Annotated in this window: 183 protein-coding genes, 11 tRNA genes, 3 rRNA genes, 2 other RNA genes and 1 pseudogene (2 of these 200 cut by a window edge); 66 read left to right on the top strand and 134 right to left on the bottom strand. The window is 49.0% G+C overall.

What is annotated here, in order from left to right:
• A protein-coding gene (locus MKX74_RS01585; protein ID WP_133570013.1) for a methyltransferase domain-containing protein crosses the window boundary here: on the top strand, window positions 1-215 show its 3' portion. Its footprint begins 607 nt before the window's first position; 215 of the gene's 822 nt are visible here — the last part of the coding sequence; its start codon lies off the left edge, out of view; it ends in the stop codon at window positions 213-215.
• Between the two features lie 151 nt (window positions 216-366).
• On the opposite strand, the gene MKX74_RS01580 is transcribed toward MKX74_RS01585, so the two are convergent.
• Window positions 367-1,104 carry a glycerophosphodiester phosphodiesterase gene (locus MKX74_RS01580; protein ID WP_341177282.1) on the bottom strand — a complete coding sequence of 246 codons (738 nt, stop codon included), beginning with the start codon at window positions 1,102-1,104 and terminating at the stop codon, window positions 367-369.
• Window positions 1,105-1,394: 290 nt separating this feature from the next.
• On the opposite strand from MKX74_RS01580, the gene MKX74_RS01575 reads away from it, so the two are divergent.
• A complete protein-coding gene (locus MKX74_RS01575; RefSeq protein ID WP_341177281.1) occupies window positions 1,395-1,949 on the top strand; it encodes a GNAT family N-acetyltransferase in 555 nt (184 codons plus the stop codon).
• A gap of 175 nt (window positions 1,950-2,124) precedes the next feature.
• On the opposite strand, the gene arfA is transcribed toward MKX74_RS01575, so the two are convergent.
• The 4 genes from arfA to MKX74_RS01555 form a co-directional block, all read right to left on the bottom strand.
• A complete protein-coding gene (gene arfA, locus MKX74_RS01570) occupies window positions 2,125-3,636 on the bottom strand; it encodes an arabinosylfuranosidase ArfA (RefSeq protein WP_018886923.1) in 1,512 nt (503 codons plus the stop codon).
• A 216-nt stretch (window positions 3,637-3,852) separates the two neighbouring features.
• Window positions 3,853-4,716 carry a carbohydrate ABC transporter permease gene (locus tag MKX74_RS01565; protein ID WP_025680661.1) on the bottom strand — a complete coding sequence of 288 codons (864 nt, stop codon included), beginning with the start codon at window positions 4,714-4,716 and terminating at the stop codon, window positions 3,853-3,855.
• 14 nt (window positions 4,717-4,730) lie between these two features.
• Window positions 4,731-5,615, bottom strand: a complete 885-nt coding sequence (locus tag MKX74_RS01560) for a carbohydrate ABC transporter permease (RefSeq protein WP_341177280.1) — start codon at window positions 5,613-5,615, stop codon at window positions 4,731-4,733.
• Between the two features lie 53 nt (window positions 5,616-5,668).
• Window positions 5,669-6,916: a sugar ABC transporter substrate-binding protein gene (locus tag MKX74_RS01555; RefSeq protein ID WP_341177279.1), complete on the bottom strand. Its 1,248-nt coding sequence runs from the start codon at window positions 6,914-6,916 to the stop codon at window positions 5,669-5,671.
• A 546-nt stretch (window positions 6,917-7,462) separates the two neighbouring features.
• Here MKX74_RS01555 and MKX74_RS01550 point away from each other — a divergent pair.
• The 3 genes from MKX74_RS01550 to MKX74_RS01540 all read left to right on the top strand — a co-directional run bounded on the left by MKX74_RS01550 (window position 7,463) and on the right by MKX74_RS01540 (window position 13,409).
• Window positions 7,463-11,113: a GH36-type glycosyl hydrolase domain-containing protein gene (locus MKX74_RS01550; protein WP_341177278.1), complete on the top strand. Its 3,651-nt coding sequence runs from the start codon at window positions 7,463-7,465 to the stop codon at window positions 11,111-11,113.
• A 27-nt stretch (window positions 11,114-11,140) separates the two neighbouring features.
• Entirely contained in the window at window positions 11,141-12,115 is a 975-nt protein-coding gene (locus MKX74_RS01545) for a LacI family DNA-binding transcriptional regulator (protein WP_341177277.1), read from the top strand.
• A 451-nt stretch (window positions 12,116-12,566) separates the two neighbouring features.
• Complete coding sequence (locus MKX74_RS01540) at window positions 12,567-13,409, top strand: hypothetical protein (RefSeq protein ID WP_341177276.1); 843 nt, start codon at window positions 12,567-12,569, stop codon at window positions 13,407-13,409.
• Between the two features lie 214 nt (window positions 13,410-13,623).
• Here the strand turns inward: MKX74_RS01540 and MKX74_RS01535 are convergent, their stop codons facing one another.
• The 5 genes from MKX74_RS01535 to MKX74_RS01515 all read right to left on the bottom strand — a co-directional run bounded on the left by MKX74_RS01535 (window position 13,624) and on the right by MKX74_RS01515 (window position 19,485).
• Window positions 13,624-13,851: a hypothetical protein gene (locus MKX74_RS01535; RefSeq protein ID WP_341177275.1), complete on the bottom strand. Its 228-nt coding sequence runs from the start codon at window positions 13,849-13,851 to the stop codon at window positions 13,624-13,626.
• Window positions 13,851-15,362: a dihydropyrimidinase gene (gene hydA, locus MKX74_RS01530; RefSeq protein ID WP_341177274.1), complete on the bottom strand. Its 1,512-nt coding sequence runs from the start codon at window positions 15,360-15,362 to the stop codon at window positions 13,851-13,853. The genes MKX74_RS01535 and hydA overlap by 1 nt, the downstream gene beginning before the upstream one ends.
• Window positions 15,359-16,654, bottom strand: a complete 1,296-nt coding sequence (gene preA, locus MKX74_RS01525; RefSeq protein ID WP_341177273.1) for an NAD-dependent dihydropyrimidine dehydrogenase subunit PreA — start codon at window positions 16,652-16,654, stop codon at window positions 15,359-15,361. Before preA ends, hydA begins: the two co-directional genes overlap by 4 nt.
• Window positions 16,655-16,816: 162 nt before the next feature.
• A complete protein-coding gene (locus MKX74_RS01520) occupies window positions 16,817-18,181 on the bottom strand; it encodes an NAD(P)-dependent oxidoreductase (RefSeq protein WP_445667298.1) in 1,365 nt (454 codons plus the stop codon).
• Window positions 18,182-18,192: 11 nt separating this feature from the next.
• Window positions 18,193-19,485: a M20 family metallo-hydrolase gene (locus MKX74_RS01515; protein WP_341177271.1), complete on the bottom strand. Its 1,293-nt coding sequence runs from the start codon at window positions 19,483-19,485 to the stop codon at window positions 18,193-18,195.
• 343 nt (window positions 19,486-19,828) lie between these two features.
• Between MKX74_RS01515 and MKX74_RS01510 the strand changes: the two genes are divergently transcribed.
• A complete protein-coding gene (locus tag MKX74_RS01510) occupies window positions 19,829-21,721 on the top strand; it encodes a PucR family transcriptional regulator (RefSeq protein WP_341177270.1) in 1,893 nt (630 codons plus the stop codon).
• Window positions 21,722-21,839: 118 nt separating this feature from the next.
• On the opposite strand, the gene MKX74_RS01505 is transcribed toward MKX74_RS01510, so the two are convergent.
• The 7 genes from MKX74_RS01505 to MKX74_RS01475 all read right to left on the bottom strand — a co-directional run bounded on the left by MKX74_RS01505 (window position 21,840) and on the right by MKX74_RS01475 (window position 29,484).
• Window positions 21,840-23,222, bottom strand: coding sequence for an aspartate aminotransferase family protein (locus tag MKX74_RS01505; RefSeq protein WP_341177269.1), 1,383 nt, complete (start codon window positions 23,220-23,222; stop codon window positions 21,840-21,842).
• Window positions 23,223-23,450: 228 nt separating this feature from the next.
• Window positions 23,451-24,332 carry a nitrilase-related carbon-nitrogen hydrolase gene (locus MKX74_RS01500; protein WP_341177268.1) on the bottom strand — a complete coding sequence of 294 codons (882 nt, stop codon included), beginning with the start codon at window positions 24,330-24,332 and terminating at the stop codon, window positions 23,451-23,453.
• Window positions 24,333-24,486: 154 nt separating this feature from the next.
• On the bottom strand, window positions 24,487-25,563 hold the full coding sequence (locus MKX74_RS01495) for an ABC transporter substrate-binding protein (RefSeq protein WP_341177267.1): 1,077 nt from the start codon (window positions 25,561-25,563) through the stop codon (window positions 24,487-24,489).
• A 275-nt stretch (window positions 25,564-25,838) separates the two neighbouring features.
• Window positions 25,839-26,693 carry an ABC transporter permease gene (locus MKX74_RS01490; RefSeq protein ID WP_341177266.1) on the bottom strand — a complete coding sequence of 285 codons (855 nt, stop codon included), beginning with the start codon at window positions 26,691-26,693 and terminating at the stop codon, window positions 25,839-25,841.
• Window positions 26,694-26,695: 2 nt separating this feature from the next.
• Window positions 26,696-27,502, bottom strand: a complete 807-nt coding sequence (locus MKX74_RS01485) for an ABC transporter permease (protein WP_341177265.1) — start codon at window positions 27,500-27,502, stop codon at window positions 26,696-26,698.
• A complete protein-coding gene (locus tag MKX74_RS01480; protein WP_341177264.1) occupies window positions 27,499-28,287 on the bottom strand; it encodes an ABC transporter ATP-binding protein in 789 nt (262 codons plus the stop codon). The genes MKX74_RS01485 and MKX74_RS01480 overlap by 4 nt, the downstream gene beginning before the upstream one ends.
• Before the next feature lie 357 nt (window positions 28,288-28,644).
• Window positions 28,645-29,484: a YitT family protein gene (locus MKX74_RS01475; protein WP_341177263.1), complete on the bottom strand. Its 840-nt coding sequence runs from the start codon at window positions 29,482-29,484 to the stop codon at window positions 28,645-28,647.
• Between the two features lie 295 nt (window positions 29,485-29,779).
• Between MKX74_RS01475 and MKX74_RS01470 the strand changes: the two genes are divergently transcribed.
• Window positions 29,780-30,136 (top strand): TM2 domain-containing protein, encoded by a 357-nt coding sequence (locus MKX74_RS01470; RefSeq protein ID WP_025680780.1) that lies wholly within the window; start codon window positions 29,780-29,782, stop codon window positions 30,134-30,136.
• Complete coding sequence (locus MKX74_RS01465) at window positions 30,133-30,600, top strand: TM2 domain-containing protein (RefSeq protein WP_341177262.1); 468 nt, start codon at window positions 30,133-30,135, stop codon at window positions 30,598-30,600. The genes MKX74_RS01470 and MKX74_RS01465 overlap by 4 nt, the downstream gene beginning before the upstream one ends.
• A 140-nt stretch (window positions 30,601-30,740) precedes the next feature.
• On the opposite strand, the gene MKX74_RS01460 is transcribed toward MKX74_RS01465, so the two are convergent.
• The 3 genes from MKX74_RS01460 to MKX74_RS01450 form a co-directional block, all read right to left on the bottom strand.
• Entirely contained in the window at window positions 30,741-30,953 is a 213-nt protein-coding gene (locus MKX74_RS01460; protein ID WP_018886950.1) for a cold-shock protein, read from the bottom strand.
• 221 nt (window positions 30,954-31,174) lie between these two features.
• Window positions 31,175-31,375, bottom strand: coding sequence for a cold-shock protein (locus tag MKX74_RS01455; protein ID WP_018886951.1), 201 nt, complete (start codon window positions 31,373-31,375; stop codon window positions 31,175-31,177).
• 366 nt (window positions 31,376-31,741) lie between these two features.
• Window positions 31,742-32,713 (bottom strand): C40 family peptidase, encoded by a 972-nt coding sequence (locus MKX74_RS01450; RefSeq protein ID WP_341177261.1) that lies wholly within the window; start codon window positions 32,711-32,713, stop codon window positions 31,742-31,744.
• A gap of 209 nt (window positions 32,714-32,922) precedes the next feature.
• On the opposite strand from MKX74_RS01450, the gene MKX74_RS01445 reads away from it, so the two are divergent.
• Entirely contained in the window at window positions 32,923-33,306 is a 384-nt protein-coding gene (locus MKX74_RS01445; protein ID WP_341177260.1) for a hypothetical protein, read from the top strand.
• A gap of 762 nt (window positions 33,307-34,068) precedes the next feature.
• Here MKX74_RS01445 and MKX74_RS01440 read toward each other — a convergent pair.
• The 4 genes from MKX74_RS01440 to pyk all read right to left on the bottom strand — a co-directional run bounded on the left by MKX74_RS01440 (window position 34,069) and on the right by pyk (window position 38,215).
• A complete protein-coding gene (locus tag MKX74_RS01440) occupies window positions 34,069-35,157 on the bottom strand; it encodes a mechanosensitive ion channel family protein (protein ID WP_341177259.1) in 1,089 nt (362 codons plus the stop codon).
• A gap of 208 nt (window positions 35,158-35,365) precedes the next feature.
• Window positions 35,366-35,923 carry a hypothetical protein gene (locus MKX74_RS01435; protein ID WP_341177258.1) on the bottom strand — a complete coding sequence of 186 codons (558 nt, stop codon included), beginning with the start codon at window positions 35,921-35,923 and terminating at the stop codon, window positions 35,366-35,368.
• A 133-nt stretch (window positions 35,924-36,056) separates the two neighbouring features.
• Entirely contained in the window at window positions 36,057-36,632 is a 576-nt protein-coding gene (locus MKX74_RS01430; protein ID WP_025680786.1) for an N-acetylmuramoyl-L-alanine amidase family protein, read from the bottom strand.
• A gap of 167 nt (window positions 36,633-36,799) precedes the next feature.
• Entirely contained in the window at window positions 36,800-38,215 is a 1,416-nt protein-coding gene (pyk, locus tag MKX74_RS01425) for a pyruvate kinase (protein WP_341177257.1), read from the bottom strand.
• A gap of 332 nt (window positions 38,216-38,547) precedes the next feature.
• On the opposite strand from pyk, the gene MKX74_RS01420 reads away from it, so the two are divergent.
• Window positions 38,548-39,381: a helix-turn-helix transcriptional regulator gene (locus MKX74_RS01420; protein ID WP_341177256.1), complete on the top strand. Its 834-nt coding sequence runs from the start codon at window positions 38,548-38,550 to the stop codon at window positions 39,379-39,381.
• A gap of 140 nt (window positions 39,382-39,521) precedes the next feature.
• Here MKX74_RS01420 and MKX74_RS01415 read toward each other — a convergent pair whose 3' ends face one another.
• The 5 genes from MKX74_RS01415 to MKX74_RS01395 all read right to left on the bottom strand — a co-directional run bounded on the left by MKX74_RS01415 (window position 39,522) and on the right by MKX74_RS01395 (window position 46,639).
• Complete coding sequence (locus MKX74_RS01415) at window positions 39,522-41,027, bottom strand: alpha-glucosidase/alpha-galactosidase (RefSeq protein WP_341177255.1); 1,506 nt, start codon at window positions 41,025-41,027, stop codon at window positions 39,522-39,524.
• 140 nt (window positions 41,028-41,167) lie between these two features.
• Entirely contained in the window at window positions 41,168-42,295 is a 1,128-nt protein-coding gene (locus MKX74_RS01410) for an AraC family transcriptional regulator (protein WP_341177254.1), read from the bottom strand.
• A gap of 269 nt (window positions 42,296-42,564) precedes the next feature.
• Window positions 42,565-43,854 carry a Gfo/Idh/MocA family protein gene (locus MKX74_RS01405; RefSeq protein WP_025680789.1) on the bottom strand — a complete coding sequence of 430 codons (1,290 nt, stop codon included), beginning with the start codon at window positions 43,852-43,854 and terminating at the stop codon, window positions 42,565-42,567.
• A 295-nt stretch (window positions 43,855-44,149) separates the two neighbouring features.
• Entirely contained in the window at window positions 44,150-44,968 is an 819-nt protein-coding gene (locus MKX74_RS01400) for an endonuclease/exonuclease/phosphatase family protein (RefSeq protein ID WP_341177253.1), read from the bottom strand.
• Window positions 44,969-44,974: 6 nt separating this feature from the next.
• Entirely contained in the window at window positions 44,975-46,639 is a 1,665-nt protein-coding gene (locus MKX74_RS01395; RefSeq protein WP_341177252.1) for a PTS transporter subunit IIBC, read from the bottom strand.
• A gap of 478 nt (window positions 46,640-47,117) precedes the next feature.
• Here MKX74_RS01395 and MKX74_RS01390 point away from each other — a divergent pair, with 478 nt between their 5' ends.
• The 8 genes and pseudogenes from MKX74_RS01390 (at window position 47,118) to MKX74_RS01350 (ending at window position 55,409) form a co-directional block, all read left to right on the top strand.
• Window positions 47,118-48,128 carry a LacI family DNA-binding transcriptional regulator gene (locus MKX74_RS01390; RefSeq protein ID WP_341177251.1) on the top strand — a complete coding sequence of 337 codons (1,011 nt, stop codon included), beginning with the start codon at window positions 47,118-47,120 and terminating at the stop codon, window positions 48,126-48,128.
• Window positions 48,129-48,345: 217 nt separating this feature from the next.
• Window positions 48,346-50,634, top strand: coding sequence for a glycoside hydrolase family 65 protein (locus MKX74_RS01385; RefSeq protein WP_341177250.1), 2,289 nt, complete (start codon window positions 48,346-48,348; stop codon window positions 50,632-50,634).
• Between the two features lie 22 nt (window positions 50,635-50,656).
• Window positions 50,657-51,322 carry a beta-phosphoglucomutase gene (pgmB, locus tag MKX74_RS01380; RefSeq protein WP_341177249.1) on the top strand — a complete coding sequence of 222 codons (666 nt, stop codon included), beginning with the start codon at window positions 50,657-50,659 and terminating at the stop codon, window positions 51,320-51,322.
• Window positions 51,323-51,594: 272 nt separating this feature from the next.
• Window positions 51,595-52,244 (top strand): annotated as a pseudogene (locus MKX74_RS28185) (transposase); the annotation flags it as partial.
• Between the two features lie 214 nt (window positions 52,245-52,458).
• Window positions 52,459-53,283, top strand: a complete 825-nt coding sequence (locus tag MKX74_RS01365) for a helix-turn-helix transcriptional regulator (protein ID WP_341177247.1) — start codon at window positions 52,459-52,461, stop codon at window positions 53,281-53,283.
• A gap of 210 nt (window positions 53,284-53,493) precedes the next feature.
• Window positions 53,494-54,309: a hypothetical protein gene (locus MKX74_RS01360; protein WP_226383713.1), complete on the top strand. Its 816-nt coding sequence runs from the start codon at window positions 53,494-53,496 to the stop codon at window positions 54,307-54,309.
• 12 nt (window positions 54,310-54,321) lie between these two features.
• A complete protein-coding gene (locus MKX74_RS01355; protein WP_133569991.1) occupies window positions 54,322-54,990 on the top strand; it encodes a hypothetical protein in 669 nt (222 codons plus the stop codon).
• Window positions 54,991-55,076: 86 nt separating this feature from the next.
• On the top strand, window positions 55,077-55,409 hold the full coding sequence (locus MKX74_RS01350; RefSeq protein WP_341177246.1) for a DUF3139 domain-containing protein: 333 nt from the start codon (window positions 55,077-55,079) through the stop codon (window positions 55,407-55,409).
• A gap of 189 nt (window positions 55,410-55,598) precedes the next feature.
• Here MKX74_RS01350 and MKX74_RS01345 read toward each other — a convergent pair whose 3' ends face one another.
• The 6 genes from MKX74_RS01345 to MKX74_RS01320 form a co-directional block, all read right to left on the bottom strand.
• Window positions 55,599-58,637: a glycoside hydrolase family 2 TIM barrel-domain containing protein gene (locus MKX74_RS01345; protein ID WP_341177245.1), complete on the bottom strand. Its 3,039-nt coding sequence runs from the start codon at window positions 58,635-58,637 to the stop codon at window positions 55,599-55,601.
• 210 nt (window positions 58,638-58,847) lie between these two features.
• Window positions 58,848-59,672: a carbohydrate ABC transporter permease gene (locus MKX74_RS01340; protein ID WP_018886976.1), complete on the bottom strand. Its 825-nt coding sequence runs from the start codon at window positions 59,670-59,672 to the stop codon at window positions 58,848-58,850.
• Window positions 59,672-60,565 (bottom strand): carbohydrate ABC transporter permease, encoded by an 894-nt coding sequence (locus MKX74_RS01335; RefSeq protein WP_018886977.1) that lies wholly within the window; start codon window positions 60,563-60,565, stop codon window positions 59,672-59,674. Before MKX74_RS01335 ends, MKX74_RS01340 begins: the two co-directional genes overlap by 1 nt.
• Before the next feature lie 134 nt (window positions 60,566-60,699).
• The gene (locus tag MKX74_RS01330) at window positions 60,700-61,983 is read right to left on the bottom strand and encodes an ABC transporter substrate-binding protein (protein ID WP_018886978.1); all 1,284 of its coding nucleotides are present in this window, start codon (window positions 61,981-61,983) and stop codon (window positions 60,700-60,702) included.
• A 217-nt stretch (window positions 61,984-62,200) separates the two neighbouring features.
• The gene (locus MKX74_RS01325; protein WP_341177244.1) at window positions 62,201-63,967 is read right to left on the bottom strand and encodes a sensor histidine kinase; all 1,767 of its coding nucleotides are present in this window, start codon (window positions 63,965-63,967) and stop codon (window positions 62,201-62,203) included.
• Between the two features lie 2 nt (window positions 63,968-63,969).
• Window positions 63,970-65,526, bottom strand: a complete 1,557-nt coding sequence (locus MKX74_RS01320) for a response regulator transcription factor (protein ID WP_341177243.1) — start codon at window positions 65,524-65,526, stop codon at window positions 63,970-63,972.
• A gap of 439 nt (window positions 65,527-65,965) precedes the next feature.
• Between MKX74_RS01320 and MKX74_RS01315 the strand changes: the two genes are divergently transcribed.
• The 16 genes from MKX74_RS01315 to udk all read left to right on the top strand — a co-directional run bounded on the left by MKX74_RS01315 (window position 65,966) and on the right by udk (window position 89,739).
• Window positions 65,966-68,890 carry an NEAT domain-containing protein gene (locus tag MKX74_RS01315; RefSeq protein ID WP_341177242.1) on the top strand — a complete coding sequence of 975 codons (2,925 nt, stop codon included), beginning with the start codon at window positions 65,966-65,968 and terminating at the stop codon, window positions 68,888-68,890.
• A 250-nt stretch (window positions 68,891-69,140) separates the two neighbouring features.
• The gene (locus tag MKX74_RS01310) at window positions 69,141-71,324 is read left to right on the top strand and encodes a DUF454 family protein (RefSeq protein WP_341177241.1); all 2,184 of its coding nucleotides are present in this window, start codon (window positions 69,141-69,143) and stop codon (window positions 71,322-71,324) included.
• Window positions 71,317-72,975 (top strand): amino acid ABC transporter ATP-binding/permease protein, encoded by a 1,659-nt coding sequence (locus tag MKX74_RS01305; protein ID WP_341177240.1) that lies wholly within the window; start codon window positions 71,317-71,319, stop codon window positions 72,973-72,975. The genes MKX74_RS01310 and MKX74_RS01305 overlap by 8 nt, the downstream gene beginning before the upstream one ends.
• Window positions 72,976-72,978: 3 nt before the next feature.
• Window positions 72,979-73,326, top strand: a complete 348-nt coding sequence (locus MKX74_RS01300) for a nitrous oxide-stimulated promoter family protein (protein WP_341177239.1) — start codon at window positions 72,979-72,981, stop codon at window positions 73,324-73,326.
• A 113-nt stretch (window positions 73,327-73,439) separates the two neighbouring features.
• On the top strand, window positions 73,440-74,702 hold the full coding sequence (locus MKX74_RS01295) for an S-layer homology domain-containing protein (RefSeq protein ID WP_341177238.1): 1,263 nt from the start codon (window positions 73,440-73,442) through the stop codon (window positions 74,700-74,702).
• 3 nt (window positions 74,703-74,705) lie between these two features.
• Entirely contained in the window at window positions 74,706-76,070 is a 1,365-nt protein-coding gene (locus tag MKX74_RS01290) for a heme-binding Shp domain-containing protein (protein ID WP_341177237.1), read from the top strand.
• An 88-nt stretch (window positions 76,071-76,158) separates the two neighbouring features.
• Entirely contained in the window at window positions 76,159-77,052 is an 894-nt protein-coding gene (gene isdE / locus MKX74_RS01285; protein WP_341177236.1) for a heme ABC transporter substrate-binding protein IsdE, read from the top strand.
• Complete coding sequence (locus MKX74_RS01280) at window positions 77,042-78,034, top strand: FecCD family ABC transporter permease (RefSeq protein ID WP_341177235.1); 993 nt, start codon at window positions 77,042-77,044, stop codon at window positions 78,032-78,034. The genes isdE and MKX74_RS01280 overlap by 11 nt, the downstream gene beginning before the upstream one ends.
• Before the next feature lie 388 nt (window positions 78,035-78,422).
• Entirely contained in the window at window positions 78,423-80,042 is a 1,620-nt protein-coding gene (locus MKX74_RS01275; RefSeq protein WP_341177234.1) for an SWIM zinc finger family protein, read from the top strand.
• A 47-nt stretch (window positions 80,043-80,089) separates the two neighbouring features.
• Window positions 80,090-83,323: a DEAD/DEAH box helicase gene (locus tag MKX74_RS01270; protein WP_341177233.1), complete on the top strand. Its 3,234-nt coding sequence runs from the start codon at window positions 80,090-80,092 to the stop codon at window positions 83,321-83,323.
• A gap of 506 nt (window positions 83,324-83,829) precedes the next feature.
• Complete coding sequence (locus tag MKX74_RS01265; protein WP_341177232.1) at window positions 83,830-85,041, top strand: TolC family protein; 1,212 nt, start codon at window positions 83,830-83,832, stop codon at window positions 85,039-85,041.
• A 141-nt stretch (window positions 85,042-85,182) separates the two neighbouring features.
• Window positions 85,183-86,643 (top strand): efflux RND transporter periplasmic adaptor subunit, encoded by a 1,461-nt coding sequence (locus tag MKX74_RS01260; RefSeq protein WP_341177231.1) that lies wholly within the window; start codon window positions 85,183-85,185, stop codon window positions 86,641-86,643.
• Window positions 86,640-87,359 (top strand): ABC transporter ATP-binding protein, encoded by a 720-nt coding sequence (locus tag MKX74_RS01255; RefSeq protein ID WP_025679512.1) that lies wholly within the window; start codon window positions 86,640-86,642, stop codon window positions 87,357-87,359. The genes MKX74_RS01260 and MKX74_RS01255 overlap by 4 nt, the downstream gene beginning before the upstream one ends.
• Entirely contained in the window at window positions 87,356-88,567 is a 1,212-nt protein-coding gene (locus MKX74_RS01250; protein ID WP_341177230.1) for an ABC transporter permease, read from the top strand. Before MKX74_RS01255 ends, MKX74_RS01250 begins: the two co-directional genes overlap by 4 nt.
• Window positions 88,568-88,805: 238 nt before the next feature.
• Window positions 88,806-88,967 carry a hypothetical protein gene (locus MKX74_RS01245; RefSeq protein WP_341177229.1) on the top strand — a complete coding sequence of 54 codons (162 nt, stop codon included), beginning with the start codon at window positions 88,806-88,808 and terminating at the stop codon, window positions 88,965-88,967.
• A gap of 139 nt (window positions 88,968-89,106) precedes the next feature.
• Complete coding sequence (gene udk / locus MKX74_RS01240; protein WP_028592828.1) at window positions 89,107-89,739, top strand: uridine kinase; 633 nt, start codon at window positions 89,107-89,109, stop codon at window positions 89,737-89,739.
• A gap of 294 nt (window positions 89,740-90,033) precedes the next feature.
• Here the strand turns inward: udk and MKX74_RS01235 are convergent, their stop codons facing one another.
• The 3 genes from MKX74_RS01235 to MKX74_RS01225 form a co-directional block, all read right to left on the bottom strand.
• The gene (locus tag MKX74_RS01235; protein ID WP_341177228.1) at window positions 90,034-91,149 is read right to left on the bottom strand and encodes a glycoside hydrolase family 88 protein; all 1,116 of its coding nucleotides are present in this window, start codon (window positions 91,147-91,149) and stop codon (window positions 90,034-90,036) included.
• 84 nt (window positions 91,150-91,233) lie between these two features.
• Complete coding sequence (locus MKX74_RS01230; protein ID WP_341177227.1) at window positions 91,234-93,132, bottom strand: glycosyl hydrolase; 1,899 nt, start codon at window positions 93,130-93,132, stop codon at window positions 91,234-91,236.
• Between the two features lie 260 nt (window positions 93,133-93,392).
• The gene (locus MKX74_RS01225; RefSeq protein ID WP_341177226.1) at window positions 93,393-95,378 is read right to left on the bottom strand and encodes a heparinase II/III family protein; all 1,986 of its coding nucleotides are present in this window, start codon (window positions 95,376-95,378) and stop codon (window positions 93,393-93,395) included.
• Window positions 95,379-95,795: 417 nt separating this feature from the next.
• On the opposite strand from MKX74_RS01225, the gene MKX74_RS01220 reads away from it, so the two are divergent.
• The 5 genes from MKX74_RS01220 to MKX74_RS01200 all read left to right on the top strand — a co-directional run bounded on the left by MKX74_RS01220 (window position 95,796) and on the right by MKX74_RS01200 (window position 102,764).
• Window positions 95,796-96,749 (top strand): carbohydrate ABC transporter permease, encoded by a 954-nt coding sequence (locus MKX74_RS01220; RefSeq protein WP_341177225.1) that lies wholly within the window; start codon window positions 95,796-95,798, stop codon window positions 96,747-96,749.
• Window positions 96,750-96,776: 27 nt separating this feature from the next.
• Window positions 96,777-97,616, top strand: a complete 840-nt coding sequence (locus MKX74_RS01215; RefSeq protein WP_341177224.1) for a carbohydrate ABC transporter permease — start codon at window positions 96,777-96,779, stop codon at window positions 97,614-97,616.
• A 152-nt stretch (window positions 97,617-97,768) separates the two neighbouring features.
• Window positions 97,769-99,115: an ABC transporter substrate-binding protein gene (locus MKX74_RS01210; protein WP_341177223.1), complete on the top strand. Its 1,347-nt coding sequence runs from the start codon at window positions 97,769-97,771 to the stop codon at window positions 99,113-99,115.
• Window positions 99,116-99,388: 273 nt separating this feature from the next.
• A complete protein-coding gene (locus tag MKX74_RS01205; protein ID WP_341177222.1) occupies window positions 99,389-101,188 on the top strand; it encodes a sensor histidine kinase in 1,800 nt (599 codons plus the stop codon).
• A complete protein-coding gene (locus tag MKX74_RS01200) occupies window positions 101,166-102,764 on the top strand; it encodes a helix-turn-helix domain-containing protein (protein WP_341177221.1) in 1,599 nt (532 codons plus the stop codon). Before MKX74_RS01205 ends, MKX74_RS01200 begins: the two co-directional genes overlap by 23 nt.
• A 5-nt stretch (window positions 102,765-102,769) precedes the next feature.
• Here the strand turns inward: MKX74_RS01200 and MKX74_RS01195 are convergent, their stop codons facing one another.
• Both MKX74_RS01195 and MKX74_RS01190 read right to left on the bottom strand, forming a co-directional pair.
• Complete coding sequence (locus tag MKX74_RS01195; protein ID WP_341177220.1) at window positions 102,770-104,188, bottom strand: NAD(P)/FAD-dependent oxidoreductase; 1,419 nt, start codon at window positions 104,186-104,188, stop codon at window positions 102,770-102,772.
• A gap of 390 nt (window positions 104,189-104,578) precedes the next feature.
• Window positions 104,579-105,628, bottom strand: a complete 1,050-nt coding sequence (locus MKX74_RS01190) for a hypothetical protein (RefSeq protein WP_341177219.1) — start codon at window positions 105,626-105,628, stop codon at window positions 104,579-104,581.
• A 216-nt stretch (window positions 105,629-105,844) separates the two neighbouring features.
• On the opposite strand from MKX74_RS01190, the gene MKX74_RS01185 reads away from it, so the two are divergent.
• The 3 genes from MKX74_RS01185 to hxlB all read left to right on the top strand — a co-directional run bounded on the left by MKX74_RS01185 (window position 105,845) and on the right by hxlB (window position 107,685).
• On the top strand, window positions 105,845-106,177 hold the full coding sequence (locus MKX74_RS01185) for a winged helix-turn-helix transcriptional regulator (RefSeq protein WP_018887012.1): 333 nt from the start codon (window positions 105,845-105,847) through the stop codon (window positions 106,175-106,177).
• Between the two features lie 310 nt (window positions 106,178-106,487).
• Window positions 106,488-107,123, top strand: a complete 636-nt coding sequence (gene hxlA / locus MKX74_RS01180) for a 3-hexulose-6-phosphate synthase (RefSeq protein ID WP_018887013.1) — start codon at window positions 106,488-106,490, stop codon at window positions 107,121-107,123.
• A 4-nt stretch (window positions 107,124-107,127) separates the two neighbouring features.
• Window positions 107,128-107,685 carry a 6-phospho-3-hexuloisomerase gene (gene hxlB, locus MKX74_RS01175; RefSeq protein ID WP_341177218.1) on the top strand — a complete coding sequence of 186 codons (558 nt, stop codon included), beginning with the start codon at window positions 107,128-107,130 and terminating at the stop codon, window positions 107,683-107,685.
• Window positions 107,686-107,915: 230 nt separating this feature from the next.
• Here hxlB and MKX74_RS01170 read toward each other — a convergent pair whose 3' ends face one another.
• Window positions 107,916-108,701: a methyl-accepting chemotaxis protein gene (locus MKX74_RS01170; RefSeq protein ID WP_445667246.1), complete on the bottom strand. Its 786-nt coding sequence runs from the start codon at window positions 108,699-108,701 to the stop codon at window positions 107,916-107,918.
• Between the two features lie 142 nt (window positions 108,702-108,843).
• Here MKX74_RS01170 and MKX74_RS01165 point away from each other — a divergent pair, with 142 nt between their 5' ends.
• Window positions 108,844-109,167 (top strand): hypothetical protein, encoded by a 324-nt coding sequence (locus MKX74_RS01165; protein ID WP_341177216.1) that lies wholly within the window; start codon window positions 108,844-108,846, stop codon window positions 109,165-109,167.
• 23 nt (window positions 109,168-109,190) lie between these two features.
• Here the strand turns inward: MKX74_RS01165 and MKX74_RS01160 are convergent, their stop codons facing one another.
• The 6 genes from MKX74_RS01160 to MKX74_RS01135 form a co-directional block, all read right to left on the bottom strand.
• Window positions 109,191-111,107: a beta-glucoside-specific PTS transporter subunit IIABC gene (locus MKX74_RS01160; RefSeq protein WP_018887016.1), complete on the bottom strand. Its 1,917-nt coding sequence runs from the start codon at window positions 111,105-111,107 to the stop codon at window positions 109,191-109,193.
• Window positions 111,108-111,271: 164 nt separating this feature from the next.
• A complete protein-coding gene (gene licT, locus MKX74_RS01155; RefSeq protein WP_028592842.1) occupies window positions 111,272-112,111 on the bottom strand; it encodes a BglG family transcription antiterminator LicT in 840 nt (279 codons plus the stop codon).
• Window positions 112,112-112,288: 177 nt separating this feature from the next.
• Window positions 112,289-113,362, bottom strand: coding sequence for an SPFH domain-containing protein (locus tag MKX74_RS01150; protein ID WP_341177215.1), 1,074 nt, complete (start codon window positions 113,360-113,362; stop codon window positions 112,289-112,291).
• Window positions 113,363-113,419: 57 nt separating this feature from the next.
• Window positions 113,420-114,217 (bottom strand): TPM domain-containing protein, encoded by a 798-nt coding sequence (locus MKX74_RS01145; protein WP_341177214.1) that lies wholly within the window; start codon window positions 114,215-114,217, stop codon window positions 113,420-113,422.
• A complete protein-coding gene (locus tag MKX74_RS01140) occupies window positions 114,217-115,248 on the bottom strand; it encodes a TFIIB-type zinc ribbon-containing protein (RefSeq protein WP_341177213.1) in 1,032 nt (343 codons plus the stop codon). Before MKX74_RS01140 ends, MKX74_RS01145 begins: the two co-directional genes overlap by 1 nt.
• 110 nt (window positions 115,249-115,358) lie before the next feature.
• A complete protein-coding gene (locus MKX74_RS01135; protein ID WP_341177212.1) occupies window positions 115,359-116,090 on the bottom strand; it encodes a PspA/IM30 family protein in 732 nt (243 codons plus the stop codon).
• A gap of 152 nt (window positions 116,091-116,242) precedes the next feature.
• Here MKX74_RS01135 and MKX74_RS01130 point away from each other — a divergent pair, with 152 nt between their 5' ends.
• Window positions 116,243-117,142 (top strand): SDR family oxidoreductase, encoded by a 900-nt coding sequence (locus MKX74_RS01130; protein WP_341177211.1) that lies wholly within the window; start codon window positions 116,243-116,245, stop codon window positions 117,140-117,142.
• A gap of 134 nt (window positions 117,143-117,276) precedes the next feature.
• Here MKX74_RS01130 and MKX74_RS01125 read toward each other — a convergent pair whose 3' ends face one another.
• From MKX74_RS01125 to MKX74_RS01110, 4 genes are all read right to left on the bottom strand, one after another.
• Complete coding sequence (locus MKX74_RS01125) at window positions 117,277-118,224, bottom strand: ring-cleaving dioxygenase (RefSeq protein ID WP_341177210.1); 948 nt, start codon at window positions 118,222-118,224, stop codon at window positions 117,277-117,279.
• A gap of 345 nt (window positions 118,225-118,569) precedes the next feature.
• Entirely contained in the window at window positions 118,570-119,241 is a 672-nt protein-coding gene (locus MKX74_RS01120) for a response regulator transcription factor (RefSeq protein WP_341177209.1), read from the bottom strand.
• 1 nt (window position 119,242) lies between these two features.
• On the bottom strand, window positions 119,243-122,422 hold the full coding sequence (locus tag MKX74_RS01115) for an ATP-binding protein (protein ID WP_341177208.1): 3,180 nt from the start codon (window positions 122,420-122,422) through the stop codon (window positions 119,243-119,245).
• A gap of 94 nt (window positions 122,423-122,516) precedes the next feature.
• Entirely contained in the window at window positions 122,517-123,167 is a 651-nt protein-coding gene (locus MKX74_RS01110) for a hypothetical protein (protein WP_018887026.1), read from the bottom strand.
• A 284-nt stretch (window positions 123,168-123,451) separates the two neighbouring features.
• Between MKX74_RS01110 and MKX74_RS01105 the strand changes: the two genes are divergently transcribed.
• From MKX74_RS01105 to MKX74_RS01095, 3 genes are all read left to right on the top strand, one after another.
• Window positions 123,452-124,075, top strand: a complete 624-nt coding sequence (locus MKX74_RS01105) for a hypothetical protein (RefSeq protein WP_018887027.1) — start codon at window positions 123,452-123,454, stop codon at window positions 124,073-124,075.
• Between the two features lie 90 nt (window positions 124,076-124,165).
• The gene (locus MKX74_RS01100) at window positions 124,166-124,792 is read left to right on the top strand and encodes a hypothetical protein (protein WP_341177207.1); all 627 of its coding nucleotides are present in this window, start codon (window positions 124,166-124,168) and stop codon (window positions 124,790-124,792) included.
• A gap of 33 nt (window positions 124,793-124,825) precedes the next feature.
• Complete coding sequence (locus tag MKX74_RS01095; RefSeq protein ID WP_341177206.1) at window positions 124,826-125,674, top strand: M12 family metallopeptidase; 849 nt, start codon at window positions 124,826-124,828, stop codon at window positions 125,672-125,674.
• Window positions 125,675-125,798: 124 nt separating this feature from the next.
• Here MKX74_RS01095 and MKX74_RS01090 read toward each other — a convergent pair whose 3' ends face one another.
• From MKX74_RS01090 to MKX74_RS01075, 4 genes are all read right to left on the bottom strand, one after another.
• Complete coding sequence (locus MKX74_RS01090) at window positions 125,799-128,660, bottom strand: glycoside hydrolase family 3 C-terminal domain-containing protein (protein WP_445667245.1); 2,862 nt, start codon at window positions 128,658-128,660, stop codon at window positions 125,799-125,801.
• Between the two features lie 229 nt (window positions 128,661-128,889).
• Window positions 128,890-130,188 carry a glycosyltransferase family 2 protein gene (locus MKX74_RS01085; RefSeq protein WP_028592852.1) on the bottom strand — a complete coding sequence of 433 codons (1,299 nt, stop codon included), beginning with the start codon at window positions 130,186-130,188 and terminating at the stop codon, window positions 128,890-128,892.
• Window positions 130,181-130,327 (bottom strand): hypothetical protein, encoded by a 147-nt coding sequence (locus MKX74_RS01080; RefSeq protein WP_018887032.1) that lies wholly within the window; start codon window positions 130,325-130,327, stop codon window positions 130,181-130,183. The genes MKX74_RS01085 and MKX74_RS01080 overlap by 8 nt, the downstream gene beginning before the upstream one ends.
• A gap of 18 nt (window positions 130,328-130,345) precedes the next feature.
• Window positions 130,346-131,221 (bottom strand): GGDEF domain-containing protein, encoded by an 876-nt coding sequence (locus tag MKX74_RS01075; protein ID WP_026281312.1) that lies wholly within the window; start codon window positions 131,219-131,221, stop codon window positions 130,346-130,348.
• Window positions 131,222-131,824: 603 nt separating this feature from the next.
• Here MKX74_RS01075 and MKX74_RS01070 point away from each other — a divergent pair.
• Both MKX74_RS01070 and MKX74_RS01065 read left to right on the top strand, forming a co-directional pair.
• A complete protein-coding gene (locus MKX74_RS01070; protein WP_025678094.1) occupies window positions 131,825-132,223 on the top strand; it encodes a DoxX family protein in 399 nt (132 codons plus the stop codon).
• Between the two features lie 170 nt (window positions 132,224-132,393).
• Window positions 132,394-133,053 (top strand): L,D-transpeptidase family protein, encoded by a 660-nt coding sequence (locus MKX74_RS01065; protein ID WP_341177204.1) that lies wholly within the window; start codon window positions 132,394-132,396, stop codon window positions 133,051-133,053.
• 141 nt (window positions 133,054-133,194) lie between these two features.
• Here MKX74_RS01065 and MKX74_RS01060 read toward each other — a convergent pair whose 3' ends face one another.
• A complete protein-coding gene (locus MKX74_RS01060) occupies window positions 133,195-133,416 on the bottom strand; it encodes a hypothetical protein (protein ID WP_341177203.1) in 222 nt (73 codons plus the stop codon).
• A 270-nt stretch (window positions 133,417-133,686) separates the two neighbouring features.
• On the opposite strand from MKX74_RS01060, the gene MKX74_RS01055 reads away from it, so the two are divergent.
• A complete protein-coding gene (locus MKX74_RS01055; protein ID WP_025678098.1) occupies window positions 133,687-135,687 on the top strand; it encodes a methyl-accepting chemotaxis protein in 2,001 nt (666 codons plus the stop codon).
• 213 nt (window positions 135,688-135,900) lie between these two features.
• Window positions 135,901-137,049 carry a glycosyltransferase family 2 protein gene (locus tag MKX74_RS01050; protein ID WP_341180496.1) on the top strand — a complete coding sequence of 383 codons (1,149 nt, stop codon included), beginning with the start codon at window positions 135,901-135,903 and terminating at the stop codon, window positions 137,047-137,049.
• 184 nt (window positions 137,050-137,233) lie between these two features.
• On the opposite strand, the gene MKX74_RS01045 is transcribed toward MKX74_RS01050, so the two are convergent.
• Window positions 137,234-139,444 (bottom strand): pectate lyase family protein, encoded by a 2,211-nt coding sequence (locus MKX74_RS01045; RefSeq protein WP_341177202.1) that lies wholly within the window; start codon window positions 139,442-139,444, stop codon window positions 137,234-137,236.
• A gap of 667 nt (window positions 139,445-140,111) precedes the next feature.
• On the opposite strand from MKX74_RS01045, the gene MKX74_RS01040 reads away from it, so the two are divergent.
• A complete protein-coding gene (locus MKX74_RS01040) occupies window positions 140,112-140,309 on the top strand; it encodes a hypothetical protein (RefSeq protein WP_081625325.1) in 198 nt (65 codons plus the stop codon).
• Window positions 140,310-140,735: 426 nt separating this feature from the next.
• Window positions 140,736-144,182 (top strand): ATP-binding protein, encoded by a 3,447-nt coding sequence (locus MKX74_RS01035; RefSeq protein WP_341177201.1) that lies wholly within the window; start codon window positions 140,736-140,738, stop codon window positions 144,180-144,182.
• A 203-nt stretch (window positions 144,183-144,385) separates the two neighbouring features.
• Here MKX74_RS01035 and MKX74_RS01030 read toward each other — a convergent pair whose 3' ends face one another.
• Window positions 144,386-145,546 carry a cobalamin-independent methionine synthase II family protein gene (locus MKX74_RS01030; protein WP_341177200.1) on the bottom strand — a complete coding sequence of 387 codons (1,161 nt, stop codon included), beginning with the start codon at window positions 145,544-145,546 and terminating at the stop codon, window positions 144,386-144,388.
• A 308-nt stretch (window positions 145,547-145,854) separates the two neighbouring features.
• Between MKX74_RS01030 and MKX74_RS01025 the strand changes: the two genes are divergently transcribed.
• The 3 genes from MKX74_RS01025 to MKX74_RS01015 all read left to right on the top strand — a co-directional run bounded on the left by MKX74_RS01025 (window position 145,855) and on the right by MKX74_RS01015 (window position 147,596).
• Window positions 145,855-146,325, top strand: coding sequence for a DinB family protein (locus tag MKX74_RS01025; protein WP_341177199.1), 471 nt, complete (start codon window positions 145,855-145,857; stop codon window positions 146,323-146,325).
• Window positions 146,326-146,445: 120 nt separating this feature from the next.
• Window positions 146,446-146,790: a helix-turn-helix domain-containing protein gene (locus MKX74_RS01020; protein ID WP_028592002.1), complete on the top strand. Its 345-nt coding sequence runs from the start codon at window positions 146,446-146,448 to the stop codon at window positions 146,788-146,790.
• Window positions 146,712-147,596: an IS3 family transposase gene (locus MKX74_RS01015; RefSeq protein WP_169445793.1), complete on the top strand. Its 885-nt coding sequence runs from the start codon at window positions 146,712-146,714 to the stop codon at window positions 147,594-147,596. The genes MKX74_RS01020 and MKX74_RS01015 overlap by 79 nt, the downstream gene beginning before the upstream one ends.
• Window positions 147,597-147,700: 104 nt before the next feature.
• Here MKX74_RS01015 and MKX74_RS01010 read toward each other — a convergent pair whose 3' ends face one another.
• From MKX74_RS01010 to MKX74_RS00985, 6 genes are all read right to left on the bottom strand, one after another.
• Window positions 147,701-148,876, bottom strand: coding sequence for a sialidase family protein (locus tag MKX74_RS01010; protein ID WP_341177198.1), 1,176 nt, complete (start codon window positions 148,874-148,876; stop codon window positions 147,701-147,703).
• Window positions 148,877-148,948: 72 nt separating this feature from the next.
• Entirely contained in the window at window positions 148,949-149,395 is a 447-nt protein-coding gene (locus MKX74_RS01005; protein ID WP_341177197.1) for a YhcH/YjgK/YiaL family protein, read from the bottom strand.
• A 16-nt stretch (window positions 149,396-149,411) separates the two neighbouring features.
• The gene (pdxA, locus tag MKX74_RS01000) at window positions 149,412-150,440 is read right to left on the bottom strand and encodes a 4-hydroxythreonine-4-phosphate dehydrogenase PdxA (protein WP_018888185.1); all 1,029 of its coding nucleotides are present in this window, start codon (window positions 150,438-150,440) and stop codon (window positions 149,412-149,414) included.
• 12 nt (window positions 150,441-150,452) lie between these two features.
• Complete coding sequence (dapA, locus tag MKX74_RS00995; RefSeq protein WP_025678111.1) at window positions 150,453-151,349, bottom strand: 4-hydroxy-tetrahydrodipicolinate synthase; 897 nt, start codon at window positions 151,347-151,349, stop codon at window positions 150,453-150,455.
• Between the two features lie 47 nt (window positions 151,350-151,396).
• A complete protein-coding gene (locus MKX74_RS00990) occupies window positions 151,397-152,554 on the bottom strand; it encodes an iron-containing alcohol dehydrogenase (protein ID WP_341177196.1) in 1,158 nt (385 codons plus the stop codon).
• Window positions 152,548-153,807, bottom strand: a complete 1,260-nt coding sequence (locus MKX74_RS00985) for a four-carbon acid sugar kinase family protein (protein ID WP_341177195.1) — start codon at window positions 153,805-153,807, stop codon at window positions 152,548-152,550. The genes MKX74_RS00990 and MKX74_RS00985 overlap by 7 nt, the downstream gene beginning before the upstream one ends.
• 178 nt (window positions 153,808-153,985) lie before the next feature.
• Here MKX74_RS00985 and MKX74_RS00980 point away from each other — a divergent pair, with 178 nt between their 5' ends.
• Entirely contained in the window at window positions 153,986-155,764 is a 1,779-nt protein-coding gene (locus MKX74_RS00980) for a sigma-54-dependent Fis family transcriptional regulator (RefSeq protein WP_018888181.1), read from the top strand.
• 279 nt (window positions 155,765-156,043) lie between these two features.
• Here the strand turns inward: MKX74_RS00980 and MKX74_RS00975 are convergent, their stop codons facing one another.
• The 7 genes from MKX74_RS00975 to secG all read right to left on the bottom strand — a co-directional run bounded on the left by MKX74_RS00975 (window position 156,044) and on the right by secG (window position 164,520).
• A complete protein-coding gene (locus tag MKX74_RS00975) occupies window positions 156,044-157,015 on the bottom strand; it encodes an alpha/beta hydrolase (protein ID WP_018888180.1) in 972 nt (323 codons plus the stop codon).
• Window positions 157,016-157,067: 52 nt separating this feature from the next.
• Window positions 157,068-158,354 (bottom strand): SLC13 family permease, encoded by a 1,287-nt coding sequence (locus MKX74_RS00970; protein WP_341177194.1) that lies wholly within the window; start codon window positions 158,352-158,354, stop codon window positions 157,068-157,070.
• Window positions 158,355-159,070: 716 nt separating this feature from the next.
• The gene (locus MKX74_RS00965; RefSeq protein ID WP_018888178.1) at window positions 159,071-159,298 is read right to left on the bottom strand and encodes a DUF896 domain-containing protein; all 228 of its coding nucleotides are present in this window, start codon (window positions 159,296-159,298) and stop codon (window positions 159,071-159,073) included.
• 229 nt (window positions 159,299-159,527) lie between these two features.
• Window positions 159,528-159,892: a transfer-messenger RNA gene (gene ssrA, locus MKX74_RS00960) on the bottom strand.
• Between the two features lie 389 nt (window positions 159,893-160,281).
• Entirely contained in the window at window positions 160,282-160,761 is a 480-nt protein-coding gene (gene smpB / locus MKX74_RS00955; protein ID WP_018888175.1) for an SsrA-binding protein SmpB, read from the bottom strand.
• A gap of 639 nt (window positions 160,762-161,400) precedes the next feature.
• Window positions 161,401-164,004 (bottom strand): ribonuclease R, encoded by a 2,604-nt coding sequence (rnr, locus tag MKX74_RS00950; protein ID WP_341177193.1) that lies wholly within the window; start codon window positions 164,002-164,004, stop codon window positions 161,401-161,403.
• Window positions 164,005-164,289: 285 nt separating this feature from the next.
• Window positions 164,290-164,520 (bottom strand): preprotein translocase subunit SecG, encoded by a 231-nt coding sequence (secG, locus tag MKX74_RS00945; RefSeq protein ID WP_018888173.1) that lies wholly within the window; start codon window positions 164,518-164,520, stop codon window positions 164,290-164,292.
• Window positions 164,521-164,906: 386 nt separating this feature from the next.
• Between secG and MKX74_RS00940 the strand changes: the two genes are divergently transcribed.
• The 4 genes from MKX74_RS00940 to MKX74_RS00930 all read left to right on the top strand — a co-directional run bounded on the left by MKX74_RS00940 (window position 164,907) and on the right by MKX74_RS00930 (window position 167,268).
• Window positions 164,907-166,067, top strand: coding sequence for a DUF4261 domain-containing protein (locus tag MKX74_RS00940; protein WP_341177192.1), 1,161 nt, complete (start codon window positions 164,907-164,909; stop codon window positions 166,065-166,067).
• Between the two features lie 66 nt (window positions 166,068-166,133).
• On the top strand, window positions 166,134-166,421 hold the full coding sequence (locus tag MKX74_RS00935) for a hypothetical protein (RefSeq protein ID WP_341177191.1): 288 nt from the start codon (window positions 166,134-166,136) through the stop codon (window positions 166,419-166,421).
• Window positions 166,315-166,611 carry a GyrI-like domain-containing protein gene (locus MKX74_RS28180; protein WP_445667297.1) on the top strand — a complete coding sequence of 99 codons (297 nt, stop codon included), beginning with the start codon at window positions 166,315-166,317 and terminating at the stop codon, window positions 166,609-166,611. Before MKX74_RS00935 ends, MKX74_RS28180 begins: the two co-directional genes overlap by 107 nt.
• Before the next feature lie 27 nt (window positions 166,612-166,638).
• The gene (locus tag MKX74_RS00930) at window positions 166,639-167,268 is read left to right on the top strand and encodes a DJ-1/PfpI family protein (protein WP_341177190.1); all 630 of its coding nucleotides are present in this window, start codon (window positions 166,639-166,641) and stop codon (window positions 167,266-167,268) included.
• 281 nt (window positions 167,269-167,549) lie between these two features.
• Here MKX74_RS00930 and eno read toward each other — a convergent pair whose 3' ends face one another.
• The 6 genes from eno to MKX74_RS00900 form a co-directional block, all read right to left on the bottom strand.
• A complete protein-coding gene (gene eno / locus MKX74_RS00925) occupies window positions 167,550-168,836 on the bottom strand; it encodes a phosphopyruvate hydratase (protein ID WP_018888165.1) in 1,287 nt (428 codons plus the stop codon).
• 86 nt (window positions 168,837-168,922) lie between these two features.
• Window positions 168,923-170,467 carry a 2,3-bisphosphoglycerate-independent phosphoglycerate mutase gene (gene gpmI / locus MKX74_RS00920; protein WP_018888164.1) on the bottom strand — a complete coding sequence of 515 codons (1,545 nt, stop codon included), beginning with the start codon at window positions 170,465-170,467 and terminating at the stop codon, window positions 168,923-168,925.
• Window position 170,468: 1 nt separating this feature from the next.
• Entirely contained in the window at window positions 170,469-171,221 is a 753-nt protein-coding gene (tpiA, locus tag MKX74_RS00915; protein ID WP_018888163.1) for a triose-phosphate isomerase, read from the bottom strand.
• Between the two features lie 22 nt (window positions 171,222-171,243).
• A complete protein-coding gene (locus tag MKX74_RS00910) occupies window positions 171,244-172,425 on the bottom strand; it encodes a phosphoglycerate kinase (protein ID WP_341177189.1) in 1,182 nt (393 codons plus the stop codon).
• Between the two features lie 170 nt (window positions 172,426-172,595).
• Window positions 172,596-173,606, bottom strand: a complete 1,011-nt coding sequence (gene gap, locus MKX74_RS00905) for a type I glyceraldehyde-3-phosphate dehydrogenase (RefSeq protein ID WP_018888161.1) — start codon at window positions 173,604-173,606, stop codon at window positions 172,596-172,598.
• A 104-nt stretch (window positions 173,607-173,710) separates the two neighbouring features.
• Window positions 173,711-174,739, bottom strand: coding sequence for a sugar-binding transcriptional regulator (locus MKX74_RS00900; RefSeq protein ID WP_028592879.1), 1,029 nt, complete (start codon window positions 174,737-174,739; stop codon window positions 173,711-173,713).
• A gap of 464 nt (window positions 174,740-175,203) precedes the next feature.
• Between MKX74_RS00900 and MKX74_RS00895 the strand changes: the two genes are divergently transcribed.
• Both MKX74_RS00895 and clpP read left to right on the top strand, forming a co-directional pair.
• Window positions 175,204-175,278, top strand: a tRNA-Arg gene (locus tag MKX74_RS00895).
• A 223-nt stretch (window positions 175,279-175,501) separates the two neighbouring features.
• On the top strand, window positions 175,502-176,098 hold the full coding sequence (clpP, locus tag MKX74_RS00890) for an ATP-dependent Clp endopeptidase proteolytic subunit ClpP (RefSeq protein ID WP_018888159.1): 597 nt from the start codon (window positions 175,502-175,504) through the stop codon (window positions 176,096-176,098).
• A gap of 225 nt (window positions 176,099-176,323) precedes the next feature.
• Here the strand turns inward: clpP and MKX74_RS00885 are convergent, their stop codons facing one another.
• The 53 genes from MKX74_RS00885 to MKX74_RS00625 all read right to left on the bottom strand — a co-directional run bounded on the left by MKX74_RS00885 (window position 176,324) and on the right by MKX74_RS00625 (window position 221,594).
• Window positions 176,324-177,400, bottom strand: coding sequence for a DUF3298 domain-containing protein (locus MKX74_RS00885; RefSeq protein ID WP_133569941.1), 1,077 nt, complete (start codon window positions 177,398-177,400; stop codon window positions 176,324-176,326).
• 213 nt (window positions 177,401-177,613) lie between these two features.
• On the bottom strand, window positions 177,614-178,378 hold the full coding sequence (locus MKX74_RS00880) for an SIMPL domain-containing protein (RefSeq protein WP_341177188.1): 765 nt from the start codon (window positions 178,376-178,378) through the stop codon (window positions 177,614-177,616).
• Window positions 178,379-178,662: 284 nt separating this feature from the next.
• Window positions 178,663-178,932: an HPr family phosphocarrier protein gene (locus MKX74_RS00875; RefSeq protein ID WP_018888156.1), complete on the bottom strand. Its 270-nt coding sequence runs from the start codon at window positions 178,930-178,932 to the stop codon at window positions 178,663-178,665.
• Window positions 178,933-179,092: 160 nt separating this feature from the next.
• Window positions 179,093-180,028 (bottom strand): DNA-binding protein WhiA, encoded by a 936-nt coding sequence (gene whiA, locus MKX74_RS00870; protein ID WP_028592882.1) that lies wholly within the window; start codon window positions 180,026-180,028, stop codon window positions 179,093-179,095.
• Window positions 180,029-180,034: 6 nt separating this feature from the next.
• Complete coding sequence (locus MKX74_RS00865) at window positions 180,035-181,024, bottom strand: gluconeogenesis factor YvcK family protein (RefSeq protein ID WP_341177187.1); 990 nt, start codon at window positions 181,022-181,024, stop codon at window positions 180,035-180,037.
• Between the two features lie 15 nt (window positions 181,025-181,039).
• On the bottom strand, window positions 181,040-181,939 hold the full coding sequence (rapZ, locus tag MKX74_RS00860) for an RNase adapter RapZ (protein ID WP_018888153.1): 900 nt from the start codon (window positions 181,937-181,939) through the stop codon (window positions 181,040-181,042).
• 48 nt (window positions 181,940-181,987) lie between these two features.
• Window positions 181,988-182,938 (bottom strand): ROK family glucokinase, encoded by a 951-nt coding sequence (locus tag MKX74_RS00855; RefSeq protein ID WP_018888152.1) that lies wholly within the window; start codon window positions 182,936-182,938, stop codon window positions 181,988-181,990.
• 260 nt (window positions 182,939-183,198) lie between these two features.
• Window positions 183,199-184,152 (bottom strand): thioredoxin-disulfide reductase, encoded by a 954-nt coding sequence (gene trxB, locus MKX74_RS00850; protein WP_025681425.1) that lies wholly within the window; start codon window positions 184,150-184,152, stop codon window positions 183,199-183,201.
• Between the two features lie 70 nt (window positions 184,153-184,222).
• The gene (locus MKX74_RS00845) at window positions 184,223-185,968 is read right to left on the bottom strand and encodes a tetratricopeptide repeat protein (RefSeq protein WP_341177186.1); all 1,746 of its coding nucleotides are present in this window, start codon (window positions 185,966-185,968) and stop codon (window positions 184,223-184,225) included.
• Window positions 185,969-186,253: 285 nt separating this feature from the next.
• A complete protein-coding gene (locus MKX74_RS00840; protein WP_018888149.1) occupies window positions 186,254-187,201 on the bottom strand; it encodes a ribose-phosphate diphosphokinase in 948 nt (315 codons plus the stop codon).
• Window positions 187,202-187,438: 237 nt separating this feature from the next.
• A complete protein-coding gene (gene hisJ / locus MKX74_RS00835; RefSeq protein WP_025681427.1) occupies window positions 187,439-188,260 on the bottom strand; it encodes a histidinol-phosphatase HisJ in 822 nt (273 codons plus the stop codon).
• Window positions 188,261-188,364: 104 nt separating this feature from the next.
• On the bottom strand, window positions 188,365-189,069 hold the full coding sequence (hisIE, locus tag MKX74_RS00830; protein WP_025681428.1) for a bifunctional phosphoribosyl-AMP cyclohydrolase/phosphoribosyl-ATP diphosphatase HisIE: 705 nt from the start codon (window positions 189,067-189,069) through the stop codon (window positions 188,365-188,367).
• On the bottom strand, window positions 189,066-189,824 hold the full coding sequence (gene hisF / locus MKX74_RS00825; protein ID WP_341177185.1) for an imidazole glycerol phosphate synthase subunit HisF: 759 nt from the start codon (window positions 189,822-189,824) through the stop codon (window positions 189,066-189,068). The genes hisIE and hisF overlap by 4 nt, the downstream gene beginning before the upstream one ends.
• 126 nt (window positions 189,825-189,950) lie before the next feature.
• Entirely contained in the window at window positions 189,951-190,685 is a 735-nt protein-coding gene (hisA, locus tag MKX74_RS00820) for a 1-(5-phosphoribosyl)-5-[(5-phosphoribosylamino)methylideneamino]imidazole-4-carboxamide isomerase (protein ID WP_341177184.1), read from the bottom strand.
• Window positions 190,686-190,740: 55 nt separating this feature from the next.
• Window positions 190,741-191,364: an imidazole glycerol phosphate synthase subunit HisH gene (gene hisH, locus MKX74_RS00815; RefSeq protein ID WP_341177183.1), complete on the bottom strand. Its 624-nt coding sequence runs from the start codon at window positions 191,362-191,364 to the stop codon at window positions 190,741-190,743.
• A gap of 1 nt (window position 191,365) precedes the next feature.
• Window positions 191,366-191,974 (bottom strand): imidazoleglycerol-phosphate dehydratase HisB, encoded by a 609-nt coding sequence (hisB, locus tag MKX74_RS00810; protein WP_018888143.1) that lies wholly within the window; start codon window positions 191,972-191,974, stop codon window positions 191,366-191,368.
• A gap of 7 nt (window positions 191,975-191,981) precedes the next feature.
• Window positions 191,982-193,271, bottom strand: a complete 1,290-nt coding sequence (gene hisD, locus MKX74_RS00805; protein ID WP_341177182.1) for a histidinol dehydrogenase — start codon at window positions 193,269-193,271, stop codon at window positions 191,982-191,984.
• 82 nt (window positions 193,272-193,353) lie between these two features.
• The gene (hisG, locus tag MKX74_RS00800) at window positions 193,354-193,998 is read right to left on the bottom strand and encodes an ATP phosphoribosyltransferase (RefSeq protein WP_025681433.1); all 645 of its coding nucleotides are present in this window, start codon (window positions 193,996-193,998) and stop codon (window positions 193,354-193,356) included.
• 20 nt (window positions 193,999-194,018) lie between these two features.
• The gene (locus MKX74_RS00795; RefSeq protein WP_018888140.1) at window positions 194,019-195,236 is read right to left on the bottom strand and encodes an ATP phosphoribosyltransferase regulatory subunit; all 1,218 of its coding nucleotides are present in this window, start codon (window positions 195,234-195,236) and stop codon (window positions 194,019-194,021) included.
• Between the two features lie 436 nt (window positions 195,237-195,672).
• A complete protein-coding gene (locus MKX74_RS00790; RefSeq protein ID WP_341177181.1) occupies window positions 195,673-196,863 on the bottom strand; it encodes an acyltransferase in 1,191 nt (396 codons plus the stop codon).
• A gap of 292 nt (window positions 196,864-197,155) precedes the next feature.
• The gene (locus MKX74_RS00785) at window positions 197,156-197,650 is read right to left on the bottom strand and encodes an acyltransferase (protein WP_018888138.1); all 495 of its coding nucleotides are present in this window, start codon (window positions 197,648-197,650) and stop codon (window positions 197,156-197,158) included.
• Complete coding sequence (ppaX, locus tag MKX74_RS00780; RefSeq protein WP_018888137.1) at window positions 197,647-198,300, bottom strand: pyrophosphatase PpaX; 654 nt, start codon at window positions 198,298-198,300, stop codon at window positions 197,647-197,649. Before ppaX ends, MKX74_RS00785 begins: the two co-directional genes overlap by 4 nt.
• Window positions 198,293-199,339, bottom strand: coding sequence for a prolipoprotein diacylglyceryl transferase (gene lgt / locus MKX74_RS00775; protein WP_341177180.1), 1,047 nt, complete (start codon window positions 199,337-199,339; stop codon window positions 198,293-198,295). The genes ppaX and lgt overlap by 8 nt, the downstream gene beginning before the upstream one ends.
• A gap of 59 nt (window positions 199,340-199,398) precedes the next feature.
• Window positions 199,399-200,337 carry an HPr(Ser) kinase/phosphatase gene (hprK, locus tag MKX74_RS00770; RefSeq protein ID WP_018888135.1) on the bottom strand — a complete coding sequence of 313 codons (939 nt, stop codon included), beginning with the start codon at window positions 200,335-200,337 and terminating at the stop codon, window positions 199,399-199,401.
• Between the two features lie 368 nt (window positions 200,338-200,705).
• Window positions 200,706-201,827: an ABC transporter ATP-binding protein gene (locus MKX74_RS00765; protein ID WP_341177179.1), complete on the bottom strand. Its 1,122-nt coding sequence runs from the start codon at window positions 201,825-201,827 to the stop codon at window positions 200,706-200,708.
• Window positions 201,828-201,930: 103 nt separating this feature from the next.
• Complete coding sequence (locus MKX74_RS00760; protein WP_341177178.1) at window positions 201,931-203,034, bottom strand: PucR family transcriptional regulator; 1,104 nt, start codon at window positions 203,032-203,034, stop codon at window positions 201,931-201,933.
• A 97-nt stretch (window positions 203,035-203,131) separates the two neighbouring features.
• Window positions 203,132-203,204, bottom strand: a tRNA-Lys gene (locus MKX74_RS00755).
• Between the two features lie 6 nt (window positions 203,205-203,210).
• Window positions 203,211-203,296: transfer RNA gene (locus MKX74_RS00750), tRNA-Tyr, on the bottom strand.
• Between the two features lie 9 nt (window positions 203,297-203,305).
• Window positions 203,306-203,378: transfer RNA gene (locus tag MKX74_RS00745), tRNA-Phe, on the bottom strand.
• A gap of 100 nt (window positions 203,379-203,478) precedes the next feature.
• Window positions 203,479-203,555, bottom strand: a tRNA-Asp gene (locus MKX74_RS00740).
• Between the two features lie 16 nt (window positions 203,556-203,571).
• Window positions 203,572-203,647: transfer RNA gene (locus tag MKX74_RS00735), tRNA-Thr, on the bottom strand.
• A gap of 5 nt (window positions 203,648-203,652) precedes the next feature.
• Window positions 203,653-203,728, bottom strand: a tRNA-Val gene (locus tag MKX74_RS00730).
• 10 nt (window positions 203,729-203,738) lie between these two features.
• Window positions 203,739-203,812, bottom strand: a tRNA-Met gene (locus MKX74_RS00725).
• 38 nt (window positions 203,813-203,850) lie between these two features.
• A tRNA-Ser gene (locus MKX74_RS00720) sits at window positions 203,851-203,939 on the bottom strand.
• A 60-nt stretch (window positions 203,940-203,999) separates the two neighbouring features.
• Window positions 204,000-206,922: ribosomal RNA gene (locus MKX74_RS00715) — 23S ribosomal RNA — on the bottom strand.
• Between the two features lie 168 nt (window positions 206,923-207,090).
• Window positions 207,091-207,166: transfer RNA gene (locus MKX74_RS00710), tRNA-Ala, on the bottom strand.
• A gap of 30 nt (window positions 207,167-207,196) precedes the next feature.
• Window positions 207,197-207,273 (bottom strand) — tRNA-Ile (locus MKX74_RS00705).
• Between the two features lie 41 nt (window positions 207,274-207,314).
• Window positions 207,315-207,431 (bottom strand): 5S ribosomal RNA (gene rrf / locus MKX74_RS00700).
• Window positions 207,432-207,597: 166 nt separating this feature from the next.
• Window positions 207,598-209,149, bottom strand: a 16S ribosomal RNA gene (locus tag MKX74_RS00695).
• The 16S, 23S and 5S rRNA genes sit together here with 10 tRNA genes alongside, the layout of an rRNA operon.
• Window positions 209,150-209,592: 443 nt before the next feature.
• Entirely contained in the window at window positions 209,593-209,859 is a 267-nt protein-coding gene (locus MKX74_RS00690) for a pro-sigmaK processing inhibitor BofA family protein (RefSeq protein ID WP_018888075.1), read from the bottom strand.
• Window position 209,860: 1 nt separating this feature from the next.
• On the bottom strand, window positions 209,861-210,175 hold the full coding sequence (locus tag MKX74_RS00685) for a hypothetical protein (RefSeq protein ID WP_018888076.1): 315 nt from the start codon (window positions 210,173-210,175) through the stop codon (window positions 209,861-209,863).
• 298 nt (window positions 210,176-210,473) lie between these two features.
• Window positions 210,474-210,980, bottom strand: coding sequence for a GNAT family N-acetyltransferase (locus MKX74_RS00680; RefSeq protein ID WP_341177177.1), 507 nt, complete (start codon window positions 210,978-210,980; stop codon window positions 210,474-210,476).
• Between the two features lie 146 nt (window positions 210,981-211,126).
• Entirely contained in the window at window positions 211,127-211,726 is a 600-nt protein-coding gene (recR, locus tag MKX74_RS00675; RefSeq protein WP_018888078.1) for a recombination mediator RecR, read from the bottom strand.
• A gap of 33 nt (window positions 211,727-211,759) precedes the next feature.
• A complete protein-coding gene (locus MKX74_RS00670) occupies window positions 211,760-212,071 on the bottom strand; it encodes a YbaB/EbfC family nucleoid-associated protein (RefSeq protein ID WP_018888079.1) in 312 nt (103 codons plus the stop codon).
• A gap of 46 nt (window positions 212,072-212,117) precedes the next feature.
• On the bottom strand, window positions 212,118-213,851 hold the full coding sequence (gene dnaX, locus MKX74_RS00665; protein ID WP_025681247.1) for a DNA polymerase III subunit gamma/tau: 1,734 nt from the start codon (window positions 213,849-213,851) through the stop codon (window positions 212,118-212,120).
• A gap of 192 nt (window positions 213,852-214,043) precedes the next feature.
• Window positions 214,044-214,309, bottom strand: an RNA gene (gene ffs, locus MKX74_RS00660) — signal recognition particle sRNA large type.
• Between the two features lie 163 nt (window positions 214,310-214,472).
• Window positions 214,473-214,670 carry a 50S ribosomal protein L31 gene (rpmE, locus tag MKX74_RS00655; RefSeq protein WP_018888081.1) on the bottom strand — a complete coding sequence of 66 codons (198 nt, stop codon included), beginning with the start codon at window positions 214,668-214,670 and terminating at the stop codon, window positions 214,473-214,475.
• 130 nt (window positions 214,671-214,800) lie between these two features.
• Window positions 214,801-215,328: a hypothetical protein gene (locus MKX74_RS00650; RefSeq protein ID WP_018888082.1), complete on the bottom strand. Its 528-nt coding sequence runs from the start codon at window positions 215,326-215,328 to the stop codon at window positions 214,801-214,803.
• Between the two features lie 56 nt (window positions 215,329-215,384).
• A complete protein-coding gene (locus MKX74_RS00645; protein ID WP_018888083.1) occupies window positions 215,385-216,662 on the bottom strand; it encodes a radical SAM protein in 1,278 nt (425 codons plus the stop codon).
• 139 nt (window positions 216,663-216,801) lie between these two features.
• On the bottom strand, window positions 216,802-218,142 hold the full coding sequence (gene rho / locus MKX74_RS00640) for a transcription termination factor Rho (RefSeq protein ID WP_018888084.1): 1,341 nt from the start codon (window positions 218,140-218,142) through the stop codon (window positions 216,802-216,804).
• A 262-nt stretch (window positions 218,143-218,404) separates the two neighbouring features.
• Window positions 218,405-219,658 carry a UDP-N-acetylglucosamine 1-carboxyvinyltransferase gene (locus tag MKX74_RS00635; protein ID WP_018888085.1) on the bottom strand — a complete coding sequence of 418 codons (1,254 nt, stop codon included), beginning with the start codon at window positions 219,656-219,658 and terminating at the stop codon, window positions 218,405-218,407.
• Between the two features lie 216 nt (window positions 219,659-219,874).
• Window positions 219,875-220,729, bottom strand: coding sequence for a class II fructose-1,6-bisphosphate aldolase (gene fba, locus MKX74_RS00630; RefSeq protein ID WP_018888086.1), 855 nt, complete (start codon window positions 220,727-220,729; stop codon window positions 219,875-219,877).
• 484 nt (window positions 220,730-221,213) lie between these two features.
• Window positions 221,214-221,594, bottom strand: coding sequence for a response regulator (locus MKX74_RS00625; protein ID WP_018888087.1), 381 nt, complete (start codon window positions 221,592-221,594; stop codon window positions 221,214-221,216).
• A gap of 312 nt (window positions 221,595-221,906) precedes the next feature.
• Here MKX74_RS00625 and MKX74_RS00620 point away from each other — a divergent pair, with 312 nt between their 5' ends.
• Window positions 221,907-222,287, top strand: a complete 381-nt coding sequence (locus MKX74_RS00620; protein ID WP_341177176.1) for a hypothetical protein — start codon at window positions 221,907-221,909, stop codon at window positions 222,285-222,287.
• 130 nt (window positions 222,288-222,417) lie between these two features.
• Here the strand turns inward: MKX74_RS00620 and MKX74_RS00615 are convergent, their stop codons facing one another.
• Together MKX74_RS00615 and rpoE are read right to left on the bottom strand one after the other, a co-directional pair.
• Window positions 222,418-224,019, bottom strand: coding sequence for a CTP synthase (locus MKX74_RS00615; RefSeq protein ID WP_018888089.1), 1,602 nt, complete (start codon window positions 224,017-224,019; stop codon window positions 222,418-222,420).
• 495 nt (window positions 224,020-224,514) lie between these two features.
• On the bottom strand, window positions 224,515-225,060 hold the full coding sequence (gene rpoE / locus MKX74_RS00610) for a DNA-directed RNA polymerase subunit delta (protein ID WP_018888090.1): 546 nt from the start codon (window positions 225,058-225,060) through the stop codon (window positions 224,515-224,517).
• A gap of 342 nt (window positions 225,061-225,402) precedes the next feature.
• Between rpoE and MKX74_RS00605 the strand changes: the two genes are divergently transcribed.
• Both MKX74_RS00605 and MKX74_RS00600 read left to right on the top strand, forming a co-directional pair.
• Window positions 225,403-226,560: a S8 family peptidase gene (locus MKX74_RS00605; protein WP_018888091.1), complete on the top strand. Its 1,158-nt coding sequence runs from the start codon at window positions 225,403-225,405 to the stop codon at window positions 226,558-226,560.
• A 307-nt stretch (window positions 226,561-226,867) separates the two neighbouring features.
• Entirely contained in the window at window positions 226,868-227,476 is a 609-nt protein-coding gene (locus MKX74_RS00600) for a DUF1349 domain-containing protein (RefSeq protein WP_018888092.1), read from the top strand.
• Window positions 227,477-227,704: 228 nt separating this feature from the next.
• Here MKX74_RS00600 and MKX74_RS00595 read toward each other — a convergent pair whose 3' ends face one another.
• Complete coding sequence (locus MKX74_RS00595) at window positions 227,705-229,075, bottom strand: MBL fold metallo-hydrolase (RefSeq protein ID WP_341177175.1); 1,371 nt, start codon at window positions 229,073-229,075, stop codon at window positions 227,705-227,707.
• Window positions 229,072-230,686, bottom strand: the 3' portion of a protein-coding gene (locus MKX74_RS00590; protein ID WP_018888094.1) for an ABC transporter permease. Its footprint extends 53 nt past the window's final position; only the last 1,615 of its 1,668 coding nucleotides appear in the window; its start codon lies off the right edge, out of view; its stop codon occupies window positions 229,072-229,074. The genes MKX74_RS00595 and MKX74_RS00590 overlap by 4 nt, the downstream gene beginning before the upstream one ends.

Here is a 230,686-nt window from a genome sequence, read left to right as displayed (position 1 = left end):
CCCGAGAAATAGGCTTCCATCACACCGAGATTGCCGACGCAGATCGTTATATCGGACTGGTGCTAAGTCAGGGTGGTGTCCAGACGGTATTCAAGCTGGGTTCGAAGGAGCTGGATCAGAAGCTGATTCGTTTTGCAGCACTGGTACAGGACTATTTCCAAGGTCGGACGCTAGAAGTGGTATTCAGCTACCGGATGCGCCTGGGGATGAAGTAAATATGCCCCTCAGGCGCGTGCGACTGCTCCAGTATGGGTTATCTTTTTTGAAGATATCCTCACACTCACAGCTTAGTTCTAGACGTAATTCAGCATAGCTCATATGCGATCCAGACGCGTGCATCAGCGCTATACTCTTAGCTCAAAGCATTTAACTCAACGTCAGCAGCGAATGCAGACGCTCCGGGTAATCCGTGATGATGCCACGTACCCCATAACCAAGGAATACTCTCATCTCTTCCTCATCATTAACCGTAAAGGGATGGTACGCTACTCCAGCTTCTGCTGCGGACTTCACCCACTCTGGAGTGATCGCCTCTTTATAAGCATGAAGTGCCGTAGCACCAAGCGATTGTGCATATTGCCATGGACGATAGAGCCCTTCCATGTAGAGGACTCCCGTGCGGATATCCGGAGCTAGCCGATGGCATTCTACCAAGGAATAATGATTGAAGCTTGAGATGATAACCTGCTCCTCCAGACCGAAGCTTCGAACGGCAGCAGTGACCTCTTCCTCCAGACCCTCATAAGGAACTATTCCATTTTTAAGCTCCAGATTCAATACAATCCCGTGCTCTCTCCCCAGTTCCAGCAGCTCATGTAGCTCCGGTACGCGCTCCCCCTGAAAGCTCGAGTCAAACCAGCTACCCGCATCAAGCGACTCCAGCTCTACACTGGTCACATCCTTAACCAAGCGTGGCAGACCGGTTGTACGCTCCAGAGACTCATCATGAATCAGCACAAGCTTACCATCCTTTGTCCGCTGTACATCGGTCTCAATCCCCGTAGCACCCAACTCTATAGCCTGCCGAAAAGCAACCATGGTATTCTCCGGGCATGTACCGGATGCACCGCGATGGGCAAAATTAATAATTGGTGTTGTCGTCATCTATGTATACCTCCGTGTGTTTCTATTTTGATTCAGTCATCTCATATACACTAGTATGTCTATATATTTGTCCAAATCGTACTTACTATAACGTAACTTATTCATGTTCATGCTGTATGAAATAAATGTAAACCTATTGTGTGATTCGCAAACATCCGCTGACAGCGGGACACCAAACGGTGTTCAGCTACTGCTAGAATACTGGCTAGACGGTTGAAACGATCTAAATCATTCGATATGCTTGATGCCAGTTAAGAATGTAATACACACGAACCAAAGGAGAACAACCCATGAACCCGCTGTACAATTTGAACATTGGACCGCCCGCTGCTGGCGAGATCAGACAGATTCACCGCGTATTTGAGCTGGCGATCAGGGATGCCTTCAAGCAAGAAGGACTGGAGGCGCACCTGGAGGATATCAAATACGAAATTAGCCATAAGCAGGAACGCTTGGCTAATGCCCTGTACACACAAGAGCCTGCGCTGCACTTCCTGGTCGCCCGAGTGCGTGACGAGGTGGTAGGCACGATTTCTTACGGCCCCTCTGGCCAGCTGATATCCGAATGCACCAACGGACAGCTGAAGGATGTTGGGGAACTGGGAAGTCTCTATATTCTACCTGACTATCAGAATCGTGGCATTGGTTCTGCACTGATCATTGAAATGGTACAGCAGTTGGACAAGCAGGGGATCGAGCAATTCTGCCTCGATAGCGGCTATCGACGAGCACAGGTGCGCTGGACCCGGAAGTTCGGGCCTCCCTACGCAATTGCAAAGGATCGCTGGGGACCGGATTCCCCGCATATGGTGTGGCTGTGTCAGGTGCAAGACTGGATCAAATAAAGCCTTCTTGAGGCGTGACAGACACCTCTTTTTTCATAGCATCCCTCCCAAAACAGAAAGTGCGGACAGCATTGGAATTCTCCTCTGCGTCCGCACTTATTTACTCGTTTATTTACTCATTTATTACCTATTCTTTGTACATCATTCGATTACAAGCTATCCAGCCTGCCTGACATTACTTTTTCGCCAGACGAATAACGTTCCAGGAAGCCTTGTTCAGGCTAGCGGATACGACACCGCCATCCAGTTTCGCACTACCGCCGCTACGTGGCGCAACCTTCTCTTGTGCAGCCGAGTTGGTAGCCTTCAGATCATCACTTTCCATGACCAGATGCTCTACAATCTCGAAGCCCTCGAAGCTACGAACATCACAGTTCAGCTCCAGCGCATCATTCAGGTTACGGTTCACTGCGAAGATCGTCAGTTCCTCATTCTCTTCATTATAGACTACAGCGCTGTCCAGATAAGGCACATCTGTGAAGTCCTTGGAATCGTACTTCGGCGAATCCACGACTGGCATCAGGGACACACCACGTCCAAAGCGAGATGCATGCATGTAAGGATAGAAGATGGTCTGCTTCCATGCTCTGCCGTTATTCTCAGTCATGATTGGCGCAATAACATTGACCAATTGAGCCAGACAAGCCATACGTACCCGGTCTGCATGACGCAGGAAGGTAATCAGCATACTCCCTACCAACAGCGCATCCTCGAAGGTATAGATATCCTCCAGCTGCGGCGGAGCAATCTGCCATGGCTCCATTTTGCTATCTGCTTCGTTGGAATGGAACCACACATTCCACTCGTCGAAGCTCAGCATCATGGTCTTCTTGCTACGCTTCTTCGCTTTGATATAATCACAAGTCGATTTAATCGTATGGATGAAATGATCCAGGTCCATCGTCAACGCGAGGAAATTCTCTGTATCATTGTCACGGTTGCCATAGTATTGGTGCAAGGAGATGTAGTCTACAGCATCATAAGTATGATCCAGCGTCACAGCTTCCCACTCAGGGAAAGTAGTCATTCCTGTATTAGAGCTACCGCAGGCGACCAGTTCAATATCCGGATCTACCCAACGCATAACCTTGGCTGCTTCCAGTGCGATGCGACCATATTCATGCATCGTTTTGTGACCAATCTGCCACGGGCCATCCATCTCATTCCCCAGACACCAGGTCTTGATCTTATGCGGCTGCTCCACGCCATGACTGCGACGCAGATCACTCCAGTATGAACCACCCGGATGATTGCAGTATTCTACCAGATTGCGTGCGGCATCAATACCACGTGTCCCCAGGTTGACTGCCATCATGACCTCGGAGCCGACCTCACGAGTCCATTGGAAAAATTCATTCGTACCAATCTCGTTAGGCTCCACGGTTCTCCATGCGAGCTCCAAACGTTTGGGCCTGTCCGCAACCGGGCCTACGCCATCCTCCCAGTTATAGCCCGATACGAAGTTACCACCTGGATAACGAATGATCGGTACGTCCAGCTCCTTCACTAATTCCTTCACGTCACTCCGGAAACCGCTCTCATTTGCCAACGGATGTGAGGGCTCATAGATACCTCCATATACAGCACGACCCAGATGCTCAATAAAAGAGCCATATATACGTTTATCCACCTCTGCAATGCGGAACGACTTATCAATAATCATTTTTGCCTTTAAAGATTGTGCCATGGATACCATCCTTTCCAAATGTGAGGATACGGAGCCTCTCTTATCTGCAAGGACAATATAACATGATGAAGATGGATGGTCAATATTTTTATTAATACTTAATAATAACATTAATTAAAATGAAAATGATACGGATCTCAGTCTTCTTAAAAGTAAAAGAAGGCCGCCTGTTTAGGCGACCTCCCGACTTTGCATTGGATGTTCACGCAGACTGATTTACTTGATTCCAGATATCGTGTAATTATCGATGATATACTTCTGGAACATGATAAAGATCAGGACGATTGGGATGACCATAAATGCCGATCCCGCCATCTGGAGCGCATAGGCGTTTTCGTTCTGGCCCTTGAGTAGGGAGAGTCCGACAGACAGTGTGTACAGCTTGTCATCATTGGCAATGATCAGCGGCCACAAGAAGCTGTTCCAGCCGCCAATAAAGGTAAGAATGGCCTGCACGGCGAGAATCGGCGATGAGATCGGCAATACGATTTGCAAAAAGGTTCTGAACTCTCCAGCCCCATCCAGGCGTGTCGCTTCGAGCAGCTCATCTGGAATCGTCGTCATGAACTGCCGGAACAAAAAGATCGCAAAGGCGCCGACCAGACCTGGCAACACCACCCCGGCCATCGTATTCACAAGACTCATCTGGTTCAGGATTAGATACACCGGTATCATCGTGACCTGACCAGGAATCATCATCGTAGCGAGCACGAGGTAGAACAGGAAGCCACGGCCCTTGAATTTGAATTTGGCGAAGCCGTAGCCCGCCATGGCATTCAGGAACAGCCCGAAGAAGGAGAAGAACACAATAATAAGCGTATTGCCAAGATAAGTACCAAAGGCCATGTTATCGAACAAATTACGGAAATTATCAAGTGTGAACTGCTCCGGCCACAACGTCGGCGGAATCTGTGTTACCTCACTCTCCGGCTTGAAGGCAGACAGTAGCATCCATATGAAGGGCAACAGCATCAGAACACCGCCAAGCGTCAACAGAATGGCAACAACCCAGCGGAAGGTCCTCACGCCCCCAGCAGTCCGCTCGCTCGTCACTCCGGCTTGCTGAATAGCTGATTTCATCATGTCACCCCTCCTCAGGCTTCTTCTTTATTTTGCAATCTGAACTGGATTAGCGTAATGGTAATAATGGCGAAGAACAGCACGAAGGAGCCTGCCGCCGCATAGCCGAATTTACTGTACTGAAAGCCGTTCTGATAGATGAACAGCGCTGCCGAGGTCGTTCCGTCCAGTGGTCCCCCTTGGGTCATGACAAAGGGCTCCTCAAAAAACTGCAGCCAGCCGATCATTGTCGTAATGGAGACGAAGAAAATGGCAAAACGGAGCTGCGGAAGCGTAATATACCAAATCTGCTGCCAGAGGTTGGCTCCGTCCAGCTCAGCTGCTTCATAATAGGTCTTCGCAATACCTTTGATCGCAGCCAGAAATATAATCATGTTCAGTCCAATCCCGCGCCAGACGGCCAGAAGGATCAGAGCGATCTTCGCAAGAGTCGGGTTCGAGGTCAACCATCCTACAGGGTCCATTCCGACCTGGCCCAGCACATAGTTAAATAGCCCGAGCGATGGATTATACAGGTAGCTCCATATGACGGCGACAGCGACTACATTCGTGACAGATGGTATATAGTAGATAACCCTGAACGACTGGAACAGCTTTGACTCTCCCATATTGATCAAAATAGCCACAGTGAGAGACAGCAGCAGCACCAGCGGAACACCGACGATGACGTAAAACAAGGTGTTCAGCATAGCCGTATGAAACGCCGGGTCAGTCAGGACGTTGACGTAATTATTGAGTCCAGTGAACGATATATTCGCATAATCGACCAGACCTGCCAGATCCATATCCGTGAAGCTGATCACGAGGGCCAAGAGAATGGGCAGCAGAGAGAATAGCGTTAACAGAATCAGAGACGGCCCAATGAATAAATAGGGCACCAGCTTGGAGCTTCCTTTCATATCCTCACTTCCTTTGCAGTAGATGGCGACCATTACTTTCTGGGCTTGTGAAGCTATTTCTTAAGAATACTTACAGCCTGTTCATTGAAGGCATCCAGCTCTGTCTGTACATCGGCGCCTCCCCGATAAATCCGTTCGAAGCTCTTCAGGTATTGCTGTGCGATCTCTTCCCACGCTGCTAGCTGTGGCATGGGCTGTGCTTTATCCAATTGACCACGGATCACCTGCATATGCTCATCATTCTGTAATGATGGGTCCTCCCACGCCTCCTTTGCGGCTGGCAGAACACTCGCCAACTCCATCCACTTCAGCTGATTCTCAGGCTTGCTCATAAAAGCAAGAAAGCGTGCAGCCTCCTCCTGATGCTCGCTGAACTGGAAGACCGACAAATTAGAGCCTCCCAGCACGGAGAGATTGTTCTCCTTGGTCGGCAGCTCTGCTACAGCCCATTTCCCTTCCAGCTCTGGTGCCTGCTCCTGAATCTGCTTGATCATGAACGGCCCGCTAATGAACATGGGCACGATCCCATCCCCCTTCAAGCCCTGAATAGAGTCGATGCCAAGATCCAGTGCATTGGAGCCATTTTGGAAAAAGCTATTTAAATACGTCACCGCCTCCACGAACTCTGGTTGATTGAACAGCGGATTTCCCTGTGCATCAATCAGCTCAGAGCCGTTCTGACGTGCCATCATGAAGGATAGCGACTGTTCCTTATTACTAAAAGCAATTCCGTACTTGCCTTCTCCCCTGGCTGCGAGCTTCTTGGCTGCATCCGCCAGGTCCCCCCAGGTCTTGGGTCCATCCTCATAGCCGACCTCGGCTAGCAAGTCTGTGCGGTAAAAGAGCACCTGTGCCTCAGTGTACCAAGGAACGCCCACCGTCTTGCCATCATACTGCGTGGTGGATACTGCACCTTCAAAGAAGTTCTCCTGGCCGAGCTCAGGATAGGTCCGGGCGTAAGGGGTAATATCCAGCAGGGCTCCAGCATGCGCGAACTCCGGCACCCACGATGTACCCATCTGCACGATATCTGGGCCCGACTTGGAGCCTACTGCGGTCAGCAGCTTGTCATGAGCATTAGCCCACGGCAGTGCCTGCACCTCTACCCGAATGTCCGGATTCTCCTGCTCGAATTGTGCGGCCATCTCTGGTAGCGCCTTGGCCTCAGCTCCCATTCCCCATACGGTCAGCGTTGTAATTCCATCTTGATCTGCGTTGGAGTCGCTGGATGAACAGCCTGCCAATACGCCTGCCAGCAGCGTGGCTACAGCGATGAGGGTCCCCCATTTTTTGATCCACATAAGTGATATCCTCCCGTCTTATTCCGCCTTTACAAGGTTCGTATGCCATCATATCCAACAAAAAATGTACACACTTTACTATAAAACTTGCCATTTGCTGGGTTCAGCTTAGTTTAGAGATTTTCACGACATAGGTTAGAGTTTTCACCAATAGAAACGTTTCGATTAACATTATAGACCAACTTGTAACCGCATTCAATATGGATAATTCGATGGAACTTCTAAAATATAGAGCATAAACTACGCTCTTCATACAAAAGTTCAAAGCTTAGTCCTTGCAACTCAACTAGATACTCGTTAGATACCCGTTCTCAGAGCATTCCAAACAGAAGAAAATTAGCGGTTTTCAGCTTTTTTTTCTGTTTACCCTGTTTGACTCCCCCTTTGAAAGCGTATATAATCCTGTGTACATCGCTATAGAAACGTTTCGAAAGACAGGTTACACACATACACACACCATTAACTCATTACCATCAACTCGTTACCTTCAGTTTGTTAACATCAACAATTCACAGTACTTCAACGACATGAAAGGAAGGTCCGATCATGCCCACGACATATACAAATCCTTATGTTACTAAGCTCCAGCTGGGAGACCTGACGTTCTCATTCCTGCGAACCGGGGATATTCACCGTATCTCCTATCAGGACATCATGATTAATCAGTTAATAAGCAATCCGCTTGACGGGTCCTTGAACAACATCTATTTACGTCTGTTCGATCCGAATCACACTCGGCTATTCCCCCTGCTGGGTGCGCAATCCAGCCATACCATGCAAGAATTTCGGCAGCTCGGAGAGCAGCAGCTATATTGGGACGGGCAAGCCGATGAGGTGCACTATCGTGTAACCTTCACACTTACTCCGCAAGGCGTGTGGTTCTGGGATGTAGAGCTGAATGGACTACAGACAGAAGCTGATCTCATTTATGGACAGGATCTGGGTCTTGCGGATACAGCAGCCGTGCGCAGCAACGAGGCCTATCTATCACAGTATATTGATCATACCGTATATAATCACGAGCAACAGGGCTTCATCGTCTGTTCAAGGCAAAATCAGCCCCAGAGCTCTGGATTTCCATATCTACAGCAGGGCTCGCTAAGCGCGGCTATCGGTTATTCCACAGACGGGTTCCAGTTCTTTGGCCTTGACTACAAGCGTACCCATCAGCCTGCTGCCTTGGAGCTGCCGACCCTTGCGAACCGCATCTATCAATACGAATTCGCGTATATCGCATTGCAGTCTGAACGGATGATCCCCACAGATGATAGCAAGACCCCTTCGTCTAGCTTCACCTTTTATGGTCTGTTCAGACCGGATCATCCCGCTGCAGTGACCCAAGCCGATTATGAGGATGTGCTTCGTGAAGCCAGACAGGGAATGCCTGATGTACCACGCTTGCACGCTCATCCGACAACAATAGATACGACTCGATCAGTCATTGCTGAGACAGGAATCCATCCAGACGCCAGGTTCACATTGACTGAAAGCCGGCCTAAGCAGACTGGAGATCAGCAGACCAGAGGTTACTCACCCGGACAAACGTTTATCGGCAGCCCCTTCACCGCTCTTGAGCTGGATGACTCCGAGATTGAGCTGCTGTTCCCCAATAGATACGAGGAAGAGCGAGAGAATGAACAGCTTCTGTCTTTCTTCAAGGATACCTACGAGCATGTCGTACTCCAGGCCAAAGAGCTGCATGTAGAGCGCCCACACGGGCATATTCTGATGGGAGGTCATCGCAAGTCTCCAATCCGCACAAGGATGACGACAACCTCGTACATGTACGGGATCTTCAATGCGCAGGTCGTGACCGGGAATACGAATTTTAACAAGCTCATCACTCATGCCCGTAACGCGCTCAATGTCACGAAGACCTCCGGGCAGCGCATCTATGTCGAGCTGGACGGGCAATACCGCCTGTTAGCCATGCCTTCAGCCTTTGAGATGGGCTTCAATTATGCACGCTGGTATTACAAGACCAGTGACGATGTCCTGATCGTGACGAATGAGACCACCGTGGAGCAAGCTGAGCTTAAGCTGCACCTGCACTCCGAGGCAGGCAAGAGCTATCGGTATCTGATCACCCAGCAAATCAGCATGCATATGCACGAATACGAGGTGCCTTACCAGATGAAGGTACAGGAAGGGTCGCTCCTGTTCCACGCCGATCCTGAAGCTCCCAGCAGCAGAGTCTACCCGCAGTTGGAGTACCGCTTGCTTCTGGAGGGTGCGAGCATGAGCATCGGTGACGAGCGTCTGCTCCATTCGACTGCCCAGCCTGGTGAAGCTTCATTGGTCGTGCTGGCGCTTGAGCCTTCGTCGGAATGGGAGCTCACAATCAAGGGCCTGCTACATGGTGAGAATAGAAATGATGAGATCAGCCATAGGCAACCTGCCGATTCATCCCTGACAGAACATCAAGATCAGGCCGAGCAAGCGGAGTTCATCAAGCAATTAGCTCAACCCTATCATCATCCCGCTCAACTGCCTAGTCCTGAGCGTTCCAGTCCGTCAGCAGTATGTCCCGACAGAGCGAAGCATTTCGAGCAAAAGCGTGAGCAATATCGCCGTTATATAGGCGACCTGCTGCAGGGCTTTCGCTTGACACAGGCAGGGCAAGAGAGCGAGGAGCTATTCCGCATGAACGCGGTCGCATGGTGGTACACCCATAATATGCTGGTCCATTATTCCGTTCCTCATGGGCTGGAGCAGTATGGAGGAGCGGCCTGGGGGACAAGAGATGTATGTCAGGGACCTGTGGAATTCTTCATGGCTACTCAGCAGTTCGATGAGGTCCGAAGCATCCTGTGCACCGTGTTCAGCCATCAATATGAGGATACAGGTCATTGGCCGCAATGGTTCATGTTCGACGACTACGTACAGATCCAGCAGGAGGAGAGTCACGGTGACATTATCGTCTGGCCCCTGAAGGTGCTGGGTGATTATTTGACCGCTACCCGGGACTACAGTATTCTGAAGGAAAAAGTGCCTTATATGGACCGAGAGCGCCTGACCTTCACGACGCACTCGGCAACCGTGCTGGAGCACGCGCTGAAGGAGCTGGAGTACATCCAGCAGCATTTCCTACACGATACCCATCTGTCTGCTTATGGGGACGGTGATTGGGATGACACACTTCAGCCCGCCAATGCCGAACTGAGGCAATATATGGCCAGCAGCTGGACGGTAGCGCTCACGTATCAGGCGGTGGAACGATTCGCCTCCGCGCTCGCAGCAGCGTCTAGCTTCCCTGCCCTAGTGAAGAGGCTGCAGAGCATGGCTGAAGGCATTCGCCAGGATTTCGACCGCTACATGCTGAGCGATGATGTCATTCCAGGGTTTATTTATATGAAGCAACCCGGGCAAATGAAGCGCATGCTTCATCCATCCGATATCGAGACAGGTATTGCGTACCGTCTGCTTCCGATGACGCGCAGCATGATTAGCGAGCTACTGACTATGGAACAAGCAGAGGCTCATGAAGCCATCATTCACGAGCATCTGTTATGCCCCGATGGAGTTCGGCTCATGAATCGTCCTGCCAGCTATCACGGAGGGGTCAGCAGTCGCTTCAAGCGAGCCGAGCAAGCGGCTAACTTCGGACGGGAGGTGGGGCTGCAATATGTGCATGCTCACATCCGTTATGTCGAAGCCATGGCCAAGCTCGGACGACCCAAGCAGACGTGGAACGGCCTGCAACAGATTAATCCCGTTGGGCTTCGTCACGCTGTTCCGAATGCCGCACTGCGCCAGAGCAATGCTTATTTTAGCAGCTCAGACGGCGCATTCCATGATCGTTACGAAGCCGAGCAGCAGTTCGAGAAGCTTCGCACCGGAGAGGCCGCCGTCAAGGGAGGCTGGAGAATCTATTCCAGTGGACCTGGCATCTATCTCGGGCAGCTCATCACCTCCTGTCTTGGCATTCGGCAGGAAGGTGGCGATCTCGTGCTAGACCCGGTCCTGCCGGCGACAATGGACAACCTGGAGCTTCGCTTTGCTTTTGCAGGACACGAGATTTTATTCCGCTATCAACACACGGGGCAAGGACAGCTCCAGGCTTCTCTCAATGGGCAGCCACTACCGACTACTCCATTGTCGAACCGTTATCGCACTGGCGGTATTCGTATCTGTCGGGAGGATGTTATCGCCGCCTGTCGGGAAGAGAACAACCTGATGGATATCAGGATGAAATAAAGAAGAGAGATAAGGGAGGGAAGCGATATGGTCAGCATTAAGGATATTGCCCGCCAAGCGGGTGTATCCATATCGACTGTCTCCTACGCCCTGAACGGAAGCGACAAGGTGACTCCTGAGACCAGCGCACGCATTCTGGCCATCGCCAAAGAACTGAATTATGTGCCCAATGCCGCAGCAAGAAATCTGAAGAAACAAGAGACACGCATTATCGGCGTATTCCTGACGGATTTCAGCGGGGATGTGTATGGTGATCTATTATATGGCATCAAGGAAATTCTGAATCGCAAGGGCTATGACCTGATTGTATGCAGTGGCAAACAGTCACACCGTATGCTACCAGAGCGCATGATTGATGGAGCGATCATATTGGATCAGACCTTTGACAGTGATGAGCTATTGAAGTACGCCGACCTCGGGCACAAAATGGTCGTACTGGACCGGGAATTACAGCATGCCAATATTAATCAGGTGCTACTGGACAACAAGGCCGGAGCTACACTGGCTGTTGAGTATCTGCTAGAGCTTGGACATCGGCAGTTCTATGTGGTAACTGGGCCCGAGGGCTCATACGATTCCTGGCAGCGGCTCCATGCTGTCCGGCAGACCGTTGAGCGCAGTGGAAATGCTTCGTTCATCGAGATTCCAGGGAACTTCGAGAAGTCTGGCGGTGAGCACGCAGCTGAATATATCCTCCAGCACACGAACGGTCCAGCAGCCGTCTTCTGTCTGAATGATGAGATGGCCGTGGGCTTTTACAACCGAATTGCAGCTACTGATCGGCAGATCGGACGGGATCTTCACCTCGTTGGGTTCGACAATATCGAGCTAGCTCATTATATTCAGCCTCGGCTGACCACCATTGATTATTCGAAGCGAAAATGGGGAGCTGTCGCAGCAGATCAGCTGCTGAGCATTCTGTCGGGGGCAGCCGTGGAGCACGAGCGCATCTATGTCACCCTTGTCAAAGGCGAGTCTGCGACCGCTGTGGGCCCAGGCTAATGCCAGAGAACACAGCTAGTGATTTTTGACTGCATACGCTCTAGGGCTTGAATGACCTACAATGATCCTGACTTGCTGTCCATCAGCTTATCAACTTCATTCACAACGAACAGCAAGCTTAATAGTGATCGACAGAGCTTCACAATTGCAGCAGTAATATAGCTGAAGCCACTACAGTAACAAAATATAGAGCCTCCAGCCCGGATAGCCAACATTGGTCCGGGTGGGGGCTCTTCAGGCTCTTCAGGCTCTTTAAGTACTTTAGGTTCTTCAATTCCTTCACTCTTCTAGCACTCTGCCCCTTTTTCTCAGGGTGACACAGGACGCTCCAAGTCCATTTCCTACTGCTTGTCACTTTCAGCTTATATTCAGTGGGCATTTAGAGAGAATTCATATACACAGACTAGAATGACCTTGTAAGACAATCCATGACTGAAGGGCGGAAGTAAAGATGAACAAACATACAACGAAGCGCAAAAACACCAAGCAAATTCTCCTCGCAGGAACTATGGCAGCTGCTCTATTCGCAGGTGGTACGATCTGGTCTGCTCAAGGAGCACAGGCGGCGACGGCCAGCGCCACAAGTGCAACCGGCAGCAAACAGGCTCAGGCTCAAGGCACTCAAGCACCTGAAGGACGTGGCGGCTTGGGGCACTTCGGCAATCAAGGCTTGTCCACGCAACTGCAGGGCTGGCTCTCCCTTGACAGCACTACACTGGAAAGTAAGCTGAAGGACAAATCCCTCGCCGAGATTGCAGCAGAGCAAGGCGTGGACAGTGCAGCCTTGAAGACGAAGATCGCTACTTGGCTGGAGAATAACCAATCCACAGACCGTCCAGCGAATGTGAACAAGACCGGAGACACGACGACGAAGGACGCAGCAAAGGCTCCAAACTACACCGAGCTTGCTGGCAAGCTCCTGGAGAGCAAGGGAAGCTTCAAGGCTGACGGTCCGGGAGAAGGGGGGAAAGGCGGCATGTTCGCCAACAATGCAGAGCTGGCAGCATTGCTCGGCTTAACACAGGACGAGCTAAGCAAAGCGCTGCAATCCGATAAATCCCTTGCAAGCATTGCCACAGCCCAAGGTGTGGATGTGAACAAGGTGATCAGCCTGCTAGTCTCCCAAATGTCGCAAAAGACCGCTGATCGCCCAGCTAACGACACAGCTAACGGCTCTGCCGACAAGAGCAAGCCAGCACCTTCAGCTGACGATCTGAAGAGCCTTGTCACCAAGCTGGTGAACGGCGAGCAGCCAGCCAGACCAGACCATGCTGCACCGAAGACTCAGCAATAAGATTGAACTTTTGAATTTATAGTTGGCTATACCTGCACACCCACAACTGGAACATACCAAAAGGTCGAAGATGGACTCTGTTCGAGTGCAAATCTTCGACCTTTTGGTTTCCAAGTCTATGGAGTTTCCGAGTCTACGGAGTTTCGGAGCTTCATCTAGATGCCCATTTTACTCGGTGCGAGCTTTTAATCCATATTTGATCGAACCGGGTGAATCAGACTATTGGTACACAGGCCGCTCCACTCACCAGCAATGTGCCCAGATATTTGCGGGCATCCGCGGTACCCAGATGTACTTGCTCATGCTGGTCTGGATGTGCAGGTTGAATGAGCATCACATCCGCTCCGTCCAACCCCTCCTGTACACTTCGGACCACATATCCCCTATTCAGCAGGTCATCCAATATTGCTGTTTCCGCTGCGAATTCCTCATAGGCAGACATCAGATGATACCCTCCTCTGTCGGAATACGTTCATGGACTCTGACCTGCTCCGCAATGCGAAAGGAGTCACGCCGCAAATAGGCCCCATAACCTGGAGTGCCCACAAATTGCTTGTCACGAATGACGAATTCACCACGCACCAGCACAGACACTGGCTCTCCGGTTACTTTCATCCCCTCAAACGCGCTGTAATCCACCTTCATATGATGGGTCTGCGCCGAGAGTGTCCGCTCCTGATTAGGATCGAAAATGACCAAATCAGCGTCGCTGCCTACTGCAATAGTCCCCTTGCGCGGGAATAGTCCGAACAGACGGGCACTGGCTGTCGAGATCATATTTACGAATTGATTCAGGGAAATCCGCCCCTTCCGCACTCCTTCCGAGTACAACAAGCTGAACCGATCCTCAATCATAGGTCCACCATTAGGAATTTTCGAAAAATCTCCACGCCCTAGCTCCTTCTGCCCTTTGAAATGAAACGAGCATTGATCGGAGCCGATCGTCTGCAGACCGCCTGAGGCGAGCGCCGACCAGAGAACATCCTGATTCCAGGCTTCGCGCAGCGGAGGTGACCAGACATACTTCGCACCTTCAAAACTCGGCTTCTCCAGAGCTGATTGATCCAGCAGCAAATACTGCGGACAGGTCTCGCCGTATACACGCAGTCCCTTCTTGCGCGCCTCTTGTATTTTCCACGCCGCTTCCGCACAGGTCACATGGACTACATACAGCTGTGAATCTGCAAGCTCCGTCAGATAGGCGGCTCTACCAGTTGCCTCCCCTTCCAGCTCCGGTGGACGAGTGAGCGCATGATAGATCGGCTCGGTCTTCCCGGCCGAGAGCGCTTCAGACACCAGGATGTCAATAACATCCCCGTTCTCGGCATGCACCATGACTAGTGCTCCGTGCTTCCGCGCTACCTTCAGCGTCTGGTACAATGTACCGTCATCCGCTTGGAGCGTGTGCTTGTAGGCCATGAACACCTTGAACGATGTAATGCCCTCCTTCTCCATGATCACGGGCAGTTCCTCAAGCACCTCCGCATTCAACTCTGATACCATCAGATGGAATCCATAGTCAATGACCGCCTTACCCAAGGCCTTTTCATGCCATCTCGAGACAGCCTTCTGCAGCGGCTCCCCCTTGTTCGTCAGGCAAAAGTCAATAATACTGGTCGTACCGCCGAAGGCCGCAGCCTTCGTGCCCGACGCAAAGTCATCGCAGGTTACGGTACCGCCAAAAGGCATATCCAGATGTGTATGAGGATCGATCCCACCCGGAAATACATAACAGCCGGAAGCATCAATGATCTCTGCCCCTTGGTCTTCAAGCCGCAGGCCAATCTCCACAATGATGCCACCATCCACTCGTATGTCTGCCTTATATGTGTCTACCGCTGTGACAATGATTCCGTTACGAATGAGCTTTCCTGTGCCCTTTTTTTCGTACCCGCTGTTATTGATGTTGCCATTGAAGCTATTGTTGCCGCCACTCGTGCCGTGATTACTCATGAAGATCGCACCTCCGCTTCACTAGATTCCCGGTTCAGCCCTGTCAACACTCGCTGACGCTCATTCCAGCTCATCGGTGGCCGTCCATGATTCACCTGAATCATCTCAATAGCCCCCTCCGCCGGACAGACGATAGAGCACAGATTGCAGCCTACACAATCCTCCTCCCGTACCTGAACATACGAGCGGCCTGCTCCATCTCTCAGCAAATCAATGCACTGATGCGAGGTGTCCTCGCATGCAATATGGCATTTGTTGCAGTGAATACAATGCTCCTGATGAATTCGGGCAACCACCTGATAATTGAGGTCCAGATCGCCCCAATTGGAATAACGGGGGACCGATTGGCCTACGATATCCATAACCGAGTCAATCCCCTTGTCATCCAGATAGTTATTCAGACCATCGATCATCTCGCTGACGATCCGAAAGCCATGATGCATCGCAGCTGTACATACCTGAACGCCAGAAGCCCCCATGAGCATGAACTCGACTGCATCCTGCCAGGAGGACACTCCACCCATTCCAGAGATCGGCACGCTCACCTCCGGTGTGCGGGCGCACTCAGCCACCATATTCAGCGCGATGGGCTTTACCGCAGGTCCGCAATATCCGCCGTGCGCTCCTTTTCCCCCTACATGGGGAACGGTATTCCAGGTGTCCAGGTCTACTCCCGCGAGACTGTTAATTGTATTAATCATACTGACGACGTCCGCTCCACCCAACACCGCATGGCGGGCTACCACCGTAATGTCTGTAATATTTGGCGTTAGCTTCACAATGACCGGCGTCTGTGCTACTTCCTTCACCCAATACGTCTGCATCTCGACCAGATCCGGCTGCTGCCCCGAGGCTGCTCCCATACCCCGCTCAGCCATGCCATGAGGACATCCAAAGTTCAGCTCCAATCCATCTACACCCACATCCTCCACTCGCTTGACGATCTCATGCCATTTCTCACGCTTTGGCTCCACCATCAATGACACAACCAAGGCCCGATCCGGAAAAAGACGCTTCGTCTCTCGAATCTCCCGCAGATTCACTTCAACCGGTCTGTCGGAGATCAGCTCGATATTATTGAAGCCTGCCACGCGCTGTCCCTTGAAATGCACCGCCGCGAAGCGGGAGGAGGTATTGATGATCGGATCTCCAAGCGTCTTCCAGACGGCTCCACCCCATCCTGCTTCAAAGGCTCGCTGCACCTGATATCCAGTATTGGTGGGCGGTGCCGAGGCCAGCCAAAAGGGATTCGGTGAACGGATTCCTGCCAGATTGATGCTCAAGTCTGCCATAAGCAAGCTCCTTTCGATTACAGTAGTATATAGATAGAACTGAAAATGCTAAGAGTCTGGGTCCGCATGATGTACAGATTCGCATGATACACCAGTCCACACGATACGTACATTCTCACTTGGTTCGGAACTTCTTCTGACCATCCCACACACCGTGATCCATCATGCTGTACGTTCTGCCTGGCGACTTCCTTCCTGAATCAGCGCACGGGCTGCCTGCTTTCCTTGCTCTGCTGCCGATACCACCATAGCCTCTCCCTGTCCTGCACCGAAGACAATGTCTCCTGCGGCATACACCTTGGGATGAGAGGTTCGGTAGGTATCCGGGTCCACCCGCACAACACCACGATCATGCGCAAGCCCCAGCAGCTCGATAACGCTCAGCCGCCGCTCCTGTCCAATTGCTGTCACTACGGCGTCCACTTGCATCAGATAAGTCGAGCCCTCTATCGGACGCGGCACTCTCCTCCCATCAGCTCCCGGCTCCTCCGACAGTTGCATTCGCACACACTCCAGTCCTGTCACCTGCCCCTTCTCATCACCCACGATACGCACCGGCGCGGTCAGCCAATCGAATTCAACACCCTCCTGCCGGGCAAATCGGTATTCGAAGGCATATGCTGTCATCTCTTCGCGTGTACGTCGATAGACCATCCTCACCTGCTCTGCTCCCAGACGAACGGAGGTCGTAGCCGCATCGACGGCTGTATTCCCTGCCCCGATAACCGCTACACGCGTTCCCTGAAAATGTAGTGGTGGCCGCCCATTCTTCGTACTCTCCACTAGTTCAATCGCATCGTACACTCCACCCAGTTGCTCACCCTCAATTCCTAATGGAGGAACATAGCCCATCCCGGCTGCCAGGATAATCGCATCATAATCGTCCAGAAGCTCAGCCACGGATATATCTCGTCCAACCTCGGTATTGGTCCGGAATTGTACACCCATGCTTTCTACCTGTTGAACCTCCCACAATGCAACGGCCCGGGGCAGACGAAAGGACACAATACCGTAGGTGTTCAAGCCGCCCGCAAGCGATCTTTTCTCAAACACGGTGACCTCATAGCCCTCTACAGCAAGCTCCTTCGCTGCAGCCAGGCCTGCAGGGCCACTTCCTATGACGGCGGCACGCAGACCGTTCGAATGACCAGCCCGAAACAGTTGATGTCCGCTCTGAATGGCCCAATCGGTAGCATAGCGCTGCAGCATCCCGATCTGTATCGGCTCCGAGCTGTGATTCAGCACACAGGCCCCCTCGCATAATTCCTCTGTGGGGCAGACACGTGCGCAGCTCGCACCGACTGGATTAGCATCCATAATCGTCTGGGAGGCCCCCTTCAGGTTCCCCGTCGCGATTCGATGAATGAAGGACGGAATATCGATACTGGTGGGACAAGCCTGAATGCAGGGAGCATCGTAGCAGTACAGACAACGATTAGATTCATCCTGGGCTGCGTGCGGCGTCATTCCGGGCTGTATTTCGGCAAAGGCATCCTCAAGCTGGGCATTCATCTCCATATCATTCATCTGCATCAGGGTTAAGCCTCCTTGTTCATGCCGGATACGAGCCGGCTATTCGTTGCAATGGGTTGGGAACATAGTCGGAGAGCCGTTCGATAGAGCAGCTCAGTCCCGACTGCAATATCTTCAGGGCTGGCGTATTCCGCTGGATTATGACTGATACCGTCCTTGCATCGGACAAAGATCATGCCGTAGTCACAGTAACGTGACATCTCCAGCGCATCATGGAACGGACCGCTCATCAGCTCAGGCAACTCCAGCTTCATCTCCTCAGCCGACTCGCGTATCGTACTCATAATGCGTTCAGCGCAGTAACGCGGTTCACTGACTGTATCCTCGCGTATAGTATATGTGAGCCCAAGTGAGCCTGCGGTGGTATCCATGAAGGAGCGTAGCTCTCGCTCCAGCTGATCCCGACGCTCCATATCCATATCTCGTAGATCCACGGTGAACCGGACGTGCTCCGGGATGATATTTCGGGAATCTGGCATGACCTGCAGCGAGCCCACCGTCGCGACCGTCGGGGCCTGCGGCTCCCGTGAGGCAAGCTCATGAAGGTACTGGATAACCCGCGCTGCTCCAACAAGCGCATCCCTGCGCATGAACATCGGCACCGACCCGGCATGGCCAGCAAAGCCATACATATCTACCGTCCACCAGATCGGGCCCGAGATCCCTGTAACTACTCCGACCGAATGCCCTCCCGCTTCGAGGACTGGACCTTGCTCGATGTGTAGCTCGACATACGCTCTGACCGCCCCTGGAGCGTATTGGCTCTCCGCGAACCGCTCCGGATCGCCACCGAACGCAAGCAATGCTTCGCGGCGCGATATCCCATTTTTGTCCTCACGCTCCAGCTCCCCTTCCTCCAGGCGACCCAGAAGTCCCCTGACTCCGAACAATCCCTTATTGAAGCGACAGCCCTCTTCATCACTGAAGGCGACAACCTCCAGTGGTGCATCCAGCGTAATTCCCTGCTCTTGCAGCACCTCTGCCACCTCCAACGCACCGATGACACCCACAATACCATCGAAGCGCCCTGCATAAGGCTGAGTGTCGAGATGTGAACCCAGCATTACAGCTGGAGCGGATGCATCACGTCCTTCCAAGCGACCAATCACATTACCGAAGGCATCCATGTGCGTCTTCAGCCCCGCCTGCTCCATCCAGCCCATGACAACCTTCACAGCCTCCAGATCCTCAGGAGACATAGCCAGTCTGCATACCCCGGTGGGACTGATCTTACCAATGCAAGATAGTGCCTCGATTCGTTCCATCACTCGTTCCTGCTGAATGGCCCAGGTGTTCAACGATATCCCTCCTTTAGATAAGCGAGCAGGTAATCAAGTCAACTTTTGTTACACGAATAATCCAGCACACACGAATGATTTCTTTGCACAACAGATTTGATATATATAGGATAAATATATTTCCCTTCGCAGTTATATATACTAACATGATATAATCCCAACTATAGATGAATAAGAATGCTTTAACATTAGACATGTTGTCAAAAGGAATGCTGTAATTTGTTACATTCTTCAAATTCTTCAAGAATGTCCGTTTGGCTCAAGCGCTTGTGAAATCCTTACGTACCAACGACACTATTTAGGAAACGGGGTGCTGTAATTGGATTGGAGAGTTCTTTGTACCGTGGATGAGGCTTTGAACAGACCTGTGTTCCAGGGAGCATACCTGATTGCAGGTCACGCAGGAACAACCCGGCCGATTCGGTGGGTTCACATTCTGGAGACGGAGCAATTCGATTCACTGATTCATGGCGGGGAAATGATTCTGACGACAGGTATAGGCATGCAAGCGGATATGCTGACCTTCATTAACAGGCTGATCCACAGCAATGCAGCGTGCCTCTGTGTAGAATTGGGGCCCCAATGTCCTGCGATCCCGGAGGACGTAATCGTCATGGCAAATGAGCAGCAATTTCCGCTCGTAGTATTCCCGCACACCGTCCGCTTCGTGGATATTACGCTGGATCTTCACTCTCTGCTCCTCACCGAGCAGCAGCGCAAGCGGCGGGAGCTGGAGCACATTACCCGCGAATTTCACCGCCTAACCCTGATGCCGCAGGGCAGTAGGAATGTTCTTCGCCTGCTCCACGAGAGTATCGGGCGCCCACTTGTCTATCGCCCACTGGTGGGAAAAGCGATATTCCTGCCGGCCAATCCGGCCAAGGATCATCTCCATTGGCTTCAGATCATTGAGGAGTTCCACTGCACATCAGCTCCTCTCTCTACAGAACAGATGGGTGTCATTCACGCACCAGTTCACACTAAAGAAGCATCCGGGCAGCAATCCACTATGGCTCTACCCACACTTGCGATCCGTCCCATCGGTGCACTCGGGCAGACCTGGGCCCATCTCGCTTTCCTGCATCACGGCGATGATACAGCCGACGAGCTCAGCCTGCTCGACTCTGCCGCCTTATCCATTGCACAGGAGCTGCTCCGCAGCCATACGCTGGAGGATCGCCGCTGGTCCACCCACCAGCAATGGCTTCAAGAGCTGGTAGAAGGGCAAATCCGGGACGAGCGTCAGTTAATGGGTATGATTGGCCCGGACTATCACGCCCTCAACGAGCGACCATATCGTATCGCGATCCTGGAGCACGAAGCCCCGAGCAGTAACATACGAGCTGACGTCAGCAGCAGCCTTTCGCAATTCGCTCCCTCACTCCGCCATATTCTGGAGCAGGCCGGATACCGATTGTGGATCACTGCCAGTCCCAACAGGGTTATCCTCTTCATCACCGACCCCCAGCTTCAGCACGACAAAGAAAGACTTTTGCAGACACTCTCAGGCATTACGGGCCCTAAAGGCACTACAGGCACGATCCGTAATACAGAACATAATAGGCATACAGATAGCATCAGCATCAGAGATACTACAGGCATCAGAAATAATACAAGCACGAGAGATACCACGAGCAGCATCACGTACAATGCGGAGAACGCCAGCATCGCGAATACACGACAACGTATTAGCCCAAATAACCACTTAAGCTCATTTGCCGGGACGCCCACTTCACAGGCATTGCCGATGCAGATAGCAGCCTTGATCATTGGCGTCAGCCATGTGCACACAGGGCTTGCCGCAGCTACTGCAGCATATCAGGAAGGATTACAGGCACTGAATCTGTACCCTTGTATTCGCCAACCACTACTGTTCTACGAGGATTTGGGTATTTTTCAGCTGCTTCCACACTTGAACGATGGCCATACCTTACAGCGCTTTATAGCCTCCTACCTCGGACCACTCATCAGTCACGACGAGATCAAGGGTAGCGAACTCCTGCTCACACTCAAGGTATATCTCGATAACGATGGCTCCAAGCAAATGGCTGCCAGGCAATTATTCATCGTCCGCCAATCCCTGTATTACCGCCTGGACAAAATCACCGAACTGCTGGGGGCAGAGTTCATGCAGGCCGAGCACCGCCTCTCCATACAGGTTGCGATTCGAGCCTACCAGCTTCTGTATCCCGAGAAGCTCAAGCTTCCGAACCGTACCGTCTCTCTCCAACAATAGCCAGACATCATTGACATTTCGGATTACGAAGACTTCAACAGAAGACTTCGACAGGAGACTTCAACAGAAGACTTCGACAGGAGATTTCAACAAGAGACTTCAGAGAAGCTTGATTCACTCATGTCGCTTCACCCACAAGCCCATCAAGCCGACTGATACTCATAACCTGTAGAAGCGTCTGGATTATGAATTCCACATCCTCATCCGTGGAGGATAGAGGAGGCGCCAGCGTCAGCACGTTGTTAAATCCAGCGACGGTGTCTCCATTTTTGCCAATGATCAGCCCTCTTTGCTTACACTCAGCTATAATCCCTGTAATGACAGACAACGGGACTGGTTCCTTGGTCTGCTTATCCGCAACCAGCTCAATCCCGAGCATGAAGCCGAAGCAGCGTATATCACCTACGAGCGGATGATCATGGAGAGCAGTTAATCGCTGATGGAGACGCTCGCCGAGCAGCTGCGATCGTTCCACCAGTTGCTCTCTCTCCATGATCTCCAGATTACGCAGTGCCAGTGCACAAGCCGCAGGGTTGCCGCCGAACGTATTCACATGACGAAGGTGGCCGTGCAGCTCGGAATCCTTGAAGGCTTCATAGATCTCCTTGCGAACAGCAGTTGCCGATAGCGGAAGATAGCCGCTGGTCAGCCCCTTGGCCATCGTGATCACATCCGGGCGAATGCCGAAGTTCTGATGCCCGAACTTGCGGCCCGAGCGTCCGAATCCGCAGATCACTTCATCCATGATGAGCAGCACGCCGTGACGCGTACAGATATCGCGGACCTTCTGTACATATGATGCCTCTGGCACCAGTAGGCCGCCACCCGTAATGACAGGCTCCATAATGACGGCTGCTACCGTCTCTGCCCCCTCCCAGATGATCATGTCCTCAACCGCCTGCGCACACTGCTCACTGAACTGCTCCAGTGTCAACCCTGCCGGGCGGCGGTAGCTGTCCGGAGGGCTCACATGCAGGAAGCCTCCCGCCAAGGGCTCATACTTGAACTTGCGCTGTGCCTGGCCCGTGGCGGACAGGGCGCCGAGCGAGCTGCCATGATACCCCCGGTATCTTGCAATGAATTTGTGCCGATAATGCTGTCCGATCTGTTGCTGATATTGACGGACTATTTTAAAAGCAACCTCATTGGCCTCTGATCCACTGTTGGAGAAGAAGATGACATAGTCCCCCTCCAGCCACTCATTCAGCTTCTCAGCTAGTTGAATCGCCGGCAGATGACTCTGGGTGAGCGGAAAATAAGGCAGAGCCGCCAACTGATCATATGCAGCCTGAGCCAGCTCCGTTCTCCCGTACCCGACATTGACACACCACATGCCTGACATGCCATCCAGATATTTATTGCCCTCCAGGTCGGTAATCCATGAGCCTTCACCGCGAACACCAACCATGGGACGGTGATCCTCCCGGTAAGGCAGGATGTTGTGCCACAGGTACTTGCGGTCCTTGTCTAACGCCTGCTCCATCTCGTCGGTTGCCTGCATCAGGTCGCTCATCTCCTTTTTTTATATCCACGATTCTATACTTCTGCATCGATCCTCTAGCCAGCAAAAACTACGCCTGTCTTTCCGCATGTGCGATACCCACGCGTTATCCGTCGTTTTTCCATACGTCATATGCTCGTTCATCGAGCCACACTTCATTCTTATCTCAATCGGCATAAGCCCATGATCTGTAAGCCTTACCCCACCACAAAGCCCACAGACCACTCGCTATATACTGGATAGCTGCTGGTAGGTCTCGGGACGCCGATCCCTGTAGAACTGCCAGCTCTCTCGCACCTCGCGAATCAGCTTCTTGTTCATGTCTCCCAGCACGATCTCGGTACGATCCCGGCTACCCATGGCGACGAAGCTCCCGCGCGGGTCCACCAGATAGGACTGTCCATAGAATTCCCCCATACTCCAAGGGGCTTCGGTGCCCACCCGGTTAATGGCCGCAACGTAATATCCATTGGCTACCGCATGCGCTGGCTGCTCCAGCTTCCACAGATATTCCGATGTACCTGCGACAGTCGCCGACGGGTTGAAGACAATCTCCGCACCGTTCAGCCCTAGCATTCTTGCACCCTCGGGAAAGTGACGATCATAGCAAATGTATACCCCTACCTTGGCATACGCCGTATCAAAGACAGGATACCCAAGGTTGCCCGGCTTGAAGTAATACTTTTCCCAGAAGCCCGCCACACCCTTCCCTGCCCCAACATGTGGAATATGATGCTTACGATACTTGCCCAGGTAGCTCCCATCTGCATCAATGACAGCTGCGGTGTTGTAATAGGTAGCGATACCCTCTCGCTCATAGACAGGCAGCACAATGACGACAGACAGTTCTTTGGCGAGCTCCTGGAAGTGGCGTACTGTGGGTCCTCCCGGAATCTCCTCGGCAGCCTCGTACCATTTAGGGATTTGCTCCGCGCAGAAGTAAGGTCCATAGAAAATCTCCTGTAGGCCGATAATCTTGGCCCCTTGGGCTGCAGCCTCACGAACCAGACTCTCATGCTGCTCCACTGCAGCTTGCTTGTGTGCTTCCACGGCTTCATCACCATGCAGTGGATGCATGGCCTGAATCATTCCGATTGTTACCGTATCCATGTGCAGCCTCCTTCGTCATTTCACTCTCGTTATGTCACCATCCAGCTATTTCGTCGTTTTTGCTTACTTTTCACTACTGCTGACTTTTCTCACCTAGACATCACTAATGAACCACTTGCCAATCTGTTCAAATAGTATCCACCATGCCCACACCTTATGGCTTGGAAGCAAGCTCCATAATCTCATGGGTATAGGCCTTCTCCAGATCAGCAGGCTGCTTAATGACCCCGAATTGGTGAGCAATATCCGCCGTCTGCTTGAACATCGCATCATCAATCTGCCCCATACGTGCAGGGTCCATTCCATTGGGTAAAATCAGCTTGGCAACCTCCTCCATCATCTTCAGCTGATGCTCTCTTGAGGTACTCCCTTGCTCTGCTTGCTTCATGACGATATCTACCGCCTCTTCCGGATTTTCGATCGCGTCCTTCCACCCTTTCAGGGATGCCCGAACGAACTTGGCTGCCGTCTCCTTGTTCCCCTCCAGCCAATCCCCGTTCGCGAATAGGTTATCCTCAAGCATCGCCACACCCTCATCATTCATGTCAATGACAATCAGTTCATCAGCGCTCACACCTTGCTCCAGCACTACCTGATATTCGTTGTAGGTCATAGCCGAGGCTGCATCCAGCTCGCCAGATATGAATTGATCCATCGTAAAGCCCTGCTTGGCAAATTCAAGATCCTTCGCTGGGTCCAGCTGATATTTGTCAAATAGAGCCAGCACCTCAAATTCGTTGCCACCCATCCAATTCCCTACCTTCTTACCCTTCAGCCCCACCGGGCTATCTATTCCAGAATCCTTCTTCGCGACCAGCACCAGCCCACTCTTCTGGAAGATCTGTGCGATCTGAACAAGTGGCATCTCCTGCTCCTGATGCGCTAGCAGACTCGCCACCCAGTCCACACCGATATCCGCTGCACCACTCGCCACCTGCTGCTCTGGCACGATATCCGGGCCACCAGGCAGAATCTCGACCTGAAGCCCCTCTTCCTCATAGTAGCCTTTATCCAGAGCTACAAAGTATCCAGCGAACTGTGCCTGTGGCACCCACTTGAGCTGCAGCCTCACCTCGGCGGGCTGTGCTCGCGAGTCAGCACCGTCCGTTCCTTCCACAGCAGTTCCGCTTCCTGCACCTCCGTTGCCTGCACATCCGGCAAGCATGAGCGTGAGCACCAGCACACCCAATCCGACTGCACGTGAGTAAGCACGTTGTACATATTGGCCCATACGCTCTCCCCCTTATTTCTAAATACGATCACTTCACCGCAAGCAACAGCAGCATGCTGCAACAGCCCCAGAAGTATTCTGCAGGGCAACCAACCATACTTCAAGGTTCTATCGCACCACTGAGGTTCGTACACCAGAATTCGTACATTAGAATTCATACATTAGAATTCATATACACTAGAGTCCATACACACTAGAATTGATAGAGTGGAGTTCACACACCAAGGATCGATCACATCAAAAATTCTCATTATACATAGCTCCACAGTCCCCCCTTAGGTGCGCTGGGAGGCATGCCAACGCAAGAGTAGCCGCTCCAGGCTGTCAGCTAGCAGATAGAATGCGATACCTGCTAGTGCAGCAATGACGATACAGGCCCAGCCTAGCGGCATCTTGGCTACCTTGATCGAGTTGGACAACAGATACCCCAACCCCTTCGAGGAATAAAAGAATTCACCCACGATTGCTCCAATCATTGCGGCAGTCGTGTTGACCTTAAGTGCTGTCAGCACATAAGGAAGGCTATTGTAAATACGTACATATCGAAAAATCTGCCAACGACTCGCCGCATTCGCCTGCATGAAATCCATCGCCAGCGGATCTACCGCGGTCAGCCCCTTGTAGGCACCTACCGCCATGGCAGCCATTGTCGTCACAGATACAATGGCGATCCGCGAGCCCATCCCATCCCCGAACCATAGGTTCGTAATCGGGGCAAGCGCCACAATCGGTACAGCATTCAGAGCAGCCACCAACCATACGCCACCACTCCCCCACCTTGGCCAGAAGGTCGCACAGACAGCTATAGTCAATCCCAAGGAAGAACCAACCGCTAGGCCCAGCACCGCTTCACTCAGCGTATAACCTGCATAAGCAAGCAGTAGCGCAGCATCCTCATATACAGCCTGCGCGATGGTTGAAGGCAAGGGCAACTGATACGTACGAAGATTCAAAACGTCATGCAGCACTCGACCCTGCCAGAGCACCAAGAGCAGAATACCTGCCACCAGTGGAAGAAGCAGGCTTCGTATCGACTCAATACTGCGAGCGCTCCTTGGACGCCGTAGCGGAGCAGCTCCTACCTCCATCTGTGGCGATGGCCATCCTGCCTCTGCGGCATCTCCCTTCATCCTCATGCACCTCCTCTGCGCAAATCAGGCTGCCAGGGAGCCACCCGCCGCTCAAGCCAGCTAATGAACAGATAGCTCGCTACCCCAAGCGCAGCTCCAGTCATGACCGTACACCAGAACATATAGGCATGTGACGGTCCATAGTAGAGATTTCGCAGCATAATGACACCAATCCCACGACGCGCACCCATCAGCTCTACTAGAATGGCTCCCGTTACCGCTAGTGGAGCCGCAATCTTAAGACCGTTGAACATGGCCGGCAGTGCCGCAGGCACACGCAGCTTCACATACACCTGCCAAGGCTTGGCTGCACAGGAAGCCATTAATTCAAGCTCAGTCGGAGACACACTCCTGAGTCCCTTGAGCATATTCAACGTCACAGGAAAGAAGGTAATATAGCCAGCAATCAGAACGCGTGCGATGTTCTCATCACGGACAATACCATAGAGAATCGGGGCAAGACCTAGCACGGGAATCATCTGCGAGGCCACCGCATAAGGAAGAGCCGCCTGCTCGATCCAGCGGGACATACTCATGACTACAGCCAGTAGAATGCCTCCCACGGCTCCCAGAAGGAAGCCCCAAGTCGCATTCAAGAGTGTAATTCCGCCCTCCTTGAATAGCGTTGGGTAATAGCGCGATAGCTCAGCTACCAATTCGTGAATGTAAGGGAGTTTGGACTGGGCCAGCGGAGTCTGCACGATATGGAGCAGCATCCAGGAAGCAGACTGCCACAATATAAACAACGCGGTCAGCCACATCAGCGCAGGCAGCAGACGCCCGTGCACACGCAGCACACCATCCTTCACACGGACACCTCCCCAAAGCAGCTTCGAACACGGGAAATCAGGTTATAAAATTCCGGGGTGCTTCGCATATCCGGAGTACGAGGTCTAGGGAGAGAAATATCAATGACGGCAGCAAGTCGACCGGGGTGGGGACTGAGGACGAAGACGCGGTCGGAAAGGAAGATGGACTCGGCTATGCTATGGGTTACGAATACTACCGTATTCCCCACCTGATTCCAGATGGCAAGAAGCTCTTCATTCAGCCGTTCACGCACGAACTCGTCGAGCGCGGAGAAGGGCTCATCCATCAGTAGAATTTCCGGCTCTGTGGACAGGGCCCTTGCGATCGCTGCTCGTTGCTGCATCCCACCACTTAGCTGCCAGGGGTAGTGATTGCCAAAGGAGCCCAGCCCCACCAGACTCAACAGCTCATCAGCCCTGCGATACCGCTCCGCCTTCCCTATCCCGCCCATCTCCAATGGGAGGGCGATATTGTCTCGTACCTTGCGCCAGTCATAGAGCACAGGATTCTGAAAGACAATGCCATATTTGTGCGCCAGCCGCGCCTCGGTAGCAGAGCCTCCTGCAATCAGCACCTCGCCGGAGGTGGGCTGTTGAAGATCAGCCATGATGCGTAGCAGTGTGGTCTTTCCGCACCCAGAGGGACCGAGCAGGGATACGAATTCACCTTTACCTACACTCAGACTAACCTCCTGTAATGCCAGCACTTCCTTCTGATCACTCTGGTACTTCATCGTCACACGATCCATTACAATTTCAGGTGCCATGCCCTCTGACCGATTCAACAGGAGTCCTCCTTTCTCCAGCTGCAATTACATATGTGTTTGCTTTTCTTACATTGTATAGAACAACATATCCCACTTCATTAGACAGCAAGTCAAAAATGCAGCGCATTGGCCAGTCACATTGTCTAGTCCCTTCTGATGCAAAGCATAAATAGGTTACTTAGAGGTATTTTTATATAACATTGCCCGATATATAGCTGTTATATAGTTATAGTAGAGCTCTATTTGGAGTGGGCGGTTGCTGAAGCGGCTGCTGAGGTCAAGCGAACGGAGTAAATCTTCTCCACATGCAAAAGAACCCCCCTGCCTAATAGCAGGAGGGTCCACACTTTTATATTGGTTCTATATTGGTTAAGCTTAGGAATTCTGGAGATCGACAAACCCCTTACCGAATACATCCCGCACATCATGAATCGTTATAAAAGCCTCATGATCTGTCGCCTTTACAATTTTCTTAAGCATAGCAATCTCTTGCTTACTCACTACAATATATAGAATGTCCATGGAAGACTTCGTGTAATATCCGCGACCACTTAGCACCGTCACGCCTCGATCCATCTGCTTATTCACCATTTCGGCAATTCGGTCCTGCTCCTTGGATATAATCGTCACTGCTTTGGTCGGATTCAAGCCTGCAATCACGAACTCCATGACCTTGGTCGCAACGAATAGCATAATAATGGTGAACATCAATCGCTCTGGTCCAATTATGAAATAAGAGGACGCCGCAACGAGCACATCGCAGAATAGCAGTGCATAGCTAATATTCCAATCCCAGTATTTATTCATGAACTTCGCTATAATGACTGTCCCTGCTGTCGTGCCTCCTACCCGCACAATCAATCCGATGCCCAGTCCAATAATCGCACCACCAAAGATCGCGTTCACCATCAGATCACTGGAGACAATCCGCCACCCTTCCGTCAGATGAAGGAACAACGAATGAAAGGAGACTGCAAGCACGGTGTATACGACCGTTCGCTTTGGAAGGAACCGATAGCCAACCGCCAGCAGCAGCATATTGATAATCAGGCTCGTCCAGCCTGGCGACCATTCCAGCAAATAATACAAAATAATCGTAACCCCTACCACGCCACCTTCGCCAAATTCATGGGGAATGATGAATACATTAATTCCAAGCGCAAAAGCAAGGGCACCCACCATAATGATCAATACATCTGTAATTGTTCTTCTCATGCGTTACAGCCTACTCTCCCGAATTGTTCTATGAGCATGACCCGGGAAAGCCTATCACTTCGTGTCATGACCACACCTACATCTAATCACGGATCGCCCAACCTCTCAAGCAGTTGTGCTACCATGCTAACAGTTTAACCGATTAAAGGCGTTGTCTCCCTTGAGCCCAGCAACAGAAGGGAAGCGTTACAGGAGACCCATTTTTGTGTAAAATCCCCAAAGAGTATCGTCATCCCTTCCATTATCTGATATCATTGAGTTGTTTCCATTGATATTGGTACGGGAGGTATTCGTATTGAATTTGTACAACATCAGCAAGAAGAGCCAAATGGATGCACGTGAACTGATGCTGCTGGATTCTGAGCTCAAGCGTCAGGGCAAGAATATGGTCGTAGCTTATATTCTGTGGTATTTCCTCGGCATGTTCGGGGGCCATCGCTTCTATATGGGCAAAACGGGCAGCGCCGTTGCACAGTTGATCCTGAGCCTTACCGTCATCGGCATGATCGTTACTACGGTCTGGTGGATCGTAGATGCATTTCTGCTTCACACCTGGGTCCGTGAGCATAATGCGGTGATTGAGGACCGCTTGATTGACGAGATCTCAATGCAAGGCTCCTATCCTCCTCCACCGCCTTCACCTTACCTATGAAGCTGAGTCGGAGTGATTTGACGGTCAATGAGCTGCTGATCCTCAACGGTGCCCTGAGAGATCATGAGAAATCACTTGCTTTGGGGTATCTGATGCTCATTGGTGGTCATTTGGGTGTCCATCGTTTTTATGTCAAGAGAATCGCAACTGGCATTATTCAATTGATTCTATTCATCCTCGCCATGATTAGCTATGTTGTTATGCTGTTCGCAATGGAGTTCATTGAGACTACCTCGAGCGGATTGGCTTGGTTCCTAGGAAGTCTGATACCACTGATACTATTCGGTGGTGCTCTGACCATCTGGGTCATCGTGGATTTGTTCTTGCTGCCAGGCATGATTCGCAATTGGAATGCCAAGGTTGAGGAAGATATTCTACGGGAAATCTACCAGCATCGGCTGAACACACAGACCAATGCAGGGCCAGAGAACGGGTATACGCCAGCACCCCAAAGTCCTTTGTGACCCGAATCAGCAGATAGGCGAACGCATGCAAAAGAGCCTTCAAGCGCACGTAAGTGTACTCGAAGGCTCTTTAAGTATATAGCAATGCGTTCAGACGCCGTATAACTCCAAATGGATAATAGCTATAAGCGGATGATAGTCTAGTGCTTGTTATTGCTAAAGCTGTTATTTACGAGCACGCAAAGCTTCTTCTCGCCTTTTTCCATAGGTGAGCCGCAAAGAGAACAAGAAGGCTGTACGTCGAAGGAGAAGTTATCTCTCATCCACCCATTACAGCTCTCGCTGGTACAAGACCAGACCACTGTAATTTCTTCTATCGTCTCTTCCATTGGTTTTTTGCGCGAATTGTACATGAACGTCCCCTCTTTCCTCAAGATAAAATGTAATGAAGAAGAAAACTCGTTTAACGTACGGCTTTGCTCTGCAACTAAGAAAGACATCCCTTGATGTCCTTCGCAGAAGAAAGATCGCGTTAGGCGATGCTTATTCTTACAATATTGGAAGACAAATCTCGGATGTCTATAGTCTCGTTAAAAAAAATGCCCCAAACAAAGTTCGGGGCAGCATGGCAGAATTACAGTTTTACAACGTTCTCAGCTTGTGGTCCGCGGCTTCCTTCAACTACGTTGAACTCAACGCGTTGGCCTTCGTCCAAAGTTTTGAAACCGTCGCCTTGGATTGCGCTGAAGTGTACGAATACATCGTTTCCACCTTCAACTTCGATGAATCCAAAACCTTTTTCTGCGTTAAACCATTTTACTGTTCCTGTTTGCATGGGAACACCTCCAAAATTTATATACATGACCTTTATTTTTATTCAAAAATAAAAATTCACATATTGCACAAGGTTATGCCTCAAAAATAATAACCCTCTACAATATGCGAATTCGCTAATTCAGGTCACATTTCTTAGCTCTTATTATAGCACAGCTTCAGTCGAATTACCAGCTATCTGCGCAGTATATTTCTAAATTTTGTTTGTTTTAGCACAGCATACAAATCAAAGGGAGGCGTGCATGACAGTCACTGCTTTTTAAGGACACTGCCCTGCCTCCTCCCTTAATGCTTCCCCTTTCATGTCACATCTATACATGATAATCTGGTTCACCATCCAACTTTATTCATGCCTTCTTGCCTAGCGTTAATCCAGCACCCGTCTGGCGAACAAAAATCTTCCCTTCCAGTAATCATCCAGCTCACTCATGGTAACGCCAGGGTCACCATACGTCTGGAGAATCCGATTGTTACCCGCATAGATCCCAACATGCCCGACGGTGTTATTGCTGTCATAGCGACCCGGGGTGTAGAAGAACAGCAGATCTCCCGTCTTCAGCTCCCCAAGCTGCACTCGCCGTCCAACTCCTGCCTGTGAGATGGAGGTACGTGGCAGTTCAACACCAAAATGTGAAAACACATATTGTACAAAAGAGGAGCAGTCGAATGTGCGTTTATCGCTATAATCTCCTGCACCGAATTCATACGGAGTGCCCATGAACTTCTTTCCGTAGGAAATAAGCTCCTGCTTCTCAGCCTCGGTATCCAGATTAGATCCACCACGTGACATGGCCCCCATACGACCATCCGCCCCAGAATACGGGAGGCCCGGAAGGCTCTGACTGTGTATACGAGCTCCTGCACTCTGAGGCTCTACAACGATTGAAGCCCGTGATGCATCCCAGTGCATAGGAGTATTCAGCAAAGCCGACATCGCCTGTACCGTCAGATGTGGGGTGCCCCCTAACATGCGAGGTGCATGTGGCAGCTCCACCGTCTGATCACCTGTTCGGGCTGATGGAGTATTCATCTGCACCGTATAATTCGGATCTGTAGTCCCGATGATGTAGTGGTCTCCAGTCTGATGCAGCTTCATATTCATCGCCTGTACTGTAGGCTGGAGCGGGACCCATACACGCCCTGCCTGATCCTTATAAACATTCAGCTTATGCGCTCCTGCCTTGCCTGCCAGCCTTAGCTGAGCTGATTCAGCGACTGGTGAGGATGTATGCACGAGGTCCTTGCGAAAAGCTTGATCCATACAACCACCAACCGATAACAATAGAGCTGTCCCTAATATCGTAATTCCCATCCAGCGCCCCAACTCACGATAATTCATACACGCGTTAACTCCTTTTCCAATTCAGATATGGTTAGGATGAACGCAAGTACACGTTTTATGCGTCTCTTTTCAGTTGTTTTTTATCCCCGTTTCATCTAATCCTAAGGTTGGGTAGGTATAGTAACGATATGAACAAGACAACCCCGAATCCAATGTCCCAATGATCAACGTAAGAGTAATGATAGGACGGGGAGAAGGAGAGTTCTATGAATCTGAAAAGACTATTATTATTTAGCACCCTTGCCTTGGCACTTGCCCTTGGTGAGACACAGGGAAGCACTGCTCAGGCCAAGACCGCCGAGCCTTTGACCGACGCCAGCACCACGGTATCTGCCAGCAGAGATCTGGTTCAAATATTGAAGTTAAGATCGGATGAAGAGCTGTACTACGAATTGTATGATGGAAAGACATTAGCTGACATCGCTGATCGTCAGGGTGCAGATGTACAACAGGTTATTGATCATCAGGTAAATGAGCTGGCCGAACAGCTGAAGCAACGTCTTCACAACGGCGAAATTACACAGGAGCAATACGAGGCACATATCGAGGAGCTGCAGGAAGTCATCACCAACAGTGTATATGGACTGTAACTTCCCCCACGCATAGCAAGAGGTGATCCCGATCAACTGATCGTTGAACGCGGATCACCTCTCTACAGACACCTACATACCTAAACGTATAATATTTTCCCCCTAAGAGATCGAACATCTGAATTGCCACTGTCTCTTCACTCATTCACTCATCCGCACCTATGCTAACTACATCTAATATTCCTTTTTCATCATTGAATAGGAACGAACAAGCAATAACAAGCTGACAGCAACCAAGAGGAGCAGGTTAATGGTCCTGTAACTTATCGAAAAACCAACCATCATCAGTAACAGCACAATCGAAGCAATGAACTGTACTTTGGCATAGCTCAATTCTTTCTTATATATTATTCGCCCAATCCATTGGATTGCAACAATTCCGATGAGCCCATAGATAAGCCAAAATGTTAGCATAAGTAGAATGGCTAGAGTCATCACCCTCACGTACACCTCTCTTCGGATTTTAAACTTCGACGAGTCCTCAAATGCAGGAAATTAGGAGGTCTCTCGACGAATTAGACAACCCAGCTAATGCATAAGGATAACCTAAAATAGCAGAGGTGAAGAATGGACCAAAATTTCAAGATATATGTGATCACTTCCTCCGATATTAAACGCTTCATTATCATGGAGATGGTAGTCGGGTCAATCACTTATTCTATCGCTATGCATTTTCTCCATAACGCCATTCTGGCTGGGATCGGAAGCTGGGCCGGAACAGAGGGCATCAAGAGAATAAGAGTTCTAATACCGCTCTGAGGATTACTCAGCCGAGTACCTCTGATGGAGTGGCGATGCGGCCTCCTCGACATACAGCCTTCTGGATGGATAAGCAAGTCGCACCCCCTCCTCCTCCAGAATCTGCAGGATCATGAAATTCATCTCTTGCCGGACAGCCAGATGCTCTGCCCACACAGTCGATTTCGTGAAAAAGTACAGCAAAATTCCCAGACTACTCTCCTGAAAATCGGTGAAACGCACCATGATCATCGCCGGGTCGATCTTCTCATCGGTTCGAAGCGCCTGGTCGATTCGCGTCACAGCATGCTCTAAAGCCTTGCGATCCGTATCGAGGGCAACACCTAACGTAAAAGTAATGCGTCGTTTCCCCATTCGACTCCAATTCGTGATCGGCTGATCCGCCAGAGTAGCGTTGGGCACGGTTACGACAGAATCTGCGAAGGTACGTATCTTGGAGCTGCGGAAGGTAATATCCTCGACAACTCCCTCAATACTGGGTGTCATAATCCAGTCCCCTTTGGAAAAGGGCTTCTCCAAAATAATAACTACGCCTGCTAGCATATTGCCCAGAGTCTCCTTAGCTGCGAGCGCTACGGCTAGGCTGCCCAGCCCCATGCCTGCTACGAGGCCATTGATACTGAAGCCCCATTCGGCCCCGATGGCCGTAACCATCAGTACAATGACAACAAAACGCAGCAGCTTGGATAAGAAGGGAATTAGCATGCTGCTCTCATCTATGCCAACTCTTCGGCTAATCCCTTCCAACAGTGCGGAGGAGGAGGCCGTCATATTATAGATTCCCCACCCAACCAGGAAGATACCGATACTTCGACTAACCCGGTTCAGTCCCCACATCCAGCCCCACTCGGCGGGTACGAAATAACGAATTGCAAGGTACACTCCAATTAGTACGAAGAGATTACGCAAAGGCTTCTCAAAGGCCTCAGCCCACTTGAGGATTCCACCATTCGTATTCAGTCGACGTCGCAGCAGAGAAAACAGATAGCTCGTAAAGAGCTTACGAAATAATAGAAATAACAACAGGATGCCTACCGATACTCCAGCATCGATCCATCTGATCTCGTCAAAAAAGTGAAAGATAGTATTCATGATAATAAGCAACCCCCGCCTTCAAAAAAATAAAGGGTCAGTGTATCATATCATCACAGCACTTGTCGAATAGGACAAAGAGCAGGCATCAGGGACCGAGCTTTAACTAGCTCCACCTTAACGGATCTACCTTAGCCGGACTACCCCTTGCTATGCTTTGAGCGTGATGACCCACGGGGAGCTCCATGTAAGCTAATTATGTTTTAGTCTAATTGGTTAGTAATCCATCAAACTGCCAGGCTCCGTCCCCTGACCGAACGAACTGAAAGTTAAGTGCCGCATTTCCCTCTGCACCTTTAGTTGTAGACACTCTTGCCATAAACAGTACCGCATGATTCTCATCCGTCTGTTCAAAGCCACGGAATTCCAGCTCAGCCAGGCCAAGACCGCTCAGAAGTGCAACTTCAGTGGGAGCTTCGGTCGGGGCTTGCTCATTACGAACAATAAGCATATTCTTATCTTGAGATACCTCTACATTGCTAGAGGATACAGAAGCAATATAATCATAGTCCTTATCATCCATTGCGGTGATTAGTCGGAAGGTCATATTCAGTGTCTCTCTCAGGGCACCATCAACAGCCTTATCAGCTTCCTTGCTCTGCTCCAGCTGCTCCTGCAGCATGGCATTATCCTGTTGGAGCTGCTCCAGAGCGGCTGTATCAGCCCCCTCTGCTGGCTGGCTACCCGTCGGCTCAGACGAAGACCCCGCATTACTACATGCAGACAACAATACGACTAAAATTAGCATAATAAGATTTTTCTTCATTATATACCTCCTTTTTCTAGGGATATTTTAACATACGAGCATTAGAAAAAGGATTAAGAACTCGTAAGTTCTTAATCCTTTTTTCTATTTTGTACCTCCGCCACGTTTGTTCTGATTGCTTCAAAGCTGTGGTCTATTCAATAGGTGGCAGCGTATTAACGAAGCTTCTGATACCGCTCGCAATCGCCTGTGCACACTTCTGCTTGTTCGCTACCAATGTGCTGCGATCAGATGCGGTATCAATGAACAGCAGCTCTGGAAGAATCGCCCAAGCCTTGGTGTTCTTAGGATCAATGACATAGATATTAGTTCCATTACGCCCGCTAGGCGCCTTCTTCACTCCACGGTTAGCTTTACCCAAAGACCCTACCAGAGCATTATTCACGTATCTCGCCAGCGATGCTGTGTTACTGCTTGCGTTATCGTGAATCCATGTCTCGAACCCTGTTCCACCGCCCGCATTCACATGGAGACTCACGAAGATCGACGCCCCAAAATCATTAGAAGCCTTGGAGCGAGCGGCTAGCTGCGGAAAAGTATCCGTCGTACGGCTCATTTGCACCGTAGCACGCGATTTTTCAAGCTCTGTTTTCAGAAACTTTCCGACTTCCAGTACGATATCTGCTTCCTCATAACCCCCACCGACTGCACCTGGATCAGAACCCCCGTGACCTGGATCAATAAAAATTTTGTACCCTTTGAGTGGCATAAGACCAACACCCTTTCCTATATAGTTTGTATGAAGTGGATGACCCCTTCACTTATATAGGAAATATTGGTGCATGCTTTACAACCCGTGCAGCGAATAAACACAAAAAGGACCACACCTTGTGCGGTCCTTACTGCTAATTACATCTTTGATCAGTAAACGATCAGCTATACTTTCAATACCTTGATCAGGTTCGTATTCCCTGTCTGACCAATGGGTACGCCTGCGGACAGGACAATAGTATCTCCCTGCTGGATATAGCCAGTCTTAATGGCATTCCGGGTGGAGGATTCGAACATCTCATCCGTCGTTGCTACCTTGTCGCCCTTCACCGGAATGACACCGGAGAGGAGACAGATTTTGGCCAGCACTTCCTCATGCTGAGTAACTGCGATAATCGGAGCTTCTGGACGGTATTTGGATACCATACGCGCAGTGAAGCCGCTCTCTGTAGAAGTGATAATCGCCTTGGCGTTCAGTTCAAGCGAAGCACTTACCGTACTTTGACTGATAATCTGCGTAATATCAGTAGCCTGCTGGGCACGCTTCTTGTCGAACTGCTCACGATAGTCAATGATAGACTCTGCTTTTCTCGCAATGCTTGCCATCGTCTTCACGGACGGGATTGGATATTTACCCGCTGCGGATTCGCCAGACAGCATCACGACATCGGCTCCCTGTACAACTGCGTTAAATACGTCACTGACTTCAGCGCGTGTAGGACGCGGGTTCACCTGCATCGACTCCAGCATGTGTGTAGCTACGATAACCGGCTTGCCTGCCAGATTGCATTTGTCGATCATTTCCTTTTGCATCATAGGTACTTCTTCAATCGGCACCTCTACCCCGAGGTCACCACGGGCAACCATGATACCGTCCGAAGCTTCGATAATCGCATCCAGAGTTCTCATGCCCTCTTCATTCTCAATCTTGGAGATGATCTGTACATGACCCGCATTATGCTTCTCCAGAATGGCACGAATCTCACGGATATCCTCTGCTTTTCTTACAAAGGATGCTGCAATAATCTCGACCTTATTCTCAATGCCGAACTGAATGTGCATCACATCACGCTCTGTCACCCCTGGTAGAGAGGTAGCAATGCCTGGCAGGTTAACGCCCTTACGCGGCTTCAGATTAGCTCCGCTAACGATGTTACAACGGATCTCGGTGCCTTCAACAGCTTGTACTGTCAAATCTACCAGACCGTCGTCGATCAGGATGCGGTCCCCAGCCTTCACGTCCTTCGTCAGATCAGGATAGTTCACGGAGATGCGATCAGAATCACCCAGAATCTCCTCTGTCGTCAGCGTAACTTCATTTCCGGTCTTCAGCTCACAAGAGGCTTCCTTCAGCTTACCGATCCGAACCTCGGGTCCCTTGATATCCATCATAATAGGTACAAAAGTATTCAGCTCTGCGGCGGCCTGACGGACACTTTCCATCCGCTTGACATGCTCGTCCAGCTCCCCGTGAGCCATATTTAAACGGGCCACAGTCATCCCCGCCTGTATCATTTCCTTCAATACGGGTACTGTGTCACTTGCCGGACCAATTGTACAAATAATTTTTGTTTTTTGCATGGATGCAAATCCTCCTTGATCACATTTTGCAATCTTTTGATCTCAAGCGCTTCCGCTCCAGAGAACAAATATGATACAAACGTAGGCAATTACTACGCCTGATCTATTGCTTGTGGAGATCGCGCTTGGATGTGTGCAAAATGCTCTGATTATTTGTCGCTTCTTGTCTATTGTAGCCTTACTCGTGTATGGAAACTATGAAATATAGTACAGCTTTTGAACTATAGTACAGTATACTGGAACAGTAGTAGCCATGTTCTATAATAGCCTGATTAATATACCTGAATGATCTTCACGCAGCATCGTTCACCAAGAGGAGGATGAGGGACGAAATGCTTGAATTAACAGCGGTTAGACAGGACCACGGCACCGAATGGTACGAATCCGCCCCCAATGGGAGTGAGCTATGCCAACTGGTCGTCCTGACATTTGGAAAATGTGTATATTGGGTGAAGGATCAGAAATATATTCTCGATAAAGGTGACATTTTATACATTCCTGCAGGTGTATCTTATTATGGCAAAAGTATCCCTACCTTGTTCCACACCAAGTATGTCGTACTATGGAAGCCTCTTCTACATACAACCTTCATAGAAAGGGAAGAGGAGGGTGAGGGAATGACACGGGTGGATGCCTTAACCTTGCCTCTGTTACTACAGCCATCTCCACTTCATCTCAAGCCCGGATGCTACGATCTGATCCATGAGCGAATCAAGCTTGTGCAGCAGCATTGGTCGGATCGGCCACCCTATTATCGGATTATGGCGGCAACGTTATGTATGGAGGCCCTCATACACTTGAATATGGAGTGGGATCGCGGTGAAGTGACGCCAGAGCACCATCGCCATGTAGACCGTATGAAGGAATACATTCAGATTCACTATCGCAAGAAAATTACCAAGGATGAGCTTGGGGACGTCATTCAAAAATCTCCTGGCTATGCAGCCACCTTGCTGCGGCGAGTAACGGGGCGAACCATCAGTGAGCATGTCCATAGTCAACGGATCAAGACAGCCACCTATATGTTGACCGAATCGAGACTGAGCATCGCGGAGATCGCCGAATATGTAGGTTATAGTGATGTCTCTTATTTTTACCGGATATTCAAGCGGCATATGGGACATCCCCCATCCGAGATTCTTCACCAGCGCTCCAGTATTCAGTGACAGACTATAAGCTATAAAAAAAAACAGATCGCAGTACCTAACGTACCTTGATCTGTTATCTCATTCATCGGAATTCAAGTAGCTCTATTGAGAGATGGCTTGACCACACCGTATAAGAGGTGCTCAATTCATAAAATCGTTTATTGTTCTACCTTCTCACGATCCTTGCCTTTATCAGACTCTCCTGCATTCTTGCTGGCGGCCTCACGATCTTGCTGCATTTCCTCTACTGTCTTCACCTTGAGGCGGGCAGCACCATTATAGTTCTTTGTCGAGATGAGATTCCCTGCCGCCAGCCGTTGCTCTGCTGCAGCAATAGCTTCACTATACTGCGGTAGCCATTGAGCCTGGGCAACGAGCATCTCATCCACCATCTGCCAGATTTCCTTCGGATTACATACCGCTCCTACGAGCGGGTCCATCATAAAGGCCTGACGCAACAATTGATCATCCCCACGTACAGCCGCTTCTACGGCCAGACGTTGAACGGAAATGCTCACATTGCACACAGCGGCTGGGCCCAGTGGCAGTTCTCCTACATATGGCATGGATATACCATTGCGATCTACATATCCAGGTGCCTCGATAATAGCATCATCAGGCAGGTTAGTGATGATCCCGTTGTTAACCGTGTTGAAATGACCGCGATACACCCGTCCCGTTTCCAGCCCTTCGATAATATAGGAGCCGTGCTCCTGACCTCGTTTTTCCGCCAGGAACCGCATTGGCTCCTCTTTCATCCAATTCGGGAAATCCGTCTCGAACCAGTTGCGTCCTTCAGTGCATACCCGTAGGTACCCTCCTGTCTCCCCGTTAATCCAGCTGCCCAGATCAATCCAATCCTGAATCTCTTCCGGACGTTTACGATACCAAGGTACGTATTCACTCAGGTGCCCATTAGATTCAGTACTGTAGTAGCCGAAGCGACGCAGCATGTCGATACGTACCTTCTCTGTACGGCTGAATTCCGGGTGCTGCTCGAACGCCTCCAGCAATCCGTCGGTTAGATCCTTACCCTCATGCGAGGCCTTGATATACCACGTCTGATGGTTAATACCTGCGCAGACAATATCTACGTCATCCATCTCCAGACCATATACCTCGGCAATCTGGCGGTGTCCATGTTGAACGCCGTGACATAGACCAATCGTGCGCACACCTCCATACTTATTGCACGCCCATGTCAGCATCGCCATCGGATTTGCGTAATTAAGTAACAACACGTCCGGTGCACTCAGCTCGCGTATGTCCTTGCAGATGTTCAGCATCTCGGCAATACCGCGCTGACCATACATGATACCGCCAGCACACAGCGTATCCCCAACACATTGATCGACTCCATATTTCAGCGGGATATCCACATCGGTTGCAAAAGCTTCCAGTCCGCCCACGCGAATGGTACAAAATACATACTTCGCATCCTTCAGTGCTTCTCGTCGATCCGTCGTCGCTTGAATCACAATATTCAGGCCATTCTCATGAATGTCTCGCTGGCATAACTCTGTCACCATGTCCAGATTTTTCTGGTTAATGTCGCAGAACGCCACCTCAAGATTGCTGAATTCCGGCACAGATAACAGATCCCGCAGCAGCCCTCTCGTGAATCCGACGCTGCCAGCCCCAATAAAAGCCACCTTAAAAGACATGTCTAAAATCCTCCCGCATCCGAAGACTTCGCATCGGCTAATGATGTGTCGCTTATGGAGACATTGTAGCAACAACCGCGGGAGGGCCGTTATCAAAATCATGACCTATTCGAATATATACTGTCAAATATTCTAACTTCCTACTCAGGATACTGTCTGACCTGCCGCTCCATAGAAGTGCGATATTCCACAGGAGCAAGTCCTGTATACTTTTTAAATAACATATGAAAATACTGCCGACTGCCCACGCCCACATAATCAGAGATATCCGAGACCTGAATGTCGGTTTGCTGGAGCAGCATTTTCGCTTTTTCCATGCGTAGCGTCGTCAGATAATTCGTGGGCGTTAGACCTGTATGTTTACGAAAAATACGATGCAAATACCCTGGATGCAAATTGACAGCAGAGGCAATATCCTTCATCTGGATGCTGCGGTCCATATTCTGATGCATGAACTCCACACATCGTTTGACATACGATTCAGTCTGGTCTAGTGTGCTCCTACTCTGTTCGATATACAGGCGAGCCACTCTCACCAGCAACTGGATGAACAATGTACGAACCAATGTACCTTGCTCAGGCAACTGCAGATTACGAGCCTCTCGTGGGCGAGCCCGTTCCCCCTGATCCAGAACGCGAGGTATAACAGGTACTGCATCGGCAGGCTTGGAGGTGAGCATTGCATCAGAATAAGGACTAGCGAAAGGACTGGGTACCCGATCAGACAGGAGACTCGGCTCGTCACTACCCTCGGAGCTGGTTGCGGAACGGAATCTCGCCTCAGCAATAATCCCCCGTTGATCCAGCTCCAGCACGAGACTCTTCAAAATATGGTATACCTCCTCAGGGTCGGACAGCACTAAATACGGTGCCGCGCTGTTCAGCAATTCCGCTACTTCTTCCTCCTCAAGTGCGAGCTGACGAATGGACGGCTTGTCTGGTGATACCTTCGCAAAACCAAATTCCACATTGAGCATCCGGCAAGGAACACCGTCCTCGACCAGCAGACGATGCGGTATGCCTGCATCCAGAAAGATGAATTGCCCCTTTTTCAACACGGCCTGCTCTACTATTCCATTCTCCTTCTTCACGTCTACCCTGCACGTACCAGAGATGATGTACATGATTTCGGTAGAATCATGTTCATGGTAGGACATACGGTAGTTGCTCCACTGCTTGTAATAATAGGCGTAGAATTGTGGGCCGTAGTCCTCTCTGCGTAAATCATTCTGGAATAGACTTCCCGTCCTTCTGTCCTGGTGATTCACAGGTACCCCTCCCTTCATATCCCTTCATTTAGCCTATCCTACAGTATTCTTTCATCATATATCCGAACTTTACTTTAACTTTTATTCTGGATCAAGGATCTGCTAGCGACGGAAGCTCCACTGATAGTAAACCGTCGATATATTGGACAGACAGACCTATAACCTTGACCATACTCTCGCCTTCAGTTACACCGAAGAAATATCGAAAGCAAAGAAGCCCGCTATATGCGGACTTCCCGTTAGATATCAAATAAAGTGTGCTCTTCTCGTCATGACCAGCGAATCAGATCATCCACCTGTACTGGCTGTCCTGTACGGATCGAGCGATTGGCCGCGATCCCTGTTAGTATGGACCAAGCCCCATCCTGATGAGAGGCGGCCCGCTGGAAGCGATCTTCCAGTGGCTCTCCGAAGATATCCTGTAGCAGCAGCGGGTCGCCGCCGCCGTGTCCTCCAGCTTGCTCGACAATCTCCACATCATACGGCTCGGCATCAATCGGATAGACACGAATGTGCTTGGACTTCAAGGCTCCTTCATCCGCCTTCTCCCCGCCAGAGTTCACATACGATTTCTCCGTGATCCGTACCTCGATACGTCCCTTCGTGCCGTTGAACACGATAATGAAGCCTTCCCACGGCATATAGGCATTTAATGTGTAGTTCATAACAGCCTTGTTCCGGTATTTCACCATGACATGCATGCTGTCCTCAATGCTGATATTATCGCCAAATACGCTCTGATCACGCAGATACCCGTCCTCATGTTCCGCATCCAGGTACATTTGCTTCAAGCGCTCATTACGATCCAGATGCAGTGCGAACGGGTCATTCTCTGCAGCCTTACTACCATAAGCTCGGCTATAGAACTCAGTCACGCCCCGCTTCTCAGCATTCTCCTTGCCATAGAAACGCAGGTCGCCTTGGGCGTACACGGTCGCAGGCTTGGAACCGAGCCAGAAGTTCATCAGGTCGAAATGATGCGTAGACTTGTGGACGAGCAATCCACCGCTATTGCGCTTGTCACGATGCCATCTGCGGAAGTAGTCCGCCCCATGCTCCGTATTCAGCAGCCACTCAAAGTTTACCGAGATGACCTCGCCGATCACATCATCCATAATTAGCTCACGAATCTTCGTATTATGAGGAGCATAGCGGTAATTGAAGGTCACACGCAGCTTGCGCCCCGTGCGCTCCACCGCATCAAGAATTGCCTGACACTTCTCCTCATCGACCGTCATCGGCTTCTCGGAGATCACGTCGCAGCCCAACTCCATCGCACGAATGATGTAGTCATGATGCGTCCGGTCCACAGTCGTAACCAGTACGACATCCGGCTTCACCTCCTCAATCATGCGCTCGAACTCGTGCGCCTTGTAGGTAGGGACTGTATGGTACTGATATTTATCCGCCAGCAAATGGTTCGCAAAGTCCATGCGTGTCTGATTCACATCGCAGAGCGCCACGAGCTCGGAGGTCTCTTGAAAGGTCGTCACCAATTCACCATAAAAAAATTCCGCTCTTCCGCCGGTTCCTACAATCGCATAGCTCTTCTTCGTCAAGGTCATCACAGCTCCTCTGTTTGGGCTGACAGGCTGCCCTGTCTAGCTGACATTGATTAACTTGACTTCATTTTATAGTATAAGAAATATCATTTTCTAAGCATTTATTAGCCCTTTGAGCTATAATTATGCATATCTTAACCAATTGTTGAATCGAAGAGAACATCACCCTCACCCGTACAGACGGCAATCTCAGCTATTCTGCCGGTCCTCCTTGCCTGGTCATACAGCTACGCCACACAACAAGCACACACCCTGCATTTGGAGGACTGCAAGACGTGTGCCTTTGTATGTATTATAGAGTAACAGCAATCCCGAAATGATCGGATACGATCGGACTGTCTTTGCCGTCGAGGACGACCTTGGATGAATGTATAGAAAGCTCACGATTACTAAACACATAATCAATACGAAGCTGCTGCTTGTTATCCTCCCAGCCTGCAATCTCCTTGACGACGGTGTGACCTTCATCTTTCTCTTTAGCCAGAGTATAGCAATCATGCCATCCGCTCTGAATCACATAATCGTATCCTTCTCCATGCAGATGTGCTGCATTATTAAAATCACCCATCATAAACGCAGCCTGCCCTTGAATTATTCGTTCAGACAGTTCCAGGAATCTGTCCCACTGCCCCTTGAATGAATCCCCATCATGCCACCATCCGAAATGTCCGTTAATGAACCATATGCGTTCTCCAGCCCCCTTCGTCTGGATGCCTAGTATTTTCCGAGTTCGATAGTTATCATAATCCCGTTGCTCAGAGACGTATGCTTCGAATGAATCCACAATCGGCATTTTCGTCAGGATTGCAAGACCTTCATCGAACTTATCAAAACCGACATGCACGGGGACATACGTCCAGTAATATTCTCTACCTATCTGCTTACACAAGTTATATGCATAGTTATCCGCTTTAATCACGGGCCGTCCGCTCGTCGCATGGAACCTTGACAATGCAGCATCCCCAAGCGGAGCTTCATGCCTGGACTGGTTAACCTCCTGAAGTGCTACAATATCAAAATCCTGTTCATGAATAAAATTGGCAAGCTGAGCTATCTTATTCGACTGATTCTCTTCCATCCAAGCATGCGCATTTAGTGTCAAAATATTCAAGTGTCCTCACCCCAGCCTGTCCTGAATGTCAGACTTCAGCACATCGGCTTTCGGACCATAGATGGCTTGAATCCCGTTATCCTTCTTAATCAATCCAAGCGCTCCAAGCCTCTTCCATTCCGCTTCATTTCCCACCGCATTCACGTCGTTAACAGTAATTCTGAGACGTGTCATACATGCATCGACATCTACAATGTTGGCGGGACCGCCAAGCACGGCAATGATTTGGGCTGGCAGATCGTCGTCAATGCCTGCTGCCGCAGCTTCATTATCCAACACACCACCGCTGGAATAATCTGTATTATTGGGCTCTTCATCCGTATAGTTCCCAAGTCGTCCCGGAGTAGCCAGCTTGAATTTTCCAATCATAAAGTAAGCAATGAAGTACGAGACGGCAAAGAACACAATTGTCGTGATGACAAAGTTAATAATATCCGTTACCAGACCGGCATTGATCGACAGCGGAATTCTCGTCAGTAGCTCGATCATCCCGAACGAGTGAAGTCTTAAATGAATGATATCGGCCATGCCAAAGGCCAAACCGGTAACCACTGCATATACCCCGTAAAGAAGCGGTGCAGCGAACATGAACATGAATTCAAGTGGTTCTGTCACCCCCGTCAAAAATACAGCCAGACCGGCAGACAGGAACATGGACTTGTATTTGGATCGCTTGTCTTTATCCACTCTGCGGTACATAGCAAGGGCAATCCCCATCAGAATGCCTGCGCCCGTGATCATCTGCCCTACCTTGAAACGTGCTGGCGTTACCGTGTCAATGAGCTGTTGGTAAGCATGTGGATCGGTTCCATGCAGATGGGCCAGATCACTCGCCCAAGCAAGCCATAACGGATCTTGTCCAGCTACAGTACTGCCGGCATTACTGCCTGTAAGTACGGTGTATACTCCTCCAAGCTCCGTATAGTTTACCGGGATTGTCAGCATATGATGAAGTCCGAATGGAAGAAGGATGCGCTCCAGTGTTCCATAGAGAAAAGGAGCAATGAACGGCGCAGACTCGCTGGAAGTTGCAAGCCATTTACCGAAGCTGTTGATCCCCGTCTGAACAAACGGCCAGAACGCAGACATTCCTATGGCGACGATGACAGACCATAAGATGACGACGAACGGAACAAACCGTTTTCCGTTAAAAAAGGCAAGGGATTCGGGAAGTTTTCGGAAGTTATAGTATTTATTGAAGATGACCGCTCCAAGAAAACCGGAAATAATACCGACAAACACACCCATATTGAGCGCCGGGGCACCAAGCACTGAGGTAAAGTATCCATTCACCGTTATCATTTGACCAAACAACGTCGTTGTCGTGGCCCCCTCCTGTGAAAGCATAGGATTCGATACTCCCAGGATAGTACCTGTCGTTATGTTAATCAGAATAAAAGCGAGCAGCGCTGCGAATGCACCCCCTGCCCTCTCCTTAGCCCACGATCCACCAATAGCCACAGCGAATAGGATATGAAGGTTATTTATAATACTCCATCCAAGATTCTCCATAACTCCGCCAACTGTAACCAGAAATGCGACATTTTCCGAGAGCATTGCAATGACTTTTCCCAATGAAATCATGATCCCGGCAGCCGGCATCACAGCAACGACGACAAGCAATGACTTACCAAATTTCTGCCAAAACTCAAAAGACAGAAGCTTTTTCATATGCATACCTCCTGTATTTTTATTGTGCAACCTTCTAATTACTGCAAGGCAGTTGAAAACGAAACAATGATAAAAACGGTTTCATTTCCGATCTTGCTTTTGCTTAGGCTAAGCGAAGAGGCTGTGCAATAATGCGCAAAATTAATGCAACCGATTGCATTGATATTATAAGTTTATTCTCTTTCTTTTGGCAACTCATTTTTTTGAAGTCGATGAATACAGGGAGTCCGTCTTCAAACTCAGCCCCACAGATGAATAACATTGTGTACTGCATTCCGTTCTGCTAACCTGAACATGAGACGTTGCTCTTGCTCTCCTCTACACGATGGTTACTCATCTTTCCATTGCAACTAAAGGAGCAGGGATATCTCTGTTTTTTTCGAGATTAGGCTTTTTCTTGGATCATCTGTTTGATATGACAAGTTATGTGTGTATGATTAATATAAAAACGAATACTGTAAGTAAAGGAGGACAAGCGATGGCAGTAACCATTAAAGACATTGCTAAACGTGCGAATGTTGCCACTTCCACCGTGTCCCGTGTCCTTCAGGACAGCCCAAAAATCAGTGAGGCTACCAAAGCGCGGGTTCGTAAAGAGATGAAGGCACTCGGATACGAGCCGAACTATTCGGCCCAAAGCTTAGCGAACCGAATGACGCAATCCCTGGGCATTATAATGCCTGAGGCGGATGTATCTATATTCCAGAATCCATTCTTTCTTGAGAGTATCCGAGGAATCAGTGAATTGGCTAATGAGAAAAATTTTACAATGGCGATTGTCACCGGCAAGGATAGCGACGAGGTGCTGACACGCGTCAAAACGATGACAAGAGCCAACCGAGTAGATGGGTTTATCGTGCTGTATTCCAAGCCTGATGACCCTGTCGTTGATTTTTTCCATAGCGAGAAAATACCTTATACCGTCATCGGCAAGCCTCAGCAATATGTCAGCGAAACAACACATGTCGATAACGATAACTTTCAGGCAGGAAAAGACGTTGTCCACTATTTGACCGAGCTTGGACATCGGCATATCGCTTACGTGGGTGCCGATATCGTACGAACGGTTCATAAGGAACGGGTTCGGGGCTATCATGCAGCGCTTGAAGAAAAAAAGCTTGCCGTCAATGCCGATTATGTCCTGGGTACAGATTTTACCAACGAGGACATCTCTAGGCTGTTCTCACTGACCATCCCACCGACCGCCATCATTGTAGGAGACGACATGGCGGCACTGCCATTGCAGAAGGCACTTCATCCGCTCGGGGTCTTAGTTCCGGACCATTGCTCTCTGATCAGCTTTAATAATTTGACTTTGGCAGATATGATGAATCCTCCACTCACCTCGGTCGATATTGATATTTTCACGCTCGGCTTTCAGGCAGCCAAAAGCTTAATTGAAAAAATACAGGACCCTAAAGAAATAACAAAACACATTATTGTGCCTCATCGGATCATCGAACGCGAATCGTGCATAAAATATCACTGAAAATGGTTAGCGAACATAAAAGAAGCCCATACCGAAACGTGAACTGTTTGTATTTCGATACAAACAGTTTTTTTGTTTGACAATGCAACCGGTTGCACAATATACTTGGTATCGCAGCATGATGATACACCTTCGTCGTTTTCAATTTACTAACATAACAGCTCCACAAATTATCAATTTACCCATCGTGACGTTCACGCTCATAAGGAGGAATTACATGTCTTATAAACGTATTTTTGATGTTGATGCCTGGAAATTGACGACCACCAAGCTTCATAAAGATAACATGCGCCTACAGGAAAGCCTGACCTCAATCGGCAACGGTTACATGGGCATGCGCGGAAATTTCGAAGAAGCATATTCCGGCGACCATCACCAGGGCACTTACATCGCCGGTGTATGGTTTCCGGATAAGACAAAAGTGGGTTGGTGGAAGAATGGCTACCCACAATATTTCGGAAAAGTAATCAATGCCATGAATTTTATCGGGATCCGTGTCCTAATCAATAATGAAGAAGTAGACTTGTTCAAGGATAACGTGACTGACTTCTATCAGGAGTTGGACATGAAGGAAGGCATTCTGCGCCGTTCATTCACCGTTAATGGTAAGGTGCACATCAGAACGGAGCGCTTTCTGAGCATTGCAAAGCTGGAGATGTGCCTGATTGATTACTGTGTAACCAATCTGACTCAGGACAATATGAAGATTGAGTTAATCCCTTTCCTGGATGCCAATACGACAAATGAAGATGCCAACTATGAAGAAAGCTTCTGGAACGAGGAGGCACGTAAAATTGGGGATCCTTGCATAAGTCTTGCTGCCACGACAAAAGAAAATCAATTTGGTATTGAACGTTTTACTGTCAATGCAACGATGGGAATTGTAACGGATAACGTCCTCTCCAAAACCAAAACCAGTGAAGTAGACAGCCTATATGCTGCTGTTCACTACGTCTATGACATTGGGCCACATGGCTCAGCGAGTATCCAAAAATTTGTCGCTATTAATACAACGCGTGATATGAGTATGGAACAGCTAATTCCTGCGGGAGAGAGCATAGTCATGGAAGCGCTAAACAGAGGTTACCCGATGCTAAGACAGGAGCATGTCAATGCATGGGCCGCTCGCTGGGAAAAAGCGGACATCGAAATTGAGGGCGATATTGAGGCACAGCAGGGAATCCGCTTTAATATTTTCCAGCTTTTCACCACCTACTATGGTCATGATAAGAGGCTAAATATTGGCCCCAAAGGCTTTACCGGGGAAAAATACGGCGGTGCAACGTACTGGGACACCGAGGCCTATGCCATTCCTATGTACCTGGCAGTTGCCGACAAGCACGTAACTGAGAACCTGCTCCACTACCGATACAATCAGCTTACCGGGGCAAATCACAATGCGCGCCAACAGGGATTGCAGGGTGCACTGTATCCGATGGTAACGTTCACTGGCGTTGAATGTCACAATGAGTGGGAAATTACGTTTGAGGAGATTCATCGTAACGGCGCCATTGCCTATGCAATCTACAATTATACGAATTATACCGGAGACACTCATTACCTGGAAAATCAAGGAATTGAAGTGTTGGTCGAAATCAGCCGATTCTGGGCAGACCGCGTTCATTTCTCCACTCGTCATGATCAGTACATGATTCATGGTGTAACCGGACCGAACGAGTACGAAAATAATGTCAACAATAACTGGTATACCAATAAAATGGCGGCCTGGGTGTTGAGCTATACCATACAGAGCCTTCCAAAAGTATCCGATGCCAGAAAGCAGGAGCTCGGCATAACAGAGGAAGAAATGAAGAAATGGCAGGACATCATTGATCGCATGTACTTTCCTTACGATGAGGAGCGGAAGGTATTTGTTCAGCATGACACGTTCCTGGATAAGGAACTTCGTACCGTATCGTCTCTTAACGAAGATGAGCTTCCGCTCAATCAGAAATGGTCCTGGGATAAGATCTTGCGTTCCCCCTTCATCAAACAGGCCGATGTTTTGCAGGGTATATATTTTTTCGGCGACCAGTTCACATTGGAAGAAAAAGAACGCAACTTCAAATTCTACGAGCCGATGACTGTGCACGAGTCTTCCCTCTCCCCATCCATTCATGCTGTACTGGCTGCTGAGTTGAAGATGGAAAGGAAAGCAGTAGAGATGTACAAACGTACGGCTCGCCTGGATCTCGACAACTACAATAACGATACCGAGGACGGCTTGCACATCACATCCATGACCGGAAGCTGGCTGGCCATCGTTCAAGGCTTTGCTGGCATGCGCACGTATAACGAGACACTCAGCTTCTCTCCGTTCCTGCCCAAGGACTGGACAAAATACAAATTTCACATCAATTATCGCGATCGTCTCCTGAACATCAGTGTGGAGCAGAACGAGGTTACAATCACTCTGATAACCGGGGCGCCACTGACTATGAAATTGTACGGGAAGGATGTCCTCATTACGGGCGAAGCTGCATTAGTGACAGCCCTTACTTCATAAGCGAAGAAAGGAGAAACAAGTGATGCAGACATTGAAAGCAGTTATTTTTGATCTGGATGGAGTCATTACCGATACAGCAGAGTACCATTACCTTGCCTGGGATAGCCTCGCCAATGAGCTGGGGCTTCCTTTCGATAGACAGTTTAACGAGAAATTGAAGGGCGTAAGCCGCATGGAATCTCTTGAACTTATTCTCTCCCTCAGGGATACCGTGTACACGGACGAGCAAAAGCATAGGCTTGCTGTAAAGAAAAATGAGGTCTACAAAGAAATGATCAATAAAATAACACCGGCCGATCTGCTGCCTGGCATTGAGAACTTGCTAATGGAGCTGCGAGAAGCAGGCATTCGTACAGCCCTTGCTTCCGCCAGCAAGAATGCTCCCTTTATTCTGGACCGTCTGGAGGCCGCTCATTACCTAGACCACGTTGTTGACGTGAATATGATTGCAAGCGGCAAACCGGACCCGGAGATTTTTCTAACCGGTGCAGCAAGACTGGGTGTAGAACCCACCCAATGCATAGGCATTGAGGATGCTGAAGCAGGCATTCAGGCAATCCTTGCCGCTGGGATGTATGCCGTGGGTGTCGGGGCACCGGCACAGATGCAGAAAGCAGATCTGATCGTTTCATCCACAGCAGAGCTCTCTTTATCTCTGCTTCAATCCAACTTTAAGAAAAAATCCTGAATTCTCGACTGAAGAGCCACGCGAGTATAAGAGTAATAGAGGCTGCTTCCATAAGCTTGATTGATGATGTGTCCTTGCACTACTACCATCAACAAAAAGCAGTGTGAGCAGTATTAACGCAGCACAACAGCGATCCTTTCCGTCAAGAGGGTGTCCCAAAAGCCATGAAATGGCTGCTTGGGACGCCCTTTGGTTTTAGACTAGGATATACTTAGGCACTTCGAGAGAAGGCTCCGTGAAACGGACCGTTGTTACAATCGCTGTTGTCCCCCCTTACCAAAGTCATCATTTACGCCTACACTCAGCGTATATATTCCTCCCTCCAAATCGCCAAATCCATCCGGGGCAACATCCTCTTCATGTGGCTCGCTGAACGGCAGAGGCCAGACTTTCGTACCTTGAGCCGCTTCCGTTCCCAGCGGATGAAGAGCGTTCTCGAAGCCGTATTTACCGCCGTGCTTCAGTTTCTGGCTGACGAAAAATACGTTTCCTTGGAGCAGTACTTTGTGGAACGGAACCAAAATCGAGGCCAATGCTAATACGAAATTCGGAAGCGTCATTACCGAAGTCAGAGCTGCGAAGGATGTCCGCTAAAAGAAAGCTGCACGAAGACAAGGGGAAATCGGGAAGTCGTGGTGAGCTTGGAACGGTTACGCTATCAGAGGCAGGCTCGGGAAATGCTGCAAAGCGAGGAAAGATACCTCTTATCCGTACGCCGAATGACAGAGCCAGAAAGCGTATTTGGACAACTGAAGAACAACCGGGGCTTCCGGCGATTCTGCTTCGCGGCATCGAAAAAGTGACGCTGGAGGTCGGCTGGCTTTCGCTCGCCCATAATCTATTGAAGCAAGCTGCAAATGACCAAAAACGCGGGGCAGCGATCTCCATTAACGGGAGAATCGCTGCTCTATTGACGTTTTAAGCTTTTGGGAAGACGAAGGGCCTGTCTCCGCCAGTAGAATATCTACTTATGAGACAGCCCCTTGAGCGTGTCTATACCCACATTTGATCTGGTCAAGGAACTATTATCATGGATGGGCTGTAGCTCACATGCTCAATACGCTATAATGATGCATATCTTATCCCACTGCTGCACGTTAATGATAACGCTTTATTTTTCGGACAAGGAGGGCCCCATGACCCCTGATTATCTATTTGAAATCGAGCAGGTCCGGCGTACAGAGCAATTCGATATGATGACTGACCATTTTCATGATTCGTACGAGATTTACTATTTGCTGGACGGTGAGCGATATTATTATATTCATAATCGCCTATATGCCTTGCAGGCTGGGGATCTGATTGTCATTAACAAAAATGAACTTCATCGCACCACGAACAAAGGCCCGGCGGGACACGAGCGTATACTGATCAACTTCGATGACCGCTTCATACGTAAGGCACTGGATATCCATCAGGATAGCCAGCCACTGCTCCCGAACCAGAACTTTCTTCTCCGCCCCGATTCGAGAGAACAGGAGGCCATCCGGGAGATGATGTCAGCCATGCTGCGGGAGCAAGTGCAGGAGCTTTCCTTCAAGCTGCTCTGTCAGCAGTCTCTTCTTGTCCAGCTTCTGATATTAATTCGGCGCATTCAGGCTGCGGGTCACTCGCCAATCATTCCTGAACGAAGCGAGAAACAAGAGCGTGTGTATGAAATTATCGAGCATTTAAATCAGGAATACACCCGCCGCTTGACACTCGAAGACATTGCGGATGTCTTTTACATCAGTAGTCCATACCTCTGTCGAATCTTCAAGGAGACCACCGGGTTCACGGTCATTGAGTATTTGAATTATGTCCGCATTCGCCAGGCACAGGAGCTGCTGCGTGAGACCAGCTGGCGAGTAACCCGCATCGCTGAGAGCACAGGCTTCGACAGCATCGCCCATTTCGGAAGAGTGTTCAAGCAAATGACCAATCGTACGCCGTTGCAATACCGCAAGCAATACCAGATTTAGTGCGAAAGGGTTGCTCCAGTGTAGAAATCACCGCTTACCGCTTACAGGTCCCCCTACACAATTGTGCAGGGACAATCAGGCGCTTCCCAGGCATTTACAAGCCTTTCTACCCATATGAAGGAGGATACATATTCTGTAAAATAGTTTAGATGAGCATAGCAGTTCAATACCATTTTTGTACAGCATGAGAAGCGAAAGGTTGTGTAAGCCGTGAATATTGATAATCCTCCCGTTCGGACGTACTCCTGGGTGCGCCGGTTGCTGGAATATCTCATCGCCTTCACTCTGCTTTTGATCCCGGCAGGAGCAACCTTCCTGTCATCCTGGTCTATGCCAGCGGAGTATACGCAGCCCTCTCCCTCTATCCCCGTCTCTGAGGTCGGTGTGCAGGGAAGTGTTCACTTTGCAGTAGTCGAGGGCGGATATACCGACAGTCTCATCGAGCGCTTGTTTGTGTATATGAATTACGATGGCGATTATCGCGATATTGCCTTTGAAGAAGTAGAAGCAGAGAGCTCCGAGGAGTATGCCGACGAATATCTGGAGACCGAAACCATGACATATACGCTGGAGCAGGCTGTCCATGCAGCTGCGGAGCTAAATGAAAACGAAGCTACCTATGAGCATGAGACTGATCCCGAGGTGGAAGCACAAAGGCTGAGTGAGCTAATGGAGCAGTTGGAGGGCTTCTATGGCAACTCGCTGGGCCTGATGGTGGCCGTAGGCTTGTATGAGGAAGAGAATGATATCGACTTTTCCAAGGGGGGCACCCTTAAAATCTCGGGTACGGGTACCATGGAGGAGGATGGCTGGGTCGGTTCTATAGGAGGCCTGGAACAGAAGCTAATTGCCGCTGAAACTGAAGACGTGGACATCTTCTTCGTCCCTGCTGATTATGAATGGTGGGGTGAGGACAGTAACGAAGCTGAAGCGGAACGGGTTAAGAAGGAACGGAATTTGCAATTCAAGATCGTCCCGGTGGAATCCTTATATGAAGCCATCGATTATTTATTGTATGAGACATAGGAGGGCATCAGCTTGAGACAGGACATCAGCTTTCCGTCGCGAATGATCGGCGGCATCCATCAGAAACTACTCCTTGTGGCTGTGATTATCAGCCTTATCATGGTGGGCATGAACGTAGTGTATGCCTTTAATTACGATTGGTACTACGATGAGGTATACAAATGGGATGAAGCGGCGATCGTCTTCCAGCAGGTGCTTAACTTCATTCTCATCATCACCTACCTGATCTGGCTTACCCGAGTTCATCAGGCCATGAAGCTCAAATTCAGGTACTATCCTATTACTCCCATCATGGGCCTCGTGCGAATGATTCCATTCATTCATCTATGGGGAATTATTGATACCTACATGCGTCTGTCCCTCTTCTTCCGTAAAATTCCGCAGCTGGAGAAGCGGGGAAGACTGGTTAAGGCAACGTTGATCATGATGTTCAGCCTGTTGCTGATCGTATCTTTTCTTAACTTCTTCGTGACGGCACACGACCCCGATGATATATGGATGCCGATTAGTTATATGGCGGATGCCCTCTTAGTGATCTCATATTATGTGATGACTAGATTGGTCAGCTCTGCTCTGTCCTTGCTGTTCGTCATCCCTGAGAGCGAGGAATTCGACTATAACCCGGCTTATGAGGCTGCTTTGGCATATACACAGCAGCAGTATGTACAGGAGAAGCATTGAGTAGCAGTGGGTGCGAGCACCCATAGTAAGTCTGATAAAGATCTGCAATTACATTCCCTGAAATTTATTTCAGAGAGGATAATTTTATGAAACGAAAGCATTGGATAGGGTTAGTTGCTTCAGTACTCGTTCTAATTTTAACAATTGGGATCATTAACAAGGCGATTATTAATCATACTCAAAACAAAGTACTAGACTACCTTACAGAGGTTAAAAAATACAAAATGAATGAAATATCCTCAATTGAAACCTCTATAAGTAAGGCGCCATTGGTTGGCTCAGAAGTTATATTTAAAGATGAAACGAATGCCAGATATTTTTATAAGGTAGCGGATGGTATAGTTGTTCAGTATGGACAAGCTCCTGTTCATGGAGTGGATGATAGGAAATATACCTATAAGCACAAGGAGAATAAATAGAATAATCACAGTATTACGGATGTGGATAGGATGTACGACAAAGTATTCGTATAACGTAATAGAAAAAAGCTGTGCCTTCAGGATTCCTCTTCCTGGCTGGCACAGCTTTTTCGGTCTTAACTTAAGGGGGAACTCATTAAATGCACAGGCGCCTTATCCCGAGGAATTTTCCGGGAATCTCCTGCTGCATTAGACACGCTTAATATAGAATTCATACTCCAGCGATTGATCGGACTTGATCCGATATTCATCATGCACTGGTGCACCCCAGCTATCGTCGCCGCCTACACCCATCTGTCTGGCAGCCACAGTGACCACTGTATAGTGAACAGGAGGCAGCTCATACAGGTGTGCAGCACTTTCCAGCTCGAACGCAGTATAAGGGGAGATGTTGCACTCTACAGGAGCGCTTGATGGAGCCTGAATACGCAGACCACGACCCAGATCATCCGTTACATCGACTCTGCGAACTCCTGTACGGTTGCCGGATTCCTGTGGTACTACATAACCAGACACATTGTCCGCTGCCTCATTGCTGAACACACCCAGTCTTGCTCCAAAAGCACGATCTGTATAGTTCTCATCAGGTCCCATAGCATACCAGTTCAGATGATGATACTCTGCTGGCACCTTGAAGGACAAGCCGAAGATTGGAAGGTCTGCAAGGCCTGCAACCCCGTCATACTTGGAATTCACTTTGATGCTGCCATCGCCATATACCGTGTAAGCTACGGTAACCTGTACATCCCCGTGAATGTTCAGACGATAGCTGAATGTTACAGTCACAGCTCCTTCAGCCTGAGTCAGCTCGACTGCTGTACATTTGCGTGTCAGACTCGCCGCGAACCAGCCACCTGCCTCGAAGCCCCAAGCCGCTCCACGGTCATTGTCTGTCGTCGCACGCCAGAAGAGCGGTGCCGGAGGAACGGAGATGAATTCGCGTCCTTCATAACGTAGTGAGGTCAGGCTACCTGCTCCCTTGGAGAACATGATGCTGAAGCCTTTGCCGTGCACGCCAATGTTCACGTCGCCTTCTACTACACGAAGCGCACCTGCTGGTACAGCCGTTTGTGACTGAGCTTCCACCTGGAAGATATGCTGTCCGAACGCTACTTCATGTCCAGCAGCAGCCCACAGCGTGGATTCCTTCAGAACGAGAGCCGTATGGATCACGTATTCGCCAGACTCTTCATCCACAGCTGGAAGCTCATAGGAGACGCGTCCTTCACTTTGTGCTGCAACGTCCACCGCTGTCCGACCAGTGAATACCTCAGCACCTTCCTTGAACAACGTGTACACCAGTTCATAATCCTGCGTGCCTTCGAACAGGTTCTCGTTCACGATTGTTACCCCAGTGCGATCTGGTTGAAGCTTGATGTTCTGATAAAGGAACTTAACCTCCTGCATCTTCGGAGATTCTGTGCGGTCTGCATACACAATGCCATCTGTACAGAAGCCATAGTCAGTCGGACGATCATCATAGTCACCGCCGTAAGCAAGGTACTCCTCGCCATAGCGATTCTTCTTCATGACAGCCTGGTCAATATAATCCCAGATGAAGCCACCTTGGTAGAGCTCATATTTGTTCTCAAGCTCGGTGTATTTATGCATTCCGCCAACCGAATTCCCCATGGCATGCATGTACTCGCAGCTAATATAAGGCTTCTGCGGGTCATTGTTCAGGTATTCCTCAATATCCGTTACCTTCGCATACATCCGGCTCTCCATATCACTGCTAGCATCGTAGTCCCGGTTGTGGAATACGCCTTCATAATGCACCAGACGACTTGGATCGGCTGTACGGAAGTAATTAGCTACATTCAGAATAACCTCACCAGCGTAGGATTCATTACCGCAGGACCAGATCAGGATGGAAGGATGATTTTTGTCGCGCTCCACCATGGATATAGCCCGGTCCATAACAATATCCTGCCATTCTGGCAGATTGCCTGGAATGTTCCAGGAAGGCTCTACTGCGCCTAGCTTCTGCCAGGAGCCGTGTGTCTCCAGGTTCATCTCGTCAATCACGTATACTCCATACTCATCACATAGCTCATACCAGAGCGTCTGGTTCGGATAATGGGAGGTACGGACCGCATTCATATTGTTCTTCTTAAGTGTCTTGATATCCCATAGCATGTCCTCAGCCGTAATAGTGCGTCCCGTACGGCAGTTGAATTCATGGCGATTCACACCCTTGAATACAATTCGTTTGCCGTTAATGCACATCACCTTATTGATCATCTCGAATCTGCGGAAGCCGACACGCTGCGGAATAACTTCCATCAGGTCGCCTTGGTTGTTGTAGACCTCGATGTACAAGGTATAGAGATAAGGATTCTCTGCGCTCCACTTGGACACTTGATCCAGCTCCGTGCTTAACGTGAGCTTACCATCTGCGAAGCTTCCTTCCAGCTTGGCTACACTGTCACCGTCTGCGTTCTGTACATCCACGACAGCCTTACCTTGCTGCTCTGCTGACTCCAGACGCAGGCTCAGCTCCAGCAGACCTTGCACATAAGCATCATCCAGGCTAGCCTTCACAGCTACATCTCTCACATGCACTGCTGGAACGCTATACAGATATACATCTCTGAAAATACCGGAGAAGCGCCAGAAATCCTGATCCTCCAGCCATGCGCCTGTGCTGCGTTGATAGACTTCTACCGCCAGCTTGTTCTCTCCCGCTTGCAGATATGGAGTCAGATCGAAGTCGGATGGAGTGAAGCTATCCTCGCCATAGCCGACGAATTGTCCGTTAAGCCATACATAAAAGGCCGTCTCCACACCTTGGAAGGAAATATAGACAGGGCCTGGTTGCAGGGATGCAGGAACCTCGAAATAGGTGATATAGCTACCTACTGGATTATAATCTGTCGTAATCTCTGGTGGACGTACATCGCTTAGACCGTCCCATGGGTACATCGTATTCACATATTGCATTTGGCCGTAGCCTTGTGTCTGAATATGTCCTGGCACCTGAATGTCTCCCCAGCCACCGCAATCAAACTCTGGTGTATAGAAGTTCTCAGGGCGACTGCCCGGATTCACTGCATAGTTGAATTTCCAATTACCATTCAAGCTGTGACGCCAGCTCATGTCACCGCGCTTCTTGGCCTCAGCCAACGTCTTGTAATAACGATGGTCGGAATAGGCCGACAAGCGATTCACTGCAAATACACTAGTATCCGTAAGCCAGCTCAAGCTAGGTGTTGTTGATGATTTCATAAGCATATGATCCTCCCGATTCTACTTGGATTAACGTTTTAGTTGCCCAGACATAGTCAAAGACCTGGCAAACAAGTCCTGTCACGCAAAGCCCTCATTCAAGAGCCATATCATGCCAAGACCTGTCAGCCAAGTCTCTTCCAGCAAGGTTATACTTCGTCATTTTGCATAATTCGATGTCACACGCACCGTTTCCTACTCTAGGAAACCTTATTTTACAGAACCGATCATACCTGCTACGAAATGCTTCTGCATGATGAAGAATACAATTGCCGTTGGCAGCGTTGAAATGACGATCGCCGTCATGATGACACCATAGTCTGGAGTGTAGCTGGATCCCAGATTGGAGATCAGAATCGGAATCGTTCGGTTCTCAGGCGTCTGGAGCACAACGAGTGGCCACAGATAGTTGTTCCAGCTCGACATGAAGGTAATGATTGCAGCTGCTGCATAGGTGGTCTTCATTGTAGGCACATAAACCTTGAAGAAGAGCCCTAGCTCTGACAGACCGTCAATCCGCCCTGCCTCCAGCAGGTCCTTAGGGAACATCTTGGAGTTCTGACGGAAAAAGAAGATCAGGAATGCCGTTGTGATTGTAGGAATCACTGCCGCTGCCAGCGTATCAATACCGATGGCTGGAGCAAAGTTCGAAATCTGACCGAACATACGATACAAAGGAATCATAATGGCGGCGAATGGAATCATCATGGACAACAGCAAAATATTAAATACGATATCCTTCGCCTTGCTGCGGTACACCTCAAAGCCATAGCCTGCAAGGGAACCAATCAGCAGGGAGAGAATCGTAGTGCTGATCGCCACTTGGGCTGAGTTCCCAAGTGCAGGCAAAATATCTACCGAGCCAAACAGCTCACGCAGGTTCTCGAACAGATACGAGCCTGGCAGCAATTTTCCTCTTGTTACATCAACAGATGGGTTCGTAGTACTGACAATCATCCACAGGAACGGGAATATGGAGACAAAGGCCGCCACACTCAGGAACAGATACGCGAAAAATTTCTTTGTCTTAGCCATTATTTTTTATCACCTGCCACTTTAAACTGGATGAACGACAGAATAATGATCATAATCACGATGGAGTAGGATACTGTCGCTGCATAACCGAAATCGGACGAGTACTTGAAGGACAAGTTATAGATGTACTGGGAAATCGACAACGTCGCATTCGCCGGTCCACCCTTCGTAATGTTCATGACCTCGTCGAAGAGCTGCAAAGTACCGATTGTCGAAGTGATCGATGTGAACAAGATAATTGGCTTCAACAAAGGAACCGTAATGTTGAAGAATTGACGCGTAGCAGAAGCACCATCAATCTTGGCTGCTTCATAAATAGATGGGTCAATGTTCTGCAACCCTGAGAGATAGAAGATCATGTTATAACCAGTCCAGCGCCAGGTAATCGCAAGGATAATCGTTACTTTGGCCCAGAAAGGATCGGTCAGCCATTGAATGGGCTCACTGACCAGATGAACATTCATGAGGAACGAGTTGACCAACCCATTGTTGCTGAACAGGTATTTGAACACAACGGAGTAGGCAACCAGCGAAGTGATACAAGGCAGGAATATTGCAGTCCGGAAAAAGCCTTTGAACTTCAAATTCCGATCATTAAGCAACACTGATATGAATAATGACAGAAGAATCATCAACGGAACTTGAATGATTAGGTAAATAAAAGTATTCTTCACAGCCGTAATGAACACCGTATCGGTGAACAGCCGCTTGTAGTTATCAATGCCATTGAACGACATTCTCGCTCCCGTGCCTGTCTGGAAAGACAGGAACAACGCCTGAATCATCGGGTAAAAATAGAAAATGAAGATCATTAGCACAGCCACCAGAATGAACAGCCATCCTGTCATATCCGTCTTCCAGCGTCCGCCCTGAGCCGTCTTCGCTGATCTCATATGCTTTCAACTCCTCTTGTCCCTTATATATCCTTTATCCTATCGACTCAGCAAGCGCGTAAAACCTTGTGCCAGAAGCGTCCAAGGTTTTACGCATTGCTATAATTTATCTCTCTAGCAGGTAAAGTCAGTTATTATTTCAACTGAGCTTCAGCCTGAGCCTGCGCATCTTTCAGTGCGGTATCAAGATCTGTGCCGCCCAAGTAGCTCTGTACCGCTACAGCCATGATATCTTCAATGGCGTAAGTGTGAAGGCCATAGTTTACTCTTGGAACACTTTGACTCCATTTAGCAAAGTCAGTGTAGATTTTTTGATTGCTGAAGAATGCATCCTCTGCGTCATAAGCGGATCCTGTAGAAGCTGCATTCAGTGATCCTACAACACCAATATCCGTAAGCAGCTTTTGGTACATTTGCGGATCAGAGCCGAAAGTTTGTGTCATAAAGTCAGCCGCTGTATCAGAACCATCCATGTTCAATACATACCAGGAGCTACCTCCCAGGTTAGAAGCATTTACAGAATCAGCATTGTTCGTCAAGCGAGGGAACGGTGCTACAGCCCATTTTCCACTTTGGGAAGCCTCAGCCTTGATGGAAGCAACAAACCAGTTACCTGTCGGTACAGATGCTACATCGCCACTGTTAACTTTAGCTACAAATTGTGCCCAGTCAGCATGGGAATCAATGATGTTTGCATCCATCATTTTCTTGTAAGTCTCCATAGCTTCCTTCAGAGCAGGATTGTCTGCTAGATCCGGAGTCTTACCGTCATCCTTCATGTACCATTTACCAGCAGATTGTGCCATCATGCGCAGGATACCAAGGTCTTTAGGATCTTGAGTCAGCATGAATTTGCCAGTTTTCTCTTTTACGTTTTTACCGATCTCGATGTACTGATCCCAAGTGATATCTTGCAGATCATCCATTGTGTAGCCAGCTTCTTGCAGGTAGTCGGTTCTCACGAACAGACCTGTAACACCGGAGTCAAACGGGATACCATATTGCTTGCCATCCAGGCTTGTTGCTCCGATCTTGTAATCTGCAAAATCTTCAGGCTTAATCTTATCACTCATGTCACGGAAGGAATCCGTGTAGGACTGCAGGAAGTTCTGTGCACGTTGGTCCTCAATCAGAACGATGTTCGGAAGACCCTTAGTTGTACCAGAGTTCAAGCCTGTGTTCAGCTTTTGAACGATGTCATCCTGAGCATTTTCAATGATATTGATGGTTACATCTGGATGCTTGGATACATATAGTTCTTTAGCCACTTCAAGTGCGGCAACGTTAAAGTTACGGTCCCATGCCCAAATTGTAATCTCTTTCTTGCTCGGATCGGATGAGGCGCTTTCATTAGAACCACTGGAACAAGCAGAGAGCACCAGCATGGCTGCGAACAATAGCAAAATCACCTTTTTCAATGCATTCAACCCCTGATCTTTATATTTTTTGTGCTACCTGCAAGCGCTTAACACAAATTGATAATTCGTTGAAAGCGTTTGCTGTTGATATATAAATTCTAGCACTTCCGTTTCACAACCTGTTAGGAATATCTTTGTCTGGATTTGTTCAATTATTGTGTAATCGTTACCAAGGTACCGCTTTCATTAGTAATATTTTTGGATTGTAGTAATTTTTTTATTCGATTTGCGGCAATGTAATTTTAACCTTTGTCCCCTCACCCTTCGTGCTGGAGATAGCAACACCATATTGCTCCCCATACAACAAGGCAATTCTATTATTCACATTCTGCACGCCGATGCCAGTAAACAGCTGCCGCTTGCTCTTCGGATTGGGCAGCTCTCCTTGGTTAGAAAGCTCATCCATACCATCCCCGTTATCGACCACTTCTATAATCAGGCGATCACGATCCGACGAGACCAGAATATAGATGGTACCCCCAGGCTTCTCATTAAAGGCATGGAAGAAGGCATTCTCAATGAAAGGCTGAATAATCAACTTGGGCACCTGAAAGTGCATGCAATCCGGGGCCACAAAATAGTTGACCTTGATTCGGTCCCCATAGCGCACATGATTAATGAAGACGTAGTTCTTCATATTCACCAGTTCCTGCTCAATCGTAATCGTCTCGCTTACGTTGCTGATGGTGTTCTGAAGCAGGGAAATCAGTGCATTGATCGTCTCGGAGGCCGTCTCCTTATTGCCGCGCTGTACCAGCATCTTGATCGAGGCAAGTGTATTATAGAGGAAATGTGGATTAATCTGACGCTGTAACGCAGCCAGCTCTGCATTGCGCACTTCTTTTTGCGTCTCCATAAGCTTCTGAATGTAATCGTTCAGCTCGTCCAACATGTAATTGTACGCCCTGCCTAGCTCCTTTACCTCATAGCTGCCAGATACGTCAATATAATTGTGGAAGTCCTTCTCCGTAATACGCGACATCTGCCGCACAAGACGGGTCAGTGAATTCGTCAGTCGCTGAGAAATCAGGAAGACAAGCAGTACGGCAATCCCTACAATGGCTAGACAGATCAAGAGAATGGAATTCACATCAATAATCTGTCCGGCAGCTACCTGACGATCAATCAGATTGACCAGATAAAAGTCGTACGCAGGAATATACGTGGACAGCACAATATACTCGGTGCCCATGAAATCTGCATTCTTGTATTTCAGATTGTCGCTGCGAATCTCGGACGCATACTCCCTCAGCTCCACTGAATATTGGCCAATGAGCTCATCACGATTACTCGATACGACGCGCCCTTGAGCATTCAGTACAACAATATCATTGCCTGCACTGGTGAAATTGGTATAGAACTGCTTAAAGTCCTGCTCTCGAATCGCTACATAAATTCCACCATAGAGGACACCTGTCGTACGCTCCATCAGTGCCTTGGAGGCCACGATAAAGTGGTCGTTCAGATCCCCCCATTGTTCTTCATCATACTGGTACATCACACGTCTGGGATGCTCCATCGTCTTGGTGATAATAGAATAATCATCCTCTGACGGAATCGGCAGACTCCAATACGTCTGACCTGTCGAAGAGATACGTCCATTCCTCCCCGTAACCAGTATCTTCACATTATAGGCATCCACATTTGAATTAATCTGATCCATTTGTTGACCCATATTGAAAAAAGAACGGCTGGTCGTAGTGGAATCCGAGGGCCCCTCTGTCAGAAAGTTCTTCACTGTAAGGCTCTGTCCTGCCTGGCTTGCAGCATTCACGATCGTATCATTGAATGATTCGAAGCTGCTACGGATCTGGTTCAGGATCTTGGAATTGGTGATGCTGAAGGTATCAATGAAGAGTCGCTCAGACATACGAATCGTAACTAATGAGGTCAGCACACTGACCGTAATAATACTGATGACTGTAACGATAAAGATTTGATTGAACAGCCCATTATACTTCCATCGTGCGAAAAAATTCTTCATGCTCATTCTCTTTTCCCATTCATATAACGCCTTCTATACTGGCTGGGCGAGAAGCCCATCAGCTTCTTGAACACCTTGGTAAAATAGCTGTGATCCGAGTAACCCACTCGGCTGCTGATCTCCGAGATAGAATGATCATCATTGCGCAGCATCGTAGCTGCTTTCTCGACCCTGACTTTATTCAAATATTCACTAAAGCCCTCTTTATTATGAGCCGTGAAATAGCTGGACAAGTATGACGGATTGAAATGAAAATGATGTGCTAGCGAGGTCAGACTGAGCGGCTGATCGTAATGCTCCTCAATATACTCCAGCAGCTTCTTCATCCCACTATTGCCATGCTGCTGTGCATCAGAGATCTCCCTCTTCACATCGTTCAAGAATGACTGTAGTAAGCCTTTGGCCTCATCCACATGAACTGCTTCATCTATGGACTTAAAATAAGAATACTTGGCGGATTCCAGCGCATGTGTATCATATTCCAGATTACCCAACAGAATCGTAATATTGAATATAGTATTACTAATGAAGGATTTGAATTCGAAAGGTGGTGCTTCATAATGCTCTGACAGCATATCCAGATGCTGATTCAGCAGCTCAAAGGCTCTATCGAATTGCCCTCGCTTCATCTCCTCTGTGAATAGTCTCAGATTAAAGGTTCCTGCCGGTTCCATTGGAGATCGCATCTCCTCTTCCAGCAATATGTACTGGTCAGGAAAATAAAATTTGGCATCAATCAGCTTCTTCAGACGGTTCTGGAACACCTCACCTACCTGGTTGATTGAATCAAACAACGAGGTAACAGCCCATACCAGTGTCGGCGCATGCTCCGCTCGCTCATCGGCAAGCAGCTTCAAAGAGTGGACTAGCTCCGGATAAGCCTCCTGCTCAAGATTAGCCAGGTATATATCAAGTCCAGAGGTATTCTCTGCTGATTGATATACGGTACACACCTGAGAATCCAGCACGTCGACAAGCTGCAAGCCCAGTTCGGAGCCAGAATGCTGTAAATAAGTGCGCCCGCCGAGCACACCAATAAGACAAAAGCTCGTGAATGCAAAGCTGTTCGCAGCCAGAGCAGAGGCCTCGTCCGGTTCATATCCAGATAATAGCTTGTCTACGATTCGTTCCACAGATATATTGCCATCCCCTGCTTGGGCGCCATATTGAATAGAGGGAATCTTGCGCGCAGTGCGCTTCAATGTCTCCAGAAGCTCCTGGGTCTCCAGCTTAGGCTTCAAGATATAGTCAGCCACGCCGCTCTGGAAGGTGGAACGTACATAGCTGAATTCACCATAACTGCTTAGTACAATGACCTCCATGTCCGGGTAACGCTGCTTCACGATTCGGGTCAGCTCTTCACCATCCAGGACAGGCATTACAATATCTGTAATAATAATATGAGGTCGCAGCTGCTCGATCATCTCCAAAGCCTCACGTCCATTGGAGGCCTCACCGACGATCTGGAAACCGTGGTCTTCCCAATTCAGATGGTGCTTGATTCCTTGTCTGACCAATATTTCATCATCCACAATAAGAATCTTACAAAGTTGTTCCATGACCACACCTCCAGCCCATATTAGGCATCTCTATCTATTGTACCAAGATCCACGCCAACCATTGCAAGAAAATACATTCATTTTTACGAAAGCGCTTCCATTTAATGGTCACTAGACCTTATTGCACATGTATTCCGAAACTGAATCATATCTTACCATAGGTAACCAAATGGGGCAAAATCAAATTTTATTACCCTTTAGCCATGCCTCCTACCATGAATTGTGACTCAAATCACATATTACTGCTCTACATCCCTTTATAATAACAAATGATAATGATTCTCATTATTAAAAACATACGCTGGCCGCAGCTTTATCATCCAATACATAATCGGGCAAGGAAGGAGCTCACCAATGGACGAGAGCGTCTAGCAGCAAGAGCCAGCAGCAAGAGTACATGAATGAATTATTTCAATTATATCTAACAGGGGGACAGGGGATGAACCAGAAGGTAAAAGCTTGGCTCAGCGGGTGTATGACAGCTATCTTGGCACTCGCAATAGTGCCTGCGCCCATATACGGGGACAGCATCGTTAACGATGCTGGAATTCAGGCTGCCGAAGCTAACGAGCATTTTTCACAAGAAACTGCTAGTCCAGAGACATTCGAATCTCCCGTAGATTCTGTAAACTCAGCGACTTATGCACTGAATGATAACAAGGATTCCATGTCGTCCATAGCCTCCGTCACCGAGGTAACCTATACCGTTCCTGCAGACGGGCTATACACGATTGATGTGTATGGCTGGCATGCTACCCGAGACGCTGCTTCTATGATGGGTGGTGCGCTCGACAAAAAAGCTACCCTTAAGGTCAAGGACGGACAAATACTCGCCTCCATCAAGTTCGTGAAGACGAGCATCATGGGAATCGAGGTTACGGGCGACTCCATCAGCGAAGTGTGGCCTGAGCCAGAAGGCGCTACCGAGTTAGGGACTGGAGTCAAGGGTACGGTCCATCCCGAGGAACAAAGCCAGACTTACCAGTTCCCACTCAAGTCCGTGGAGATGCCGAAGCTCGCTATGTATGTCGGAGCTCCGTTGAATAGTGTCCAGAACATCCGTTTGAAATTCGACCTGAGTACATTAACTCCAATCGAAGAGCCAGCTACAGATCCTGTTATTCAGGACGGACTGTACACGGTTGATGTGTATGGCTGGCATGCTACCCGAGACGCTGCTTCCATGATGGGTGGTGCGCTCGACAAAAAAGCTACCCTTAAGGTCAAGGACGGACAAATACTCGCCTCCATCAAGTTCGTGAAGACGAGCATCATGGGAATCGAGGTTACGGGCGACTCCATCAGCGAAGTGTGGCCTGAGCCAGAAGGCGCTACCGAGTTAGGGACTGGAGTCAAGGGTACGGTCCATCCCGAGGAACAAAGCCAGACTTACCAGTTCCCACTCAAGTCTGTGGAGATGCCGAAGCTCGCTATGTATGTCGGAGCTCCGTTGAATAGTGTCCAGAACATCCGCTTGAAATTCGACCTGGATACACTGACTCCAATACAAGATGATGAGGAGCCAGGAGAACAACCAGGAGAGAATCCTGCTGAGCCCGATCTTGAAGCCGTACCAGATAGACAGCTTCAAGCCGTTGAGGGCACCCTTTCCATTGCTCCTGCGAATCTGGAGGGTCTGAACAAATCAGCTACATTGGGACTGGTCTTCGATGATATCATCATCGTCTTCCCTGCCCGTCAGCTGCAAGAGCTTCTGGATCAAAATAATGGCGCCAGACTTCAATTAAAATGGAGTCCCTCCACTAGCGAGACACTGAAGGAGATTAAGGGTGCATTAAATAGCAAAGATCTCATTATTTCATCCTTTGACCTTCAATTGGAAGTCGTGAATCATGAGGAAATTGTGACCCCGATTAGCGGGCTTGGTGGACGTACCAAGATTATCGCGTCCCTGAGCCAACAGCAAGCTTCCCAACTGTTCACATCAACTAGCCGCAAGCTCTACTATTATGATCCTGCTGCTGGAAGCCTGGAGGACATGAACGCCAGCTTTAACCAAGATGCCCTGACCGCATCCTTCTATACCGATCATTTCAGCACCTATTCCATCGTTGGACATAATCCAAGTGGATCACAAGGTGGGGGCAAGCTTGATCCAGCTAATCTGCCGGATGGAGAATACACCATTAAGGGTAGAGCTCTGAAAGAATACTCCGATGAGTCATCCTTAAGCAATTCGCTGATCTCCAACCCAATTGGTATTGAGGTCAGAGGAGGTCATTTAACAGCCATTCTGGTCATGAAGGGCAGTGAAGCCTTCCCACTCAAGGAGGTTCAAGGCCTGTGGTACGAGAACAGGGAGAATGAATTTGAGGAAATTCCATTGGAGTATAACGCATCCAGCAATAGTATCGTGGCGAGATTCTCCCTAACAAGCTTGATGACAGCCCAGAAGATGCAAGTCTCGGTACCTAATATTCTCCCAGATAAGCCAATCTTCCGTCTGGTATTCGACCTGTCCTCTCTTCAGGAGGGGGCCAAGTCCAATATGCCTGACAGCTCTGCGGTGACATCATACTTGATAAAAGCGACAGCAGATCAAGGTGGGAAGATCACTCCAGAAGGCGAAGTAAGCGTCGCTATTCATGAGAACAAGAGCTTTGAGATTACAGCCGACGAGGGCTACCTTCTCAAGGATGTGCTCGTGAATGATAAATCTGTCGGAGCGGTGAGTAGCTATACCTTCGAAAAAGTAACCAGCAACGCTACCATTCATGCCGTGTTTGAGAAGAAGACTGCAGAAGTGAATGAAGCAGAGACAGCAACAGAAGAAGATGCAAGCCCGCTCATATCCTCCTTCGTCGATACGCAGGATCACTGGGCCGAGAGCTATATCCAGCTTGTAGTATCCAAAGGGTTATTCAAGGGAACTGACGAACAACATTTCAGCCCGGATGCCACGTTATCCCGAGGCATGCTACTTACGCTGTTAGGGAGGCTCCAGGGGCCAAGTGCCGAGAGCTATACCTATACAGCTTTCAAGGATGTGCCTTTGAATCAATACTATACGACGTATATTACCTGGGCAGTGGATAAAGGCATTGTGCAAGGGGCCGGTAACGGTCTATTCCACCCTGATCAAGCAATTACCCGCCAGGAGCTTGCAGTCATTATGGCAAGCTATCTGAAGCATGCCAAGCTGCAGCCTTCTCTAACGGAGCAGTCTCCTGTATTCAGCGATCAGAAGGAAATATCGACTTGGGCACAAGAAAGTGCCTTGCTGACCGTGAGATCTGGACTGCTGGAGACGAATGATCAAGGTCAATTCTCTCCAAAGGCTACCCTAAGCAGAGCTGAAGCAGCTAAGCTTCTGGCGCTTCTACTTGAACTGACAGGACAATAAGCTTGACGGTAAGAGCAACGTCTATCATCGTACTTTCACAGAAGACAGAATACGTCTAGCTGAAGCTTTTCTTGCGATAATCGAATGGTTCAGCTCCGCTGAAAACTTATAAATTCTATTATCTTCAAAAAGGCCATTCCGAATATGGGATGGCCCCTTTTCTCACTAGTGGAGTTAGTTACTTGAGCTCCATGTTGTCCTGTTGTATATGTTCATTCTATGAAACCAATCCTAATAGGAGGTGTACACTGTGAAGTCGATCTATGTCGGACTTGGCTTTTTCTTTTTTTGTCTCGGCGCGGTAGGTGCTGTGCTACCATTACTTCCTACCACTCCCTTCTTACTACTATCCGCTTTCTTTTTCGCCAAGGGCTCTGACCGCTTCAACCGCTGGTTCACATCTACCAAGCTGTACAAAAATCATCTGGAGAACTTCCTCCAGACTCGTTCCATGAAGCTGCGTGCCAAGATTGTAACCGTAGGCTTCGCATCCTGCATGCTTGCGATTCCCTTCATCCTTACCGATTCGATATGGGTACGTGGCGTGATTCTGCTGATCGTCGTGTTCAAATATTACTACTTCATATTTCAAATTAAGACGGAGCGACCTCAGCGAAGCACAACAGCACAGGCTGCTTCAGAAGCAGTCCCTGCGCCCAAGCGCTCCAAAATGATGGATGGCCGATTGCTGTCCATGGTCGCGCATTCACGCAAATACATTGCACTTGGCGTATTCACGAACTGGATCGGTCTCCTGGCTAACATTTGCGCGATCATAACCGTCGCTACCATGCTGCAATACGCTTGGGACGGGAGATTGTCGAGCAGCCTCACGTTCAATGCCTGCCTCATTATTGCCGGGGCGATCGCCATTCGTCTGGTATGCGCGTATATCTCCAGCCTGCTCTCATGGCGTGCCTCCAACAATGCCAAGCACACCCTGCGCGCCAGACTCTATAGCAAGCTTCTCCGATTAGGATCTGGCTACACAGAACAGACCTCCACCGCCGGAGCTGTTCAGGTCGCTGTAGAGGGAGTTGAGCAGCTGGAGCATTATTTTGGACGTTACATGCCGCAGCTGTTCTATAGTCTGCTTGCCCCTCTTACGCTGTTCGTCACATTATCGTTCATTAGCTTCAAATCAGCACTGATTCTATTGATCTGTGTACCGCTCATCCCCATGTCAATCATTGCTATTATGAAATTCGCCAAAAAGCTGTTCAGCAAGTATTGGGGCAGCTATGTCAACCTTGGCAACAGCTTCCTAGAGAACCTACAGGGACTGACTACCCTGAAAATCTATGCAGCTGATCAACAGCGACATGAAGAGATGAATACATCTGCGGAGAACTTTCGGCAGATCACCATGCGCGTACTGCGGATGCAGCTGAACTCGGTAGCGATCATGGACATCATTGCTTTTGGCGGAGCTGGAATCGGGGTCATCATTGCAGCCACTGAATTTGCAGCTGGGCGGATTCCATTATGGGGAGCCTTGACCGTCATGCTGCTCTCTGCGGAATTCTTCATTCCGCTGCGACTCTTAGGCTCATATTTCCATATCGCTATGAACGGCATGGCAGCTAGTGACAAGATTTTCGAGCTGCTCGCTCTTGAAGAACGAACATCAGGGAATGCAGAAATCCGTGACGGAAGCATTCGTATGGAGCAGCTAAGCTTCTCTTATACTGACCAAAAACCTTCAGATCGGGATCAGACCAAGAACACGACGCTTCGTGATGTCAGTCTCAACATTCCGCAAGGAAGCCTGACAGCGCTAGTCGGTAAGTCCGGATCAGGCAAAAGCACACTGGCTGCACTAATGATGGGCTCGGCAAGTGGCTATGAAGGACGTCTGATTGTCGGTGGTAGTGAAATGAGAGACATCTCTGAGCGTACAGTTATGCAGCGAATTACCTTGGTAAGTCTGGGCAGCTATATCTTCAAGGGCACGGTAGAAGACAATTTGCGGATGGGTGCCCCTGCTGCAACTAAAGACGCCATGCTCCAGGCACTGGCTCAGGTAAATCTGCGAGACTTCGTCCTCTCTCAGGGCGGACTTGGCTACGAGCTTGAGGAGCAGGGGGCCAATCTCTCAGGTGGGCAGCGTCAACGGCTTGCTCTGGCCCGAGCTTTGCTGCATGACAGTGATGTGTATATATTCGATGAAGCCACCTCCAACATTGATGTAGAAAGTGAAGAGAAGATTATGGAGGTTATTCACAATCTGGTTGGTCGCAAAACTGTCATCCTGATCTCACATCGACTAGCGAATGTAGTTCGCGCTGATCGGATTCATGTCCTTTCCGATGGTCAGCTGGTAGAGAGTGGTACACACGAAGAGCTGCTGAGGCAACATGGTCATTATGCGGCACTGTTCAACAGCCAGCAGGAAATCGAGCAATATGTCTCAGGAGGAATGGTGTATGCGTAGAAGTGGTCTGAACATTATGTCGAGACTCATAGTATTGCTTGGGCCACTGGTACCCGTCATGCTGGTTACCATAGTACTTGGGGTACTAGGCTTTCTCGTAGCTATAGCCATCACAGTACTAGGCGGCTATCTGCTGCTCTATGGCATTGGACTCGGTGACAGCTCCTTGCAGCCTGGCTATCTCATGCTCGCTATAGCGGCGTGCGCCGTTCTGCGCGGACTGCTGCGGTACGGCGAACAGCTGAGTGGTCATTATATCGCCTTCAAGCTGCTCGCGGTGCTGAGGGACAAAGTCTTTCACGCCTTGCGCAGACTGGCACCAGCCAAGCTTGAGGGTCGGGATAAAGGCAACCTGATTGCCGTCATCACTACGGATATTGAGCTGCTTGAAGTATTTTACGCGCATACGATCGCTCCCATCGTGATTGGAATCACGACCTCGTTGATTATGACCATATTCATCGCCACCTACCATAGTACATTGGCATGGATTGCTGTCGCTGCTTATATCACCGTTGGACTGATTATTCCTGTTGTGACCTCACGAATGGCCAAACGCCAGGGCATGGAGTACCGGAATAGCTTCGGCGTACTTAGCAGCTATTTCCTGGAAAGTCTGCGTGGCATGAAGGAGTCTATTCAATACGAACAGGGAGAGGCTCGGATGCAGCGCATCACAGCTATGACCGAGGACCTGGAGAAGAAGCAAAAAACGCTCAAGAAGCATGAGGGCGTAACACGTGCACTCTCCGAGTCAGCCGTGCTTGGCTTCTCCTTCATTCTGCTGCTCGTTGCTCTTCAGCTTCAATCAACAGGAGCGCTGGGTTATAGTGGTGTGCTAATACCAACCATTGCCCTCTTCAGCTCCTTCGGCCCCGTCGTGGCACTCAGCCAGCTGTCGAACAATCTGCTGCAGACCTTTGCCAGCGGAGAACGGCTGCTTCAGCTATTGGATGAGGAAGAGACCGTTAAAGAGGTAACGACCGGAAGTGAGCCACCATTCACTGGTGCGAAATGGGATCGCATCAACTTCACGTATGACGGAGCTCCCGTGCTGAATGACATTCATATTCCTGTGAATCGTAGCCGTATCTTGGGGATTACAGGGAAAAGCGGTTCAGGTAAATCTACGCTGCTCAAGCTGTTAATGCGCTTCTACGATCCGCAAACCGGCTCCGTCCAGATCGCAGGCCAAGATATTCGTACAGTAAATACGGCAGCTCTACGGAATCTGCAAAGCTATGTCACACAGGATACCTTCCTGTTCAATGATACGATCGAGGCCAATATCCGTATCGGAAGGGCGAAAGCGACTCCCGAACAGATCGAAGCCGCAGCCCGCAAAGCATCTGTACATGACTTCATCATGTCCCTACCAGAAGGCTATCAGACGAAGGTTGGAGAGCTTGGAGACCGCTTGTCTGGTGGAGAGAAGCAACGAATTGGTCTGGCACGTGCCTTCGTTCGTGAGGCACCACTCATGCTGCTGGATGAGCCAACCAGTAATCTGGACGGCTTCAACGAAGCCGTCATCCTCCGAGCCCTGAACCAGGAGCGTGCAGGGAGGACCATTGTCCTCGTCTCCCACCGTGCTTCTACAATGAGCATTGCTGACGAGGTACATCATATTGATAATGGAAGAGTGTCCTAAATTATGGATAATGGGAATAATCGCATCGCATCTGAGAAATACATTGTAGAGAAGATGATTATTGTCTTTTGCCGCGGACACAGACATTCTAGTAACCGTTCCAGTCTATGTCCCGAGTGCAACGAGTTGCTGAGTTACGCTCACAAGCGTCTCGATCAATGCCGATTCGGAGAATCCAAGAGCTTTTGCGAGCAATGTCCCATTCATTGCTACTCACGCCAGATGAGAGCCCGGATCAAGGAGGTTATGCGTTACTCAGGGCCGCGGATGTTACTCTACCATCCAGGTCTAGCCCTCAAGCACATGGCCTCCAGCACCTTGTACCGACTCAGACAACGAATGAGCACATAAAGACAATTGCTACGTGCTAGGAACCATGAACGAACAACTGAGCTATACAACGAATAACCGAGCCATGCAACGAATAACTAAGCTATGTACACAATCGAAAGGAGAATACAAACATGTTCACAAGCCATAAAAGGAACACGCGCTGGGGTGCCACGATCATCTGCTCTCTGGCAGCAACGCTCATATGGTCGGGTATTGCAGCACCAACGACCACGGCAATTGCAGCGGCATCTAGTGTCCAAGCGGTGACCTCATTGGAGGATGGGCTCTACACCATCTCTGCTCAAGCACTCAAGGAGAATAGCGACGAAGTATCCATGAGCAACGCACTGATCTCCAGAACTGTACTGCAGATCAGGAATGGACAGCCCTCCGCTATCCTTCTTCTGCAAGGGAATGCCTATATTCCGCTAAAAGAAGTAAAGGGGCTGTGGTATCAGGATGCTACAGGCAGCTTCAAGGAGATTCCACTGCTATTTAACGAGAGTACCAATTCAATCGAGGCTGTCGTCCCTCTGCAAAGCATAGAGAAGCCGCAGAGCATGCAGGTCTCCGTCCCCTTCATCATGGGAGAGGAGAAGCCCACATTCCGCCTGAGCCTGGATACGACCTCACTGCAGACAAAGGCTGCAACCACTGAAAAGACTAATGAGAAGGCTAATGATAAGGAAGCGTCTAATGCAGCAGCTACCGTTGAGAGTGGTAAAGGGGCTGTGAAAGAGGCTGCAGGTGAGACTGCAAAAGAGAATGTAAAAGAGAATGTAAAAGAAACGGGTAAAGAAGCTCCCGTAGCGACCAGCTCACAGGTATTCTCAGATATGCAAGGACATTGGGCCCAACAGGAGGTCGCCGTAGTCACCTCTCTGGGATTGTTCAACGGTACCGATGCGACACACTTCAGCCCCGAGCAATCCGTCACGCGTGGCATGCTGGCTACTGTGCTCGGCAGACACGCAGGTGTCAAGTCTACCTCAACACCTGCCTCTTCCTTTACCGATGTACCTGCCGGGAAATATTATACGAGCTATGTATCCTGGGCTGCTGAGCGTGGGCTCGTCAAAGGCACAGGTCAGGGCTTGTTTGCACCTGAACGTCCTGTCACCCGCGAGGAAGCAGCTGTGATTATCGCGGCCTATATGAAGGATACGGGAATCTCGTTGACTGCGCAGGCTGAGGGGCAGACTCGGCCCGTATATGAGGATGACTCTGAGATCAGCTCCTGGGCAACAACACAGGTACAACAGCTGCTACAGGCCGGGATCATGACCAGCAAGGATGATCAGCATTTTGCACCGAAGACACCAGCTACTCGTGCCGAGATCGCCAGCATGCTAACCAAGGGGTTGAACCTTGACTCCACTGGAAAGCAGGAATAACGGATGTCCAGGCGATATTTCACTTCCATCGTCACAGTAGGCTTGGCCTGCATGCTGCTTATGGTGATAGGTCCGCTATTCGGAGGTACAGCGACTGCCGCTGGGCTGGATAAAGGACTATACCTTTTGGACAACAAGACTTATTACACGAATCCAGACACGGGCAAGGTAGATGATGGCGGTGACACCTCCATTGGTAACGGCATGAGCCGTAATGTCACCTACTCCAAGTCCCTGCTGGAGGTTCGAGACGGCAAGTACCTGGTCACGCTGAGAATGAAGATGATCTCGTATATTAGCAAGGTTACTATTCATGTTCAGAAGTCCAAGGGGGACGGGGATGCTTACTCTCCTGTATCGTTCAAAATTACCGGAGAGAACAAGGCAGAGGATACCCGCGACTATCAATTCGAGGTCAGTGACCCGACCCTGTTCATCAAGCCAGTCATCTATGTGGAGCCTATGGGGCGTGATGTCATGTATTTCGTCAGCCTGCTTGAGGATTCAGCTCAGCCAGACAAAGGGTCCTTCCAAGCCTATAACCAGACTAGCAAGCAGCAAACGTCCGCGGCTGAGCCAGATCTACCGCAAGGAATCAGTATGGAGTCGAGCGACAATTCGGTTAGTCACAACAAGTCCGCTGCCTCAACTTCTGGTTCAACGGCTAACACCAAATCTGGGAATAGCGGTACCCCTCAGGGGGACTCATCTTCGGAACACAAGACTGACAAAAATGACAAGGCTGGTAAAACAGATAAAGCAGGAGACGCGTCTTCCAAGCAAAAGCAAAATGCGACTCCAGCACTTCCAAGTGAAGGGAAGCAATCGACAGCCGGTACAGTCAACTCAGCCAATACAGCCAGTCAAGCTAATAAGGAAAAGCAATCCGTACCAACGGCGGCCAGCGCTTCCGCCTCAACATCAGGCGCAGAAGCTCAGGACTCCACTGATCTGACTGCTAACAAAGCTCACTCCGCTGCCCAGCAAGCTTCTGAGCAACAGGCAACTGAGCAACACACTGAGAGCGGAGACACGAATCCGGCAGGGGGACCCAGCTCATCTGCCGACCAGATGGATGCAGCCTCCAAAGACGGAACTGTCGCCAGCGAGCAGGCAACTGAAGGAGTAGCAGCACCCATAGCGACAGATATCATTGCATCCGGGGCCGACGTTAGCGATGATGAAGTAGGAATCGTAGAGTTCGATCAGAGCGGTGCCCGGCAGAATGAGCGTGCTGCCTCTGCAACGGAGGATGAAGGCGGTAGGAGCGGATCACTCCTCTCCATGCCCGCGCTGCTACTAGTTCTGCTTGCAGTATGTGCAGCAGGCCTGTATTTAATGAAGTTAATGAAGCTGCGGAAGAAGTAACAGACCTGGGAATTCAGATGATTGATCTTGTAAGGTACAGCTAGAAAAAAACTGGAACGGAGTTATCCAGCTAAGGAGTCGGAATGACGTGTTGAAGAAACGATTAACCCTCTTCCTGTGTGCCGCCATGCTGGCGATGCTTCCCGCCTGTGCAGTACGCGCAAAAACAGATTCGAATGCTGCGAGTACACAACAGCCGCGGATTATTAGCACCTCAGCGGCATTATGTATGATACTCGATAAGCTAGAGCTTGACCTGGTAGGTGTACCGGACACTGCCTTCGCTTTGCCTGAGCGCTATAAGGACTCTGTTCAGATTGGGCAGCCCATGACACCCGATCTGGAGATTATTAAGTCCCTACGCCCGACAGATGTGATCAGCCCAAACACCCTGCAATATGATCTGAAGCCCCAATACGAAGGCATCCAAGTACCCGCTACTTTCGTGAATCTGGGAAGTGTCGAGGGTATGCTGAAGAGCACCGAGCAGCTCGGGGTAAAATATGACCGCACGAAGCAGGCAGAGGTGCTACGACAGCAATTTGAGGCGTACATGGCAGAGCTGCGCACAGATATCGCAGATCAAGCCAAACCAAAGGTGCTCATACTAATGGGTCTTCCGGGCTCGTATATGGTTGCTACTGAAAAATCCTATGCCGGAAATCTGGTCAAGCTGGCTGGTGGAGATAATGTGCTGAAGGATCAGGAAGAGGCATTGCTTACACTCAACACGGAGGCCCTCTCCAAGCTTGATCCGGATATTATTCTGCGCACCTCCCATGCCATGCCAGAAATGGTACAAGAGATGTTCCGCGAGGAATTTGCCACAAGTGATATCTGGAAGCATTTTAGAGCCGTGCAGGCTGGTGACGTATACGATCTGAGCAATGAGCGCTTCGGCATGAGCGCCAATCTGAACTACCAGGAAGCGCTGGATGAATTGAGGGCGATATTCTACGGAGAGCCTGCGCATGAATCATAGTCTCACACTGAAAAGGAAACTTGCCCACTGTATTGCACTGACTGTACTACTTATTATTCTGGTGGGCATAGCCGTGAATCTGGGTAGCATCCAGGTGACGTATTCGGAGCTGTTCAGGGGACTATTCATCGAATATAACGAGATGGTAGAGATTATATATGATCTGCGCTTTCCGCGAATCATCATCTCCCTGCTGTCTGGAGCTGCATTAGCGGTATCTGGCGTACTGCTGCAGGCGGTCATGAAGAATCCCTTGGCTGATCCAGGTATTATAGGGATTTCCAGTGGTGCGAATCTGACAGCCGTGATCGTGATTATGTGGTTCCCTCAACTGTACTTTCTCAGCCCTCTGTTCGCCTTTGTCGGCGGGGTGGCTGCCTGCGCTCTCGTCTTCCTCTTCTCCTGGCGGGGTGGCTTTCAGGCGCTGCAGATTATTCTGACTGGTATTGCAATCCATGCCGTCTTCACTGGATTACTGGATGCGCTAGGGTATATGACCGGGGGCAAACAGAGCATCGTCATGTCGATGGTGCGATCCAATATTTCCATGAAGACCTGGGATGATGTACGAACGCTGGCTTATTATGTGCCCCCTGGCCTGTTATTAGCATTCTTCACGATTCGTTATTGTAATCTGCTAGGGCTGGAGGAGAAAGTCATTCGTAATCTCGGCGTACGTGTAGCCAGTGTTAGACTGTGTGTATCAGCCGTGGCCGTGCTGCTGGCGAGCATCTCCACAGCTGTGGCGGGTACGATGGCCTTCGTCGGCCTGATTGCCCCACATATTGCCCGCCTGTTGGTAGGCTCCAATCATAAGTGGCTCATTCCATTCTCGATCCTACTTGGGAGCTTCACCGTACTGCTGGCTGATACGCTTGGCCGTTATGTAGCAAGACCTTATGAAATTCCCGCTTCAATCGTCATGGCTGTTCTGGGCGGTCCCTTCTTCATCTTCCTGCTCTGGAGGAAGACCCGGAGATAAAGGGCAGGAATACGAACTGCTAGCACTTCTAAATGTTTTTAACAAAACAATCTGAAACAGTTCATCCCTTTGTTCGATTGGCTCGATTCGTCAAAAGTAAAAGGATCATCGTTTCTCGTTGAGAAGCGGCGATCCTTTTTTTCACTTATTCAAAATCCCCATTCATAGTATCCCACACCCGCTCTAGTACTTACTTTCCTCGTAAAAATTAAGGCCGTCGCCCTATATTCCGAATACTTGTTCCCCTTGCAACCTCAATAGCTGGTATAATATCAAGTAATTATATTCAACTCGATCAGGTTAACTACGCTTGACCAACTATAATTTAGTTCAAGTTCATATCTTGATTGCCCATCACCAGATTTGAAGATTAGGGGATTACCTTACCATGAGTACACATTCAGAAAGGAATCTAACGGAACAGCATTGGCATACCTTAATTCGTCAGATAGCTGATACCTTCGACGATCTTACCATTAAACGTGGCTTCTCTCTATTTACCCAAGGACGGATTAAAGAAATTGAATATCCTCCTGGATTAATCTGCGCAGTCGTGGACGATAAGGAGCCTCAGGAGGTTGTCATACAGCTGAACACCGTTGAGCAGAGCCGTTGTACCTGCGGTGTAGAAGGCTGCAAGCACATGATTGCTGCACTGCTAGGCTATACGAAGGCTCACGGAGGGCCTATCCCTGCCATTGTCAATGCAGGCATAAGCCCTTCTGCAAGGAAAGGCCAGCAGACGGAGGGCAATACGGTTGTTGTGGATCTGGCAGAGCGTCCCATACCGACATGGCACGAATTGTTTCGTCAATGCACAGCCTCCTTCCGGTTGCATGCACCTGACGGATTGATGATTCATGAAGCGATAAATTCCATCCTAAGACTGCAGCCCCAATGGTCGTACCAGATGGAGCGACTGTATCTTCTTCATGCACGCCTGTATGTGCTGGAGCAGCTTATTCGCCCTCTTCATGAGCGCGGTCGGTCGGCGCCTTACCATATTAGTTATCATTTGCAGGTAGCGATAGACGATCAGAGTACCTTGATTATGCAGATGCTTAAGGAACCGCTGGAGAACGTTACGGAGGCGGATCGCTCCTACTATCTACCACGCCTAGACGAGACACTAGACTACCTGCGGCGCCTACTGCTGATTGAGCCTGAGCAGATTCAGTTATACTCGGACTTCTACGACTTGTTCTGGCAGCAGTGGCTAAGACCGCAATGGATTGATTCATCTAAAGGCACCATGACACTTAAGCCGATGGAAATGGAGCTGGCACAGCTCGAAGCAGCCTATGAGGTGGCTGGGAGTACACGCTCAGCATCACGACTCCAATTGGCGCAGAGCCGCATGTTCTGGGGGATGCAGCAGGATGAGCAGGCTAGACAATTACTGCAGGACGCCGCTCAAGCCAGAGAAGCCGCTGGAAGACAGCTGCTGCGCTACCTGGAGGAGCTCCAGCAGAGTGCAGGCTGGCTCCGATTACAGGAGTGGCTACTTGCTTTCCCACCCCAGTCAGGCTCAAGTCTACTGCGCTCAAGTCAGCTCAAGGTGTATGCATCGTACTGGGAGGAGGTCCTCCTCCATCACCCAGAAGCAGAGCAACAGATGTGGAGCACGCTGGCTGGCCTGCCAGGCAAGGGAAAAGTGTTGTACACTGAATTGCTGCACACGCATAGAGAATGGAGACGCTGGATTGACTTCCAGCTCAGCACAGGTGCCGAGCCGCTGGATTATCGAGTGAGCATGCTCCAGCCTATAGAGAAGGATGCCCCTGAATTACTTCTTCCCTGGTATCATCAGGCTGTCGAGCGCTACATTGTCCAGAAGAACCGAACCGGCTACAAGGCTGCAGTCAAGCTTATGAAAAGATTGTCCAAGCTCTACACCAAGCTGAAGCGGACAGAGCGATGGGATGATTTTATGGTTGCCTTCCTTAATCGTCACAGTCGTCTTCGGGCGCTGCAGGAAGAGCTGCGCAAGAGCAAATTACTCTCATAGTCACCATCGGTTTTTTTACTCTTCACTTATAAGGATGAGATTACAGTATGGATTTCAATTCAGTTATAGATACCATGACGGTACATGTGCATATGACCGAATATGGCGATGCCCTCATTTATGGTCACGATGGCTTACAGCGCCCCTTGCAGGGCATCGTGCTCAAGCAGCGTCTCTTCGCATGGGACGAGACATCCTATTACGGGACGGAGCTAGCGGTTCAGCAGGCTGGAGATACAGAGATTGTTCTACTCCCTGCGGAGCAGGTGCTTCCGTTCTTCGCCAATGGAGCTTGGCCAGTCCACATCGAATGGCATTGGAACGAGGATGCCACCCAATTACAGCGGCTGGCCCCTCTGCTGATCGGCTGCTTGAGAGCAGGTCATTATGCTCCTGATCTACAGAGCTTTCGAAACGGCTCTCTTCACTGGTCACCCGATCCCAAGGCACTGAGGCCTTCAGAGCGAAGTCTGGTGAAGGAATTAAGAGTGAAGCGGCAAGAAGTCGAGCAGCAAGACTCCGGGTTCGCTCAAGGTATCCTCGCTGCCTTCTCAGCCAGCGTATTTCATAAATACTATGGTACGCAGGAGCAAGCAGCAGATCTTCGCCGTGATTATCCGGCATTGTTCGCAACAGAGGGTGTGTGGGAAGGTATGGATGAGCAGACTTGGCTCGCTCATATTGGTTGGACAGCAGAGACCATGCCATTCCGACCACTTCTGCAGCTGCTGGAGCCCATCATCGAGAGCGAAATGACGGATGCTGATATGTCTGAAGCGAATTCTGTTGACACCGCTCATCCTGAGCCCGAATGGCACCTTCAGTTGGTGCTTCAGGCCATACACGATCACGCAGAGCTATACCCGGTATGGCTGGATAGGGATGGACAAGCCCACGGCTCCTGGCCTGAGCTATGGACTGCAACGATACGCGAGCGTTCAGTGAGCTGGACGCAACGGATTCAAGCTTGTCTGCCCGGAATCACCCAGCAGGCCATTGAACGTGCTGAAGGTTCGTCCATACTGGACAAGCCGCTGAGCAACCTGGAGGCCTGGCAGTTCTTGACGGTCGACAGCAAGCGATTGCTGGAGAGCGGCTGGCAAGTATTGCTGCCGGCCTGGTGGGAGGCCGCTTCACGCCGCAAGCCGCGGCTTCGTGCCAAGCTGCAGCAGGATGAAGGCGAAGCCCGCGGACGCTCCTTCTTCGGACTGAACAGCCTGATTGAATTCGACTGGCGTATCGCAATCGGTGGACAGGAGTTATCTGAGGAAGAATTCGCAGCTCTGGTCGCTCGTAATGAGCGGCTCGTCCGCTTCCGTGAACAATGGATTCCACTCGACCCCGCTCTGCTGGAGCAGATTCGTCAGGCTATGCGAAGCATGAATCGCAAGCGTGGGTTATCGTTCCAGGATGTGCTCCAGCTCCAACTACGCGGCGGTTATATCAGGATCGCATCCGAAAGCGAGACAGAAGCCGGCGACGGTACCGAGGATGCATCCCAGCTGCAGCTGGAGGTAGAGCTGAATGATCATCTGCAGCAGGTGATCGAGCGGCTCACCCAGCAGTCAGACTGGCCGCTCTTGCCTGCTCCGAGTGGACTGCAGGCTGAGCTGCGCTCCTACCAGCTTCAGGGCTTCTCGTGGATGGCATATATGCGTTCTTTAGGCCTTGGCGGATGTCTGGCGGACGATATGGGCCTTGGCAAGACCATTCAGTTCATTACCTATCTTTTGCATGTCAAAGAGACCCGACAAGCTGCCCGATCATCTGCTGACCATGGCAAGCGACATGAAGCTACATCTGATGAAGCTCAGATAACGGATACCAGTCAGAGGACTCGCCCTTCTCAGACGACGGAAGCAGAGTACAATAGCACATCTCTACCTTCTTGGCTGGCCGAACATGCTGAGCCGGGCGCCTCACTTCTGATCTGCCCGACCTCTGTACTGGGGAACTGGCAAAAGGAGCTACAGCGCTTCGCACCCTCTCTGAGAATCATGCTTCACTATGGGAGCGGGAGAGCCAAGGATGCCGAATTTGCTACTGCGGTTGCAAGTGCTGATATTGTGCTTACCTCCTTCGCCACGGCTGCCCTTGATCAGGAGCTGCTGCAGAAGTTCACTTGGGAGTCGCTATGTCTGGATGAGGCACAAAATATCAAGAACGCTCAGACCCGTCAATCCGCAGCTGTTCGTACCTTCTCTGCCAAGCACCGTATTGCCTTGACGGGCACACCGATTGAGAATCGGTTGGCGGAGCTATGGTCCATCTATGATTTTGCCAATCCAGGCTATCTGGGTAGCGCACAGGCCTTCCAGAATCGATTTGCAAAGGCGATCGAGAAGGATGGAGACGAGCATAAGACAGCAGAGCTACAGAAGCTCGTACAGCCCTTCATGCTCCGACGCAAGAAGAAGGATCCTTCCATTCAATTGGACCTGCCTGACAAAAATGAAATGAAGACCTACATTCACCTGACGCCAGAGCAGAGCGCACTCTACGATCAGACCGTGCGTGAGCTGATGTCCCAGGTTCAGGTGCTGGAGGGAATGAAGCGCAAGGGTGCCATTCTCTCAGCTCTTACGAAGCTGAAGCAGCTGTGCAACCACCCTGTGCTGCTGACCAAGGAAGACATCTCCTCCACCATGTCTGGCGCTACCAGCCTAACCGAAGTGGAGCAGGAGATGAATGACGCTGCAATGATTGCCCGCTCATCCAAGCTGGAACGCCTCCTCGGCATGGTGCAGGAGCTACGGGAAGCGGATGAGCGCTGTCTGATCTTCACGCAATATTTAGGGATGGGCAATATACTACAACAGATATTGCAGCGTGTTCTCGGTGAGCCAGTGCTGTATCTGCACGGCGGCACCTCGAAGAAGGCCCGTGACCGAATGATTGATGAGTTCCAGTCTGAGGCTCTCCCCCCCTCAACACGCCCTGCCGTATTCATCCTGTCGATCAAGGCAGGCGGGGTCGGCTTGAATCTGACGGCTGCCAATCATGTCTTTCATTTCGATCGCTGGTGGAACCCGGCTGTCGAGAACCAGGCGACCGACCGTGCGTACCGAATGGGCCAGACCAAGGACGTTCAGGTGCACAAATTCATTGCCTTGGGCACGCTCGAAGAACGTATTGACGAGATGCTTGAGAGCAAGCAGCAGCTTAGTGAGCATATCATCTCCAGCTCCGAGGGCTGGATTACGGAGCTTACAACCGAAGAGCTGGGCGAGCTGATTACGCTCCGCAAGGATTGGACAGCCTCAGACGCCTCAAGGCCTTGAGAGCGCGAGGATTGATAGTAGCATTTTGCATAAATCCGATTGTTTCCGCTTGTAGAATCGTCTGCATTCGACACCATGTCCTGCCAGACCTTAGCGAATGGTTATGGATTTATGCAAAATGCCTTTTTAATTTGTGAAAAATGCTTGTTCCTTCATGATCATGGTGATGCTTGATTTACAAAATTGTATTATTTTCAGCACAGGACTATATGTATATAGTTCCATTCGAGTTGCGTACACCGATCGCTTCGCTATTCAGTTGTTCAACCTTTATTTCCTCTAACAACGGCAACCTGTCGTACAATATTCCCTATACTTCTTCAGATCACTTCAAGTGAACAGGTATCTCATGATTTTGTGACAAATTTCGCACCATGCAGCATATAAAGTCGATGAATTGATTACAAAAGTGTTGTTTGTAGAATCTTGTTTTGTTGCCGCTCCACTCAGTAAAATGTTAAGAGATTGATATTTTCATATTTTGTCATTTGGAAAGGAGCATCTCCATGAAACATCAACCAGCCGCAGCCGTGCTGCTGCTGTCGTTGTCTGCTGCCCTCAGTATGCCGTCAGCTGTCGGGGCCGCCGGGGGTTCCACATCTATAGCTCCCCTTGGCACGGAAGCAGCCTTATCTACCTCATCCCAACAAGCCAAGACTACTACACCCACTGCTACAACACAGACAGTCAACAGCAGTAACAACGCCCAGCAACAGGATCTGACTCTGGAGCAGGCTAACATATGGGCCCAGGCCAACAGCTACACTTTGAAGACAGCCGCACAGGACCTTGAACGCAAAGACCTCGAGCTGAAAAAGAGCATCGATGCTTTGGGATACATACAGCAACCCTCCAATCTGGAAGAGTCGGATTCCTCCGCCAATAATTCTGCCTGGAGAGACTACACCTCTGCCAATCTTTCCTATCTATCAGCCAAGAAGCAGTCCGAATTCGAGAAAGATAAGGTCTATGCTCAGACTATGAAAACCTACTATGGGATCTTCACAGCCGAGAATCAGCTCCTTGTCGCCCAAGAGTCTGTTCAGATCGCCAAGCTGGAGGAGCGGATTGCCATTGCCAAGCTGGCCCGTGGGCTAATCTCGGAGAAGAGCAAGATCGATAGCACGAAAGCACGCTCCGATGCGGAGCAGACGCTCGAGCAGCGCAAGACCGATCTACAGAAGGCCAAGGACGAGCTGAATACCTTGATGAACAAGCCCAAAGGTACGTCATTCAACCTTGTGGATCCTCCAGTCTATAAGGAACCAGAGCCTATGAATGTGGAGACACATATCACAGGCCTGCTCAAAGATAACCCAACGATCTGGCAGCTGCAGGACGCCGTCAAGAATGCAGAAATTACGCTGCGTTATTACAATTTTCAGGGCACCGCCGAGGACTACGAACTGGTCAAGCTGGATCTAAAAAATGCCAACGAGGCCCTGACCAACGGCAAGGATAATTTTGCCGAATCGGTAAGATCTCTATACACCACGCTGCAGGATGAACAGAAAAAATACGTACAGCTGCACGAAGATCTGGAGATTGCCCAAGCTGACTTAGTGCTGGCTCAGAAGAAATGGGAGCGCGGCATGATCGTAGAGCTAGAGCTCATCAAAGCCCGCTTGAGCGTGGAGCAGTTGAAGCAGCAGATTAACGATCTGGCCATTGGGCTGATTCAGTCCAACTATACCTTGAACAAACCTTGGAGCAGCTAACCCATACTTTCGAACTGAGTTTTGTAAGAAGTAATTCAGGAAGTAAAGCTCACAAAACTAAGTCCATGCTTCCGAAGCGAGTTTTGTACGAAGGTAACTCAGAAAGTAAAGCTCACAAAACTTTTAGGAGAGGAACCAGACATGTCAGAGAACCAAATGAACAACGCATTACAGCAGCTACGGAAGAAACGCCGGAAGAAATGGATCATCAGTGCCATCGTGGTACTAGCACTTGGGGGCGGAGGGGCCGCCGTATACAGCTCCATGGGCAAGTCTGATGAGCCAGCTATGATGGCCATTCCGAATGAATCCATTATTGTTGAACGCGGTGACATCACCGAGACCCTGTCTGTTACGGGAACGGTCAAAGCCTCCAAGGAAGTGAATTTGAATTTCAACAGCACCAGTACAGACAAGCTGGCTGAGGTCAATGTCAAGATCGGAGATCAGGTGAAGCAAGGACAGCTGCTAGGTCGGCTAAACGATACGGAAGCCAAGCTGCAAATCCAGAACGCCGAGGATGCCCTCCGCATGGCCCGCTCCAAGCTCGCGGATGCCACGAAGGGTCCGAAGGAGACCGAGGTGGAGCTGCAGGAAATGAACGTGCAGAAGGCTGCGAAGGCACTGGAGACCGCGAAGAGCAGCTATGAGCTGCAGGAGGCCGAGAATCAGCTCAAGACAGCCCAGAGCGACCTGGAGATGGCACGCAAGACCTACGAGGATCAAAAGTTCCTGAGCGATTCGGGAGCCATCTCCGCCAAGGAAATGACAGAGGCCGAGCAGGCTTGGGAGAAAGCACAGGCCAGCTATGACTCAACTGAGCTGCAGATGCGCAAGACTCGCGATCAGATCGAGAGCAGCATTGAGGATGCAGAGATGTCCTATCGCACAGCCCAGCTGGAGCTGAAGAAACTGAAAGATCCACCGGAGAAGGACACGCTTGAGAATCTGCAAATCGACATTAGCCGCGCTGAGACAGACCTGGAGCAGAAGCGCAGCGAGTTGAACAAGCTGCAGATTACGGCACCTTGGGACGGTGTCATCCTCAAGGTCAATGGCGATGTGGGCACGAGCCCGACAGCTCCATTCATCGTGATGAACAACTCCAATTCCAGTGACCTGAAGGTAGCGACCAAGATCAACCAGAGTGACATCGTAAAGGTGAAAACGGGGCAAAAAGCCATTTTGACGACGACGGCTTATCCTGGCGAGGAATTCGAGGGAACCGTCACCTTCATCTCGCCAGAAGTATCTGCAGATGAGGGCGTGAATGCTTACGCCGCTGAACTATCCATTACGAATTCGGACAACAAGCTGAAGACGGGGATGATTATGAATATTGCTGTTGAGCTCAGCAAGGTCGAGAATGTCCTGTTCGTACCCGTAACAGCCATCCAATCCGACGGAGGAGCAGACGGGGTCTATGTCGCCGCTGATCCCTCCAATACGTCTGTCTATGAATTCAAGCCAGTAGAGCTGGGACTCTACACGACGGACCGTGTGGAAATAAAGTCGGGCGTAAATGAGGGAGATACGGTCGTCATCCCTGCACCAGGCGGCGCTGGAATGATGGATGGCTCGGCAGGAGCGGTCTTCCCATGAGTGCAGTAATGGAGATTCGAAACCTGAAGAAAATCTATCACGTGGGTGATCAGGAGATCCACGCACTCAGGGACGTAAGTATGTCCATTCAAGAAGGGGAATTCGTAGCGGTCATGGGACCGTCCGGCTCCGGGAAATCCACGATGATGAATGTGATGGGCTGTCTGGATTCGCCTACATCCGGCGAATTCTATCTGGACGGATACTCCATTCTGGACGCGCGTGAATATGAGCTGGCACATATCCGCAATGAGAAGATCGGCTTCGTCTTCCAAAAGTTCCACCTGCTTCCCCGCTCGACAGCTCTTGCAAATGTGGAACTGCCTCTGCTCTACGCGGGTGTGTCCGCCCGAGAGCGGCGTGAACGAGCCATTGAGGCGCTCGCGAGTGTCGGACTGGCCGAGCGAATGTACAATAAGCCAAATGAGCTATCCGGCGGACAGCAGCAACGTGTCTCCATTGCCAGAGCGCTCGTCGCCAATCCCGTAATTCTGCTCGCTGATGAACCGACCGGAGCGCTGGATTCGCGGACAAGCCGCGAGATTATGGAGATCTTCCAGGATCTCAACGATCATGGGAAGACGATTGTATTGGTCACGCATGATATTGAGGTGTCGGAGTACGCCAAGCGACTGGTTCACTTTCGTGACGGGCAGATTGAACAGGATCATCCGGTAGAGAACCGGAGATTCGCGCGAAAGGAAGTGGTGGAGTGAGTTTCCTCGAGACGATTCGTGTAGCACTGAGCAGTCTGCGCAGTAATCTGCTCCGTACGATCCTGACCATGCTGGGGATCATCATCGGGATCGGTGCGGTGATTGCCATCATGGCTATTGGCCGCGGAACGTCCGCCAGCATCACGAAGGAGATCAACGGACTAGGCAGTAATTTGCTCATGATCTATCCGTATGCACCCTTCGACGAGAATAACTGGATGACGATGGCCCAGCCCAAAAATTTCACTCTCGAAGATGCAAAGGGCATGGAGAAGCTTCCCTCTGTTGCTGATGTAGCGCCTAGTGCCATGAATTCAGCCAAAGCCTCTTGGAAGCGGCAAGTCGTAGATGCTCAGGTTGAAGCTACTACCGAGTCCTTTTACCGTGTCAAAAAGCTCTCGCTGAAGTACGGTCGCACCTTCACCCATCATGAGGTGGACAACCGCATGAACGTTATCATTCTGGGCTCCGATGCAGCACAGTCGCTCTTCGGGCAAGCAGCCTCTACCGCTGTAGGACAGACGATCCAGCTCAAGGATATTCCGTTCAAGGTTGTCGGCGTGATGAATCCAGCCAACAGCGCACGCAGCTATACGAACAATCAGGTCTACATTCCCCTTACGACGGGGATGAACATGTTCGGCCAGATGAATATTCAGGAAATGAATGCCTCCGCTATCACCTTCGACAAGATCGATCAGGCCAAGGAGGAGATTAGGCAGCTGCTACGTAGCAGTCATAAGCTGAAGCCTGAGGAGCAAGATGACTTCCAGTTCATGACGCAATCAGAGATCATGCAAATGTCCTCTGGTGTCAACGATACGATGAATCTGCTGCTGCTTGGCGTGGCTGGTATTGCACTCGTCATTGGCGGGGTCGGCATTATGAACATCATGCTGGTATCCGTAACTGAGCGTACGCGGGAGATCGGTATCCGCAAGGCGATTGGAGCAAGGCGCAGCAATATCCTAACCCAATTCCTGACCGAGTCGGTCTTCATCAGTCTGATTGGCGGCTTGATTGGGATTGGCACCGGGATTGGCGCAGCCAAGATGCTGCAGAAGTTCGCGGGTATGCCGATTGAATTCTCGTATGAGCCAATTATCTATGCCTTTTCCAGCTGCGTACTGGTTGGAGTAGTCTTCGGCGTATATCCGGCACTTAAGGCCTCCAAGCTCAAGCCGATCGACGCGCTTCGTTATGAATAGGATGATATGCGGACCGATTCAGGACGCAACATGATGAATGTCCATTCCGGGCAAACGAGCCTTAAAGATTGCTGTTTAGCCTGATTTTTTATACTAAAAGTAGGTACATACCGTCTCTTGGTAAAATGGAAGTACGACTGGCCATTTACACGGGGACGGTTTCTTGGCGTATATATTTTGTGTATGCATTGATGCTTATAGAAATTTTAAATTCCTCAAAGATTGGGGGTCTATCATCATGAAAAAATATAGTTACAACGAAAATATTGATATGCTAGAGGTACATCCTGAGTTTGTTGAGGCAGGCATAAAACATGCGGAGAAAAAAGGATATTCGTCGCTTCGATTTATAAAATTGGATTATAGCAATTCAGATACAGCACACAAGCGATTCTTGTAATCAGCTGTCTTGATGTGTAGGGTGCACCAGATGGGTTACTCCTGAAATAACTTGCTTCAGTGCGTGAAAAAAAGTGCAGCTTGTGCTACAATACATGAATTGTACAGCCTATAACTTCAGGGGGGTTAATTGAATCACCATGCTCATTATTGGTATCGCCGGCGGCACCGGCTCTGGGAAGACCAGCGTTGCTCGTTCAGTTATTGACCGCCTGGGATCAGGGAAGGTTACCTTCATCTCTCAGGATAATTATTATAAAGACCAGCCTCACCTCAGCTTCGCGGAGCGCGAACGGACGAACTACGACCATCCCTTCGCTTTTGACAACGACTTGCTCATGGAGCACCTGACACAGCTTAAGCAGGGTGAGCCGGCTCACGCACCTATCTATGATTTTACTCGCCATGCACGCTCTACGGAGACGATCAAGCTGAAGCCTAACAACATTGTCATTCTGGAAGGGCTTCATGTGTTATCAGATGAGAAGCTCCGTACACTTCTCGATATCAAAGTATTCGTCGATACTGATCCTGATGTGCGGATTCTGCGGCGTGTACTCCGTGATATTGAGGAGCGCGGACGGACGATTCAATCCATTCATCAGCAATATCTGACTACCGTCAAGCCTATGCACGAAGCCTTCATCGAGCCTTCAAAGAAATATGCAGACCTGATTATTCCCGAGGGTGGGCAAAATGAAGTCGGCATTCAGCTGCTGTCCGTGCTGACCGAGAAGTATCTGACTGGTGATAAAAAGTGGCCTAGCGCCTAAAATCGTTCAACAAGCATAGTTTTACTGCACTTTCCGTACAGAAGAGCTGTTTTCTCCTGATCTCTTCGCAGTATGTATCGTTCATTTCCTATTTTGGCTGTGACATACGAGCTGTGAGAGCAGGTAGAAGCATGCTCTTTTTCATATTGGGATGCCAAGACCTTTACTTCATAGTCAAAAGCCAAGTAGGATGACTACCCAGAGATGCCTAGACAAAAACAACGGATACAGCTTAATTAGCGTATCCGTTGTTGTAACGTTGATATATAGTTGGCAGCCTCTATTGGCTTGCTCTTACTTGCTACTTAGACTGAAGAAGCCCTCTTCACCACGCAGCTTCGCGAGCGCCTCTGCAAAGAAATAATCTCCGTAGATAATCGGCACATTCAGGTACTTTTGCTCTGGGTAATGAACCGTCCCCTTCGTGATGATCCCTTCTTCACCTGCTGGTGAAGTATACTGCTCGTAGAGTCCCTTAAGGATTCTTTCAGCCGCTTCCTTATACTTCTCGCCCTTGGTCGAATAACGCGCCAGCTCTAGCAATCCACTTGCTACAATAGCAGACGCTGATGAATCCCAAGCGATTCGATGCTCTTCTGGAGCACGGAAGTCCCAATAAGGGACGATGTCATCGCCCAGCTCAGCCAGGAAGAAGTCTGCCGCTCCTTCGGCCACCTGAAGATCACGCGGATTCCGGGTCCAGCCATAGGAGAGCGCGAAGCCGTACACTGCCCAAGAGGTCCCTCTCGCCCATGCTGATCCCGGGGCATAGCCCTGACCACCGTGCTGAATTGGAGTCTGCCCTGGCAAGAACTCCATGACGTGAGAGATGGAGCCGTCACTGCGGACGAACTCGCTCGCGACCGTATCGGCATGAGCCACGGCAATCTCTGCGAATCTGGAGTCTCTGCTCTCCGCGGATGCCCAGTGCAGCAACGGTAGGTTCATCATGCTGTCGATAATCGCAACATAACGGGTATCCATGAACGTAGATTCGAAGTTCCAGGCACGAATGAAGCGGCCGCTCAGATGAAAACGAGCCGAGAGAAGATTCGCCGCTAGCAGCGAGCGCCGTCTTGAGTCCTGCTCTCCAGTCAGTCCGTAGCTGGCTACTCCGCTCAGTAGCCAAATGAATCCAAGATCATGGTCCACAGCTTCTGTATCATGCAGGCACTCCTCCAATTGTCGCTCACAGCTTGCCAGTATAGGTAGCAGCTCATTACGCTGCTCTGAGCGATAGACGAGCCATAGCAGTCCGGGCCAGAAGCCCGCTGTCCACCAAGCTGCCTCGCGCTGGTCATAGGCCCCATCCAAGACAACATGAGGGAAGGAATCACTGATTCTTTGAGCCGTTCGCAGCGTACTATCTACTGTATGCTGCCAGGCAGCATCAATCCAAGTCGAAGTCAACTCTAATCACTCCTTAATTTGCTAATATAGTCAGCTCTCATAAGTCATCCTACTTGCCGTTAACTCTAACCATCCCACACGCTATCAACTCGTAGCGTTCTCAGCCAGCACGATCTGAAAGCTAATCTCGCGTCCACTCGCTTCGATGCGCGCCCATTTGAGCAATCCGTTTCGACAGGCAACAGTCTCCTCCTGGAGTTCAATTACCGCATGTGGGGTGTCACTTGTCACCGTCACCGCCGCACCTCTGAACTCATTGGTAATTGTCTGGCCTTCAAGGCGAATATGGCTATGCTCCTGTCCGTCGAAGTGCATTAGCGGTATGATAGCCCCGATAGTATCTACCTCTTCATTTATTTCATAGGTCACGGTAATGCGTCCTGGCTCCTGTTTGTAGCGAGTCAGTACCTCGGATACACCCTTGAATGGACCGCTCCAGGAGAGCTCCAGCTCACTGAACTGCTCACCAGCTGCTTCATGCTTCACTTGAACGGCGCCCCCACCGTCCGCGGGATCAATGCCCACGTCCCGATCGAACGGGCTGGAGCCTTCCAGACCCTCTGCCAGACTGTGCCACTGTCCATCCAAGGTTCGCCAAGCTGGAGCGTAGCTGATGGGAAGAATTTCCCCCTCTCCGTATTCAGTGAAGCCGCTATCCTTATGTCCCGGTGCAGCCGGACCGATCAGCTCAGGAAGCTGCTGATGCTGGATACGGACGATACCTGGAATATGATAGGGATCATTGAGCGAGGTCTGGATGACCATCTGTTGTCCAGGCACCGCAGCCAGGATCGTCTGGAACCAGCCATCCCCGACGAGCACGCGGCTGCCAAGCTCTGCAGGTATAGGCCGCTCCGGCACATCCACGCCGTCATGCAGGATCGTGTAAGCCAAGGCCGCGGTCGTCCATAGGTTGTAACAGGTGTGATTGCTGTACACCTCGAAGCCATGCCGTGCCTCTGGTTCGTAATAGTTGCGGACGATGCGCAAATTCCCCTCAGGTGTAACCCAGCGTCCAATCGCATCCCAGCATAATGCGGCAGCTCTGCGGAAGGCTCCAGCCAAGGCCACATCTCCCGCTTCGTAGGCAGCTTGAGCCGATGTCGTGAAGGTGAAGGCCGCCGCTGCTTCATTCCATTGATGTTGACCGCTTCTTCCCCGCGGTGGGATCATGCCTTGTGGTGACAGCATGAGCAGTGAGCTGAAGGCTCCGCGGGCCAGATGCTTCTCCAGTTCCCCGAGACACTCCCCATGATAGCCGGCTCTCAGCATCGTACCAAGATGGTATCTCGTCGCGGCATCATAGGAGAAGGGGCTGTTCGGAAGATTAAGCGGACCATCCTGGTACAGTCCGAGTGCCGTGAAGCGTGGCAAGTGATAATTACGCAGATAGGTATCCATCCAGCCTGCCTCAGATGCCATTCCTTCCAGATAGCGAACATATTCGCCGGAGATCATAATGGCGTTCCAGTTAATCATCCGATTCGGATTCTTCATATGGCTCATGGTGAACCGATAGTACTCCTCTGGCTGAATCTGTTGCAGTTGCTCATGCCAATGAGCTGCACGCTCAGGCAGCCGTGTCTTGAGCAGTCGGTAAGCCCCCATAATCATGACTGGAAAGAAATCGGGGTGCTCGTCGGGAGCGGTGCGAGTCACCACGCTCTGGATGCTGCTCTCCAGTGCCGAGGCTGCGGATTCCAGCAGCTCTGTTCTCCCCTCATTTACTAGCACTGCCGCGGCAAGTGCATAACAAGGCGTAGAGTAGTATCGCTCCTGATCCGAATAGGGGTCAATAACAGCCCCGTGCTGATCCTGGTGCCGCTTATAGGCGTTGACCAAGCCTTCAAGTAATGCCAGCTTCCGCTGACGATCCCAGCCACTGGCTACAGACTCCTCAGTCGAGGATAGTGCTGTGAGGTATTCCTGCGCCTGGACTGACCATGGGTAATCCTCCCGGGTAACTTCTGTCACATGCTTCATCGTCATAACCGCTCCTTCGTGAGCTTTTTGTTGCTTTGCATGGCACCATGCAAAGGGTGGTGATACTTATCTGCTTGGGCAAAAAGTTGTATACTTATCTATTTGCTTTATCTATTTACCTTTTCTATCTCGTCTTCACTATTTGCATTGTTGAAATATTCATTGGCAATACATAAGGGTTCAAGCTGACGAGTCTGGGTCCAAGCTGATCATCATGTACCAATCGCCAGGTCCAGGCTCAATCATCCGCTGCAAATCGCTCAAATCGCCCGAATCGTCATATTCATCTCCCAAGTCTCAACCATCGGCTGCCCTGATCTTGCCGGATCAGCAGGCCCGCTTACTCCACTCCTTGTTATGGCAGTAACGTAGAAGGTAAAGGGATGCCCGTCGTGGTCCAGATGCGCTACCGGGGTAACCTCCACCTTGGATTGCTCTCCATCATAAGTGAGCTCCACCTCTACCTTGCTTCCTGTCCAGCATATACTGCTAGCAGTCACTTCAGGACGATGACAGCTAATGAATCGCTCTTCTACCTCCAGCGGTGCCGCAGAATCTGTATAGGTGAATACATCCCGGATCGTCAGTGAGGCCATTGCAGGGGGATGTTGCGTCCCAAACGCTGTATGTGAGGTGTATTTTTCCAACTTGGTCAGGGCATCATCATTTCCGTTCGCTCCCGTAAGCACATCTCCCGAATCGGCACGATCTCCACGCCTCGTGTCAGGCTCTGCACATTGCCAATCCAGAGAGCGGTTGTACGACTGCAGCCCCTCTACCTCGTATGCTCCCGTCAGATCCAGTGCGATAGAGCTACTGTCAGGTGCATACTGCACATTCAGAACGATGCTGGCTGCCTGCCTGCCCGAGTGCTGGACCTGTCCGTTGATGATGGGCACAGAATGATAACGGGACGATATATTCACAATCTCATCACGCTGGTCTGAGAAGTACGCCTTCGTGTACACCCCTGCTCCAAGGTCGCACAGGATATTCTCTCCTCCAGCATGCACGGTCACATGGCCCAGATCGTTATGATTGTGCGGCTCGTCGTTGTGTCCCCCTTTGACGGCCAGACCTGCAGTCAATTTCTCGCCTTGCGAATTCTCCAAGATACCTCTCGTAATAAGCCAGGCCAGCTCCGGCAAGTAATGGCTCTCTGTAGCCTGTGCCCGTCCCAGAGCCTCTTCCTTCGTCCACAGCAGGTTACGTGAGACGTGACACCATCTGTAGCAAGGGTCCTCGCCAAAAGCCGGAACCGTGAGCGGGAGCGAATAACGATGCTGTATCCGTACAGATAGTCTGGAGAGCAACCCTGAAGGAAGAGGCTCGATCTCGCCACTATCCGAGAAGTTCGCGGATATACCGTCAGCAAAGTGAATACGCTCAGGGAACAAGGCAATCTCAGCAATCTTTGGTTGCCTTAATAGATCCAGCCTGCCATCGGTATATTCATATAACAGGTCACCGAAGTACACATAATAGCCGAACCCGTATACCCAATACCCCAGCCCTTCAGCACATCCGCCATCATGACCGTATCCGCTTACAAAGCAGGCCATTGATCCACACACTCTGTTCAATATCCGCTCTAGCCTGTCTCGATCCTGCACGAGCAGCAATGCGGCAATGCCCGCAGCTCCTGCGCAGACTGCCGCCCAGTTATGCGTCGCCTGCTCCCAGTGAAACGGAACAGGACCCTCGTAGGCTGGACGCAGCACCCTCCGATCCACCTCATAGCGAATTCTTCGAACAAGCTCAGGACTTAGCTTATCCCCCAGCCAGACCGCAATCTCTGCCAACGCCTGTGCTGTCTCTGCAGCCATCAGATCCACCGTCGTGCTGACACTGCTGATATCTTGGGTGGATGATATATGTGCTGGAAGGCTCCAGGTGAATTCCTCACAGATGTCCCATAGCATATCCTCCAGCGGTGCGATCAGCTCTTCACTATTCTCCAACAAGCTGCTCAATGCCAGACTCGCTAGACGGCGTCTCCGTTCGAAATAAGCCTCCTGATAGTTCGTCCGGTCACCTGTCTCGGCGAATAGCCGATACAGGGAGTAGGTCAGGCGAGGTGGCACGCTGTGGGCATCCTGATGAGCCATTTCCCTGACTTCGTTCGTTAATGCTTGCAATACATCCGCTCTGCCTATCATCTCCCAGCGCTCTCTGTCCTTCATGACAGGAAACGAAGCGGGAGGTCCATCCTGCAGGGCCTGACGTATCTCGGCAGACGTGAACATGCTTTCTTCCTCCTTAATCTTGAGGTTATGCCCCCATTATACTCGGCTTGTTCTTGCAGCAGATGGAACATATTTTTCTTTTCACAAAGCTTTTTGACTTATCTATAGAAGCTATCGCGTTCATTGCCATAAAAGCTACCGATGTACACCATCTTCTGAGCATAATTAGACCTTGATTTCTTGGCTCAAATGGGTCTACATCAAGCATTCTTCTATTCCTGCGGCGCACAGACGCGCACAATAATTCCAAAACTGAAAAATATATTTCATGTATGGACACCCCTCCCTGCCTACAATGTGGAGTATAGAGCAAGCGCTGAGCTGTCCCTGGCACAACATATTGGGACCAGGCACAGACGCTGCAGCGCAGATGCGTAATGAACTCATTTGCTAAATTCTATAGAGAGAGGGATGACTATGAAAGGGAATCGCAACACGGCCGTGGCAGAAACACAACAGACCGGATGGCGCAAGACAAAGGTCCGTTCAGCTGGTCAAAACGGCAAAGAAACACTCATGGGATATCTATTTGTCGGTCCGATGCTGGCTGGCTTATTCGTATTCACACTCATTCCGATTCTGGCTACAATCGTTCTGAGCTTGACGGACTGGAACTTCGTCGCTGGATTGGACAGGATCAAATTCGTGGGTCTGGACAACTTTATTAAATTAGCGAAGGACCCGTTGTTCATTCAATCCTTAGTTAATAACCTGCTGCTCCTGATCGTCATTCCGGTCACGATGATTGTCTCGCTGGTGCTGGCCGTCGTGCTGAACAAGCAGGTATTCCTGAAAGGGATGTTCAAGGTCATCTTCTTCATGCCTTACATCTCCAGCGTAGTAGCTGTAGCTATCGTGTATCAAGTGTTGTTCCACCCTTCCTATGGACCAGTGAACCAGTTCCTGATGTCCCTTGGAATGAGCAGCCCACCGAAATGGCTCGCTGATCCGAACTTTGCCTTGATCTCGGTCATGATGATTAACGTCTGGACTAGTATCGGATTCTACATGATCCTCTATCTGGCAGGACTGCAGAACATTCCGAAGGACCTGTATGAGTCCGCTGATATTGATGGAGCCAATGCTTTCCACAAATTCAGATTCATTACGGTTCCTATGCTGTCACCAACATCATTCTTCCTGCTGGTAACCGGTGTCATCTCTACATTCCGGATCTTCGATCTGATCAAGGTCCTCACCGAGGGCGGACCAGCCGGCTCCACCTCTGTAATGGTGTATTATCTCTACGACACGGCATTCGTGAATCTGAAGACCGGATATGCTTCATCCATGGGGATTGTCCTGCTGCTCATGGTACTGGCGATTACGGGTATTCAATGGGTCGCACAGAAGAAATGGGTCAATTACTAATGAGGCTCCAAGGGAGGGAACATATCTATGCTACAATCGATTAAAGGGCAGGCCGGCAAGCTGATCATGACCGTGATTATGCTGATTATCGGAATCATATTCCTGATGCCATTCATCTGGATGCTGTCCACATCCTTCAAGATCGAAGCAGATGTCTTCAAATATCCAATCGAATGGATTCCGACGACCTGGAACGCCATTCAGAACTATTCACAGGTATGGGCCGGGGATTATCCCTTCGCTCTGTACTATTGGAATACCATTAAGGTAACCTTGCTCACGACGGCCATCTCGGTGATCGTGTCCAGTATGGCGGCTTATGGATTCTCCAAGATCCAGTTCCGCGGGCGGGAATTCCTCTTCCTGATCGTCCTGTCCACCTACATGATCCCGGCACAGGCGATTCTCGTACCACAGTTCATCCTGTACCGCTGGCTCGGCTTGTTCGACAGCCATCTGGGACTCATCATGCTGGGTAGCTTCAGTGTTATGGGGACATTCATGCTGCGTCAGTTCTTCCTGGGGATTAATCAGGAGTTCATCGAAGCAGCCAAGATTGACGGTGCGGGCCATATTCGGATTTTCGCTCAGATTGCGTTCCCGCTCGTACGTCCATCCATTGCAACATATGCAATCCTGCGTTTCATCTGGACGTGGAACGACTATCAGAATCCGCTGATCTTCCTGCGCTCCGACCATCTGTACACGCTGCAGCTCGGTATTAATAAATTCGCCGATGCGTATGGGCAATATTACTCCCTGATTATGGCCGGGGCCGTATCCGCCATCATTCCACTGCTCATTATGTTCATCATCGGACAGAAGCAGGTTATTGAAGGCATCGCACTTGGCGGCGTAAAGGGATGACAACTTTAACAACAAATAAAGTTACATGAAGTCAAAATATTTTGCTTTTCAAAAAGATAGTTGCATGTCGCATGTCAGTGCAAATGATAGGATGATCAATGTAAGCGTTTCATCCATTATAAAGAAAGCATACACACAGGGAGGTTATATCCATGAAAAAACGGCGCTCTGTCTCCATCAGCCTTTGCGCGGTGCTGCTTCTCTCTCTATTACTGACTGCCTGCGGAGGCTCTGCGAATGAGCAAAGCTCCTCTGGTTCCGGTTCCGGTGAGGGTGGCAATGAACAAGTCACAATCAAGTTTTTCCACTGGTACGATGACAAAATCGAGGGCTTCGACAAGCTTATTGCTGAATTCGAGAAGCAACATCCGAATATTAAAGTAGAATCCGTCGTAGGTGTTCTGAATGACGCCAACGAGACGATGAAAAAGATTGACCTTGCGATCGCCTCTGGCGAAGAGCTGGACGTTATGATTATGAATAACCCAACTGCTTATGCTCAGCGTGCTGCGATTGACGTATTGGAGCCGCTCGATGAGTATCTGGAGAAGGACGGCCAGACATTCAACGATGAATATCAAGTGGACACGGCCATTGATGGCAAGCACTATGCCTTCCCTGGTAAAGTCAATCAATACTTCGTCATGCTGAACAAAGACCAATTGGATGCAGCAGGCCTGCCTGTACCGACCGAATGGACTTGGGATGAGTATCTCGACTATGCTCAGAAGCTGACCAAGGGTGAAGGCCCTTCCAAGCAATACGGTACCTATTTCCACACATGGGTAGACTACTCCATGCTGCCACTGATGGGTCAACTGGAGAACAACAACGTAATCAAGTCTGACGGTACACCGAATGTAGACAACGACCTGTTCCGCCAAGGGCTCGCGATTCGTGATCGTGCTGCCAAGGAAGGCTCCGCTGTACCCTATGAGGATACTATTAGCCAGAAGCTGCACTATCGGAATGTATTCATGAACGGTCAAGCTAGCATGCTGATGATCGGTTCTTGGATGATTACAGAAGCAGCCGGTAACGGACCGATCAAGCAGAACTTCAAGACAGCCTTCGCTCCTTATCCGACAGCTAAAGCTGGCGATCCGATTGCAAGTAAGGCAGATGGTGATTTTGTAACTGTATATGCTAAATCCAAGCACAAGCAAGAAGCCTACACCTTCGCAAAATGGTTCACTACAGAAGGTATGGAGCTGCAAGGTAAATACCTGAACGGCTGGGCTAAATCGGACTCCCAGGCTCTAATTGACAAGATGACCTCTGGTCCTGATGCAGAGAAGCTGATCGACAAGGAATCCCTGCTGCACGTGCTTGATGCCACAAAGCTTGCTAAGATGTACATCTCCGTACCTTATCAAGAAGAGCTGGATAAAGCCCTGATGAACGAAATGGAGAAAATGCTGCTGGGTGCTCAGGATCTGGATACGGCCGTCACCAATGCGCAGACCAACATTAAGAACCTGATTAGCGCGAATCAATAGCGCACTACATCTTCATAGATTCATCCCACGGATTAGGACCCGCTTATGCGGTGTCCTAATTCCTTGCATTTAGCCAATATTCCATTCTGACCTCTCAAGTACAGTGCCGTGAACGCAGGATTGCCTACAGACTTGATGCCGAAGTGCTCTGCATCGTAATTCACACGCGGAATATCAGCCTTCTATGACCCCTTACAAAAAATTTGGGGTGCATGCCTTTTGGAAGCGCTTTATAATAAAAACTAGGAAATGATGCCGAACTACCTGAAGAGGATGAACAATATGCTTCGATATATTCGCAACTCCAAGCTGAGACACCAGATTATTTTGACCTCCTTAATATGCCTGATTATTCCCTTTGGGTTTGTCGTCTATATCAGCGGTATGTTCACCAACAATCTGATCAAGGAGCAGGCTGTGACGAATGCCTCTGAATCGCTCAAGCTCGTCAAGCTGCAGCTTCAGAACACCATACAGGGTCTGTTCAGCATTGCCAATCATCTGGAGTTCGACAGCAGCATCACCCCTTTTTTGAAGAGCGGCAATTACAAGGATACCTTCTATCGCGGCACCTATAATGTTACCGAACGGATCAACTCGCTGACGCATGACAAGGATGGGGTATTCGTGACCGTGCTCACGCCAGATCAACGCTTCTATACCAATTACCTGCTCATGAACCAGTTCACTCCTCTCCAATTCATGGAGGAGCCGTGGTTCGAGACGATGGACCAGTTGCCTGCCTATCAGAACAAGTGGTTGGGTATTCAGCCCAACTATGTAGAGAATCAACAGGAGCGTAATCCTCAGGTCATTACCTTCGTGCGCACGCTCCGTACATCGGGCACACGACCCTACGCGTACCTCGTCGTCAGCATTTCGGAGAAACGGATCTCTGAGCTCTTCGAAGCCTACAAGGAGCAGACGATTCTACTCGTAGATGACCACGGTCGAATTCTGGCCGGACAAGAGGGTGTGGGTGAGACCTTCCCTCATCTTAATGCTATGAATGAGCACAGTGCCAAGGAATCACCTGTGATCTCCATTGATGGTGTCTCCTATCTGTATGCCATGGAGAAAATGCCCTATGAGAACTGGTCGATCGTCAGTCTTATTCCTTATGATGACGCGGTGTCCAAAGCGAACCGGATTTACTGGATTAATTTCCTGTGGCAGGTTGGGTTCATGGTCCTGTTCGTCACGATTCTGATTTATCTGCTGCGCCAGTTCACCAAGCCGCTTGTCGCGTTAAGTCGGGTTGCTGCCAGTATCGAAGCGGATCGCCTTTCCGTGCGCTCGGGTATTCGTGGGGAGAATGAGGTAGGCATGCTGGCCAAATCCTTTGATAAAATGCTGGACCGGGTAGAAGGAATGGTAGAGGAAATCACGACAGAGCAAGAGAACAAGCGCAAGGCTGAACTATCCATGCTGCAAGCCCAGATTCACCCGCATTTTTTGTTCAATATTCTCAATTCAATCCGTATGAAAATATGGCTGAGAGGCGATCGGGAGAGCGCCGATCTGCTTAGCTCCCTGTCCAGGCTACTGCGCATGACGATCCAACGCCAGGACCGTATGGTACGACTCGATGAAGAGATCAGCATCAGTGTGGAATACATGGTGCTCATGCAGGTAACGCTGCGTGAACCATTCCACTACGAGACGGAGCTCGCTCCTGAGACGCTGGACGTCATGATGCCACGCTTTGTACTCCAGCCCATTATTGAGAATGCGCTCATCCATGGATTGGAGAAGGGTAGCGGCACAATCTGCATTACATCGGAAATACAAGAAGACCTCCTCATCGTCACTGTCTCAGACGACGGTCAGGGCATTCCTCCTGATCAGCTGGAGGAGCTGAACCGGAATCTCAGGCTGGATACCAACACGCTCTCCGCGCAGCGTCAGGGCATGTCAGGGATCGGCATGAACAATGTGTACCACCGTCTGCAGCTTATCTATGGCAAGGACAGTGATATGAGAATTGATAGCTCACCGGGGGAAGGGACATGCGTCCAACTCTACATTCCCTGGAAAGGATGGGATACGTATGATGAAAGCACTGCTGGCTGATGATCATTACCCTGTGTTGGAATTCCTGCAGCACTCGATTCCGTGGAAGGAGCTTGGTATTGAGATCATTGGCCTTTGCCACAATGGCAGCGAAGCTCTGGAATGCTGCGAGCAGACGCTGCCAGACATTCTCGTTACGGATATCGGCATGCCCAAGGTAGATGGATTGGCGCTCATTCGTCAGCTGAAGGAACGGAATCCTAAGCTGCAGACGATCATCCTCTCCTGCCACGATGAATTCCAGTACGCACAGCAAGCCGTATCCATCGGGGTGACCGCCTATATACTTAAGGAATCCATGCAGCCTGAGGAGATTACGACACAACTGCGCAATATCGTGGACAAATTGCAAGGGGAACTGACCGAGCAGCAAAAGAAGCTGCAGATGCAACGGATCGTACACGAGACTCATTCCTTGTACAAAGCCGAATTCATGCGCAAATCCCTGCATAATCCCGTGATTAACGAGGCAGGATGGACGCGTGAGCTGCAGGAGCTGGGCGTTCATATCCATACGACACCTTACATGCCTGTGCTGTTATATCCTAACAACGCCCACTTGCTACAAAGACGGTTCCAGAATGGCACTCTCATGGGTTATGCTTTCGATAATGTCATTGAAGAGCTGATCGACCGCGCAGGGATCGGCGTGAGCTTCCAGTTCAGCCAGCAGGAGACGCTGCTGCTATTTCCTTTCCCGAAGACTATCAAGCAGAACCAGTACGAGGTCGTACGTGGGCATCTAACCTCACTGTTGAGTGCATTTCAGCGGCTGCATATTCGGATGTCAGCTGCCATGTCCGAGCCCTTCTCTTCCCCGGCGGAGCTGCGTAAGGGGATGCAGGAGCTACTAGTTACAGACAATCAACGTTTCTATGCAGCAGAGGGAAGCATCTACAAGCGTACCAATTTTGCAACCTCGAGCGAGGATATCTTTAGTAGCTACCAGCAGGCGCTGGATGATATCAAACAGGTCATTGCTGTACAGGATCGCGATCGCTGCAGCGGTATCGTTCGGGAATGGACACAGTACATTCGGGACGGACGTTTTCACGTCGATGCCGTGCGAGCCTTCCTGCTCAAGCTGTTGATGGATATCGAGGTCAAGTACAGCTCTCTTCTGCATTTCCACGGTCATTCCGCTGAGACGCTGCACAAGAAGCTCCTCCAGTTCAATACACTGGAGGAGCTGCAGGAATTCATTGACGGATATGTACGCGACAAGATTACACTGGCAGAGTCCATTGCCCAGCAATCCAAGCGTCCCGTCATCCATGAAGCTCAGAAGTACGTCTCGGCACGGCTGCATGAGAAAATTAGCATGGAGGACGTTGCGAGACATCTCGGCATGAACCCGAGCCATTTTAGCAGAATCTATAAGAGTGAGACGGGCGAAACCTTTATTGAATATGTGACACGCATCAAGATGGAGCAGGCCAAGGAAGCCTTCGAGCAATCGGACATTACGACACAGCAGGTGGCTCAGTCACTGGGCTATGACAATACCAGCTACTTCATCAAGCTGTTCCGCACACATACGGGGTATTCCCCCAAGGAATACCGATTTGGTCGCTAGCTAGACTATGCTCTTATTGGCCAGGCTCCGGTGAACTCAGGCTCGCTATAAGCGAAGAAATCAGCCAGAATCTCCTCCCGATCATCCAGGAAGAGCTGATCCGTCACGGCGCCGACCAGCTTGGGGATCGCAAAGCGCATGCCTGACAACGCCGAGGCCGACAAGCCACAGCTGATCAGCGCCGAATAGTTGAAGCTGAACAGACCATGTAGCCTGTCTTCCCCTTCCGGGGTTCGGCTGATGAAGGCAAAGCCCGGACTCAGATATGGGTGCAGATCCAATAGCGGGTTCGCTACCTCCTCTGGAGCCGTGTATCGGTCACCCCAGCGTGTAATAACTGGCTCCACACTTCTCAGCTCTGGGCGCAGTGCCGGGTCCGTCAGAAGTCCTGTGCTGATGATCAGATAATCAAATGTATCCACTCCCTTAGGCGTGGTAATGCGCACCCCAGCGTCGGTCTGTTCCACAGCCTCCCAAGGCGCACCAAGATGCAGGTGGAAGCCCGGCCAGGAGGATGCACGTTCGAAGGTATCATTCGTCGGGGGCTGATTATGCCTGAAGAAGTGTGACATTACTGCATACTTGTCGGCATCCCCAAGTACAGCGTAACGCTCGATCATCCCGGACAGCTCCATCTGGCGGATAGGATTGATCCGTGGCAGCTCCCCGCGGCGTACGAACACATGAGCCTCAGCCACACCCTCACCAAGCGCATAGTTGGCATTGTCGAACGCAGAGGCCCCGCCACCAAGGACAGCAATTTTCTTTCCCCGCAACGTATTGAAATCTATAGGCTGTGAGGTGTGGGCATACAGCTCAGAAGACAGCTGCTCCTTGATCATAGACGGGATGTGCCACTCTCCTCCGCCTTGTATGCCATTAGCCAGAATAACCTTGCGAGCCAGCAGCGTCTCGGCGGGAGCACCAGCACCGTCTACATGTAGACGATGAAGCCCACGTCCGATCGGTTCAATCCAGGTCAACCTGACCTCATTGCGTACAGGTAGCTGAAGCACCTGACGATACCAACGCAGATAGCTCATCCAGTGCTGGCGCGGAATTTTGTCCAGCTCCTCCCAGCCCTGAGTGCCCGTCTGAGCCTCCCACCATGCGCGGAAGGTCAGAGAAGGAATCCCGAGGTCGATCGAGGTGATATGCTTCGGTGTACGAAGCGTCATCATGCGGGCATAGGTCTCCCACGGTCCCTCCTGCCCCTCTGGATTGTCATCAATGACCAGAATATTCGCCACACGCTCTCGCAGCAGTCCAAAAGCGATGCCCAATCCGCTCTGACCGCCACCTACTACAATAACATCGTAGACGTGACCTTCCGGATGGCGATGCTCACGTACCCAATTTGCCCCAGGGTAGGCCAGGTATCCAAGGTCTGTCCGCACACGCTCATTTAACGCCTCCACACTCATTTACTCCACCCCCATCAGTAGCTTCATGTTCTAACCCGGCATTCAATGTCAGATAACATGTCATAATTATTACGTTTTTTATAAATCATGTTATATTCTCTACTATGGATTAGCAATCTGCTGGAAGCTGAATTGTATGTTGTACCAAAATAGAGTAGCGAAATTATTCATTATCCCTACCCACACAATAATACGGTTCACATTTATTACATTATTATCGCACTACCTCATATCCCACGAATTCTTTACGCTATTACTTCATAGCCCACCACTTCTTTACCTCTTTACTTCTTTACGCTTTTACTTTTTGACTCATTACCTTATACGCTATTACTTCATGACCTCTCTAAATGATCTCTCTAAACATCTGCTTGATGACCGGTCCACACCTCAGAGCTTGAAAGGTCGGGTCATGCACAAACCCTGTATTTCCTTCTGGCTAAGCTGCCTGGCATAGGCGGGATTTCCCTTTGTATGGATGCACTTGACCCTCGCTGCTCCCTTCCCTGCTGGTCTCGCCACCTGCATCCGAAAGGCTCGCATGAACCAACTCACCGGATAGGCAATGGACAGCTTACCATCGTCTGTGCCCGCATAATTCACAGCTGCCGCATAGTGATCTCGGCAGGTCAGCCAGACTGAACCCGAGTCTCCCGGCAGAGAGACAGCACACTTCCCCGCGATAATGGTCTGATCCCGGAAGGTAATGATGCCGAGTCCCTCCCCATAGCTGACCTGTACATCGGTATGGACAGAGTCGACCCTTCCAGACACCCTTCCCGTAGTGCGCCCTACCTTCACAAGGCGATCTCCGACTCGGTAAGATGTTACATAGCCCGGCAAGGTACCTACCGTCGCATACCTCGGGTCCAGGAGCTTGCTGCAAAAGGGCTTCGACAATGCGGCATCCATATAATTCTTACCGCGACGCTTCAATCTGATGATACGGTACAGCCTTCCAATCTGGTCTCTTCTGCTCCGCCCACCATCTGCGCCTCCAGGCTGGATTGTTGCCACGAAGCGACGTGAATTCACAGGATCGGTTAGTACATGATTATTGCTGAGCAAATACCGATGCTCCTTGTCCGCTACAGGCACAACGATCAGTCCTGCGGTCCCGGAGCCATCAACCGTCCCCACGCTATAGCCTGCTGGAACTGGACGTATTCGGCTGCGATAGCAGGCATGCGCATTCAGTCTCGCGGCCTGAACCACCCGCACAGCATGACCTGACTTCTCCTGCTTCAATACCGCCGGCCCGAGGCTCATCCCGAGTGAAGAGTAAGATACTCCTTTATGTGTATAAATAATGACAGCCGCTCCCTTGCTTGGCCGCGTGGGATCTGCATATCCGACCCCCACGGCCTGCACCAGGACATTCTTCAATAATCTCGGGGCTAATCTTGTCTTCAACGCGAGTGCCTCTGCAAATGTCGCCAATCAGCTCACCCATTCTTATATTTGGACTCAGCATTTGACTGCTTAGATTTGTAGTAGTTATTTGATTGCGGCTGACTCAGATTCCCATTCAGGCAAAATGCTCAAAACAGCATATTGGTCTAGCCAGAGAAATGCGTGGGCTCATGACTTGTTTTGCAGAACCTCGTACAGTCCGATACAATGAATGCAATAAGACAGGACGAAGGAGTAATGAGGATGGGAGATCAACAATTCAAAAGTGCGGTTGAACTAACGCTAAAGGTCATCGGTGGAAAATGGAAGCCCGTTATTTTGTGCCATCTGACAGATGGCACAAAGCGCTTTGGCGAGCTGCGCCGTGATATGCCGGGAATAACCCAGAAAATGCTGACCCAGCAGCTAAGGGAGCTGGAGGATGACGGAATCATTCATCGCAAGGTATACTCTCAGGTCCCGCCCAAAGTAGAATATTCATTAACCGAATATGGCTCAAGTGTACGCGATCTGCTGGATGTCATGGCCGTGTGGGGAAGCCGTCATCAGCAGCATCTGGAGCATGCTCAGCCCTGAAGTACGTATAGCTTGAAGCTTACAGCTTTGAGGCAAGTCAGCACAGCAGTCCTCCTGAATGGATGGCCTGCTTTTTTTGCGTTCACAGCATTGTGATATGAGACATGGTAGCCTCTGAAGGAGCACAAACTTACGGCTTCACGAGATATTCCAGCTCTCCATAGTTTCTTTTTGGTGACTACGTTACAAAATAGTGCGTACTTTCTTTATCACGGCTATGAACTTAAAATAATGTCCAAGCCGGTCAGGACTGCATTGGTCACTGGCAGAACGGTAAACCTATGTACAAATGATGAAGGAGTGGACAAATATGAAATTGCAATTGGCTCTGGATCTGGTAGATATCCCACAAGGCATCGCTTTGATTCGTGAGGTTGAATCCTATATTGACGTCGTTGAGATTGGTACACCAGTTATTATTAATGAAGGTCTGCACGCGGTGAAGGCTGTGAAGGAAGCATTCCCTGAAATGACTGTTCTCGCTGATCTGAAGGTCATGGACGCAGGTGGCTATGAGGTCATGAAGGCTTCTGAGGCAGGTGCTGGCATCGTTACCATTCTTGCTGCAGCTGAGGATGCGACGATTAAGGGTGCAGTTGAGGAAGCGCGTAAGCGTGGCGTAGAAATTCTGGTGGACATGATCGGTATTAAGAACCTGGAGCAACGTGCACGCGAAGTGGATGCACTCGGGGTCGACTATATCTGTGTTCATACCGGCTATGATTTGCAAGCTGAGGGTGAGAGCCCATTTGAAGGCCTGAAGACAGTGAAAAAGGCTGTTAGCCAAGCCAAAACTGCTGTAGCTGGCGGCATTAAAGAGCACACCCTGCAAGAGGTCATTGCAGCCAAGCCAGACCTCGTCATTGTTGGCGGTGGCATTACAGGTGTAGAGGACAAAGCAGCGGTAGCAAGCCGCATGCAGCAGCTGGTCCGCCAAGAGGCATAAGAGTATGCAGACACATGAGTATTTGGCACACATTATCTCCGAACTGGAGACCGCTCCCGGGCTCCTGAAGGATGGAGCAGCCGAGCCATTGGTAGAGGCCTTGCTGGGTGCCAAGCGAATCTTCTGTGCCGGGGCAGGTCGCTCCGGCTTCATGATGCGCTCGCTGGCCATGCGACTCATGCATGCGGGTCAGCAAGCCTATGTCGTCGGGGAGACAACGACACCAGGAATCGGAGCGGGTGATCTCCTCCTGATTGGCTCCGGGTCAGGCGAGACGGCAGGTCTGGCTGCTATGGCGAACAAGGCCAAGGCACTCGGTGCCTCGGTTGCGCTCCTGACGACCGCTCCCAATTCACGAATTGGCGAGATGGCGGATATAGCCATCCAGCTACCAGGAGCACCCAAGGATAATAACGACAGTAGCAGTGTAACCATCCAGCCTATGGGCTCACTTTTTGAGCAATCCCTGTTGCTATGCGGAGATGCACTTATCCTTCGAATTATGGAGCTCACCCATCAGACCGGACAAGGCATGTATGGCATGCATGCCAATCTGGAATAGGCAGAGCAAACTTTCCAGCTCCAAGACATAGAGCCCCACTCCCTATCACAGAAATATGGCTCAGGCAGATTACTTTGTCTCAAAGTATCCACCCTGTAGCTCATAGCTCACGTACTGGGGATGTGGGGCTCTTATCTTATCTTTTTCCTTCTTATCTTTTTCTGACTCAGATCCATTAACCACTTGCTCATTAACCCACTTTTGAGTTCTAAAGCACGCTTCTAAAGAGCTTACACCTGATAGGAGGTCAGATTATTGGCTACCTGCTGCAACGCTTCACTGCTCTTGTGCATCCGTTCGGTAATGTCGATAAAGGAAGATACCATCTTGGCTTGCTCCTTGGATGAGGTTACGACCTGTTCCAGCTCTTTCTCCATCTGACGGATCGACTCCTGTACGTCACGCAGCGCACCCTCAATATCGACAGTTGCTTTCTTGGATTCTACAGACAGCTTACGTACCTCTTGAGCGACGATACCGAAGCCTGCGCCCGCTTCTCCTACACGTGCTGCTTCAATCGCTGCATTCAGGCCAAGCAGGTTCGTCTGCTCAGAGATTTCCTTGATGAACTCGGCTACTTTGTTAATTTTGGCGGAATTCTGCACCGCCTGCTGCGTATTCTGCAGAATCTGCTCGCTAGTCGCCTGCAGCTCCTCGGAATGTGCGGCTACCTGCTGCACCATCTCAATCAGGTTCTCTGTGCTCTCACGGTTATTAGTAATGACCTTGTCCAGCTCATTCTGCATAGTGACGTTGTAGCTGACAGCGAAGGCAGCAACAACCTCATTATTATCGTCAAAGATCGGGATATTGATCATATCGAGCGGTACGCCGAACAGATCCGCAGGAAGATGCACCAATGTAGCTTCTCGTCCATTCTTGAGAGACGCAAAGTTCTCAAAGCCTGGAGCCATAGGATCGCCTACATTGAAACCCAGTCGAATACCCTCTGATTCAAAGTAACCTAAAACATGAGTCCGATCAAAAACGGTAATGGTCACTTCTTCACGCATCATAGTTTTAAAATAAGGAATAGACTTCAGTATAGCTTCAACAATTTCCACGGGGGATAACCTACCTTTCGCTCATTACCTAAATGATTATTGTCATCTCAATGAGTAATTTCATAATCTTTGCATAAAGATTGTATAAGATATATTGTCGGTAATTGTCGAAGAAAAATTTACATGCTTTGCAGAAAACATAGCAAAAAATTTTATCGTGCTCAATAATCTGATTTTATCTGCTTTTGTAGAGCCGTTCTCTCATGCTGTGGAGATGGCTGAAGATGGCTATAGATGGGTGCAGATGGGTGCAGATGGGTGCAGATGGGTGCAGATGGGTGCAGATGGTACTGTAGATGATATAGATAGGTGCCGCATGACACTTCATCCTGCTATGTATCGTTATAGCCAAAGAGCAACCTCTTCCCGAGGCTGCCCTTTGACGAATCATGTTGTTGGTTTGATACGATCTATCTGACAACCTCTATTCAACCTACAGGATTATCCCATAACCGTAAGGAGCTTATCCTTTTCTTTTACCGCAGTCGCCTCAACACCTACTACATCGAGGTAGTTGGAGGTATTTGCCACAATAATCGGTGTTACGGTCTCATACCCCTCTTGCTTGATCGCCTCCAGATCGAATTCCACCAGAAGGTCTCCCACTTGAACACGATCGCCATCTTTTACGTGCGCTGTGAAATGCTTACCCTTCAGTTGAACCGTATCCTGACCAATATGGATCAGCATTTCCACACCATCATCACTAACCAGACCAATCGCATGCTTGGTACGGTATACAGTTTGTACAACCCCGTTCACAGGGGAAACGACTCTTCCGCTCGTTGGACGAATCGCAATCCCCTTACCCATATGTTCACCAGCAAAGGTAATATCATCAATGGATTTCAGATCTACGACTTCACCTTCCATCGGGCTATAGATGTCATGACGTACATTCGGATTAGGCTCCAGCTCTTTGGATTCCTGTGCAGGAGCTGCAGTCGTCTCAGCCGAGTCCTTGAAGCCCACTACATAAGTCAGTACCAGACCCAGTACGAAGGCGATCCCTGCACCAATGATTCCATAGTACATATTAGAAGTAATACCTGTTGCTTGACTTACAAAGGATGGGATCTGGAAAATTCCAAGTCCACCGAGCATATAGTTCTTAACGCCCATCAGTCCAAGGAAGCCACCTGCGACAGCGCCTGCGATACAGCTCATAATAAACGGCTTTTTCAACGGCAGTGTCACACCATAAATGGCTGGCTCTGTAACACCGAAGAGACCCGAGATGAATGCAGGTACACTGAGTGTCTTCAGCTTGGAATTTCTAGTTCTAATCATTACAGCTACTACAGCACCGATTTGAGCAAAAGATGGCACAAATATCATGGCAAGCAACGGATCTTCTCCAAATTGAGAAATATTCAGGAGCATGACCGGGATGAGCCCCCAATGCAAACCAAATATTACGAGAATCTGCCACAATCCGCCTACCAGCAATCCTGTAATTGTCGGGCTGAGGTTATAAATGCCTACTGCGCCAGCACCGATCAATTGGCTGAGCCAAGTGGATATTGGGCCAATCACCATAAACGTAATTGGAACTACAATCAGTACACTAAAGAATGGAACCAGGAATGTTCTTACGACACCTGGAATGATGCGTCTCAGCACCCCTTCGACCTTCGTTGCGAAGTACGTCGCAATGATAATCGGTACAACCGTCGATGAATAATCCATCAGAATGACTGGAATGCCAAGGAACGTAACATGAATCGGTGATTCAATGATTGTGCCCTGGAACAGCGTGTACAGCGGATCTCCAGCTCTCAGCCCCGCCAGTGTCGGATAGACCATGGAGGCCCCGATCGCCATACCTAGGAATGGATTACCGCCGAATTTCTTAATCGCGGTGTAACCCAAGAAGATCGGGAAGAAGTAGAACAAGCAATCCCCTGCCGCATTTAACAGCTGATACGTCCCTGAGGTCTGTTCAATCCAGCCGAAGGAGCTGAACATGGCATTGAAGCCCTTAATCATCCCTGTTGCAGCCAGTAGACCCAGCAATGGCGTGAACACGCCAGAGATAATATCAATGAAACGGCTGAGCAGACTGCCCTTAGGGCCCTCTTCCTTCTCCGCCTCTACCTGACCCTCAGCACGAAGTCCACTTACCTTGATCAGCGCATTGTACACATCAGGTACCTCGTTACCGATAACGACCTGATATTGGCCACCACTTTGCATAACCGTAATGACACCTGGCAACGCCTTGAGCTCTTCTGTCTTGGCAATGCTCTCATCCTTCAGCTTGAAACGAAGCCGTGTCACACAGTGGAATACACTGTTTACGTTCTCCTTGCCCCCGACTCGGGACAGGACATCTTTCGCCAATTGATCGTATTTCATTGGAATGTCTCCCTCTTTTTTTGTTTGTAGTATTACCTTGAGCTTCAAAAAAAACCTGAGCCACTGGTCTGAAGCAACAGAATCGGAATATCCGAGTCTGACTCCATACCAGCAACCCAGGTTTTGCCTTCATAAGTTACAACCCTGTTCGCTAGTTACAAGCATTATTCTTCTGTGTTATAGGCCATTCTTTCGATATGAATGGTCAGATACATCATCTCTTCATCCGTTAGTTGATACGTGTAGTTATTCTCGATGAATTTTCTAATCTTCTGCGTGCATTTATAGGCCTCGGGGTATTTCTTCTGAATCATTTTGAACAATTCATCGTCGTTGTTGCTCTTGTAATGATTCCCCTTAACCAAGCGCTGGGCAAAGAACTTCAAATGTGTGACGAACCGGTAAAAATTCAGCGAGTTCTCATTCAAATCCGTCTTAAAATGATATTTGATGATCGTCAATATCTCCTGCATGACCTGTGTCATGCTGCGAATATTGGGCATCTCCTCATTCAAGGCTGCATTGACGAGGTGAAGTGCCAGGAATCCGGCCTCATCCTCTGGAAGAATAACGCCAAAGCGGTCACATATCATGTTCAGCGCCTCAAGCCCAATCTCGTACTCCTCCTTATACAGTTGCTTGGTCTCCCAGATCAGGGCATTCTTAATCGGCAGGTTATTCTTATACCGCTCAATCGCGAAATAAATGTGATCCGTGAGGTGCAGGTAGATGCTGTCATTCAGCTTCTTTCCTAGCTTAAGCTTGGCGTACGCGATGATATCTTCCGACACTTTCATGTATTCAATCGGTATACTGGAGATCAGCGTCTTGAAATGCTCCTGTATATCTTCGTTCTGTAAAGTAAATATCTTATCAATGTGCTCTTCAGAGACGACATCACCAGGGCGCTTCTGGAAGGCGATGCCGCGGCCAATCACGATCATTTCCTGGTTGTCCTTGAGGGCCACGATTGCATTATTGTTAAGCACTTTCTCGATCTTCACCTTATCCACTCCAATATACAGAAATCGCTCCAGTATATAGAAAAAGGCAGAACCCTACCTTTCCCAAGATAGTCGGTTTTGCCTGATTCAACAGTTACAACCCGCAAACTGTATACGCTTACTTATAATGTACATCATAGTCCAAGTCTGCAGGATTAGCAAGTAAAAAATTCACAGTTACGAACTTAATTTGTATCCACAATTAGGACAAAAGTTCGCTCCCTCATTTTTCGTACCACAATTGGGGCAGAAGTTCGGTCGTTTTGCACCCTCTCCGCTTGAAGCAGAGCCTGACGTCTGACCGCTCGTAGGACCTCCGGACTGCTGTCCACCTTGCTGCTGTGGGCCCGATTGTGAGCTACCTTGGTGCTGATTTCCCTGCTGTTGGTTGGCTTGCTGCTGACCCTGTTGATTCATATTCTTCAGCATTTCGCTAGCCATGTTCATCCCCATCATCATTCCAGCCATATCCGCAGCGGCGCCCCCACCTTGAATCTTCCCGGAGGCCATACCATCCGTCATGGAGATTTGCTGGTATTTCTGAACATTGCCCACCATCTCGTGTGAGGCCGTCTTCGTAATCATATCCTGTATTTCCTTCGGATAGTTGAAGCTCATCACATGAAAGCCTGTAATGGTTATACCATTATCCATAACCTCCATATCGAGGTCTTCACGTATTCCCCGGGCAATATCCGAAGCGTTAGCCTGCAGGTTGAACATATCCTTCCCTTCTCGGCTAATCCACTTCATTAGCAGCTGGTCTAGCACCGACGTGATACGCAGCTTCACATCATCTACCAGATAACTGCTTCGTACACCGGCAATCTTGTCAATGAGCGTGACATAATCGCTTACCTTGAAGTTAAAGGTTCCATTTGCCCGAATCGGCATTCCGCCAGGAAGCTGCGCAGTTTGGATCAGCACTGGGTTCTGCGTACCCCATTTCACGGTGAACTCCTTCGTATTGACGAAGAGCACCTCGACCCTCATCCCGCTGTTAAAGCCGAATTTGAAGCCTTTGAGCGTTGACAGAAAAGGAATAATCTCCGACTCGATGTTGAACTCTCCGTCATCCTCAAATACGCCCTCAATCCTGCCGTTATTAATGAAGATAGCATCCTGACCCGGCCGGATGATCAGTTTGCTCCCTTTCTTGATCTCTCGATTGCTCCACTTCCAGAAGATCATATCATCTCTGAATTCTTCCCATTCCACTACATTCGCAAACTGATTTCTAAAAAATCCCACAATTATCCATCCCCTCGTCGTCAACCTTGTGAATGTGTCCTGAACTCGTTCCTACTTTTAAAATGAACCCCTGCTGCCACTATGGGAATGACCTCCGCCCGTCGTTCCACCGCCACCGCCACCCGAAGAATTATTCTTCGGTATTGCGGTCTTTGTCGTCGTCGTGTGCAGGTATTGATCCCGGCGCTGCAGTATGCCTGACGTACCGCTATCCTCATAGGTGCTGCCATTCACAGTAATTCGCCCGCCAGACCGATAGGTCATGATCGCTACAGCTCCCCCTCCAACTGCCAAGGATACAATGAGCTGGAACCAGCCATTGAAGAGGAGATTGTCCGGGTTCATTCCGGGCGGATAGCCCATATATCGGTCTGCTGTCTGCAGATAGATCTGGAACGCCTCAGCATAATCACCGCTTGATAATCTCGGTGTGATGCGTGCACGTATTTTATCCAGTCTGCCATTATCGAGGTACTCTTCAGCCTTGTAGAAGCCGGCTAGATAGACATCACGATTGTACATATCCAGCGTCAGAATGACTGCATTCCCATGCGCATGGTCATATCCAGGTGCCCGCTCATCATAGAAATTCTGTGTCAGCAGAATTACATCGGTATTCTCAGGATTATTGGTCGTGTACACAATCATATCCGTCTCACGATTCGCGCTGTATTGGTTAGCCAGTATACCCAGTCGTTCCACTTCCTGCGGATTAAGCAAGCCCGCTTCGTCATAGATCAAGGTTTTGTGCTCTGTAGAAGTAGCTGTAGAAGCTGTAGCAGAAGCTATAGGCCCGTGTAATGCTCCGACTGTCCATATGAGCAGTACCGTCAGCAATATACCGAATCTTCTCATCACCAGAAGCCTCCTCCCATCATGAAGGATGCAATCTTCAAGGTAAGCAGTGTTGCCCCGGCAATACCCGCGAACCAGGTAGCTATTTTCATTTTACTGAGTGGCGGCTTGCCGACCACCTTGCCTGTCTGACCATTCATGGCAAAGGCATGCTCCATGCGATTGTAATCATAGATGACCATCCACACTGGCAGCAGGACATAGTCAGCATTCTTCAGCTGCGTATCAATCTGTCTATCGACGTTCGTCACGGTGGCATAGCCTGCCATGGAGTTACGAATATAGGAATCAATATAAGAGCTGATCTTGCTCTTGGCACGCGGCAGCAGCTCTCCATCATCATAGCTGTAGCTCTCCGCGATGAATCCGGCCAAATAAGGTGATTTGAAGCTCTTTAGCTCCCTGAGAGGGAATGGCTCCAGCTTATCCATCATATGATCGTCCATCTTGGCAGCGGCATCAATCGGCACATCGACGTAGTTAAGACGTATTTTGCGATAAATATCATAATGGCTTGTCTCGGTATATCGGTAGTCGCCTCTTGTGTAGCTGCGAACCTTCGTACCTCGGGCCTGTACTTCAATATCATTATCCAGATCATACAGCCAGTATGGCACATAGATCCCGGTAATTCCCTTGATCCGGTCCGCTGTCATGAAGCCCCTTGGAGTAAGTAAGCCATTCCGGCACCATTTCTTGAAGGCTGCAATCGCCTCCTCCTTGCTGATGGAGAACGGAATAATCTTCACCGGAGCTCTTCGCCCCGTCAGACGATCTGCAAGCACGACCGGTGAGCCACAAAAGCTACAAGAGGTAGCTGTCGTCTCTGCATCGGTCATTAAGTCCGCACCACAGCTATTGCAGTGATACTCTCTGGCTTCATTATCTGTAAAAACAGACTGCTTCAGGGGATCGGGAAAGTCCTCGATCCGTTCGGTTCTCCCACAGCTACTGCAAGCCAACATGCCTTTCGTGCTGTCAAAGGCCATGCTGCCCCCGCAGCTTGGGCATTTATAATCAATAACCGGCATTATTCACCTCACATTCTCCGTTCATGCCTATTACGGTCCATATAATCGTTGCATAGACGTGAATTTCCTCCCTGAAGGAAGGTCCTTCCTCAAAGCAACGCAATAATCTCCTATTCTCCACGGTCCACCTTGGCCTTGAGTGCAGCCAGCTCTGCCTCGGGGTCCAGCACGATGTCCGTTGCCTGCGTGAGATGATCCTTCCCACCGCGCTCCGCATTCTTGCCAGCCTCCTGCCGCTCCAGCTCGGCAATGAGCTCATCCAGATCATCCTTACGCTCACCCCGAAGCTCCGCCAGTGCCATAGCCTCATCATAGGCCTGATTGACCTTCTCCTCCAGCGCACCGAATGCAGACCCAGCTCCTTCACCGCCGGTATTCATGGCATTCAGCCGCTCCTGCTGTCTCGTCTCGGCCATCTTGTCCTTCAGCTGAGCCCGGCGCTCCTCCAGACGCGACAGGTCATCGGTAAGCTTATCCTGCATACGCTCCATTCCTGTTGCCGCTGCTGCTGCCTGATCATAAGCAGCCTTCAGCGCTTGATGCTTGCGGGCCTGATCACTCTTGCGCTCCAGAAATGTGCGAGCCTGCTGCTCATTTCCGTCCCTAACCGCACGCTCGGCATACCTATGAAGCTTATCCATCTCGGCCTGGGAGTCCTCCATGGCTCGCCTTGCCCTGCGTTCTTGTGCTTGCACCGAAGCGGACTCTGCTTTGACCTGGCCCAAATCCTGCTGCATACTTCGCATGTAACGTTCAATGGCCTTCTCTGGATCATCCGTCCGTTCCAACAAAGCATACACATTGCTTTTCATTACATCTCTGAACCTCGATAGGATTCCCATATCGTAATCCCTCCTCCAAAGGTTGTATCTACCTATATAATACTCGAACTAGGCCCAAAAGGATTCATATCTTGTCGCACTCACCATTTCCTGGGCGAATGCATAGGCTAACCGTATGATCTGAGGACGCCCAATAAAGGAGGAACTGCTGCATGAATCCGGTATACCCATTTTACAGTAAAACAACGGTATGTAAGGAACAGAACATCGCCTTCCCACCACAGCATCAGGATCGACAGCCGGGCTTAGAGACCCTTATGGTACCGCAGCCCATCAGTGAAGATCCCGCCTACATCGGTAGCTGCAAGCTTAAAGACAAGGTGGCTATTATTACGGGTGGTGATAGCGGGATCGGGCGAGCAGCGGCAATTGCTTTTGCCAAGGAGGGTGCTGATATCGTCATTGCCTATCTTTATGAACGAACAGATGCAGAACGAACACGGCAGCGGATCGAGGAGGTCGGGGGGCGCTGTCTGTTACTTGAGATCGATCTGAGGCTGAAGCAGAATTGCGAGGCAGTCATTCGTGCTGCGTTAGATACTTTCTGCAGGATTGATATACTGGTCAACAACCATGGGGTGCAATATGTTCAATCCAGCATTGTACATATCACAGAGGAGCAGCTATACCAGACGTTCCAGACTAATGTCTTCTCCTATTTCTTCCTGATACAAGCGGCGCTGCCACACATGAGCCGTGGATCCTCCATCATTAATACAGCCTCCATAACGGCATATAAAGGAAATGTGCAGCTGATCGACTACTCCTCTACAAAAGGGGCGGTCGTGTCCCTGACCCGCGTGCTGGCCAAATCACTTGCTTCTCAGGGAATTCGGGTGAATGCCGTAGCACCTGGTCCGATCTGGACGCCGCTGATTCCTTCCAGCTTCTCCGCTGAGGATGTCATGGTCTTCGGGACCGAGACTCCTATGGGCCGAGCCGGACAGCCCTATGAGCTGGCGGCAGCTTATGTATATCTGGCCTCCCGGGATTCATCCTATGTCACCGGGGAATGTGTGCATATCAACGGGGGAGACATGGTTACGACCTGACCTCGCTTCCTACTTCTGCTCGATTCAGAAAGAGCCTCCACATCCACTGTACGTACATCGTGGAGATGGAGGCTCTTTTACGTTACATAAGATGAATTAGTCTTGGCCTGCTTAGAAGCTGCAAACCCTCTTCATTAACCCTGCCGTGGTGGAATGCGCACTTCAATAGGTTGCAGGTTGCCTTCGATCAGCTCACGCTTCGGCTCGAACCACTCTGGCAGCATCAGCTTCTGGCCCAGGCTTTCCTTAGGCTCATCATTGGCGAACCCTGGTGGATCTGTAGCAATCTCGAACAGAATTCCCCCCTGCTCCCGGAAGTAGATTGCGTTGAAGTACTGACGGTCAATTACATTAGTAGGCTGGTAGCCATAAGCCTGAACGGCCGCTCTCCACTGCTCATGCTGATCGAAATCCGTTGCCCGCCAAGCGATATGGTGAACCGTACCTGCACCACCATACCCTGGAGCCTTTCTGGCCAGCGGGATATCAACGATATTACCGATGTCCCCGCTTGCACGATAACGTGCATACTCGCCATCTTCGCCTACTTTGGTCATTCCGAGCAGGTTCTCCATTTCATCCATGGTGCGCACAGGATTCGTGCTATAGAGAATTGCACCACCGAAGCCCTTGATCGCTGTATCCGAAGTAATGCCGTCATGTGTCCAGGTGCCGTTAGCACCACCCTCACGCTCAACAAGCTCCAGCTTCAGCCCTTCGTTGTCCTCGAATTGCAAGTAAGTCTCTCCGAAGCGAGTAGCAGTCGTCACTGCGATCCCGAAGCTCTCCAGACGATTCCGCCAGAATTCCAACGCCCCTGTAGGCACTACATACGATGTAACGCCCACCTGTCCACCGCCGACTCTCCCCTTCGGTGTATCTGCAGCCGGGAAGAATGTAATGATTGTACCCGGGCTACCGTGTTCGTCGCCAAAATACAGGTGGTAGATATCCGGGGCATCGAAGTTCACCGTTCTCTTCACCAATCTCAGGCCAAGAATACCGGCGTAGAAATCAACATTACGCTGTGGATCGCCTGCAAAAGCAGTGATGTGATGAATACCTGTTGTTTGAATTGTCATTTGAAAAACCTCCCATAGGTTATAGAATGCCGATTAGACTGCTCATCATGTATGTTCAATTGCATTTACCTTAATTGCGTTTACCTCAATTTCGTTTATCTTGATTTAAAGATATAATAATTCGTAATTGTTGTCAACACCTTTTCTAAACAGCATTGTCTTCCTCAAGCTTCTTCTGTTTCTATTTATAATGAACCACTCTTCACTGATCTTATTTGCAAAAAAAATTAGCCTGACCTACAGGCCAGGCTTGTCTATCCGAAATGTAATGAGGACTCCATGCTTATTCGATGCTTACGTAGGAATGCTTATCCCCAAGATTAATCTCGCCTAACCGTCCGTTGGCTAGCCAGAGGTCATGAGCTTATTCAGGTAGGCAACAGCCTGCATCCGGTCGCTCGTACCGAGCTTGCTATAGATGACGCTGATATAATTTTTCACAGTGCCCACGCTAATGTACAGAGTCTCCGCAATCTCCGTGTTGGTCATGGGATGCACCATCAGTGCAATAATCTGTCTCTCACGCTCGGTGAACTCAATGCTCATGCCGTGAAGCTTCTCCTGGTTCAGAGCAACGGGCTCTACCTTGGACATGGAGGACAGACGTGCCGCCAGCTTGGCTGCAATCTCAGGTGTCAGTAGATGACGCCCTTCTACGGCATCACGGATCGCCTTCAGGAGCGTAGTCTTGTCCATATCCTTCAGCAAGTAGCCCATGGCTCCGGCAGCCAGTCCTTCTATAATATACTCGTCATCTGTAAAGGTCGTGAGGATCAGGATCTGGGTGTGAGGACAGCGCGCCTTGATCTTGCGAGTTGCACGAATACCGTCCATAATCGGCATCTGTACATCCATCAACACCAGCTCAGGCTGCAGTCTGACGCTTAGGTCATAAGCCTGCTGGCCATCCTCCGCCAACCCGATCACCTCCAGATCCTCCTCCAGCTCCAGTACGGTATGCAGGCTTTCTCTGAGGAGCCGCTGATCATCTGCAATAATGATTCGAATTCGCTCCACGTCAATCTCGCTCCTTCTTTAAATGTATAGTAATAAGGCAGCCCTTCCCCTCATCGGAGCCTATGGTTACCTGGCCTCCCAGACGATGCACAGCTTCCTTCATTGAAGAGAGTCCTATACCGGGCTGCTCTGGAGCATAGGGATGGCCTGTATTTCTTAATCTGAATTCAATCCAATCATCCTGTTCAAGTAACTGCAGCTGGAAGGCACGACTATGTCCGTGTCGGATACCATTCGTAATTCCCTCTTGCAGCGCATCGTATAGAACCTTTTGCTGCTCAGGGCTCAATGATGCCTCACCCACCTGCAGCTCATACTGCACCTGAATTCCCGTATACGCCTCCGTCTCCTGGATCAGATGCTGAATTCGCTCCGCAAATGGACGCCCTTGCTCTCGTTCATGCTGCTGTTGCTGCTCATCCCCATGCTCTTTCAGTTGCCTCAGCGACCTGCGGATGCTGCTCAGACCACGTCGCACCAGCTCCTGGGAATTGCTCATGTACTTGAGCGCTTCCTCTGGCTTGCTCGGGATCAGACTCTTGCCAGCCTCAAGCTGCAGCAGGGTCGTCGTAAGGGAATAGCCCAGCGCATCATGAATCTCCTTCGTAATGCGCTTTCTCTCCTCCTCAGCGCTAATATCGGCTATGGCTACTGCTGTCTCCTTCATGGTCTGGCGCATCTGTACCGTGCGCTTGATGACCTCTTTCTCCAGACTATGATTCCAGGTCGCCAGCTTCAGATGCAGCTCTACTCTGGAAAGGAGCTCCGCTCGCGTGATCGGCTTGATGAGATAATCCGTAGTGCCTGCGTCGAAGCCCAGCTCGATATCCTCTGATTGATTGCGGGCCGTAAGGATCAGAATAGGGATTCGTTCCCCGTATTGGTCCCGCAGAACTCGGCATAGCTCATAGCCTGACATGCGGGGCATCATGAGATCCGTAATAATGAGACTCGGCTCACAGCCTTCAGTCAGCTGCTCAAGAGCTTCCTGTCCGCTGCTGGCTTGTACTACGATGTAACCTGCGGAGGAGAGATGATTATGCAGAATCTGCAATATAATCGGATCATCGTCCACAATCAGAATACAAGGCGATTCACACCTCTCCCTCCTCTGTCCCTCCGTGTTCTCCTCTTCCCTCATGCCTTCCAAGTACGGGGTCGGTATGGATTCCAGCTGCTGATGTATCTCAGCAAGGGCTAGACCAGATGACTTGTATAGCTGAGTCTTCACATCCGTCCTAGTCTCGGCATCCATAGGCATAGCTTGGCAACTTGGATCGTGTAAAGGAAGCGTGAAGCTGAATGCTGCCCCTTCTCCCTCGGTCGATCTGACCCAAATGCGCCCTCCATGAAGCTCCACCAGATGTCTGGTGATACTCAAGCCGATACCCGTACCACCGTATAATCTGGTGATCGAGCCGTCTCCTTGCTCGAAGGCTTCAAAGATCGCCTCTTGTCGATCATGAGGTATCCCGATGCCCGTATCGCGCACCGTTATGCACTGCCACTGACCGAGTGTAGACGCCTCCAGCGTGATGGAGCCAGCATCTGTGAACTTCAATGCATTGCCAATGAGGTTGCTCATGATTTGCAATACACGATTCTCATCAGCATACACGAGCACGTCAGCCGGAATCTGATTGTTGAAGGCAACCGTCTTCCCTTCCGCTAGAGGCTTCAGTAATCTGATTACCAATTCGGCAGCCTGATGCATATGCAATACTGTCGGCTGCAGAACGATCTCTTTATCCTGCAGACGCGTAAAATCCTGCAGATCATGCACCAAATGGGACAACCGCTGTCCACTGGATTGAATCAGACGCAGCTGACGCACAGCCTCAGCAGGAAGCGGGCCCGCAGCCCCCGCAGCGAGTGATTCAGCCAAGCCGATCATCCCCTGTAACGGTGTCTTCAGCTCATGTGAAGTGTTATGCAGGAACTGATCCTTGGAGCGATCCAGCTGAAGCAGACGATCCGAGAGCTGCTCGATCCGCGTGAATGCCTTGGAGAAGTTAATCGATAATAGCAAGGATTGCAGCAAAATAAACACGAACATTCCAAACGGGACAAGTGTGCCAAATTGCGTCAGATTGTTATTATAGAGGACATCATTCAACGCGAAGACGAAAAGATTGGCGAAGGCAATCAGCAGTAGAGTCGTGCCTGCCTCTTTTTGCAAAGCAGCAACCCCTAATCGAGCAAGGATGTAGATCAGGACCACAAGGATTAACACCTGGTAGTAGAGCAGCGTGAAATGATAGATACGAACAGGGGTGAGCAAAATCAATAATGACAGGACCCCACTGATCGCACACACCGCTCTGACAATGCGCAGAGAGTAATAGGACGGATATAGACTGTAGATGAACAGGATCAAGAGAGGAAGACCCAGATACACGGTCACATAGGATATCTTGACGAATATCTCCTGCGTCATGTCGGTGAACAGCATCAGAATAAATCGCTCATTCACTGCTAATGTACGTGCTGCCATCATGAAGCAAAATAGCGAGAAATACAGCGTTGACCAATTATGCCTACGCAGGACATACAGCACCATGTGATAGATGGCAATCGTGAACATGGCCCCGAACAAGAACAGATCTCTTGCCAAGCCTTCCTGGCGCAGGGTTGTGATCTGCTCCTGGGTACCAAAAAGAATGCTCTTATCAATTCCCCCCGTCGGAAATGAATAATTAGCGACCTGCAGCATGAGCTCAAGCTCTGTACCCTGATGATGGAATAACACGACTGGCCTGCCATAGTGCCCGGTTGTCGATGCTGGACTTGTTCCAGCCTCACCAACGCTAGAGACGAGTGTACCGTTAATGTACAGTCGGTAGGCCGAGTGGACACTTTTCAAATATAGACCATACAGCCCATCCGTCGCTGCTGTCTGGATCGTCAAGCGATAGGTAGCATAGCCGCTATCCTGTATTCCGAGCGGGGCTTCGGCACCCGACTTCCATATACCCGGCACTTGGACGTAGCCTGTATTACAGCTCTCACAGTTCACTTCGGCTCCAGACGAGAGTGCCGGGTTCGTATATTGTTGCCAGTCCAGAGCCCATTCCCCGTCTAATCGCACGGCTCCATCGTGGTCTGCATCCCAAGACTTCAAGTCCAGAACTCCCTGCTCGGCAATATACGAAGCTGCAGCTTGAGGCTGAGGCAGAGTCATGAACAGGCATATGGAGAATATCGTGCATATCCACCATAGCGAGCCTCGTCTGGTCGTTATTAGCCGAATCTTAGACGCATTAGCCAAACCTGTGTCACATAGCTTCATTCTCTTCGACAGTCGGCAGTCCATCAGCCAGCAGATAGTATTCTTCAGACCATGTGGCACCATGCAGCGGTTGTACCTTGCCTTCGCTGGAGAAGTCAACAGGCCAATAGCTGTTCGGCACTGGAGAAGCTGGTAGCAGACCGAGCTGCATAGACGTGTAAGCGAATAACTGGCTGCAGAACATACTGTGATGCCCCGGATTCACTCCAAGCTTGCCAGCCATTACGATCTCCAGCATTTCCACCTCATTCGGGAAGACAGCTCCATGAACCTCTTGAATGGTCTTCAGCAGTGCCTGCTCCATCGCTGGAGTACGCTCCATATCAAGTAACCTGAAGGCGAACATGGGGTCCCATAGATTATCAATATCTGTGCGGAGGCGCTCATATAGTGGTACAAGCATCGGGCCATTCTTGGTCTTGCCAAGCAAGACATCCTTCACATTGTCAAATGTCGTCGATTCCCACAGCAAGGGATAGTCATATTGGGGCAATCGCACAATCATACCAATATGGGACCAGGGTGACCCTTCGATGAATTCAATCATAATGCTTTCATGCATGACACTGTGACACAGCAGGATATCGCCGGTCTGCAGACGGGGTTCAATGTCTGCATATTTTACCGTTTTTTTCATAGCGCCTACCTCCTTTTTATGGCATTTCCTGGTACGAAATGCCTGACTTCATTATATGGATTACCGAGTAAGGCCGTAAAGAGCTCAGAAGGAAATCGATAACATAAAACATTCAAAATGTATATGACTTCGGTCATGTATACATTCCATATTCAAGGCATATAGCGTCATGTCAAGTCATGACTTTGGCTACTAACCCCGACTCCTGCAGCTGGATTACAGTAAAGGTGCACCTCACAGGATGCACGCACTTATACCCAAAAACATTTTAGGAGGAATTACACATGTCAACAGCTACAGGCACAACCTACTCTGTAAAGATCAAAAACAATGGTACTCATCCCGGAAGCTTCGCCCTCTACAAAGAAGATCCGGACATGATGAACCCCGACACGCTGATTCTGGCTTGGCTCGCAGAGCCATCTGCCAACGGACAAGAGACGACGATCTCCTGGACCGTGGAATATGGTTTCTACTGGACCAAGGTCAAAAGTCCGGAGCCAGGAACCACCATTACATCCACAGCCTCTAAAGACGCCGACCTGAAGAGCAACAACTCTATCGGGTTCAGCAAGCTAACTGGTGGCACCTATGTTCTCTCGGAGACAAGCTCAGCTGGCCATCAGAATATTCTGTATGTACACCAGGATGAGACAATTGAGGTAGACGATAACGCATTCATCGGCATTCTGATCGACAACCAACCGGTTGTTGCCAAGAGAGCTCAGCCGAGTACCATTACAGAGTTCACACCACACCCTACTTATTATCTGATCTATGGCGACATTGAGCAGGGAGCCGTCATTGATGTAAGCGAATATTCCGATCAGGCTTTGAAAATCACATTCGATGGTGTAACCGAACACAATGTGGTGCTGAATGAGCGCAATCAATTGCACTTGGTCTAAGGTAAGAGAAGGGAGCTATGCGGGATACTCCTGTCCCGTGTAGCTCCCTCTACAATATAGAAGCAAAATCTAGCGAGGAGCCAGAGGATCGTGCCTAACTACACTCTTTCTGTGACGAATCACGCCACCTTCAGCGCCAATATATGTCTGTACTACGTATTCGAGCAGCTCAAGGACCCTAGTGCTCTCACCTATATTTACATGTCCGCTCCCTCCGTTCCCGAGACGTCCGACCTGAGGCTTGTCTGGGAGCCAGGGCTACAGTTCATGTGGCGCATAGAGTCTATAGGTGCAGCGGAGCACGGCATACACTTGAACCAGATGCAGGTCACCGATGCGCAGCTTACACATAACAATGGCGTGAACTTATCTCGCAACACGGCGGGTGGATACCAGTTCTCCCCCACCTTCGCTGCCTTTGATCGGGATCGATATTATATTTCAGCAGACCGAACCATCGTCCCACATGATCATGCCTTTGTCGGGATAGCTCAGAACGGAGTTCCCCTCGTAGCTGTGAAGGCGCACCCCAACACCATGACAGCCTTCCACCCGAGACCCCGGCTCTATCTGACCTACGGCTTCTGGCAGGCGGGCGATATCATTACTCCCGACATGTATACGGACTACAGCCTTAAGCTCGACTACGAGACCTCGACACATCTGGCGGTCACTATCTCTTCCTTGAACGAGCTGCATGTGACAGACCGTTCCTGATCTACAAAATTTGAACCTTTGGAGGATGAGTATATGCCATATGAAAATGAATCTGCAGAAATATACGCCCCAGATCTGCTAGACAAAGGAATTCCTGAATCTGGCTATGTATTCCTGGCGGATGATAAGACCCCCATCAAAGTGGATTATATGGAATACGATCAGTTAGCCGTATTTGATGGAGATATCGTCGTAGCAACGGCTGCTCGAATGAAGCAGCACACCGCCCTTGTGGAAGGCTTGCTCGCCCAGGGCCTCGACGAAGTCCCTCATCCCCAGGTCATCATTGATATGCGTCGCCTGTGGCCACAAGGAAAGGTCTATTATAGCTTCGACAACTCCGTCGATGAGGCCAACAAGAAGAAAATCAACACAGCTATCGCCAATATTACGGCTTCCTGCAAAGGCGTAAGCTTCACCCCAAGGACAACGCAGCCCAATTATATCTCGTTCACCATGGGCGACGGCTGTAGCTCCTATGTCGGAATGCAGGGTGGCAAGCAGGCGATTACACTGAGCCGTAACGGGTATGTTGTCGGAAATGTCATTCATGAGATCAGCCACGCTCTTGGATTGCTTCATGAGCATACCAAGCCTAACCGCGATCAATATGTACAAGTCCATCAAGATAATATTATTACGCGTGCACTTCATAATTTTGATATTGTGAACCATCCCAAGCTCTTCAAATCTATGGACTATGATTATGGCTCCATTATGCATTATGGGCGAACAGCCTTTGCGAAGACGAAAGGAACAGAGACTCTGACACCGACACAAGCAGGTGCTAGCATCGGGCAGCGCTCCCAGCTATCCAAGCTGGATAAGGAAGGTATCAATGCATTATATACAGGCAAAAATGCCTATCAGGACTCCCTGTAAACTGTGACTACGTGGCTGAATGATGACGATATTATTAACTACGACGTTATTTGCAGCGATACAATGGCTTATCTAAAAAATGAACCGGAGCGGCGGCTCCGGTCATTTCATTTTAGAAGAAATACTATAATTTCCTCAGCTCAATCCATTCGAATTGAATCCCTGGCTTGATAAAATCTAGCTTCACCTCATAGTGGCCTGCTTCCAACCCCAGCTTCACCAGCTTGCGGGTAATCCATGCGCCCTCCGTTCCATTCGTCTGGACGGTTGTTACCAGTTGATCGTTCAAGCTTACATTGCAGGCGCTCTGGGCCATCTCATGATCTGGAGACATGATGCGGACGAACATGCGGTAGCTCCCGGCTGAGTCTACATTCAGTACAGCGCTCTCGGCTGTATCCAGCTCAATGCGTATAATAGCCGGTTGCTCTTCCCCATGAGTAGACGTACCTTGAAGATGAGATTCAGCAGAGATAGCATCTCCGCTTAGCCCAGGCTGAGCCTTGAAGGTAACCATAGTCTCCGTCTGAACCTGCCCACGTGCAAATACCGGTGCTTCCAACAGGAAGTGGCATATATTCGCTGCGCTCTGCTGCAGCTCCCCACGAGTTAATGTCCCCTCCTTGAGGGCACTCAGCGTATTATCTCCCATCGCATTGGTCTCTGCCCCATAGTTCGGAACGACCATATACAGATCATTGCCGGCCCGAACCATCCAGTTGGTATAGGTTCTGTCGGCGTACCCCCCGTGGACAACATCGTTCATTTTCGCCCACCAATCCGTCATCACAATACCCTTGAAGCCCCATTCCTTACGCAAAATATGGCTATTCAGGTCATAGTTCGATGCAGCCCAGTGACCGTTAATCGGGTTGTAGGAGGTCATAATTACCTTGGCCCCTCCCTGCTTCACCGCGATCTCGAAGCCCTTCAGATAGATCTGCCGCAGCGCGCGCTCGGATACGACCGCATCCGCCATATGACGATGCTGCTCCTGATTATTGCAGGCAAAATGCTTCAGCGTGGCATGTGAGCCTCCCTGCCGGATACCACGGGTGCAGGCAGCTGCAAATAACCCCGTAATTAATGGGTCCTCGGAGAAGTATTCGAAGTTGCGTCCGTTCAGCGGATTACGCCGGATATTCAGCCCCGGACCAAGCAATGCATCGATCTCATTGCTTAACATCTCCCGCCCCTCCAGCACATATAGCTCCTCAATCAGCCCCGGATTCCAGGTAGCAGCCAGCAAGGTACCAATCGGTACCTGTGTCGCCAGCTCTCCGCTATCCATGCGGATACCTGAAGGTCCATCTGCTGTGCAGGCAATCGGTATACCGTACTGCAGCAAGCCGTCGCTCACTCCGCCGAAGGCGGAAGCCGTGCCCGATGTCACTAGCGGGCTGCTCATCCCTTCACCACGGACGATCGCGGCCAGCTCTTCGTCACGGAGCTGCGCCACGAACTCTTCCATGCGGACCTTGCCCTCATGAACATCACGCAGGCGGAAGCCCAGGTCCCCTGTCTGCTCCCATGTGGCAGGAAGTCCAGCTCGGACACGCTCCTCCAATGAGACCGTCCTGATGGGTACTTCCTCATAGGCCAGCTCATAAGCGCCACTGCTTAATCTAGCACCCGGCTTCATACGCGTGAAGCTCTCTGTCGGCGCAAGCGCCTCATCCAGCTGCTCCACGACCAGTAACTCTTCCACCACATAGCCAGGCTGTCCCTCGACTTGAATCGGTACAAGCTCCCTAACGCTATTCCCTACATACAGATGATAGGTCCCAGCCTCCAGCACATAAGCAGAACGATAGCCCGTCACACCACCATCATCATAAGACGATAATGAATGTACCGGGAAGGTCAGCACCAGACGCTCTGACTCACCGGGCTGCAGCTCACCAGTCTTGCCAAAGGCCGCCAGTACCCGCGCCGGTTGCCCAAGCTTGCCTTGTGGTGCTTCACAATAAAGCTGTACAACTTCCTTGCCTGCGAACGCCCCCCCGATATTTCTTACCGTGACGTCTACAGACAGATAGCGCTCTCCTTCCTGCTCCAGAAGCTGGGCCTCTCCAGGCTCCAGCTGGAACTGCGTATAGGACAAGCCATAGCCGAAGGGGAACTGTACCCGCTCTGGCCGAAAGGTCTCAAAATACCGATAGCCTACATACACGTCCTCTTGGTACAGATTCTTCAGCTCATTACCATAATTGCTAGTGGACGGATAATCCTCGATCGTATAAGCAATCGTATCCGTCAGCTTGCCACTCGGTGTGACCTCGCCTACGAGAACATCAGCTATCGCATGTCCACCTTCCATCCCCCCATGCCATGCATAGATGACACTGGAAATGGGGTGAACCGCATTACCGCCATCCTCAGGCTCCTCCAACCAGCTCATATCTATAATATTGGATACATTCAGCACGACCACCGTCTGTTCAAAATGTGTCGTCACCAGCTGTAGCATGGTCTGCTCTTCCTCCGTCAGCAGATAGCTCCCAGGTGCAGTAGCGTTATCCTGATCCTCTCCCGCCGTGCGGCCAATGACGATAATGGCCTTGTCGGAACGCCCACGGGCTGCTGCCACCAACGAGTCCGTTAGCGGCATTTCTCGCTGATGCCAGGGCTCTGCTGCCCAGCCGCCGCCACCGTTGTCGAATGGATTCTCTTCAATCCATTGTGTGTAGACCGCAGCCAGCTCCTCATCCACCGTGATTCCAGCCTTGCTGCGAAGGCCATCCAGCAGATTCGTCGTATAGGGGACATTGACACTGCCACCCGAGCCCGTCCCGCTACGATAATAGTTCACCTGAACTCTGCCAAAGATGGAGACACGCTCACCCTGTCGTAGTGGTAGTACTTGCCCCTCATTTTTTAGCAATACAGCTCCCTCAGCTGCCACTTTCCTGCTGAACTCGGCAAAGCCCGATAATGGTACACCTCTTTGTGATACGCTCAAGTGGTTTCCCTCCCGTGTGTTCATAGCTTCAAGTCATATTATACCAATATATATGGTCAAAAAGGAAAAGAATGCGGTTACAATTGTAAGGCGTTTGTGCCTGCTTTTCATCTATCTTATCCGTAATATCTGTAGTAAGCCTAGTATCCGTAATCCGTAGATTTGCAGATGAGAAAAGACCCCCACCAGATTGTTGAATCTGGAAGGGGCCTTGCATCTAAGCTCCATACTAGGAGATCCTTGAATCAGAGTCTCAGCCGAAGCGCTGCGTCTTATACCATTTGTTTCCTTGGCGACCTGTAATCTTGTCGACACAGATTGTCCAGAAGGCTTTGACCGAGATGATCAGGAATAACTGGGCATAAGTGAAATAGGATAGACAGGATATTACAAAGTTCTCCGTGTTGCTCTGTCCGATATCCGAAGCTAGCGCCAGATTAATCTGCAGGACATAGATGAAGTACATCAGCGCCCACGCGATGACGAGATAGACGTATACATCACCCGAGAACTGGAATGGACTCTGTACATCTGGCACGAACAAGCGCGCAATCTGGTAGCCAATATTCGCAAGGAAGATTACATCGGACACAAGAATCGCAAGCATGAACCAGAAGTAGCTGGCCGCATAATACATGATATGCAGCTTAATTCGCCAGCTGGTTCGATCGAATAAATGATGGAAGTTATCCATAATGACATGAAAATTCCCCTTCGACCAGCGTCCGCGCTGCTTCATATACACACTGAGCTGCTCCGGCTCCTGCTGATAGGCCTCAGCCTGTGGAGCGAGTGCAATCAGCTTGCCCTTCTTCATGATCTCAAAGGATACTGCTGTATCCTCTGTAATCGCATTTTCATCCCAGCCGCCAATCTCGCGCATCAATGCCGTATTGACGATAAAATTCGTACCTGGAATCGTGCCGATCTTGAACAGCTCCCACAATCCGGTATGGTGTACCCGCTGAATCGTGACCAGTTCCTGGTTAATACACTTGGACAGGAAGTTCTGTCCCCGATTGCGTGCCTTGTTGCGTCCGAAAACGGCTCCATATAGGCCCGGCTTCTCCAGTGCCTTCTGCACAAGGAACATTAGTGCATTCTTCTCGGGCGCCGCATCAGCATCATATACACATATCCATTCGCCCTTCGTCTTTAGCAGTGCATCATTGAGGGCCCCAGACTTGCCGCCTGTGCCTTTGCGTTCCATAATTTCAAAGTCACGGTGCTGATAGCTTGGTCGGCTCTTCAGCTCCTTAAGCTTCGCCGCCGTCTGATCCGTACAGTTATCCGCGATGACAATAATCTGCACCTTATCATGAGGGTAGTTCAAACGCAGGATATGCTCTGCCGTAATAGCGACCACCATCTCCTCATTGTGCGCAGGTACAAGTACGGTAACGGATGGATAATCCTCCATTGACGCAGGAACCACGAATTTATTCCGATTCTGCCTGCTCAGAAAACGAATCGCGCCCACCATAATTATGATGGCCTCGGTAACAGCTGTCCAAATACTAATAATGGTGACAAGCAGTACAAAATCAGTCACTGGTCTTCCCCCGATCGTAGTTTCGATAGACCTGTGCACGGAATACCAAGGTAGCCACGGTCAAGCCCAGGATCGTAATAATAAAAAACGTACTGACAACAATACAGAGCGGGATAAACCAGTCCAAGTAACTTACCATAGCTGATGACCTCTTCCCCTAAATAAATTCCCCGATCAGATCGGTCTCGGTATTTCTCTCCAGTGCACTAATGACACCATTGATATTCTCGTACTTGCTGAATTGATCTGGCTGAAATACAAGAGCACCTGAGCGAATGACCAGTTTGAGGGGCCTTCCCTTCAAATCCATTACAGACATCTCCATCATCGCCCGCTTGATCCGCTCCGTCATGGATTCAAGGAACTCGGGACGAGTCATCGGACAGATAATGACAAAGCGACCACCGTCGATGAAGAACTTGTAATCCTCATACCGCAGCTGCTTCTGAATCGTGTCCGACAGATCCAGCAGTAAGGTAGAGTATCCTTGGGAACCCAAAGATTCCTGAACCAGCGGTAAAAATTCAATCTTGAACATCGCCACACAAAAGCCGTATCTGTCCGGATATCTACGAGCCAGATTGGACTGCTTGACAATGGCGTCTGCGAAAGCTTCCTTATTGCCCAGCGTAGTGTGTGGATCAACCTGCGGGTTCCTGCGCTCCAGCTCCTCCAGTCGCTCCAGGAATCGATTGCTGCGGATCATGAACGTCTTAATCAGTGCCGCGACCAGCATATTCGCCGGAATGAGCAGCAGCCATGAGATGACCAGGACCTCTGGTGGTGCATAGGTAGCCAGCCATACGAGATACAATACGAAAAATACGAAGACTGCGACAACAGACACCCCGACTGGCAGCAGCATACCGATGAGCAGAGCCAGCAAAGCCAGCGCATTAAACAACAAATCCTTCAAGGTAAAGGATTGGGTATTATAAATATTCCAGAAGACCAATACTTCCTGTAAGAGTGCCATTGCAATGAGCAGAATATATCCCCATTTCAAGCCATGCAAAGGTGTCTTTTTTTCCATCTGAGTCATTTTTTCCGCCGCCATCAGTTCACCCTTCTTTTTTGGAATCACAAAAAAAGCCCTCTCTATACATTTACCCACATTTCGAGAGGGGCTCTATGTCTTATGATCTAATTCTTATTCTTATACTTCTTCCATATTAGACCAATGCCATATCGATATCTACACTAACTATACAATGGTCCCATCTTTTTTCAACAAAAAAATGGTAAATTCCATTTATTTCAATCCAATATATGTCTAAGGACTCATACATTTCTTCATAAAAGGTATTGACAGCTCCGTTATCCTGATTTATATTTATCTTAACTTAAAGATTAGTTAAATTGAGATAAAAAAGTAGGTGAACAGATGCATACTCTGGGCCGAAAGGCTAGGGCTATGTTCCAGATCATCTGGAGTAACCATTAGCGAATCCATTCAGTGTTTCCGGGCCATTACGGTTCTATCGGCTATTGCGAACATTAGTGAGTAAGGATTCACTTGTTCGTTAAGAAGCTCAAGTATAAAGAATCGAATTCATGAACTTTATTCAGGTCTAATATCTTTATATTAAGAATAACAATAATAATATTTATTAAAAATTGGGAGATGATTCTAATGATGATGGCAGTAGGTTTGTTGGTAATTCGTGTGATTGTAGGTCTGTTATTCGTAGGACATGGCGCGCAGAAGCTGTTCGGTTGGTTTGGTGGTTATGGACCCAAAGGAACTGGTGGCTGGCTAGAGTCCATTGGTGTGAAGCCGGGTGTTACCATGGCAGTCGCGGCAGGATTGATGGAGCTAGTGGGCGGCCTTTTGTTCGCTCTTGGCTTGTTGACCCCTGTGGGGGCGGTGTTGATTATCCTGACGATGATTGGCGCAATCAAGACTGTGCATGGTCAGAACGGCCTGTGGTCAACGGCTAACGGCTACGAGTACAATCTGGTTCTGCTTGCTGTAGCTGCAGGCGTTGCCTTGACCGGGGCAGGAGCCTATTCACTGGATGCATTGTTGTTCTAAGCAAATAATGAATGTAATACAGGCCACAGTCCATTGCATACGCAATGGATTGTGGCCTTTTTTAGCATAGAATCCTGCTCGGCTTCGCATCATACATTACAACAACATTTACACACTAGCTATCGCTTGTCTGCATACCCAGACATCAGAAGGGAGCCTGGACGGACGTCATGTTTTTGCACAAGCTGTTGTTAACCATTCATGTATTGACGGCAATGGACCCGATTCCAGCTGCCGAGCCTTTTCAAGCCTATCAGAATACCTATATTGAGGTGGACCCTATCCAGCATCGACTACGCCTGTATGCAGATGATCAGCTGATGAAGACCTTCCCGATCGCGTTGGGCAAGCCTAATACTCCATCGCCTGTAGGCGAATATATGGTCATTAATAAATATAAAAATTGGGGCAAGGGCTTCGGCACCCGCTGGATTGGTCTTAATGTGCCTTGGGGCATTTACGGCATTCATGGCACAAATAGGCCCGATTCCATTGGCCACAGTGCCAGCCATGGCTGTATTCGTATGTATAACCATCATGTCGAGGAGCTGTACGATTGGGTACGCGTAGGAACGACGGTAAGCTTTGGCGGACATGTACTCGGCAAGCCGCTGGATAATCCTCGCTTGATAGCCATGGGGGATAGCGGTGGAGATGTCCAGCTCCTTCAGTGGCGATTACGAAGTGAGGGACTGTATTCAGGTGAGTGCAAAGGCAAATTTAACTATGCTACCGAGGTTGCTTTGAAGGCTTATGAGCAGCAACACAATCTGCCTATAGATGGCGTTGCTGGCTACGAGGATTATCTGAGTCTCGGACTGATTGAGTAAGTTAGCGAATCGCACTACATCCAGCAACTAGTCAAGAACCAGCACGGCGTCCTTCCCACCCGGTTCACTCCTAGACAAGGGGCACGCAGCAGAGGCGTAATGGCGACGGTACCAAGTAGGCGACCCTCAGAGGTCGCTTTTCTAGTCTTCCACCGCCAAGCTCGGTATGGCAGTAAAAAATACATCCAGCAACTCTGTCGCAAAGTTCTCTTTGACATATAGAACGATCTCGCCTAGTTCTTCCTCACTCTCGTACTCCAGACAAGGACGACCCTCGCTCCACAGCACCCTGCACCTGAACAGCTCACACACATGCTCAATGATATAATCCTGATTCACCGCTTCTCGATTGACTGACATCATTCCATACCTCCTTGCTCACGATATTATCGCTAACTTTTTAGCACAGCATCTAATGCTACTTACCTTATTATTGAAATGAAACATCGTGCATTCCGTGATCTATATCACAGCTTATTATGAACCCTCTGAAAAAAGGGGTCCTTACTTCCTTAAAATTTGTTTGAATTTGGATCGTGTATCCGTCTAACTATTGCCCCCTCAAAGACCGATATATTCCGTATTGCTCTTGCAATATGGGTGTTCAGGATAAGATAGAGAGGGTGCGTTTACATGAGCAAAATCAGCAACCGTAAGACCAGAAGGAAGTTATTAATCAGAGAAAAGCTGATCTTGTCATTTGCAGTCATATTACTGCTTCCCACGATTGGCCTCGGCATCATCTCGTTTCAGACCGCCCGTGCGAAAGTTGAGGACAAGACCTTTGAGAACGCCCAGAACAGTGTTCAAGTGCTGAATCAGACGATTGATCAGATCATCGGAGCCACGCAAAAGAATGTGGACTTCCTGGCTAGCCAGCTCGACGCAGGTCAAGTAGGCCCTCAGCAAGGTGACGAGACGGAGACGATTCGAACATTGCTCGACGCATACAAGGATACCCATGATGATGTAGAGCTGGCATCCATCGGTACAGACAAGGGTGTGTATATTAATGCTCCCGTCACGGCCGTGAACAAGCCCGGATATGATCCACGTGAGCGTCCCTGGTATCAGTCTGCGACTCAGAATAAAAATAACCCTACTGTAATTACCCCCTATATATCAAGCAATACAGGAAATGTGGTGACATCTGTCGCCCAGACCACTGCCGATGGACATGGTGTCGTGTCTGTCAGTCTGTCGCTTGCGAGTCTGTCACAGACCGTGAACGCAACCAAGATTGGCGAAAAAGGCTATTTCTATATCATAGATAACGCAAATAAAATCATTATTCATCCTACGATTGAGCCAGGAACAGAGGCCACCACTCCTCCTTATGTAGACATCATTGCCCAGAAGAACGGGGAGCTGGCCTACACGCTGGATGGTAACCGCGAGCATGCTGTCTTCGCCACCAACGAGCTTACGGGCTGGATTATTGTTGGTGTCGTAGATAACGATGAGGTGGTCAATTCGGTACGTTCGATTCTGAACACTACCGTGATCGTCATCGCTATATCCATCATCCTGAGCTCTGTGATAATCTTCTGGATTGTAAGATCCATTACACGACCACTGAATCAGATCGTCCAAGCCTCCGAGGCCATTAGTGACGGGAACCTAGCCATTGAAGTTCCTGTAGGAGGAGAGGATGAGCTCGGTAAGCTGAGCACTAGCTTCAATAAGATGAGCCGCTCTCTGCGTGGCGTCATCCAAGATGTCCGTTCCACCGCCGATGAACTGACTGCTTCCTCTGCCCAACTAGCAGTTAACGCTTCGGAGACAACCAAGGCAACCGAATCCGTCGCACTCATCACAGAGGAATCGGCTGCAGGGATTGAGAAGCAGGCAGGAAACCTGAAGCACACGGCACAACAGATGAATGAGCTAGCTGGAGGGGTAAAACAAGTAACTGACAGCACCCAGCAGGTATCCGAGGCTGCCATGCAGGCCAGTGAATTGGCACAGCAAGGAAATTCCACCATCCAGACAGCTGTCTCGGAAATGGGCTCCGTGAGCCGATTTGTGCAAAATATGGAGCACACCGCCGAGCAGCTCGGCCAGCATTCCGCTTCGATTGGGGAGATGGTGTCCGCGATCACTGATATTGCCGCCCAGACCAATCTGCTAGCACTAAATGCATCCATTGAAGCAGCGCGAGCTGGTGAGCATGGACGTGGCTTCTCCGTTGTGGCAACGGAGGTGCGCAAGCTTGCCGAGCAATCCAGTCTCGCTGGGGAGAAGATCGTAGAGCTGGTATCAACCATTCAGCAAGAGATCGCGAAGACGCATCAGCGCGTGCATAGCGGTAAGATAGACGTGGATAATGGCATACTTGCCGTGCAGTCAGCAGACCAAGCCTTCGCCCAGATCAATGAAGCGTTCGGATTCGTGAACAGCCAGCTTGAGAATATCGCAGCGGCCTCCCAGCAGATGTCCGCCAGCACGGTTGAGGTCGTAGGGTCCATTACACATATTCAATCCATCTCACAGCAAAATGCTGACGGTACGGAGAGCATCTCGGCGGCGACCGAGGAGCAGGTCGCTTCCATGCAGGAGATTACTTCCGCAGCAGATTCACTGGCCCATCTGGCGCAGAAGCTGCAAAATCTGGTCAGCCAGTTCAAGCTGTAACCCTCATTACCCAGTTAGTCCATGCCAGCACACAACGTACAAATCCCCGTTACTCTATATAGGGTAATGGGGATTTGTTTTGGCATAAGACGGCAATGACTTCAGCCTATTTGGTAACTTGAGGGCTATTGACCAGGTCAGGCTATCGTCCTTGAATATAATGTTATCAATCCGTATTCAAGAGTTCTCAATACGTCTGGGGAGGGGATTACACTGTCCATCCGCTACAGCATCATTATTCCGACCTATAACCGTCTCCATCAGCTGCTGCTGACACTCACCTCATTGGAGACACAGACCTATCCGAAGGATCAATTTGAAGTCATTGTGGCTGATGATGGCTCTACTGATGGAACAAAAGACATGGTAGCAGACCTCCACACTTCCTATCGGCTAATCTATGCATCACAGGGGGAACAGCGTGGTCGTTCAGCGATTAGGAACTTAGGGCTACGTTATGCCAAAGGACATTACGTCATCTTCTGTGACTCAGACTTCCTGCTGCTGCCCGAATTCATTCAGGTGGTAGACCGCTATCATCGCAGATTTCCGAGGTCCGTGCTGTCAGGCTTCCCCTACTCATGGGACAATATTTACACCCACTATTACCCGGAGTTCTCTCCTGAGGAAAAGGAACATTTTCGCAATATCATTACACCTTCCGGCCTATGGAACCCCCATTTTGAGACGGCAACCGACATTATTCCATTAATCACACCAGAGGATATCCTTCATCGCTCTGAAGCCTTGTCCAAGGCCGTGTTTCCATCCAGAATTCCGCACAACACTCAGGCCCAGTTCGCCAAGACAGACGTAGCACCCTGGATGCTACTCGTCACTCGTTGTGTGTCCATGAAGCGCAGCTATTTGATACGGAGTGGAGGGTTCAATGAACAGTTTGTACTCTATGGACTCGAAGACTGGGACCTGGGCTACAGGCTACATCGAATGAAGATTGCTTTCCGTACGATCAATGAGACTGTCGGGTATCACCAGGAGCATCCTAGCCTCATGAGAGGAGATACCTTGAATACAGACAATCTCAAGATCATGTTCAAAAGCTATGGATTCCACGATTCGTCATTGAATTTATTTGCTCTTGTGCCCCCATCCGAGGACCTGGATAAATACAAGGATATATTGCGGATATTGCGCCGTGGGGTTCGATATACACGTACTCGTTCCTCTGCACGCTTGCTGGGGAGAACACTGCGAATGGCAGCCAAGCAATTCTGTCATGGAGGTCATACTATGGCATACCGACAGTCATTAAGTCGCATCAGTCGCAGTGCAAGAGGAAGAAAAAGTCGGGTTGCTCATGTACTACGAGAAATGCTGGTGAAAGCTGAACAACTGCTCTAGATATATCTTCGTCATAAAAAGTAATAAAAGCGATCTCGCAGGATCGCTTTTTCACTATACGGTATTTAATTTACAGATGCACGAATGTCATCAATCTGTTCTTAGCCAAATGAATAAACCAGTCACCGGTTCAGCGCCGGCAACTGGTTATCTAGCTTAAGTATGTCTTTGGATGTCTCTTAGACTAACGTAATTCCATGTAAAAGAGGTTCGCAGTATTGTCTTTGGTAATGGTATGCTCACCAGGAGCAAGAGATACGCTGACAATGCCATCCGTCATGGAATAACTGGTCCCATCAATCATGATTTTTGTTCCGTCTGCAGAATTGAATACTAGTGTTAATGTTGCAGCTTCTGTAGTCGTGAACCCAATGCGTGTGGAACTCTCAATCTTGAGAGCCTGCGTCAGTGTCAATCCGTTGTACTCTACAGTTCCTTTCGTTGTCGAAAGATTCCCTTTAATATTGAAGAAGTCACTGTTGATTCCAGAAGCAGTAAAGTCATGGTACTCACCGACTGTCGGTTCTGGTGTTGGTTCTGGCGTCGGTTCCGGTGTTGGCTCTGGGGTCGGCTCTGGTGTTGGTTCTGGTGTTGGTTCTGGTGTTGGTTCTGGTGTTGGTTCTGGTGTTGGTTCTGGTGTTGGTTCCGGTGTTGGTTCTGGTGTTGGTTCTGGTGTTGGTTCCGGTGTTGGTTCTGGTGTCGATCCTGGTGTTGAGTTCCCACCTACGGATACAAGCTGGGTCGTATAGCTTCTGATCTTAGCCATCAGAGCTGAGTTAACTGCATAAGATGCATCATCAACGGAATTATTGAATTGCCATGTAAAATCTCCGTTATTCAGACGTCCGGCCTTCTCCGTAACAATCTGCTCTACATCATTGACGTTATCAACATCAGCAGTGCGTACTCCAGTATCTACTTTTGTATCAAAGTTATTATAGGCTGTGCCGCCTTTTAATGTTTTGTAAGTGCTAGGTACAGCTTCATTTCTGGTGGAAGCCAAGTAAGCATCATAGGACGTTGCATGTGCCTTCGCTGTTCCGTCATTGGAATTAGCATAGATCAGGCTGGCAGCACCCACTACAACATTGTTATAAGCCTTGATTACTCCTCCGGTCTCACCTGAGAACGTACCAGCTCCCTTAGCATCTGTACCTTGTAAGGAGCTCAGCATCGGGTTTTTGGCATTTCTGAAATAATTGGATTCTACAAAGGCGGAAGCGCCTGTTGTAACACCCACTCCATACTTCGAGACTCCATCAAAATAATTGTTATAGATATGAACCGAAGCTACTCTGATCCGTGGATGACGAGAGTCCGAATGGTCGAACCAGTTGTGATGGAAGGTTACAAGGAACTCATCCTTTTCACTCAAGCCGACAAGAGCTGCCTTCCCGGAATCCCAGTAATGGTTATACGAGATTGTGACATAGGTCGAGCCTTTCTTGACGTCTGTGGAGCCATCGCCCTTGACCTGGTCAGCATCGCTTCCAGCAGCGCCATAGAAGAGGTCATTATTATGCAGCCAGACATTTACATTCGCTGTATCCAAAGAGATTCCGTCGTCAGGGAACAGCATCACGCCCAGATTACGGACCTCCACATTCCCCGTGTTTCTCAGAAGGAAGCCCCATCCGTATGCATAGGCATCCTCTCCGATGCCCTCAAGCGTCATGTTCATCTCTGAATAGTTATTCTTACCCTTGACTTCCAGATAACCACTGCTATTGAGCTGTCCACTCATATCAGCGCCTGTGACTTGACCAATGAAACGAATCGCAAGCGGCGTCTTATCATAGCCTTTTTGTCTGAGCTTCAGAATCTCGCCGATACCTACCCCAGTCTGCACGCGTCCAGAGTTATTGATGATGACATCAAGAGTTACTGTTTTTGCAGTCTCGGAGGTCACATACAGCACCTGAGCCCCGTTCCGGAGTGTTCCGTCTTCATTATAAGCGCCTGAACCCGTACCATATGGCGAATCTGATGAGAATGCAAATCCGGATCTGTCATGAGCTGCAACGGATACATCATCAGAAATGGCGCGAAGCGTAGAACCATCTGTAAGTCTCGCTTCTACCTTCATGACATACTCTCCAGCTGCAAGCCCTACAGCATCAGCCCGCCAATAAGATGGGTATTGTCGAATCAGATCGTTATCAATTTGTTGGTAGGAAGCATCTGACGCACTTGCACGCTTAATATATACATTATATCCCTCCGCATGATCTACAGGTGTCCATTCTACAAACGCAGTTTCGTTCCAGCCCCCATTCTTGGTGATCGAAATACCTTCAGCAACAACCGTGTGACTTTGCAGTCCTCCAGATACTAACGTTAGTACAAGAGAAAATAATAGAACCATATTCATTACTTTTGTAGCACTCTTTTTCATTTACAATCCTCCACTTTTAATTTGTAACACACACACCATTGAGTCTTGATTACGAGCACACCAGTACCACATCACCTCCTCGTTATCATCATATGAGCAACACGTACTATGAATTCGCTTACACCCGCATAATACAAGGATTTCCCTATGTAGCATCATTTTCATTCACGCTATGTACTATTAAAATTGATATATGTATTATGTGGGTCGGTCCCTCATGAATCCTATAAGTTGAACCTTCGATATGGGCTCACCTGTAATGAATAGTGTGATATTCATCACTGAGGATTAATTAAAGAAGATATAAAAGAGCAGAGGCAGGGCTTCTAAGGTTACGTCACACCAATCGTCAGCATTCGCCAATATTCTCCTCTTTTCAACATTCAAGATTGTAGCATATATTCCGAAATATTTCCTATTATTTTTTTCACTGTAAATTAGCTGGATAATTATAAACGAAAGAAAATATTCCCATAGAAAAGGCAATGTTTTGATGGCGCATCACAACTCTCTAAATGCTGGTTTTTGGCTTTAATCACTGACTATTTGCTGCTGAAGTACATGAACTCCATCCATTTTCCTTCCATTTATTCCGCATCACAGGAACCAAATTAAGAATTATGGCGTAAGTATTCATAGCATTCCTAAGACGGAGAGGGTGGTACTTGTGGAATATAGCATTAATCAGACTAAAATATATTGTCCGTGCTGCAGAAACGATACGTTCGAGATCGACTATCGCCAACTGAATACAAGAGGAGCAACGTTCTTCGGGATTGATTGGGCTAACCGCAGTGCAACGATACTGGTCTGCGAGAGATGCTCCTATATTTCTTGGTTCATGGATGAGCCGGATGAGTTATGAGGATATGGTAAATAAACAAAGTAAATAGCCTCCATCGAAAATAGCTTAGCTAGTAGGTCTTCTCCCAAGCCACTGCTAGCTCTAGGGAAACTCCAAGTGTTATTACCTTCTACTTTAACGGCTATCGTTATTAGTTGATTATTGCTAGTGATACCTAGTAGCGATAGCCACATCAATAATATAATTAAGTCCCTCGATACTTAAATATCTCCGTTCAGTCGTCTAACAAAAAAGATCTCCATAATAATGGTTTCACATTGCCTTTTATCTTTTTACGTTTGGATATATTTTCAACCTTTACATAAGTTATAGTTCTAATAAGCCTTAATTCAATATTTGGTCTATTACTTCTTGAATGCTTCTCAACTATGAACACAGATTGGCACTTTTTTGTGCAACTTTTTAAATGAAAATGGAGGATTAGGTATGCCTAATTACAACTTTCATGAACTATTGGAACCACTTGAATTTGAAAAGCTCGTTTGTGATGTCATTCAAATCAGGGAAGGTTTTTTTGTAGAAATGTATAAAGAAGGTCGTGATTCAGGCATTGATGGTTCCTATATAAACAACGGTAAGAAGACTATAATTCAAGCAAAACGTTACAAAGAGTTTAAGCAACTGTTAAGTAGTTTAAAAAGTTCCGAGCTACCAAAGGTGCACAAGCTAAAGCCTGACCGATACATTTTGGCGGTATCATTTGATTTCCAGCCTGGTGAAAAAGAAAAAATTATAGATTTATTTGATGGGTGGATTCACGATAAGGATGATATTTTAAGCAAGACAGATATTAATCGACTATTGGAAATACCGAAATATCATTGGATTGAAGGGGTACATCCTAAACTTTGGTCTCTAAGCATTAATGTATTAGAAAAATTTCTTACAAAATCCATACACCGCTCGTTATACAGGGAGTCAGCTGAAGAACTCAAAGAAGCAATGAAAGCATCTACTAAATTTGCTCCAACACAAATCTATCGTGAAGCATTACAAAGATGGTCACACAATCATGTAATTGTGATTTCTGGAGAACCAGGTGCTGGAAAGACAACAATAGCTTACCTTTTAGCATTGGCATATTTGCAACCAGAGGATATTGACGGATTTATATGGGGAAACTCTATTGATGATATTTACAGTTTGCTTGAGGATGATAAGAAACAGGTAATAATCTTAGATGATTTTTGGGGAAGTATCTTTCACAATGAAAAAACAAGTAGAAATACTGAAAACCGACTTATTAAACTGATCCAGCGTATAGTAGCTTATGGAGAAAATAAGCGTCTCATCTTAACAACAAGGGAATACATCCTTCGTCAAGGGCTTCAAAAACAACCAATGCTGAAAGAAACGTTAGAGCAATATGCCCTTATATGTACTATGGAGAAGTATAGTACTGCTGAAAAGGCCAACATTTTGTTCAAACATCTTTACACCTCAAACCTAAAACATGAATTTGTTACTTATCTTTTTCAAAATTGTACTCAAATAATTAATCATGACAGTTATAACCCACGGGTACTTGCACTCTATCTAAATAAAGAAGCAGATAAGGAAGACTCTCCTGAAGAATATTTTATAAAACTATGTGAATATTTCGATAACCCCGGCGCGTTCTGGGAGGATATATTTATAGATTTAAGTCAAGAGGCACAGATTGTAGCCATGCTTCTGCTCATATCCTCAACACCTATGTATCTGGAAGATATGAAACACTGTTATACGCAATATATAAATACTCATTCAAGTCGAATGGGTATAAGGAAGCTAAGTGACAGTATCTCTGAGCTTGAAAAAACAATGATCAAGTCCTTCTATAGCGATGAAGAAGACGAAATTCTGTTAAAGTTTACTAAGCCTTCTGTGCAGGATTTCTTATATTCATATATTGAAGAAAATACGGAACAGTTTATTCCTGAGCTGATACAATGCTGCGCTTATTACAATCAGCTCCAATTTTTACTAGAACATTTTTCCGAAAAATCCAGCAAATCAGTTAGAGAGCTACTAGAGCAACAATGTATCTTACATTACAGAGATTTTTTATATAGTTATTACTATGAGCCTGACTATAGTTGGAATTGGGGGCCTGATTTTGTAGATGACTTACCACAGGGAAAGGAGGAACTTCACAGGTTCCATCATCTATTAGGTTGCTGCGAGCCTAATCTACATCCCACACTTTTTAGTTTTTTAGAAGCCGAGATTAAGAATTACTGTTCAAGTATGGGTCATGGAAATATAGAAGCGCAGTATATAGATCTTCATAACTTGCCAGGTATTATAATTCGCTGTATAAAAAAGGGAATGTATTTCAATGGAGAAGATATCTTAAATCAATTTTATCAAGAAGCATTTAGTGTATATCATTATATGGCTATAGAAAAAATTCAGGAAGTATTTCCAGATGAGTACAGTATTTATAATCAAAAATACTTACCAAATATTAAAAGGCAATTAAAAAAAATCTTGTTGAATGAAATAAAAGTACTAGATGATTTTTGCATGGAAATGGAACTTGATATGCTTGTTGATAACATTCCAGAAGTATTCAATCATTTTGGCCTTCGATATACAAATAAATTTGGAGAGAAAATATACTCTCTATGTGGCCGAAGGCCAATAACTGTAGAAAAAGAGAGGAATACCCTATTAAATAATTTTATGTATAAAGATGAAGAAGAACAATCATTAGAAGTAATAAAAGAAAATGCAGAAACTTGGCTGTTTGGTCCAGCTGAAATTCCCCTTGATGATCAGCAGATTGAAGATTTGATAATGGAGAGCTCGCTTCAACCCTCATTAAAAAAGGAACTGAAAAGTACACTAGAAAACAATTACAATCACTACATTCATGATCATCTACTAACAATGAAATCAATATCACTTTCTCTCACAGCATTGACTGAACTTGAGTACCTTCCTGATCTTGAAGGTAGTATTTGTATACAAATCATTCAAAACCTACACGACCAAAGGGCTAATCTAGAAATCTTTAAGCTGATTGGATTCTGTGCCGAAACCTTCAGTTTTTTCATGTATTTTGAGGAACCTGTAATCCGGCTCTCTGAATTTTTATCAAGCGATATATATAATCACTATTTATATAATGATCCAGATCTTTACGAGATTGTCTTTGAGAATCTTATTCTCCAAGATTCACAATGGGTTCGCTTCATCCATATTCCTATATACACCTTCTGTTATGCTATAACAACATTAATAGATTACAGAAATGAAGAAGAGTTTTGTGGAGAATCACATCAAGAGTTCTGGAGCACATTATGGGGTAACAATAGCGACAAATTGAAGCGAATCATCAAACACAATGCAAGAATTCAAAATAGCATCTATTATGGTAAATTCGGAACATACTATTTTAAAAATTATGATTGGGAGGGACGTTTGTACAGACTGTATGAAGAATTAAACCCTTATCAATTTAATCGGTTATATGTTGGTCCAAAAATCAATAACTATTTAAATCAAATTGGTTATGAAAGTGAAGAAATGAGAATAATTAACTTTCTTTCTCACTGTGAATATGAATTTTACTATGATGATTCAGGAGCACCTCATTCCTCAATTTCTCTTATTTCGGATGATTTGTCAATGTGTGAGCATTTAAATATTACTAAAGGATACGAACCCTATCCCAAACAAATAAGCAAAAGCACGTTCAAAAGGTTAAAGGGGAATAGCAATGTGTGTAGCAGACATCACGAGAAGTGGTTACTTTCACTTTACAAAGTCAAAGATATTGATTTGCTGAAAGAGATAGGAGTATATGAAGATGCATTGGGCATAATACAAGAGATAGAGAAAGTTCATATGAGGTTTTCATCTGGAGATTACTCGTCAATTATATGACAAGTGTACAGATATATTTTTTGATGAGGGCATCAAATTTACATGCTTTTAATTACAAAAAAGCGACCAGCAATGGTCGCTTTTACATATACATATAGGATAACAGCGTTAGATCTCATTCTCCTCAATCTTAGAACTCTGCCATTAAAACTCACTATTCATGAAGTGTTTAGACTAATAGTATCAGAATTACTTGCTGAATACTAATTCTCCCAATATTGCTGGGCAATTTTTTGTCCCTGATTGATCTTGGCCCACTGTTCCGCCTCAGTTAATTCGTTACCACCATCACAGGAGGCAAAGCCACACTGATGGGAGAGCAACAATCGATCCTTGTCAATAATGCTCGAAGCTTCATCCAGCAATCGGAGTACACGCTCTTCATCATCAAGTGTATTGGTCTTAGAGGACAACAATCCAAGCACAATTTCTGTGTTAGGCTTATCCTTGAAGACAGCTAGAGCCTCAAGCGAACCTGCACGTTCGTCATCCCATTCCAGGAAGAATCGATCATATTTGAGCTGCTTCAGGAACAGATTAGCAATTTTCACATAAGATCCACCGCCCATATTACGGGAATCATAGTTGCCACGGCAGTTGTGCGTCCACATTTTCAGACCCAAGCTATGACCAAAATCAATCACGGTATTGTTAATATCAATAAATTCAGTAGCAAGAGCCTGTACTTCCTCTTGATTGATACTCTCACCGGTAAACGGAGAATTCGGATTGTCATCCGCAAACAGTTCCCATAGACAATCGTCAAATTGCAGAATTTTCCCACCAGCAGCAGCGAATTCCTCAACAAATTCCTTATATGCCTTGGCAAGGCCGGTTTTAAGCTCTTGTGCATTCTTATACACCGAATTTTTGCCGCCAATGTTATCCGACCATGACAGTTCACCAAAAATATGCGACGGAGAAGGTACACACAACTTGGTTTCACGGCCGCCAGCAAGAGCTTGCAACTTCTTAAATACAGTAATGAAATGATGGTTCTTGCCACTCAACTCATCTGTAATATGCAATCCAATATCTTTCCGTGTCTCATACTTGGAAGTTCCATCGGTATCCCGGAAAAAGTACCCATGGTCCGCAATGTAGCGACTAATTCCTTGGAATCCCCAGACAAAATCCAGATGCCACATCGATTTGGAATGCTCGCCATCCGTAATAATGGACAGGTCATGCTCAATTTCCTTCTCAACCACAGCCTGAATGGCCTCCGTCTCACACTGCTCATATCCTTCAAACTCTTGATAAAATGGATAGTTGATGTCATCACGATGCTCAATTTGCTCTTTATATTTCAATAGCGCTGGCGGTCGCAGCAGGCTACCTACGATTTGAAATTTATCACTCATTACGATTTCCCCCTCAATCCTTCACGTGTTGTGTGTGTTGTGTTTTTTATTGGTTTGATTGTAGCATGAGAGAGTTCTTATTACGTAACACCGAAAAGTCATACCTGGTTATAACTAATAACTATAGCCAGAAGCAAAATGAGCATTCGAAGGATTATACAGCAAGCCTGTGATTGTTCTGGTCACTGCCAGACCAAGTGTAATATTTCACATAAGTTCCATAATCACCGCTAAGAAAAGGAAGGGTTGCGTTATTGAGAGTTAGAATATTGCTAAGATTCTAAATTTCGAGAAATGAGTTGATGAGCATGAGTGATAAGATGCTAGCTGTCTTATGGAGACTGTTTGAACCGACTGTAGACATGTTGAAGAATCTGATCGAGGTATGCCCTGATGACTTGTGGATGGATGCTGAGCAAAAATACTGGAGACATATCTTTCATGCTACCACCAGTATGAAATTTTGGTTCAGGCAGCACAAGGATGACGAATTCATAATCCCTGACTTTGGTAAGGATGTAGTAGAAGACTTAGATAAGGAATGCTCTGATTACCCTACTAAAGAGGAAATGACAAATTACCTCGAGGATATATTGAGTATGGCTCGCAATTACTTTGATGAGCTTACTGATGACAGATTACTAGAGCCATGTGCACTCTATGAAGAAATAACCAAAACGGATGTAATCCTCATGCAGATCCGACATGTGCAACATCATGTAGGTTACTGCAACAGCATATTGAGCTCGAATCACCTGGAAGCAGCAAAGTGGCTATGATAACAGAGAAAATCCCATCACCTAAAAGAAACCCATAGCCTTAGTGAATTGCACCCCTTAGAATAGACATTGGAAAAACCCCATGGTTTAACCGATGAATTTCTAGGGGGTGCATTTTTAATGGCTATTAAAGGTCAAAAGTTTAAGACGTATTCCGAGGAACTCAAGGTGGAGGCAATTCGCCTGCACGTAGAGGAAAAGTGGACGTATCGGCAGATCAACGATCATTTCGGAATCCAAGATCAGGGTCGGATGAAGCGTTGGATGCGAAAATACCGTGAGAAAGGTGAGTTTGGTCTATTGGATCAACGAGGAAGGCGGAAAGAATATTTAGATCAGGAGCGATATGTTCAGCAGTTGAAACGGGAGAATACGATGCTAAAAAAGTGTTTGGAAATCTGGATGCGGGAGGGAAAGAACAGCGCTTCAAGCTCATTGAGCAAGCAGCGGACATCGGCCAAGTAGCTGAATACTGCCAACTCCTTGGCGTCTCTAGAAGTGGTTACTACGCATATTTGAAGCGGAAGAACAACGACCCAGACGCCGGTGCTAAACGACTCATCCGCACGGTGTATAAACGCTACGAAGGAAGGTATGGCTACCGGCAGATCCAGCTGTTCTTGTGGCAGGATGAAGGTGTATGGATGAATCACAAGAAGGTGCTGCGCCTTATGCAAAAGCTCGGTCTTCAAGCCAGCATTCGCCGGAAACGTCGATTTAATATGACATACCAGGCTGCCGAGCGTGTAGCTGATAATCTGCTTAAGCGAAATTTCACAGCCGAAAAACCAAGCCAGAAATGGGTGACGGATGTGACTCAATACCGGGTAGGCGAACGCTGGTTGTATCTCTCAGCAGTCAAAGACCTATTCAATAACGAGATTGTGGCCTACCAACTTAGCGAACGTAACGACAATGAGCTGGTCCTCCAGACCTTTGCCAAGGCATTTGCAAAGCAAAAAGACGTGACCGGATTGGTCGTTCACAGCGACCAAGGGTTCCAGTACACGTCTCATGCTTACCACGACATGCTGCCAAAGGTTGGCGCCCAAATCAGCATGTCTCGCCGGGGCAATTGCCTAGACAACGCCTCCATGGAGAGTTTCTTCTCGCATCTCAAAACGGAAGGACTCTATCCCTATGATATACGAAATCTGGCAGAGGCACAAAGACGAATTGAGAAATACATACGTTTTTACAACCGAAGACGACCACAGCGTAAATTAAACAAACTGACGCCGGTAGAGTACCGACGCCAGTTTCTAGCTTAGGTGTTTTTTCAATGTCCACTAAATGGGGTCTTGACCATAGTGGCTGTGGGTTTCTTTTTGATGACCATCTGCTCTAAGCCGTTACGTAATGCTGTATCCGGTGCTTATTCTGAAGCTTCAACGCCCTCACCTGATGTAGGGTTGTAAACACCGTCCGCCTCACGCTTTTCACCAAACACATCACCGACAGAGAAACGTACATATTTGACACACACTCTATTTTTATATGCATATACGAGATGCAATAATCCATCCTTCGTCTGGTACAATGTTGGATATTCATGTTGTGAATTGTTTGTCTTGTTTTCTACACCAATGTATCCTTCTGCCGCTTCGAATACACGGCCAACTGGCCACGTTTGTCCAAAATCCTCAGAGATCGACACAGCCACCGGATTTCTCAGACCAGGCCATGCCACCTTTCCGAACTCCGGATTACGGGCAGCGTTTACATTATAGGCCAGTGCAATTTCACCGGATTGGAGCTTGATGGCACTAATACTCGCATTATTATTCGGTAGCACGGTTTTTGACGGTACAGACCAAGAATCGCCATAATCGTGTGACTCACTAAAGTAGACATTGTCTGCAAAGCGGCTGCGCATAAAGGCAACCAAATGCCCAGGTTCCACTTCCAATACATTCGCATGAACACGGCCATTGCTGTCTGGCATTCTGACTTTCTTCCATGTTTGACCTTGGTCATCAGACACACGGAATTCCGTTGGATCATTGGTCAACCCTTCTGCTGAATCTTCACACAGCCAGGTTGCAAACAGCCAGCGCCCATTGCTCAGAATTTGAATCTCTTGGCGCGAGAACGTACCTTCTTCGGAAAAGAGTACTTCAGGCTCGCCCCATGTCTGACCCTCATCATTTGATTTTTGCACCATAATAATGGAGGTGAACTGCATATTGTCTTTGCCTTCTTGGCGGCTCAGTTGTGAGGTATAAATCAACCAAATCGGGCCTTCAGGTGATCTAAAGAATGCCGGATTTTGCTCACTACGATCCTCACCTTTGGATACGGTTACAGGAATAGACCACACTTGTGTGTCAGGATCAAGCTTGGATACGACGATCGAAATATCTCCACTACCTTCAAAGCTGCCGGCAAACCAGGCACAGAGCAAGCCCCCGTCTGCTGTTTCAATCAAGGATGGCGCATGCGCGGTTCTATTTCCACCTGTAGGGATTAATCCAAAATCAATATTCAAAAATTCATCATGATACACAATGCCATTGGGGTCAGAAGTTCGAACTCGTGGTAAGTTGGTCATTTTACAATCTCCCTCCAATTAGAATCCATTTCCTAATACCTAGTCCATTATGAAAGGGATTCAGCAATAAAGTTATTTCACTTCCAATTTAATGACGGCCTTCGTGAAGGCTAGCGGTTGATCCATATGAAATACGGCTTTGTGAGCGTCCCACGGAAAGAGAACATACGCCATACCTTCTGTTATTTTCATGACATGCTGCGTCGCGCCTTCATACTTTTCAACATCTCGATCCTCGCTGTAAGGAATGGCGACCGAGAGGTTTCTCAGATCCTCTAAAGCGGCATACTCAGTTCCCTTGAGGACCACTTGGATGTCGATATATTTCCGATGTGCTTCGAATTGTGCTTCGGATAAAGGCTTCGTAGTGCCTGACTGAAAGAAGAGAAAGCCCCCATCAAATGGGTAGCGCTCCCCCTCCTTCCATTCAGCGATCCCTTGCATCGTCGCAAGTGCTTTATCCAGATTAGGGAGAATGGACTGATAGTGTTCCAAACGCTCAATTCGTTCAATAATCATAGTCCAGACACGCTTTCTATTGAGTATTTTCGGCAAGTCTAATGGCATAATCAATGGCATTTTCCAAGCTAAGCTCACTTGCTGTCCATTTACCTGCTTGGTCAAAGGCCGTGCCGTGGTCAACCGATGTACGGATAATCGGCAAGCCCAGCGTAATATTCACGCCCTCTACAGCTTTCCAGGAGCTCGTCTCTTGATCATAGATAAATCCGAGCAATTTCAACGGAATATGACCTTGGTCATGATACATGGCAACCACGATGTCGTACATGCCACCTCTAGCTTTGGAAAACAGCGTATCCGCTGGCAACGAACCAAATGCATTAATGCCTTCTGCTTTCGCCGCTTCCACTGCTGGATTAATATGCTCAATTTCCTCTGTGCCAAAAAGACCATTTTCACCACAGTGAGGGTTCAGTCCAGCAATAGCAATTCTCGGGTTAACAATCCCCAGATCTTTACATGCCTTATCAGCAATACGGATGACATCCAGTACCCGTTGTTTGGTTGCGCGGTCACAGGCTTCACGTAAGGACACATGAGTGGATACGTGAACTACACGCAGGTTGCCGTCAGCCAGCATCATCGTATATTTCTCTGTATTCGTTAGATCACCATAAATCTCCGTATGACCTGCATAGTGATGCCCTGCAGCATTCATCGCTTCTTTATTCAGTGGATTCGTTACGGTCGCATCAATGTCCTTCGCAAGTGCCAGCTCGATCACTTTCTTCACATATTGGAAGGCCGCGTCGCCGCCTGTTACGGACACTTCAGCAATTTGGAAATCAGCCATATTCACAAGGCCCAAATCAACCAAATCAATCGTTCCATACGTGTAAAGGCCATCTTTAGGATTCTCTACGACATTTACCTTCAGGTCTAATTCTGGATGCTGTGCAAGATAATATTCGATAACCGATTGATCACCTACCAGCAGCGGACGACAACGGTCATACAATTCAGGCTTGGAGAACGCTTTGATGGATATTTCAGGACCGATGCCAGCAGGATCACCTAATGTAATACCAATTATTTTTGTCATGGTTGGTCTCCTTTATTTCATCCCATTGGTTTGGTTGTCTGCAATCACTCGACGAAGGGCTTCAAAGCCTTGGTCTGAAAGTTGATTGAACGGTGCACGGCATTTACCGACCGGGAATCCTAATTCAGCAACAGCATACTTCACGATCGTGTTCGGATTACCAAATTTGAAGCAATCTCTAAAGGAACGAATGGAGTCCTGATATTGACGTGACGCTGCAATGTCGCCTGCAAGGAATTGTTCATAAATCTGTGCCATGGTAAAAGGATACACATTGGAGCAGCCCGCCACACCACCTGTACCGCCAGCCAATAAGGTCCACAGAATGAGAGAATCATTACCTGACAAGACCGCAAAGCCTTCCTGATCACGCGTGTGTTCAATATACTGAAGAATATTATCAAAGTTCCCACTGGAATCCTTTACACCGACAATGTTGTCGATTGTACTCAGCTTGCCGACTGTTGCCGGAGCAATCGCATTCCCTGTACGTGCCGGAATATTATAGAGAACGATGGGCAGGTCCACCTGTTCAGCGACGGTTTTGAAATGTGTGTACAGTTCATCTTGTGAAGCAGCTGCAAACCCAGGTGTAATAATGGACAAGACATCTACCCCGATGTCTTTCGCTTTCTTCGATAGACGAATGGTATCTAGTGTGCTATTCGAGCCCGTTGAAGCGTACACAGGGATTCGTCCAGCCACTTGATCCACGGTCGTTTTCATAATTTCACACTTTTCATCTTCAGACAGGATATATCCCTCACCGTTTGTCCCGAACACAAAGATCCCGTGTACACCATGCCCAATTAGGCGGTCAATCTGCACTCTTAGTTCATCATAGTTAACACTTTCATCAGCATTCATAGGTGTAATAATCGGGGCGATAATTCCTTTAATATCTACCATTCCGGCTTCCTCCTAATCGTTTCATCCTTATGGCTCTTCTACAATGCCTATAGCACTTCTAAATAAATGTTTCTTGCGTCATCGGGTGTCACTTCACGCATATTGTTCACCAACAGACGTGTCACCTGCATACCCGCTTCAACCAATCCCTCCAGATCACCCTCTGGCACATTGAACGTCTTCAGGCTTGTTGGGATTTCAAGAACGGCAACGATTCGTTCCAGCTCTGTAATGATATATTTCGATTTTTCATCCACGGATAGATTAGGGTTACCGCCTCTTACTACACGATCATATACTTTGGCTAAGTGTTCTTTAATGACCGGCTCGTTAAAACGCATAACCGGTGTCAGCAAGATGGCATTCGACACGCCGTGTGGAATGTGATATTTGCCACCAAGCGGGTAAGACAGAGCATGAATGGCTGTCGTACCTGAAGATGTAATCGCGACACCTGCATAGAATGAACCCAGTAGCATGTTATTTTTCGCATCAAGTGCTTCTGGATTGGTACAAGCTTCAATAATGTTATTCATAATCAAATCAAGTGCTTCCATTGCAAATGTATTGCTGAACGGATTAGCCTTCGTTGAGGTGAAGCATTCAATCGCGTGGCACAAGGCATCTACCCCTGTAGCTGCTGCGATTGGTTTTGGCAACTTTTTAATCAGGCGGCCATCCAGAATCACATAATCAGCAATCATTTCAGGATTCACAATGCCAACTTTCAGCTCTTTTTCCGGCACAGCAACGATGCTATTTGGTGTTGCCTCAGCACCTGTTCCTGCAGTGGTTGGAATCATTAAGGAAGCTACCTGCTTTTTGGCCAAAAGCGGGTTGTCCAACAAATCCTTCACCGTGTAAGCATCTGTGGCCAGGATGGAGGCCAGTTTTGCTACGTCCATCACACTGCCGCCACCGACCGCAATGATGAAATCCGCTTTTTCGTTTTTGAACCGATCCACAATGTCTTGTGCTTGATGATAGCTAGGTTCTGCTGGAATTTCAGAAATAATAGTATATTCAATAGCTTTACTAGTAAGAATTTGTTCCGGGATTGCGATTAATCCAGCACCCAACACACCTTTATCCGTGAAGATAACAACCTTTTTAATATCGGCTGACAGAATGGTGTCCAATTGTTCCAGCGCATGCTCACCTGCGAAAATATTCTTAGGCATTTTCAAACTGTAATCTACTAACATGTCTGTTCCTCCTGCTCTATGATTTGCTTATTAAGATCGTCAAATAATTCTTTAGGCCCGAACCCGCCAGACTTGGTGATCACCTGGATCGGCTTATCCTTCCACATCATCTCGGATAACACAACCCCCTGACTGATTTCACAGAGTGGTGTTACTTCATTAATCTTCAAGACCTGCATCGACTGGAATAAAGTATCACCACCAGTGAATAGTAAGGTCCGATTTATATTTCTATTAAGTAATTGTTTCGACAAATTCCCCAAAGACTGTGCTATTCTAAAACGAAATTCTGAAGATGGAACATGATTAGACTCTCCGTAAGATTCCAAATTATTCATGGTATAATCGCTGAGTGTTTCGAATATGATTAACTCATTTTCGAGCATGTCCACAAGATAGGATTCGAGACTTTCCTGTCCATCCCTACTTCCCCAATAATCTGTCTCCAGCAGTTGACGGGGGCTTAATGAATAGCGCTTACATTTTTTCGTTTCAGCATACTCAATTTGCTGTCTGGTAATAGGATTAACGGATCCGCAGATGACAACTAACGGTTCATGAATAGCTGCCTTGTGAGCTGCTCTATTTGAAAAAATAGTATCAGCTAAAACCTTAGCAAACCCGGCACATCCAATGGTAATGTCTGAAATATTATGCTTTTTTAATGCAGTCATGATTTGAAGTAGCTGTTCGTCTGTTTCACTATCAAAGAGCAGCAAGCCCGCTCTGGCTTCTTCGATCTGATCATCACGAATCAATTGAGTATCTACATTGGCCTCGTCTAGAAGCCTTTTGGGAATATTACTTTCTGCAACAGGCTCATAAGGATCTTGACCAAACACACTTTCCGCAACCAACTGTCCATTGATGTAAAGGTTACCATCACGAACAATTCGGTTTATTTCTGGAAAAGCGGGTATAAAAGAAATGGTCTTCTCCGGGAAATGATCCAGAACAGCTTTGATTTCACTGCTGATATTTCCCCTCAAAGCAGAATCAACTTTTTTATAAATGAAGGGCACTTGAACCTTCTTGGATTGTTCTATAAGGCTACTGATTATGTTGTAGGAATCGGTGAATGACAGATAGCGACTTTCCGTATCAATAACCAACACTTCCAGGTCATCCTCTAGTAATTCGTAGTCAATAACTAGATCTGCTGTGACTAAGGTTTTCACGCCTAGGTTCGCGAACTGAACCCCCGTATCTAAAGCTCCCGTAAAGTCATCAGCGATCACCAGTAATTTCAGCATCAACTCACCCCCTCTTTGATTACAATTTTATTTTATAGCCATACTAATGATTAAGTAACCTTATACACGAACCAAATGTTTCTTTTTGAAACGATTAATGAATGATTGTATTATTAGTTTTGATTTCGCATTATAATCGTTTATAAATGAAACGTTTTTCTGGAGGAGGCGAAGTCTGGTGACCCAAAAAATCAAATTACTCGGTATTGCACCTTACGAAGAATTAAATCATTCCATGACAATTGTCGGGGAACAATTTGAGGAGATTGATATCAAGATTTACACTGCCGATTTAGAAGAAGGACAACAATTAGTCTCTGAATTATCCGTAGACAACTATGATGCTATTATTTCTAGAGGTGGCACGGCTAGCTTACTTCATAAGTCCGTCTCCATCCCTGTGATCGATGTATCTATTTCCGTGTATGATATTTTGGGTGCCATAAAGCTTGCTAACAACTATACTAGTAACTTTGCCATTGTAGGATATCCCAGCATTACAGAAGCCGCCCACCTGATCTGCGATATTTTGCAATATAATATAAAAATTATTACCTTAGATAACTCTTCGAGTGCTGATAACTTATTAGACCAATTAAAAGATGAGCATTACGAAATGGTACTGTGTGATGCCGTTACTCATAAGATTGCCCTGAGTAAATCAATTAATACGATACTGATTACCTCCGGGATCGAGAGTATCAAGCATGCCTATCGACAAGCTATTTCCCTGGTACATGATCTTAAAAAAATCAAACAAAAGAATGAGCTACTAACCGCATGTTTTCATACGCAATCGCAGAAAGTCGCCATTTTCGATAATGAACTAGGAAGCGTTTTCTCTAATATCGATGAGAAGCTAGAAAAATCAATTCGTCACTTTCTCACAACCAAAGGGACTTTAAACGGTGAACAACAATTCTATCACACACATAATACACAGGTTTATCAGCTCAAAATAAAGCAACTCGACATAGAGGATGGGTACGTGCTCTGTGAAGTGAAGCATTCAACGCCTCCCCTAATCAACAATAGCTTCGGTGTGAAGTACCTGAATAAAGCTGAGATCGAAGAAATTATAAATAAAAAGCTCTTATTTACCTCTTATATCCAGGAAGCCTCTAAAAATCAGATCGAAAAGTTAGGCTCCTATTACAATGCCATGCTGATTTTTGGAGAGAGCGGCACGGCTAAGACCAGCTTGGCCTACACAGCCTACCTTAAGCAAAAAAATCATACGAATAATCTAATTGTTATTCATTCTGAGCTCGTTAACGAACGAACATGGAAATACCTGCTGAATTCATCGAATGGCCCTTTAGTAGAAATGGGTAATACGCTATTATTCAAAGATATTGAACAAATGAACATTCAAGATGTAGAGAAGCTGCTAACTATTATTAGTAATACCAAGCTGCTGCAAAAAAATAATATTTTATTTACCTACAGTACGAACGGTGCGGATCAAGACAAACAAATCTTCAATCAAATTATGACCCAATTGGATTGTGGCAGTATTTACTCGCCTTCTATTGAAGAGAGAAAAAATGAAATGTCTGGGATCATCACCCTTCTGCTCAATAAAACGAATATTGAATGTAACAAGGAAGTCATCGGCTTTGATCCTAAAGCTTTAAGGGAATTACTGAACTTTGATTGGCCAGGAAATCTTAATCAGCTTGAGCAAACCATTAAAAAGTTAGTTCTGTATTCTAATTCATATTACATTTCAGAGCATCAAGTGCTGGAAGTGCTAAAGCATGAAAGAACTGAATTGCCGTCCGCTAATATTACTGCTAATCTGACACAGCATCTGGTTGAGGATAAGACGCTTTTCGACTATACTACCGAAATTGTTAACGCTGTTCTTGAGCAAAACAAGGGCAATCAAACGAAGACGGCTAAGCAGCTAGGTATAAGCAGAACAACGCTATGGCGATATCTTAAGATAGATTAGTGCCTTGACCGGGTCACATGAGAAGATAGCTTCTACAAGCGACTGTAATCATGTTCGGTCAAGATGCCAGCTATACAGGCACTATACATGATCCATAAATGAGGAAGTACACCCATGCGGTCGGTGAATACGATCGCTGAACTGCTCCCATCATAGTAGACGGTAGAAGCATCGGAACTTCTATTGCTACTATGATGGGATTTTTTGCAATGTAAATAATCCCCCAGCTCTTGTCACTGAACTGAGGGAGAAACCGACCTAACCGTTATTTGTTTTTTTCTACAGTCTGTTGATTAAGAACTGATAAGCCATTTGGTCAGCTTCATTTCCCATCGTTGGGCCATGATTAGCTTGGGAGACCGATATATACATCGCTTCCGCATCAGCAGATAGCAGAGCTTTATACAGCCTTTCACTTTGCTCAATAGGCACAAGCGGATCTTGTCCCCCGTGCAAAATTAAGATGGGTGGACCATCGGCGTCTACATAGCTGATCGGACTGCATTTCTTCGCCAACTCCAGGTACTTCCAATCCTCATCATTTGTGTCGCCACTCTCAAGTAATTGATACAAATCTTTTATCGACTTTCCTGATCCAGATAAACCAAGAATGTTGGATATTACATCCTCTGTAGATTGACTGGTATTGTCGACCTCAGTTCCTGATACATTTACGGATTCATGCACACTGTTCCTGATGAACTCTATTAAGTCAGCTGGAGCATAAAAAATGGTTGCTGCTTTTACATCACTGGAGAAGTCGAGATTACCGCCGACGTCGCCTTCCATTTCACTGTTGTTGGCACTCAACGCCACCATGGCAGCTAAATGTCCACCAGCAGAGTTCCCTAGAACTCCAATCCGTTCTGGATCAATATGATACTCTTCTGAATTCGCTTTCAAATAACGAATTACTCCCTTGCAATCATGGATACACGCAGGGAAAGCAGATTGGGTAGACAAACGATAAGACGGCGATACAACAGTAAAGCCTTGCTCTACTAGTCTTACAAGCTCGCGAAAATATACTGCTTTTTGAGTCACCTGCTGGTATTCTCCGTGCATCCAGCCTCCACCAAAGTAATAAACGATGCATGGTCCTGGTGTTTTTTGGTTAAGGTCCTGATATATATCCATTTTTAAAGTATGAGGCTCTCCATTGTCCAGGGTCACATCCGCAAAGGGCACATCCTTGAAGCGTGGCGGGCGCCCTGGTGGACATAATGGTTTTTTAGGCATCTGTTTAGTCAATTTTGTTCCTCCTTTACAATCTATTTAAAAGTTATAAAGAAAGTTTTGTCCATCATACAGGGAACAAAAGCATCGCACCAACAGTCAGCGCCAAAATCCGAATGATATACATCGGAACTGAAAACGCCCAGAAATGGGATAGCTTATATTTACCCATTCCAAAGATCATTGCTGGCATTCCATCAACTGGCATATACCCGCCATTCCATGCGGAGACAACAACTGCAACTGCTGCTGCTGTAGGGTTCAGTCCCAGACTGATGCTGGCTGCAATCGCAATAGGTGCAAAGATATATACAGAACCCATAGCTGCCCCAGTAAAGGTTGCACAAGTACTAGTTAAGAGTGCAAAGATCAGAATCAGCATAAATGGACTGAGGTTCGTCCCAAATGAATTCGCTACATAGTCACCAACCATAGCCGTAAAGCCAGTCTCAGCTAAAGTATTGGCTACACCGATTACCCCCGCCATTAACAGGATCACAGGTGCTCCCATATTATCTCGAACTTCCTTGAAATCAAGCACATTGATGATTAATAAGAATGCTGCTGCAATACCAGGAATGACATATGCAATCTCACCTAATACACTCATCAGCATCATACCAACAACACCTATAATAAAAGCAGCAATGGTAGCGGTTTCCTTCCATGCAGGCATGGTGGAAACATCAGCCGTAGCAGCCGCCTCTTTAACTCCAGCATTCCCCTCTTCGGTGTCTGGATAATCTGGCAGAAAACGATAAGCAACCAAAGCCCATACTAAAAATCCAAGCGCCAGGATGAAGTTCACAACAGCGAATTTAGACATCGAAAGCCCACCGGTGAATCCGGCTGTTTCTAATACGCTTACAGTAATACCATAAAAGAGTGCTACGTTAATGGGAAGCAAGGGGTGGTTCGTCGCAAATCCTAACGGCAACATTAGCTTGGATGTAGGCATTTTTTTATTGTAAGGAATAGCCGATACGATGGACAGAATCAGTACATAATAGCCGGTGGAACCCGCGCCTGCCAAGCTGGCACCGAGCATAACCACGATAACTAAAAGAACGTAACTTTTATATCCGCCCTTATTAACCAGCTTGATCATAGCGGACTGAACCTTACCAATGAAATGCGTCTTCATAAGTGCGGCCATAACGACCATGAATCCGGCAATCATAATAACACTGGAATTAACGAAGCCTGCAAAAGCCTCTGGAACCGTTGCCAGACCAGTGACTACTAATAATAGACAAGCAATGAGCGGCGGTGCACCAAAGGCAAATTTGTCTGACATGATCATTACAATCATCAGGACCAAGATACCCAAGGCGAGAATCATTTCCATTGTCATTTTTATCTATCCTCTCTTGAAGTAGTTAGTTTATCGTTTTTGTTGAAAGCGCTTTATATGCAAAATAATAATATTTTTCGTTTCTCTAAATAAGAAATTACACGAATTCATTCGTTTCTTTTTAGAACACTTTTGTTAAAAATATGAGTATTTTAAAGAATGGGATAATAAATCGTTTCATTTGTTAACGATTACTCATTTTTGAGATTCCAAATATCGGTATTTACACGCTGATAGCAGTGCAATAAACCATGTTGAAGAATTTCCGCTGCTTTAAAAAGTCATCTCTGCTGCTCTTAGTATGTGTAAATGTGGTGTGATCTACCATTCATGATCTTATTTGCCGCACAACTTGATACCACGCAACCAGGAAGAAATGCTGGCTTTGAACCCAGTGATTGATGCAAGCCATTACTGTCACACGACACGTGCATAAATGCCTTCCACTGAATACCTCTCCCTTTCTGGTGTTCGTCACCCCATCACGCGCAGCATCTGCTGTTTTTAGGCATAGAAAAGGCAGGCACACCATTTGGCGTACCTGCCCATTCTGGAGTGCCTGCCCATTCTAGCGCACCTGCTTCCCACAAGTTCGGACAAGCAAAGACGGACACTAAATCGTGTCCGTTGCTGGTATTACATAGCATTCTTTATATAATTCAATTCTTAATTTGCTTCATCTTACTGACTGGCCAGGGTTAGATTTATAGTTAGATTTATTGGTTAGCTAATCTAGCCTGCTCTTTTCTCAGCTTTTCAGGAGTAACATCATCATTATTCGGATCATAAATGGTAGAATTCAAAAGGATGCTTTTCACAGACCCCCGAAAGATTTGAAGGTATTCCTTGCGGAGGTTAGTCTGTTCGTTTTTTTCAATTTCAGTTAATCCAACTTCGTTTGCTTTTCTTGCGAGCTGATTAATTCTGTTTAACATTGTACGCATGTGTATACCTCCATATTCAAGATTTCGGAATTGGTTGTCTTTCAAATTTAATTATCTTTATATAAAGATATAATATTTTGCAGTCTTTGTCAATACCTTGTTCCGAGAAAGATAATACTTTGGATTGCTTACACAAAAAGAATACAATCAGCCGATTCACGCTGCCTCTATCACGCCTGTGGTGAACGAGCAAAAACGGACACCAAATGGTGTCCGTTACTCGTACTACATATGGAGGCGAGGGGAGTCGAACCCCTGTCCGAAGATAACGCCACATAAGCTTCTACGGGTGTAGTCACAGTTTTGATGTCACCCGAGTATCGCCCCGTAACCGGCTATACTTTGGGTCAGCCTGATTGTCTTCTTCAGTACACCCCAGGCGGAGATGTAACAGCGTATCCCACTATAGGTTAGCCCCTACATCCGGCACATGGGCGATGCAGGAGAGGAGCACGCTCACAGGTTATTAAGCTGCGAAAGCGTAGTTAGTTTGTTGTTTGCCGTTTAATAGGCTTTAGCGTTGATGAAGTGGACGCGTCCCCACTACCCGCTACTCATGCTCGAACTATCCCCGTCGAATCCAAGAACGCCCCCTCATTAAGAAGGGCCTGGATTAAGACCGGCAAGGCCGGGAATAAGCATCTAATCTAGCCACAAAAAATAACTTCCATAACAATACTGCTTAGTTAGTATAGCATAATTCCGTCTCTAAATACAGACATCCTGCTATACTAAAGGTGTATAAAATACATCCAAAACAGGTCATTCAAGGCTACCACAGCAGGAAACACCTATCCTGCCAGCTCTTTCATGAACTGCAGGTGACCGCCCTGAGGATCAACTACTTTGTTAAGTCACTGCTTTCTTTAGTCACCCAACTTCTCTAGTCACCACTTATCCTGTTGGCCAGTGTCTCTCCATCAGATAAGTTATCACCCTATCTCTTGCCCTTAACTCTGTCATCCAAAGCCCGAAGCCTTAAATTAACGAGCGATCTTCTGCTTCTCACGCAGTGCACGCTGGATATCACGCTGTGCATCACGCTTGGCTGCCGATTCGCGCTTGTCGAACTGCTTCTTACCTTTACCAAGACCTAGCAGCAGCTTGGCATAGCCATTACGCACATAGATCTTCAAAGGTACGATCGAGTAGCCCTCCTGCTTGGACTGGCCCAGCAGCTTCACAATCTGCGCCTTGTGCAGCAGCAGCTTCCGAGTACGGGTCGGATCATCCGGATTGCTACGATTCCCCTGCTCGAACGGGCTGATGTGCATATTGTGAATATGAATCTCTCCATTACGAATAGTAGCGAATGCATCTCCGATATTCGCGCGTCCATTGCGCAGCGACTTGATCTCGGTTCCGGTCAAGACCATGCCCGCCTCATAAGTATCCTCAATAAAATAATCGTGGGAAGCCTTTTTGTTCTGGGCCAGCACTTTTCCGTCCGCTTTCTTCGCCATGAGATTCACTCCTTCATCCACTAATTGCACGCAACCACTCATCTCAGACTTCACACTGTAGATGTCCTACTTCATCACACTGTCACGCAGAAATCACCGTGAAAATAACAGTCAGAATAGGGCCTCTGTTCATCATGTAAAAGTCAGATACGACGAATACCCCGTCTGCGTCAGAGCTTTATTGTACCAAATTTGGCTCCCTCAAGGCAAGGAAGCGCATCATTTACTCACAGGCGTTGGCAACCCTGCAATCAAGTGCATGTCATGCCCGCTGTTCATTTACGCATTGGAAGCATTCCTTGGAATCATACTGATCACTTACCCACTGCTGTCCATTCTAACTCAATCAGGAAATCTCCATGCCAGACTTACCCATCACAAGCATCTCACAATAGCAATACGGCATCGGCTATCCTTATAGGGAGTACCGATGCCGTGACTGTTTACCGATATGTTATCCTGTTACTACTGTTACTACTGTTACTACTGCTGCTACCCGCTCACCATCTCTGGCTCGCAGCCGTTCCATTATGCTATTTTCGGCATGCTCACTTTAGAGTGTCTTTCCAGGTCTTCGACTGGTGTTGCCTGCAGAGTGCTCCCCACAAGCCTTTTCACAATATCATTTCTCTTGCCGAATTACTTCTTTTTCTTCCGGACAAAGGCTGCCGTGCCGTTGCCATTGCCATTACTCTTGCTCTTCCGCTTGCGGCGCGATCCACCGTTTCCTCCAGGGGCTGCTCCTTCACCGATGAAAATCCCGCTCTCACTGGTCCGCTTACGGCGCCCTTGACCACCGGAGCCATTACCACCGACAGCAGATGCTGGGGAGTTGTAGCCACCCTTACCGCTACCGAAGCCAAAGCTGCGCTGCTGTGTAGGCTGATCTGCTCTCGGTGTCCCCTGTTCAGGCCCGCCTTTGCGACCATTCCCACCGGACTTCGCCGGGTTGCCGGTCTTGGACTTCGGCTTGCCGCGTTCGCCTTGGCGACCTCGGTGATCTTCGCTACGTGAAGAGCCCTTGCCTCGTCCTCCGCCAAATCTGCCGCCGCCACCTTCAGGACGGCCACCATCCGCACGATCTGGTCGCCCACGCTCGCGGCGTGGCTTCATATCGACCATCTCGAAGTCAATCGTATGCTCATCCATATTGACACGAGCGACGCGAATCTTGACCTCATCCCCGATGCGGAACACCTTGGAGGTGCGCTCACCAATCAAGGCCATATGCTGCTCATCAAAATGATAGAAATCATCGGTCAATCCGCTCAGGCGAATCAGACCTTCGACGGTATTCTCCAGCTCGATGAACATACCGAAGCCTGTCACGCTGCTGATAATCCCATCGAATTCCTGCCCGACCTTATCGAGCATGTATTCTGCTTTCTTCATCTGCTCGGTATCCCGCTCAGCATCTACTGCTACCCGCTCACGCTCAGAGGATTGCTGTGCGATGTCATGCATACGGCTTGCCAAATACTCCTGGCGATCGGCCGGAAGGAGCCCACCATGCTCAATGACCTCGCGAATGACGCGGTGGATGACCAGATCGGGATAACGACGGATTGGCGAGGTGAAATGGGAGTAATATTCAGCTGCCAGCCCGAAGTGCCCCGTCATCGACGCATCGTATTTCGCCTGCTTCATAGAACGCAGCATCATCGTACTGATGACGGTCTGCTCCTTGGTACCCTCGATCGATTCCAGTAAGCTCTGGAGTGCACGCGGATGAATCGCATTACCACGACCCTTCACCTGATGTCCGAAGTTCGCAGCAAAGGCCATGAAGTTCTGCAGCTTCTCCTGATCCGGGTCCTCATGAATCCGGTAGATGAACGGTACCTTTAGCCAGTGGAAATGCTCAGCGACCGTCTCATTCGCTGCCAGCATGAATTCCTCGATGATCTGCTCGGCGATCGTCCGCTCTCTTTTGACAATATCAACCGCCTTGCCCTCTTCGTCCACGATGACCTTCGCCTCGTCGAAGTCAAAGTCCACCGCTCCGCGCTTCATCCGCTTGTTGCGCAGCTTGAGCGCCAGCTCCTTCATGAGTCGGAAGTTATCGACGAGGTCGGCATAGCGTTCCATCACTTCCGGGTCCTCTTCCTCCAGAATGATGCGAACATTCTTATAGGTCATCCGTTCCTTGGTCTTGATCACACTGGTGAAAATATCATGGCGCACGACCTTCATCTGCTCATCGAATTCCATCTCGCATGACATGGTCAGTCGATCCACTTGCGGGTTCAAGGAACAGATTCCATTCGACAGGCGGTGCGGCAGCATCGGAATAACACGGTCCACAAGATACACGCTACAGCCCCGATTATATGCCTCCTGGTCCAGCTTGGAATTCTCCCGCACATAATAGCCCACATCGGCGATATGCACACCCAGCAGGTAATGTCCGTTCTCCAGTCGCTCTACATTGACCGCATCATCCAGATCCTTGGCATCCTCACCATCAATCGTTACGATCGTCTTGCCGCGCAGGTCACGACGCCCCTGACGGATGATCTCATCCTCCGTAATGGCATCAGGTGCAGCCTCTGCCTCTGCCATGACCTCCTCCGGGAATGCTTCCGGAAGCTGATGCTTACGGATGACAGAGAGGATATCGATACCCGGATCATCCTTATGACCAAGAATCTCAATAATCTCTCCCTCTGCCGCTGCCCGTCCCTCTGGATAATTGACGATCTTGACGACCACCTTCTGCCCGTTCACCGCTCCATTGAAGGATGGCTGTGGGATGAAGATATCCCGATTCACACGCTTGTCATCTGGCAGCACAAATCCGTATACCTCATGGCTCTGGAAGACACCTACGATCTGGGTGATGCCACGGGTAACGATACGCACCACTTCGCCCTCCAGGCGCCCGCCAGAAGGTCCGCTCGATGTGACACGGACCAGAACAGTATCCCCATTCATAGCCCCTTTGAGGTCATTCGCATGAATGTATACATCCTTCGATTCCCGATCCTCAGGAATGAGAAAAGCAAAACCCTTCGCATGAGACTGCAGCCGACCGCGGATCAGGTTCATCCGTTCCGGCACCCCGTAACGATTGTTGTGTGTCAGCAGAATTTGTCCGCTTTCCTCCAGCGCATTCAGCACCTTCAGGAACTCCCTGAAATCAGATGCCTCTTCAATGCCGAAATGCTGCTCCAGCTCCTGGTAGGTCATAGGTTTATAAGCGGTCTCCCGCATAAACTCCAAAATTGCTTCTTTCGTTATCATGTGTATTGTCCACCTCGGGTGCCCTGTAATTTTGACCTGTGCGTATTGGCGATGTAGCCCCAGGCCAATGCGTCACTGCTGTGCCGGGTACATCCGAAGTCTGCTCCAGAACATACCTTTTCTGTACAGCAGACCTTAGTATACTCATACCCTAGTATACACCATATTAATCCACAGCATCCGTATAGGATGACCCATTATCCTTTTTAAGATTCGAATCCGCATTTTCATTCACAAAAAAAACCCTCGTTTCATTGTGAAACGAAGGCTTTCGTATTTCCTTGATTAAGTATAGATAGCAACCACAATCGATACGATCATGAACGCCGCACCCAGACCTGCAGTAGCACGCTGGAGCACCAGATCCATACCGCGAGCTTTGGTTTTACCGAACAGATGCTCAGCTCCACCAGAGATGGCACCGGACAAGCCTGCGCTCTTACCTTTTTGCAGCAATACTACGGTAACCACAGCCAGGGACAACACTACAAGCACAATCTTCAAGAACAATTCCATGTTAATCCACCTCCTATGAGACTGCATCTGATCTTCAAGAACCCAATACAGCAACATGTATGTCAAATGATGATTATCTGTAATTAGGGCCAAGCATAATGCTTAAAACACCAATTTCATTCTATCATACCCCACGGAGGTTGACAACCTGATTTACGTGATTAGCTTTTTCGGTTGCTCCTAAAATGAAAATTTGGTTCATGGAATAGCAACAAAGTAGATCATTACAAAAACGATGCTAATGGAGCTCCATTTTCTTAATTCACAAAACTTCAAGGGCCTCTGTGGCACTTGCATTTGAGTTGAGAAGGCGTTGCATGTATTGGTATAATAAGACAATTCATTCTTATTACAAAATTCCAAGCTACAACAAAGGAGACAATTACATGACAGTGCAACAGCAAGCGGCCAAGGAGTCCTTGATTGAATGGTTGTCACACGAGCAAGAGCTGGGGCATAAGCCTCGCAGGATTGAGCCAGCGGGAGAGTTCGAACTGCACGGCATGCGCTACTACATATTTAAGTACAAGAAGAATCTACTGGGTGGTTGGCTGATTGGGGTATGCGGCGGTTATGAGAGCCCCGAGGATGCGCAGCACTGCGGTCACGTATTCAGTGAGATGCAGCCTTATAATCCATCTACAGCCGAGCAGGATGCCATCGCGATGGTGGAAATGATTCGTGAATATTGGATGCAGCAAGCTGCAGCTTATGAAGCCGCTGGAGAAGCTCCAGCGCAGGGAGGCTCATCGGATTCCGATAACTTCGATGACTCCGACGACTCTCCGGGGCTATTTACCGGATTCGTGCTACTGAATTCTTCTGAGTTCAATGAAGAACAGATCAAAGCGAATCTGCTTCAAGACTGGAGCATCTCGGTTGATGCTACCGTGGCGGAGGAAGACCATTCTCGTGAAGATCAGGACGGCCCGACTCCCCTGGTCTTTGAAGCAGAGGGCTGTATGATCGCTGTCAGCTTCGTGAATGCCCCTGTTCCTGATGATGAAGCAGTACATAATGCAGCCAGTAATTATCTCTGGCCCGAGGCAGAAGAGGTCACTCGCACCCATGTCGCCCAGATCATCATCGCTGTATTCAAGCGGGAGAGCTCTCTGCTAGATACCGCTGCCGTATACACCAAGCTGGCTTCCAGCTGCCTTAAGCTACCTAATGCGATCGGACTGTACTCCTCGGGAACGGTATTCCAGCCTTCGTTCTTTCAAGAGGTAACGGAGGACATGAAGGCCAATGAGCAATTCCCGTTGTTAAATTTGGTATACTTCGGGTTGGTACGGACAGAGAATGGAGTGAGTGGCTATACGATTGGGTTGAACTCCTTTGGCAAAGATGAGATTGAAGTGCTCGAAAGCCCTGCTTCTCCTGCTGAGCTCCGCGATTTTCTGGCGGATATAGCCTGGTATATTATCAGTTATAATGTTACCTTGCGCGATGGAGAGACCATTGGTTTCACTGAGGAGCAGAAGCTGGCCATTCGTCGCTCGGCTGGCGTGAATATCCAGGGAGACACACTTAAGATTCAGTTCTAGTAGCTCATGTATCTGACTTATACACTGTCATGAATAACATTCAATCATTCAGGAGGTTAAGCCCCCATGCAGCCCCAGACCATTCAACTGGATGCCTTTCAGGTAGTTGGCTACCGATTGGAAGCCACTGTTCAGGAATTTGAAGCAGGGCTAGGCCAAGACACATATCATGCCCTGGTCAATCGTAAGCATGAGCTATCCTCCATAAATCAAGATGAGGTATTACTCATCCAGATATACCCTGAAGATGAGGGATTCGATCCCAAGAGCGACACCTTCTCACATATTATCGGATACCGTACAGCTGGTTATAGTAGAGGCGCCGTCCGAACTCATTATACATCATCTCAATAAGAGCTCTTATGTCCGATATACGCATGTTGGCCCCGAGTCTGCATTAGATGAGACCTATGAATACCTTTATCAAGAGTGGATTCCGTCTCAAGGCTATGAGCTTGGTGACTACGATTTTGAGGTATGGGGAGCTGCTTACCAGCCTGAAAGCGAAGCGAATAAGATCGAGCTGTACATTGCGATTAATTAAAACGGCTCATTGAGGGGAGGAGCGTCCATGCCTGTGCCTTATCAGGTTGGCATATTTTTGTTCAACGAGGTGGAAGTGCTGGATTTCGCTGGGCCCTTTGAGGTGTTCTCGATCACTGAGACGCAAGCCTTCCACAAGAACGAAGCTGGGGCGGCCGTGACAGCTAAGGCCTTCACCGTGCATACGGTATCAGCGGACGGAGCCATGATTACGGCACGTAATGGACTTCAGGTACAGCCGGGTCACAGCTTTCAGACCTTGCCTGTCGTTGATCTACTCATTGTCCCAGGCGGCTATGGCGCGGAGGAAATTGAAATACGCAAGCCAGAGGTACTGGAATGGCTGCGTGAACAGGCACAGAACAAGGTGCAGATTGCCTCTGTCTGTACAGGAGCATTACTGCTTGCTGAGGCTGGGCTACTCGACGGTCGTTCAGCCACTACACATTGGATGGATCTGGAGCGCCTTGCCCGAGACTATCCTGCCGTACAGGTCCAAAGTGGCGTCAAATACGTGGATGAGAACGATATCATTACCTCTGGAGGAATATCGGCAGGTATTCATATGTACCTCCATCTCGTCAGTCGCTATCTAGACGTAGAGACAGCCCTTCAGACAGCTAGACGCATGGAATACGATTGGAAAGCTCCTGATTGACGAGGATGCATACGTGCAAGCCCGATTACTCAGAGTGAGCACATACAGATTAGTTATCTAGATGTCAGGTGACGACCCTTGGTTGTACACCTCAGCAAGTACGATACGTTTGCGAGCCCATATGCAAAAGAAAAAGCGGACCCGCAGGTCCGCTTTTTGTCGTGGAATAAGCCCTCATACAGAAGCACCTTATTGTGTAAGGATACTACAGTACATCAGCACTCATTCCTATGCTAAGCACACATTCCAAGTCTTCAGGTGAAGACGTCAGGAACCGTTACTTATTTTTTCAGGTTGTAGAAGGATTTCAGGCCGTTGTATTGTGCCAATTCACCCAGCTCGTCTTCGATGCGAAGCAGTTGGTTGTATTTTGCAATACGGTCTGTACGGGAAGGTGCACCCGTTTTGATTTGGCCAGCATTAGTAGCAACCGCGATATCAGCGATTGTGCTGTCTTCGGACTCACCGGAACGGTGGGAGATAACAGCTGTGTAACCAGCGCGTTTTGCCATTTCGATCGCATCGAAAGTCTCAGTCAATGTACCAATTTGGTTCACTTTGATCAGGATAGAGTTACCGATGTTTTCTTCGATACCTTTGCCCAGACGCTCAGTGTTAGTAACGAACAGATCGTCACCCACCAGTTGGATTTTGTTGCCCAGTTTCTCAGTGAGCAATTTCCAACCTTCCCAGTCGTCTTCGGAGCAGCCATCTTCAATGGTAACGATTGGGTATTTTTCCACCCAAGAAGCCAACAGGTCAACGAACTCAGCAGGCGTGAAGGATTTCCCTTCGCCTTCCAGTACGTATTTACCATCCTTGAAGAACTCAGTGGAAGCTACGTCCATACCCAGCAATACGTCTTCGCCTGGTTTGTAACCAGCTTTTTCGATAGCTTCGATGATAGAGGACAGAGCATCTTCGTTGGAAGTGAAGTTAGGAGCGAATCCACCTTCGTCACCAACTGCAGTGTTCAGGCCTTTGTTTTTCAGTACGGTTTTCAGGTTGTGGAAGATTTCAGCACCCATACGCAGTGCTTCCTTGAATGTTGGAGCGCCAACAGGCAGAACCATGAACTCTTGTACGTCAACGTTGTTGTCCGCATGAGCGCCACCGTTAACGATGTTCATCATTGGTACTGGCAGTTGCTTCGCATTGAATCCACCCAGGTACTGGTACAGTGGCAGAGCCAAAGCTTCAGCAGCAGCACGAGCTACACCCATGGATACTGCGAGGATCGCATTAGCACCCAGTTTACCTTTGTTTGGAGTACCGTCCAGGCTGATCATCAGCTTGTCGATCTCAACTTGGTTCACAGCATCCAGACCGATAACTTCTGGAGCGATGATTTCATTTACGTTCTTAACAGCTTGCAGAACGCCTTTGCCAAGGTAACGATCTTTATCGTTGTCACGAAGTTCTACAGCTTCATGAGCACCAGTGGATGCACCGGAAGGTACGATCGCACGGCCAATTGCACCGGACTCCAGATATACTTCAACTTCAACAGTCGGGTTACCACGGGAGTCAAGGACTTCGCGGGCGTATACATCAGTAATAATAGTCATTTGTACACAGTCTCCTTTAATTATGTTATGAGGGTCGCCTCTTCGCTCCCGCTTTCAGCAGAGATTGAAGAAGCGTCAGTACCAATTTACTTACGGCTTGCAATCATGGACTGGCCTGTCATTTCGGCAGGCTTAGGCAGCCCCATCAGATCAAGCAACGTTGGTGCGACATCGGCCAAGATACCTTTGTCACGCAGTACCACATTCTCATCTGTAACGATGAATGGCACAGGGTTCGTTGTGTGTGCAGTGAATGGACGGCCTTGCTCGTCAATCTCCATATCTGCATTACCGTGGTCCGCAATGATGATCACGACGCCGCCTTTGGCTTTGACTGCATCAACCACACGACCTACACACTCATCCGTTACCTCTACCGCCTTGATTGTAGGCTCCATCATACCGGAGTGACCTACCATATCCGGGTTGGCAAAGTTCAAGATGATCGCGTCGTGTTTGTCCGCTTCGATCTCCTTCACACAGGCATCAGCTACCTCGTAGGCACTCATTTCCGGCTGCAGGTCATATGTAGCTACCTTAGGAGAGTTGATCAGGATACGTGTCTCGCCTGGAAGCTCCACATCACGCCCACCACTGAAGAAGAACGTTACGTGTGGATATTTCTCCGTCTCAGCGATGCGCAGCTGCTTCTTGTTGTTCTGCACAAGCACTTCACCGAAGGTATTATCCAGATTCTTAGGCTCGTAAGCCACGAAGCCGTTCACCGTCTCGCTGAACAGGGTCAGACATACGAAGTGCAGCGACTGTGGGAACTTCGGTCCACGGTCAAAGCCACGGAAATCGTTGCTTGTGAACACTTGGGACAGCTGGATTGCACGGTCAGGACGGAAGTTCAAGAAGATGACCGAGTCATTCGTCTCTACCAGGCCTACTGGACTTCCATCTGCCTTGGTAATAACCGTCGGCTCTACGAATTCATCGAATACGGACTTCTCGTACGATTCCTTAAGTGCTTTCAGAGGATCGGTATATTTCGGTCCATCACCATACACAATGGCACGGTAGGACTTCTCTACACGCTCCCAGCGCTTATCACGGTCCATAGCATAATATCGGCCTTGAACCGTCGCAATTTTACCAATACCTACTTCTTCGATCTTGGCAATCAGCTTCTCCATAAAGCCAACACCGCTATCCGGGCTGACATCACGGCCATCCATGAAGGCATGGATGTAGACTTCTTGCAGCTCTTCCTTCTTGGCGAGGTCCAGCATCGCGAACAAATGCTCGATATGACTGTGCACGCCGCCGTCGGAGAGCAGACCATACAGATGAAGCTTGGTATTGTTCTGCTTCGCATGGCGAACCGCTTCCACCAATGTCGGGTTATCAAAGAATTCACCGTCACGAATGGATTTGGAGATTCGAGTCAAATCCTGATACACGATTCGGCCAGCACCGATATTCAGATGACCTACCTCAGAGTTACCCATCTGTCCTTCAGGCAAGCCTACAGCTTCACCAGAAGCCGTGAGCGTCGTGTTCGGATATTGAGTCAAGTATTTATCATAATTCGGCTTATTGGCTTGCGCGACAGCATTACCTTCAACCTTGTCACGCAGACCAAAGCCGTCCATGATAATGAGAGCAACCGGTTTGGGTGCAGTCATCTTACTTCGCCCCCTCAACAAGTGCAATGTAGGATGCAGGCTGAAGGCTTGCACCACCAACAAGAGCCCCGTCGATGTCACTTTGTCCCATATACTCGGCTACATTCTCAGGCTTAACACTACCGCCGTATTGAATTCGAACAGCATCCGCCACTTGCTCACCGTACAGTCCTTTAACCAGACTACGGATATAAGCAATGACTTCGTTAGCATCCTGTGCAGTCGAGGATTTGCCAGTTCCAATCGCCCAGATTGGCTCATAAGCGATAACTACTTTAGCTGCTTGGTCTGCAGCCAGACCTGCAAATGCAGCTTCTGTCTGTACCTTGCAGACTTCCTTCGTCTGATTAGCTTCACGCTCTTCCAGCTTCTCACCGACACATACGATCGGAGTCAAGCCATGACGGAAGGAAGCATGAACCTTCTTGTTCACCGTCTCATCAGTCTCAGCAAAATACTGACGACGCTCGGAGTGGCCGATAATGACGTAATCTACGCCAAGATCCGCCAGCATACGTCCGCTAATCTCACCAGTGAACGCACCATCTTCTTCAAAGTGGACGTTTTGTGCTCCAACTTTGATGGCAGTTCCCTTAACCGCTTCTACCAATGCTGGCAGATTCGTGAAAGGTGCACAAATGACGCTCTCTACGCCTTCAACTTCAGCTTTGCCTTTGACTTCTTGAACGAAGTCCTTAGCCTCTGGAACAGTCTTGAACATCTTCCAGTTGCCTGCAATAATAGGTGTTCTCAATATGTTCAGCTCCCTTGCCTTATTACTTGTCGTTCAGTGCTACAACGCCAGGAAGTGCTTTACCTTCCATGAACTCAAGAGAAGCGCCGCCACCAGTGGAGATGTGATTCATCTTGTCAGCCAGATTGAATTTCTCTGCAGCTGCTGCGGAATCCCCGCCTCCAATAATAGTGTAACCTTCTGTGTTCGCGCAAGCTTCAGCCACTTCACGAGTACCACCAGCGAATGGCTCCATTTCGAAGACACCCATTGGTCCGTTCCATACAACCAGCTTGGAGTTCTTGATAACATCAGCGTAGATCGCGCGAGTCTTCGGTCCGATGTCCACGCCTTCCCATTCAGCAGGAATACTGTCGATGTCTACGATTTGAGTGTTAGCATCTGCACTGAAATCATCAGACACTACGATATCTACTGGCAGGTAGAATTTCTTGCCGAGCTTCTCAGCCTTCTCGATGAAGCCCAGAACCACATCCAGCTTGGATTCATCCAGCAGGGATTTACCGATCTCGTGTCCTTGAGCCTTGAAGAACGTATAAGCCAGACCACCACCGATAATGATGTTGTCCGCCAGCTCAGTCAGATGGTTGATCACGTCAATTTTGTCCTTAACCTTAGATCCACCAATGATCGCAGTGAAAGGACGCTCAGGGCTAGACAGAGCCTTACCCAATACATCCAGCTCTCTCTCCATCAACAGGCCGGATACTGCTGGCAGGTGATGTGCGATCCCTTCTGTGGAAGCGTGAGCACGATGTGCAGCTCCGAAGGCATCGTTCACGAATACATCCGCCAGTTCAGCAAATTGCTTAGCCAGCTCAGCATCGTTCTTCTCTTCACCAGGATAGAAGCGAACGTTCTCAAGCAGCAATACATCGCCATTGTTCAGCTTGGCAACTTCAGCCTTCACGTTCTCGCCAATTGCCTCATCAACCTTCTGAACAGGCTTGTTCAGCAGCTCGGACAAGCGTGCAGCAACTGGAGTCAGACGCATTTCCTCAACAACTTGACCCTTTGGACGGCCAAAGTGGCTAGCGAGGATGATCTTAGCGCCTTGCTCAATCAAATAGTTGATTGTTGGCAGTGTCTCGCGGATTCGCTTGTCATCTGTAATTTTACCATTTTCTACAGGCACATTAAAATCTACACGGACAAATACCTTTTTCCCGTTCAACTCGATATCACGTACACTCTTTTTGTTCATCGTATGTTCCTCCATACCCTTAATATTTTAATGGGAATTCCCCAAGGAAGAGCATTCCACAGGAGTCACTTGTGAGTACAACTCTGTTGTCATCTGGCAACAAGTTCATAGATAAAGAGCGGAAACAATAACGACTGTTTCCGCTCTATAGTGTTACTCAGGTTCAGGGATTACTTAGCCAGTTTGGCGAAGTGCTCCAAAGTACGAACCAATTGAGCTGTGTAGGACATTTCGTTGTCGTACCAAGCTACAGTCTTAACCAGTTGCTTGTCGCCAACAGTCAGAACTTTAGTTTGAGTAGCGTCGAACAGGGAACCGAAAGTGATACCCTTGATATCGGAAGATACGATTTCATCTTCAGTGTAGCCATAAGTTTCTGGGTCGGAAGCTTCTTTCATAGCTGCGTTGATTTCTTCTGCAGTTACTTTCTTGTCCAGTACAGTTACCAGCTCAGTCAGGGAACCAGTAGCTACTGGTACGCGTTGTGCAGCTCCATCCAATTTGCCTTGCAGCTCAGGAATAACCAGACCGATTGCTTTAGCAGCACCAGTTGTGTTAGGGATGATGTTCTCAGCAGCAGCGCGAGCACGACGGAAGTCGCCTTTAGCGTGTGGAGCATCCAGTGTATTTTGGTCGCCAGTGTAAGCGTGAATAGTAGTCATCAGACCTTCTACGATGCCGAACTTGTCTTGCAGCGTCTTAGCCATAGGAGCCAAGCAGTTCGTTGTGCAAGAAGCACCGGAGATTACAGTTTCGGAACCATCAAGAATATCATGGTTTACGTTGTAAACGATCGTCTTCATGTCGCCAGTAGCTGGAGCGGAGATAACAACTTTCTTAGCTCCACCTTTAAGGTGCTTCTCAGCAGCCTCTTTAGTTGTGAAGAAGCCTGTGCACTCCAGAACGATATCAACGCCCAGGTCGCCCCATGGCAGCTCTTCAGGGTTGCGGTTAGCCAGAACCTTAACTTCCTTGCCGTTTACTTTGAAGAAGCCGTCATGTACTTCAACGTCGCCTTCGAAACGTCCTTGAGTAGTATCGTATTTGAGCAAGTGCGCCAGCATTTTAGCGTCTGTCAAATCGTTGATTGCAACAACTTCAATACCTTCTACGTTTTGAATACGACGGAAAGCCAAGCGTCCAATACGTCCAAAACCGTTAATACCTACTTTAACTGCCATGAGTAAGTTCCTCCCAAGTTTCGTTTTTATTTATTCAAGACAGAGCGGTTAAGCCCGTCAAGACAACAATATGAATGATTGCCTATGCTACTTAAGACAGCAATCTAGCTGTTGCTCACAATAATGTTAGCTGCTGCTTCGTCCGTGACCAGAATATCCTCATGACCAAAACGAAGAACTGCCTGAATCGCCGTAGCCTTGCTAGAACCTCCAGCAATCGCCAGCACAATCTCAGTTCGCTTGATGTCCTCCAGTCGGAGCCCAAGCGTCAGCATCTTGTGAACGACAATACCATCCTCGTTAAAGTAATAGCCGAATGACTCTGCAACGGCCCCTTCAGCACGAATCTCATTAATGACTTCCTGCTCCAGCCTGCGCCGGCGGGCCATCTCATTGGCATTCCCGATGCCATGAATGATAATTCGACTTTTACGGATAATACTGACAATCTCCTGAACGCTCTGATCCTGATGCAATGATTCATAAGCATGGTTACTAAGCAGATCAGGGACGTGAAGCAGTCGGTACTGGGCACCAACCTTGCGTGCCATAGTGGAAGCAATCGTGTTCGCTTGCATCTCCATGCTCTCGCCAAGTCCGCCGCGTGCGGGTACGAACCATCCACCGCGAATCGGGCCTGTGGGCGGTGTAGTCAACTGCTCGGCCACCTCGGCAATCGTAGTGCCACCAGTGACGGCAATGATATCCTCATCCCCCATAATCCCCAGAAGGGCTTTGGCGCCCGCTCTTCCCAGTTCTCTTCTCGCAAGAGGCGAGCTATCCGAGTCACCGGGTACAACGACAACCTTCCTCAGGTTGTACATCTGACGAATCTGTTCCTCGAGCAGGGACAATCCGAACAATTCCTTGGCAATCGGCTCAAGCCGCTCTAGCAGCTCGTATCCGGCCTCGCTCACCCTCATGCCTACATGATCAATCTCCAGAAGCCCTTGGGCCTTCAACAGATCGGTTTCAGCTCGCAGTACACGTTCTGTCATATGAAGGGATGACGCCAGCGTTCGGCGGCCAACCACCTCAGACAGCATGATCTGATGCAGGATGGTATATCTTTTTTTCAAAACTTCCGTGAGATCAGGCAGAAGCTGCTTCTGTATTTCTAATATATTTCGCATGCTTTCCACTCCTGCAGACTTCTATTCTGCTCTAACTCACAATCAGATGGTACAGTCCATCTCAAACCTAGCTGGTCTCAAAATGTCCCGGGTTAACTTTTTAAGTCCCACAGTTATTCTACCCAATATTTGCTTCAGAAGCAAGTGCCCCGAACCTATATTTCACTACCTTTTTGCCCTTTATACATAAGTAAGGAATCTTTACGTCAAAAAAACAGATTCAGGCTATAAATTTTGCAAAAAGATACATCTTCCGTTAGGTATTGGTCAGTTATGTTACCCTAGGTGGCATGTTATATCGGTAAATATCCATAGATCACATAATAAGCGTGCGCTCTAATCAGATACTTGCTTTTTCATTCCACTTAGCATATAATCAACTTTGCTCGCCAATTAGTGAATTAGCTAGTTAATTAGTTAGTTAGAGAATATAATTGATTGAGTAGTGCTTTAATAAATAGCATGCGCCCGTGGTCCAATGGATATGACGTAGGCCTCCGGAGCCTGAGATCAAGGTTCGATTCCTTGCGGGCGCGCCATACTTTCTAAGAACTTGTACATAAGCACTTATTATATTGTTAACCATGTAAGAGCGGATTCGCTCTTTTTTTGATTCTTTAGTTTGACTTTCTTTGACTTTTTGATTTAAATTGTTTATGATGTGGTTATTAAGGTAACAGTTTAATGGGAAGGGACTTTGGAAGAATATATTCTAAGACCTTTCGCAACACATAATCGAACTAATTTAAGGGAGGTTTTTACGTGAGTTACATTCCTATGGTCGTTGAACAAACCAATCGCGGCGAACGCGCCTATGACATCTATTCCAGATTGCTGAAGGATCGCATTATTTTCCTCGGTTCTGATGTAAATGATGTTGTTGCCAATTCCATTATCGCTCAAATGCTGTTTCTGACTGCGGAAGATCCGGAAAAAGACATCCACTTGTACATCAACAGTCCTGGCGGCTCGATCACAGCCGGCATGGCGATCTTCGATACTATGCATTTCATTAAGCCTGATGTATCTACCATCTGTGTAGGTATGGCTGCTTCGATGGGCGCATTCTTGCTGAATGCAGGGGCCAAGGGCAAGCGCTTCGCCCTTCCGAACAGTGAGATCATGATTCACCAGCCGTTGGGCGGAGCCCAAGGACAGGCGACAGACATCGAGATTCGTGCACGTCGCATCCTCAAGATGCGTGACAAGCTGAACAAGATTCTGGCTGAACGCACAGGACAGCCGCTGGAACGGATTGAGAAGGACACCGACCGCGACTATTTCATGTCCGCTGAGGAAGCCAAGGAATATGGTCTGGTTGACCAAGTGATCTCGAGCACTCCACCACAAGGTGTCTAATACACTTTGCCTGAGGGTATGGCGTGACCTAGTACCACGGCAATAGTTGACAGAACAAATAAGCCGCCTCCGGTTATAGCCGAAGGCGGCTTATTTAGCTTTTTCACTCTGTCCTGTAGGTAGCTTGTTTATGTTTCCTTTGATACAGTGTGTAATTTCTTGGTTTGACTGTGTATTCAGGTCTTCTCTTGAGTCGCTGTGAAAGTAGCTATTCTTAGCATATTCTTAACGAGAGAAGGGGGCCTTCCCTTGTGGCAGCAATGAGCTATATGGGAATACGAACTCCGGAATCCCGGCAGCATAAGCCGTATACTCATATTGCTGGAAGAAGATCACGACGCCAGCAGGAGACAGGTAGAAATCCTGATCCTTGCCAATGCCCTTGAAATCCCCAAGATATCCACCATGGTTCGTAACTTGTGGAGTCAGCTTGTCATTTAGCGCCTTCAGGTAATTCGGGTTCGCCCCCAATACGTCTTCCAGCTTCAGCAGCTGTCCATCCTTCAGAGAGAAGGTGTAGCCTTTACGGACTGTCATCCCGTGTGCTCCGCCAAGGTATCCATACTCATCCACAACCAGGCTGACGACATCAGCTTGAAGATCCGTTACCAAATAGTTATTCTCAAATTGAAATGGATGGTCTGCCGTCGGGCCGCCAGTCTTTACAGATTCTTTGGAAGCAGCCGCCAACTCTTCCGCACGCTTCTTCAGGATCTCGTTGATCTTGGCTATTCCGGGATAGTCTCCCTCTAATTTCAATGTATGAATATCATATTGAACCGTAGGCTCTTCCTTCTGCAGCACAGGCTCCATTGACCATTTTAAAAGCTGATTCTTCCCCGCACTCATCCGAACCTGCTTACTCACACCGTCCCACGCCGCCTGGACGCCCAGATAATTCTTCACCACACCAATCGGTATATAGAGCTTACCGTTCTTCTTAGTTCCTTCCATACCCTTCATATAAACCTGGTTCACATTCAAGAACAGCTCTTCATCGCTCCCGTCATAAATACGAACCTTGTTCTGTCCACCATTAATTGTATAGGTCAAGCTCTCGGCATCATAAGAGACACCCAGCTTCAGATCATCACGCAATGCGGATACAGGAATCATAGTCTTACCTTGAATCAACAAGCCCTTATCCTTAAGCTCTTGTCCCCCCCAGAACAGCTTCACTTGTTGATTCTGAGCTTCTTCTACGGTCGATGAAGCCCAGGTAGACGATACAGGCAACACCGCCCCTGTAACTACTGCTGTAGCCAGCAGCAGGCGCCCTATAGGCTTAGTGTAGTATCTCATAACATTCGTCTCTCCTTATCAACAAATATGTACCTCTTCAAGAAGCTATTCTACGCTGCCCCCTGTTGAATTGGGTAACAACCCCGGTTACAAGATTGTTAGAACCTTCTCCCTGCCATCAGACGAGTCAAATATCAAACAGAGGCTGCCACTCTCTTATGCAAGTTCAGTGACAGCCTCCGCTTGGATTGGATCTGGATGGCTAATAGTTATTTATTTCATTTCATATTGTGCGCTAAGCTGCGTACTGATCTTCACTTCACCTGGTTCGAAAGATGTGGAGTCCGCAGTGCCGCCCGCTCTGGATTCCATCAATTCATTTTTGAGGTACACGAAAGGTACTTGAGCCTGCTCCAAATTCACATTCAAGAGGGTACCAAGCTGGCGATTGGCAGCCTTGGCTACTGCGCCAGCTTTCATTTGGGCGTTAGCCAGCGCCTTCGCGATCACTTGCTCCTCATACGGCTGTGTATCCTCTACCGAGAATTGGATGTTGTCCACGCTGTTCGCTCCAGCATTGGTTGCCGCATCCAGCAGCTCGCCCACCTTGCTCAGATCGCGGTATTTCACGCTCAACGTGTGAGTAGCAACGTAGCCAATGAGCTGTTGGCCTTCTTTTTCAGTATAGTTATAGTTAGGTTGCACATAGAATTGGTTCGTCTGGATATCCTTGTTTGCAATGCCCCATGTCTGCTTGAGCAGTGTGTTCAGCTTGGTCATTCTTTGTGCGTTCAACTTCTGAGCCTCAGCCGCTGTCTTCCCCTCAGTCCGCACACCGATGTAGAGAGTAGCCATATCCGGCTTGATCGAAATCTCTCCAGACCCATTAACACTGATGACATTACGGATTACATCTGATGCTGTAGCTGCATACGCCCGGCCGCTATCCTGTCCTCCCAATCCTACGGTACCAAAACCGCCCAAAAATACGCTGCCTGCCAGCAAGGCTGCTCCTGCTGCTCTTGTCCATGTTTTCATTTACATGCTCCTCCTTTGATATGGCCCTGCTTATGTTGAAGTTGGATAATTTTAACCTCTAGACGGAATTACGTAAAAAAGGTTGCACTACATAAACCCAGAGTACAAAAAAAGATCAGCGGAATCTCTCCCTGATCATGTGTATAGCTTCTCCACCCTATGTATAACACTTCAAAATTCAAAAAAATAATTCAATAAATACATCCCGACTCTAATTACGGATTACTATTCTGACTATATACAAAAAGCCCCTCTTCAGGGGCTGCACACCGACAGAGCGCCGATTATTGATTTTCGAGTTCTTCCTTGCTTACCAAGCTTACTAAAGCGTTTACAGCCTGTTCAGCGTCCGCACCCTCAGCACTAATGTAGATTTCTGTCCCGGAGCTGATTGCCAGGCTCATAATTCCCATGATGCTCTTGGCATTTACTTTCTTGTCGTCCTTCTCTACGAAGACCTCAGAAGAATATTTATTGGCTTCCTGTACGAATAATGCAGCTGGTCTGGCATGCAGTCCTGTTTTCAAACGTACAACTACCGGATGTTTAGACATGTTCAACAACTCCCCCTTTTTTAGAGTGCAATCTATCAACACAAATGAAACATAAATACACCATTTTATTTATCACATTATACCATTAACCGGGGCCATTAACTAGAAAAAAAACAGCAACCGTCCAGTCGAGATGCCAGATGCAGCAGTTGGAAGTCCGCTAGGACAGTTCTGCACGTACTTTCTCGGCCATTTCATCAATCTTGCGGAGACGATGATTGACGCCCGATTTACTCACTGTACCTTTCAAAAGCTCGCCGACTTCCTTCAGATTCATATCCGGGTGAGCCAGCCGAACCTCCGCTACCTCACGCAGCTTATCAGGCAAAGACTCCAGCCCGACTTCCTTCTGCAGCAACTTGATGTTCTCAATCTGCCGGACAGCGGCACCGATCGTCTTGTTCAAATTCGCCGTCTCACAATTCACGATCCGATTCACCGAGTTACGCATGTCACGCATAATACGTACGTCCTCGAACTTGAACAGGGCCTGATGTGCACCAATAATGCTTAACAGCTCAATAATCTTCTCGCCTTCCTTGATGTAGAGAATAAAGCCCTTCTTGCGCTCAATACAACGTGCGTTCAGATGAAATTCATTCGCAAGCTCTACGAGTGCCTGGCAATGCTCCTCATACATCGATGCGATCTCCAGATGATAGGACGAGCCCTCGGGATTGTTCACGGAGCCTCCAGCCATGAAAGCCCCGCGCAGATAAGCCCGCTTACAACAGTTTTTCCGAATGATCTCCTTATTAATCCCTTCGGTGAATACAAATCCCTCAGACACAATATGAAGCTCTTTCAGAATTTCCTGTACCTTGCTCGGTATACGGACAATATATACATTATTTTTCTTAAGCCGCATCTTTTTACGAACCAACAGTTCAGTATGCACTTGAAAATGCTTCTTGATGAAGGAATAGATCCGTCGTGCAATCGCGGCATTCTCCGTTGATATATCCAGAACGACTTTTTTGTTCGTAAGCTGGACTGAGCCAAGCATCTGAATCAGGGCTGACAATTCTGCTTTCTCACAGCAATCCTGAGCTTCAATCAGGGTCAGCTCTTTTTTGGTCTGGGCCGCAAATGACAATGGATTTCACCTCCTTCTGAACATCCAATTCTGTACCAGCTGATAAATGTGCTGGCTCAACTTGTCAGCATCATGGCGCAGGTACGTTCGAAATAGCACCAGTGTATCCGCCACCACTTTATATCCTCGCTCTGACACCGGTCCAAGATCAAGCTGTACGGGTCTTGCTCCTTGCTCGGCATACTTCTCCTGCACCTGAGCCGGAATCTCCCCATTATTCACAATAACATAGTCAAATAATTGATGTCCTACATGATCCACAATTGCTTGAAGATGATCACCGACACTGTAGTTATCCGTCTCTCCAGGCTGTGTCATCACATTACAGACAAAAATCTTGACCGCATCAGACGACACCACAGCCTCAGCCAGCTTGGGAACCAGTAAATTAGGCAAAATACTAGTATACAGACTTCCCGGACCGATGAGTATCGCATCAGCCTTCTGGATCGCTTCCACAGCCTCAGGCAACGGCTCCACGTGATCCGGCTCAAGGTAGACTCGCTTAATCCGCATGCCCGCCTCCGGGATCTTGGACTCGCCTGTGACGATGGAGCCATCCTCCATCTCGGCATGAAGAATGACGCCCTCACCCGCAGCAGGAAGCACGCGCCCGCGTACGGCAAATACCCTGCAAAGCTCTCGCACGGCTGTAACAAAATCACCATCAGAAATATCGGTCATGGCAGCCAAAATCAGATTACCCAGACTATGTCCTGCAAGCCCTGAGCCGGAGGCAAAGCGATACTTGAGCAGATCCGCCATCAGTGGCTCTACATCTGCCAATGCAGTCAACACATTTCGTATATCCCCCGGCGGTGGCATCTGTAGCTCATTTCGTAAAATCCCTGAGCTACCGCCATCGTCAGCTACAGTGACAATGGCGGTAATATCCAGCGGCTTCTGCTTAAGACCTCTTAGCATGACTGACAGGCCCGTACCCCCGCCCATAACGACAATACGTGGACGCTCCAGCTGTTGTCCCGCTGTTTTCATAAACTCACCTCTATCTTAATGCCGATCCCGATCGGCATCCCTGTGACTGACCGAGACAACCTCTGTTTCGCTTGCACCGAGCATTTTGCCCAGATACTCAGATATCGCTACCGAGCGGTGCTTACCACCAGTACAGCCTATTCCAATAATGACCTGGCTCTTTCCTTCCTTCCGATATTGTGGAATGAGGAAATGCAGCATATCCAATAGCTTGGTCAGGAATGACTGGGTCTCTGGCCACTTCATAACATAATCATATACGTCGCTATCTTGTCCCGTGCGTGGTCGCAGCTGCTCCACATAATGCGGATTAGGCAGGAACCGAACATCAAATACCAAATCTGCATCAATCGGAATTCCATACTTGAAGCCGAACGATGTGATGTTGACCGAGAACTGACTGCCCTCCAGATGTGAGAAACGCGCAATAATGCGTTCCTTCAGAACAGCTGGCTTCAGCGAGCTGGTGTCGATCACCTGTGTAGCCGAGTACTTCAGCTCTTCCAGCATCTTACGCTCCAGACGAATGCCATCAAGCGGCATTCCTTCCGGAGCAAGCGGATGACGACGACGACTCTCCTTGTACCGCTGTACAAGGACGGCATCACTGGCATCCAAGAATAGAATTTCACAATGTATGGTGAAATGATCCTTAACGTAATTCAGCGATTCAGAGAGCGCCGTGAAAAACTCCCGGCCCCGCAAATCAATGACCAGGGCAACCTTGGCAATCTTGCCTTTCGATTGTTCAATCAATTCGGCAAATTTGGGAATCAGCACGGGCGGAAGATTATCTACACAGAAGAATCCCAGGTCCTCCAGGCTTTGGACGGCAATCGTCTTCCCTGCACCCGACATCCCTGTAATGATGATTAGTGTTGCGGTCGCGGTTGCTATTGAGCTGTTTTCCGACATGCGGCTCCCCTCTTTCCCCATACGCTTGAATGAATTATAGCTATCTAATCAGGAACGCAACAGCAGACCTGCTGCCCCTACGACTCCAGCGTCATTGCCGAGAATAGCGGGCACAACCGTGAGTCCCTGATACAACGGCCCCGGCGTCAGCTGACGAACAACCTCACGTAGCTCATCGAACAGGATATCCCCTGCCTTGGAGACGCCCCCACCGACGATGAACATCTGCGGATTCAGCACGGCTGCCGTAGTAGCCATGGCCTTTCCTAGATAAAAGGCTGCGCGGCGAACGATGCGGACCGCTGTCTCATCACCCTGCTTTGCGGCATCGAAGACATCCTTAGCCATGATATGCTCTACCTGAGCAAGCGCAGTAAGCTCTCCCCGTTCCACGGCATCCTTCGCCATACGGATAATCCCTGTTGCCGAGGATACAGTCTCTAGACAGCCCATCTTTCCGCAGCCACACTGAATGGCTTCCAGATCAGGAACAACTGCGATATGACCGACTTCACCAGCCATACCGGAGAAGCCTTGATAGATCTTGCCGCCTATGATGATACCACCACCTACGCCCGTTCCCAGCGTAAAGCATACACAATTGGCAACTCCTTTGCCTGCTCCAGCCCATGCCTCACCCAGTGCCGCTACATTGGCATCATTCTCTATCTTCACTGGCTTACCAATCCGCTTCTCCAGCAGAGCACGAATCGGCACGTCCTTAAAGCCTACGTTGGGAGCCAGTACAACAACTCCATCCTCGGAGTTCAGGAATCCAGCAATGCCAGCTCCTACCCCTTGCAGCTGATCCCAGCTATAGGGAGAATCCTCGACAATCTGTCTGACGTACTGCTCGATATTGGATAGGATTTTCTCCACACCTTCACCGGTTCCTGTCGGTCCCTCATAGGTCTGTAGAAGCTGTCCCTCGCTGTTACAGATACCAACCTTTATTGCTGTACCTCCCAAGTCAACACCAACGTAGATACCCTCGGACATATTAAGCCACCTTCTTCTATAACTTTAGTAAGAGACTAAAATTCAAATTATCGCGCTTACAGCAAGGGGTTTCCCGCCTTGGTCTTACCTACGTATCCAACTATAAGCGAACCTATTCATCCGGTCAAGCAGACGAGAAAGGATAGCTTCCCAGGCAGAAAACTGGCAACACCCACACATGCATATTGCCAGCAAGGTGGGTGTGGGGAATACAATTAACGATGTAAGACCAAATTCGTGGCCTGAATCTCTGCTTCTGGTTATTGATCCAGAGTCTCGCTCCAATCATGCACCATGCTACCCTCAAGGTACTTCTCAGCATCCATAGCTGCCATACAACCGGAACCAGCTGCTGTGATGGCTTGACGATATCGGGTATCCTGCACATCTCCACATGCGAAGACGCCTGGGATGTTCGTCTCGGTCGTTCCAGGTCTTACTTCAATATAGCCATGGCTATCTGTCGTTACCTGTCCCGCGAGGAAGCCTGTATTCGGTGTATGACCAATGGCTACGAATACACCGTCCGCTTCAATGAACTCCTCTTGCCCAGTCTCATTGTTGAGCACCTTCAAGCCCTTCACGCCAGTAGCCTCAGCCACAACCTCCAGCGGAGTACGATTCAAGGACCAGAGGACCTTCTCATTATCACGGGCACGATCCTGCATGATCTTGGATGCACGCAATTCTTCTCTGCGGTGAACCAGGGTAACGCTGGACGCGAATCTCGTTAGGAAGCTTGCTTCCTCCATCGCCGAGTCTCCTCCACCAATCACAATGATTTTTTTGTTACGGAAGAAGAAGCCATCACAAGTAGCACACGTACTCACTCCCCGGCCCACATTATCCTGCTCACCCGGAATGCCCAGATATCTGGCGGATGCCCCGGTAGCAATAATGAGGGATTCCGTCTCAATGACGCCCACTCCCTCTACTTTGACTTTGAAAGGACGCTTGGACAGATCCACCTCTTCCACCCAGCCGGATTTGAACTCGGCTCCAAAGCGTTCGGCCTGCTTGCGCATGTTATCCATTAATTCAGGCCCCATAATGCCATCAGGAAAGCCTGGGAAATTCTCTACTTCGGTAGTTGTCGTAAGCTGTCCGCCTGGTTGCATGCCTTCAATGACAAGTGGATTCATATTGGCTCTTGCCAGGTAGATCGCTGCGGTATAGCCTGCAGGACCTGTGCCGATAATAAGGGATTTGTACATGGAAATGACCTCCTTCAAAGTAGTTCTTCGTCTGTGCTGGGTGCAACCCGAGTACATCCTTGCTGCCACACTATACTCGTTCTGTGAAATCCTTCAGGGTCTTGCTCGTCTTTGTGCTGATGCCACATACCGAATCAATCTGCCGGGCATACCGACTAATCGTGGATACCGATATTCCGTAGTAATCTGCAACCTCACGATAGGTGACGCGTTGGTGATTCATTTTAGCCGTCAGATACTCCAGCGCTGCAGACCAGCCTTCTACATGCTGAATCACGAGCTCATGCCCCACATGATTCACATATTCAGACCAGAGCTGCTTCAGATCATTGATCTGGGCGGCGTCATAGCGTTGTCCCATGACGGAGACGGCTCTGTCGAGAACAGCCTGAAGCTGAATGTTGGCAGAATCCGAGAACATCGTTTCACTTCGCAGCTTCTCCGGAATGGCCGTGACAGAAGGGGCTGCTTCCTGCTCAGGATGCTCTACTTCCATTTCACGGAGCACCTTGGTGGCCGCTTGATACAAGGTGTCACTCAGACCCGTCTCGGTGAGGAATGTCTCAAGTGCCTGCCGTACCTCCTCATCACCGATCAATTCCAGGGCATGAATCACCTGAAGCCTGGTTGCATCATCACCATGGTGCAGAGCCCAGAAGAAGGAAGAGCGTACAAGCGGGTCCTTCTTCATATCGTCGGGCATACTGCGCGAGCCATATTTCTCCCACAGCTTGAACTGCTCGTCGAATGGCAGATGGTAGTGATAGCTCAGCTTCTCAAGCTGCTTCCCCTGCGACTTAAGCTCATCCATTCGGGATAGATAGAACCTCGGAATCTCGGAGGAAGGATCTAGCTTCTGCACCTTCGCCCACAGTCGCAAGGCCTCGTCATATCGTCCTGTATTGCTGGCCGCTACGGCAGCATAATGGTACAAGGAAGGGTCCGTTCCACTCTCAGTCTGCCTCAACAGCCGCCGGAAATGGTAATACGCCTCTTCATGTTGCTCCAGAATGCCCATGGTTGTGCCTAGCTTGAACACTTGATCATGCTGGAAGGGAATTGTGACCGCGAGAGTCTTGATCAATGCGTCTAGATGGGGACCACCGCCCTCATTCTGATAGAAGATCGCCAGGTTGCACAAGGCATGCAGATTGCCCGGATCAGACTCCAGTACTTGAAGAATGGTCTCTTTGGCCTTCTTGAACATGCCCATGTAGTAGTAGGACAACGCCAGATTGTTACGGGCTGCAAGCAGTTCAGGCTGATCACCCGAGATCTGCTCCAGCAGTTTCGCCGCTTGGGCGAATTTGCCCTCTTCCAGCAGCTTTCTGGCCTGATCATGCTCGACGACTCCACCCCGAGCCTTGATCCGGCTCAGCTTGGTTGGACGATTCAGCTCATAGTACAGGAGCTCCATCATGTCCTCTGCCTCTTCCAGATACTGCCCCTCTGCGTCTTCCTCCAGATAGGTGACCAAGGCACGCTCCGCCTCTTCAAATTGTTCCATATTGGCATAGTTATTAGCCATATAGAAGTAGCATTCCGTCATTGATGGATTGACATGCGTCAACACGTGGTCCAGAACCTCGTTGGAACCTGTATAATTCCCCATCTCTGATAATATACCCGCCATATTGCAATGATTCACCGGATTATCCGGTTCATATTCCACAGCTTTGCGAAAATATTTCAATGCCTTGTCATAATGATTGCGATCCAGCGAGCGGACGGCTCTCTCGAAGAAAAAGGACGCGTCGAGACGCAAAGTGATCATATTGGAGCGAGTGTCCGTAACCCGCAGGTTTTTGCCTTTCATAATAACAAAGGCACCTCCTTTAACTTGCTATTGAGCCTATCTATTATAACATAACTTGATTGCCACTTCTCACAGAAATCAGCAAGTTATTTTTGGCACCAGCTCCGGACAACGCACTACAATATGCTTCACTTTTCACTTCCCTGTGAGCTGCAATTACGAGCAATTCACCTCTGACCGGAGATTGAACTGAGTGTTTACGATAGGGGCTACTCTATGTTGAGCTCACGATCTCCCAAATTGGCAAATGTTCAGCAATAAAAAATCCAAAAAGACGCATGGCATTTAAATGCCTGCGTCCTTGAACAGGGTAGCAATTGAGCCACCATCCATAATTATGCGAACAGCCTGAGCCAGCATAGGCGCAACGGAGAGCACCTTAAGCCGCTCCATCCCTTCTGCGGATAGCTTGATGGAGTCCGTCACGACAATCTCCCGGATGAACGGATGATTCAGCTTGTCCAGAGCACCGCCCGAGAACAGCCCATGCGTGGCACAGACGATGACTGGCTGTGAGCCTCTTTCCCTCAAGCTCTCCACCACATTCACAATCGTAGTTCCGGTATCAATCAGATCCTCAATAATAATCGGCGTACGCCCCTCCACATCTCCGATAACGTGCGTAATGACAGACTCATTATGAGCAGGACGCTTCTTGATCATGATGGCAAACGGGGAATCCAGTTGATTCGCCAGCTTCTCTGCCATGGAGGCACGGCCTGCATCTGGGGATACAACTACGGGACGTTCAAGAGACTGCGAACAGAGATGCTCACTAATTAGATCCAGAGCGGTTAAATGATCCACCGGAATGTTAAAAAAGCCTTGAATAGCTGCCGCATGCAAATCCAGCGTCACGACACGTGTAGCCCCTACCGTAGTCAGGACATCAGCCAGCATCTTGGCGGAAATCGGCTCGCGTGGAGCCGCCTTGCGCTCCTGTCTCGCATAACCGTAGTAAGGTACCACAATATTAATTGTTCGGGCAGAAGCACGCTTAGCCGCATCAATCATGACAAGTAGCTCCACGAACAGCTCATTGATGGGGTGCGCGAGGGATTGCACCAGGAACACATCACAGTTACGTATGCTCTCCTCATAGTGAACATAGACTTCTCCACTCTTGAAACGCGATAGCTTGATGCGCCCCAATTCTACGCCCAGCTTGTCACATATGCTCGCAGCAAGCTCAGGATTCGATGATCCCGAGAAAATCCGCAGACTCTGTTGCATGCTTGTCCTCCCCCGACCTTCCATTCAATATAAGAAAAACGTCATCTGAGCTTCTATATACTTCATGTTCCTCTAAGTGGATTATAACGCCCTTTAGCCGCTAGAGCTATGAAAATAACCGATCTTGCTCAGACACGTATGCCTTCGAATCGAGATCGGTTACTGCTGTAAGTTACCCTTTATTATTCGACGTCCATATTATCCTGCTCATTCATTCTAACCGTTCCTGTTAGAGTCTTATGCCAGCTCGACGAATGAGCGCTCTCTATTCCGAAAGACTGCCAGCTCCCGATATCCCACATCATAGAGCAGCGCACGCGCTTCCTCCAGATGCTCGGACAGCTTGAGCGGATCATGCGCATCCGAGCCCAGCGTTACAGGAATCGCCAGTTGCCGTGCTTCTTCCAGAATGCGCTGACTTGGGAACATCTCCGCACATGGCTTCGATAACCCCGAAGCGTTCAGCTCCACTGCTCGACCACTGCGGGCTATCGCGCTCAGCGTCGCTCGCTCCAGCTCCCGAAGCTCCTCCTCCTCGGATGGCTCCGGGTAGTGACCGAACCGCTTAATGACATCAAGATGACCCATAATATCGTAGAAGCCGGTGGCAGCTGCTTTGGACACTGCATCATAGTACCTTGCATACACCTCAAGGACACGCTGACCTTCCCAGTTGTGAACCTGACGATAGTCGCTCACGTCCCATTCCCCGAGAAAATGCACCGAACCGATAACATAATCCCACGGATAGGCCTTTACGATCTTCTCGATCTCACGCTCCCAGCCCTCAATGTAGTCACCCTCCAGACCGACTCGAATATCAATCTGATCCTTGTAGCGCTCCTTCAGGCTCAAGCACTCCTCAACATAACGGGGCAGCTCCTCCATAGCCATGGCCATCTCGGGATAATACGTCGCAGGGTTCACATGAAGCAGAGGCATATGATCAGACAAGCCCAGTTGGTCGAGACCAAGCCGAATCCCCTGTTGAACATACTCCTCCAGACTGCCGACTGCGTGCCCACAACGGGCATGGTGTGTATGATAATCAATACGCACAGTCTTTCCCCCTTTATGTGATCAAAATCCAGTTTCTCACAAGCTCTAGATAAACGTTATGAAAGCTGAATTACTAATGCGCGATAAGCGCACCCCGATCCCGATTAATCCCGTCGAGGACGTTCGTGTCGGCGCTCCAGCTCCGTCATGATCTCATCCAGTGGAAGCTTACGCTCCTGCAGCAGCACCAGCAGATGATACAGCAGATCACTTACCTCCAGCCGTAGCTCGTCATTATCCTGATTCTTGGCAGCAATGATCGTCTCTGACGTCTCCTCGCCCACCTTCTTCAGAATCTTGTCGATGCCTTTCTCGAACAGATATGTGGTATAGGCTCCCTCAGGGCGCGTACGCTCACGCTCGGCAATCACTGCTTCCAGCTCAGCCAGTACAGCGAAGCGATCCGGACGAGCATTGTAGGTCTCACCTGTAGCGGTAACCTCTTTGCCTGGAAGAACAATCTCACGGTCGAAGCAAGTAATGGCTCCCGTGTGACAGGCCGGACCAGCCGGGTGTACACGTACAAGCAGTGCATCTCCATCGCAATCCAGATTCAAGGATGCAATCCGCTGTGTATTGCCCGAAGTAGCTCCCTTATGCCATAGCTCTTGTCTAGAGCGTGACCAGAACCACGTCTCCCCACTCTCCAGGGATTTACGCAGAGACTCCCTGTTCATATAGGCCAATGTCAGTACCTGCCCAGTCACCGCATCCTGTACAATCGCAGGCGCTAGACCGGCCTCATCCCATCGCACATTCTCCACGACCTGCTCCAGGGAGATTTGCTCGTTAATTTCACTACTCGTCATCGAATCTCCACTCCCCTGTTCTTCAAATCCTTCTTCAATTCCTGAATGGCAATCTCTTTATAGTGGAAAATCGTAGCCGCTAGTCCTGCATCAGCACCGCCTTCGGTGAACACATCGTAGAAGTGCTCCTTCTTGCCGGCACCACCGGAAGCAATCACGGGTATGCTGATCCGATCAGCTACCGCCGCAGTCAAGGCGAGATCGAAGCCATCCTTCGTTCCGTCCGCATCCATGCTCGTCAGCAGAATCTCGCCTGCTCCCAGCTTCTCCACATCGCTTACCCACTGTAGCGCCCGAATGCCGGAAGCTGTGCGTCCACCATGAGTGTACACTTCCCACTCGCCCCAGGCTTCGTTATATCTGGCATCGATGGCTACCACGACACATTGTGATCCGAACCCACGGGCTCCATCCGTAATCAGCTTCGGGTTCAATACCGCAGCTGTATTAATGCTAATCTTGTCCGCTCCAGCCCGCAAGATCCGCTTCATATCGTCGACGTGAGATATTCCTCCTCCAACCGTGAAGGGAATCGAGATTTCACCTGCGGTCTGACGCACGACCTCTTCCATGGTCGCTCGCCCATCCACCGAGGCCGAAATGTCGAGAAATACAATTTCATCTGCACCTTCCTGATCATACAGAGCAGCTAATTCTACTGGGTCGCCTGCATCCCGGAGATTGACGAAATTCACACCCTTTACGACGCGGCCGTCTTTTACATCCAGACATGGAATAATACGTTTAGCCAGCATCTCCTTACCTCCCCGCCACGATTTACATTTACCTAACACCAGAATCACGTACAGTAAAGGGCATGATCCGGTCGTTTGCTTCTTACAATAGTTCGAATCCTGTACCTGACTCTGGCTCTGGCTCTGTTATTCGGCTCCAGCCACGGCACGAATTGCTTCATCCAATTGAATGCTACCGGTATACAGCGCCTTGCCCACAATCGCTCCGCCAATGCCTTCCTTGGCATGAGAGGACAGCTTCAGCAGATCTTCCATCGTGCTGACTCCTCCCGAGGCAATGACCTGACGACCGCTGCTCTTGGCCAATGACAGGATCGCTTCAACATTTGGCCCCTGCATCATACCGTCACGCGATATATCGGTGAAAATGAACGTCTCTGCACCTTTGGCAGCCAGCTCACGAGCGAGCTCCTCAGCCTTGACCTCCGAGGTCTCCAGCCAGCCGCGTGTCGCTACGTATCCATTTCTGGCATCCAATCCAATAGTAATCTTGTCTCCGTAGGTGCCGAGCACCTCTTCCGTAAAGGCACGATCCTCGATAGCAGCCGTTCCGAGAATCACCCTACTTACACCGAGTGACAGCACACGGTCTACATCCGCCCGCGTCCGCAAGCCGCCTCCGACCTGAACAGGCACCTGTACCGCAGATGCGATGCTGCGGATAATATCATCATTCACGGGATGACCGGCCTTCGCCCCATCAAGATCTACTAGGTGAATGAAAGTCCCGCCCAGTCGCTCCCACTCACGAGCTACCTCAAGTGGATTGTCGTTATATACTGTCTCACGGTTGTAATCCCCTTGTATCAACCTTACACATTTACCGCCCCGAATATCAATAGCGGGATAGATCGTGAACATACGCTGCCTCCCTGTACTGTGAATTCATATGTTGAGAGTCGAATTGACTCACTGATTATGCTTTATCATGTGTCATAGCGAGGAAATTCCCTAACAGGGCAATTCCCAGCTCCCCGCTCTTCTCCGGGTGAAACTGCATGCCATAGACAGTGCCACGCCCTACAATGGCGGTAACAGGTCCGCCGTAATCCGTTACAGAGAGCAGATCACTAGCAGATTCCGTCTGTGCGTGATAGGAATGCACGAAGTAGACGTGACCTTCCTCTAGTCCTCGAAATAGCGGATGATCTCCTTGGGAGAAATGCAGACGATTCCATCCCATATGCGGCACCTTCAGCCCAGAATTGGCAGCGAACCGTACCACGGTACCAGGCAAAATATCCAGTCCCTCGTGCTCACCGTATTCTTCCCCCCGGCTAAATAGCAGCTGCATCCCTAGGCATACACCTAGTAGCGGCTGTCCAGAGGCAGCTACATCCTTCATCACCTTATCCAGTCCGCTCTTACGCAGCTGCTCCATGGCATCGCCAAATGCGCCAACCCCCGGCAGGATGACACCTGCAGCGGAACGGATCTCCTGCTCATCGCTCGTCACCACAGCCTCGTATCCAAGCCGCTCTACAGCCTTGCTGACACTATGCAGATTGCCACGGCCATAATCTACAATCGCGATGGTCATGTTACAGCACCCCTTTCGTCGAAGGTACACCTTTCACACGTGGATCAATAGACGTCGCTTCGTCCAGTGCACGTCCCAGTGCCTTGAACACCGCTTCAATCATATGATGCGTATTCTGACCGTAATGCACAATGACATGCAGCGTCATCCGGGCTTCAAGTGCGAACTTCCAGAGGAACTCATGAACGAGCTCAGTCGAGAAGCTCCCCACCTGAGCTGAAGGATACTCAGCACGGTACTCGAAATGTGGACGATTGCTCAGATCAATAACCACCTGGGCAAGCGCCTCATCCATGGGAACAAATACACTCGCATACCGCTTAATGCCCTTCTTGTCTCCCAACGCCTCCTGCAGCGTCTGTCCCAGGCAAATACCGATATCCTCCACCGTATGATGGTCGTCGATCTCAATATCGCCTCGTGCCTGCACCTTCAGATCGAATTGTCCGTGCTTCGCGAATAAATCCAGCATATGATTCAGGAAAGGAACATCGGTCTCAAGCTCTGTCTGGCCTGTCCCATCAATTGCAAATGCCAATTGGATATCAGTCTCATTTGTTTTGCGGCTGATATCAGCCGTCCGAGCTTGTACTGTATTATTGTTGTCCATCTTGGGATCACACCTCTCCTTCATTATTCAACCGTACCAGAATGGCCCTGGCATGCGCTTCAAGCCCCTCGTGTCTTGCCAGCTCCATGATGGTCTCCCCGTTCTTCAGCAACGCTTCCTTGCTGTAGTAGATCAGGCTGGATTTCTTGATGAAATCGTCCACATCTACAGGTGAAGAGAATCTCGCTGTACCATTGGTCGGGATAATATGATTTGGTCCTGCAAAATAATCCCCTACAGGCTCCGAGCTATACGGTCCAAGGAAGATTGCCCCGGCATTCTCGATTCGGCCAACGTATTCCATTGGATTCTCGACCATAATCTCCAGATGCTCTGGAGCCAAGCGGTTCACAATGGATAGCCCTTCCGTAATGTCATCCACGACCACAATAGAGCCATAATTCGCTACAGACGCAGCAGCAATCTCCCGGCGTGGCAGATCAGCTAACTGGCGCTCTACCTCCGCAGATACCGCCTCAGCGAGCTGCTGCGATGGCGTAACCAGAATGGCAGAAGCCATCTCATCATGCTCAGCCTGTGACAGCAGGTCTGCTGCCACATAGACAGGGTTGGCCGTATCGTCGGCCAGCACTACAATCTCACTCGGTCCCGCTATGCTGTCAATATCAACGGCACCATAGACCTCACGTTTGGCGAGAGCCACGTAGATGTTCCCGGGACCGCAGATTTTATCCACTGGGCGAATGCTATCCGTTCCATAGGCAAGGGCTGCAATTGCCTGTGCACCACCTACACGATACACTTCAGTTACGCCTGCCTCAGCAGCAGCCACCAGTGTATACGGGTCGATGCCTTCCTTTCCGTTCGTTGCCGGAGGCGTTACCATCACGATCTCAGGAACTCCGGCCACCTGTGCAGGTATGACATTCATTAGCACGGAGGATGGATACGCGGCTTTTCCACCAGGCACATATACACCTACTCGCTGCAGAGGTCGCAATACTTGACCCAACAACGTACCGTCCGGCTGCAGATCCATCCAGGATGTGCGCTTCTGCTTGACATGAAAGGCTCGAATCTGCGCTGCCGCGGCTCGAATCGCTTCCACGAAAGTTGGCTCCACCCGGTCATAAGCTGCTGTCAGCTCCTCTGGTGAGACCCGCAGTGAAGCGCCAGACAAACTTACTTTGTCAAAAAGCTCCGTATATCGCTGCAGCGCCTGGTCACCTTCCTCACGCACTGCACGAATAATGTCCTTCACGGCTGCATTCTGCTCTGGTGTTCCGTAATCCACTTCACGCTGCAGCTGCAGGTCACGGGCTGCTACTATCTTCATTACCGTTCCTCCTCCGTACACATCCGATCCATCTGAATCCTTAAATACTATATAACTGAACTCTAGCTGTAGCTCAGATACACTATCCACCTTGCTTGACGGCCCCAGGAATCACCTGCTGCAGTCGATCGCATATCGCCTGGATCCGTTCATTCTTCATCCGGTAGCTGACTCGATTCGAGATGAGACGGCTTGTAATCTCGAAGATCTCGTGCTGCTCTACCAGCCCGTTCTCACGCAGCGTCTGGCCAGTTTCGACCATATCCACAATCCGGTCCGCGAGGCCAATCAGCGGAGCTAATTCAATGGAGCCATTAAGCTTGATGACCTCCACCTGCTCGCCATGCTCTCGAAAGTATTGCGAGGCTACCTGCGGATACTTGGTCGCCACGCGCTGGCGAATGCCAGGTTGCCAGTTCGGCAACCCGATGACGGACATGCGGCAGCGTGCGATACCCAGATCCAGTAGCTCGTACACATCCTTGTTCTCTTCCATTAAAACATCCTTGCCTACAATACCGATATCAGCCACACCGTATTCCACGTAGGTCGGCACGTCTACCGGCTTGGCCATGATGAATTCCATCCCCAGCTCCGGCAATGGAATGACCAGCTTGCGCGTATCATCCACATCCTCTGGAATCGGAATACCAGCCTCCCGGAATAGCACCGAAGCCTGCTTGTAGATCCGCCCCTTGGGCATGGCGACTTTCAGAATCTCGGTCATTCGTAATCCCTCCTATCGTGTTATATTCCCGGCCGAGTGGCCAATCCCTTTTCATAGGTGATGATTTCAGTATAAGCAGTGGCCGAAGCTTCCGTATCGGCTGTGCCTCCCAGTATTCCAGTAATAACCACCTTACCCGCTTCACGCAATCGTGTAGCCTCGGTCAGAGCCTCTCTGCGACTCTCAGCGTCATATCGAATGAACACGGTATGCTGCTCCGTCACCTGTTGCTCTTCCATTCCATCCACGATCCGGTTGGTCTTCAGAGCGAAGCCCGTAGCTGGCACATCCCGTCCAAATTGCTGCAGCAAATTATCATATCTTCCTCCACTGGCGACAGGAGAACCGATTCCCGCAGCATAGCCCTCGAATATCATGCCCGTATAATAGGAAAAATCGCCAATCATCGTCAGGTCAATGAGCACATGCTCGGATACACCATAAGCCTCCAGCACCTCCCATACCTTGCAGAGATGTGAGACAGAATCCACTGCCAGCGGATTCGAGCTCAGCTCCGTAGCCTGATCGCAAATCTCTTTCCCGCCACGCAGACGCAGAATAGCTTCCAGTTGATTCTGTGCCTCTTCTGAAGCATCTGCACCCTTCCCAGAATTTGTCGAGAAAAGCTGTTGCACAGCGGCACGATAGCCGACCACATCACGTCTTAGCAGTAGCTCCTTCAGCAGCTTCTGATCTTCCGTCTGACCCGGAATAATCTCCTCGAACAGTCCATTCAGAAATCCGACGTGACCCATTGCAATCTTGAAGGATTGCACACCGGCGGCCTGAAGTGAAGCGATTGCCAGTGCCACGACCTCTGCATCAGCCTCGGGAGAGTCATCTCCCACCAGTTCCAGTCCAGTCTGGAAAAACTCAGCCTCACGACCTGCCTCCTCCTCAATAGCCCGAAAGACATTCGCATGATAGGACAATCTCAACGGTAGGGCCTCTGCCTTCAGAAGAGAGGATACAACACGAGCGATCGGTGCCGTCATATCAGAACGAAGGACGAGCGTAGTACCGCGGTTATTCAACAATTTGAAGAGCTTATGATCCGAGGTTGAGCTAGCAACACCAACTGTGTCATAGTATTCCATGCTCGGGGTTATAATCTGTTGATAGCCCCAGCGCTCCATACAAGCAAGCACCTTGCTCTCAATATCGCGAAGCCGTGCCACTACATGTGGTAGATAATCTCTTACCCCGATCGGTTTCTCGAATCCCTTCGGCTTGGACATATTTATTCACTCCATTTATAAGATCAGTTATCGTTTAATAGAAACATTGTAGAAAGTTTTGTTCTTTTCTACAGTACCAGCATTACACTTATATTCATCATCACATGTACATACATGACTACATTGTACCTGTTACTGCAAATCACTTCACTATGGTAAAGTGCTAACAAATTAAAGCGTTCGATATTTCGCTATATTAACATGAATACCCTTATTCAGTCAATTGCGAACCTTTGGCTAGCCTTAGAGCGGCAAGGTACAAATACGATTGTTATCTCTAATCTACAATGTTATCTATAGTCTGCGTAGCTAGTGAGAATCATAGCAATAAATACACAAAAAAGGTCAACCAGCAATTGCTGGCTAACCTGATCATACGAAAACGGCCCAAATGCCCAAAGATGGCCGAACAATCTATAGATTCAATGGGCGTTTCCTAAATGTTAGCTCGACGTGACTGAACCTTGGATGAGTCCTTCCCTGCTGTTGGCAGATAGGACCTGGGCACACTCCCCAGGAAAATTCTAACGAATGGGACATAGCGGAAGCCGAAGGCAACCATCAGCCAGGTAAGGAAGAGAGCAACCACCAGCCCCCCAGCGATCCATACAACATAGGTAAAGGAATCAATCGGGATGTGGTACCGGAAACGGCGATATACAGCCAGCACCAACGGATGGATCAGATAGATTGCAAAGGATGCCTCTCCCATCCGAATCAGGAAGGTCACCACAGCCTGATTTGCTCTCGCATACAGCCTGAAGGCGCTATGCAGCAGGACTAGTGCCGATAGCATGGTATGTGCATTCCACAGCAGCTCGTACCATAGCGTATCCACCCATACTCCATCTCGGCGGGCATACAGCCACAAGAGTACGTGTACAATCGACACCGTAAGCCAGCTTCCCCACAGCAGTATCGTACGCCAGCGAAGCGTAGCAGATAGCTCAGACCATGAAGAATTTAGCCAAACTTTGAATCGATCAAAATAAACCGCCACAAAAGCACCCATAAAATAATAAGCAAGATAGGAGATCGACAAGCTTCCTTTATTCACAATCTGCCACTCAAATTTGTTCATGAAGATAAATGCCCACTGCAACACAAGTCCGACGGGAATCGCCCAGCGAACAAGCCAACGCGAGGATTGGAACATTTTCAACAGGAACGGGAACAAAATGTAGAATTGAATACTGATGAATACAAAGTATAAGTGCGTATAATTAGATCCTGTCAGGAGTCTGTACAGAAAAAACTGCAACTGCTCTGTAATCGGTAAATACAACTCTCCGTTCACGGTCTGGGCCAATACGAAATAGCCAAGTGAGATGATGAAATAGGGGAGGAGAATATAGCTCATTCGCTTCCCGTAAAAGCGGCCAATCATCCCTCGGTCAATCGGACGATCATAATAATTGTAGAACAACACAAAGCTGCTCAAGAATATAAATGAAGGGGTGCCGAACTTAAAGAAGATATTCACAAAATTCAATATCCAGTAATAAGGTGATTCCATTGCCTGTATGCCTGCTGCATAGGATGTAGCATGAACATGGAGCACGCCGAGAATAGCCAGGGCTCGGAATATATCAAGTTGCGGCAACCTTTCCTTTTGCTGCCGTGCCATCATCATTCCTCCTTCTTAGACAAGCCTCTCCATTACCTTAGACGATTCACCAGGTTAGATCAACTAATATCCCAATAGTTACCTATATACCACAATGTAACTTGTTTCACATTCACCGGTGCTTCGCTAGTATACAGGCTGATTCTGACTACCAACCAAATGCACCCTGAGAGCAAGCTGAATGTTATAAAGACGCACCTGCCATGTACCAACAAAAAAGGCCCGACTGAAGCTGTCCGGCCTTGTTCGATCATTACACGTCTGTCAAGTATCTGCACTGAATCGGTATGTACTACGAACGCGGCCCAGACTGCTTCAGCTCCCGCAGAGGATTCCCCCCCACAAAGGCTCCTGCCGGGACGTCCTTATGCACAATGGAGCCAGCTGCTACTACTGCCCCATCCCCAATGGTTACACCAGGTAGAATGGTTGTATTCGCTCCAACCAGCACCCCATCGCCAATAATGACCTCGCCAAGGCGGTACTCCTGAATCAAATACTCGTGGGCAAGAATGGTCGTGTTGTACCCAATTACGCTATTGGTGCCGATCTTGATCTTCTCGGGAAAGAAAACATCGACCATGACCATCAGCCCGAAGGCCGTGTGCTCACCAATCTGCATGCCGAGCAGCCTGCGGTATATCCAGTTTTTAAGGGGAAGCACTGGGCAATATCGTGCTGCCTGAATGCATATGAAATTCTTGACGCCCTTCCAGGGGCTTACACTTCTGTAGATCTGCCATAGTGCATTCGCGCCTTCAACAGGATAACGTTCCAGTCGTCTCACAGCGCCTCAGAGCCTTGCTTAACCAGCTTGAGCAGATCCCTCATATCATGCAGCATATAGTGCGGCTTATAGCTCAGCAGTGTCTCCTCACCCTTCAGGGACCAAGCCACTCCAGCCGATAGCACACCTGCAGCATGCGCCGCCTGAATATCAAACGAGCTATCTCCAACCATCAGCGTGCGCGCAGGATCAGCATTCAATGCGGAGACCGCTTTTAGTACAGGCTCGGCATGCGGCTTGGGATGCTCTACATCATCCACTGTTACAATAGTACCCATATAAGAGGTCAATCCAAACAAATCAAGCACCCGGTACGAAGATGGACGAATCTTGGTAGTTACTACTCCCATCTGTATACCCATCTCATGCAGAGACTTGATAACCTCCTCCACATGGGGGAACGGCCTGACCATATTGTCATGATGCAGCAGGTTATATGCCCGATATTGACGCACATAGTCAGCTACATCCGCTGCGCCCGTGAAGGTGCGCAGTTGGTTCTCCAAGGTACCGCCCATATGCGGAATGATGTGCTCCCGTGTCAGCGTAGCCGAGCCTTGATCCTTCATAATATGGAGAAATGAGCTGATGATCAGCTCATTCGTATCCATAATGGTACCGTCCAAATCAAATAATACTGTGTTAATCATGATTGCGCTCCTTTGGCTGTGCCTCTGTCTCCTCCGATGCCTCCTCTGCATGGCGGTCTGCGGTATTCGCTTGCGCGGAATCCACCTTCTCAGATGCTGTAGCACCATCTTGTCCATGCTGAACCTTGGTAGAGACAATCGGATCATTGTAGTGCGGCAGATTCGGATACGTTTTACGTCTATATACAATGAAGATAACGGCTGCCAGCACGAGCACAATAGCGAGGAGCTGCGAAATACGTACATTTCCATACGCTGGGTCCAGATAGCCTGGCTCGAATCCAAACCATGTCATTGGGGCCCACAGCCCATTTATGAAGGAAGCTAGCCATTCTGGACTCTGAAAAGCCAGACTGTCTGTTCTCAGACGCTCGATGAAAAAGCGACCAATGGAGTACCAAATGAAATAGCCAGCAAAGATCTCCCCAGCACGCACGAATGGGCGGCGGCGAAGCAGCAGAAGCAGGCCTACTCCAATCAGGCTCCAGATGGACTCGTACAAAAAGGCAGGGTGATGGAACACGCCGTTCACATTCATTTGATTCACAATGAAATCTGGTAAATGAAGCTGTGAACGCAAGAAGGATTCCTCTACAGGTCCACCATAGGCTTCCTGATTCATGAAGTTCCCCCAACGTCCGATCATCTGACCAATGAGTAGACCTGGTGCACAGATATCCGCAATCCTCCAGAAGTTGTAGCCTTTGTAGCGGAAGTAAATGACCCCGCAAATAATCGCACCGATCAAAGCCCCGTAGATGGCTATACCGCCGTTCCAGATTTTTAAGACATCGACCAGGTTGTCACGATAATCTTCCCATTTGAAGGCCACGTAATAGATTCTGGCCCCAATGATGGCTGAAGGTACGCCCAGCAGTAGCATATCCATGAAAAAATCCTGAGGAATGCCATAGCGCTTACCCTCACGAATACACAGCAGCAGCCCCACCAGCGCCGCGCATCCAAGAATTAGACCATACCAGTGTACCTTAAGCGGTCCAATAGCGAACGCGATCGGATCTATTAACAGTGTTGCCATATGATTTATCTCACTCCCTGAATGCCAGTGTTTTCTTTAGCCTGAACTCCTGTTCAGAATCAGTCCATATCATCCATATCTTCAGCAATTGTTGCTGTCAGCTTGTTAGTGAACTGCAATGCAGCATTATAGCCCATTTGCTTCAGTCGATAGTTCATTGCAGCTACTTCAATGATAACAGCAAGGTTCCGTCCGGGTCTAACCGGAATAGTGACTAGAGGCACGTCTGTATCAATGATACGTGTAGTCTCTTCATCCAGTCCAAGTCGATCATATTGTTTGTCCTGCTGCCATGCCTCAAGACGAACAACAAGCGTAATACGCTTGTGATTCCGAATAGCACCTGCACCGAATAACGTCATAACATTGATGATACCTACCCCACGAATCTCCAGCAAATGACGGATGAGCTCAGGCGCACTGCCATGCAGCTGAAAGTCTGAGGTCTGACGAATCTCAACCGCATCATCAGCGACCAGACGATGTCCACGCTTCACCAGCTCCAATGCTGTCTCACTCTTACCGATGCCGCTTCCGCCGGTAATAAGCATACCTACCCCGTATACATCACACAATACACCGTGAATGGTAGCTGTAGGCGCTAATTTCCCTTCCAGGAAATTGGTGATTCTACTGGACAAGATTGTGGTGGCCATATTACTGCGCAGCACAGGAATGTCATGCTTGCTACTCGCATCAATCAGCTCCTGCGGCACCTCTAGCTCTCTAGTCACTACAATACACGGCGTATCTTCTGTACAAAGACGCTGCATCCGATCCACTCGCTCCTCTGGTGGGAGCATAGCAAAGAACGCCAGCTCAGTTCTACCCAAGAGCTGCACCCGTTCCTGTGGGTGATATTCAAAATATCCGGCCATCTCCAGACCTGGGCGATTCAAATCATCTACCGTAATTGGTCTGCGCAACCCCTGTTCACCAGAGATAACTTCCAAATGAAACTGCTGAACGAGTTCGCTCACTTTCACTTTTTTGGGCATGTTTCTCTTCCTTTCAACCTCAGCCGGGTCCGATATGTTATCATACAGAGCCTGCAAGCAAGCTCTGCTGCAATACTCAAGATCTGGAATTACCTAAAGACTGTGAATAACCATCGAGCGTATAGCAATTCAGCAGAACAAAGCACTTACTTCTTCTACAGATCAACCAAACAAGCTAATGAGTCTTATGTAAGCTGAGTAGTAATAACTCCCCCATGATACATACCCATCGTATAGGAATTTTCAGTTAAATGCAATTGCAGGTGATGCAGAGCTTCATAAGCTATGACTAGCATAAAGATATAACCGACATAACAACAAGAAGCCACCGAGTTACCTCGGCAGCTTCAACCTTTGTCATATCTCTATTAAACTAGAAATACGTTGGCTTCGGACTCTTTGTCGAAGATATGGACTTTGTTCATATCAAAGGCCAACGTAGGCTTGCTTCCTTCACGAGTAGTAGAGCGACCATCTACACGAGCAATGACAGTGGAAGGACCTGCACCTGTCAGGTACAACAGGGTCTCGTGACCCAGGTTCTCTGTAGCATCTACTGTAGTCTTGAAGGTTGTATTCGGGGAAGCTTCCAGGAATACAGGCTCTTCATGAATATCCTCTGGACGAATACCCAGGATAACCTCTTTACCAATATAACCCTTGGATCTAAGGATCTGTGCTCTTCCTTCAGGAACTTCGACGTCCAGATTCTCAGCTTGGAAATGAACCTTGCCACTCACTTCCACCAGCTTACCGTTGATGAAGTTCATTGTTGGTGAACCCATGAATCCGGCAACGAAGAGATTCTTCGGACTATTATACAGGTCATCTGGAGAATCCACCTGTTGAATGATCCCTTCGGACATTACTACGATACGGTCACCCATTGTCATCGCTTCAGTCTGGTCATGTGTTACGTAGATAACGGTAGTTTCCAGACGTTTTGCCAATTTAGTGATCTCATTACGCATCGCACCACGCAGCTTGGCATCCAAGTTGGAGAGCGGCTCATCCATCAAGAAGACTTGAGGGTCACGTACGATCGCACGTCCCAAGGCTACACGCTGACGTTGTCCACCGGAGAGAGCCTTCGGCTTACGCTCCAGCAAGTGCTCAATGTCGAGAATTTTTGCTGCTTCACGAACACGTCTTTCGATCTCTTCTTTCTTTACTTTACGGAGCTTCAGACCAAACGCCATGTTTTGGTATACGTTCATATGCGGGTACAGGGCATAGGATTGGAATACCATCGCAATATCCCGATCTTTAGGAGCTACATCATTTACAACACGGTCTCCGATGTATAGCTTACCTTCCGAGATTTCTTCCAGACCTGCGATCATCCGCAGCGTAGTGGATTTACCACAACCCGAAGGACCAACCAATACCAGGAACTCTTTATCTTTAATGTCCAAGTTAACATCAACTACAGTCGCTTTATCGGAACCCGGATACTTTTTGAAAATATGCTCTAAACGTACACCAGCCATGGGTTTTGCCTCCTCAGTTCTCGTAATGAAATCGAATACATTTCCTAATACATATATTACCCGAGCCCTGCCTAACTGGCTATCCACAAACTGCACAAAAAAGCTATTTGCTTTTTGTTACTTTGTACAATAGCAGAATAAGTCTGGCCAAAACCGCATCATTAAAGGTACGCACATCAAGTCCCGTCTCTTGCTTGATCTTATCGAGTCGATAGATGAGGGTATTACGGTGCACATACAATCGCTTCGCCGTCTCACTGACATTACAATCCATCTGAAAAAATGTCTCCAGTGTCGTGAGGGTCTCTGCATCCTCGAACATGGCTGACTGGTTGCCCGCATGCTTCACGAAAAATTTGCGTTGCTCATCAGGGATACTATAGATCATACGCTCCAGGCTTAGCTCCCATGGAAGATGAATATGCTCTGTTACATGGAAGATACGCCCCAGATGAATCGTCTCTCTGAGCAAAGACACTGTTCTTGGTAGTTCTACCAAAGGTGTGATAGATTTGCCGACTGCAATATGGAACACCCCTACCCATTCGCTCGCAACAAGCTCGTACAGCCCGAGGGCAAAGGCCGTAAGCACCTCTTCCATTTGCTCTGCCGTGTTTGTGTCACGTTCATCCTCGGCTCCTACGACGAGTTCTTCCTCCGCCAAGATGAACCACTCCTGATCCTCCAAAGGGATGAGCATGACCACTCCACCAAAATAAGAGTTCAAAAATCTTTGTAGCAAGGCATAGTTCACCTGCCCTGAATGCAAGCCCTCGCCTGTTAGCAGCAGTGGTACCATTGCTGTCTGGAACTGCTGATCTAGCCTTAACTGATGCGGTACACGTTGGTCTTCATCCAATATCGACTGCTCCAGAGCCCACCGCCCCAGTCTTCTCATGCGCCCCTCTTCGTCATCCTCCAGATCTCCCGAGGCATCCCCATGCCCAGGAACACCATCCAGCCAAGCATCCACAAGCCTGCGCTCACGCGGTGAGAGTTGTTGCTCGTCAATTACAAAGGCAAGCTCGGCTCCAGCAGAAGCACGCTTTGGGAAAAAAATCTGGTGCTCATAAATGAAGGATTCTCTCCTTCCCTGCTCCTGATTAACCTGTGGTAACCAAGGCTCGTGCCCCTCCGTAAGCTCAACTATGGAAAAAGTTAAACCCGTAATCTGCTGTAGCTGCTGTAACGTCTCGGTATGATTCATAGCAAATCCCCGCTTTATGTAGAGTATATCTCATATTTTATCACACACGATGAAAATACAAAAAAGCCATCAACGTAAAGTTGATGACTTATATGAATGAGCCATGAAGGACTCGAACCTTCGACACCCTGATTAAAAGTCAGGTGCTCTACCAACTGAGCTAATGGCTCAAATTCTGGTGGAGGATGATGGATTCGAACCACCGAACCCGTAAGGGAGCAGATTTACAGTCTGATGCGTTTGGCCACTTCGCTAATCCTCCAGATTAAAGTGGCTCGGGACGGAATCGAACCGCCGACACGAGGATTTTCAGTCCTCTGCTCTACCGACTGAGCTACCGAGCCATATCAAAAATCCTTATAAAATAAAAATAAAGTGTACAGGGGATACCCCTTTCCACTTTACCAGTGTCTGTCATACTAAACAGTGTAAAGCTTAAGAAAATGGCGGAACTGACGGGATTCGAACCCGCGATCTCCTGCGTGACAGGCAGGCATGTTAGGCCTCTACACCACAGTTCCTCGCATATTTCATAAATGGTGCCGGCGAGAGGACTTGAACCCCCAACCTACTGATTACAAGTCAGTTGCTCTACCAGTTGAGCTACACCGGCACATATGGTGGAGGCTGAGGGGATCGAACCCCCGACCCTCTGCTTGTAAGGCAGATGCTCTCCCAGCTGAGCTAAGCCTCCTGGGTATGTATAGCGGCGGAGGGGATCGAACCCCCGACCTCACGGGTATGAACCGTACGCTCTAGCCAGCTGAGCTACACCGCCATAATAAATGAAGCTTGTACTTCTTAAAAATGTTACTACGGAGAGAGAGGGATTCGAACCCTCGCACCGCTTACGCAGTCTAACCCCTTAGCAGAGGGTCCCCTTATAGCCACTTGGGTATCTCTCCATAATTCCAAGGTGTTACACCCTGAAAACTGGAACCGAAACGAATCATTGCATTTTACTTTAGGATAAGCCCTCGACCGATTAGTACTGGTCAGCTCCATGCATTACTGCACTTCCACCCCCAGCCTATCTACCTCGTCGTCTTCAAGGGGTCTTACATACTGGGAAATCTCATCTTGAGGGGGGCTTCACGCTTAGATGCTTTCAGCGCTTATCCCGTCCGTACATAGCTACCCAGCGGTGCTCCTGGCGGAACAACTGGTACACCAGCGGTACGTCCATCCCGGTCCTCTCGTACTAAGGACAGCTCCTCTCAAATTTCCTACGCCCACGACAGATAGGGACCGAACTGTCTCACGACGTTCTGAACCCAGCTCGCGTACCGCTTTAATGGGCGAACAGCCCAACCCTTGGGACCTACTTCAGCCCCAGGATGCGATGAGCCGACATCGAGGTGCCAAACCTCCCCGTCGATGTGGACTCTTGGGGGAGATAAGCCTGTTATCCCCAGGGTAGCTTTTATCCGTTGAGCGATGGCCCTTCCATGCGGTACCACCGGATCACTAAGCCCGACTTTCGTCCCTGCTCGACTTGTAGGTCTCGCAGTCAAGCTCCCTTCTGCCTTTGCACTCTTCGAATGATTTCCAACCATTCTGAGGGAACCTTGGGGCGCCTCCGTTACTCTTTAGGAGGCGACCGCCCCAGTCAAACTGCCCACCTGACACTGTCCCCGCACCGGATTACGGTACCAGGTTAGAACCTAGATACGATCAGGGTGGTATCCCAAGGACGCCTCCACAGAAGCTTGCGCTCCTGCTTCTACGGCTCCCACCTATCCTGTACAGATCGTACCCAAATTCAATATCAAGCTGCAGTAAAGCTCCATGGGGTCTTTCCGTCTTGTCGCGGGTAACCTGCATCTTCACAGGTATTAAAATTTCACCGGATCTCTCGTTGAGACAGCGCCCAAGTCGTTACGCCATTCGTGCGGGTCAGAATTTACCTGACAAGGAATTTCGCTACCTTAGGACCGTTATAGTTACGGCCGCCGTTTACTGGGGCTTCGGTTCATAGCTTCGCCTTGCGGCTAACCACTCCCCTTAACCTTCCAGCACCGGGCAGGCGTCAGCCCGTATACTTCGCCTTGCGGCTTCGCACAGACCTGTGTTTTTGCTAAACAGTCGCTTGGGCCTTTTCACTGCGGCCCCCTCGGGCTATTCACCCTACCGAGGCACCCCTTCTCCCGAAGTTACGGGGTCATTTTGCCGAGTTCCTTAACGAGAGTTCTTCCGCGCGCCTTAGAATTCTCTTCTCGCCTACCTGTGTCGGTTTGCGGTACGGGCACCTTCACCTGACTAGAGGCTTTTCTTGGCAGTGTGAGATCATGACCTTCGCTACTGTAATTTTCACTCCCCATCACAGCCCAGCCTTACGATGTGCGGATTTGCCTACACATCAGCCTCACTGCTTGGACGGACATCCATCAGTCCGCGTCACTACCCTCCTGCGTCCCCCCATCGTTCATAACGGTTTACGGTGGTACAGGAATTTCGACCTGTTGTCCTTCGACTACGCCTTTCGGCCTCGCCTTAGGTCCCGACTTACCCTGAGCGGACGAGCCTTCCTCAGGAACCCTTAGGCTTTCGGCGGATCAGATTCTCACTGATCTTTTCGTTACTCATACCGGCATTCTCACTTGTATGCTGTCCAGCGCTCCTTACGGTACACCTTCAACCTGCATACAACGCTCCCCTACCCCTGATGCAAGCATCAAGCCATAGCTTCGGTGGTGTGTTTAGCCCCGTTACATTTTCGGCGCAGAGTCACTCGACCAGTGAGCTATTACGCACTCTTTCAATGGTGGCTGCTTCTAAGCCAACATCCTGGTTGTCTGTGCAACTCCACATCCTTTCCCACTTAACACACACTTGGGGACCTTAGCTGATGGTCTGGGCTGTTTCCCTTTTGACAATGGATCTTAGCACTCACTGTCTGACTCCCGGAACTAAGTCTATGGCATTCGGAGTTTGACTGAGCTTGGTAACCCTTGCGGGCCCCGCACCCAATCAGTGCTCTACCTCCACGACTCTCTTTTCCGAGGCTAGCCCTAAAGCTATTTCGGGGAGAACCAGCTATCTCCGGGTTCGATTGGAATTTCTCCGCTACCCCCACCTCATCCCCGCACTTTTCAACGTGCGTGGGTTCGGGCCTCCAGTGCGTGTTACCGCACCTTCACCCTGGACAGGGGTAGATCACCCGGTTTCGGGTCTACGTCCACGTACTAACTCGCCCTATTCAGACTCGCTTTCGCTGCGGCTCCGGCTCTTCACCTTAACCTTGCACGGGAACGTAACTCGCCGGTTCATTCTACAAAAGGCACGCCATCACCCATAGATCGGGCTCTGACTTCTTGTAAGCACACGGTTTCAGGTTCTATTTCACTCCCCTTCCGGGGTGCTTTTCACCTTTCCCTCACGGTACTGTTTCACTATCGGTCGCCAGGGAGTATTTAGCCTTGGCAGATGGTCCTGCCGGATTCATACGGGGTTTCACGTGCCCCGCACTACTCGGGATCCGTCTCGGAGGGTGTACCATTTCGATTACAGGGCTTTTACCTCTATCGCGGGCCTTTCCAGACCTCTTCATCTAGGGTACACCTTTGTAACTCCGTGTGAGACGTCCCACAACCCCAGGAAGCAAGCTTCCTGGTTTGGGCTAATCCGCGTTCGCTCGCCGCTACTGACGGAATCACTATTGTTTTCTCTTCCTCAGGGTACTTAGATGTTTCAGTTCCCCTGGTCTGCCTCTCCTTTGGCTATGTATTCACCAAAGAGTGACTACCTGTTACAGTAGCCGGGTTTCCCCATTCGGACATCCCCGGATCGAAGCTTGCTTACAGCTCCCCGAGGCATTTCGTCGTTCGCCACGTCCTTCGTCGGCTCCTGGCGCCTAGGCATCCTCCGTGTGCTCTTATTAGCTTAACCATGATTTTTGCCACAGGCAAAATATCAAACCGCTAATAACTTTCACTTGCTTACACAAGTTCAGCTAAAAGATGTTCTAAAACGCAATGTTTTCGTTTCGGTATCCAGTTTTCAAGGTGCAATGCTGTGATTGTAACACAGCTTCTTTGTTCGTAAAAGAACTTTTTTTGGTGGAGCCAAGGGGGATCGAACCCCTGACCTCCTGCGTGCAAGGCAGGCGCTCTCCCAGCTGAGCTATAGCCCCATATCTGGTTCTTTATTACGTATTCATTTATGGTGGGCCCTAGTGGACTCGAACCACCGACCTCACCCTTATCAGGGGTGCGCTCTAACCAGCTGAGCTAAGGGCCCATAACAAATCCCGAAAAGGTGTTACCCTTCCCGGGTTGTGCGCTTGGCAACGTCCTACTCTCCCAGGACCCTTCGGTCCAAGTACCATCGGCGCTGGAGGACTTAACGGTCGTGTTCGGGATGGGTACGTGTGGAACCCCTCCGCTATCGCCACCAAACGTCTTGCTATGCTTTTGTGAGAGTTGAACTCTCAAAACTGAGCAACGAGTGAGCTGCGAAGAGGATTTCATACGCGCTAAGCGCAGTACCGAATTCCTCTTCTTAGGATCGATGGAACATCGATCTGATTTGAATGCTTCCGTTGCAGGAAGCGATTCTCCATAGAAAGGAGGTGATCCAGCCGCACCTTCCGATACGGCTACCTTGTTACGACTTCACCCCAATCATCTACCCCACCTTCGGCGGCTGGCTCCTTGCGGTTACCCCACCGACTTCGGGTGTTGTAAACTCTCGTGGTGTGACGGGCGGTGTGTACAAGACCCGGGAACGTATTCACCGCGGCATGCTGATCCGCGATTACTAGCAATTCCGACTTCATGCAGGCGAGTTGCAGCCTGCAATCCGAACTGAGACTGGCTTTTTAGGATTGGCTCCACCTCGCGGCTTCGCTTCCCGTTGTACCAGCCATTGTAGTACGTGTGTAGCCCAGGTCATAAGGGGCATGATGATTTGACGTCATCCCCACCTTCCTCCGGTTTGTCACCGGCAGTCACCCTAGAGTGCCCACCCGAGGTGCTGGCAACTAAGGTCAAGGGTTGCGCTCGTTGCGGGACTTAACCCAACATCTCACGACACGAGCTGACGACAACCATGCACCACCTGTCTTGAATGTCCCGAAGGAAAGGATCATCTCTGATCCGGTCATTCAGATGTCAAGACCTGGTAAGGTTCTTCGCGTTGCTTCGAATTAAACCACATACTCCACTGCTTGTGCGGGTCCCCGTCAATTCCTTTGAGTTTCAGTCTTGCGACCGTACTCCCCAGGCGGAGTGCTTAATGTGTTAACTTCGGCACCAAGGGTATCGAAACCCCTAACACCTAGCACTCATCGTTTACGGCGTGGACTACCAGGGTATCTAATCCTGTTTGCTCCCCACGCTTTCGCGCCTCAGCGTCAGTTACAGCCCAGAGAGTCGCCTTCGCCACTGGTGTTCCTCCACATCTCTACGCATTTCACCGCTACACGTGGAATTCCACTCTCCTCTTCTGCACTCAAGTCATCCAGTTTCCCGTGCGATCCGGGGTTGAGCCCCGGGCTTAAACACCAGACTTAAATGACCGCCTGCGCGCGCTTTACGCCCAATAATTCCGGACAACGCTTGCCCCCTACGTATTACCGCGGCTGCTGGCACGTAGTTAGCCGGGGCTTTCTTCTCAAGTACCGTCACTCCTTAAGCAGTTACTCTTAAGGACGTTCTTCCTTGGCAACAGAGCTTTACGATCCGAAAACCTTCATCACTCACGCGGCGTTGCTCCGTCAGGCTTTCGCCCATTGCGGAAGATTCCCTACTGCTGCCTCCCGTAGGAGTCTGGGCCGTGTCTCAGTCCCAGTGTGGCCGATCACCCTCTCAGGTCGGCTACGCATCGTCGCCTTGGGGAGCCGTTACCTCTCCAACTAGCTAATGCGCCGCAGGCCCATCCTCCGGTGACAGATTGCTCCGTCTTTCCTCACTTCTCCATGCGAAGAAGTGAATTATCTGGTATTAGCTACCGTTTCCGGTAGTTATCCCAGTCCAAAGGGCAGGTTGCCTACGTGTTACTCACCCGTCCGCCGCTAACCTCAGAAGAAGCAAGCTTCTTCATCAGTCCGCTCGACTTGCATGTATTAGGCACGCCGCCAGCGTTCGTCCTGAGCCAGGATCAAACTCTCCAATAAAGTTATTGAAAAGAGCGATAGCTCATTTTGAATCTGACGAGATTCATATCTCATTGTTTGAATCCCACTTGCGTGAAATTCGCTCACTCGTTGTTCAGTTTTCAAAGATCAACTTCATTCATTCGTTTCTTTTCTTGCGTTACCACCGCATCTCAGCGGCGACTTTTATAATATAGCATACACCTCACAAATAGGTCAACACCTTTTTTCATTTTTTTCTCCATACGCTAAATTTCAACAAAAAAGAGCTTCTCCCCAGAAGCCCCCACACATGGTCTAGACCTATGATTTTGGCATAGTTCCACAGCATAGTTCCACAGCTTACTCCCTCCACATAACTCCCCCATAAGCCTACAGATCTCATTTCGAATATCCATATAGAGCCCGCAGGGTGGAGGACATGATCGCAATGCGCTTCCTCCCCACCATACGCATGACCGCCATCAAGTAAAAAGAGCCAGCTTGATTCCCAGCAGCAACCCAACCCCCGGAAGACCTAAAGTAGCGACGGTCCCAATTGTTACTGGATTTACGGGAATGTATGCATGTGTGATCCAACCTGAGTAGTTCACTACATAGATTGCAACTGCTGCAAGCGCCATATGAGTTACGAATACACCCAACCATCTGAACCCCATGCTCTTCTTGATAAGAATATATACAAGCATAAGTGAAGAGAATGACAGCAGTATCCACAGAACACTCCTCACCCTACAGCACCTCCCCTGTAGCGGCCCTCTCGGCCCCTCCGCTCTCTTCACCATCGTTGTCATAATCAGGACGATGTACATTCGCTTGCTTTGCTCGCTTTAGCTGAATCTGATAATTCAACTCTGCTGCCTCCAGCAGAAAAATAGCATAGTCCACCTGATCCTTACCCACGGCTTCCTCAAACATTCTTTGTGCTCTAAGCCAGTCCGCATGAGCAAGGCGGACACCCTCGATAATCTCTGCGTAAAGCTCCGATCTGATTCGTTCCTTGCGGAGCTGATTGCGCAGCTTCTTGCTATACCAGATAGTCATCATCGCGCGCCTCCCTACCATTCGCATCACAGTCTTTCGACTGCCCTCTATTCATTCATATCGAAAAGGGGACAAACTTAGAACCGCATTCTGCTAACAGTACGGAAGGCGAAGAACTCCTCTGAACAAGTCAAGAACTACATTGCTCCAGATGACAAATGCACAATATTCCATAGCGACAACCTAACAACTCTACAACGTTCTGCCTCCGGATCGAACTAATCTAAGAGACAATCCTCAGAAAGAAACCATCTGCATTATCAGGAGACAGACATATTGCTGGGATAATCCTCCAGCTAACCTAAGGCTGTACAGGCGAAATATGATAGTGATAGAACTTTTTATCCACCCGCATTACCGGGAAGTTACCTGGTAGTTGGTCTACTGTGATCTCAATAAAGCTGTTCTTCTCATAAAAGCGATGAGCAGCTACAAACTGCGGCGTTGTACCCAGATAAATATCGCTAACCTGCCTACTCCCAGCCCAACGAATAGCCTCCTGTAGCAAGCGATAGGCTACCTTCCACTCTGTACCTCTGTACTCATGGTGTACGAACATTTTCCGTAAAGCACTTTGCTGTCGTCCAATATCTAATAGAGCTATCGTACCTATGATCCGGTCTCCGTCCTTAGCTACCCAGAAGTTCCCGTTGCCTCGTTGATAATACTGTTCGATAGCCAATAAATCCGGCTGATCCTCTATCGTGATGGGAATCCGGTATTCCTCCTGCTGGATATGTAATATAAGCTTCGATATCTGTGATTGATCACAGCCTTCATACTCCATGATGTGAATACGCTCGTACATATAATCACCGCCCTATGATCATCTTGATTCCTTTCCACTTCAAACAATGCCATCCTATGACAAAAAAGCCGCAATAGCGGCTTTTAGGCTTGTCCAAATCCTAATCCTGGGCTTGGCTATAAAGTTGGATGACAATTATATTTCGCTCAGTTCAACTGACGTCGACCTTCCAATGCCTTGGACAACGTAACTTCGTCTGCATATTCAAGATCTCCACCCACAGGTAATCCATGGGCAATCCGGGTAACCGTCATTTCGAAAGGTCTGACCAGCTTGGAAATATACATAGCCGTCGCTTCTCCCTCGATGTTCGGATTCGTAGCGAGAATTAACTCCTCCACTCGCTCATCACTCAGACGAGTCAGCAGCTCCTTCAGACGAATATCCTCCGGTCCCACACCCTCCATAGGAGAGATGGCCCCCTGCAGCACATGATAATACCCGTTGAACTCCTTGGTGCGCTCCATCGCTACCAAATCCTTGGAATCCTGGACTACACAAATAACCGAGGCATCTCGAGTCTTATCCTGGCAAATCCGGCAGGGATCGGTATCAGTGATGTTGCAGCAGACCGAGCAATAATGGAGATTGCGCTTTACACTGACCAGAGCTTTGGCAAAATCAATCACATCATCTTCCTTCATGTTCAGTACATGAAAGGCAAGACGCGCAGCCGTCTTGGGACCAATGCCCGGCAGGCGTGTAAAAGCATCAATCAGCTTGGCTATCGGTTCCGGATAGTACAATGGTCTGTTGCTCCTTCGTATATAAAGATTAGATTAGAACAGGCCCGGGATCTTCATGCCGCCTGTGAATTTACCCATATCATTATTAGCAAGCTCATCCGCCTTCGTAAGCGCGTCGTTCACAGCAGTCAGGACCAGATCCTGCAACATTTCAACATCATCCGGATCAACAGCCTCTGGCTTGATCGCAATGGACAGAACCTTCTTGTGACCATTCACCTCGACAGTTACTACACCACCACCGGATGTTCCTTCTACAGTCTTGCCTCCAAGCTCTTCCTGTGCCTTCAGCATCTGCTCCTGCATCTTCTTCACTTGCTTCATCATCTGGTTCATATTGTTCATGTTATTCATCTCCTTAATTGGTTTACTAGATAGACTATTAACAGCCCTAGTCTTTAATGACGATCAGATCCTCGCCAAATAACTCCATGGCCTCATCAATCCAGGGCTCCTTCGACTTTCCCGAACCAGCATCCTCCGGCTCCAGTCGGAATTCTTCCTCCTGCTTGGTGGCTGAGCCCTCAATCGCGGAGGACCAATCCCGCAGCATCATCGTCACCAGACGCATAGGTCTGCCCAGCTGCTCTTGAAGCACTCGCTCGATGACCTGACGATTAGCTGCCTTCTCCGTGGTATCACGGTGAATATTGTTCTTGAAGGCTACCAGTACACTATCATCATACACCGATACTGGCTCGCCATCCATGAACCACGCATGGACCGTGACCTTCTCTTCCTTGACCCGCTGTAAAATCTGACTCCATTTTCGAGTAGCCTCGGAAAATTCAGAGCTTCCCTTCTGTGCAACGAATTCACTAAGTTGGGAAGGGAGCTTCGCCGGTGACGACACCCGTGCTGCTGGAGGCTTGGATGGCCCACGCCCTGAAGAGCTTTGTTCCTGTCCCTTGACAGCTGATAGCCCCGCTTGCAGGGCACCTTCCAGCTTACGTTCCAGGTCTGCCAGCTGCTTACGCAATGCCGTCACCTCGCCACGATCAGCCGCCTCGGCTGATGCCGTAGTCGCCTGACCAGGCGAAGCAGGGACGCTACACAACTTGAGCAAAGCCACCTCAAAGAGTGTCTGCGGCTGTGAAGCATACTTCATACCGTTCTGATAGTGATTGAGTGTGTCAATAATCTGGAACAGCTGTTCACTAGTGAACAGGTCGGCTACCTCTCTGAAATGCTCAGGCTCCAGCAACCTTTGCGTCATACGGTCAGCACCCGGCACCATCTTGACCATCAATAGATCGCGGAAATAGTAGAGCAGATTTTCCATGCACTTATCCGCGCTCTTACCCTCTTGCATGAAGGCATCGATCATCTGTAATACAGTGGCCACATCTTCCGCATGAAGCGCACGTGCCAGCTTGCCGAATTGCTCAGCAGGGATTCCCCCCGTCATACCCAGCACCTGCTGGTAGGTTATAGTCCCATCTGTGAATGAAGCAATCTGATCCAGCAGGCTGATCGCATCCCGCATCCCGCCATCAGACAAACGAGCAATATACTGCAATGCGTCTGGATCAGCAGAGATATTCTCTTGCTCACAGATCCGCGCCAGATGCTGAGACTGTTCTTCAAATGGCACTCGCCGGAAGTCAAAGCGCTGACATCTGGATATAATCGTGGCCGGAAGGCGATGAGGCTCGGTTGTAGCTAATATAAACATTACATGCGTCGGAGGCTCTTCCAGCGTCTTGAGTAATGCGTTGAATGCTTCCGTCGTCAGCATGTGTACTTCATCAATAATATAGACTTTGCGTCTTACCTCGGTCGGTGCATATTTCACCTTATCCCGCAGATCACGAATCTCCTCTACACCGCGGTTGGATGCAGCATCAATCTCCTGCACATCCATGACCGCCCCCGCCGTAATTCGAACACAGGTCTCGCATTCATTACAAGGCTCTACCGACGGCCCACGCTCGCAGTTGACTGCCTTGGCCAAAATCTTGGCTGCACTGGTCTTTCCTGTGCCCCGCGGCCCACTGAACAGATAGGCGTGAGAGGTCCTCCCGTCGCGAATAGCATTCTGCAGGGTCTGGATAATATGCTGCTGTCCTACCATGTCTTGGAACGACTGGGATCGCCAAGCACGGTACAACGCTATGTGTTCCAATTCGCGTTACCCTCTTTCAGTTCACTATGGTGACCTTCATCGTGTTACTCATTATACTATAATCCTGAACACAAAAAAACATCTCGCGCTGCTGCGCAAGATGTCGATCGCTAATTTGTATAACCTAATTAAATCCCCATCCAGAGAATATTGATGCTACAGAAAAAAAATAGTCCGGTGGATAAAATTAAGCCGTGCACCTGTTATTGATATTGCGACCCGAGCGGCAATCCTGAACATCAGCTCAGGCTAGGCTACCCTCCGGCACAAGAGCGCTCTTGCTTATGGCTGCTTCCTTCCGGACCTGACCAGGTTCACAAGTGCTCATTGCGGAGGACCCAGCCGTCAACGCCAAGCGCAGGGACCAGCCTCACATCAGCAATACCTCTAACAGGAATTCAACCTCGCTATAGCGGATTGCGAGTTACAGGGCACCGCTACCTCCCCATCTAGCACGGTGAAAATAAGTATATCTTAAGCATGTACAAATTGCAACCAACAGGTGTGTGGCAATTATGCCATGATTTGTCCTATCCATTTATCAAGGATAGGCACACAAAAATCCCCCTGCCAAAGACAGGGGGAATGGCTACTAAATGATGCCATCAGGCAACATTCAGATTAGATACCGTATTTCTTCTTGAATTTATCAACACGGCCACCAGCGTCAACAAATTTTTGCTTACCTGTGAAGAAAGGATGGCAAGCGGAGCAAATTTCTACGCGCAGTGCTTCTTTTACGGAGCCGGTTTCGAACGTGTTACCGCAAGCGCAAGTTACAGTTGTCTTGAAGTATTTCGGTTGGATTGCTTGTTGCATTGAGTTTCACCTCTTTCCGCCCTGAGTTTCTTAGTCCACCCAGAGTAATGTAGACACATGAACGAATTATAGCACTACCCATGTTAATATGCAAATACTTTATTGTATTTAAAATACCGCAAAACACACCTTAGTATAAATCCACAATTTGTCTATACTCTTGATCAGGCTCGTGGCTGCTAAAACAGTGCTTGTCCACCTTTTCCCCATTATAGATGTTCATAATGTTCAACTCATAATAAGGATCCTCGTGGGTTGAAATTCGGCCATTATATTGGATTCGCCCGTACTCATCAGACTTCAGGGAAAAAGCACGCTCATGCAGCAAATTCCCCCAATAATCATACCTGTAAGGAGCGCCAAGGAAGGCTTCATAGCGAAAATCAACATGTAGCCATTCATCCTCACGGAGTACATCTATACAACCGATGTTCCACTCTTCAGCACCAGGCTTGAGTATAGTAAGACTTTCCTTTTGGCGAAAACCCTCCTGATCTTGCCATATACTTATAGTATGACAAGGCATACCATAATCCCGATGGAATTCAAGAGCCGTTGCCGGAAGCTTGAATGCACGCTGATACCTGTTCCTGAGTGACGAGTAAGGGGCACCCCTAGTATACTTATCCCACCTCAGCACAACATGCTGTAGCCACATAGACACATCCCGCCTTTTTCACGCGCACTAAAAAATACTTCAATCATCCGGAATTGTTAGAGCAAGGGAATGGATTTCTTGAGGCGTGCACTGCCTTCTGGGGGAACATGTGTGAACGATCCAATTACAACATCCGGCAATTCTTCCCGGTAGATCTCCAGCATCTGCTTCATTCCCAGCACATCGCCTTGGGCTGGAGGAATCAGCTCCAGATAGCTCTCCGGATCAATATTCAGATTCCGCATTTGAATGAGCTTCAGGTCTGTTCTGCGAATGAACTCAATCATCGCTTCAATCTCTTCCTCACGATCGGTTACGCCCGGGAAGATCAAATAGTTAATGGAGGTGTAGACGCCTTGCTTGGCCGCGTAGGTCAGGGACTTCTCGACATTCTCCAGTGTATAACCACGTGGCTTGTAATACGCATTATAATGTCCGTCCAGCGCACTGATCGTACTCACACGCATCAGATCAAGTCCTGCATCCACGATGCCCCGGATATGGTCGTTCAGCCCTGCGTTCGTGTTGATATTGATGTAGCCCATATCTGTGATGGATCGAACCTCACGAATCGCTTCGATAATGAGCTTGGCTTGAGTGGATGGCTCTCCCTCACAGCCTTGCCCGAAGCTGATAATCGATTCCGGTGTCTTCAGATGCTCCAGCATCACCTCTACAATCTCCTCCACGCGGGGACGGAAATTCATCCGGGTCTGCGGAGAGACGAAGCCGCTATCCTCCGGTTGCTCCGATATACATCCGAAGCAGCCAGCATTACAGGAATAGGAGACGGGGACTCCACCCTCCCAGCGACCAAGGAAGGTATTCGACGAGGTCAGGCATTCATAACCAAGCGCACAATTGGTTAAATGCTCGTATAGACGATTGTCCGGGTATTGCTGGACCAGTCGCTCTACTCCCCTTTTCACCTGAGTACGGTCACAATGATCTGGGTTCCACTTATCCGGGTTATCGCTCTGTTCAGCAGTTACATAGAAATTACCATCCTTCCACACCACCGCGGCATATCCGAATAAAGGTAACTTATAATCCTTATCCGTCTTCACATAGCCCGGAAGACACAGCCGCGTAAAGCCTTGCGGTAGCAGGGCACCTACGGCTTGCAGATCGCCAGGCAACGGAACCATCTCACCCGTGCTCGGGTCCATACCTATTGGCCGGGTGCTTGGAAGGCTAACCAGAGTAGCTCCCGCTGGTAGAGGGATTAGCTCCTCTTCCATAATCTCGACAATCATATCCGCGCTGCGGGCAAGTCCATGCAAGGAAGCATGGTCATATACATTCCCGTTAGCATCGGCGTATACCAAATACATAAATGGAACTCCTTTCGTTCCTTCCAGTGTAGATTCAAGTTGATTGTAATACGTCACTGAGGGAATCAGACCGCCACACCAACAACCCGTAATAACTCATGCCAGAAAGGCAACGTCGTCGGTGGGAGTCAGAGAATTGTTAGTTCGTGGAGGCTGGTACAGAAGCTGTCGTGGAACGAGACGTTCTACGCTGGCCACTGGTTCCTGTGCCAGAGTTGCTTGTATTATTGCCAAGCGAACTGGTGTCGAAGGACGCCAGGAATTCTGCATTATTCTCACTATTACGCAGCTTCCGCAGGAAGCCTTCTACAAAATCATGACTGTCATTCATATTCTTGCGAATTGCCCAGATCGTATCCAACTCTTCCTTGTTCAGCAGCACCTCTTCACGGCGCGTACCAGATCGACGGATATCGATAGCCGGGAATATTCTCCGTTCCGCCAGCTTGCGATCGAGATGGAGCTCCATATTCCCCGTTCCTTTGAACTCCTCATAGATAATATCATCCATCCGTGACCCTGTATCAATCAGAGCCGTTGCCAGGATCGTCAGGCTACCGCCTTCCTCCACATTACGCGCAGAACCGAAGAACCGCTTGGGACGATGGAATGCAGCAGGATCAATACCACCACTAAGTGTACGGCCAGATGGAGGAATGACCAGGTTGTAGGCACGAGCAAGTCTAGTGATGCTATCCAGCAAGATTACAACATCCTTCTTGGCCTCTACGAGACGCAGTGCACGCTCCAACACCAGTTCAGCAACCTTAATATGATTTTCTGGCAGCTCATCAAAGGTAGACGCAACAACCTCACCCTTTACCGAGCGCGACATGTCCGTAACCTCTTCCGGTCTCTCATCAATCAGCAGCACAAATAACTCAATTTCTGGGTTGTTGGTAGAAATGCTGTTGGCAATTTCCTTGAGAAGCAGTGTTTTACCGGCTTTAGGGGGTGCAACAATCAGTCCGCGCTGTCCAAGTCCGACGGGAGCTAATATATCCATGATGCGAGTAGACAGATTTTTGGGGGATGTTTCTAGGACTAGCTTTTTCTGTGGATAGAGTGGAGTCAGTGCTGGAAAATGCAGCCGTTCAGCAGCATGTTCGGGGCTTTCACCATTCACTGCATTCACTTGCAGCAATCCAAAGTAACGCTCGTTTTCCTTAGGTGCTCGACATTTCCCTGATACCAGATCACCCGTACGAAGATCGAACTTGCGAATCTGTGATGCAGAGATGTAAATATCCTCCGCACTCGGGAGGTAATTAATCGGCCTCAAGAAGCCGTATCCTTCAGGAAGAATCTCCAGAACTCCCTGCATGAACATCAGTCCGCTTTGTTCGGCCTGCGCCCGCAGAATCGCGAAGATGAGTTCCTTCTTCTTCATCTGACCGTAGTAAGGTATCTGGTGCTGTTTCGCCAGTTTATACAAATCGGTCAGCTTCATTTCTTCCAAATTGGAAATTTGCAGATCCATATAATAACCACCTATTCAATTAATAAGTCCATCAGACAGGCACAAAAATCCCATTAAACTATAATTACCCAATTATAGATCGGTTATGCACCTCTTTAAGAATTTATAATATTACAGAGGCTATACAGATATCAAATGTATCCGCAGCCTCTATATCTATCACCTTGTTTGCGGTTAGCCTATCGATACTTCCAGGCAAGATCGCCTATGGAATATATCGGATAATATAACACTCGATGTTAGCTGTGTCAACGCAACCCTACTACTCCGTTTGACGCCACACATCTGCACCCAGCATACGCAGATTCGATACCAAATGATCATAGCCGCGGTCGATGTATTCTACACCCGTAACCTCGGTTATACCTTCTTCGACAGTTAGGCCAGCAATGACAAGTGCCGCACCCGCTCGCAGATCAGAGGCCTTGACCTTAGCTGCATTCAGCGGACTGCCCTCAATGATTGCTGATCGACCTTCCACGCGAATCTTCGCTCCCATACGAACTAATTCCGGGACATGCTTGAAGCGATTACTATATACAAAATCACTCAATACACTGACTCCGCGACTCTGCGTCAGCAGACTGGTCATTGGGGATTGAAGGTCCGTAGCAAAGCCTGGATAGATCAAAGCCTTCACATCAACATGAGCATATTCTGGAGCACCAATGACGCGAATGCTCTCATCATACTCCTCAATACCCACACCCATCTCCTGCATCTTGGCCGTCAGAGCTTCCATGTGCTTGGGGATTACGTTGTCGATCAATACATTGCCACGGGTGGCGGCGGCTGCAATCATGTAGGTTCCAGCCTGTATCCGGTCAGGAATAATAGAGTGTCGGCAGCCATGCAGCTCCGATACACCCTCAATCCGAATGGTCTCGGTTCCTGCTCCTTTAATGCTGGCTCCCATGGAGTTCAATAGTGTTGCCACGTCTATAATTTCAGGCTCTTTGGCCGCATTTTCAATAGTTGTCGCGCCTTTGGCTCTCGCTGCCGCCAGCATAATATTAATGGTAGCACCTACACTGCTCACATCCAGATAAATCTTGGCACCTCGTAATTCCTTCGCATAAAGATGAATCGCCCCATGCTCATTCTTCACGGTTGCACCAAGTGCCTCAAATCCTTTAATATGCTGATCTATCGGTCTAGGTTCAAAGTTACAGCCACCAGGCAGGCCAATTACAGCCTCCTTAAAGCGTCCAAGCATAGCTCCCATCATATAATAAGAAGCACGCAGCTTCTTCACCGGACCATTCGGCATAGGAATTGACTTGATATCCGAAGGATCAATTCGCATCTGGCTGCCTTCCCAAGCTACAGAGGCCCCGAGCTCCTCCAATATTTCTGCGTACACCGCCACATCACTGAGGAGCGGCAGATTGTCTAATACTACTTCCGACTCCGCCAATATCGCGGCAGGAATCAAAGCGATCGCACTATTCTTAGCTCCGCTGATGGATACCATACCCTGAAGTTTACGTCCGCCGGTGATCATCAATTTTTCCATAATCCAGAAGTTCCTCCTACGTGACTTGCAACTGGTGATGCAGACATGATGCTGAGGTGCTTGTACTGTGAAAGTGGTGAAAATGGAAAGACACCGGCTAAGCGGTGTGCTCTCCATATCATTCTATTCAAATTTGGCTACATTTAGCCGCTAAAGCTTACATTCATGCAGACTTGTCCAATTAGACTCGCCATTCAAAGTGTTGCCTAAGCTAGATTAAGCTTGGTTGTTGGATCCGAATTCGCGGATTTTGCCGATAACTGTTTGTTTGATAGCTTCACGGCCTGGTTTCAGGAATACACGAGGATCATAAGCTTCAGGCTTCTCAGCCAATACTTCGCGCACAACTTTGGAGAAGGAGATTTGGTTCTCAGTGTTCACGTTGATTTTGGAAGTTCCCAGAGAGATTGCTTTCTTGATGTCATGAGTTGGGATACCAGTTCCGCCGTGAAGTACGAGTGGAAGACTTACTGCGTTACAGATCTCTTCCATTTCTTTGAAGCCCAGGTTAGGCTCGCCTTTGTAAGGACCGTGAACGGAGCCAAGAGCTGGAGCCAGTGTATCGATGCCTGTCTCGTTAACGATACGTACGCAATCGTCCAGCTTCGCATACATTACGTCACCAACAACATCGTCTTCCTGACCGCCTACCATACCAACTTCTGCTTCAACGGATACGCCTTTGGCATGTGCATATTCAACGACTTGCTTCGTCGTCGCGATATTAGTATCAATCGGGCTGTGGGAATCATCGATCATTACGGAAGTGAAACCAGCATCGATTGCTTCTTTACATTTCTCAACGGAAGAACCGTGGTCCAAGTGAATAGCTACAGGAACAGTTACTTTCAGGTCAGCCATCAGACCCTCAACCATTTTTACAACGGTATTGAATCCGCCCATGTAACGAGCTGCACCTTCGGATACACCCAGAATTACTGGGGATTTCTCTTCTTGAGCTGCTTCAAGGATTGCGTGGGTCCACTCCAAGTTATTAATGTTGTATTGACCTACTGCGTATTTTCCTTTCAACGCTTTGTTCAACATGTCTGTCATCGATACTAATGGCATGGTTCATCCTCCTAGGATTATCGTTTGTCTGTATTTGTTTAGCCGACTTACAATACGGGGTTATTATACCACATCCCATGTCAAATACTAAACAAGCATTTACAATCATTGAAGGGAATATTGCACGTTGTTTCATAAGTATTTTTCATAATTCATTCCCAACGTTTATGGGGTTCGCAATATTGACAGGAGGAAGTGCCCTGATCAACACAACGTATAGACGAATAGAATCACTTCGATCTATATGTTGAGGATTGAAGGGCTACCTGTCGATTTATACAATTCCTCACACCAGCACAGAAAATAAATAATCCTTCTTTGAATATTATATCATTCTGAAAGGCCTATTCTAAAGGGTTGAAGGAATTACTCCAGTTGTTAGAAGCCGTCAATGATATGCCGTCTTCCTAGCTGGGCCTTACAGCGGCTTGGCCTACGCACACGACAAAGAAATCCTGCTGGGCGCAGGACTCAACAATCAGCTTTAACGGTTAATTCCACTATGCTGTAAATGTCCATTAACGGCAACTCTCATCTCATCAATATCGAACGGTTTGGTAAAATGCATCAGAGCACCCAACTCTGTCGCTTCCTTGATCATGTCTAATTCTCCATAAGCTGTCATCATGATGACCTTCACGGCTGGCTTCATAGCTTTGATGTGCTTGAGAATCTCCAGTCCATCCATTCCCGGGATCTTCATGTCCAGCAACACAAGATCAGGAACCTCCTGCTCGACAATCTCCAGAGCGATCTTGCCGTTAGGAGCCTGGAATGTCTCGTATCCCTCACTGCTGAACACTTCCATGAGTAGAATACGGATACCGTTCTGGTCATCGACAATCAACACTTTCTTCTTTTCCACATTCTTACCTCCCAAGGTCATGAAAACAACAACAGATGCCTTTCCCTTCAAGTTGCGCAGTATGCCATTGCATCAGATAAGGTTTGATACAAAGATATTCTAGATTGTACGGGGAAATCCTGCACAGATACAAAATTGTGGAAAATATCGTATCTCCAAACTGTAGAAGCAACTTAAAATAAGATACACTATGCCTATGAAAGGGCAACGAATTGATGTGGCGACGTCGGCTTGTCGAGGCATCCCAAATTAGTGTGTTTAGCAGAGTAGTTAAGTAAAGTTCAGTGTATTAACGCAAGGGGAGGGCACACAATGAAGAGCCCATTAAGAAATATTACCGTCGATAATCACGCATTTGTGTACTGGCATTCGGGTGGACCACGCTTTGTCCTACATATCTCACCCAAGGTAGACAAAAATATAAAAATCACGCTCGTCTTTGCAGCCGATCCACCGGACGAAGACCCCTTCACCTCCTGGTGCTTTTACGACATTACTGCACAGAAAAACAATGAACAGACGATCATTCATCTAGGCAAGCCCCGACATATAGCCGAGATCATTGATTATCTGAAGAAGGAGCGGCCAGAGCTCTGGTGTAAGGGGCAACCACACATTATTGAAAATACATGGGACACGCTGCGGGATATGGGCTACACCAACCTGCGCCCCATTTGGAAAGGTGAATTCTAGTTAGAGTCTGTGCCTAGAGATGCACCTGCTGCATTATGATCATACGTGCCCCTGAACACAAATAGCGCGCATCGGTGAGATTCACCGACACGCGCTATTTAGGTTAGCAATACCCGCTGCTATAACCAGCTTAGTTTTGCAATTGCAGGGCTGCTTTGACAAATTCACGGAACAGCGGCTGCGGACGGTTCGGACGGGAGGTGAACTCCGGATGGAACTGAACAGCCAGGAACCAAGGGTGATCTGGATATTCGACGATCTCTACCAGACGTCCATCTGGTGAAGTACCGCTGATCTTCAAACCAGTCTTCTCGATCACTTCACGATACTCATTGTTGAACTCATACCGGTGACGGTGTCTCTCATACACCAGCTCATCGTCATAGCAGGCCATAGCCAGGGAGCCTTCTGCCAGCTTACAAGGATACAGTCCTAGACGCATAGTGCCACCCAGATCCTCAATGTCCTTCTGCTCAGGCAGCAGGTCAATAACTGGATATTCAGTCGAAGGGTTAATCTCCGAGCTGTTCGCTCCTTCCAATCCTGCGAGTGCACGAGCAATCTCGATGACGGATACCTGCATACCCAGGCAGATACCGAAGAATGGAATCTGGTTCACACGGGCATAGCGAATAGCACTAATCTTGCCCTCGATACCACGATCACCGAAGCCACCTGGTACCAGAATACCAGCAACTCCGCCCAGAAGTCCTTGTACATTCTCGTCTGTAATCTCCTCTGCATTGACCCAGCGAATCTTCACATCTGCATTGGCATCAAAGCCTGCATGCGAGAGAGATTCCACGATACTCAGGTACGCATCATGCAGAGCTACATATTTACCTACAATGGCAATCTCAACCGTCTTCTCCAGCTTGCTAATCCGTTCAACCAGGCTCTCCCAATCCTTCATATCTGGTGGTGGCGTGGTCAGCTTGAGGTGGTTCACGACAATCTCGTCAAGGCCTTCCTCACGGAGATTAAGCGGTACTTCGTACAAAGTAGAAGCATCGCGGCATTCCACTACAGCATTCGCGTCAATATCACAGAACAGGGCAATCTTGGCCTTCATGTCGGCCGACAGCTCATGCTCGGTGCGGCACACGATCACGTTCGGTTGAATACCGATGCTACGCAGTTCTTTTACGCTATGCTGAGTCGGCTTAGTCTTCACTTCACCGGCAGCCTTGATGTATGGAATGAGGGTTACATGAATGTACATCACATTCTCACGTCCAACCTCACTCTTGATCTGACGGATCGCTTCCAGGAACGGAAGACTCTCGATGTCGCCCACTGTACCACCGATCTCAGTGATGACTACATCGGAACCTGCTTCACGACCAGCACGGAACACGCGCTCCTTGATCTCGTTCGTGATGTGAGGAATAACCTGAACTGTACCGCCCAGATACTCCCCACGACGCTCCTTGCTGATGACACTGGAATAGACTTTACCAGTGGTTACATTGCTATTCTTGGACAAGTTAATGTCGATAAAACGCTCATAGTGGCCTAAATCCAGATCCGTCTCTGCGCCATCATCCGTAACGAATACTTCACCATGCTGATAAGGACTCATTGTCCCGGGATCGACATTCAAATAGGGATCGAACTTCTGGATCGTAACCTTCAATCCCCTGTTCTTGAGAAGTCTTCCTAGTGAAGCCGCAGTAATACCTTTACCAAGAGATGATACAACCCCGCCCGTCACGAAAATATACTTTGCCACTGTTTAATACCCTCCTAAATATAGTCCAAAAATTCAGGCGACATTATGATGTTAGCGTAACCCGCCAGATCGTCATCCATCCAGCACGGATCATCATCCATGAAAGAAGGCAGCAGAATGATCTTTCAACCCTGCCGCCTCGCCCTGGTTACCACAGGTGCAAGCACCCTATAAGAAAAACATATATCGTTGTTTTCCTTGCAATATCAGGAAGCTGATGCTCCGTAACTTATACTTCTGACATTATAAAAACAAAAAAAGCACTCCCGCTGTACGGGGCACTTTTTATCACTCGGAATGATTTAATATACATACTAATCATAAGCCCAAGCAATAGTTTACCTTGTGTGTATTGCCGTGTCAAGGAAAGTTGGGACTAGATTTTACAAAAGTTTGCCGCCTCTTCAAACGACTACCTCCAAGGCGTTATAACAGGAAAAAAAGGGCAGACACCCCTGCTATCAAGCAGAGATACCCGCCCTTCTCCAAGTCGAATTAACGATCGTCCGGCTCGCCTTCTTCTTCGGACTCTTCGTCTTCCTCTTCTTCTTCCTCATCCTCAAGATCTTCATCATCAAGGATAACTTCTTCATCCGCATCATCGTCGTCGTCTTCGCCATCGAACAGGTCATCATCCACATCATCGGAATCATCACTGCTGAAGTCGTCGTCCGCGTCGTAGCTTTCCTCTTCCTCGTCCTGATAGTCATCGTCCTCATCGTCTTCATCATTGATGATACGTGGACGCTTGGCGCCTGTAAGGGCGTCTTCGGATTTGTCTACAGGATACCAGCGCTTCAGTCCCCACAGATTCGTGCCGACACAAGCGAACCGCCCATCGATGTTGATTTCCGTATATAGCTGAGCGATAACATCATTAATCTCATCTTCGGTCAAGCCGCGCAATTTGGCGACCTCATTCATCAAGTCACGGTAGTAATAAGGCGTATTGGCTGCTTTGAGCACCATAAACGCCAGATCCACCATAGGAATTTCATGGACCTTCTCAGGGTCAATCTTCAAATTGAGTGGCGTACTCACTAAAGGACACTTCCTCTCACGCATAATTCACAAGTCACTATCCATTATCACACATAAGTAAAACCTATTTAGGCACAAAATGCAAGTATGTAGGGCCAAGTCCAATCAAGGAAAAAGGACGGAAGGAAATTCCCCCCGCCTCTCGACTGTATCCGCTTTGAAGGACGCGCCCTCAAAGTTGGTGCATTAAGGGCCTGAGCCCTCTATGTATCCTATGTCCGTTCAGCACATTTGACACGAGCGCAGGCCTATTCTGTAAAAAAAGGGGCAAGTTCCTCATGCCGTTCCCCCATGTCCTTCATACAATACCTCAGCACAGCTCATCTGAGGGGAGCGCAGAGTATGGATTACTCGTTTTTTTTGCAGCAGCTACATGAAGCCATCCAGAGCTCCGCCGCCCATGGCGGACGTCACAAGCACATCATCCGCTTCAACAGGCCTGGACAATATCGGGAATGTCTGTCGCACCTACAGAAGATGAAATCCGGATTCTCTGGCCTTCGGCGTATTCAGGCTGCCCATTCCATTCGTGCCCTGATTGCTCCTGCCGCCTGCCGCGAACGTCTGGAGCGATTTCAGGACAGACTGGTGATTGAACGTGACTCCAGTGTTCGAATTCATAAGAGTAGTACCCCGCAGATCCGTATTGAGCCAGAGGGCGACATTCCGTGGGGGATCAAGCAAATTCGTGCCCCCCGCATTTGGCCAATCTCAACAGGCTCCCGTGTCCGGATCGGCATTATTGATACTGGTGTGGATTTTCAGCACCCGGATCTTCAGCACGCACTCGCACGAGGGGTTAATTTGTTGAACCGTGCTTTATGGCCCTACGACGATAACGGTCATGGAACTCATATTGCCGGTACCATTGCTAGCATCAACGGCCAATCCGGCTTGATGGGTGTCGCCCCACATACCATCATCTATCCTGTGAAAGCTTTTGACCATAATGGCTCCGCTTATGTATCAGATATTGTCCTTGGCATTGACTGGTGTGTACGCAACCAGGTTCATATCATTAATATGAGCTTCGGCATGAAGACCCGTAGTAAAGCGCTGCTGGATGTCGTGAATCGAGCCCATCAAAGCGGGATTACCATCGTCGCCTCCTCTGGAAATGATGGCAAACGCAGCAGCATTGATTATCCGGCACGTTACCCACAGACCATAGCCGTAGGTGCTACAGACAGATTCAAAAGAGTCGCCACCTTCAGCAATCGTGGTCCTTACGTGGACGTATATGCCCCTGGAGACAAAATCATATCCTCCTGGATCAAGGGTCGACACCATGAGATGAGTGGAACGTCTATGGCCACCTCTCATGTCAGCGGCGCCATTGCCTTGTTGCTCGCCCAGAAGCCTGACCTGTCTCCTTCCGAGATCAAGGCGCTGCTGCGCAAGACATCTTCTCCCATTCGCTCTCCCAAGGGGGCTACGCGTCGGACCAGCAAACTTGGAGAGATCGATGCCTATCGTCTGCTTCAGGAAGGCTTGAAATAAGCTGTCGCTACACTTCATAACGGAAACAAGATAAGGAGCAGGGCAGAACGAGAAGTGGCTGCCCCACTCTTCCCCTTGCGAACTCACAGGCTGATGTGAATCTCACAGTCTTATGTGAATCTCATAGGCTGATTAGCGATATTTCAAGAGTTCTCAGACCATTAACAGGAATTCAGCAGCTCGCAGCCGAATATAGAATCTTAGGTAAGTAGATGGGATGAGCAGGCACACTAGAACAGTGATATTTTGTCGATTTATCCCAATCTCCACCTCGAATAATGATGATTGATGGTAAGGAGCGAGTCTAATGAACCTGTTTGAAGGCTGTTTTGAGAAAGCGCTATCTTCGAATCTGAAATGGATTAATGAGCCTCAGGACTGGGGATTTCAAGATGGAAATCTTGTCATCGAGGCTCCTGCTGGCGGTGATTTCTTCCTTGACCCAGGCGGTTCCGCACCCAAGAATTCAGCGCCTTTTCTCTATACCAACGTAAGCGGAGACTTCCGACTGACCACACAGGTCCGTGTCGATATGAAGGAGCAATATGACTCTGGCTGCTTAATGATCATGGCGAAGGAGAATTACTGGGCGAAGGTATGCTTTGAATTCTTCGAGGAGGAGCCATCCATTCTCAGTGTCGTGACCCGTGGCACATCCGATGATTGTGTATCTGCCCCTACCGGTGTCCCTACACCTTACTTAAGCATTGCAAGAGCTGGCAACAGCTTCGCCTTTCATTACTCGAAGGATGGACAACGCTGGAAGCTCGTTCGCTATTTCGGACTGGATTGCCCAGAGGACATTAAGATCGGCATTGTAGCCCAGTCTCCTATCGGGCAGGGCTGCCAGGTAATCTTCAAGTCACTGGAGCTGCAGCATGGCGTAGACGGCGACATTCGCGAGGTCGTGTCCTGACCCTATTGATTGGGCGGCCAATCAGGCTACGCAATATGAAATAGGCATCGGCTGGTTTTTTCGACGATAGAGCACAACAAAGGGGAGCCAGACCGTTTATTCGGCTTGGACTACCCCTTAAGACCTTTGTTGACCTGAAACTAGCCATTTGACTAGTTTATCTCACCAAGGCTGGTCTCCCGCTGTGTTGTGTGGTCGCCATTCAGCCCCACTCTGCGATCTACCCTGCTACTTTGCTGGACCTGACTCAGATACTGTAGACACTATAGGGACACTCAGTACTTCGGTGCAGCCCAAAGTCATCCCTGGCTTTAGAGAGTATATGCCACTGAACCCGGAGCCCTCCAATTCATCGCGTACAAGATTAGTCTCCTCCCAAGGAGCATGCACCAGCAACGTCTGGTGCGCTGGCATGCTGCGAAGCATGACACGGACATCCTCCAGTCCTTGATGCACCTTGTATGTGATTCGTTTCACATTGAACCCGGAGACTAGCTCTCCCTTCAGCAACCTATTTCCGAATGTATCCTTGTAGGTATGACCCGTTAGCAGCACTGTATGCGTGGATTCCGTGGCTAACTGCTGGTAATACCATTGAGAGCTCACCGACTCCATTGTGCCATCCGCCGTGAAAATGACAGATGGACCTGCGGCGAGCAATTGTACTCTCTCGGCATCACTGGACGGAATATGTAGCAACTTCCTATCCATTGCCGCCACAATTCTTGCTTCGGCCTCTGGACGCAGCCAATCCTTCCACTGTAGCAACTGCCTCAAGCCATTCCAGACCTTGTTCTCAACGATCAGAGGGATGTCAGGAAATTGCTCACCGACCCACACTAGCAGATCCTGTCCCCTTCCAAAAGCCGGAACAGGCATTAGCACATGCCCCCCATTCTGAAAGGTCGCCACCAGTTCCGCACGCAATTGGCTTTGCTTGTCCTCCTGTGTCTCCACATCCATGCCATACGCTGCGTCGACGATCGAAATATCGGGACAACCGCCCTTATTCTGCTGAATAGATAGCGAAGCTTCCTCTGCTACCTGGACCTCTGGTCGATCTGCTGCAATCAGTTCAGATTCAGCATTGTAATCTCCCGAGAAGAAGATTCGCCGGCCCTCCATGACCACGTCATACCATACGGATCCAGCCAAATGACCGGTGCGGCCCCATCTGAACGATACTCCTTCAGTGTGCCTATGCCATTGTCCTGCAGATACAGTCTCTTCAATGTAACGATAAGTAATTGCTTGAATATGCTCCTCTTCGTAGGGGAGCTCACCTTGTCTTGCATGAACGAAGGTAGACCATGAACGGAAATAGGAGTCAAGCTGTTCTGCTGTCGCGCGCGTCGTCCATACTTCTCCTCGATAGCCCAGCTTGTAAAGCAAGGGCAATGCCATGGAGTGGTCTTCATGGGCGTGGGACAGGAATACTGCGGTCAGCTCAGGCACCCGTTCATTGGACAGCAACGGATATTCGCCGGTGCCAACCTTCTTCACACCACAATCCAGCAGGATCTTATGCTCTTCGCCTGTGATCAGGTAGCAGGAACGTCCATGCTCCCCTGCTCCTCCCCAGATTGTCACACTAATCATCGTGCATTCCACTTTCTTGTCGAGCTTACATTCTCGATTAATATCAATATCGCTGTAGTAAGACCCACTGTGACGACAGCCATCGCCATACCAAGGGATACCTGTCCCTGCTCGAACTGCGCGAAGATATAAGTGGCAGAAGTCTGAACAGAAGGCGGCAGGATCAGCAATGAAGCTACCAGCTCACGTGAGGCAATGGTGAACGTCATCATCCAGCCTGCCAGCATCCCCGGTAATATCAGAGGCAACATAATCCGCCGGAAAATATAGAAGGGTGCCCCTCCAAATACCGCGCCTGCCTGAAATAGAGAAGGATCAAGCTGATTCAGTCCTGCCTTGACGTATTGAACTGTATAAGGAACGAACAGCACTACATACGTCAATATTACCATTCCATATGTGTTGTACAGTCGGATCGGCATCCATGGTGAGTTCCACAGCAGAATTAGACCCACGACAATGACAATACCAGGGACCGTGTTAGGCAGTAGACTGAACAAATCCGTCACCCGTGCAACTCTCGTCGCAGAGCGCCCAATAATGAGAGCGAACCAGGTACCCAAGATGACGGCTACCGTAGATGCGGCGAGCGACAACAGCGTGCTGCTAACCAGAGCATTCATGCTCTCAGAACCCCATGTCAGCAATTGCACATAATAATCCAGCGTAAAGTTATCCCAGGCCAATCCCACGCCTCTCAGCTTCATTGTAGATGCCGCAATAATGGAGAAGTAAGGTACGCCTATAGAGAACAACAGCAGCAGCAGTACATACACGTAACAGAGCCACAGTGCCCAGCCTTTTAGACGATATGAGGTACCTCTCGCTCCCTTGCCACCTACCAGTCGATAGGAGTATTTACGGCTGATGAGAGATTGCATGTACCATACGACCAAGCATACGGCCAGCAGGACGGAAGCCAGCGACGTTGCTTTACCAAAATGAATAGGCCAACTAGAGATGTACTTGTGAATCTCTGACGTCATCACCTCATACCCGATCCTTCTTCCGAAGGTAGCAGGGGTGCCGAACTCTGCGATGGTCTTCACGAAGATCAGCATCGCGCCCATGCCGAAGGCAGACAGCAGCAGGGGGACTATGATTCTGCGGAAGCGGTACAGGAAGCCCCCACCATGAACGGCTCCTGCCTCGTCCAGACTTCCTCCGATCTGAATCAGCGCCCCTCTCAGCAGCAAATACAGGAAGGGGAACAAGTGTAGACTCATGATCATCACCATACCCCCAAAGCTGAAGAAGGCAGGAGTGATCCTCGAGGCAGATGGTACGAGCTGCTCCAGATAACCATTCTTTTGCATGAACAGAATCCAGCCCATGGACCCAATATAAGGTGGCGTCATGAACGGAATGAGGAAAATAACATCCAGGAAGCGGTACCTGCCCAAGCTGGTACTCGACATCATCCATGCCAAGGGCAGCGCCAGCACCGTCGTTCCCGCAATTACGCATACACCTAGCCAAATCGAGTCCAGTAACACACCAGACAGCTCCGATTCCAGCATAACGCAGAATGGAGATGATATATCCAGCTCTCCCTCGGGATACACACTCTGAACGAAGATCATACCCAGCGGAACAATAATTAGAAAAGTA

This window comes from Paenibacillus sp. FSL K6-1230 (assembly GCF_038002385.1).
Lineage (GTDB): Bacteria > Bacillota > Bacilli > Paenibacillales > Paenibacillaceae > Paenibacillus > Paenibacillus massiliensis.
Note: the sequence above shows the minus strand (reverse complement) of the source record. Positions and strands in the feature narration are given on the sequence as shown.

Bases quoted from the DNA above. Each gene is read 5' to 3' on its own strand.
- MKX74_RS01580 (WP_341177282.1), bottom strand. From the start codon at position 1,104: ATGACGACAACACCAATTATTAATTTTGCCCATCGCGGTGCATCCGGT.
- MKX74_RS01575 (WP_341177281.1), top strand. From the start codon at position 1,395: ATGAACCCGCTGTACAATTTGAACATTGGACCGCCCGCTGCTGGCGAG.
- arfA (WP_018886923.1), bottom strand. From the start codon at position 3,636: ATGGCACAATCTTTAAAGGCAAAAATGATTATTGATAAGTCGTTCCGC.
- MKX74_RS01565 (WP_025680661.1), bottom strand. From the start codon at position 4,716: ATGAAATCAGCTATTCAGCAAGCCGGAGTGACGAGCGAGCGGACTGCT.
- MKX74_RS01560 (WP_341177280.1), bottom strand. From the start codon at position 5,615: ATGAAAGGAAGCTCCAAGCTGGTGCCCTATTTATTCATTGGGCCGTCT.
- MKX74_RS01555 (WP_341177279.1), bottom strand. From the start codon at position 6,916: ATGTGGATCAAAAAATGGGGGACCCTCATCGCTGTAGCCACGCTGCTG.
- MKX74_RS01550 (WP_341177278.1), top strand. From the start codon at position 7,463: ATGCCCACGACATATACAAATCCTTATGTTACTAAGCTCCAGCTGGGA.
- MKX74_RS01545 (WP_341177277.1), top strand. From the start codon at position 11,141: ATGGTCAGCATTAAGGATATTGCCCGCCAAGCGGGTGTATCCATATCG.
- MKX74_RS01540 (WP_341177276.1), top strand. From the start codon at position 12,567: ATGAACAAACATACAACGAAGCGCAAAAACACCAAGCAAATTCTCCTC.
- MKX74_RS01535 (WP_341177275.1), bottom strand. From the start codon at position 13,851: ATGTCTGCCTATGAGGAATTCGCAGCGGAAACAGCAATATTGGATGAC.
- hydA (WP_341177274.1), bottom strand. From the start codon at position 15,362: ATGAGTAATCACGGCACGAGTGGCGGCAACAATAGCTTCAATGGCAAC.
- preA (WP_341177273.1), bottom strand. From the start codon at position 16,654: ATGGCAGACTTGAGCATCAATCTGGCAGGAATCCGTTCACCGAATCCC.
- MKX74_RS01520 (WP_445667298.1), bottom strand. From the start codon at position 18,181: ATGAATGATATGGAGATGAATGCCCAGCTTGAGGATGCCTTTGCCGAA.
- MKX74_RS01505 (WP_341177269.1), bottom strand. From the start codon at position 23,222: ATGCAGGCAACCGACGAGATGGAGCAGGCGTTAGACAAGGACCGCAAG.
- MKX74_RS01500 (WP_341177268.1), bottom strand. From the start codon at position 24,332: ATGGATACGGTAACAATCGGAATGATTCAGGCCATGCATCCACTGCAT.
- MKX74_RS01495 (WP_341177267.1), bottom strand. From the start codon at position 25,563: ATGGGCCAATATGTACAACGTGCTTACTCACGTGCAGTCGGATTGGGT.
- MKX74_RS01490 (WP_341177266.1), bottom strand. From the start codon at position 26,693: ATGAAGGGAGATGCCGCAGAGGCAGGATGGCCATCGCCACAGATGGAG.
- MKX74_RS01475 (WP_341177263.1), bottom strand. From the start codon at position 29,484: ATGAGAAGAACAATTACAGATGTATTGATCATTATGGTGGGTGCCCTT.
- MKX74_RS01465 (WP_341177262.1), top strand. From the start codon at position 30,133: ATGAAGCTGAGTCGGAGTGATTTGACGGTCAATGAGCTGCTGATCCTC.
- MKX74_RS01460 (WP_018886950.1), bottom strand. From the start codon at position 30,953: ATGTACAATTCGCGCAAAAAACCAATGGAAGAGACGATAGAAGAAATT.
- MKX74_RS01455 (WP_018886951.1), bottom strand. From the start codon at position 31,375: ATGCAAACAGGAACAGTAAAATGGTTTAACGCAGAAAAAGGTTTTGGA.
- MKX74_RS01450 (WP_341177261.1), bottom strand. From the start codon at position 32,713: ATGAATTATCGTGAGTTGGGGCGCTGGATGGGAATTACGATATTAGGG.
- MKX74_RS01445 (WP_341177260.1), top strand. From the start codon at position 32,923: ATGAATCTGAAAAGACTATTATTATTTAGCACCCTTGCCTTGGCACTT.
- MKX74_RS01440 (WP_341177259.1), bottom strand. From the start codon at position 35,157: ATGAATACTATCTTTCACTTTTTTGACGAGATCAGATGGATCGATGCT.
- MKX74_RS01435 (WP_341177258.1), bottom strand. From the start codon at position 35,923: ATGAAGAAAAATCTTATTATGCTAATTTTAGTCGTATTGTTGTCTGCA.
- MKX74_RS01430 (WP_025680786.1), bottom strand. From the start codon at position 36,632: ATGCCACTCAAAGGGTACAAAATTTTTATTGATCCAGGTCACGGGGGT.
- pyk (WP_341177257.1), bottom strand. From the start codon at position 38,215: ATGCAAAAAACAAAAATTATTTGTACAATTGGTCCGGCAAGTGACACA.
- MKX74_RS01420 (WP_341177256.1), top strand. From the start codon at position 38,548: ATGCTTGAATTAACAGCGGTTAGACAGGACCACGGCACCGAATGGTAC.
- MKX74_RS01415 (WP_341177255.1), bottom strand. From the start codon at position 41,027: ATGTCTTTTAAGGTGGCTTTTATTGGGGCTGGCAGCGTCGGATTCACG.
- MKX74_RS01395 (WP_341177252.1), bottom strand. From the start codon at position 46,639: ATGAAAAAGCTTCTGTCTTTTGAGTTTTGGCAGAAATTTGGTAAGTCA.
- MKX74_RS01390 (WP_341177251.1), top strand. From the start codon at position 47,118: ATGGCAGTAACCATTAAAGACATTGCTAAACGTGCGAATGTTGCCACT.
- MKX74_RS01385 (WP_341177250.1), top strand. From the start codon at position 48,346: ATGTCTTATAAACGTATTTTTGATGTTGATGCCTGGAAATTGACGACC.
- pgmB (WP_341177249.1), top strand. From the start codon at position 50,657: ATGCAGACATTGAAAGCAGTTATTTTTGATCTGGATGGAGTCATTACC.
- MKX74_RS01365 (WP_341177247.1), top strand. From the start codon at position 52,459: ATGACCCCTGATTATCTATTTGAAATCGAGCAGGTCCGGCGTACAGAG.
- MKX74_RS01350 (WP_341177246.1), top strand. From the start codon at position 55,077: ATGAAACGAAAGCATTGGATAGGGTTAGTTGCTTCAGTACTCGTTCTA.
- MKX74_RS01345 (WP_341177245.1), bottom strand. From the start codon at position 58,637: ATGAAATCATCAACAACACCTAGCTTGAGCTGGCTTACGGATACTAGT.
- MKX74_RS01340 (WP_018886976.1), bottom strand. From the start codon at position 59,672: ATGGCTAAGACAAAGAAATTTTTCGCGTATCTGTTCCTGAGTGTGGCG.
- MKX74_RS01335 (WP_018886977.1), bottom strand. From the start codon at position 60,565: ATGAGATCAGCGAAGACGGCTCAGGGCGGACGCTGGAAGACGGATATG.
- MKX74_RS01325 (WP_341177244.1), bottom strand. From the start codon at position 63,967: ATGAAGAATTTTTTCGCACGATGGAAGTATAATGGGCTGTTCAATCAA.
- MKX74_RS01320 (WP_341177243.1), bottom strand. From the start codon at position 65,526: ATGGAACAACTTTGTAAGATTCTTATTGTGGATGATGAAATATTGGTC.
- MKX74_RS01315 (WP_341177242.1), top strand. From the start codon at position 65,966: ATGAACCAGAAGGTAAAAGCTTGGCTCAGCGGGTGTATGACAGCTATC.
- MKX74_RS01305 (WP_341177240.1), top strand. From the start codon at position 71,317: ATGCGTAGAAGTGGTCTGAACATTATGTCGAGACTCATAGTATTGCTT.
- MKX74_RS01300 (WP_341177239.1), top strand. From the start codon at position 72,979: ATGGATAATGGGAATAATCGCATCGCATCTGAGAAATACATTGTAGAG.
- MKX74_RS01295 (WP_341177238.1), top strand. From the start codon at position 73,440: ATGTTCACAAGCCATAAAAGGAACACGCGCTGGGGTGCCACGATCATC.
- MKX74_RS01290 (WP_341177237.1), top strand. From the start codon at position 74,706: ATGTCCAGGCGATATTTCACTTCCATCGTCACAGTAGGCTTGGCCTGC.
- MKX74_RS01280 (WP_341177235.1), top strand. From the start codon at position 77,042: ATGAATCATAGTCTCACACTGAAAAGGAAACTTGCCCACTGTATTGCA.
- MKX74_RS01275 (WP_341177234.1), top strand. From the start codon at position 78,423: ATGAGTACACATTCAGAAAGGAATCTAACGGAACAGCATTGGCATACC.
- MKX74_RS01270 (WP_341177233.1), top strand. From the start codon at position 80,090: ATGGATTTCAATTCAGTTATAGATACCATGACGGTACATGTGCATATG.
- MKX74_RS01265 (WP_341177232.1), top strand. From the start codon at position 83,830: ATGAAACATCAACCAGCCGCAGCCGTGCTGCTGCTGTCGTTGTCTGCT.
- MKX74_RS01260 (WP_341177231.1), top strand. From the start codon at position 85,183: ATGTCAGAGAACCAAATGAACAACGCATTACAGCAGCTACGGAAGAAA.
- MKX74_RS01255 (WP_025679512.1), top strand. From the start codon at position 86,640: ATGAGTGCAGTAATGGAGATTCGAAACCTGAAGAAAATCTATCACGTG.
- MKX74_RS01245 (WP_341177229.1), top strand. From the start codon at position 88,806: ATGAAAAAATATAGTTACAACGAAAATATTGATATGCTAGAGGTACAT.
- udk (WP_028592828.1), top strand. From the start codon at position 89,107: ATGCTCATTATTGGTATCGCCGGCGGCACCGGCTCTGGGAAGACCAGC.
- MKX74_RS01230 (WP_341177227.1), bottom strand. From the start codon at position 93,132: ATGAAGCATGTGACAGAAGTTACCCGGGAGGATTACCCATGGTCAGTC.
- MKX74_RS01225 (WP_341177226.1), bottom strand. From the start codon at position 95,378: ATGTTCACGTCTGCCGAGATACGTCAGGCCCTGCAGGATGGACCTCCC.
- MKX74_RS01220 (WP_341177225.1), top strand. From the start codon at position 95,796: ATGAAAGGGAATCGCAACACGGCCGTGGCAGAAACACAACAGACCGGA.
- MKX74_RS01215 (WP_341177224.1), top strand. From the start codon at position 96,777: ATGCTACAATCGATTAAAGGGCAGGCCGGCAAGCTGATCATGACCGTG.
- MKX74_RS01210 (WP_341177223.1), top strand. From the start codon at position 97,769: ATGAAAAAACGGCGCTCTGTCTCCATCAGCCTTTGCGCGGTGCTGCTT.
- MKX74_RS01205 (WP_341177222.1), top strand. From the start codon at position 99,389: ATGAACAATATGCTTCGATATATTCGCAACTCCAAGCTGAGACACCAG.
- MKX74_RS01200 (WP_341177221.1), top strand. From the start codon at position 101,166: ATGATGAAAGCACTGCTGGCTGATGATCATTACCCTGTGTTGGAATTC.
- MKX74_RS01195 (WP_341177220.1), bottom strand. From the start codon at position 104,188: ATGAGTGTGGAGGCGTTAAATGAGCGTGTGCGGACAGACCTTGGATAC.
- MKX74_RS01185 (WP_018887012.1), top strand. From the start codon at position 105,845: ATGGGAGATCAACAATTCAAAAGTGCGGTTGAACTAACGCTAAAGGTC.
- hxlA (WP_018887013.1), top strand. From the start codon at position 106,488: ATGAAATTGCAATTGGCTCTGGATCTGGTAGATATCCCACAAGGCATC.
- hxlB (WP_341177218.1), top strand. From the start codon at position 107,128: ATGCAGACACATGAGTATTTGGCACACATTATCTCCGAACTGGAGACC.
- MKX74_RS01170 (WP_445667246.1), bottom strand. From the start codon at position 108,701: ATGATGCGTGAAGAAGTGACCATTACCGTTTTTGATCGGACTCATGTT.
- MKX74_RS01160 (WP_018887016.1), bottom strand. From the start codon at position 111,107: ATGAAATACGATCAATTGGCGAAAGATGTCCTGTCCCGAGTCGGGGGC.
- MKX74_RS01145 (WP_341177214.1), bottom strand. From the start codon at position 114,217: ATGAGAAGATTCGGTATATTGCTGACGGTACTGCTCATATGGACAGTC.
- MKX74_RS01140 (WP_341177213.1), bottom strand. From the start codon at position 115,248: ATGCCGGTTATTGATTATAAATGCCCAAGCTGCGGGGGCAGCATGGCC.
- MKX74_RS01135 (WP_341177212.1), bottom strand. From the start codon at position 116,090: ATGGGAATCCTATCGAGGTTCAGAGATGTAATGAAAAGCAATGTGTAT.
- MKX74_RS01130 (WP_341177211.1), top strand. From the start codon at position 116,243: ATGAATCCGGTATACCCATTTTACAGTAAAACAACGGTATGTAAGGAA.
- MKX74_RS01125 (WP_341177210.1), bottom strand. From the start codon at position 118,224: ATGACAATTCAAACAACAGGTATTCATCACATCACTGCTTTTGCAGGC.
- MKX74_RS01115 (WP_341177208.1), bottom strand. From the start codon at position 122,422: ATGACTCTGCCTCAGCCTCAAGCTGCAGCTTCGTATATTGCCGAGCAG.
- MKX74_RS01110 (WP_018887026.1), bottom strand. From the start codon at position 123,167: ATGAAAAAAACGGTAAAATATGCAGACATTGAACCCCGTCTGCAGACC.
- MKX74_RS01105 (WP_018887027.1), top strand. From the start codon at position 123,452: ATGTCAACAGCTACAGGCACAACCTACTCTGTAAAGATCAAAAACAAT.
- MKX74_RS01095 (WP_341177206.1), top strand. From the start codon at position 124,826: ATGCCATATGAAAATGAATCTGCAGAAATATACGCCCCAGATCTGCTA.
- MKX74_RS01090 (WP_445667245.1), bottom strand. From the start codon at position 128,660: ATGAACACACGGGAGGGAAACCACTTGAGCGTATCACAAAGAGGTGTA.
- MKX74_RS01080 (WP_018887032.1), bottom strand. From the start codon at position 130,327: ATGGTAAGTTACTTGGACTGGTTTATCCCGCTCTGTATTGTTGTCAGT.
- MKX74_RS01075 (WP_026281312.1), bottom strand. From the start codon at position 131,221: ATGGAAAAAAAGACACCTTTGCATGGCTTGAAATGGGGATATATTCTG.
- MKX74_RS01070 (WP_025678094.1), top strand. From the start codon at position 131,825: ATGATGGCAGTAGGTTTGTTGGTAATTCGTGTGATTGTAGGTCTGTTA.
- MKX74_RS01065 (WP_341177204.1), top strand. From the start codon at position 132,394: ATGTTTTTGCACAAGCTGTTGTTAACCATTCATGTATTGACGGCAATG.
- MKX74_RS01060 (WP_341177203.1), bottom strand. From the start codon at position 133,416: ATGATGTCAGTCAATCGAGAAGCGGTGAATCAGGATTATATCATTGAG.
- MKX74_RS01055 (WP_025678098.1), top strand. From the start codon at position 133,687: ATGAGCAAAATCAGCAACCGTAAGACCAGAAGGAAGTTATTAATCAGA.
- MKX74_RS01045 (WP_341177202.1), bottom strand. From the start codon at position 139,444: ATGAAAAAGAGTGCTACAAAAGTAATGAATATGGTTCTATTATTTTCT.
- MKX74_RS01035 (WP_341177201.1), top strand. From the start codon at position 140,736: ATGCCTAATTACAACTTTCATGAACTATTGGAACCACTTGAATTTGAA.
- MKX74_RS01030 (WP_341177200.1), bottom strand. From the start codon at position 145,546: ATGAGTGATAAATTTCAAATCGTAGGTAGCCTGCTGCGACCGCCAGCG.
- MKX74_RS01025 (WP_341177199.1), top strand. From the start codon at position 145,855: ATGAGTGATAAGATGCTAGCTGTCTTATGGAGACTGTTTGAACCGACT.
- MKX74_RS01020 (WP_028592002.1), top strand. From the start codon at position 146,446: ATGGCTATTAAAGGTCAAAAGTTTAAGACGTATTCCGAGGAACTCAAG.
- MKX74_RS01010 (WP_341177198.1), bottom strand. From the start codon at position 148,876: ATGACCAACTTACCACGAGTTCGAACTTCTGACCCCAATGGCATTGTG.
- MKX74_RS01005 (WP_341177197.1), bottom strand. From the start codon at position 149,395: ATGATTATTGAACGAATTGAGCGTTTGGAACACTATCAGTCCATTCTC.
- pdxA (WP_018888185.1), bottom strand. From the start codon at position 150,440: ATGACAAAAATAATTGGTATTACATTAGGTGATCCTGCTGGCATCGGT.
- dapA (WP_025678111.1), bottom strand. From the start codon at position 151,349: ATGGTAGATATTAAAGGAATTATCGCCCCGATTATTACACCTATGAAT.
- MKX74_RS00990 (WP_341177196.1), bottom strand. From the start codon at position 152,554: ATGTTAGTAGATTACAGTTTGAAAATGCCTAAGAATATTTTCGCAGGT.
- MKX74_RS00985 (WP_341177195.1), bottom strand. From the start codon at position 153,807: ATGCTGAAATTACTGGTGATCGCTGATGACTTTACGGGAGCTTTAGAT.
- MKX74_RS00970 (WP_341177194.1), bottom strand. From the start codon at position 158,354: ATGACAATGGAAATGATTCTCGCCTTGGGTATCTTGGTCCTGATGATT.
- MKX74_RS00965 (WP_018888178.1), bottom strand. From the start codon at position 159,298: ATGCGTACAATGTTAAACAGAATTAATCAGCTCGCAAGAAAAGCAAAC.
- smpB (WP_018888175.1), bottom strand. From the start codon at position 160,761: ATGGCGAAGAAAGCGGACGGAAAAGTGCTGGCCCAGAACAAAAAGGCT.
- rnr (WP_341177193.1), bottom strand. From the start codon at position 164,004: ATGATAACGAAAGAAGCAATTTTGGAGTTTATGCGGGAGACCGCTTAT.
- secG (WP_018888173.1), bottom strand. From the start codon at position 164,520: ATGGAATTGTTCTTGAAGATTGTGCTTGTAGTGTTGTCCCTGGCTGTG.
- MKX74_RS00940 (WP_341177192.1), top strand. From the start codon at position 164,907: ATGACAGTGCAACAGCAAGCGGCCAAGGAGTCCTTGATTGAATGGTTG.
- MKX74_RS00935 (WP_341177191.1), top strand. From the start codon at position 166,134: ATGCAGCCCCAGACCATTCAACTGGATGCCTTTCAGGTAGTTGGCTAC.
- MKX74_RS28180 (WP_445667297.1), top strand. From the start codon at position 166,315: ATGAGGGATTCGATCCCAAGAGCGACACCTTCTCACATATTATCGGAT.
- MKX74_RS00930 (WP_341177190.1), top strand. From the start codon at position 166,639: ATGCCTGTGCCTTATCAGGTTGGCATATTTTTGTTCAACGAGGTGGAA.
- eno (WP_018888165.1), bottom strand. From the start codon at position 168,836: ATGACTATTATTACTGATGTATACGCCCGCGAAGTCCTTGACTCCCGT.
- gpmI (WP_018888164.1), bottom strand. From the start codon at position 170,467: ATGACTGCACCCAAACCGGTTGCTCTCATTATCATGGACGGCTTTGGT.
- MKX74_RS00910 (WP_341177189.1), bottom strand. From the start codon at position 172,425: ATGAACAAAAAGAGTGTACGTGATATCGAGTTGAACGGGAAAAAGGTA.
- gap (WP_018888161.1), bottom strand. From the start codon at position 173,606: ATGGCAGTTAAAGTAGGTATTAACGGTTTTGGACGTATTGGACGCTTG.
- MKX74_RS00900 (WP_028592879.1), bottom strand. From the start codon at position 174,739: ATGCGAAATATATTAGAAATACAGAAGCAGCTTCTGCCTGATCTCACG.
- MKX74_RS00885 (WP_133569941.1), bottom strand. From the start codon at position 177,400: ATGAGATACTACACTAAGCCTATAGGGCGCCTGCTGCTGGCTACAGCA.
- MKX74_RS00880 (WP_341177188.1), bottom strand. From the start codon at position 178,378: ATGAAAACATGGACAAGAGCAGCAGGAGCAGCCTTGCTGGCAGGCAGC.
- MKX74_RS00875 (WP_018888156.1), bottom strand. From the start codon at position 178,932: ATGTCTAAACATCCGGTAGTTGTACGTTTGAAAACAGGACTGCATGCC.
- MKX74_RS00865 (WP_341177187.1), bottom strand. From the start codon at position 181,024: ATGAAAACAGCGGGACAACAGCTGGAGCGTCCACGTATTGTCGTTATG.
- rapZ (WP_018888153.1), bottom strand. From the start codon at position 181,939: ATGTCGGAAAACAGCTCAATAGCAACCGCGACCGCAACACTAATCATC.
- MKX74_RS00855 (WP_018888152.1), bottom strand. From the start codon at position 182,938: ATGTCCGAGGGTATCTACGTTGGTGTTGACTTGGGAGGTACAGCAATA.
- trxB (WP_025681425.1), bottom strand. From the start codon at position 184,152: ATGTACAAATCCCTTATTATCGGCACAGGTCCTGCAGGCTATACCGCA.
- MKX74_RS00845 (WP_341177186.1), bottom strand. From the start codon at position 185,968: ATGAAAGGCAAAAACCTGCGGGTTACGGACACTCGCTCCAATATGATC.
- MKX74_RS00840 (WP_018888149.1), bottom strand. From the start codon at position 187,201: ATGCAACAGAGTCTGCGGATTTTCTCGGGATCATCGAATCCTGAGCTT.
- hisIE (WP_025681428.1), bottom strand. From the start codon at position 189,069: ATGACGAGTAGTGAAATTAACGAGCAAATCTCCCTGGAGCAGGTCGTG.
- hisF (WP_341177185.1), bottom strand. From the start codon at position 189,824: ATGCTGGCTAAACGTATTATTCCATGTCTGGATGTAAAAGACGGCCGC.
- hisA (WP_341177184.1), bottom strand. From the start codon at position 190,685: ATGTTCACGATCTATCCCGCTATTGATATTCGGGGCGGTAAATGTGTA.
- hisH (WP_341177183.1), bottom strand. From the start codon at position 191,364: ATGACCATCGCGATTGTAGATTATGGCCGTGGCAATCTGCATAGTGTC.
- hisB (WP_018888143.1), bottom strand. From the start codon at position 191,974: ATGGACAACAATAATACAGTACAAGCTCGGACGGCTGATATCAGCCGC.
- hisD (WP_341177182.1), bottom strand. From the start codon at position 193,271: ATGAAGATAGTAGCAGCCCGTGACCTGCAGCTGCAGCGTGAAGTGGAT.
- hisG (WP_025681433.1), bottom strand. From the start codon at position 193,998: ATGACCGAGATTCTGAAAGTCGCCATGCCCAAGGGGCGGATCTACAAG.
- MKX74_RS00795 (WP_018888140.1), bottom strand. From the start codon at position 195,236: ATGTCCAAGCCGAAGGGATTCGAGAAACCGATCGGGGTAAGAGATTAT.
- MKX74_RS00790 (WP_341177181.1), bottom strand. From the start codon at position 196,863: ATGGCACGGCAGCAAAAGGAAAGGTTGCCGCAACTTGATATATTCCGA.
- ppaX (WP_018888137.1), bottom strand. From the start codon at position 198,300: ATGATTAACACAGTATTATTTGATTTGGACGGTACCATTATGGATACG.
- lgt (WP_341177180.1), bottom strand. From the start codon at position 199,339: ATGGCAACACTGTTAATAGATCCGATCGCGTTCGCTATTGGACCGCTT.
- hprK (WP_018888135.1), bottom strand. From the start codon at position 200,337: ATGCCCAAAAAAGTGAAAGTGAGCGAACTCGTTCAGCAGTTTCATTTG.
- MKX74_RS00765 (WP_341177179.1), bottom strand. From the start codon at position 201,827: ATGGCTGGTGTACGTTTAGAGCATATTTTCAAAAAGTATCCGGGTTCC.
- MKX74_RS00760 (WP_341177178.1), bottom strand. From the start codon at position 203,034: ATGAATCATACCGAGACGTTACAGCAGCTACAGCAGATTACGGGTTTA.
- MKX74_RS00685 (WP_018888076.1), bottom strand. From the start codon at position 210,175: ATGATGACTATCTGGTATAGCAAGAAGCTGCGCAATCAGCTCCGCAAG.
- MKX74_RS00680 (WP_341177177.1), bottom strand. From the start codon at position 210,980: ATGTACGAGCGTATTCACATCATGGAGTATGAAGGCTGTGATCAATCA.
- MKX74_RS00670 (WP_018888079.1), bottom strand. From the start codon at position 212,071: ATGAACAATATGAACCAGATGATGAAGCAAGTGAAGAAGATGCAGGAG.
- rpmE (WP_018888081.1), bottom strand. From the start codon at position 214,670: ATGCAACAAGCAATCCAACCGAAATACTTCAAGACAACTGTAACTTGC.
- MKX74_RS00650 (WP_018888082.1), bottom strand. From the start codon at position 215,328: ATGTGGCTACAGCATGTTGTGCTGAGGTGGGATAAGTATACTAGGGGT.
- MKX74_RS00645 (WP_018888083.1), bottom strand. From the start codon at position 216,662: ATGTATTTGGTATACGCCGATGCTAACGGGAATGTATATGACCATGCT.
- rho (WP_018888084.1), bottom strand. From the start codon at position 218,142: ATGGATCTGCAAATTTCCAATTTGGAAGAAATGAAGCTGACCGATTTG.
- MKX74_RS00635 (WP_018888085.1), bottom strand. From the start codon at position 219,658: ATGGAAAAATTGATGATCACCGGCGGACGTAAACTTCAGGGTATGGTA.
- fba (WP_018888086.1), bottom strand. From the start codon at position 220,729: ATGCCATTAGTATCGATGACAGACATGTTGAACAAAGCGTTGAAAGGA.
- MKX74_RS00620 (WP_341177176.1), top strand. From the start codon at position 221,907: ATGAAGAGCCCATTAAGAAATATTACCGTCGATAATCACGCATTTGTG.
- MKX74_RS00605 (WP_018888091.1), top strand. From the start codon at position 225,403: ATGGATTACTCGTTTTTTTTGCAGCAGCTACATGAAGCCATCCAGAGC.
- MKX74_RS00600 (WP_018888092.1), top strand. From the start codon at position 226,868: ATGAACCTGTTTGAAGGCTGTTTTGAGAAAGCGCTATCTTCGAATCTG.
- MKX74_RS00595 (WP_341177175.1), bottom strand. From the start codon at position 229,075: ATGATTAGTGTGACAATCTGGGGAGGAGCAGGGGAGCATGGACGTTCC.